Source organism: Streptomyces sp. NPDC091282 (assembly GCF_044757385.1).
Lineage (GTDB): Bacteria > Actinomycetota > Actinomycetes > Streptomycetales > Streptomycetaceae > Streptomyces > Streptomyces gramineus.
The window spans coordinates 167,204-394,722 of sequence record NZ_JBIVUX010000001.1 but is presented as its reverse complement, the minus strand read 5'-3'; the positions used below and the strand labels follow the sequence as shown (position 1 = coordinate 394,722).

Below are 227,519 nucleotides of genomic sequence, written 5' to 3'. Positions count from 1 at the left end.
GGCGCCGGGTCCCGCGCGGGAGCTGGCGGCGGCCGTCGGCGCCGCCCTGGACAACGTGCGCAGCCACGCCGGGGAGGGGGCGCGGGCCTGGATCCTGGTCGAGGACGAGCCCGGCGAGATCGTGGTGACCGTGCGGGACGACGGCCCCGGCATCCCGGAGGGCCGGCTCGCCCAGGCCGAGGGGGAGGGGCGGCTCGGGGTGGCCCAGTCGATCCGGGGCCGGCTGCGCGACCTCGGCGGCAGCGCCCAGCTGTTCTCGACTCCCGGGCAGGGCACGGAAGTCGAACTGAAGGTACCGAAGGACTCCCTGGAGAAGGCGGAGCGGCGATGAGCATCAAGGTGATGGTGGTCGACGACCACCCGATGTGGCGCGACGCGGTCGCCCGTGACCTGGCCGAGTCCGGCCTGGAGGTGGTCGCCACCGCGGGCGACGGCGAGCAGGCGGTGCGCCGCGCCAAGGCCGCCGCGCCCGACGTGCTCGTCCTCGACCTCAATCTGCCGGCCAAGCCCGGCGTGCAGGTCTGCAAGGAACTCGTGGGCCACAACCCGGCGTTGCGGGTGCTGGTGCTCTCGGCGAGCGGCGAGCACGCCGACGTCCTGGAGGCGGTGAAGTCCGGCGCGACCGGCTACCTCCTGAAGTCGGCCTCGACCGAGGAACTGCTGGACGCGGTCCGCCGGACGGCCGTGGGGGACCCGGTGTTCACGCCGGGCCTGGCCGGCCTGGTGCTCGGCGAGTACCGCCGGCTGGCCTCCGAGCCGGCGCCGGCCGCGGAGGCGGGCGGCCCCGACGCGCCCCGGCTCACCGACCGCGAGACCGAGGTGCTGCGGCTGGTCGCCAAGGGCCTGAGCTACAAGCAGATCGCCGAGCGCCTGGTCATCTCGCACCGCACCGTCCAGAACCACGTGCAGAACACCCTCGGCAAGCTCCAGTTGCACAACCGGGTGGAGCTGGTCCGCTACGCGATAGAGCGGGGGCTGGACGACGGTCCGGAAGGCGGCTGATCTGATCTTCGCGGCCCGGACGTAAACCAACCGCCCGACAATTCACCGGAATTGCCCTTCCGCGCCCATCCCTGTGTGAGCTGGATCACCATTAGCGTGAGTCCCACAGGCAACCGCGGCGAAGGGACATTTCCATGCGGGTCGGAGTACTGACCGGAGGCGGCGACTGCCCCGGGCTCAACGCCGTCATCCGGGGCATCGTGCGCAAGGGCGTGCAGGAGTACGGCTACGACTTCGTCGGCTTCCGGGACGGCTGGCGCGGACCGCTCGAAGGCGACACCGTCCGCCTCGACATCCCCGCCGTGCGCGGCATCCTGCCCCGCGGCGGCACCATCCTCGGCTCCTCGCGGACCAATCCGCTGAAGCAGGAGGACGGGATCCGGCGCATCAAGGACAACCTCGCCAAGCTGGAGGTCGAGGCGCTCGTCGCGATCGGCGGCGAGGACACCCTCGGCGTGGCCGCCCGGCTCACCGACGAGTACGGCGTGCCCGTCGTCGGCGTGCCCAAGACCATCGACAACGACCTGTCCGCCACCGACTACACCTTCGGATTCGACACCGCCGTCGGCATCGCCACCGAGGCCATCGACCGGCTGCACACCACCGCCGAGTCGCACATGCGGGTCCTGGTCTGCGAGGTGATGGGCCGGCACGCCGGCTGGATCGCCCTGCACTCCGGCCTGGCCGGCGGTGCCAACGTCATCCTCATCCCGGAACAGCGCTTCGACGTCGACCAGGTCTGCGCCTGGATCACGTCCCGGTTCAAGGCGTCGTACGCCCCGATCGTCGTCGTCGCCGAGGGGGCCATGCCCAAGGACGGCGAGATGGTGCTCAAGGACCAGTCGCTGGACTCCTTCGGGCACGTCCGGCTCTCCGGCGTCGGCGAATGGCTGGCCAAGGAGATCGAGAAGCGCACCGGGAAGGAGGCCCGTACCACCGTCCTCGGGCACATCCAGCGCGGCGGCACGCCCAGCGCCTTCGACCGCTGGCTGGCCACCCGCTTCGGTCTGCACGCCATCGACGCGGTGCGCGACGGGGACTTCGGCAAGATGGTCGCGCTGCGCGGCACCGACATCGTGCGGGTGCCGATCGCGCAGGCCACGGCGAAGCTCAAGACCGTCGACCCGAAGCTCTACGAAGAGGTCGGGGTGTTCTTCGGCTGATCCCGCGGCCGCGTCCCGGCGGGCCCGCGCCGCACGGCGCCGGGCCCGTCCGTCCGGGCCCCGCACCGCAGCCCGGACGGCATCCCCGGCTCCGCCGCTAGCGGGCCGGGCGCCGCTCGGCGGACCTGCCCGCCGCGCGGACCTGGCCGATCAGCTCCCGCACCACGGCGGCGCCGTTCAGGGACAGCACCGACTCGGGGTGGAACTGCACCCCGGCGAAGCCAGGCCCCCGTACCGCGTGCACCTCGCCGTCGGCCGCCCGGCTCACCTCCACGCCGTGCGCCGCCAGCTCCCGGGCCGCGTCCTCGTCGCAGCGGGCCACGAAGCTGTTGTAGAAGCCGACCGTCTCCGGCCGCCCGAACAGGTCCACGGTGGTCTGCGCCCCCTGGTACGGCACCTGCTTGCGCACGATGTCCAGGCCCAGCTCGGCCGCGATCAGCTCGTGTCCCAGGCACACGCCCAGCACGCCGTGCCGGTGCTCCCGGACCACGGTCGCCGCGAGGTCCCGCAGGAACCGCATCTTCGGATCGTCCAGGTCGGACGGGTCACCGGGTCCCGGACCCAGCACCACCGGACCCTCGTGGGCGAGCACCGCCGCCCGCAGCCCCGGCTCGTCGTAGCGCCGGACGGTCACGTCGAGCCCGGCAGCCCGCAGTACGTGCGCGAGCATCGCGGTGAACGTGTCCTCGCCGTCCACCACCAGCGCGTGCCCGGCCAGCTCGCCGGTCCGCTCCTGCATCCGCAGCCAGAACGGCGCCAGCGCGGCCCGGCGCCCGTCCAGCGCCGCCCGCACCCGCGGGTCGTCGGCCAGTCCCGGGCGCGTCTCCTGCCCGCGCGGGCGGCCCGGCCGCACCCCGAGGGCCGCGAGGACCCCCGCCGCCTTCGCGTGCGTCTCCGCGACCTCGCCCGCCGGATCCGAGCCGCGCACCAGGGTGGCGCCGACCGGGACCCGCAGCCCGCCGTCCGCGTCGATGTCCGCGGTGCGGATCAGGATCGGGGAGTCCAGGGTCTGGGCGCCGCCGGAGTCCCGGCCGAGCAGGGCCAGCGCGCCCGCGTAGTAGCCGCGCCCCACGCCGTCCGGCCCGAGGGGCTCGTGGCGCTCGATCACCCGGCAGGCGTTCTGCACCGGCGAGCCCGTGACGGTCGCCGCGAACATGGTCTCCTTCAGGACCTCCCGCACGTCCAGCGAGGACCGGCCGCGCAGCTCGTACTCGGTGTGCGCGAGATGGGCCATCTCCTTGAGCCGGGGCCCGACCACCACGCCCCCCATGTCGCCCACCGTGCACATCATCTTGAGCTCCTCGTCGACGACCATCGACAGCTCCTCGATCTCCTTGCCGTCGGCGAGGAAGCCGAGCAGGTGCTCCGGGGTGGGCCCCTCGGCCGGGTACCGGTAGGTGCCGCTGATCGGGTTCATGACCACCGTGCCGCCGGTCATCCGCACATGCACCTCAGGACTGGCGCCGACCAGGGTGCGGTCCCCGGTGTGCACCACGAACGTCCAGTACGCACCCCGCTCGCCCTCCAGCAGCCGCCGGAACAGCGCGAGCGCGTCGGCCCGGCCGAAGCCCGGGATCCGGCCCCGGTACGTCCGCCGGATCACGAAGTTCGCGCCCTCGCCGCGCCCGATCTCCTCCCGCAGCACCCGGCCGACGATCTCCGCGTACTCCTCGTCGTCGACGTCGAAGCCGCCGTCCTCGACGCGCACGGCGTGCGCGGGCAGCTGGGCCAGGGCGTCCGCGAGCGGCAGGCTGTGGGTCTCCTCGGGGGTGAGCACCAGCAGGGGCGTGCCGTCGTCGTGCACGTCGAAGCCGCGCTCGCGGATCTGACGGTAGGGGACCAGCGCGAGGCCCTCCTCGGGCAGGTCGGCCAGCCGGTCACGCGCGGTGACGGGGCCGAGCAGCACCTCGACGATGTTCTCGTCGTGGCCGGGGGCGCGGCGGCGGAGCAGGGCGAACGGGCGGTCGTCGTGGAGCAGCCGGGTCAGGTCCATGGTCCTCGGGATCCCTTGCAGGTGGGAGGAGGAACGGCCCCGGAAACGCCGAAGGCCGCCCCTCGGGCGGCCTTCGCGAAGTGGTGCGTACGCGCAGTCAGTGGGCCGCCGGAGAAGCGGTCCACCACCAGTTCTGGCAGGTCTGGTTCGAAAGCGCGAGCATGCCGGAACCATATCGCACCCGGCCCGGTGTCCACAGGACAATCACTCCGTCTCATCAGTCGAGCCAGGGAAAAATCAGGCGACACGACCCCGTAGTGTTTACGGGGTGACCGTGAACGCTAAGACCAGCCCGAGCGCTGGCAACACCTGGCGAGACCTGCCCGCGGCGCAGCAGCCCGAGTACCCCGACCCCGAGGCTCTGCGCGCAGTCGTTGCGGAGCTGGAGTCGTATCCGCCGCTCGTCTTCGCGGGCGAGTGCGACCAGCTGCGCGCCCGGATGGCGGCCGTCGCCAAGGGAGAGGCGTTCCTCCTCCAGGGCGGCGACTGCGCCGAGGCCTTCGACGCGGTGTCGGCCGACCAGATCCGCAACAAGCTCAAGACCCTCCTCCAGATGGGTGCCGTGCTGACGTACGCGGCGTCGGTGCCCGTGGTGAAGGTGGGCCGGATCGCCGGCCAGTACTCCAAGCCGCGCTCCAAGCCGACCGAGACCCGTGACGGGGTGACGCTGCCGACCTACCGGGGCGACTCCGTCAACGGCTTCGCGTTCGACGAGGCCTCCCGCGTCCCGGACCCCGAGCGGCTGAAGCGGATGTACAACGCGTCCGCCTCCACGCTGAACCTGGTGCGTGCCTTCACCACCGGCGGCTACGCGGACCTGCGGCAGGTGCACGCCTGGAACCAGGACTTCGTGAAGTCGTCCCCGTCGGGCCAGCGCTACGAGCAGCTCGCCCGCGAGATCGACAACGCGCTGAACTTCATGCGGGCCTGCGGCGCGGAGCCCGAGGAGTTCAAGACGGTCGAGTTCTTCTCCTCCCACGAGGCGCTGCTGCTGGACTACGAGTCCGCCCTGACCAGGGTCGACTCCCGCACCGGCAAGCTGTACGACGTCTCCGGGCACATGGTGTGGATCGGTGAGCGCACCCGGCAGCTGGACGGCGCGCACATCGAGTTCGCCTCCCGGATCCGCAACCCGCTCGGCCTCAAGCTCGGCCCGACGACCACGGCCGAGGAGGCGCTGCGGTACATCGACCGCCTCGACCCGGACCGCGAGCCGGGCCGGCTGACCTTCGTGGTCCGGATGGGCGCGGACAAGGTCCGCGACAAGCTCCCGGAGCTGGTCGAGAAGGTCACCGCCTCGGGCGCCACCGTGGCCTGGGTGACCGACCCGATGCACGGCAACACCTTCGAGGCGGCCTCGGGCCACAAGACCCGCCGCTTCGACGACGTGCTCGACGAGGTCAAGGGCTTCTTCGAGGTCCACAAGACGCTCGGCACCCACCCCGGCGGCATCCACGTCGAGCTCACCGGTGACGACGTCACCGAGTGCGTGGGCGGCGGCGACGAGATCTTCGTCGACGACCTGCACCAGCGCTACGAGACGGCCTGCGACCCGCGGCTGAACCGCAGCCAGTCCCTGGACCTGGCGTTCCTGGTCGCGGAGATGTACCGGGACCAGTGAGGCGTCCACCTGCCGCGACGCGCTGAAGTGGGGCGCGGATCACATGCGATCCGCGCCCCACCGCACTTTTGCGGTCCGCCCGCTATGGGTAAGGTTAGGTTTGCCTCACCGACCACTCGGGACGGCACCACTGATCGATCCCGGCGGGAGGTGAATCCGCGTGTACGTCTGCAGCTGTTTCGGAGTGACCGAGGCCCAGGTCAAGCGGCACGCGGAGGACGGCGCCTGCACTCCCCGCCAGATCGCGTCCGCCTGCAAGGCCGGGACGGACTGCGGATCGTGCGTCCGCCGGATCCAGGCGATCCTCGGCCGGGGCGCCTGCCCCCGCCGCGAGGAGGCCGACCAGGGCCGTCCGCTGCTCGCCGGCACCGGCGCGCCGAACGGGCTCGACGGACTCGACGCGCTGGACGAGGCGGCCTAGACCGGCCGGCGCGGACCGGCCGCTCAGCTGCTCTCGGGCTGGTTGATGATCTGCGAGATGTAGAGCGCCTCGCCGAGCTTGTCCACCAGGTCCAGCTGGGTGTCGAGGTAGTCGATGTGGTGCTCCTCGTCCTCCAGGATGGACTCGAAGATGTTCGCGGACGTGATGTCGCCCTTCTCGCGCATCACCTTGATCCCGCGCTTGAGGCGGTCGATGGCCTCCACCTCGACCTGCTTGTCGGCCTCGAACATCTCCTTGACGGTCTGGCCGACCCGCACGTGGAAGAGCCGCTGGTAGTTCGGCAGCCCCTCCAGGAACAGGATCCGGTCGGTCAGCACCTCGGCGTGCTTCATCTCGTCGAACGACTCGTGCCGGGTGTACTTGGCGAGCTTGTACCAGCCGAAGTTCTCCTGCATCTTCGCGTGCAGGAAGTACTGGTTGATCGCGGTGAGCTCACCCGTGAGCTGCTCGTTGAGGAATTCGATGACCTCGGGGTCGCCCTGCATCGCAGAGGCTCCTTCCGCATGGGTTGCGTGGGGACGCAGTGGGTGTGTGCGGCGCATGATTGCACCGGCGCAGAAGATCGTCCAGTAAGTGCGGACTTAGTAAGTAGGGCCGCACTTGGCATCAGTTGACCGATTTGATGATCTATAGGGGTTCCGTCCGGTCGGATGCACCGCTCCCGGTCTGTCAGGATGGAAGGCATGGGTCATCCGGTGGAACACGCGTCGAGTCGAGCCGCGGGAGCCGGGCTTCCGCCGGGACAGCGGCTGCAGCGCGGCTGGCCGGTCACCCACTACGGACCCGTCCCCAAGTTCCGTCCCGAGCGCTGGGAGTTCAGGGTCTTCGGAGCCACCGCCGGTGCGGGCCCGCACGTCTGGGACCACGAGCGGTTCACGGCCCTGCCCTACGCCACCGTGGTGGCCGACCTGCACTGCGTGACGAAGTTCAGCATGCTGGGCGCCGAGTGGGGCGGGATCCCGGCGCGAACCGTCCTGGAACTCGCTCCGCCCGCCGCCGACGTCACCCATGTGATGGTGTGGGCCGAGTACGGCTTCAGCTCCAACCTGCGCCTCGCGGACTTCGCCACCGACCGCACGATCTTCGCCACCCACCGGGACGGTGAACTCCTCACCGCCGAACACGGCTTCCCGGTGCGCCTGGTAGTCCCCCAGCTGTACGCCTGGAAGGGCCCCAAGTGGGTCCGCGGCATCGAGTACATGACCGCCGACCGCCGCGGCTTCTGGGAGGAGCGCGGCTACCACAACCTCGGCGACCCCTGGAAGGAGCAGCGCTACTCCTACCAGGAGGGGCCGGGGGACGGTCCGGAACTCTGACGTCCGCCGGGCGGGGTCAGTGGTGGTACCGGTGCACCACCGCGTGCCCCTTGCCGCGGCCGATCGTCCACTTGTTGACCGGGGTCGTCACCACGAAGGCGATCACCAGCGAGACGGCCAGTGAGATCCAGAACAGCGCGTCGCCCAGGTGGGCGTCCATCGCGGCCGGCCAGACCAGGATCGTGCCGTTGTCGATCAGCTCCATCACGGCGATCGACAGGGTGTCCGCGGCCAGCGCCACGCGCACCGCGGTGCGCAGGTCGACGCCGGCCCTCAGGACTCCGCGCATGGTGAGCGAGTAGCCGAAGAAGAACGCCAGCACGATCGCCAGCAGCGTGGTCGGCAGGTTGCCCCAGCCGAGGGCCGTGCCGACGACCATGCCCAGCACCTCGCCGATCGCGCAGCCGGTGAGGCAGTGCAGGGTCGCCTGGGCGGCCATGGCCCAGGACGCGCCGGCCGGGCCGTGCGCGCCGTGCGCGTCGTGGTGCTCGTGATGTTCATGGTGCTCGTGAAGAGTGTGGTCGTGGTCCATGGCTGACCCCCGGTGTCAGGTGCGGATCTCTCCTACCCCCAACATATATACCCCCTGGGGGTATTCCTGAAGGGGTTCGGGGCTCGTTCCGGTAACGGGCGGCACATTCCGTGCCCAGAGCGCTACGCTGAGATCACCGCCTGGCGGGGAGACGCACCGGGCGGACACGGATCCACGGGGCCCATGGTGTTCCGCTTGCGATCCGGTTCGGGGGCGAGCGGTCGGGGGACGACGGTGGGGCTGTTCGGAGAGCGGCATACCTTCATGGGCGGACTCGGTCCGGGGGACCGGGAGGCACTGGCCGGACTCGGCACCCGGCACGAGTACCCGCCCGACGACACGGTCCTCGCGGAGGGCGACCGGACCACGTTCGCGGTGGTCCTGCTCAGCGGCTGGTGCACGGTGTGGACACCCACCGAACGCGGCGGCCGGCTGATCCTGGCGCTGCGACGGGCCGGCGAGGTCGTCGGTGACATGGCGGCGCTGGACGGCCGCCCGCGCAGCGCCTCGGTGAGCACCCTCGGCCCGGTCACCGGCCTGGTCGTGCCCGGCGAGCGGTTCCGGCGGTTCCTGGCCGCCCGGCCGCGGGCCAACGCGCTGATGACGATCCAGCTGGCCGAGCGGCTGCGCAGCGCGGACCACGAGCGCCGGGCCCTGGCCTCCATGACCGTGCTGCAGCGGCTCGCCGAACGCCTCGTCGAACTCGCCGACCGCACCGGCCGGCCGGAGAACGAGGCCGTGACCATACGCCTGCCCCTCGCCCAGCACGAACTGGCCGCCTCCGTGGGCTCCACCCGCGAGGCCGTCGCCAAGGCCCTGCGCCTGCTGCGCGAGCAGGGGCTGGTCCGCACCGGCCCCGGCACCCTGGCCGTCGCCGACCTGGACCCGCTGCGGCTGCTCGCCGCCGGACAGCCGCACGGCACGCAGACCTGACAACCGCCGACTTCCCGCGCTGTGTAAACGGCTACAGCGGTGACCGGCCGGGTCCGCGAGCATCGCATCGCGGGCGCCGGTGTCCCGGCGGGACGGCAGGGAGGAGAGAACGATGGAGGGGGAAGCCGCCTACGGCTTCATCGTCAACGTGGACGCACAGGGCTCGGGCCTGTTGTCCGACACCGAGAAACCCGAGATGCGGCGCAGACTGTACGAGGTCACGGGCACCGCCTTCGAACAGGCCGGCATCCGCCCGCCGCGCCTTTACCAGGAGGACCGCGGCGACGGCATCCTCGGCGTGCTGGCACCCGACGTGCCGCCCGTCCGGGTCCTCGGGGAATGGGTGGAGCACCTTTACCAGAACCTGCGGGAGAGCAACCGGCACGTCAGGAAACCGCTGCGGCTGCGCGTCGGCCTGCACATCGGGCGGGTCACGGCCGACGCCCACGGCCGCTCGGGACGCGCCGTCGACCTCGCCTGCCGGCTGGCCGACTGCGCTGTGGCGAAGGCGATCCTCAAGGCCGCGGACGGCGCACCCCTGGTGGTGGCCGCCTCCGACCGGGTGCACGAGGACTTCGTCCTGCCCGGCGGGCGCTGGGTGGACCCCGAGCACTACCGGCGCCACGACGTCGAGCTGAAGGAAGGCCGCACCACCGCCTGGTTCATGGTCCCCGGACGATCCCGGCCGCCCGAGCCCGACACCTCCCGCGAGGAGCCGGCGCCCCCGGCGCGACAGGCGCGGGACCGCGGCCGGGACACCGCGGACGACGCGGCGCCGCAGCAGCCCTCCCGGCCGCGGACCTCGGCGGAGACCACGGGCGTCGGCCGCCTCGTGCAGATCCACCAGCACGGCGACGGCGACGTCTTCGCCCCCGAACGGATCGAGACCGTCAACATCGACCGCCGCGGCGGTGGCCGGTGAACGCACAGAACCCCGCGCCGCCGCCGGGCGGCGCGAAGGCCCAGCCGCAGCCCAAGCAGCCGCAGCCGCAGCAGAAGGCCGAGCCGGACCGGCCGGCCGGCGGTGCCGACTCCGGCGGCGCGTCCGAGGACAGGGCCGACGTCATCGGCGGCTCCGCCGCCAACCCGCTCGGCGACGAGGCGCTGCCCGGCGCCGCGGCCGCCGCCTCCCGGATCTACCGCTCCACCCTGAGCCAGCACGGGTCCGGCACCCTCATCAGCTCCGAGTCCGTCGGCACCATGAACTTCTACGGCCGGCAGACCGCCGAGCGCCTGCTGGCCGGCCCGCTCCCGGAGGACGAACTGCGCCGCCTGCGCCGCGTCTTCCAGGAACCGGCCGACTACGGCGGGCACCGCGAGCAACTGCGCGCCGGCCGCCTCCTGGTGCTCTACGGCCAGCCCGGCACCGGCCGCGCCTACACCGCCCTGTCCCTGCTCGACGACCTCACCCGCGGCCAGGTCTCCCGGCTCGACCCGCGCACCGACCTGGACCGGCTGGACGACGACCAGATCCACGACGGCCACGGCTACGCCCTGGAACCGAGCGCCGCGGGCCTGCCGGACGAGACCGGCCTCGACCGGCTCTGCGAACTGCTCGGCAGGAAGGAGGCGTACGCCGTCCTGCTGGCCACTCCCGAGGCCGGTGACGTCCTCTCCCGCGGCGGCCGCTACCACCGCGCCCACGCCCCGGCCGCCCCGGCGGCCGTGCTCGAAGGCCACCTCGGACTCGAACTGGCCGCCTCGGAACCCGAGCTGTACGAACGGGCCCGCGCGACCGCCCTCGACCCGGACGTCCTGGAGGCGCGCGGCCTGGACGAGTTACGGCCGGCGGAGGCCGCCCGCTTCGCGGAACTCCTCGCCCGGCACAGCAGGGACGAGCTGACCCACGACGGACTCCTCGCCGAATGCCGGAAGTTCGCCACGCGCCAGGCCGCCGAATGGTTCGCCGGGGGAGTCCGCTCCGAGACCCCCGAACGGCTGCGGGACGCGGCCTACCGGATCTCCGTCGCCGTCCTGCAGGGAGCCTCCCTCAGCGCCGTCGCCGAGGCCGCCGAGGAACTCGCCTGGGAACTGGCCGTCACCGTCGACCCGGAGGCCACTCCCGGACGGCCGCTGTTCAGCGACGGCGTCGACGCCCGGCTGGCCTCCGCCCGCGCGGTCGCCGCCCTGGGCACCGAGGAGGTCGGCACCGAGGAGGTCCAGGTCCGCACCGTCCGGTTCGGCGGCGAGGCACTGGCCCCGGCCGTCCTCGGCCACCTCTGGGAGCACCGGCACAACGCCCGCGGACCCGTGCTGCGCTGGCTCGCCGGACTCTGCGAGGACACCCGCCCGCAGGTCTGGGTGCGGGCCGCGGTCGCCGCCGGACAGCTGTGCCGCTTCGACCTCTCGCACACCGTGCACGAACTGGTCGGGCCCATGGCCCAGTCCGAGCGGGCGCCGCGCCGGCTGTTCGCCGCGACCGTGCTCGACGTCGCCGCGCGCACCCCGGAGGTCGGCAGCGCCGTCCGCGCCCTGACCGGCTCCTGGGCGCTCCACGGCGACGAGCAACTGCGCTGGACCGCCGGCGCGGTGCTCGGCCGGGGCCGGGCCACGGACACCGTCCGCGAGTCGCTCGACCTGCTCGGCGGGATCGGCGTCTGGAACGAGGGCACGCTGCGCTCGGCCGCCGCCCTCCAGGTCGCCCACTTCGCCGGCGCCCACCCCGAGGCCCCGGTCCTGCGCCGGATCCGCGCCTGGCTCTCCGACGAGCGCCGCACCCACCAGGACCTCGGCCTGCAGAGCACGGTCTACCTCGCCGGCGTCTCCGTCGTCGACCTGTGGAGCCGCCACGAGGACCTGGAGGCGCACGGCGACTGGCCGCTGATGCTGGCCCTGGCCGACGTCCGGCCCGCCCTCGCCGCGGAACTCGCCGGGCTCCTGTGGACCGCGCTGCAGACCTCTCGGTCCTACGAGGCGGCGGTCGAGACCGTCTCCGACTGGCTGCGGGACTCCGCCGACCAGCCCTGGGCCGGAGCGCTGGAGCGGTTCCTGCCGCTGCTCGTGCACGGCCACGACGACCGCAACCGGCTGCTCGGCCTGATCAAGGAACTGACCGAAGACCCCGACCAACCACTCAACGACCAGCAGGTCCGCCGCCTGTGGGGCGCGGTCCAGGGAGCGAGTACACCATGACGCACAACCAGTGGGGGCAGCCGTGGCCGCCCCAGGACGAGGAGTTCGTCCTTCCGCACGACCTCAGAGGCCCCTTCGTCCGCGAGTTCGCCCCGCAGGCCGCCTACCGGCACCGCAACAGCCAGGTGGCCTCGGTGCTCTACTACAAGAACGGCGGGCACAGCGTCCTCACGGTCCGCGGGGCCGAGCACCACAACAAGCCGCTGATGGGCAAGCCCACCTCGGTGTGCTGGATCGCCCGCGGCCAGCACCAGGTCTCCTTCCAGCTGGAGCTGCCCACCTACGGCGACCGCTCCCGGTTCCGGGCCGGCGCCGACGTCAACTGGGAGGTGCACGACTTCTACCAGGCCGCCGAGAAGCGGGTCGTCGACGTCGAGCGGATGCTGCGCCCGTCGCTGGAGGCCCGGCTGCGCGGCCTCAGCCGCCGCCACAGCCTGGACTCCGCGCAGCAGGTCGACGAGGCGATCCAGGACGAGCTGGCCAGCGGCCGGTGGAGCGACTTCGGCGCCGATCTCGGCCTCGCCACCCAGGTGTTCGTCCGGATCGACCTCGGCCAGGCGGCCGCCGACCACCAGGCGCAGATGGTCGCGGTGGAGAAGGGCAGCGTCGTCCAGGAGGCCATCGACAACGTCACCAAGGCGCGGATCGCCGCCAACATGGACGACGCGCAGAAGCTGATCACGGCCGGTGAGACCGTCCAGTACGCCCACATGCTCGCCTCGGACCCGAGCCGGGCGCACGAGATCCTCGGCGTGCTCCAGCAGCAGGCCCGCGAACAGCGCCAGGGCGCCCTGGACTACCTGACCAACCTGATCAACCAGGGCGTCGTACAGCGCCACCAGATCGACGACCAGGTCCAGGCCCTCATCGACTTCAGCCGCACGGTCTCCACCGGCGTCTTCCCGAACGGCCTGCCGCAGGCCCCGACCTCGCTGCCGATGCCGCCCATGCCGCCCGCGCCGCCGATGCTCGCGGCCGGCGCGCCGCCGGTCCCGCCGCTGCCGCCGGTGGACGCGGTCCCGGGAGAGGGCACGGGGGTGGAGGACGACGCCAGCCCCGAGGCACGCCGGTGACACCCACCGATCCCGACGCGGCCGCGCACTACGTCGCCGAACGGCTGCTGCTGACCGTGCGCGAGGACGTGGGCAGGGCGGACGTGAAGGCGTCCGTCCTGCTCTCCGGCGCCGTGGCGGTCCCCGCCCTCGTCCTCGGGCGCGGGACGCCCGGCGTCTCCGGGCCCGCCGCGGTGTTCCTCGCGGCGGGCGCGGTGCTGTGGGCGGCGGGCACCCTGCTGCTGCTCGCGGTGATCGTGCCGCGCACCCGCACCCTGCGTTCGGCACCGGGCCCGACGTTCTACGCCGACGCCCTCGCCGCCGACACGGAGGCGCTGCGCGGCGCCGCCGCCGCGGCCGGCGCGGACCGGGTGGGCTGGCTGCTCACCCAGTTCCAGGACGTCAGCGTCATCCTCTCGGCGAAGTACCGGTGGCTGCGCGGGTCGATGGCGCTGCTCGGGGCGGGACTGCTGCTGGCGGCGGTGCCGCTGGCGCTGGGCTGAGCGGGCGCCGTCAGCCCTCGCGCAGCCGCTTGAGGCGCTCGACGTCCGCGGCGTGCCCCTCCTTGCCGCCGGGCGTCTCGATGATCAGCGGCACGCCCTCGGTCGCCGGATGGGTCATCAGCGCGCGGAACGGATCCTCGCCGATGTGCCCGGAGCCGATGTTCTCGTGCCGGTCCTTGTGCGCGCCCACGACGTCCTTGGAGTCGTTGGCGTGGATCAGCTTCAGCCGTCCCTCGCCGACCGTCGAGACCAGCAGGTCCAGCGTCTGGTGCATCCCGCTCGGCCCGGTCAGGTCGTGGCCGGCGGCGAAGACGTGGCAGGTGTCCAGGCAGACGCCCAGCTTCGGGTGGGCGTCCAGCGCCTCGAAGTACGGCCCGAAGTCCCAGGTGCGCGAGCAGAGCGAGGCGCCCTGCCCGGCGGTGGACTCCAGCAGCAGGAACGGGTCGTCGTCGTGGGTCAGCTCCTCCAGGAGCGGCAGCAGGTACGCCCGTACCTGCTTGAGCGCCACCTCCCGGGACCGCCCGCCGGTCGCGCTGCCGGTGTGCACCACGACGCCGAGCGCGCCGATCTCCCGCCCGCGCCGCAGCGAGTGCCGCAGCGACTGGACCGACCGCTCGGCGGTCGCCTCGGTGTGCGAGCCGAAGTTGATCAGGTACGGAGCGTGCACGTAGGCCGGGACCGACTCCGCGGCGCAGGCCTCGCGGAACGCCTCGTCCTGCTTCGGGCTGCCCGCCGGAGTGGCCCAGCCGCGCGGGTTGGCGACGAAGACCTGCACGGTCTCGGCCTTCAGCTCACGGGCGTAGGACAGCCCGACCGAGTGCAGGCCGCCGGCGACCGGGACGTGACCGCCGACGGGGTTGCGGGGGAGCGGGGACGGGAGGCTGTTCACCCGTCAAGGGTGTCACGCCGCGCGCCGGCGGCGGTCACCGGATGGTGATGGTGATCGTCGATCCCTTCGGCGCCTGCTGCCCGGCGTCCACCGACTGTCCCTTCACGGTGTCGCCGAACAGCCCGAGCAGCCCGCGGTCCTCCTTGACCTCGAAGCCGGACTGCTTCAGCAGCTTGGTCGCGTCGTCGACGCTCGCCCCGACCACGTTCGGCACCTCGACCATCTCCGGGCCCTTGGAGAGCGTCAGCGTCACCGTGTCGCCCTCGGCGGCCTTCGCGTCGCCGGCCGGGGTCTGGCGGGCCACCTGCCCCTGGTCGTACTCGGAGGTGACCTCGGTGGCCGACACGGTCACCTTCAGTCCGGCGTCCTGCAGCTCCTGCCGGGCTTCGTCGAGGTCGTCGCCGGTGACGTCGGGCACGTCGACCTGCGAACCCTTGCTGACGACGAGCGCGATCGCCGTCCCCGCGTGCCGCTTGCTTCCGGCCCCGGGATCGGTGGAGATCACCGAACCCCTGGGCACGTCGTCGCTGAACTCCCGTGTCACCATGCCCGGTTCCAGCCCGGCGGCCTTCAGCAGCTCCCGGGCGCGGGCCTGCGTGCGGCCCTGCACGTCGGGCACGGCCACCGACTCCGGGCCGTCCGAGATGGTGAGCGTCACCGAGTCGTTGCTGCGGATGCGCCGGCCGGGCGCCGGGTCGCTGCTGATCACCGTGCCCCGCCGCACCGTGTCGCTGTAGGCGTGCTCGACCTTCCCGATGTCGAGCCCGGCGTCCTTCAGCCGCGCGGAGGCCTGTGCCTCGGTCTTCGACAGCAGCGGCGGGACCTTCGTGAACTGCCCGGAGTTGATGTACCAGATCCCGGTGCCGGCGCCGAGGAGGAGCAGGACGGCGACGACGAGGGTCACCACCCCGCGCCGGGACCTTCGGCGGGTCCCGTGCCGGCCCTCGGGGACCGGCGGTGCCTCGAAGCGGCTGGTCGTCAGGGTCCGGTCGTCCGGCTCGCCGACCGGCAGCGGCGCCGGCACCGTGAGCGAACGGGGGATGACGCTCGTCCGGTCCTCGGCTATGTCGTGCGCGGCGGCGAGCGCCTGCGGCGGTACGGCGTCCAGCTGGTCGTCCCGCAGGGCGGCCCGCGCCCGGCGGACCAGCGCCAGCAGCGCGACGGCGTCGTAGGGCCTGGCCCCGGGATCGCGGGCGGTGCCGTGGGCGACCAGCTCGTCCAGCTCGTACGCCAGGCCGGGCACCGCGGCGGACGGCGGCGGCACGTCCTCGTGGAGGTGCTTGTAGAGGATCACCGCGGGCGAGTCCGAGTCGTGCGGCTTCTCCCCGGTGAGCATCTCGTACAGGACGACCCCGCACGCGTAGACGTCGACGCGGGGATCGGCGGCGCCGTTCTCGACCTGTTCGGGCGCCAGGTACGCCACGGTCCCCAGCACGGCGCCGGTGCTGCTCGTGACGGTGTTCACGGACCGCACCAGCCCGAAGTCGGCGACCTTGACCCGCCCGTCGTCCCCTATCAGCACGTTCTCGGGCTTCATGTCCCGGTGCACGAAACCGGCGCGGTGCGCGGCGCCCAGCGCGGCCAGCACCGGCTCCAGGATGTCCAGCGCGGCCCGCGGCTGGAGCGCGCCGCGCTCGCGCAGCACGTCACGCAGGGTGCAGCCGGCGACGTACTCCATGGCGAGATAGACGTACGGCCCGTCGGTGCCCTGGTCGAAGACCTGGACCACATTGGGATGGGCCAGCCGGGCGACCGACTTGGCCTCCCGGATGAATCTCTCCACGAAGGAGCCGTCGGCGGCGAGCGCCGGATGCATCACCTTCAGCGCGAGCACCCGGTCCAGCCGGACGTCCAGGGCCCGGTAGACCGTGGCCATCCCGCCGACGGCGATCCGCGCGTCGACGCGGTAACGGCCGTCGAGCACCTGCCCGACCAGGGGGTCCTGAAGCGTCGTATCCACCCCGCGAGTGTACGAGCCCCGGCCGAAACCCCCACAGGTGAGACAGATTTCCCCATGGACTTGCAGCGCAGCTGTGACGCACCCGGCACGGGCCGGCGGTTCAGAAGGCCGGCCGCTCGGGGTCCAGGACGGCCCGGCCCTCGGCGGGTGACGACGCCTCGGCGAAGTGCCGGAAGGGGATCCGGCCGGCCCGCCGGGCCAGCCGTCCCGCCTCCACCCCTGCCCGCATGGCGGACGCCATCAGCTCCGGGTCCTGCGCCCGGGTCACCGCCGACGCCAGCATCACGCCCGCGCAGCCCAGCTCCATCGCGAGCGCCACGTCGGAGGCGGTGCCGGCCCCCGCGTCCAGGATCACCGGCACGCGCGCGTGCTCGACGATCAGCCGGAAGTTGTGCGGGTTGCGGATCCCGAGCCCCGACCCGATCGGCGACCCCAGCGGCATCACCGCCGCGCACCCGACGTCCTCCAGCTTCCGGGCCAGCACCGGGTCGTCGTTGGTGTACGGCAGCACCGTGAACCCGTCGTCCACCAGCGTCTCCGCCGCGTCGAGGAGCTCGATCGGATCCGGCAGCAGCGTCCGCTCGTCGGCGATGACCTCCAGCTTGACCAGCGAGGTCCCCAGCGCCTCCCGGGCCAGCCGGGCCGTCAGCACGGCCTCCCCGGCGGTGAAGCACCCCGCCGTGTTCGGCAGCACCCGGATCCCCAGCCGCTCCAGGACCGACAGCACGGATCCCCGCACGCCCGGGTCCACCCGCCGCATCGCGACGGTCGTCAGCTCGGTCCCGGACGCGACCAGGGCCCGCTCCAGCACCTCCAGGCTGGGCGCACCCCCGGTTCCCATGATCAGCCGGGACGAGAAGGCCGTCCCTGCGAGCACGAACGGGTCGTCGGCCATGGCTCAGCCTCCCTGTACGGCGGTCAGGACTTCCACGCGGTCACCCTCGGCGAGCGCCGTGCCCGGCCACTCGCCGCGCGGTACGACGGTCTCGTTGACCGCCGCGGCCACCCCGGACGGCGCGGCCGTCAGGGACCTGACGAGCGTGTCGAGAGCGGTGCCCGGGTCGATCACCCGGCGCTCCCCGTTGACGGAGATGTTCATGCGGTCTGCTCCAGGAGTGCGCCGGGGACGGGGCCGAAACGCTTCGGCGTGAACGGGCGGGCCTCTTCCGGCGGCTCCCCGCCGGTCAGCAGCTCCGCCATCACGTCTCCCGTGACGGGCGTGAGCAGCACCCCGTTGCGGTGGTGCCCGGTGGCCAGCAGCAGCCCGTCCAGGCGGGTCGGCCCGAGCAGCGGCGCGTTGTCGGGGGAGCCGGGGCGCAGCCCGGCCCGGGTCTCGGTCAGCGGCAGCTCGGTGATGCCGGGCACCAGCTCGTGGGCGTCGCGCAGCAGCTCGTACACGCCGCCCGCGGTGACCGTGGTGTCCCAGCCCAGCTCCTCGCTGGTCGCGCCGACGACCAGCTCGCCGTTCTCCCGGGGCACCAGGTACAGGTGGCCGCCGCGCACCACGGCCCGCACGGTCCGGCTGAGGAACGGCGCGTACCGGGCGGGCACCGTCAGCCGCAGCACCTGCCCCTTCACCGGCCGCACCGGCGGCAGCACGTCCTCGGGCACGCCCGCCAGCCGCCCGCTCAGGCTGCCGCCGGCGAGCACCACCCGGTCCGCGGCCAGCCGTTGCCCCGCGCGGGTGACGGCGCCGGTGGCCCGCTCCCGCACCACCTCCAGGCGCTCGGCCCAGTCGCGGTGGAAGACCACCCCGGCCCGCTCGCACGCGGTCACCAGCGCGGCCGCCAGCCGGCGCGGGTCGATCTGGTGGTCGCCGTCCACCCGCAGCCCGCCGCGCACACCCGGCGCCAGCATCGGCTCCAGGCGCCGGCACTCCCGTCCGGACAGCCAGGCCGAGTCCAGCCCCGACCGCTGCTGGAGGGCGTGCAGGTCGCGCAGGTGCGCGCGGTCGTCGGCGTCCAGCGCGACCGCGAGCGTGCCGCAGCGCCGGTAGCCGAGGTCGTGGCCGGTCAGCTCGGTGAGTTCGGCGGCGAAGCCGGGATAGCGGCGGGCGGAGGCCAGGTTGAGCCCGAGCAGGGTCTGCTCGCCGTGGTGCAGTTCGGTGACCGCGGCCAGCATCCCCGCCGCCACCTGCGCGGCCCCGCCGCCGGGTTCGGGGTCGGCGACAGCGGTGGCGAGCCCGCGCTGCGCGGACCGCCAGGCCGTGACCAGGCCGATGATGCCGCCCCCGATGACGAGGACGTCGGACGTATGTGCGGACATGGGCGTCCAGCCCCTCCCTTCGCCGGCATGACCCGGATCAGGTTCGTACGGTCGGAGGCCGCCAGCCTCCCTCTCAGCCCGGTGCGTCCGGGCTCCCGCGTGTGCTTCCCGGCCACCCTAGCCCGCGCCGCCGCGCCCCCGTAAGACGGCCTGCCCGGGCGGTGTGGAACAGGTCACTCAGCACGCCCGCTGACTGACTCTTTGTCAGTTGTCTATCGTTCGTGTCTATGGTGATCACGTGAGCGAGCAGACGCAGCGACGGAGCACGTCACAGACGCGGCGCGTGGTCGTCGTCGGCGCGGGCATGGCCGGCGTGCAGACCGCCGTGGCCCTGCGCGAACAGGGCTTCACCGGCACGGTGACCCTGATCGGCGCCGAGCCGCACCAGCCCTACGACCGGCCGCCGCTCTCCAAGGCGGTGCTGCTCGGCAAGGCGGAGGGCTCCGCCTTCGAGGTGGACTTCGAGACGCTCGGCATCGAGCTGGCGCTGGGCCGCGACGCGCTCGGCGTGCGCCTCGCCGACCGCGAGCTGGACACCGAGGCAGGCCCGGTGCCGTACGACGTCCTGGTGCTCGCCACCGGCGCCGAACCGGTCACGCTGCCCGGCACCGAGGGCGTGCCCGGCGTCCACCTGCTGCGCACCCTGGACGACGCCGAGCGGCTGCGGCCCGTGCTCGCCCGGCAGCACGACATCGTGGTGGTCGGCGCGGGCTGGATCGGCGCCGAGTTCGCCACCGCGGCCCGCGAGGCGGGCTGCGCGGTGACCGTCGTGGAGGCCGCCGACCGCCCGCTCGCGGGAGCGCTCCCGGCCGAGGTGGCCGCGCCGATGGCCGCCTGGTACGCCGACAGCGGGGCCGACCTGCGCACGCACACGCGCGTGGCACGCGTCGAACCCGGCGCCGTGGTGCTCGACGACGGCTCGCGGGTGCCCGCGGGCGCCGTCGTGGTCGGCATCGGCGCCCGTCCCGCGACCGCCTGGCTGGCCGGCTCCGGCATCGGCCTGGGCCGGCACGGCGACGTGCTCGCCGACGACCGGCTGCGCACCGGCGTCCCGGACGTCTACGCGGTCGGCGACTGCGCCTCCTTCCCGTCCGGCCGCTACGGCGAGCGCCTGCTGGTCCACCACTGGGACAACGCCCTGCAGGGCCCGCGCACGGTGGCCGCCAACATCCTCGGCGAGTCCGACGCGGTCTACGACCCGGTGCCGTACTTCTGGTCGGAGCAGTTCGGCCGCTTCGTGCAGTACGCCGGGCACCACGCGGCGGCCGACCGGCTGGTGTGGCGCGGCGATCCGGCGGGCCCGTCCTGGAGCGTCTGCTGGCTGCGCGAGGACCGCCTGGTCGCCCTGCTGGCGGTGGGCCGTCCGCGCGACCTGGCGCAGGGCCGCCGCCTGATCGAGGCGGGACGCCGGATGGACGCCGAGGCGCTGGCCGACCCGGCCCGCCCTCTGAAGAACGCGACCGCGGAACCGGTCTAGGGGCGGCGGGGGAGGAGCGGCGCGCCGATGCACGGCGCCGCCGCGTCCGGGCGACCACCGATCGCACCCCGCCCGCCGAAACGCCTACCCTTGACCCCGTGACCGAGATTGACGCAAAGACCGATGCTCTCGTCCCCGCCTGGCTCACCGTCCCCGACATCGCAGAGATGCTCGGCATCGATGTGGTGCGCGTGCGGCAGCTGGTCAAGGAGGGCCAGCTCATCGCCGTCCGCCGTGGTGAGAACCGGGCGCTGCACGTCCCCGCCGCCTTCATCGACGGGGACAAGGTGGTCAAGGGCCTGTCCGGGACCCTGACGCTGCTGCGGGACGACGGCTTCACGGACGAAGAGATGCTGGAGTGGCTTTTCACGCCCGACGAGACCCTGCCCGGCACCCCCGCGCAGGCACTCAGCGAGAATCGTGGCACGGAGGTGAAGCGCCGCGCCCAGGCGCTCGCCGTCTGAGGCAGGCAGTACCGACACCACGGGGGACACCGCATGACCGACACCGCCCGCGCCCGGCTGGCCGACGCCCGGCTCTACCTGTGCACCGACGCCCGTAAGGAGCAGGGCGACCTCGCCGCGTTCCTGGACGCGGTGCTGGCGGGCGGTGTCGACATCGTGCAGCTGCGCGACAAGGGCATGGAGGCCGCCGAGGAGCTGGACCACCTCGCCGTTTTCGCCGACGCCTGCGCCCGGCACGGCAGGCTGCTCGCGGTCAACGACCGCGCGGACGTCGCCCACGCGGCCGGCGCCGACGTGCTCCACCTCGGCCAGGGGGACCTGCCGGTGCCCGCCGCCCGGGCGGTCCTCGGCCCCGACGTCCTGATCGGCCGCTCCACGCACGCCGCCGCCGAGGCCGCGGCGGCCGCCGTCCAGGACGGCGTGGACTACTTCTGCACCGGTCCCTGCTGGCCCACCCCCACCAAGCCCGGCCGCCACGCGCCCGGCCTCGACCTGGTGCGGTACACCGCCGCCCTGGACACGGACCGCCCCTGGTTCGCCATCGGCGGCATCGACCTGGGCAACCTGGACCAGGTGCTGGACGCGGGCGCCCGCCGGGTGGTCGTGGTCCGCGCGCTCACCGAGGCGAAGGACCCGGGCGCCGCCGCGGCCGAGTTCGCGAAGCGGCTGCGGTCGGCGTAGCGGCCCGGCCCGGCCGTCCGGAAACATGTCCAGTATCCGGACACGGGACCGACAATCCCGGACGAATCCCCCGAGTCCGGTTGGGTGACCGTCCGGCCCTGGCTAACCTGCGGGTATGGCCCTTGGAACCGCATCCACCAGGACTGACCGCGCACGCACTGTGCGTGACATGCTCGCCTCCGGCAAGACCACGTACTCGTTCGAGTTCTCTGCGCCGAAAACCCCCAAGGGCGAGCGGAACCTGTGGAGCGCGCTCCGGCGGGTCGAGGCGGTCGCCCCCGACTTCGTCTCCGTGACCTACGGTGCCGGCGGCTCCACCCGCGCGGGCACGGTCAAGGAGACCCAGCAGATCGTCGCCGACACCACGCTCACCCCGGTCGCCCACCTCACCGCGGTCGACCACTCCCTGGCCGAACTGCGCAACATCATCGGGCAGTACGCGGACGCCGGGATCCGCAACATGCTCGCGGTGCGCGGCGACCCGCCCGGCGACCCGATGGGGGAGTGGGTCGCGCACCCGCGGGGCCTGACCTACGCGGCCGAACTGGTCCGCCTCATCAAGGAGTCGGGCGACTTCTGCGTGGGCGTGGCCGCCTTCCCCGAGATGCACCCGCGCTCCGGCGACTGGGACACCGACGTCCGGCACTTCGTCGACAAGTGCCGCGCGGGCGCCGACTACGCCATCACGCAGATGTTCTTCCGCCCCGAGTCCTATCTTCGCCTCCGCGACCGGGTCGCCGCGGCCGGCTGCGAGACCCCGGTGATTCCGGAAATCCTGCCCGTCACCAGTGTGAAGATGTTGGAACGACTGCCCAAACTCAGCAACGCCTCCGTCCCGGACGCCCTGAAAGAGCGGATCCTCACAGCCAAAGACGATCCGGCGGCGGTACGCTCCATCGGTATCGAGTTCGCCACGGAGTTCTGCGCACGGCTGCTGGCCGAGGGCGTCCCCGGACTGCACTTCATCACGCTCAACAGCTCCACGGCGACGCTGGAAATCCACGAGAACCTGGGCCTGCACCAACCCCCGCGGGCCTAGACCGGTCGCACCGGAGTACGACACACTGCGTAACGGTCATTGGGAGAGGGGCGTACATGGGCTGGACGGTCCTCTACGTAGCGTTCGGCATCGTCGCGCTGTGGCTGCTGGGCGAGGTGCTGCTGCAGTACAAGGCGCGGCTGCGCTGGCGGCTGCTCGCCTTCGGCGGCTTCGTCGGCGTCGTGTTCGGTGTCCTGATCCCGTCGGTGATCGTCATCGGGATCGGCGCGATCGCCTTCGCGGTCGGCCAGACCTACGTCACGCTGTCGTTCCGCCGCGGGTTCGAGTCCGGCTGGGCGGTCAAGCGGCCCGGCGCGGACGGCGAGGACGGCCGCCCGGTCAAGCGCCGCCGCGGTGAGCCGGACGAGGGCCGCGATCCGCAGGCCGACGCCCCGGACGAGGCCGACGGCGCCCAGCGCGCCGCGTACATCACCGGCGGCGACGCGTCCTACGGCGACGACTACGACCGCGACGACGTCTTCTCGCCGAACCGCGCCGCCGAGTCCACGGCCGCCGAGTCCACGGCGGTCTACGAGCCGCAGCCGATGCCCGACGACACCGGCTCCTACGGCGTGTACGACGACCCGGCCTACGCGGCCGCCCCCGGCCAGGAGCAGCCGTACGCCGCCCAGGGCACCGACCAGAACTACGCCTACGACTACTCCGGGTACGGCCAGCAGCAGTACGGCTACGACACCGGCGCCCAGCAGCAGTACGCCAACTACTCCGACCCGTACATCGGCAACCAGACCTACGGCGGCGCGGGGTACGACCAGTCCTACGGCACCCAGCAGTACGACCAGCAGGGCTACACCCAGGACCAGTACGGCAACGGCGGCTACGGCGAGACCCCCGCGGGCGGCGTCTGGGTCCCGCAGCAGCGCGCCGACGAGAACTACGGCGGCGAACTCCCGCAGGAGCAGCAGTACCCCTACCAGGGCGGCGACGGACAGGGCCGGCAGCAGGACCGGCAGGGCACCGGGTACGACGAGCAGTACCGTTTCTGAGGCCGCCGCGCCGCCCGGCGCGGGCCGCGCCTCACTGCGAGCCGCGGAACTCCGGCCCCTCCACGACCAGCCCGGCCACCAGCGCCCCGGACATGCCGGCGTGCGGCAGCCCGCCACCGGGATGCGCCCAGCCCCCGGCGCTGAACAGACCTGACAGCCCCGTGGTGTTGCCCGGCCGGAGCAGCGCACCGGCGCCCGCCGCCAGGGCCGGTGCCGGGACCGCCCCGCCGGGCGCGCCGGTCTCCGCCGCGACGTCCGCGGGGGTGCGCACCTCCTGCCACAGGATGCGCTCCCGCAGCCCCGGCACGGCCCGCTCGGCGGCCGTGACCGCCTGCTCCGCCAGGTCCCGGCCGTCGCTCCCGGCGGGCACCGCCGAGACCAGCGCGACCGCCTCGTGCCCGGCGTCCGGGACCAGGGCCGGGTCGTCGGGCCGCAGCACCGTCACCGTCCCGGGAGCCGCGGGCCCCGAGCCGAACAGGCCGTCCAGCTCCGCGCCCGCGTCCGCCGCGTGCACCACCGTCCGGTGCGCGGTCCCCTCCGGCCGCCCGCCGCGCAGCGCCAGCAGCACGGTGAGCCGGCTCGGCAGCCCCGTCCGGGGCACCGGGTCGGCCGCGGCCGGGGGCCGGCGCAGCGCCTCGGGGGCCACACCGGCCACCACGACATCGGCCTCGGCCGTCGACCCGTCGGCGAACTCCACCCCCGCCGCCCGGCCGTCCTTCTCCAGGACCGCGGTGGCCTCGGCGCCGAACACGAACTCCACCCGCCGCCGCACGCACCGCTCGTGCACCGCCCGCGCCAGCTCCCGCAGGCCGCCGCGCACGTACCAGGTGCCGAAGGCGTGCTCCAGGTACGGCAGCACCGCCGCGCTCGCCGGGGTGACCCTGGGATCGAGGCCGTACGCGAGCGCGTGGCTGTCCAGGAGGGCGGCGAGCCGCGGATCACGCAGCTCCCAGGCGCCGATCTCGGCCAGCGTGCCCGCCCGGCGGGTGCGCAGCAGCTTCTTGTGCGGCACCGACGGATAGGGCTCGCGCTCGGCCAGCACCTGCCAGTTCGGCCACAGCGGCTCCTCCAGGAGCGGACGCCGGGTGCGGTCCCAGGCCTCCCGGGCCCGCACCAGGAAGTCGCCCCAGCGCTGTCCTGCGCCCGCCCCGAGCGCCTCGTCCAATGCGGTGACGACGCCCGCGCGGGACGCGTTCGGCAGCGCGACCTCGGTGCCGTCCGCGAAGACGTGCCGGGCCGACGGGTCGACCTGGACCAGCTCGACCACGTCCTCCAGCGGCTCCTTGCCGGTCTTGACGAACAGGTCGCGGTAGACGGCGGGCAGCGGCAGCAGCCCCGGGCCGGTGTCGAAGGCGAACCCGTCGCGCTCGAACCGGCGCACCGCGCCGCCGTACGTCTCCGTGCGCTCGTACACCGTCACCCGGTGGCCCGCGACGGCCAGCCGGGCGGCCGCCGCCATGGCGCCCATCCCGGCGCCGATCACCGCAATCCGTCCCATGACCGCGACTGTATCGACCGGCACCGACAGCCCGGCCCGGCGGCCCGTCAGTCCGGCGGCCGGCCCCCCTGGGCCGCGAGCCGGCGTTCCTCCCGGCGCTGGGCGCGGCGGCGCCGGAAACGGCGGATCCGGGAGATCAGGAACACCAGCACGATCAGGCCGGTGGCCAGCAGCACCGCGGCGACGATCGCCGCCGCCAGCGGGTGGAACATCGCGAACGACACGATCGCGCCGACCCCGAGGTCCTCGGCGAAGCTCAGCACGATGTTGCTGAACGGCTCCGGCGAGGTGTTCACCGCCATCCGGGTCCCGGCCTTGACGGTGTGGCTGGCCAGCGCCGTCGAGCCGCCGATCAGCCCGGCGGCCACGTCCGACAGGGAGCCGCTCTGCCCGGCGAGCAGGGCGCCGACCCAGGCGCCCGCCACCGGGCGGACCACCGTGTGCACGGAGTCCCACACCGAGTCGACGTACGGGATCTTGTCGGCGACCGACTCGCACAGGAACAGCACGCCCGCGACGATCAGCACCTCGGGACGCTGGAGCGTCGCGGGGACGTCGTCGCTCAGGCCCGTCGCGCCGAACAGGCCGAGCAGCAGCACCACCGCGTAGGCGTTGATTCCGCTGGCCCAGCCGCTGGTGAAGACCAAGGGGAGTACGGACACGGACGCGATCGTAGCCAGTTCGCGCCCGCGCGTCGTGGGCCCGGGCGCCTGGAACTGAGTACGGCTACTCATGCGGTGAGATGAGTACGCGCGCGGATGGGCCGCGACCTGCGCGAACGAGACAGTGGAGGCACGGAGAAGGGCGCCGGGACCGGTACCGCCGACACGGGGCGGCGGAACGGCGCCGGCGCCCTCGACCGCTCCTTCCGCCGAATCGTCGGCGGAAGCGAGACACGGGGATGCACGCAAGGCGCCGGTCCGGCGGCGGCCCGCGGGGGACGCGGCCACGGCGGCCCGGCGCCGGGCTCAGCCCCTCCCGCTGACCCGCCCCTGCAGCAGCCGGGAGAGCGCCGCGTGGACGTCGTCCAGGGAGCGCTCCGGCTGGAAGGACTTCCAGTCCAGCGCGGCCACCAGCACCATGCCGACCAGCGCGGCCGCCGTCAGCTGGACGTCGATCTCGTCGCTGAACTCGCCGTTGTCGACGCCCTCCCGCAGCACGCCCTCGACGACCGCGACCGCCTGCTGCCTGACCACCATCAGCGTGGACTGCCAGGCCCGGTTGGTGCGCCACAGCTCGGCCACGTAGAGCTGGGTGAAGGCCGGATAGCGGTCGATGAAGACCAGACCCGCGCGGATCATGGCGTCCAGGGCGTCGACCCGGCTGCCGCCCTCGCGCGCGGTCCGCTCGGCGGCCTCCTTCAGGGACGCGGTGAGCAGGCCCACGCCGTGCCGCAGCAGCTCCTCGAAGAGGACCGACTTGCTCGCGAAGTTGTAGTAGACCGTGCCCTTCGCGACCCCGGCACGCTCGGCGATCTCGTCCACGGTGGTGGCGGAGAAGCCCTGCTCGGCGATGAGGGTGACGGCCGCCTCGTAGAGCTTCTGCCGGGTGGCTTCACGGCGCGTGCTGCCGCCCGTGGTGCTGCTGCTTTCCATGGCCCCGATTCTCACAGGAACGGCGGGCCCCGCGGACACCGCGGGGGCGGACCTCGGTCTCCTCACAGGGTCAGCTCCGGATGCAGCCGGTCCAGCGTCCACACCTGGCGGCGCCGGGCCGACAGGGCGGTGAGCGCCAGGGCGCCCGCCGTGAACGCCGTCAGGACCGCGCAGGCCTGCCACACCGGGCCCTGTCCGCCGCCCGTGATCAGCCTCCGCAGGGCCTCCACGATGTAGCTCATCGGCAGGAACGGGTGGATCGCGTTGAAGAAGCCGGGGCTGGTCTGCACCGGATACGTACCGCCCGCCGAGGTGAGCTGGAGCATCAGCAGCGCCAGCACCAGGATCCGTCCGGCCGCCCCGAAGCGCGCGTTCAGCCACTGCACGATCGCGGCGAAGCACGCCGTCACCAGGAACAGGAACCCGACCGTCCCGGCCGCGTGGACCATCTCCAGGCCGATCGCCCAGTGCAGGACGGCCATCAGGGCGGCCGTCTGGAGCACCCCGATCGCGACCACCGGCAGCCAGCCCGCGAGCGCGATCCGCCAGGCCGACGAACCCGCCGCCAGGGCCCGCCGGTTGAGCGGCTGGATCAGCATGTAGGCCACCATCGCGCCGACCCACAGGGACAGCGGGATGAAGTACGGGGCGAACCCGGTGCCGTAGTTGGGCGCCTTGTGCAGGTCCCTGGAGGCGAGCTGGACCGGATCGGCCATCACGCCGGTGCGCCGGTCGCGGTCCTGCGTGCCGTAGTCGGGGATCCGCGCCGCGCCGTCGTGCAGGCCGCCGGCCAGCCGGCCGGAGCCGTCGACCAGCTTGTACATCCCGCCGCTCAGGTCGTCGGCGCCGATCCTGAGCTTGCCGAGACCCGAGTCCAGGCCGGTCGCGCCGGTCAGCGCGGTGCCGAGACCGGAGTGCAGCCGGGCGGCGCCCGCGGCCACCCGCGCCGCGCCGTCGTTCAGCTTGTCGATCTTCTTGACGGCGTCGGCGACGTCCTCGGAGAGGTGCGGGGCCCGGTCGGCGAGGGCGTCGGCCTGCTTCTGCAGGACGCCGAGGTCGGCGTCGAGCGTCTTCAGGTCGTCGTGCTGGTCCGCGATCAGGGTGTCGAGGTCGTCGGCGACGGCGGCCACGTCGTCGGCCGCGTCCCTGGCCTTCTTCAGATCGGGGCAGACGGGGTCGTCGAGCAGCCCGGCCGAGCAGCGGGCCCGGTAGACCTCGTCCAGCGTGGCGGCGGCCGTGTGCGCGGACTTCGCGGCCACCGGGGCGGCCTTCACCAGGACGTCCAGGTTGCCGCGGACGGTCCGCGCCGAGTCGGCGACCAGGCGTGCCGTGTCCCCGATGGTCTTCTCGTTGTCCGCCAGATACGGGCCGACCTTGCCGTACACCCCGTCGACCTGGTCCGCGAGGGTCCGGGTGCCGTCCGCGACCTGCCGGGAACCGTCCTTGAGGGTCCCCGAGCCGGTGTCCAGCTTCTTGATCCCCTTGACGAGCTTCCCGCTGCCGGACTGGGCGTCCTTCAGTCCGTCGGCGAGGTCCTTCGAGCCCTTCTCGGCCTTCCCGATGCCACCGGTGAGCGTGTCGGCGCCCTCGGCGGCCTTGACGGTCTGCCCGTGGATGTCGGCGAACGAGATGAAGATGCGGTCCAGGAAGGACCGGGAGGCCTTGGCGGAGGCGGCCGAGCGCACCTCGTTGAAGACCGTGCGGGAGATCTGGCCGACGATGTAGTTGTTCGCGTCGTTCGTGCGCACCTGGAGCGCGCCGGTCTCCGGGGAGTCGCCGGCGCTGGAGGCGATCCGCGAGCTGAAGTCGGCGGGCATGGTCAGCGACAGGTAGTAGGTGCCGTTCTCGACACCCCGCCGGGCCTCGGCCGCGCTCACCCGGTGCCAGTCGAACGTCCTGCTGTCCCGCAGCCCGTCGACGATGTCGGCACCCGCGGTGATCTTCTGCCCGTCGGCGCTCGCCCCCTTGTCGTCGTTCACGAGCGCCACCGGGATGCGGTCCAGCCGCCCGTACGGATCCCAGAACGACCACAGGTAGAGCGCGCCGTACAGCAGCGGCAGCACCAGCAGGGCCACCAGGGCCGCGCGCGGCAGCCTCCCGCGTCCGAAGCGCCTGAGCTCAAGAGCGGCCAGTCGTGGCGAGCGCATCGCCGGTCTCCTCCCCGGTCGCGGGGCCCTCGGGCATCCCGGTCCCCTTCTCGCGCACGGTTCCCGTGCGCACCACGACGGCCCCGTCCAGGGCCTCGCCGCACACCGCGACCACGGTCGTGCCTGCCTCGGCGATCGCCGCCAACAGCGCCCGCACCTCGGCCCGTTCGGCCGCCGACAGCTTCAGGTCGGCGTCGTCCACGGCCAGCAGCCGCGGCCGGCCGACCAGGGCCAGCGCCACCGACAGCCGCAGCGCCTCGATCCGCTCCAGATCCCGCACGGCGGTCCTCGCGCCCTTCGGCAGCGACTCCAGGTCGAGCCCGGCCGCGGCGAGCGCGTCGCCGGTGAGCCGCTCCGCGCGCGCGGTCCGCTCGCCCCGCGGCCGCACCAGATCACGCAGCGAGTCGCCGAACCGGCGCTGCAGCAGGACCCGTTCCCGCAGGTGCTCGCCCACGGTCAGGGCGGGTTCGAGGTCGGTGACCCCGGCGACGTTGGCCACCGCGCTGATCCGCCGCACGGCCGCCGACCGCCGGGGCAGCCGGGCCTCGCCGACCGCCGCGGTGCCCTCGGTGGCCTTCATCCGGCCGGTGAGCGCGAGCAGCAGGCAGGTGCGGCCGGAGCCGGACGGCCCCTCCACCGCGATCAGCGCGCCGGGCCCGGCGTCCAGCGAGATCCCCTGGAACGCCCAGCCGCGTGGGCCCTTGAGCCCGAACCCCTCGGCCGTGACGGGTACGCCGTCCACAGGTCCCCCCTGTTCCTCGCGGTGGTGTCCGCGCCGGAGCGGCGTCCGGAGCGGCCTCTATTTGAACTGACTGGTCAGTGCAAAAAGTAGCCCGAACTCGCGAGCGAAGCAAAACCGCAGGTCAGAACGGATTGTCAGTGCCATACCGCACGATGGGCACATACGGCACCCCGAGTAAGGGAACCGTCACCCAGACGACAGGAGGTTCGTCATGGCCAACTCCTCAGCGGCCGCCGCCCACCGGCGCCGCCCCACCGGCCCTGCCCCCTCACTGACCGGCCCGGCGAGCGACGTACACCCCGTGCTCCGCCGGGCCACGGCCCCGCCCGCCGCCCTCGACCTGCTCACCCAGGCCCACGCCGCCCTCGACGAGGCCGTCCTCCTCGACACCCCCAACGAGCGCTACGCGACCGCCCACCTGGCGGCCCTGCGCACCGCGGCCGCCGTCCTCGCGGCCCGCGCCCGCCCCGAGACCTCGCCCCGGCGCCGGGCCCGCATCCGCAGCGCCTGGGAGGTGCTGCCCGAGGTGGCGCCCGAGCTCACCGAGTGGAGCGCCCTGTTCGCCTCCGGCGCCGGCCGCCGGGCCCGCGCCGTGGCGGGCATCCAGGGCGCCGCGGGCCGCCGCGACGCCGACGACCTGATACGTGACGTGGAGATGTTCCTCCGCCTGGTCGAGCGGATGCTCATCCTCCAGCCGGTGCTGCCGCAGCCCCGCCGACAGGACGGCGAGCCGTCGGACGGCTCCGCGGACAGGGGGCTGCCCGACGCGGGGTGACCTGGGGCCGGACGCCCGGCGCGGGAGGACCGGGGCCGGGCGCCGGGGAGTATCGCGGGGCGGCGGAGGCAATAGGGTGGAGAACGCCTGAAGCCTTCCCTCCTCCCGCACTCCGGGCCGGGAAGGCACCGAGTTCGCGCCGCCGGGCAACAGGCGGTGCCGCGCCGAGGAGTCAACTGCCGTGCCGGACCCCACACGACCCCGCGCTTCTCTCCGTACCGCCGTGGTCTGGGAGGTACTCCAGGAGGCCCTCGACCGCCGGGTCAAGGCCACCGGCCGGGACGTGCTGGACGTCCTCGACACCGGCGGCGGCAGCGGCAACTTCGCCGTGCCCCTGGCCCGCCTCGGGCACCGCGTCACCGTCGTCGACCCCAGCCCCAACGCCCTGTTCGCGCTGGAGCGGCGCGCCGCCGAGGCGGGTGTCGCCGACCGGGTCAAGGGCGTCCAGGGCGACGTCCTCGGGCTCTTCGACGTGGTCGAGCGCGGCGGCCACGACGCGGTGCTCTGCCACGGTGTCCTGGAGCACGTCGACGACCCGGCCGCGGGCGTCCGCAACACCGTGGCCGCGCTGCGCTCCGAGGGCGTTCTCAGCCTGCTCGCCGCCGGACTCGGCGGAGCCGTGCTCGCACGCGCCCTCGCGGGGCACTTCAAGGAGGCCCGGCAGGCCCTCGGCGACCCCGACGGCCGCTGGGGCAGCGGCGACCCCATGCCGCGCCGCTTCACCGCCGAGCAGCTGACCGGGCTGGTCGAGGAGGCGGGGCTGTCCGTCGCCGCCGTGCACGGCGTGCGGGTCTTCGCCGACCTCGTCCCCGGCGTCCTGGTGGACACCGAGCCCGGCGCCCTCGACGCGCTGCTGAAGCTGGAGGCCGCCGCGGCCGAGCTTCCGGCCTTCCACGCCGTCGCCACCCAGCTCCATGTGCTCGGCGAGACTCCGGGTGCGGCCGGGACCTGAGATCCTCCTGGGACGAGCCCGCTGATCAGGGACTCGGCAGCGGATGGAGTACGCCACAGGCCCCCCGATCGAGGGGTTTGCGCCGTATGATCGAGGGAGACCGCTCGGCATGACGGGTCGGCCGCCGGGGAATGGAAGCCTCAGCGAGCCGGTACGCCCATGTCGGATTCCGGTTGGCCAATTGGCCTAGAGGGGCGGGTTTCACGGGGGCGATTCCCTGCCTATCCTGAAGGGACCCCCCGGGTCGCCCCGGCGACTGCACGATGAGGAGGACGCCGTGCCGCTCTCGGAGCACGAGCAGCGAATGCTTGAGCAGATGGAGCGAGCGCTGTACGCCGAAGACCCCAAGTTCGCGACAGCGCTTGAGGGAAGCGGGCTGCGGTCGTACACCCGGCGACGGGTCTACCAGGCGGCCGCCGGCTTCCTCGTCGGTATCGCGCTCCTCATGGCCGGCATGGTGGCGAAGCAGATCTGGGTCAGCGTGGTGGGCTTCCTCGTCATGCTGGGCTGCGCGGTCCTCGCCGTCACCGGCTGGCGCAAGGCTCCCAAGCCCGGAGAGCAGCCCGCGGGAGCCCCGCAGGCCCGTCGCCAGGTCAGGCCGAAGCGTTCGATGATGGACCGCATCGAGGAGCGCTGGCAGCGCCGCCGCGACGAGCAGGGCCACTGAGCCCTCGCCGCACGGGCGGAACAGAGCGTGACTGAGGGGTGACCACCCACCGGGTGGTCACCCCTCAGCCGTACCCACTGCCACTCGGCCCGACCGCCCCTCAGGCCCACCGCCCAGGGCCCGGTTCTGCCCCAGCCGGGCCGGTGCCAGGCCCAACTGCCGTTCAGCCGCAGTGCCGCCCGGCCCGACTGGTGTTCAGCCGCACTGCCGCTTGGCCTGGCTGCTGTTCAGCCGCACTGCCGCACGGCCCGGCTGCTGTTCAGCTGCACGCTCGGCCCGGCTGCTGCTCGGCCCCCGGCGGCAGCCGGGCTGCTGGCTCAGCCTGGCGGTGCCCGGCCCATCGGCGGCAGCCGGGCTGTCGGCTCAGCCCGGCTGTCCGGTCAGGTCCGCTGTCCCGACGGCCTGCGCAGGGCCGGCCGGGCCGCGGCCGCCCGCTCCCGCAGCCGTGCCCATCCGGCCGACGCCGCCCACAGCAGCCGCACCGCCGACCGCGGGGCGAACAGCGCCCGCAGCCTGGTGGGAACGCCCGCCCGGCCGTTGAAGGCGTCCGACACCCGGCGGACGTCGTCGGCGAGACCCGCCGTCAGCCGCGGCCGCGGCGCGTACAGCACCTGTTCGACCGCGTCCGCGACCCGGTGCACCGAGGCGGCGGCGACCGGGTCGAGGCCGCCGAGCCGGACGATCCGGTCGGCCGCGCCCCGCGGGCTCAGCGAGTCGTCCGGCGGGACGCCGAAGTCCCAGGCCGTGTCGATCAGTTCCTGCCAGACCGCCAGCGTGTGCGCCGCCGCGCCGCCGGGGGTACGGTCATGGGCCCCGAGCCGGCCGGCCCGCACCCGCAGCCGGTAGAGCATCGGTGACAGCGGTACCGCCAGCACGGCGACCCCGCCCAGCACCCACAACGCCAGCTGCCACCACGGCGGCCCGCCGTCGCCCGGCCGCACCGCGCTCGCCGCCGGCGGGCTCGCGCACACGTCCTGCTTGCGCAGCTGCGCCGAGCAGCTCTCGCTCGCCGAGGCCGACGCCGACGGCGCCGCCGACGCGCCCTTGGACGGCAGCGTCTCGTCCGGCACCGAGGAGCCCGGGGTGTCCGAGACGGTGTACGACGGTGTCGTGCCCCGGGTCGGGGTCGGCTCGAAGCGGGTCCAGCCCACGCCCTCGAAGTACAGCTCCGGCCAGGCGTGCGCGTCCTTCAGCCCCACCGAGACCGAGCCGTCGGCCTGCGGGGTGCCGGGCGCGAAGCCCACCGCGACCCGGGCCGGGATGCCCAGCGTCCGGGCCATCGCGGCCATCGCGAAGGAGAAGTGCACGCAGAAACCGCGCCGCTGCTTCAGGAAGTTCGCGATCGCGCCCTCGCCTCGGCCGACCTGCACCTGGGTGTCGTACTCGAAGCCGCCGTCGACCGCGAAGTAGTCCTGGAGCTTGACCGCCTCCTCGTAGTGGTTCGACGAGCCGGCGGTGACCTCCTGGGCCGTCTGCGCCACCACCCTCGGCAGCGAGGCGGGCACCTTGGTGTACTCCTTCTTCATGGCCGCCGACGGCTCCGGCGCCGCGGCCAGCTGATCCGCCGTCGGCTGCACGGCCAGGCTGGTGACCTGGTAGGTCTCACCGCGGGTGTTCTGCCCGTGGTCGCCGACCAGGGTCATCCCGACCGGCTCGTACCGCCAGGTGCCGGCTACCCGCACCCCGCTCGGCGGGTACGGCATCGGCAGCCAGTCCTGGGCGTACCAGTCGGCGGCCGAGATCGTGGTCCGCACGGTCTCCCGCTTGACGTCGCCGCCGAGGCCGGCCGGGGTCGGGAAGGTGTTCGGGACGCCGGTGATGTGCCGCTGGGCCGGCTTCCAGGTGGTGCCGTCGAAGTCGTCCAGGGAGACGATCCGCAGGTACAGGTCGGAGAGGTCCGCGGTGGTGGTCCGCACGGACAGCACCTGCCGGTCCTCGTCCACGTTGAGGCTGTCCCGCAGCGACACCAGGGGGTTGACCGCGGAGATCGTGCCGCCGTTCCCGTTGCCCACGCCGACGCCGTTCCCGGTGCCGTCCAGCAGGCCGCCCTGGATCGAGGGCATCACGAACGGCACGAACAGGGCGACGCTCAGCACCGCGAAGCCGATCCGCCGCCCGGTGCGCACCGGGGCCACCGCACCGCTCTCCTGGCCGCCCGGGGTGCGCGGGACCCCGCCGAACACCCGGCCCCACTGCGAGAGCCGGTCCCGGCCCTCGGCGAGCAGCAGCAGCAGATAGCCCGCGGCCGCCACCAGGAACCAGAGCCAGTCGGTCGGCCCGTCGGACAGGCCCGCCGCCACCGAGTACAGCGCCAGCAGCGGCAGTCCGGCCGGCGCGGCGCTGCGGAAGGTCACCGCGAGGACGTCCACGATCAGCCCGACGATCAGGACCCCGCCGATCACCATCAGCCGGATGCCGTCCGACAGCGGTGCGGGTATGGCGTACCGGCTGATGTCCTCGGAGCCCTGCTGGAGCAGGTCGGCGAAGTACCGGAAGGTGTCCGGGCCCGGGATCAGCCCGGCGATCGCGTGGCCGCGGGCGAAGACCAGCGTCAGCATCACCAGCGTGACCAGGGCCTGCGCGGCCACGGTCAGCGGCCGGGCCAGCGGCACCCGCCGCGCGGCCGCGCCCACGCCGGTCTGGACGGCCACCAGGAACGCGGCCTGGAACAGCCAGGTCATCGGGGAGACCAGGGGCAGCAGGGCGCAGGACGCCATCAGCGTGGCCGCCGCCGCGGTGAGGGCCAGCCTGGCCCGTCCGCTCATCACCGGGCCTCCCCGCCGGCCGCGGCCACCGACAGCCGCTCCCGGTCGGCCTGCCGCCACAACTCCGCCAGCGGGGCGCCGCGCTGGACGCCGAGCGCGGTCCAGCCGGACTCGCGCAGCATCCGCAGCCGCTCCTCGTGCGCGTCACCCGGCGCGGGCACGTCGGTGGGCTCCCGCACCCAGGTGCCGGGGTCCAGGAGGAAGGCGACGGCGCCGCCGCTGCGCCGGCGCATGCTCGCGGCCACCGCGGCCTGTTCCTCGTCGAGGTCGCCGAGGAAGGCCACGAGGAGTCCCTCGTTCCCGCCGCGCAGGACGTCGTAGGCGCGGGACAGGCCGGTGCCGTCCGAGTGGTCGATCACGGCCAGGGTGTCCATCATCAGCCCGGCCGCGTCCGCCGAGTCCTGGCCGGAGCCGGCGAACCCGTCGGCACCCTCACTGGGCACCGCGCTGCCGGTGTCCGTCAACAGCCGGACCGAGAAGCCGCGTTCGAGCATGTGGACCAGGACCGATGCGGCGCCGGAGACCGCCCACTCGAAGGCCGAGTCGGGGCCCGCGCCCTCGTAGGCGATGCCCCGGGTGTCCAGCAGTACCGTGCAGCGGGCCCGCTGCGGCTGCTCCTCGCGGCGCACCATCAGCTCGCCGTAGCGGGCGGTGGAGCGCCAGTGCACCCGGCGCAGGTCGTCGCCGTAGCGGTAGCCGCGCGGGATCACGTCGTCCTCGCCGGCCAGGGCCAGCGAGCGCTGCCGTCCGTCGCCGTACCCCTTGGCCTCGCCGCTGAGCCTGATCGGCGTCAGCGGCTCCACCTTCGGGATGACGGTCAGGGTGTCGAAGGTCGAGAAGGACCGGGTCAGTTCGCACATGCCGAACGGGTCGGTCAGGCGCAGCTGGAGCGGGCCCAGCGGATAGCGGCCGCGCAGGTCCGAGCGGACCCGGTAGGAGACCTCCCGGCGGCCGCCCGGCTCGACCCGGTCCAGGACGAAGCGCGGGCGCGGTCCGAGGACGTAGGGCACCCGGTCCTGGAGCATCAGCAGACCGGTGGGCAGCCGCGAGACGTTGTCCATCCGCAGGTGGACCCGGGCCTCGCTGCCGGCGGGCACCCGCGAGGGGGAGAGCCGGCGGCTGCCGGCCACCCGGTAGCGGGTGCGGTAGAGCACGGCCGCGCAGATCAGCGGCAGCACGGCGAGCAGCAGCCCGACCCGGCGCAGATCGCTCTGGCCGAGTATGTAGGCGCAGACCACCGCGGCGATGCCGGCCGCCAGGAAGGAACGGCCGCGGGTGGTCAGCCCGGCCAGGGCCGTGCGGACACCGCCCGCCTCCTCGCGGTCGGCCTCCGCCGGGGCGCCCATCACCGACTCCGCGGGGGCTGCTGGGGATAGGCCGGCACGCCCCGGCCGAGGCCGCCGAAGCCGGTCTGCTGCTGCGGGGCCGCGGGCACCGGGGTCTGCTGCAGGATCTCCTGGACGACCTGCTCCGCGGTGCGCCGGTTGAGCTGGGCCTGGGCGGTGGGCAGCAGCCGGTGGGCGAGGACCGCCACGGCGAGCGCCTGCACGTCGTCCGGCAGCGCGTACTCCCGGCCGCTCAGGGCCGCGGACGCCTTCGCCGCGCGCAGCAGGTGCAGCGTCGCGCGCGGGGAGGCGCCGAGTCTGAGGTCGGGGTGGGTGCGGGTGGCCGAGACCAGATCCACCGCGTACCGCCTGACCGGCTCGGCGACGTGGACGCCCCGCACGGTCTCGACGAGCTTGACCATGTCGTGCGCGTGCGCCACCGGCTGGAGGTCCTCCAGGGGGTTCGCGCCGCCGTGGACGTCGAGCATCTGCAACTCGGCCTCCACGCTCGGGTAGCCGACCGAGACGCGGGCCATGAAGCGGTCGCGCTGGGCCTCCGGGAGCGGGTAGGTGCCCTCCATCTCGACCGGGTTCTGGGTCGCCACCACCATGAACGGGCTGGGCAGTTCATAGGACTGGCCGTCGATGGTGACCTGCCGCTCCTCCATCGACTCCAGCAGCGCGGACTGGGTCTTGGGCGAGGCGCGGTTGATCTCGTCGCCGATCACGATCTGGGCGAAGATGGCGCCCGGCTTGAACTCGAAGTCCCGGCGCTGCTGGTCCCAGATGGACACACCGGTGATGTCCGACGGCAGCAGGTCGGGCGTGAACTGGATGCGGCGCACCGAACAGTCGATGGACCGCGCCAGGGCCTTCGCCAGCATCGTCTTGCCGACACCCGGGACGTCCTCGATCAGAAGATGTCCCTCGGCCAGCAACACGGTCAGCGAGAGCCGTACGACCTCCGGCTTGCCCTCGATCACGCTCTCCACCGAACTGCGCACACGCTCCACAGTGGCGGTCAGATCAACAAGGCTCGCTCGATCGTCATAGGTCGTCACCCGGCCCTCCTCGGCCCCTTATTGCCCGGACCGGCGCTCTGTCAGCGGAACCGGCCCACCCCGAAACACGGACACCACGCGTGAATGGTTCCGCGTGACGTCCCACACCGCATTCTTGCTGCCGTTACCGATTCGTGTCACTCGCCTGTGGACAACTGCCCGCACTATGTCGGCCTTGCGGCCTTTCGGTCGTGTATTCGACAGCGCCCTGACAGGGTACGGCGGCGGTTTTCGGGGCGGGCGGTCCGCCTGCGAGCGGTCTCAGGCGGGGTCGACCTCGCGGAGCAGGCCGGTGCGGACGTCGAAGACGAAGCCGCGCACGTCGTCGGTGTGCAGCATGAACGGCGAGGTGCGCACCCGTGCCATGGACTGCCGTACGTCCTGGTCGACGTCCCGGAAGGACTCCACCGCCCATGCTGGGCGCTGGCCGACCTCCATCTCCAGCTCGGACCGGAATTCCTCAGTGAGGGCCTCCAGGCCGCAGCCGGTGTGGTGGATGAGGACCACGCTGCGGGTGCCGAGCTTGCGCTGGCTGATGGTGAGGGAACGGATCACGTCGTCGGTGACCACACCGCCGGCGTTGCGGATGGTGTGGCAGTCGCCCAGCTGCAGGCCGAGCGCCTTGTGCAGGTCGATACGGGCGTCCATGCACGACACCACGGCCACGTGCAGGACGGGCCGGGCGTCCATGCCCGGGTCGGTGAAGGCGGACGCGTAGGTACGGTTGGCGTCGACCAGGCGGTCCGTCACGGTGCCGCCATCGGTTATGGCGCCTTCGGATCCAGTGGGAGCTGCTGCGGAAGTCGTCATGGAGACGACGTTACTGGTCACGGGCGGTCAGGGCCTGCTGTGAGAGGACACAAAGAACGCCATCGTGGCTTGTTGTGAGCTAACCCACACGCAGCGCAAACCTGGTCCGTCCGGGTGATTCCCCGTCGATCCCGGCGCCCGCCGGCCTGCCGTACGCGCCGTGCAGGCCGGTTGATTGACCGGGCGACACGGTGGACTAAAGTGACGCGAAGCGGGAGGCGAGACTCTCCCCGCTGGTGAAATCCCCTGGAGACCCCGGCACGGCGCCCGGACCGTCTCCCCACGTGCGCGGCGCGCGTACCGAGCGGGCGGGGACCCGGCGGTGCGTATCTCCCGCGCGGACCTGAGAGGCCCCCTTGAGCCAGAGTCGACACGTCCCGGTGATGCTCCAGCGGTGCCTGGACCTGCTGGCACCCGCCCTGGAGGCGCCCGGCGGCGTGGTCGTCGACTGCACCCTCGGCCTCGGCGGCCACAGCGAGGCGCTGCTGACCCGTTTCCCCGAGGTCCGGCTGGTCGCCCTGGACCGCGACAAGGAGGCCCTGCGCCTGTCGGGTGAGCGCCTGGCCCCCTTCGGCGACCGCGCCACGCTGGTCCACGCCGTCTACGACGAGCTGCCCGACGTGCTCGAACGCCTCGGCATCGCGCGCGTGCAGGGCGTGCTGTTCGACCTCGGTGTCTCCTCGATGCAGCTCGACGAGGCCGACCGCGGCTTCGCCTACGCCCAGGACGCGCCCCTCGACATGCGCATGGACCAGACCACCGGCATCGGCGCCGCCGAGGTGCTCAACACCTATCCGGCCGGTGAGCTGGTGCGCATCCTGTACGCGTACGGCGAGGAGAAGCAGGCCAAGCGGATCGTCTCGGCGATCGTCCGGGAGCGCGAGAAGGAGCCGTTCAGTAACAGCGCCCGGCTGGTCGAGCTGATCCGGGACTCCCTGCCGCAGGCCGCCAAGCGCACCGGCGGCAACCCGGCCAAGCGCACCTTCCAGGCACTGCGCATCGAGGTCAACGGCGAACTCGCGGTCCTGGAGCGGGCGATCCCGGCGGCGGTGGCGGCCCTCGCGGTCGGCGGCCGGATCGCGGTGCTGTCGTACCACTCGCTCGAAGACCGCCTCGTCAAGCAGGTGTTCGCGGCCGGAGCCGCCACCACCGCCCCGCCCGGACTGCCCGTCGTGCCCGAGCAGTACCAGCCCCGGCTCAAGCTGCTCACCCGTGGTGCCGAACTTCCCACCGAGGAAGAGGTCGCCGAGAACCGCCGGGCCGCGCCCGCGCGTCTTCGAGGGGCCCAGCGCATCAGGGAGTCCATTGAATGAGCGGCGCGAGCACGCTGGGTTTCCGGACCCACCGGAGGACACGTGAGTAGGAAACCCGAGCTGAAAGGGCGGGCCGCGCGGCTCGCCCGGCTCTTCCCGGTCGGCCGGGCCAACCAGGCCGCCCGCACCCCGTTCGTCCTGCTGGTCGTCCTGCTGCTCGGCGGCGGCCTGATCTGCCTGCTGGTGCTGAACTCGGCGCTCAGCGAGGGCTCGTTCAGACTCGACGACCTGCAGAAGCAGACCAAGAACCTCACCGACGAGGAACAGGCCCTGCAGCGGGACATCGACGCCTACTCCGCGCCCGACGCCCTCCAGCGCCGGGCCCGCGAACTCGGCATGGTCCCCGGCGGCGACCCCGTCTTCCTCGGCTCCGACGGCACCGTCAAGGGCGTCCCCTCCACCGCCGCGCTCCGGGGGAGCCCCAGGCCGCCCGCCCCCGAGGCCATCGGCACGCCGTCCGACGCCCTGCCCACGGCGCCCGGCGGCTCCGCCGCGCAGACCCCGCCGGAGTCCGCGCCGGCCGCCACCGCGGTGCCGACGCCGACGCCGGCCCTCACGCCCGTGACGACCCCGACCACGACCCCCGGCAGGTGACGGACGTGCCAGACACCTCTGGAGACAGGCAGGCACCGCGCCGCCGCGTGCCCGGCCCCGCCGGGCCGCCCCGTCCCCGGGAGCCCCGGGGCGCGGTCCGGCGCGGCCCCGGCCCCGGCGCCCGCCCGGCCCGCCGCCCGAGCGCACCGCGCCCTCCCGCCCAGCGCCCGCTGCGGCTCGGCAGCCCCCGGCCCCGGCTGCGCATGGTCGGCTTCGCCCTCACCCTGGTGCTGATGATCTTCGTCGGGCGCCTGCTCCAGGTGCAGGCCGTCGACGCCGGCGCGTACGCCGCGAAGGCCGAGCAGAACCGGTACGTGGTGCACACCCTGGCCGCCGAGCGCGGCGGGATCACCGACCGCAACGGCGTGGCGCTGGCGATCAGCGAGGACGCGTACGACATCACCGCCGACCCGACGATGTTCGCCGCCAAGCAGCTCAAGGTGAACGACGGTCCCGAGCAGGCCGCCGCGCTGCTCGCCCCGATCCTCGGCAAGGACCAGGCCGACCTGGTCAAGCTGCTGCGGCCGCAGAACCGGGACCTGCGCTACGTGCGGCTCGCCGCCCGGCAGACCCCGCAGGTCTGGAAGCAGATCAAGGACCTGAAGACCGCGCTCACCAACAAGGCCGCGACCGACCACGCCACCGTCAACGTGCTCGCGGGCGTCTTCGCCGACCCCAGCAGCCAGCGCGTGTACCCGAACGGCGACCTGGCCGCCGGGATACTGGGCTGGGTCAACGCCGACGGCAAGGGCGGCGGCGGTATCGAGCAGCAGCTCGACAAGGAGCTGACCGGCAAGGACGGCAAGATCCGCTACGCCCAGTCCGGCGGCCGCGAGGTGCCCACCGCGGGCTCCACGGAGACCCCGGCGGTGCCCGGCGCGGACGTCGAGCTGACCATCGACCGTGACATCCAGTGGGCCGCGCAGAACGCCATCTCGGAGCAGGTCAAGAAGTCCCGGGCGGACCGCGGTTACGTGGTCGTGCAGGACACCAGGACCGGGCAGATCCTGGCGATGGCCAACTCGCCCGGCTTCGACCCGAACGACCTGTCGACGGCGGACGCGGCCGCGATGGGCAACGCGGCGCTCCAGGACGCCTACGAGCCCGGCTCCACCGCCAAGGTGATGTCGATGGCGGCCGTCCTCCAGGAGAACGCGGCCACCCCGCTCACCCATGTGGTGGTGCCCAACCGGCTGCACCGCGGCGACCGGCTCTTCAAGGACGACATCGACCACGAGACCTGGCACCTCACGCTCAACGGCGTGCTCGCCAAGTCCAGCAACATCGGCACCATCCTCGCCACCGGACAGCTCGGCAGGACCCAGGAGCAGGCCAACCAGGTCCTCTACTCCTACCTGCGCAAGTTCGGCATCGGCGGCTACACCGGGCTCGGCTTCCCCGGCGAGACCCGGGGCATCCTCGCCGCCCCGGCCAAGTGGTCCACCTCGCAGCAGTACACGATCCCTTTCGGCCAGGGCTTCTCCATCAACGCCATGCAGGCGGCCTCCGTCTACTCGACGATCGCCAACGGCGGGGTCCGGGTCGACCCGACCCTGGTGCGGGGCTCCAAGGGCGCCGACGGCCGCTTCACCCCGGCCGCGCAGCCCAAGAAGAACCGCGTGGTCAGTGAGAAGACCGCCCGGACGCTCGCCGAGATGCTGGAGTCCGTGGTGGACGACGAGCAGGGCACCGGCGTCAAGGCGGCCATCCCCGGCTACAACGTCGCGGGCAAGACCGGAACCGCCAACCGAGTGGATCCGGCCACCGGCAGATACCGCGGCTACACCTCGTCGTTCGCCGGCTTCGCGCCCGCCGACAAGCCCCGCATCACCGTCTACTGCGCCATCCAGAACGCCACCGCCGGCAGCTACTTCGGCGGCCAGATCTGCGGCCCGATCTACAAGCAGGTGATGGAGTTCGCCCTCAAGACCCTGCAGATCCCGCCGACCGGCGCCAAGGCGGCGAACCTGCCCGTCGACTACAAGCCCTGATCAGCGCCCCAGCTTTTCGGAAAGACCACCAGGAACGAGCCCGTGACAACGATCACCCCAGATCCCGGGAACCGCCGGGCCGCAGAGCCCTCGCTTCGCTCCGGAGCGGGTACGCCCGGTACGCTCACCGCCGTGCCACACGCTGATCAGTCCCAAACCACCCAGAAGGGCGCTTCCGTGACATATCCGGGGCCGCCCAGGCCGGTTCAGGTCTCCGCCACACCCCTTGCGGAGCTCGCCGATCAGCTGGGCGTCGCCGTCCCTGACACCGCGGCGGACACCGTGGCGGTCACGGGCATCACCCATGACTCCCGCGCGGTCCGCCCCGGTGACGTGTACGCCGCCCTGCCGGGCGCCCGGCTGCACGGTGCCGACTTCGTCGCCCAGGCCGCCGGCCTCGGCGCGGCCGTCGTGCTGACCGACCCGGCGGGCGCCGAACGCGCCGCCGCGACCGGCCTGCCGGTCCTGGTCGTCGACGACCCGCGCGCGCGGATGGGCGAACTCGCCGCCACCATCTACGGACATCCGGGCCGCGACCTGCTCCAGATCGGCATCACCGGCACCTCCGGCAAGACCACCACCGCCTACCTGGTGGAGGGCGGGCTCAGGAGCGCGCGCAGCACCGGGCTCATCGGCACCGTCGAGATGCGCATCGGTGACGAGCGCATCAAGTCCGAGCGCACCACCCCCGAGGCCACCGACCTCCAGGCGCTGTTCGCCGTCATGCGCGAGCGCGGGGTCGAGGCGGTCGCCATGGAGGTCTCCAGCCACGCCCTGGTCCTCGGCCGGGTCGACGGCTGCGTCTTCGACATCGCCGTCTTCACCAACCTCAGCCCGGAACACATGGAGTTCCACTCCGGCATGGAGGACTACTTCCAGGCCAAGGCGCAGCTCTTCACCCCGCGGCGCAGCAAACGGGGCGTGGTCAACGTCGACGACGAGTACGGCCGCAGGCTCGCCCGCGAGGCCGGCGTCCCGGTCGTCACCTACTCCGCCGAGGGCCACCCCGACGCCGACTGGCGGGCCGCGGACGTCCACATCGGCCCGATGGACTCGACGTTCACCGTCCTCGGCCCCGAGGGCGTCCGGGTCGCCGCCAAGTCGCCGCTGCCGGGCCCCTTCAACGTGGCCAACACCCTCGCCGCGATCGTCGCCCTGGCCGCGGCGGGCCTGGACCCGCAGACCGCGGCCGACGGCGTCGCCGCCGTACCGGGCGTGCCGGGCCGCCTGGAGCGGGTGGACGCCGGACAGCCCTACCTCGCGGTCGTCGACTACGCGCACAAGACGGACGCCGTCGAATCGGTCCTCAAGGCGCTGCGCAAGGTCACCAAGGGCCGGCTGCACATCGTCCTCGGCTGCGGCGGCGACCGGGACACGACCAAGCGGGCCCCGATGGGCGCCGCCGCGGCCCGGCTCGCCGACACGGCCGTACTGACCTCCGACAACCCCCGCTCCGAGGACCCGCTCGCCATCCTCGCGGCCATGCTCGAAGGCGCCGCCACGGTGCCCGCCCACGAGCGCGGCGAGGTGCTCCTCTTCGAGGAGCGGGCCGCCGCGATCGCCGCGGCCGTCGCCCGCGCCCACCCCGGCGACACCGTGCTGGTCGCGGGCAAGGGCCACGAGCAGGGCCAGGACATCGCCGGTGTGGTCCGTCCCTTCGACGACCGCCAGGTGCTTCGCGAAGCTATCCAGAAGACCCAGGGATGAACTTGTGATCGCCCTCTCCCTCGCCGAGATCGCAGCAGTCGTCGGCGGGCAGACGCACGACATACCGGATCCGTCCGTCCAGGTCACCGGAGAGGTGGTCCGGGACTCCCGCGAGGCCGGTCCCGGCAGCCTGTTCGCCGCCTTCGTGGGCGAGCGCGTGGACGGCCACGACTTCGCCGCCCAGGTGGTCGCACAGGGCGCGGCCGCCGTACTGGCGTCGCGCCCCGTCGGCGTGCCCGCGATCGTCGTGGCCGACGTCCAGACGGCCCTCGGCGCCCTCGCCCGCCACGTCGTACGGCGGCTCGGCGCGACCCTGGTGGCCCTCACCGGCTCGGCCGGCAAGACCAGCACCAAGGACCTCATCGCCCAGGTGCTGCGCACCAAGGCGCCCACCGTGTTCACCCCGGGCTCGTTCAACAACGAGATCGGGCTGCCGCTGACCGCCCTGTCCGCCACCGAGGAGACGAAGTTCCTGGTGCTGGAGATGGGCGCCCGGGGCATCGGCCACATCCGCTACCTGACGGATCTGACGCCTCCGAGGATCGGCCTCGTCCTGAACGTCGGCACCGCCCACATCGGCGAGTTCGGCGGCCGTGAGCAGATCGCCCAGGCGAAGGGCGAGTTGGTGGAGGCCCTGCCCGCGGCCGAGGACGGCGGCGTCGCGGTCCTCAACGCGGACGACCCCCTGGTACGGGCCATGGCATCCCGTACCAAGGCGAAGGTGGTCCTTTTCGGAGAGTCGGCCGAAGCGGACGTACGCGCCGAGAACGTACGACTCACGGACACGGGACAGCCCGCGTTCAGCCTTCACACACCCTCCGGTGCAAGCGATGTGACCATGCGCCTGTACGGTGAGCACCACGTGTCGAACGCGCTCGCCGCGGCCGCCGTCGCCCATGAGCTGGGCATGTCCGCGGAAGAGATCGCCACCGCGCTCTCCGATGCTGGCTCCCTCTCCCGATGGCGTATGGAGGTCACCGAGCGCCCGGACGGCGTGACCATCGTCAACGACGCCTACAACGCCAACCCCGAGTCCATGCGAGCCGCGCTGCGCGCGCTCGCGGCAATGGGCACAGCCGCACAGGCGGCGGGGGGACGCACGTGGGCGGTGCTCGGCAAGATGGCCGAGCTGGGGGACGAGGCGCTCGCCGAGCACGACGCGGTCGGACGGCTCGCCGTCCGGCTCAATGTCGGCAAGCTCGTCGCGGTCGGGGGAGTAGAAGCCTCCTGGCTGCAACTGGGCGCATATAACGAGGGTTCGTGGGGTGAGGAGTCGGTGCACGTGTCCGACGCACAGGCGGCGGTCGACCTGTTGCGCAGCGAGTTGCGCCCGGGGGACGTCGTCCTCGTGAAGGCGTCACGGTCGGTGGGGCTGGAGAGCGTTGCCCAGGCGCTCCTGGAGTCCGGTGCCGAGGGTGTTGATGCCCGATGATGAAGCAGATCCTCTTCTCGGGCGTCATCGGTCTGTTCCTGACGCTGATCGGCACCCCGCTGCTGATCAAGCTCCTCGCACGCAAGGGCTACGGCCAGTACATCCGTGACGACGGCCCGCGCGAGCACGCCAGCAAGCGCGGTACGCCGACGATGGGCGGTATCGCCTTCATCCTGGCGACGGTCGCCGCCTACTTCCTGTCCAAGGTGATCACCGGCTACGCGCCCACCTACTCGGGCCTGCTGGTGCTGGGCCTGATGTGCGGCATGGGCCTGGTCGGCTTCCTGGACGACTACATCAAGATCGTCAAGCGGCGTTCGCTGGGCCTGCGGGCCAAGGCGAAGATGGCCGGCCAGCTGATCGTCGGCATCTCCTTCGCGGTGCTCTCGCTGCAGTTCCCGGACGCCATCGGCAACACCCCGGCGTCCACCAAGCTGTCCTTCATCACGGACTTCGGCTGGACCATCGGCCCGGTGCTGTTCGTGGTCTGGGCGCTGTTCATGATTCTCGCGATGTCCAACGGCGTGAACCTGACGGACGGTCTGGACGGTCTCGCCACCGGCGCCTCCGTGCTGGTCTTCGGCGCCTACACGTTCATCGGCGTCTGGCAGTTCCAGGAGTCCTGCGCCAACGCGATGACCCTGACCAACCCCAACGCCTGCTACACGGTCCGCGATCCGCTGGACCTCGCGGTCATCGCCTCCGCGCTGATGGGTTCCTGCCTCGGCTTCCTGTGGTGGAACACCTCGCCGGCCAAGATCTTCATGGGTGACACCGGTTCGCTGGCGCTCGGCGGCGTCCTGACGGGCCTGGCGATCCTCTCCCGCACCGAACTGCTGGTGGCCCTCATGGGCGGCCTGTTCGTCCTCATCACCATGTCGGTGGTCATCCAGGTCGGTTCCTTCCGGCTCACCGGGCGGCGCGTCTTCCGGATGGCGCCACTGCAGCACCACTTCGAACTCAAGGGCTGGTCCGAAGTCCTTGTGGTGGTCCGCTTCTGGATCATCCAGGGCATCTGTGTGATCGTCGGACTCGGCCTCTTCTACGCAGGATGGGCAGCGGACAAGTGACCGACTGGCAGGGCAGGCACGTCACCGTCGCCGGACTCGGCGTCTCCGGTGTCCCGGCGGCCCGCGCGCTGCACGCGCGCGGGGCGGTCGTCACCGTCGTCAACGACGGCGACGACGCACGCGCGCGCGAACAGGCCGCCGAACTGGAGGCCCTGGGCGTCACGGTCCGGCTCGGTGACGGCGCCACCCTGCCCGAGGGCACCGAACTGATCGTCACCGCGCCCGGCTGGAAGCCGGACAAGCCGCTGTTCCAGGCGGCCCGCGCGGCCGGTGTGGACATCTGGGGCGACGTGGAGCTGGCCTGGCGGCTGCGCGGCCCCGACGCGGCGCCCTGGCTGGCCGTCACCGGCACCAACGGCAAGACCACCACCGTCCAGATGCTGGCGTCGATCCTGACGGCCGCGGGCCTGCGCACGGCCGCCGTCGGCAACATCGGTGTCTCCCTGCTGGACGCGGTCCTCGGCGACGAGGAGTACGACGTCCTGGCCGTCGAGCTGTCGAGCTACCAGCTGCACTGGGCGCCCTCGCTGCGCGCCCACTCCGCCGCGGTGCTCAACCTCGCCCCCGACCACCTGGACTGGCACGGCTCCATGGAGGCGTACGCCAGGGACAAGGGCCGCATCTACGAGGGCAACCGCGTCGCCTGCGTCTACAACGTGGCCGACAAGCTCACCGAGGACCTGGTGCGGGAGGCCGACGTCGAGGAGGGCTGCCGGGCCGTCGGCTTCACCCTCGGCACCCCGGGCCCCTCCCAACTCGGCGTGGTGGAAGGCATCCTGGTCGACCGCGCCTTCGTCGAGAACCGGCAGCAGAACGCCCAGGAACTGGCCGAGGTCTCCGACGTCGTCCCGTCCGCCCCGCACAACATCGCCAACGCCCTTGCCGCGGCGGCCCTCGCGCGCGCCTTCGGGGTGCCCGCCACGGCCGTACGGGACGGGCTGCGGAACTTCACCCCGGACGCCCACCGCATCGCGCACGTGGCCGACGTGGACGGGGTCGCGTACGTCGACGACTCCAAGGCGACCAACACCCACGCGGCGGAAGCCTCGTTGGCGTCATATGAGTCGATCGTATGGATTGCCGGCGGCCTGGCGAAGGGCGCCACCTTCGACGAACTGGTCGCCAGGTCGGCCGGGCGGCTTCGCGGCGCGGTGCTGATCGGCGCCGATCGCGCCCTCATCCGGGAGGCCCTCGCGCGACACGCGCCGGAAGTACCCGTCGTCGACCTCGACCGGACCGACACTGGGGCGATGCTCGCGGCGGTCCGGGAGGCGCGGCGGCTGGCGGTCGAAGGCGACACGGTGCTCCTCGCCCCCGCCTGTGCCTCCATGGACATGTTCGCCAACTACAACCAGCGCGGTGACGCGTTCGCTCAGGCTGTTCGCGAACTCGGCGCCTGACCCGGCCGCCAGCCGGGCGACCTTGGGAGGGACGCGTGGGACGGTCGACGTTCAGCGGAGGCGCTGATGCCCGGTAGCCGCACCGGCCGCCCGCCCGTACAGCGAGCGGTCCGCAGGCCCGCCGCCCCCCGCACGTCGCGGGAGAACCCGCTGCGGCGGCTGCACACGCGCCTGAACCGGGCCTGGGACCGGCCGCTGACCGCGTACTACCTGATCCTCGGCGGCAGTCTGCTGATCATCGTGCTGGGTCTGGTGATGGTCTACTCGGCCTCCCAGATCACCGCGCTGCAGATGTCGCTGCCGGGTTCGTTCTTCTTCCGCAAACAGTTCCTGGCCGCCTGCATCGGGGGCGTGCTGCTGTTCGTGGCGTCCCGCATGCCGGTGAAACTGCACCGGGCGCTCGCCTACCCGATCCTGGCCGGCGCCGTCTTCCTGATGGCCCTGGTGCAGGTCCCGGGGATAGGGATGTCGGTCAACGGCAACCAGAACTGGATCTCGCTGGGCGGCTCCTTCCAGATCCAGCCCAGCGAGTTCGGCAAGCTCGCCCTGGTGCTCTGGGGCGCCGACCTGATGGCACGCAAACAGGAGAAGCGGCTGCTGACCCAGTGGAAGCACATGCTGGTGCCGCTGGTCCCGGTCAGCTTCCTGCTGCTCGGCCTGATCATGCTCGGCGGCGACATGGGTACGGCGATCATCCTGACCGCGATCCTGTTCGGCCTGCTGTGGCTGGCGGGAGCGCCGACCCGGCTGTTCGCCGGAGTGCTGTCGATCGCCGGCGTGCTCGGTGTGATCCTCATCAAGACCAGCCCCAACCGGATGGCGCGGCTCGCCTGCATCGGCGCCACCGAGCCGAAGACCGGCGTCGCCGACTGCTGGCAGGCGGTGCACGGCATCTACGCCCTGGCCTCCGGCGGGCTGTTCGGCTCCGGACTCGGCGCGAGTGTGGAAAAATGGGGCCAACTGCCCGAAGCCCACACCGACTTCATCTTCGCCGTCACCGGTGAGGAACTGGGCCTGTCGGGGACGCTGTCGGTACTGGCCCTCTTCGCGGCTCTAGGCTATGCGGGTATCCGCGTGGCCGGACGCACGGAGGACCCCTTCGTGAGGTATGCCGCGGGAGGCGTGACCACCTGGATCACCGCACAGGCGGTGATCAACATCGGTGCGGTGCTCGGCCTGCTGCCGATCGCCGGCGTCCCTCTCCCGCTGTTCTCCTACGGGGGCTCCGCCCTGCTGCCGACCATGTTCGCCATCGGGCTGCTGATCGCCTTCGCGCGCGACGAGCCCGCTGCGCGGGCGGCGCTTGCGCGGCGGCAACCTCGCTTTGGTAGAAAGCGGGGGGCCGGGAGCCCTGCGGGGCCTCGGAGATGGAACACGATGCGACGGCGCGCCCCGGTGGCGCGCTCGTCCGGAGAGCGGTGAATTTCGGTGCATGTCGTACTCGCTGGTGGGGGGACCGCCGGCCACATCGAGCCCGCGCTCGCCCTCGCGGACGCCCTGCGCAGGCAGGACCCCACCGTGGGGATCACGGCCCTGGGCACGGAGCGCGGCCTGGAGACCAAGCTGGTGCCCGAGCGCGGTTACGAGCTGGCCCTGATCCCGGCGGTGCCGCTGCCCCGCAAGCCCACCCCCGAACTGATCACCGTGCCGGGCCGGCTGCGCGGCACCATCAAGGCGGCCGAGCAGATCCTGGAGCGCACCAAGGCGGACTGCGTGGTCGGTTTCGGCGGCTACGTCGCCCTGCCCGGCTACCTCGCCGCCAAGCGGCTCGGCGTGCCGATCGTGATCCACGAGGCCAACGCCAGGCCCGGCCTCGCCAACAAGATCGGCTCCCGGTATGCCGCCCGGGTCGCGGTCTCCACGCCGGACAGCAAGCTGCGCGACGCCCGGTACATCGGCATCCCGCTGCGCCGCTCCATCTCCCTCCTGGACCGCGCCGCCGCCCGCCCCGAGGGCCGGCACCGCTTCGGTCTCGACCCCAACCTGCCCACGCTGCTGGTCTCCGGCGGCTCCCAGGGCGCCCGCCGCCTCAACGAGGTCGTCCAGCAGGTCGCGCCCTACCTCCAGCAGGCGGGCATCCAGATCCTGCACGCGGTCGGGCCGAAGAACGAACTGCCGCAGGTGCACCAGATGCCGGGGATGCCGCCGTATGTCCCGGTAAGTTACCTGGACCGGATGGACCTCGCGTACGCCGCGGCCGACATGATGCTCTGCCGCGCGGGCGCGATGACCGTCGCCGAACTCTCCGCCGTCGGACTCCCGGCCGCCTACGTCCCGCTGCCCATCGGCAACGGCGAACAGCGGCTGAACGCCCAGCCGGTGGTCAAGGCCGGCGGCGGCCTGCTGGTCGACGACGCGGAACTCACCCCCGAGTGGGTGCAGCAGAACGTCCTGCCCGTGCTCGCCGATCCGCACCGCTTGTACGAGATGTCCCGTGCGGCAAGCGAGTTCGGCCGCCGGGACGCCGACGACCTGCTCGTCGGGATGGTGTACGAGGCGATCGCCGCCGGCCGCTAGGCCGTATGACGAAAGGCAAGTGAGCAGCGTGGCCGGACCGACCACCGCCGAGCGCGGTCAACGCCAGCAGGAGTCGTCCGGCCCGCCGCCCGCCCGGCGGTGGAAGAACCGCCGCTTTCGTACGATCGTCATTCTGGCTCTGGCAGTTGTGCTCCTGGGGTCCGGCTCCGTCTGGCTGCTGTACGGCTCCCCGTGGCTGCGCGTACGGCACGTGTCCGTCTCCGGTACGGCCGTTCTCACGCCCGAGGAGGTGCTGGAGGCGGCCGACGTCCCGGTCGGGGCGCCGCTGGTCTCCGTCGACACCGACGGCATCGAGGCCCGGCTGCGCCGGAAACTGCCCCGCATCGACGAGATCGACGTGGTCCGTTCCTGGCCCCGCGGAATCGGGCTGAAAGTGACCGAGCGAACGCCCGTCCTGCTCATCGAAAAGGACGGAAAGTTCACCGAAGTCGACAAGAAGGGCGTCCGGTTCGCGACGGTCTCGCGGGCGCCCCACGGTGCTCCGTCACTGGAACTGAGCCTGGCCAGGTCGGGTTCGGCCACCGCGAGCCTGCGCCGCTTCGGCACCGACCGGCTGGTGCGGGAGGCGGTGGCCGTCGCGGGGGACATTCCGGCCGCCGTCCGCCGGGACACCCGGACCCTCAAGGTCCGTTCCTACGACGACATCACGCTGGAACTGAGCGGCGGGCGGACGGTCGAGTGGGGCAGTGCGGAGAACGGCGCCGCCAAGGCCCGTACGCTCACCGCTCTCATGAAAGCCGCCTCCGGCGCGCGGTACTTCGACGTGAGTGTTCCCACCGCCCCTGCGTCAGCGGCGAGTTGACGCACATAAGCGCAGGCCAGCACCCTGGTTGGGCACCGCTACGGCTGATCACATAGGGTGAAAAGAAAAACGGGAGGTTCGGCGTGTTCGTTGAACGGGCGCCACTTGTCGACTTAGTGTCCTGTTCAGAAGACTCCAGGGAACAGACACACTGGTAACCCTAAACTTCAACGTTAGGGTTCGGGTCGGCGCTACGGACCGTCCCAATCGGCATCCGCCGTCCCGCGCGGGCATCGCACGGCGACGGCAACGTAATTCGAGGCGAGAGGCCTTCGACGTGGCAGCACCGCAGAACTACCTCGCAGTCATCAAGGTCATCGGTGTCGGCGGCGGTGGTGTCAATGCCATCAACCGGATGATCGAGGTCGGTCTCAAGGGCGTCGAGTTCATCGCCATCAACACCGACGCACAGGCGCTGTTGATGAGCGACGCCGACGTCAAGCTCGACGTCGGCCGTGAACTCACCCGTGGACTCGGCGCCGGCGCCAACCCGGCCGTCGGCCGCAAGGCCGCCGAGGACCACCGTGAGGAGATCGAGGAGGTCCTCAAGGGGGCCGACATGGTCTTCGTGACGGCCGGCGAAGGCGGCGGCACCGGCACCGGCGGCGCCCCCGTCGTGGCCAACATCGCCCGCTCGCTGGGCGCCCTCACCATCGGCGTGGTCACCCGCCCCTTCACCTTCGAGGGCCGGCGCCGCGCCAACCAGGCCGAGGACGGCATCGCGGAACTCCGCGAAGAGGTCGACACCCTCATCGTCATCCCGAACGACCGGCTGCTCTCCATCTCCGACCGCCAGGTCTCGGTCCTCGACGCCTTCAAGTCGGCCGACCAGGTCCTGCTCTCCGGTGTCCAGGGCATCACCGACCTGATCACCACGCCCGGTCTGATCAACCTCGACTTCGCCGACGTCAAGTCCGTCATGTCCGAGGCCGGTTCGGCCCTCATGGGCATCGGCTCGGCCCGCGGCGACGACCGCGCGGTGGCCGCCGCGGAGATGGCGATCTCCTCGCCGCTCCTGGAGGCCTCCATCGACGGCGCCCGCGGCGTGCTGCTCTCCATCTCCGGCGGCTCCGACCTCGGCCTGTTCGAGATCAACGAGGCCGCCCAGCTGGTCAGCGAGGCCGCCCACCCCGAGGCCAACATCATCTTCGGTGCGGTCATCGACGACGCCCTCGGCGACGAGGTCCGGGTCACGGTCATTGCGGCCGGCTTCGACGGGGGCCAGCCCCCGGCCCGCCGGGACAACGTGCTGGGCTCGTCCTCGGCCTCGTCCTCGGCCCGCCGCGAGGAGCCCGCTCCGGCCCGGCAGCCCGAGTCCCGCCCGTCCTTCGGCTCGCTCGGCAGCGTGACCCCGAAGGAGGAGCCGGAGCCGGCGCCCGAGCCGGTGGCCGACATCCCGGTCGCCCCGCCCGTCCCGCCGTCGCGCTCCTACACGGACAGCGCGGCCGAGGAACTGGACGTACCGGACTTCCTCAAGTGATCCTTCTGACGTGACAGCACAGCGCGAAACCGTGAGCGGCGCGCACTTCGCCTTCACCGACAGGTGGGGCGGGGTGAGCGCCGTTCCGTACGAGCAGCTCAACCTGGGCGGGGCGGTCGGCGACGACCCCGGCGTGGTACGCACCAACCGGGAGATCGCCGCCAAGTCGCTCGGCCTGGACCCCGGCCGCGTGGTCTGGATGAACCAGGTGCACGGCAACGAGGTGGCCGAGGTCGAAGGACCGTGGCCCCCCGGACCCTCACCCGAGGTCGACGCACTGGTGACCACGGCCGGGGGTCTCGCCCTCGCCGTGCTGACCGCCGACTGCGTGCCGGTGCTGCTGGCCGATCCGGCGGCCGGTGTGGTCGCCGCCGCCCACGCGGGGCGGCCCGGCATGGTGAAGGGGATCGTGCCGGCCGCGATCGAGGCCATGGTCTCGCTCGGCGCCGACCCGGCCCGGATCGTCGCCCGTACCGGCCCGGCCGTCTGCGGGCGGTGCTACGAGGTGCCGGAGGCGATGCGCGCCGACGTGGCCGCCGTCGAACCGGCGGCGCACGCCGAGACCAGCTGGGGCACTCCGGCGGTCGACGTGGCCGCCGGTGTGCACGCGCAGCTCGCGCGCGCCGGGGTGCTCGACCGGGCACAGTCGCCGGTGTGCACGCTGGAGTCAGATGATCATTTTTCGTACCGCCGTGACCGCACCACCGGGCGGCTCGCGGGCTATGTGTGGCTGGACTGATGGGGCATGACGGACCGTAGGACCGAACTCGCCGAGAACCTGGCGACAGTGGAGGAGCGCATCGCGGCCGCGTGTGCGGCGGCCGGGCGCGACCGGGCCGAGGTGACCCTGATCGTGGTCACCAAGACGTATCCGGCGAGCGACGTGCGGATCCTGTCGGAACTGGGCGTGCGCGACGTCGCCGAGAACCGGGACCAGGACGCCGCCCCCAAGGCCGCCGCATCCGCCGACCTCCCCCTCACCTGGCACTTCGTCGGTCAGCTGCAGACCAACAAGGTGCGCTCCGTCACGGGTTACGCGGACTTCGTGCAGTCCGTCGACCGCCCCCGGCTGGTGGAGGCGCTGTCCAGGGAGGCGGTGCGGACCGGGCGCGAGGTGGGATGCCTCGTCCAGGTCGCGCTCGACGCCGCCGCGAGCGGGCGGGGCGAGCGGGGCGGCGTGGCACCGGGCGGCATCGCGGAGTTGGCCGGTCTGATCGCGGCCGCACCCGGGCTGCGGCTCGGCGGACTGATGACCGTCGCTCCGCTCGCCGGGGAGTACGCGGGGCGCCAAAGGGCGGCGTTCGAGCGGTTGATGGATTTGTCGACCGACCTGCGCCGAGCCCATCCGGCTGCGAACATGGTCTCCGCAGGGATGAGTGCGGACCTGGAGGAAGCCGTGGCCGCCGGTGCGACACATGTGCGCGTCGGCACCGCGGTACTCGGCGTCCGCCCCAGGCTCGGGTAACGTCGCCAAGAAGTCGGACCACAGCAGAAAATATGGTCAATGTGGCCCAGAACGGGCACAACGGCCTCGTGGATCGCGGGACTTGGCAGTCGTCACCGATCCACCACAGAGCGGAGGACTCAGAGCATGGCCGGCGCGATGCGCAAGATGGCGGTCTACCTCGGCCTCGTGGAGGACGATGGGTACGACGGCCGCGGATTCGACCCTGACGACGACTTCGAGCCCGAACTGGACCCGGAGCCCGAACGGGACCACCGACGGCACGAGCCGTCACACCAGCCCCACACGCCACACCAGTCCCAAAGGGACGATTCGGTACGAGTGGTGCAACCGTCGGCACCTCGCGAACCGGTGTCGCATTCCGCCTCGCTGTCCGCGGAATCGGGCCGCCCGGCGCGTATCGCCCCCGTGGCGTCCATCACACAAGAACGCGCGAGCCTGGAGAAGAACGCACCGGTGATCATGCCCAAGGTCGTGTCGGAACGAGAGCCTTACCGGATCACCACGCTCCACCCCCGGACCTACAACGAGGCCCGTACCATCGGGGAACACTTCCGTGAGGGCACCCCGGTGATCATGAATCTGACTGAGATGGATGACACAGACGCGAAGCGACTTGTCGACTTTGCGGCCGGTTTGGTGTTTGGTCTTCACGGCAGCATCGAGCGGGTGACGCAGAAGGTGTTCCTGTTGTCGCCTGCTAACGTCGATGTCACGGCGGAGGACAAGGCCCGCATCGCAGAGGGCGGGTTCTTCAACCAGAGCTGAGACACGGCACCGGTACGAAGCACGGAACAGGGGAGAGGGAAGCACGGATCATGAGCGTGTTCCTTGATGTGATCTACATCGCGCTGATGTGCTTCCTCATCGTGCTCATCTTCCGGTTGGTCATGGACTACGTGTTCCAGTTCGCCCGCTCATGGCAACCCGGCAAGGCGATGGTGGTCGTACTTGAGGCCACCTACACTGTCACCGATCCACCGCTCAAGCTTCTGCGGCGGTTCATTCCGCCGCTGCGTCTCGGGGGCGTGGCGCTCGACCTGTCCTTCTTCGTACTGATGATCATCGTCTACATCCTGATCGCGATCGTTGGTCGGCTGTGATGAGCGATGTGACCTACCGTCTTGCCGATGCCGACGACTACGTTGAGGTGAAGAGATGCCGTTGACCCCCGAGGACGTGCGGAACAAGCAGTTCACGACCGTCCGCCTCCGAGAAGGCTATGACGAGGACGAGGTCGATGCCTTCCTCGATGAGGTCGAAGCCGAACTGACGCGCCTCCTGCGCGAGAACGAGGACCTGCGCGCCAAGCTGGCCGCCGCCACGCGCGCGGCCGCGCAGAACCAGCAGAACATGCGCAAGCCTCCGGAGCCGCAGGACCAGCAGGGCGGCATGCCCCAGGGCGGTATGCCGCAGCAGGGTGGCATGCCCCAGGGCGGTATGCCCCAGCAGGGCATGCGAGGACCCGGCGCTCCGGTACCCGCCGGCATATCGGGCCCGCCGCAGCAGCAGATGGGTGGCCCCATGGGCGGTCCCCCGCAGCTGCCGAGCGGTGCCCCGCAGCTGCCGGCCGGCCCCAGCGGGCAGGGCGGTCCGCAGGGTCCCGGCCCGATGGGTCAGGGTCCGATGGGCCAGGGCCCCATGGGCCAGGGCGGTCCGATGGGTCAGGGTCCGATGGGCCAGGGCCCCATGGGCCAGGGCGGCCCGATGGGTCAGGGCGGTCCGATGGGCCAGGGTCCGATGGGCCAGGGCATGGGCCAGGGCCCGATGGGCGGCCAGCCCCCGATGCAGCAGCAGATGGGTGGCCCGATGGGCGGCCCCATGGGCGGTCCGATGGGCGGCCCCGGTCAGGGCCCCGGTGGCGACAGCGCCGCCCGAGTCCTCTCGCTGGCCCAGCAGACCGCCGACCAGGCGATCGCCGAGGCCCGCTCCGAGGCCAACAAGATCGTCGGCGAGGCCCGCAGCCGCGCCGAGGGTCTGGAGCGTGACGCCCGTGCCAAGGCGGACGCCCTGGAGCGGGACGCGCAGGAGAAGCACCGCGTCGCGATGGGCTCCCTGGAGTCCGCCCGCGCCACGCTGGAGCGCAAGGTCGAGGACCTGCGCGGCTTCGAGCGCGAGTACCGCACGCGTCTGAAGTCGTACCTGGAGTCGCAGCTGCGTCAGCTGGAGACCCAGGCCGACGACTCCCTGGCGCCGCCGCGTACGCCCGCCACGGCCTCCCTGCCGCCGTCCCCGGCGCCCTCCATGGCCCCGGCCGGCGCGAGCGCCCCGTCCTACGGCGGCAACCAGCCCATGGGCGGTCCGTCCCCGGCTCCGCCGTCCTACGGCGGCCAGCAGCAGATGACGCCGGCGATGACCCAGCCGATGGCACCGGTACGTCCGCAGGGCCCCTCCCCGATGGGCCAGGCGCCGTCCCCGATGCGCGGCTTCCTCATCGACGAGGACGACAACTGACGGCGGGCGCGTAGCGCGCCACCCGTCGGCAGGCATGACAGAGCGGGCCCCGGATCCCCATCCGGGGCCCGCCCTGTTTATGCGCGTTGCACACCCCTGCAGGGGCGCGAGGAACCGCGCACGGCACCGCCCCGACCCCACCGATGAAGCAGGGTCTAGCCCTGCAGGGGCGCGAGGAACCGCGCACGGCACCGCCCCGACCGCACCGATGAAGCAGAGGCCCGCTTCACAGGGGCGCGGGGAACCGCGCACGGTACCGGCCCGGCCCGAGCCCGAAAAGAGGCCCCCACGGAACGTGGACCGCCCCGCACGCACGGAAAAGGGCCCGGCCCCCCGCCACGGGGAACCGGACCCTTCTCAGACAACCGGCGCCGGCGCCGACGCCTACGCCTTGCGCAGCCGGAACGTCAGCGACAACCCCTCGTCCACGAACGCCGCCCCGTACCCGTCCGACCCCTCACCCTGCGCGAAGTCCGTCGCCAACACCTCATCGGCGATCAGCTCCGCATGCTCCGCGAGCGCCGCGATCACCGCCGGATCGGTCGACACCCACCGCAGCGCGATCCGGTCGGCCACGTCCAGCCCGCTGTTCTTGCGCGCCTCCTGGATCAGCCGGATCGCGTCCCGGGCGAGCCCCGCCCGGCGCAGCTCCTCGGTGATCTCCAGGTCGAGCGCGACGGTCGCACCGGAGTCCGACGCCACCGACCAGCCCTCACGGGGCGTCTCCGTGATGATCACCTCGTCGGGCGCCAGCGTCACCGTCTCGCCGCCGACCTCCACCGACGCCGTGCCCTCGCGCAGCGCCAGCGACAGCGCGGCCGCGTCCGCCGCGGCGACTGCCTTCGCCACGTCCTGCACCCGCTTGCCGAACCGCTTGCCCAGCGCCCGGAAGTTGGCCTTGGCCGTGGTGTCGACCAGGGAGCCGCCCACCTCGGACAGCGACGCCAGCGACGAGACGTTCAGCTCGTCGGTGATCTGCGCGTGCAGCTCCGGGTCGAGCGCGTCGAAGCCCACGGCGGCGACCAGAGCCCTGGACAGCGGCTGGCGGGTCTTGACACCCGACTCCGCGCGCGTGGCCCGTCCCAGCTCCACGAGGCGCCGTACCAGGACCATCTGGCGGGACAGCTCCGGGTCGATCGCGGACAGGTCCGCCTCCGGCCAGGAGGTCAGGTGCACCGACTCGGGGGCGCCCGGGGTGACCGGCACCACCAGGTCCTGCCAGACCCGCTCGGTGATGAACGGGGTCAGCGGCGCCATCAGCCGGGTGACGGTCTCCACGACCTCGTGCAGCGTGCGCAGCGCGGCCTTGTCGCCCTGCCAGAAGCGGCGGCGCGAGCGGCGCACGTACCAGTTGGACAGGTCGTCGACGAACGCGGACAGCAGCTTGCCGGCGCGCTGGGTGTCGTAGGCCTCCAGGGCCTGGGTGACCTGGTCGGTGAGCGCGTGCAGCTCGGAGAGCAGCCAGCGGTCAAGGAGCGGGCGGTCGGCCGGAGCCGGGTCCGCCGCGCTCGGCGCCCAGTTCGACGTACGGGCGTACAGGGCCTGGAAGGCGACCGTGTTCCAGTAGGTGAGCAGGGTCTTGCGCACGACCTCCTGGATGGTGCCGTGGCCGACCCGGCGGGCCGCCCACGGGGAGCCGCCGGCCGCCATGAACCAGCGCACCGCGTCCGCGCCGTGCTGGTCCATGAGCGGGATCGGCTGCAGGATGTTGCCCAGGTGCTTGGACATCTTGCGGCCGTCCTCGGCGAGGATGTGGCCGAGGCAGACCACGTTCTCGTACGACGACTTGTCGAAGACCAGCGTGCCGACCGCCATGAGGGTGTAGAACCACCCGCGGGTCTGGTCGATCGCCTCGGAGATGAACTGGGCCGGGTAGCGGCTCTCGAACAGCTCCTTGTTCTTGTACGGGTAGCCCCACTGCGCGAACGGCATCGAGCCCGAGTCGTACCAGGCGTCGATGACCTCCGGCACGCGCGTGGCCTGCTGCGCGCACTGCGGGCACGCGAAGGTGACGTCGTCGATGAACGGGCGGTGCGGGTCCAGGGCCGACTGGTCGGTGCCGGTCAGCTCGGTCAGCTCCGCGCGGGAGCCGACCACCGTGAGGTGGTCGTCCGCGCAGCGCCAGATCGGCAGCGGGGTGCCCCAGTAGCGGTTGCGGGACAGCGCCCAGTCGATGTTGTTGTTCAGCCAGTCCCCGTAGCGGCCGTGCTTGACGGTCTCCGGGAACCAGTTCGTCTTCTCGTTCTCCTGGAGGAGCCGGTCCTTGATCTCCGTGGTGCGGATGTACCAGGACGGCTGCGCGTAGTAGAGCAGCGCGGTGTGGCAGCGCCAGCAGTGTGGGTAGCTGTGCTCGTACGGCAGGTGCTTGAAGAGGAGGCCGCGCTGCGCCAGGTCCTCGGTGAGACGTTCGTCGGCCTTCTTGAAGAAGACGCCGCCGACCAGCGGGACGTCCTCCTCGAAGGTGCCGTCGGGGCGGACCGGGTTCACCACCGGCAGGCCGTAGGCGCGGCAGACCTTGAGGTCCTCCTCACCGAAGGCGGGGGACTGGTGGACCAGACCCGTACCGTCCTCGGTCGTGACGTACTCCGCGTTGACGACGTAGTGCGCCGGTTCCGGGAACTCCACGAGCTCGAACGGACGTTGATAGGTCCAGCGCTCCATCTCGGCGCCGGTGAAGGTCTCGCCCGTGGTCTCCCAGCCCTCACCGAGCGCCTTGGCGACCAGCTGCTCGGCGACGACGAGCCGCTCCCGGCCGTCGGTGGCCACCACGTAGGTGACCTCCGGGTGCGCGGCGACCGCCGTGTTGGACACCAGGGTCCACGGGGTGGTCGTCCACACCAGGAGCGAGGCCTGGCCGGCGAGCGGACCGGAGGTGAGCGGGAAACGGACGTACACGGAGGGGTCGACGACCGTCTCGTAGCCCTGCGCCAGCTCGTGGTCGGACAGGCCGGTGCCGCAGCGCGGGCACCAGGGGGCGACGCGGTGGTCCTGGACCAGCAGCCCCTTGTCGTAGATTTCCTTGAGCGACCACCAGACCGACTCGATGTACTCGGGGTCCATGGTCACGTAGGCGTCGTCGAGGTCGACCCAGTAGCCCATGCGGGTCGTCAGCTCGGCGAAGGCGTCGGTGTGCCGCAGCACCGACTCGCGGCACTTGGCATTGAACTCGGCGACGCCGTACGCCTCGATGTCGGGCTTGCCGCTGAAGCCCAGCTCCTTCTCGACCGCCAGCTCCACGGGCAGGCCGTGGCAGTCCCAGCCGGCCTTGCGGGCCACGTGGTAGCCGCGCATGGTGCGGAAGCGGGGGAAGACGTCCTTGAAGACGCGCGCCTCGATGTGGTGGGCGCCGGGCATGCCGTTGGCGGTGGGCGGGCCCTCGTAGAACACCCACTCGGGGCGGCCCTCGGACTGCTCCAGGGTCTTGGCGAAGATCTTCTGCTCGCGCCAGAAGTCGAGCACGGCGTGCTCGAGGGCGGGCAGGTCGACCTGTGCGGGCACCTGGCGGTACGTCGGCGCTGTCATCTGCGAGCTTCCTCCAACGGACTTGCTGCCTTCCGTCGGAGGGACGAGAGCTGTGTCTTCCGGACGCCGTGTGCGGCGCGCTCCCGCGGTACCACCCTCCTTGGCCCTCCGGTCGCCGTACGCGCCGGTGAGCCCCCTCATTGGGGTCGCGAAACCGGTTCTACTCGCCCCGGCCCCACGGCTGCGGCTTTCTTCCGGCGGCTCCGGGGTGATCTTCACGTCGCGCCGGCCCCCGGGCTCCCACCGTCCCCGGGTCGCTCTGGGCTGCGTACGCCGCTACTCGTCCCCATCCACGCTTCTCGCTCCGCCCAGTGTACGGCGCCGCACGGACAGCGGCCGACCCGTTTTCCCGGCGCCGCCGGCGCCGTGCCGTCCGGCCGCCGGGATGACCCGAATGGCGAGGTACGCGTGTTCGCATCCTGGGATGTCCGGCTCGGCGGATTACCGCGCGGGGAGCTGGGCACAACGGATGCATACCGGCTGCGTGGGGGGTGCGGGGCAGGCGGATCGGGCGGCGTGCCCCGTTGCCGCGGGACTCAGGTCGATTTATCGTCCCAGCACGATTTGCGTGCGAAATCACAATATGTGAAGGGGCCGCGGCCATGGTGGCGAAGAAGACCGCCGTACAGCAGTCGGCGTCCGGCCGGTCCAGGGCCGCGGCCGCCTCCGGCGGTGACGCCAAGGAGAGCGGCGGAAAGCGGGGCACGCACGCGGGAGAGACCACCATGGTGGACAGAACTGCAGGTGAGAAGGTTTCCGCCGGGAAATCGGCCGCACCGGTGACACCGGTGCGCAAGGCCGACGGCAAGAAGGCGGCCGACGGCGGGAAGCCGGCCGACGGCAAGAAGCTGGACGGGAAGAGAGCGGACGGGAAGAGAGCCACCGCGACGAAGGCGGCGGCGAAGAAGACGGCCGCGGCTGCCGAGGGCCCCGCGGGGAAGTCGGAGAAGAGCGCGTCCGGGGACGCGGCGACGAAGACCGCGGCGGCCAAGGGCACGGCCAGGAAGAGCACGGCCAAGAAGGCGGGCGCGGCGCGGGCCGCGAAGCAGACGGGAGCCACGACGGTGGTTGCGAAGAAGACCCCTGGTACGGCCGCCGCGGCGGCGGAGACCGCCGTCCCCAAGGCGCGGGTGGCCGCGGTGGCTCCCGGCGAACTCGCGGTGCGCCCCGGCGAGGACCCGTGGACGCCCGAGGAGGTCGAGGAGGCGCGCACCGAGCTGATGACCGAGGCCCTGCGGCTGCGCGCCGAGCTGGACGCCTCCGACAGCGCCCTGGCCGGTCTGATGCGGGACTCCGGGGACGGCGCCGGCGACGACGAGGCCGACACCGGCAGCAAGAACATCACCCGCGAGCACGAGCTGGCGCTCGCCGCCAACGCGCGCGAGATGCTGGAGCAGACCGAGCGGGCCCTGGAGAAGCTCGACGCGGGCACCTACGGCCTCTGCGAGAACTGCGGGAACCCCATCGGCAAGGCCAGGATGCAGGCCTTCCCGCGGGCGACCCTGTGCGTCGAGTGCAAGCAGAAGCAGGAACGCCGCTCCTGAGCATCGGGGCCGCGTGGACCGTGCCGTACTCTCGTCCCGAGGCAGGCACCTAGGTTGAGGGACTCACGTGGCAGAGGCGGAGCGCATCATCGGTACGCCGGACACTCCGGACGACGGCGGTGAGGAGACGACGGAGGCGGCACCCGGCGTGTCCGGCGCGGACCAGCGGCGGACCGGCGAGGAACGGCGGCCCGGGCGCGGGCGCCGGATCGCGGTGCTCTTCGCGGTGGCCGCCTTCGCGTACGCCCTCGACCTGATCAGCAAGATGATCGTGGTCGCGAAGCTGGAGCACCACGCGCCGATCGAGGTCATCGGTGACTGGCTGGAGTTCCACGCGATCCGCAACCCGGGCGCGGCCTTCGGGTTCGGCGGCGCCTTCACGATCATCTTCACGGTGATCGCGGCGGCCGTGATCGTCGTGATCTTCCGGCTGGCCCGCAAGCTCTACAGCTTCCCCTGGGCGGTCGCCCTCGGTCTGCTCCTCGGCGGCGCGCTCGGCAACCTCACCGACCGGATCTTCCGCGCGCCCGGCGTCTTCGAGGGCCAGGTCGTCGACTTCATCGCGCCCAAGGGGTTCGCGGTGTTCAACCTCGCCGACTCGGCGATCGTCTGCGGCGGCATCCTCATCGTCCTGCTCTCCTTCCGCGGCCTGGACCCCGACGGCACCGTCCACAAGGACTGACCGGGGCCGCGGGGCGGGCCCGGCGGGCGCGCGTACGGCGGTGCCGGCGCGGTCCGGCATACTCGACGGGGTGAGCACGATTCCCGAGATCCGAACCCTGCCCGTGCCCGACGGCCTGGAGGGCGAGCGCGTCGACGCCGCCATCTCCCGCATGTTCGGCTTCTCCCGCACCAAGGCGGCCGAGCTGGCCGCGGCGGGCAAGGTCCAGGTCGACGGCGCGGTGGTCGGCAAGTCCGAGCGGGTGAGCGGCGGGTCCTGGCTGGAGGTCGAGATGCCGGGGGCGCCCGCGCCCGTACAGATCGTCGCCGAGCCCGTCGAGGGCATGGAGATCGTGTACGACGACGATGACGTGGTCGTCATCGTCAAGCCGGTCGGCGTGGCCGCCCACCCGAGCCCCGGCTGGACCGGCCCGACCGTCATCGGCGGTCTGGCGGCCGCCGGCTACCGCATCTCCACCTCCGGCGCCGCCGAACGCCAGGGCATCGTGCACCGGCTCGACGTCGGCACCTCCGGCCTGATGGTGGTGGCCAAGTCGGAGCGCGCGTACACCTCGCTCAAGCGCCAGTTCAAGGAACGCACGGTCGACAAGCGCTACCACACGCTCGTGCAGGGCCACCCGGACCCGACCAGCGGCACTATCGACGCCCCCATCGGCCGCCACCCCCAGCACGACTACAAGTGGGCCGTCACGGCCGACGGCAAGCCCTCCGTGACCCACTACGACCTCATCGAGGCGTTCCGCGCGGCCTCCCTGCTGGACGTGAAGCTGGAGACCGGGCGCACCCACCAGATCCGGGTCCACATGGCCGCCCACCGCCACCCCTGCGTCGGCGACCTCACCTACGGCGCCGACCCGACCCTCGCCAAGCGCCTCCACCTGACCCGGCAGTGGCTGCACGCGGTCCGCCTCGGGTTCGAGCACCCCGGCACCGGCGACTGGGTCGAGTTCGAGAGCGAGTACCCCGAGGACCTGAGCACGGCGCTGGACCAGGTCCGTGAGGAGACGTACGGATGAGCACGCGCGCGTACGACGTGCGGGTCGCCGAGGACCCCGCCGACCTGGAGGCGTGCTTCGCCGTGCGCAAGCAGGTCTTCGTCGTCGAACAGGGCGTCCCCGAGGACATCGAGTACGACGCGTACGACCCGGTCGCCCTGCACGTGCTGGCCATCCGCGAGGACGGCGTGCCGCTCGGCACCGGCCGCCTGCTGTACGGCGAGAAGGCCGCGGAGAAGACCGGCGGCGACCCGTCCCTCGGCTCGCTCGGCCGGCTCGCGGTCTCCGAGGAGGCCCGCGGCCTCGGCATCGGCGTGGCCCTGGTCCGGGCCATCGAGGACGCGGCACGCGCGCGTGGCCTGAGCACGGTGGACCTGCACGCGCAGACGCACGCGCTGGGCTTCTACGAGCGCCTGGGCTACGAGCCCTACGGGCCGGAGTACGAGGAGGCGGGCATCCCGCACCGGGGGATGCGGCGCGCCCTGTAGCGCGGGCCCGGCCGGTGGACGGCATGGCAGGCTTGAGGCCCGCCGTGTGATCATCGACTCCCGGAGTGCTGGCCGTGGATCAGTTGGCCCTGTTGTTCGTCCTGCTGCTCGGGGCCCTGGTGAGCGTCCCGCTGGGCGACCGGCTGGGGCTGCCGGCTCCGGTGCTGGTGACCCTGTTCGGGATCGTCCTGGCGATCACCGACTTCGTGCCGGACGTGAACATCCCGCCCGAGCTGATCCTGCCCGCCCTGCTGCCGCCGCTGCTCTACGCCGCCGTGCGGCGGACCTCCTGGCGGCAGTTCGCGGCCAACGTCCGGCCGATCTTCCTGCTGGCCGTGGCCCTGGTGTTCGTCACCACGCTGTGCGTGGCGGTCGTCGCCAACGCGATCGTGCCCGGACTGCCGATCGCCGCCGCCGTGGCACTGGGCGCGCTGGTCGCGCCGCCCGACCCGGTCGCCGCGACCGCCGTGGCCGGGCAGCTCGGCCTGCCGCGCCGGCTGGTCTCCATCCTGGAGGGCGAGGGCCTCTTCAACGACGTCACGGCCATCGTGCTGTACCACGTGGCGATCGCGGCCGTGGTCAGCGGCACCTTCTCGCCCTGGCGGGCCGGACTGGACTTCCTGCTCTCCGCCGTGGTCGCGGTCGCGATCGGGCTGGTGCTCGGCTGGGGCGCGAACAAGCTGATGGACGTCCTCGGCGACGCGACCCTGCAGATCGGCCTGACCCTGCTGGTGCCGTACGCCTCCTACGTCCTCGCCGAGGAACTGCACGGCTCCGGGGTGCTCGCGGTGCTGACCACCGCGCTGTTCATCTCCGAGTACGCCACCGACGCCGACGACGTGATGACCCGGCTCGCCGGCTACACCTTCTGGGACATCGTCGACACGCTCGTCACCGGGGTCGCGTTCGGGCTGATCGGCCTGGAGCTGCACAACGCGATCCGTACGGCCTCCGGCCGCTGGGGCGAACTGCTCGGCTGGGCGGCCGCGGTCGTGGGCGTCGTGGTCGTGGTCCGACTGGCGTGGCTGCTGCCCGCCACCTGGCTGACCAAGCGGCTGCACGCCCGCCGGGACTACGACGAGGAGATCCCGACCAGCTGGCGGGAGACCGTCGTCATGTGGTGGTCCGGGATGCGCGGGGTGGCGTCGGTGGCGCTGGCCCTGGCCGTTCCGCTGCGGACCGACGACGGGTCCCCGTTCCCGGACCGGGACGAGATCGTCTTCATCGCGTTCGGCGTGATCATGGCGACGCTGGTGCTCCAGGGACTGACCCTGCCGTGGCTCGTGAAGCGGCTGGGGGTACGGGCCGACACCGAGCAGGAGAAGGAGTTCGAGAAGGAGCTGGCGGTCCGGGCGGCGAAGGCGGCACGGCGGCGGCTCAAGGAGATCGAGCAGGTCGAGGACCTGCCGGAGGACCTGACGGAGCAGATGCTGCGGCGGGCCTTCGAGATCGGGTTCCGGATCAGCCCCGAGGTGGCGGAGGACGAGCGGCGCGAGGGCCACGACAAGCGGGCGAAGCGGCTGAAGCGGCTGCGGCGGATCCAGCAGGAGATGCTCAGCGCGGCGCGCCACGAGGTGCTGGCGGCGCGCAGCGAGCCCGGGGCCGATCCGGAGATCGTGGACCGGGTGCTGCGCCACCTGGACGTACGGAGCCTGCGCTGACCGTCCGCACGCCCGGCGCGGTCGTACGAGATGACGGCCGTTGTGGATATCCGAAGGCGCGGGCGGCGGGGCGCTCGTAGTCTCGGATCATGGCTCGGAACATTGTGATCAGTGGTGGAGGAACAGGGATCGGGCTCGCCGCGGCACGGGTGTTCGCCGCGGACGGGGACCGCGTGCTGCTGCTCGGGCGGCGCAGAGAGGTGCTGGAGCGGGCCGTGGTGCCGGGAGCGGTCCGGATCGCCGCCGACCTGACCGAGCCCGGCGACGTCCGGCGCGTGGCACGCCGGGTCGCCGAGGAGATCGGCACCGTGGACGTGCTCGTCCACAGCGCCGGGGGCAACGCGGCGTTCGCGCCGGACGCGGAGGCCGGGGACCCGCTGGACGCCGTCGCCCGTACCTGGACGGGCAACTTCCGGCAGAACACGCTCAGCGCCGTCCTGCTCACGGAGGCGCTCAAAGACCGGCTCGCCGACCCCGGCGGACGGGTGCTGTTCCTCAGCTCCATCGCCGCCCACCGGGGCTCGGGGACCGGCTCCTACGCCGCCGCCAAGGCGGCCCTGCATCCCTACGCGCACGACCTGGCCCGGCAGCTCGGCCCGCGCGGCGTCACCGTGAACGTGGTCGCGCCGGGGTACGTCGAGGACACCGAGTTCTTCGGCGGCCCGGTCGAGGAGGAGCGCCGGGCGCGGCTCGTGGCCGAGACGGCGACCGGGCGGGCCGGCACACCGGGTGACGTCGCCGCCACCCTGCACTGGCTGGCCTCGCCGGCCGCCGGACACATCACCTCTCAGATCATCCAGGTCAACGGCGGCGCCGAACGCGGCCACTGACCGGGGCGGGCGCGGTCAGGCGCCGCGGCCGGTGCGCGGCGGCTCGTGCAGCCGCCGGGCGGCCACGCCGTCCTGGGACGGGATGATCCCGCCCGGCGGCAGGGCCGCGTCGGCCGTGTTCACCCGGGGCAGCGCGTAGGCGTGCTCGGCGGTCAGCCAGGTGATCATCTGCTCGCGCACGGCGACCCGGACCTTCCAGACGTCGTCCGAGTCCTTGGCGGTCACCAGCGCCCGCACCTGGATGGTGTTCGGCGTCGAGTCGGTGACGACCAGGCTGTAGTCCCGCCCGTCCCAGGCGGGGCACTCGCGCAGGATGTCCCGGAGCCGCTCGCGCATCGACTCGATCGGCGCGCAGTGGTCGAGGTGCCAGTAGACGACCCCGGTCATCTGCGGGGTGCCCCGCGACCAGTTCTCGAAGGGCTTGGAGGTGAAGTACGACACCGGCATGGTGATCCGGCGCTCGTCCCAGGTCCGTACCGTCAGAAAGGTCAGGGTGATCTCCTCGACCGTGCCCCATTCGCCGTCCACCACCACCGTGTCGCCCAGGCGCACCATGTCGCCGAAGGCGATCTGCAGCCCCGCGAACAGGTTCGACAGCGTGGACTGGGCGGCCACACCGGCGACGATGCCGAGGATTCCGGCGGAGGCCAGCAGGGAGGCGCCGGCCGCGCGCATCGCGGGGAAGGTCAGCAGCATCGCCGCCGAGGCCATCACGCCGACGACCGCGGTGACCACGCGCATGATCAGCGACACCTGGGTGCGCACCCGGCGGACCCGGGCGGCGTCGGTGTGGCCGCGGGCGTAGCGGTGGTACGAGGTGTCGACGATCGCCGCAGCTATCCGCACGATCAGCCAGGCCGCCGATCCGATCAGCACCAGGGTCAGCAGCCGGCCGACGGCGACCCGGTGGCCCAGGAGCAGCTCCGCCTTGTCGTAGGAGCCTCTGAGCAGGGCCGCGCACAGGACCAGCTGGTAGGGGATGCGGGCGCGGCGCAGCAGGCCCCACAGCGGTGTCTCGGTGTGGCGCTCGTCGGCCTTGCGCAGCAGCAGGTCGGTCGCCCAGCCGATCAGCAGGGTGAGGACGACGGCGCCGCCGACCACGATCAGCGGGCGGAGTACGTTCTCCATGTCCATGGGTCGGAACGTAACCCGTTCCGGGCGGTCCTGAACATGCGGACCCGTGTAGAGGACGTCACAGGTGCCGCGGACGCGGCTGGCACCATGGGCACATGAACATCATGCTCTTTCACTCGACCTACGGCCTCAGGCCCGCGGTGCGCGAGGCCGCGGACCGGCTGCGTGCCGCCGGGCACGAGGTGTGGACGCCCGACCTCTTCGAGGGGCGCACGTTCGACACGGTCGAGGAGGGCATGGAGTTCAACGAGTCGATCGGCAAGGACGAGCTGCTGAAGCGGGCCGTGCTGGCCGCGGCCCCCTACTCGGAGCGCGGGCTGGTGTACGCGGGGTTCTCGCTGGGCGCCTCGGTCGCGCAGACGCTGGCGCTGGGCGACGAGCGGGCGCGCGGGCTGCTGCTCCTGCACGGCACCTCGGACATCGCGCCGAACGCCGCGGTGGACGAGCTGCCCGTCCAGCTGCACGTGGCCGAGCCGGACGCCTTCGAGACGGACGACTGGCTGAGCGCCTGGTACCTGCAGATGGGCCGGGCCGGCGCCGACGTGGAGGTCTACCGGTACCCGGGGGCGGGACACCTCTACACCGACCCCGGGCTGCCCGACTACGACGAGGAGGCCGCCGAGGCCACCTGGCGGGTGGCGCTCGGCTTCCTCGACACGCTGTAGGCGGCGGCTACACCGGGTCGTAGGTGCGCTCGACCTTCTGGGTGCCGCTGCGGGTGCGGTAGGAACGCGCCCAGGACGAGGTCGCGTCGGCCTTCGTCTTGTCGGAGAGGACGTAGTAGTCCATCTGCGCCCGCGCGGCGGTGATGTCCAGGATGCCGTAGCCGTGCCGGTCGGTGTCGACCCAGTGCACATGGCGGTTGGCCAGCTGGATGACCGGTGCGGCGACGGTGGAGACGACACCCGGGGAGACCTTGAGGATGTCGTCCAGGTTGTCGGAGGTCACCGAGGTGACCACGAACTCGGTGGCCGCGGAGGCGGAGAGCGGGTAGGTGCCGGCGTCCACCGGTACGTCGTTGGCCCACGCCATGTGGATGTCGCCGGTCAGGAACACCGTGTTGCCGATCGCGTTGGACCGCAGGTGGGCCAGCAGTTCGCGGCGGTCGTCGGTGTAGCCGTCCCACTGGTCGGTGTTCAGGGCGAGGCCGTCCTGCGGCAGGCCGAGCAGCTTGGCGAGCGGCTTGAACAGGTCGGCGGAGAGCGAGCCGATGGCGAACGGCGAGATCATCACCGAGTTGCCGACCAGCCGCCAGGTGGTGTCGGAGGCCTTCAGGCCGGCCTTCAGCCAGTCGAGCTGGGCGCGGCCGGTGATGGTGCGGTCCGGGTCGTCGACCGAACCGCTGCCGGTGGAGACCTGCTGGGAGCGGAACGAGCGCAGGTCGAGCAGGGAGAGGTCGGCGAGCTTGCCGAAGCGCAGCCGGCGGTAGGTGGTGCCGGCGATGGCCGGGCGGACCGGCATCCACTCGAAGTAGGCCTGCTTGGCGGCGGCCTGACGGGCCGTCCAGGTCCCCTCGGCGCCCTCGGTGTGGTTCTCGGCGCCGCCGGACCAGGAGTCGTTGGCGAACTCGTGGTCGTCCCAGATCGCGATGACCGGCGCCTTGGCGTGCAGGGCCTGCAGGTCGGTGTCGGTCTTGTACTTGCCGTGGCGTATGCGGTAGTCGGCGAGGGTGATGATCTCGTGGGTCGGCGCGTGCGGGCGCACCACGGTGTCGCGGGTGCCGTACTCGCCGGTGCCGTACTCGTAGATGTAGTCGCCGAGGTGCAGCCACGCGTCCAGGTCGCCGCGGGCCGCCAGGTGACGGTAGGAGGCGAAGTAGCCGGCCTCCCAGTTGGCGCAGGAGACGACTCCGAAGCGCAGGCCGGAGACGGCGGCGTCGGCGGCCGGTGCGGTGCGGGTGCGCGCGACGGCGGTGTCGGTGCCGCCGGCCGAGAACCGGAACCAGTAGTCGGTGGCGGGTGCGAGGCCGCGGATGTCGGCCTTGACGGTGTGGTCGGAGGCGGCGGTCGCGGTGACGGAGCCGCGGGAGACCACGTGGGTGAGCGCCTTGTCGGTGGCGACGACCCAGCTGACCTCGGTGTCGGCGCCCGCACCGGAGCCCGGGGTGGCGTCGGCGCTCGGGGTCACCCGGGTCCACAGCAGGACGCCGTCGGGCAGCGGGTCGCCGGAGGCGATGCCGTGCAGGAAGGCGGGGGCGTCGGAGGCGGCCCGGGCCGGCAGCGCGGCGGCGAGCGGGGCGGCCAGGACAGCCGTCGCCGCCGCGGCCTTGACGACCGTACGGCGGCGGGGGGAGAGGGTGCCGGCACCCTCGGAAGCCTGAGTTGATCTGTATCGACTGGTCACGGGCGATCAGGTTACTGACCAGTATGAACAAGAGCAGGCGAACCGGGGAAAGTTCGCCTGCTCTTCACCTGGAACCGGCGCCGTGCCTGTGCACAGCGCCCGGCTCACGCCTTGAGGGCCGCGTCCACCACGGAGTTGAAGGCGTCGACCGTCATCGGCGGGTTGCCGTTGGCGTCGGCCGTGAGCACCTTGCCGTTCATGACGAAGCTCGGAGTGCCCGTCACGCCGTCCTTGTTGGTGTCGAAGGTCTTGGACATGGCCAGCGCCCAGGCGTCGTACTTGCCGGACTTCACCGCGTCCTGGAAGGCCTTGTTGCCCTTCAGCGCCGGGACGGTGTCGGCGACCTGGATCAGGTAGCTGTCCTTCTTGAACTTGTCGTCCGTCTCCTCGGGGTGCCACTTCGTCGAGTAGAGGGCCGTCTTGTACTCCAGGAACGCCTCGGTGCTGACGTTCAGCGCGGCGCCCATGGCGCTCATCGCGTTCTTGGAGCCCTCGCCGCGCGAGCCGATCTGACCCTTGCCGAGCGAGTCGCCGTCGATGAACGTGCCGCCGATGTACTGGATCTTGAACTTGCCGTCGTCGATGTCCTTCTTCACCGTCGGGCCGACGGTCTGCTCGAACTGGGCGCAGATCGGGCAGCGCGGGTCCTCGTAGACCTTGAGGGTCTTCGCGGCGGTGGACTTGCCGATCACGACCGTGGTGCCGTTCGTGCCCGTGGTGTTGGCCGGGGCGACCACCTTGGCGGACTTCTCGTCCTCCCAGTAGCCCGGCTTGTTGGCCTGGACCACGGCGTAGCCTATGCCGCCCGCCGCGGCCAGCACGGCCACGACCGAGCAGGCCACGATGACCTGCCGCTTGACCTTGGCGCGCTTGGCCTGCTTCTCGCGCTCGACGCGCAGTCGCTCCCGGGCCGCGTTCTTGGCGGCCGCGCTGTTCCGCTTGCTCATGTCGGTGATCTCCATAGGGGACGCGCACGTGACGTACGCGGGATACGTGTGGGGGACTCGTCGTGCTCGAACGAGGGGTGTGCTCGCGCCGGAGGGCGCTCAGCCGAAGGACGGCGCGAGCGCCCGGGAGCACGGCGGTCCACGCCGTCCCAGGGAGTGCACGAGGACCAGGTCGCGGGCGGCGGCGGTACGCGGCGCCGGACGCGGCAGTCGTCGTACCGGGGCCGGCCGGACCGTGCCCGCGGCGGCGGCCAGGAGCAGCGGGCGGAAGGTGGTGGCGGACACGGCCCGCAGCAGCTGGGTCAGGGCGCGCTCGCCGCGCCGCAGCCAGGCCGCGGCCAGCAGGCCGACCCCGACGTGCGCGGCGAGCAGCAGCCAGGCCGCCGCCGGGTCGGTGTGGGCGAGCGCCGCGGCGGCCCGGGAACCGTCGGTCATCCGGGCCAGCGGGGTGCCGACGGCGCCGCCGTGGCACAGCACGTCGAAGCCGACCGCGCGCAGCGGGCCCGCGATGGGGCCGCCCGCCCGGCCGTAGCAGGCGTGCTGGCCGGTGGTGAAGACCGTGTCGGCGGCCAGCTCCAGCGGGACCAGCAGGGCCGCGATCCGGCCGAAGCCGCGCTCGCGGCCCGCCAGCGCGTACGCCGTGGCGAACACGCCGGCGGCGACCGCGGCCACCGTGGTGAGCGGCAGCGGGGCCCGGGACAGCAGCACGTGCGACGCGGTGCTGAGCGTCACGACGAAGGCCGTGAACAGCGCCGCGCGCACGGCTCTGAGCTGGGTCCCGGATATGTCCATAGCGGTGGAGAGTCTGTCACGTACTCATGTAGGGGACCCCTAAAAGGTCTCTGTGAATCCGCGAAGGTTACAGGCCTGGAATCCGGCCGTTGCGGAACAGGTCGACGAAGATCTGGTGGTCGGCCCGCGCGCGTGCGCCGTAGCTGTGCGCGAAGTCGGCCAGCAGGGGCGCGAAGCCCTCCTCGTCCGCCGCGATCGCCGCGTCGATGGCCCGCTCGGTGGAGAACGGCACCAGCGACTCGCCGGAGGTGTCGTCGGCCGCCGAGTGCATGGACGCCGTGGACCGGCCGAGGTCCGCGACCACCGCGGCGATCTCCTCCGGGTCGTCGATGTCGCTCCAGTCCAGGTCCACCGCGTACGGCGAGACCTCGGCGACCAGCTGCCCGGAGCCGTCCAGCTCGGTCCAGCCCAGCCACGGGTCGGCGTGCGCCTGCAGGGCGCGCTGGGAGATCACCGTGCGGTGGCCCTCGTGCAGGAAGTAGTCCCGGATCGCCGGGTCGGTGATGTGCCGGGAGACGGCCGGGGTCTGGGCCTGCTTGATGTAGATCACGACGTCGTTCTCCAGGGCGTCCGTGGCGCCCTCCAGGAGGATGTTGTACGACGGCAGACCGGCCGAGCCGATGCCGATGCCGCGGCGTCCGACGACGTCCTTGACGCGGTAGGAGTCCGGGCGGGACAGCGACGCCTCCGGAAGCGTCTCCAGGTAGCCGTCGAAGGCCGCGAGGACCTTGTAGCGGGTGGCGGCGTCCAGCTCGATGGAGCCGCCGCCGGAGGCGAAGCGGCGCTCCCAGTCACGGATCTCCGTCATCGAGTCCAGCAGCTCGAAGCGGGTCAGCGAGCGGGCCGCGCGCAGCGCGCCGAGCAGCGGGCCGTCCGCGCTGTCCAGGGTGAACGGCGGCACCTCGTCGCTCTTGGCGCCGGTGGCCAGCGCGTGGATCCGCTCCCGGTACGCGCCCGCGTACACCTCGACCAGCTCGGTGATCTGCTCGTCGCTGAGCGCCTTCGCGTACCCGATCAGCGCGACGGAGGCGGCGAAGCGCTTCAGGTCCCAGGTGAAGGGGCCTACGTAGGCCTCGTCGAAGTCGTTGACGTTGAAGACCAGGCGGCCGTTGGAGTCCATGTACGTGCCGAAGTTCTCCGCGTGCAGGTCGCCGTGGATCCACACGCGCGAGGTGCGCTCGTCAAGGAACGGCCCGCTGTACGGCATCCCGCCGCCCCGCCCGGCGGTCTCGGCGTCCACGTCGTGGTAGAAGAGCGCCGCCGAGCCCCGGTAGAAGGCGAAGGCCGAGGCCGCCATCTTCCGGAACTTCACGCGGAACGCGGCCGGGTCGGCGGCCAGGAGCTCGCCGAAGGCGGTGTCGAAGACGGCGAGGATCTCCTCGCCGCGCTGCTCGTCGTTGAGCTGGGGGACCGACATCGCTGGGTGCCTCCTGGTACGGGTGATGCGTGACATGTGGGACGGATCTCTCCTTCGGACCAACGTGCGAGATCCCGGGGGAGTGCCCGCTCTCCTCGCCCGAAGGTACGCGGGGCGGTGGGCGGATTGTCAGTGCCGAGGCATAGGATTTCGCCGTCCCACCAGACTGTCCGCGGTCGGTAGGGAGATCGTCGACGCCTGTTTCCTCTGGAGGCCGAAACCGTGTCAAAGCCGCCGTTCACGCACCTGCACGTCCACACCCAGTACTCGCTGCTGGACGGTGCCGCGCGGCTGAAGGACATGTTCAACGCCTGCAATGAGATGGGCATGACGCACATCGCCATGTCCGACCACGGCAACCTGCACGGGGCGTACGACTTCTTCCACACCGCCAAGAAGGCAGGCGTCACCCCGATCATCGGGATCGAGGCGTACGTCGCCCCCGAGTCCCGGCGCAACAAGCGCAAGATCCAGTGGGGCCAGCCGCACCAGAAGCGGGACGACGTCTCCGGTTCCGGCGGTTACACGCACAAGACGATGTGGGCGGTGAACAAGACCGGCCTGCACAACCTCTTCCGGCTCTCCTCCGACGCCTACGCCGAGGGCTGGCTGCAGAAGTGGCCCCGGATGGACAAGGAGACCATCTCCCAGTGGTCCGAGGGGATCGTCGCCTCCACCGGCTGCCCCTCCGGCGAGCTCCAGACCAGGCTCCGCCTCGGGCAGTACGACGAAGCCCTGAAGGCGGCCGCCGACTACCAGGACATCTTCGGCAAGGACCGCTACTTCCTGGAGCTGATGGACCACGGCATCGAGATCGAGCACCGGGTCCGCGACGGCCTCCTGGAGATCGGCAAGAAGCTCGGCATCCCGCCGCTGGTCACCAACGACTCGCACTACACGTACGCGCACGAGGCGACCGCCCACGACGCCCTGCTGTGCATCCAGACCGGCAAGAACCTCTCCGACCCGGACCGCTTCAAGTTCGACGGCACCGGCTACTACCTGAAGTCCACGGACGAGATGTACGCCGTCGACTCCTCGGACGCCTGGCAGCAGGGCTGCGCCAACACCCTCCTCGTCGCCGAGATGGTCGACACCACCGGCATGTTCGAGGCCAAGAACCTCATGCCGAAGTTCGACATCCCCGACGGCTACACCGAGGTGACCTGGTTCAAGGAGGAGGTCCGCCGGGGCATGGAGCGCCGCTTCCCCGGCGGCGTCCCGGACGACCGCCAGAAGCAGGTCGAGTACGAACTGGACGTCATCATCCAGATGGGGTTCCCCGGCTACTTCCTCGTGGTCGCCGACTTCATCATGTGGGCCAAGAACAACGGCATCGCGGTCGGCCCCGGCCGAGGCTCCGCGGCCGGTTCGATCGTCGCGTACGCCATGGGCATCACCGACCTCGACCCGATCCCGCACGGCCTGATCTTCGAGCGGTTCCTCAACCCCGAGCGCGTCTCCATGCCCGATGTCGACATCGACTTCGACGAGCGCCGGCGCGTCGAGGTGATCAGGTACGTGACCGAGAAGTACGGCGCCGACAAGGTCGCCATGATCGGCACCTACGGCAAGATCAAGGCCAAGAACGCCATCAAGGACTCCGCGCGCGTGCTGGGCTACCCGTACGCGATGGGCGACCGCCTCACCAAGGCGATGCCCGCCGACGTCCTCGGCAAGGGCATCGACCTGGACGGCATCACCAACCCCTCGCACCCGCGGTACAACGAGGCGGGCGAGATCCGCGGGATGTACGAGAACGAGGCGGACGTCAAGAAGGTCATCGACACCGCCAAGGGCGTCGAGGGCCTGGTCCGGCAGATGGGCGTGCACGCGGCCGGCGTGATCATGTCCAGCGAGCCGATCGTCGACCACGCCCCGATCTGGGTACGCCACACCGACGGCGTGACCATCACGCAGTGGGACTACCCGCAGTGCGAGTCGCTCGGCCTGCTGAAGATGGACTTCCTCGGCCTGCGCAACCTGACGATCATGGACGACGCCGTCAAGATGGTGAAGTCCAACAAGGGCATCGACCTCGACCTGCTGGCCCTGCCGCTGGACGACCCGAAGACCTTCGAACTCCTCCAGCGCGGCGACACCCTCGGCGTCTTCCAGTTCGACGGCGGCCCCATGCGCTCCCTGCTGCGCCTGATGAAGCCCGACAACTTCGAGGACATCTCCGCCGTCTCCGCGCTCTACCGTCCCGGCCCGATGGGCATGGACTCGCACACCAACTACGCGCTGCGCAAGAACAAGCTCCAGGAGATCACCCCGATCCACAAGGAGCTGGAGGAGCCCCTCGAAGAGGTCCTGGCCGTCACCTACGGCCTGATCGTCTACCAGGAGCAGGTGCAGAAGGCCGCGCAGATCATCGCCGGCTACTCGCTCGGCGAGGCCGACATCCTGCGCCGCGTGATGGGCAAGAAGAAGCCCGACGAGCTGGCGAAGAACTTCGTCCTCTTCCAGAAGGGCGCCCGCGACAAGGGCTTCAGCGACGAGGCCATCCAGGCCCTGTGGGACGTGCTGGTCCCCTTCGCCGGATACGCGTTCAACAAGGCGCACTCCGCCGCGTACGGCCTGGTCTCGTACTGGACCGCCTACCTCAAGGCGAACCACCCCGCCGAGTACATGGCCGGACTGCTCACCTCGGTGAAGGACGACAAGGACAAGTCGGCCGTCTACCTCAACGAGTGCCGCCGCATGGGCATCAAGGTGCTCCCGCCGAACGTCAACGAGTCGGTGCACAACTTCGCCGCCCAGGGCGACGACGTGATCCTCTTCGGCCTGGAGGCCGTGCGCAACGTCGGCACCGGCGTCGTCGAGTCGATCATCAAGGCCCGCAAGGCGAAGGGGAAGTTCGCCTCCTTCCCCGACTACCTGGACAAGGTCGACGCCACCGCCTGCAACAAGCGGACCACGGAGTCCCTCATCAAGGCGGGCGCCTTCGACGCCCTCGGGCACACCCGCAAGGGCCTCACCGCCCAGTACGAACCGATGATCGACAACGTGGTGCAGGTCAAGCGCAAGGAGGCCGAAGGACAGTTCGACCTCTTCGGCGGGATGGGCGAGGAGGACAACAGCGAGCCCGGGTTCGGCCTCGACGTGGAGTTCACCACCGACGAGTGGGACAAGACCTATCTGCTCGCCCAGGAGCGGGAGATGCTCGGTCTCTACGTCTCCGACCACCCGCTCTTCGGCCTGGAGCACGTGCTCTCCGACAAGGCCGACGCCGGCATCGCACAGCTGACCGGCGGCGAGCACGCCGACGGCGCGGTGGTCACCATCGGCGGCATCATCTCCGGTCTCCAGCGCAAGATGACCAAGCAGGGCAACGCCTGGGCGATCGCCACCGTCGAGGACCTCGCGGGCTCCATCGAGTGCATGTTCTTCCCGGCGACCTACCAGCTCATCTCGACCCAACTCGTCGAGGACGCCGTCGTGTTCGTCAAGGGCCGCCTCGACAAGCGCGAGGACGTGCCACGCCTGGTGGCCATGGAGATGGCGATCCCGGACCTGTCCGCCGCGGGCGCCAACGCACCCGTGGTGCTCACCATCCCCGCCACCCGGATCACCCCGCCGATGGTCAGCCGCCTCGGCGAGATCCTCAGCCACCACAAGGGCGACAGCGAGGTCCGGATCAAGCTCCAGGGCCCGACGAAGACGACCGTGCTGCGCCTGGACCGGCACCGGGTGAAGCCCGATCCGGCGCTCTTCGGCGACCTGAAGGTCCTGCTCGGCCCGTCCTGCCTGGCCGGATAGGCCCGGGTTCCGGGCCGCTCGGGCACCGACACGAAGGAGGGGCGCACCCGTATCGGGTGCGCCCCTCCTTCGTGCTGGGCTTCAACCGCCCTGACGGACCTCGGGAGTCCGGTCAGTTGTGGCCGAAGCTCTTCTGCTTCTTACGAGCAACATCCGCGGGGCTGCCCTGGATGTGCGACACCGGGGAGTCGTGGGACTCCGACGGCGTGCGCTGCGCGTGCTCGTGACCCTGCTCGGTCTGCGCCGCGCGGTTCTGGGAGCCACCCTGCTTGCGGTTCTTGTTCTTGGCCATGGTGATCTGCCTCCTGGGGGGGATCTAGGGGCCGAATTCAGATTCACATAGGCTGACAACAGACGCATGTCGGATAATTACCGTGTGTGACAGGGTTTGTCGGAGAGCGGAGCGCCGAAACGCCACGCCGAAGATCGAGTTCGGGCCGTTAACCCCCGTGCCGTCGGGCAGACTCGAAGGAAGCCCCGAAAGCAAACCTCCCGGAAAGAGGGTGAGTCGCGTGGACCGCTGCATTGTCCTGGTGGACGCCGGGTATCTGCTGGGTGCCGCCGCCAGTCTCCTCGCCGGTGAGCCCTCCCGATCCCGGATCACCGTCGACCACGCCGCGCTCATCCAGGCGCTGCGCGACCGCGCGGAATCCGACACCGAGCGTCCTCTCCTGCGCATCTACTGGTTCGACGGCGCCCCCGACCGCGTCCCGCAGCCCGAGCACCGCCGGCTGCGCGTGATGCCCCGGGTGACCGTCCGGCTCGGTGCGCTGACCCGCAGTGACGGCCGCTGGGCGCAGAAGGGCGTGGACGCGGCCATGCACGCCGAGCTGACCGAACTGGCCCGCAACCGCGCCTGCTCGGACGTGGTGCTGGTGACCGGGGACGGCGATCTGCTGCCCGGCATGATGGCCGCGAAGGAACACGGGGTCGCCGTCCACCTGTGGGCCGTGCAGGCCGCCGACGGGGACTACAACCAGTCCGAGGACCTGGTCGCCGAGGCCGACGAGCGGCGGGTCCTGGACCGCGCGTGGATCACCCAGGCGGTCCGGGCCAAGGAGCTGACCGGGGTCTGCGCGCCGCCGCCCGCGCCCCGGCCGGAGATCGCCGCGATCCTCTCCGCGCCGCTGCCCGAGTCGGGACTGGCGGCCGCCGCCGAGCCGGGGGCCGAGGAGGCCGAGCGGGCGCCGGTGGCGGGCGCGGCCGAGAACGGCACGGCCGAGCGGCTGCCCGCGCCCAAGGGCGTGCCCACGCCGAAGGATCTCGCCGCGCTGCGGGCGCCGGGCGCGCAGCCGGTGCACCATCCGGCCACCGCGACCCTGCGCTGGTCCTCCGACAAGGGCTGGGTGGACCGGCCGGGCGCCGTCGCGGAACCGGCCGAGGCCGCCTCCATGCCGACGCTCGCGCAGCTGACGACCGCGGAGCAGCGGTGGGCCGACCGGGAGGAGGACATCACGACCGTCGGCGGGGACCCCTTCGAGGTCGGACAGGTGTTCGCCCGGCGATGGATCGCCCGGCTCGGCGACCAGCACCACGTGCAGAAGCTGTCCGGCATGTACCCGCGGATCCCGCACCGGATCGACGGCGAGCTGCTGCGGTACGCGGCCAGGTTCGGCCTGCTCGCGCACAAGGACGACCAGATCGACGAGCACGACCGGTACGCCATTCGGGCGGGCTTCTGGCGGGAGATCGACGTGCCGGCGGGCGCGGCGGAGCAGGCGCCGGCCGAATGAGCGAGCCCCGGTGCGGTGCGGCCGGCGGCCCCAAAGGCGAGTAAACGGGGCCGACCCCGTAGTCTCGTCCCTTGTGAGTACGGGCGTGGGTCGGGCACTTCGGCAGCAGAGCGACGTGGTGTGTGCCGTGCGTGGGCTGACCAAGACCTACGCTGCGGTCAAAGGGCGGCGCGGCACCCCGGCGGTGTCCGAGGTCCGGGCCACCGACCGGGTGGACCTCGACGTCCGGCGCGGGGAGATCTTCGGGCTGCTCGGGCCGAACGGCGCCGGCAAGTCGACCCTGGTGCGCCAGCTCACCGGGCTGCTGCGGCCGGACGACGGCACCGTCGAGATCCTCGGGCACGACATCGTGCGGCACCCGGAGCGGGCCGCGCGGATCCTCGCCTACCTCGGCCAGGAGTCCAGCGCCCTGGACGAGCTGACCGTCTCCCTGGCCGCCGAGACCACCGGTCGGCTGCGCGGCCTGGACGTACGGCAGGCCCGCGCCGAGCGGGACGCGGTGCTGGAGGAGCTGGGGCTCGGGCCGCTGGCCGGACGGGCGATCAAGAAACTCTCCGGCGGGCAGCGGCGGCTGGCCTGTTTCGCCGCGGCCCTGGTGGGACGGCGGCCGCTGCTGGTGCTGGACGAACCCACGACCGGGATGGACCCGGTGGCCCGTAGGGCCGTGTGGGCCGCCGTCGACCGGCGGCGGGCCGAGCACGGCGCGACCGTCGTCCTGGTCACCCACAACGTGATCGAGGCCGAGACGGTGCTCGACCGGGTCGCCGTGCTCGACCAGGGACGGGTCATCGCCTGTGACACCCCCGCCGGGCTCAAGGAACGGGTCGCCGGCGAGGTACGGGTGGAACTGGTGTGGCGGGAGCGGGCCCCGCTGGACGTGCCCGAGGTGGCCGTCCTGCGGGAGCGCGCGGTCGAGTCGGGCCGCCGCTGGACGCTGCGGCTCGCGCCCGAGGAGGCGCGTGCCGTCGTGGCCACGGTGACCGGCGGGGCCGCGTTCGCCGCCCTGGACGACTTCACCCTCGCCACGCCCAGCCTGGAGGACGTCTATCTGGCGCTGGGCGGCGCCGCACGGCAGGGGCTGGTCAAGGCGTGAGCGTGAACGCCGGGACGACCGGACCCGTACGGGAAGGCGCGGCGGCCGTACGTGCCGCGGATGCCGTTGGGAAGAGGAGCTGCGCGACGTGAGTGTCGTACCCGCGGAGGTTCTGCCGGGCGGATCCCTGGCCCTGGAGGAGGCGGCGCCGCACGCGCCGGCCGAGCTGGGCCCGCGTGCGCGCCTGTGGCCCTCGCTCGTGGCCGTCTACCGGGCGCAGCTCTCCCGTGCCCGGGTGGCGCGGATCCCGCTGCTGTTCGTCGCGACCTTCCAGTCCGTCGGCATCATGATCATGATGCGCGGGGTGGTGGACAGCCGCGGCGAGGCCCAGTCCGTCGTGGCGGGCTCGTCGGTGGTCGTGGTCGCCTACGTGGCCCTGAACCTGCTCGCGCAGTACTTCGGGCAGCTGCGGGCGAGCGGCGGCCTCGACCACTACGCCACGCTGCCGGTGCCGCCGGCCTCCGTGGTGCTCGGCGCGGCCGCCGCCTACGCCTCCTTCACGGTGCCGGGGACGCTGGTGACGGCCGTCTTCGGGTGCGTGCTGTTCGGGCTTCCGTTGAGCAACCTGTGGATCCTGCTGGCGGTGATCCCGCTGGCGGGCGCTGCCCTGTCCGGGCTCGGCGCCGCCTGCGGGCTCCTCGCGCCGCGCCCCGAACTCGCCACGCTGCTTGGGCAGTTGGGCATGTCGGCGGCGCTGCTGCTGGGCGTGCTGCCGCCCGACCGGATGCCGGGGATCATCCAGTTCGCGCGCGATCTGCTGCCCTCCACGTACGGCGTGGAGGCCTATGCCCGGACCTTCGGCGCGCGGCCCGACTGGGCCGTCGTCCTCGCTGACCTGGGCGTGTGCGCCGGGGTGGGGGTCGTCTCGCTGGCCGTCGCCACCTGGGCGTACCGCCGGGCCGCCGTCCGGTGACGCGGCGCACAGGGCGACCTGGCACGATGGCAGGGTGACCGCACCGTTGACGCCCCCTCCGCAGCCGCACGACCAGTCCTCGCACCAGGCCTGGCAGGCGCCGCCGCCCGCCGGGACGTCCGCGGCGGGGTACGGACAGGACGGTCCCGGGACGAGGACCGAACTGCTGCGGGCCGCAGTGACCGTGCTCGCCCTGGTGGTGGGCGGCGTGCTGCTCGGGCTGCTCTGGCTGTGGCTGACACCGCACGTCCCGCTGGTCGGGGACCACTCCGACAAGGGCTGGGTGGTCTACCTCCAGGACACCGAGGGGGAGCAGGCGGTGGGGGTGGACGGGACGTTCACGCTGCTGGCGCTGGCGTTCGGTGCGGTGAGCGCGGTGGCGGCCTTCCTGTGGCAGCGGCGCGGCGGCGTGCCCCTGGTGGTGGCGCTGGGCGTCGGCGGCCTGCTCGGCTCGCTGCTGGCGTGGCGGCTGGGCGTGTGGCTGGGGCCGGAGCACGACGTGATCGCGCACGCGAAGGCCGTGGGCAAGGGCGTCACCTTCCAGGCGCCGCTGAAGCTGGGGGCGCGGGGCGCGCTGCTCGCCTGGCCGCTGGCGGCCCTGCTGGTCCACCTGGGCCTCACCGCCCTGTTCGGGCCGCGCGACCCGGAGCCCCCGTACGAGGACGGCCCCTACGCCGCTCCGCCCGCCTAGGCGGGGCCGTCCCCGTGCCCCGCGGCGCCGGGCGCCGGACCTCGGGCGGTCACGCGCGGCCGATGGGTGCGAGGGTCGCGTTCGTCAGGTCTGCCAGGGAGGCCGGGGAGAGTTCGACCTCCAGGCCGCGGCGTCCCGCCGAGACGCAGATCGTGGCGTGCGCCGACGCGGACGCGTCCAGGACCGTGGGGAGCCGCTTGCGCTGGCCCAGCGGGGAGATGCCGCCGCGGACGTAGCCCGTCGTGCGCTCGGCCAGGGCCGGGTCCGCCATCGCCGCTCGCTTGCCGCCGACCGCCGTCGCCAGGGCCTTCAGGTCCAGGCTGCCGGCCACCGGCACCACCGCGACGGTGAGCGCGCCGTCCACGTCCGCGACCAGGGTCTTGAAGACCCGGTCGGGGGAGACGCCCATGGCCTCGGCCGCCTCCTCGCCGTAGGACGGATGGGAGGGGTCGTGGTCGTAGGAGTGGACGGTGAAGTCCACGCCCGCCGCGGTCAGGGCCACCGTCGCCGGCGTCCCCGCGGAGGGCTGCTTCTTGCTGGGCTTCTTCGGCATGGCAGGGATCCCGGCTCAGTTCAGGCTGGTGGGCGACCGGGTCAGCTCGGCCGCGGGCAGTGACGGCAGGTTGCGGATGATCGCCGTCTCGGAGCGCAGCAGTTTCAGCTCGTCGCGCAGCCGGGACGCGGTGTCCGGGGCCTGGAGCAGCCGCTGCTTGGTGGGGATGTCGTGCATCATCGCCGCGGCGACCAGGTAGGACACCACGGACGGTTCGTCGGGCAGCTCGACCCCCGTCGACAGCGAACGCTCCCGGGCCCCCGCCAGCCGCTTCTGGTACTGCCGGAAGGCCCGCAGCACCCCCTCCGCGAGCGCGCCCGCCTCGTCGCCCTGTTCCTCCGGCAGCTCCTCCAGCTCCGCCGTCAGGAACGGCCCCGACGTGTCGACGGACAGCAGCCGCACCCGGTTGGTCCCGGTCGCCAGCACCTCGAACGTGCCGTTCTCGCGCTCCCGGATCGTCGCCGCGTCCGCCACGCAGCCCACCCGGTGGAAGGACTTGAGCGGGTCCGGCCCGAAGCCGGCCGCCGGGCCCAGGTCGGGCCGTGAGGTCGGATCCGGCATGCCCGGCGCGCTCGGTGCCACCTCGTGGCCGTCGCGGATCGCCACGACGGCGAACCGGCGGGATTCCTCCTCGGAGGTCTTCAGGAGATCACGCATCATGGCGCGATAGCGCTCCTCGAAGATGTTCAGCGGCAGCACGAGCCCCGGGAACAGCACCGAGTTCAGCGGAAAGAGGGGAAGACGGACGGTGGTCACGGCGCCACAGCCTAATGGTCATCGGCGGGAACGTGTCCGCCGTGCTCGGCCCGTGGGCGTCCCGCGCTCCTCGGGGAGGGCGGCGGGCCGGTCTCGGGAGGCGGTGCGGTACCGGCCAGCAGGTGCGCGCGCAGCCCCGTGAAGTGGCCCAGCGGGTCGTCGGACAGGCGGTCCCAGGGGAACGAGGTGACGCACGGGCCGATCAGGTCCAGCTGGGCGCGGGCGGCCTCCCGGCGCTCCAGCCGGACCAGAAGGTACATCAGGTTGTTGCGGATCTCGGCGGGCCAGGGGTCGGCCGCCGGGAACCGGGCGGAAAGCGCGATCGCCCGGTCGGCCGCCGCGTCCAGGCGGGCGCGCGGCACCGTGGGGCCGCAGCCGTCGGCGAGGTAGGCGAAGGCGGCCCGGGCCGGGAGCGCCTGGACCAGCGAGTCGGCCGGGGCGTCCTGGGCGGCCAGGTCGGCGAAGTCGAAGCACTCGCCGTGCGAGCCGTGCCAGTACGTGCCGAGATAGCGCAGGGCCGCCACGTGGCAGCCGTAGTGGTGCGGGGCCCGGCGGACCGCCGCCTCCCACAGCTCCTCGAAGTACTTGTGGCCGGCGTCCGAGCCGCGGGCGTGGTCCAGCGCCACCCGCCACGGCACCGGATCGCGGGCGTCGCCGCGTGCGGCGGCGGTGATCAGGGGACTCACCGCGCGTAGCAGTTCGGTTCGGGCCGGGGAGGGCCAGGCCTGGTCCACCGCGAGCTGGGCGCGGACCAGGAGCAGGTCGGGATCGTCCGGGGCGGCCGCCGCCCAGTCGCCCAGCCACTCGGCCCGGCAGCGCGCGAAGAGGGCGAGCCGGTGCACGTACCGGTCCCGTGCCTCCCACTCGGCGGCGGCCCGGGTGCCGGCCAGCAGCCGGGCGGCCGGCGCGTACTCGCCCCGGCCGACCGCGACCAGCACGGGGGCCAGCCGCTCGTCGGGCGCGTCGAGGAACACCTCGTCGTCGGACGGGAGCGGGCCGGGGACGGGGAGCGGGGAGGTTCTCGCCGTCCGTGCGGAGCGGAACAGCGCACGCAGTGAAGCCATGGTTCCGCCATTGAAAGTCGACCGACCGAGCGCGCGCCAGACCACCAGGCCAACTCCGTGAAAGTTGTAGGGCTTCAGGTCAAGGGCAGGTAAAAGGTGACCGTCGCTCACCTGTCAGGCACCTGTCAGCAGTATGCCGCGATCCCGCCGTACCCGCCCCCGCCGGCCGCACCTACACGCGTCTCAGCAGCCGCGTGGCCCCCGCCGCCACCGTCGTCGCCAGGATCCAGCCCAGCAGGATCATCACGGCCGCCGCCCACTGCCAGCCGCCGCTCAGCCGCCACTGGCCGACCTGGCCCAGGTCGATCACCGGCAGCAGCAGGTCGAGGACGAACAGGGCCGGGTCCCAGACCGGATGCCCGCCGGAGTCCATCGGCGGGTGCGGCGCGTGCGCGAAGGCGAGCGTGCCCGCGGCCCACAGCACCGCCATCCACACCGCCGCCCGGCCCGGCCGGTAGCCGTACGCCACGGTCAGGTCCTGCGCGTACCCCCAGAGCTTCGCGGCGACCGGCAGCGTCTCGCGCCGCCTGCGCTGCTTGGCGAGCTGCACCTCGCGCGCGTCCTCGTCCTCGCCGGCGGCCCGCAGCACGGTCGCGAGCCGTTCGTACGGCTCCGGGTTGTACTCGGCGGTCGCCGCCGCCACCCAGTCCAGCCGCCGGGTCAGCGGGAACGGGCCCTGCGGGACCAGGTTCTCGTAGGCGAAGCCGCCCATGTGCAGCCGCCCCGGACCCGGCCAGCTGGTCGCCCGGTCGACCAGGTTCACCGTCCGGGCACCCGAGAGGATCACCCGCCCGCGCTGCGGCTCCTCCCCGAGGAACCGCAGCTCGGGAGCCTGCACCCGGCGCAGCGACAGCTCGTGGTCGTCCGTGAAGGTCAGGGACGCCCGCTCCAGGTCGACGGCGTCCCCGAACCGCCCGTCGTCCAGCCGCACCCCGCCCTGGCACTCGAACCGCTGGATCCGCGTCCCGCGCGCCGGGGTGGTGCCGCTCAGCCAGGGGCCGCCCACCCCGGCCGGGGTCAGGTACAGGGTGCGGCCGACGGTCAGCTGCGGGGCGTTCAGCGCGAACCGCCCGTTGGGATTGCGCAGCCGGGCCCCGCGCAGGCTCAGCGAGACGCCCACCTTGGCGCTGCGCAGGCTCAGCTCCCCGTAGGACTCCAGGAGCTCGGCCTGCAGGTCCTGGCCGACGGTCATGCCGTCCGCCGCGATCGACCGGCCGCTGCGGTCGCGGTAGACCACCGCCTGGTTCAGCAGCAGGTCGGTGCCGATGTGCGCGTCGGTCAGCCGGACCCCGCCGAGGAAGCGGCAGCGCGGCAGATGCAGGTCGCCCTCCGTGTTCACCCGGGCCGCCTCCAGGCGCGGCACCGCGCAGTCGACCAGGCGCACGGTCGTGAAGTGCGCCTCCGGCAGCAGGACCTCGTCGTCGAACCGGCAGCCGCGCAGCTCCACGTACGGGGTGACCGTGCCGCCCGCCAGGTCCAGGGTGCCGGTGATCCTGAGGCCGGCCAGCTTCAGCGCGGGCACCCGGCCCGCGAGCGCCGGCGGCCCGTCGAGCAGCAGCCAGCACACGATCCGCGCCCGTACGGTCCGCTCGGGCCCCCAGGGGTGCCCGCCGTGCGGATCGTCGACCTGCGCGTCGCCGCTGCTCAGGTCGTACAGGCTGCCGTTGCGGAAGGCCTGCCACATGCCGGCCTCGGCCGCGGTCAGATCGTCCGGCAGCTCCCCGTCCCGGACCCCCTCGGTCACGGTGTTTCCCTCTTCCTCGGCTACTCGTCGGTCAGTTCTTCGCCCAGCGGTGATGCCCGGTCCGTCACCCGTCGAACACAACACGTGAAGGTGATCTTCCGGGTTCCGGCCAGGCTAGGCAGCGGCCGCCGGTCCGCGTTCTGTATCAGCCATTGATACGCGCGGACGGGCCCCGAGTGCCGTCTGAGAGAATTGAGCATGTGATCTCCCGAATCGACCTGCGCGGCGACGCCCTCCCCGAGGGCCCCGCCCTGCGCGACCTGCTGCCCCGAGCCGACTTCGACGTCTCGGCCGCCCTGGAGAAGGTGCGTCCGATCTGCGAGGCCGTGCATCATCGGGGCGACGCGGCGCTGATCGACTTCGCCGAGAAGTTCGACGGGGTCGTCCTGGAGCAGGTGCGGGTCCCGGCCGAGGCCCTCGCCAAGGCGCTTCAGGAGCTGGACCCGGCCGTGCGCGCGGCCCTGGAGGAGTCCATCAGGCGCGCCCGCCTCGTCCACCGCGAGCAGCGCCGGACCACCCGCACCACGCAGGTCGTGCCCGGCGGCTCGGTCACCGAGAAGTGGGTGCCGGTGGACCGGGTCGGGCTCTACGCGCCCGGCGGCCGGTCGGTCTACCCGTCCTCCGTGATCATGAACGTGGTGCCCGCCCAGGAGGCCGGCGTCCCGTCCGTCGCGCTCGCCTCCCCGGCCCAGGCCGAGTTCGGCGGCCTGCCGCACCCGACGATCCTCGCCGCCTGCGCCCTGCTCGGCGTCGACGAGGTCTACGCGGCCGGCGGCGCCACCGCCGTCGCGATGTTCGCCTACGGCACCGAGTCCTGCCCGGCCGCCACCATGGTCACCGGCCCCGGCAACATCTGGGTCGCCGCCGCCAAGCGCTACTTCACCGGCAGGATCGGCATCGACGCCGAGGCCGGCCCCACCGAGATCGCGGTCCTCGCGGACGCGACGGCCGACCCGGTGCACGTCGCCGCCGACCTGATCAGCCAGGCCGAGCACGACCCGCTGGCCGCGGCCGTCCTGGTCACCGACTCCGCCGAACTCGCGGACGCGGTGGCCAAGGAGCTGGAACCGCAGGTCGCGGCCACCAAGCACATCGAGGACCGCATCGTCCCCGCCCTGCGGGGACGGCAGTCCGCGATCGTCCTGGTCGACGGCATCGACGAGGGACTGCGCGTCGTCGACGCGTACGGCGCCGAGCACCTGGAGATCCAGACCGCCCACGCCGCCGCGGTCGCCGACCGGGTCCGCAACGCCGGAGCGGTCTTCGTGGGTCCCTGGGCGCCGGTCTCCCTCGGCGACTACGCGGCCGGATCCAACCACGTGCTGCCCACCGGCGGCTGCGCCTGCCACTCCTCCGGGCTGTCCGTGCAGTCCTTCCTGCGCGGCATCCACATCGTCGACTACACCGAGGACGCGCTGGCCGACGTCGCGCACCACGTGGTCACGCTCGCGGAGGCGGAGGACCTCCCGGCGCACGGCGCGGCGATCAAGGCGAGGTTCGGCTGGAAGGTACCCGAGGGCAAGTGACAGGCATCGACGATCTCCCCGTCCGGGACGAGCTGCGCGGCAAGTCCCCCTACGGCGCGCCGCAGCTGGACGTCGCCGTCCGGCTGAACACCAACGAGAACCCCTACCCGCTGCCCGAGCCGCTGGTCGAGCGGATCGCCGAGCGGGTGCGCGAGGCCGCCCGTGACCTGAACCGCTATCCCGACCGGGACGCGGTCCAGCTCCGCACCGAGCTGGCCCGCTACCTGACCAGGACCGGGCACCACCCGCTCGGCATCGAGAACGTCTGGGCGGCCAACGGCTCCAACGAGGTCATCCAGCAGCTGCTGCAGACCTTCGGCGGTCCCGGCCGCACCGCGATCGGCTTCGAGCCGTCGTACTCGATGCACTCGCTGATCGCGCGCTCCACCGGCACCGGCTGGATCGCCGGTCCGCGCCGGGCCGACTTCACCCTCGACGCCGAGGCCGCCCGCCGCGCGATCGCCGAGCACCGGCCCGACGTCGTGTTCATCACGACCCCCAACAACCCCACGGGCAACGCGGTGCCCGCCGAGACCGTCCTCGCGCTGTACGAGGCGGCCCAGGCGGCCCGGCCGTCCATGGTGATCGTCGACGAGGCCTACGTCGAGTTCAGCCACGGCGCCTCACTGCTGCCGCTGCTCGAAGGTCGGCCGAATCTCGTCGTCTCCCGGACCATGTCGAAGGCCTTCGGCGCGGCCGGCCTGCGCCTCGGCTACCTGGCCGCGCACCCCGCGGTGGTCGACGCCGTACAGCTCGTACGGCTGCCGTACCACCTCTCCGCCGTCACCCAGGCGACCGCGCTGGCCGCCCTGGAGCACACCGACACGCTGCTCGGCTACGTCGAGCAGCTGAAGACCGAACGGGACCGGCTGGTCGCCGAGATGCGGGCGCTGGGCCTGGAGGTCACCGAGTCGGACGCCAACTTCGTGCAGTTCGGGCGGTTCGAGGACCCGCACGGCGTGTGGCGCAGGATCCTCGACCGGGGGGTCCTGGTCCGGGACAACGGCGTGCCCGGCTTCCTGCGGGTGTCCGCCGGAACCCCCGAGGAGAACGACGCGTTTCTCGACGCGGTACGTGAAGTCAAGAAGGAGCTGGACGCATGACCCGCGTAGGGCGCGTGGAGCGCACCACCAAGGAGACCTCGGTCCTGGTCGAGATCGACCTCGACGGCACCGGGAAGACCGACATCGCCACCGGCGTCGGCTTCTACGACCACATGCTCGACCAGCTCGGCCGGCACGGTCTGTTCGACCTCACCGTGAAGACCGACGGCGATCTGCACATCGACTCGCACCACACCATCGAGGACACCGCCCTCGCCCTCGGCGCCGCCTTCAAGCAGGCGCTCGGCGACAAGGTCGGCATCTACCGCTTCGGCAACTGCACGGTCCCGCTGGACGAGTCCCTCGCCCAGGTCACGGTGGACCTGTCCGGCCGCCCGTACCTCGTGCACACCGAGCCGGAGCGCATGGCCCCGATGATCGGCGAGTACGACACCACCATGACCCGGCACATCCTGGAGTCCTTCGTGGCCCAGGCCCAGGTCGCACTCCACGTGCACGTGCCCTACGGGCGCAACGCGCACCACATCGTGGAATGCCAGTTCAAGGCGCTCGCCAGGGCGCTGCGTTACGCCTCCGAGCGCGACCCGCGCGCGGCCGGCATCCTCCCCTCGACGAAGGGCGCGCTGTAAAGCCATGACCGGGCTGTCCACCGTACTGATCGTCGTCGGCCTCTTCCTGGTCGGCGGAATCATCTCCTTCGTCAAGCAGAAGATGCCCACCAGCCTGATCGTGCTGCTCTCGATCGGCGCCGCCATGTGCCTGGTGGCGGGCGTCGTGCGGCTGGAGGTGTGGAATTGAGCGGATCCGCCAGGAAGGTCGTCGTCTTCGACTACGGCTTCGGCAACGTCCGGTCCGCCGAACGCGCCCTCGCCCGTGCCGGGGCCGACGTCGAGATCACCCGTGACTTCGACAGGGCGATGAACGCCGACGGACTGCTGGTGCCCGGCGTCGGCGCCTTCGCCGCCTGCATGCGGGGCCTGCGCGACGCCCGCGGCGACTGGATCATCGACCGCCGGCTGTCCGGCGGGCGCCCGGTCATGGGCATCTGCGTCGGCATGCAGATCCTGTTCGCGCGCGGCATCGAGCACGGCGTCCAGACCGAGGGCCTGGACGAGTGGCCCGGCTCGGTCGAGCCGCTGCAGGCCGAGGTCGTGCCCCACATGGGCTGGAACACCGTGGACGCGCCGGCCGGCTCCCGGCTGTTCGCCGGCCTGGACGCCGACGCCCGCTTCTACTTCGTGCACTCCTACGCCGTCCAGGACTGGTCGCTGGAGACGCACAACCCCTCCCTGCGGGCCCCGCTCGTGACCTGGTCGACGCACGGCAAGCCGTTCGTGGCCGCCGTGGAGAACGGCGCCCTGTGGGCCACCCAGTTCCACCCCGAGAAGTCCGGCGACGCCGGCGCCCAGCTCCTCACCAACTGGATCGGAACACTGTGAGCACGCTCGAACTCCTCCCCGCCGTCGACGTCCGCGACGGCCAGGCCGTCCGCCTCGTGCACGGCGAGTCGGGAACCGAGACCTCCTACGGCTCCCCCCTGGAGGCCGCCCTCGCCTGGCAGCGGTCCGGCGCCGAATGGCTGCACCTGGTCGACCTGGACGCCGCCTTCGGCACCGGCGACAACCGCGAGCTGATCTCCGAGGTCGCCCGCGCGATGGACATCAAGGTCGAGCTGTCCGGCGGGATCAGGGACGACGCCTCGCTGGCGGCCGCCCTGGCCACCGGCTGCCGCCGGGTCAACCTCGGCACGGCCGCCCTGGAGACCCCGGAGTGGGTCGCCAAGGTCATCGCCGAGCACGGCGACCAGATCGCGGTGGGCCTGGACGTCAAGGGCACGACCCTGCGCGGCCGCGGCTGGACCCGCGACGGCGGCGACCTCTACGAGACGCTGGCCCGCCTGGACCGGGAGGGCTGCGCGCGCTACGTCGTCACCGACATCGCCAAGGACGGCACCCTCCAGGGCCCGAACCTGGAACTCCTGAAGAACGTCTGCGCGGCGACCGACCGGCCGGTGGTGGCCTCCGGCGGCGTGTCGTCCCTGGACGACCTCAGGGCCCTGGCCGCCCTGGTACCCCTCGGCGTCGAGGGCGCCATCGTCGGCAAGGCCCTGTACGCCGAGGCGTTCACCCTGGAAGAAGCACTGGAGGCAGTGGCCCCGTGAGTGAACTGCGACGAGTCGTGACGGGCGCGCCCTGGGAGGAGGCCTTCGGGTACTCCCGTGCCGTGGAGCTGCCCAACGGCCTGGTACTGGTCTCCGGCTGCACCTCGACAGTGGACGGCGAGATCGCCGGGGGCGGCCCCCACGAGCAGACGGTCAACGCCTTCAACGTCGCCTTCGAGGCGCTGGCGCAGCTGGGCCTCGGCCGTGACGACGTGGTGCGGACCCGGATGTACGTCACCCACGCCCGGGACGTCGACGAGGTGGGGCGCGCCCACAAGGAGCTGTTCGACGCCGTCCGCCCCGCCGCGTCCATGATCATCGTCTCCGGTTTCGTCGACCCCAGCCTGGTCGTCGAGGTCGAGGTCGAGGCCTTCCGGCGGGAGGCGACGGCATGACCCTGGCGGTCCGAGTCATCCCCTGCCTGGACGTGGACGGCGGCCGGGTCGTCAAGGGCGTCAACTTCCAGAACCTGCGCGACGCGGGCGACCCCGTCGAGATGGCCAAGGTGTACGACGCCGAGGGCGCCGACGAGCTGACCTTCCTGGACATCACCGCCTCCTCCGGCGACCGGGAGACCACCTACGACGTGGTCCGCCGCACCGCCGAACAGGTCTTCATCCCGCTGACCGTCGGCGGCGGCGTACGCACCGCCGAGGACGTCGACAAGCTGCTGCGGGCGGGCGCCGACAAGGTCGGCGTCAACACGGCGGCCATCGCCCGCCCGGACCTGATCCGGGAGATCGCGGAGCGCTTCGGCCGGCAGGTCCTGGTCCTGTCGGTGGACGCCCGCCGCACGCCCGGCGGCACCTTCGAGGTCACCACCCACGGCGGCCGCCGCGGCACCGGCATCGACGCGGTCGAGTGGGCGCACCGGGCCGCCGAGCTGGGCGCCGGCGAGATCCTGCTGAACTCGATGGACGCCGACGGCACCAAGGACGGCTACGACCTGGAGATGATCACCGCGGTACGGGCGCACGTCACCGTCCCGGTCATCGCCTCCGGCGGCGCCGGCCGGCTGGCCGACTTCGCCCCGGCCGTCAAAGCGGGCGCGGACGCCGTCCTCGCCGCCTCCGTCTTCCACTTCGGCGACCTGCGCATCGGCGAGGTGAAGCAGGCCCTGCGCGGCGCCGGACACCCCGTCCGCTGACCCGCGGGGCGGTCCGGCCGGGGGACCCGTCAGTCCTTCGGCTGGGCCAGCTGGATCAGGTTGCCGACCGTGTCGTCGAGGACGGCCGCGATCACCGGGCCCTGCTCCTGCGGCTCGTGCACGAAGCGGACGCCGAGGGCGCGCAGCCGGTCGTACTCCGCCCGGACGTCCTCGACCGAGAAGACGATGGCGGGCAGCCCCGCCTCGTACACGGCCTTGCGGTACGGCTCCGCGATGGGGCCCTGGCCGGGCTCCAGGAGCAGCTGGAGGTCCGGCTGGGCGCCGCCGGGCGCGCCCACCGTGACGAACAGGACGCCCCCGCCGAGGTCCAGCCGGGTGCGGGTCTCGAAACCGAGGACGTCGGTGTAGAAGGCGTGCGCCCTGACCACGTCCTCGACGTAGACGCCGGTCATCGCGACCTTGATCATCGCAGGCTCCTCAGATGCCCAGCTGCTTGGAGTCGTGGAGGGTGGCGATCGCGGTCTCGTCGCCGTCCACCGCGACCTTCGCCGCGTTCTGCCGGCCGAAGCCGAACATCAGCAGCTCGGAGGGCTCGCCGGTCACCGTCACCACCGGCGTGCCGCGGTGCGCGACGGCCGTCTGCCCGTCCGGACGGCGCAGCACCAGCCCCGTCGGCACGCCCCTGCCCAGCAGCCGGGCGGTGCGCTCCAGCCGGGACCACAGGGCGTCCTGGAAGACGGGGTCCAGCTCGCGCGGCGCCCAGTCCGGCTGGGCCCGGCGCACGTCCTCGGTGTGGACGTAGAACTCCACCGTGTTCGCCGCCTCGTCCACCTGCTTGAGCTGGAACGGGGAGAACCGCGGCGGGCCGGTACGGATCAGCTGGATCAGCTCCTCGTACGGCTTCGCGGCGAACTCGGCCGTCACCCTCTCCAGGCGGGGCGCGAGCTGCTTGAGCAGCGCGCCGCCGGCCGCGTCCGGCCGGCGCTCGCGCACCACCACGTGCGCGGCCAGATCGCGGGTCACCCAGCCCTCGCACAGGGTCGGGGCCTCGGGACCGGCGGTCTCCAAGAGGTCGGCGAGCAGAAGCCGTTCACGCTTGGCGAAGGTCGACATGACGCCAGCCTAAGGCCCTGCGCACGGTCCGGACAGTGGACACGGGCCGTGGCGGCCGGCGCCGCGCGGCACAATGGCACCCATGACCAGTACGACCGGTACGCCCCCGTCCAGCAACCTCGCGCCGGAGATCGCCGCCCGCCTCAAGCGCAGCGCCGACGGCCTCCTGCCCGCGATCGCCCAGCAGTACGACACGGGCGAGGTACTGATGCTCGGCTGGATGGACGACGAGGCGCTGCACCGCACCCTCACCACCGGCCGCTGCACCTACTGGTCGCGCAGCCGCCAGGAGTACTGGGTCAAGGGCGACACCTCCGGCCACGTCCAGCGGGTCAGGTCCGTCGCCCTCGACTGCGACGCCGACACCCTGCTGGTCAAGGTCGACCAGACGGGCGCCGCCTGCCACACCGGCGACCGCACCTGCTTCGACGCCGACGTGCTCCTCGCGGACGGCGCCGATTCCGGCGTGCCGGGCTCCGGTCGGTAAGGTCTGCCGCCATGGAACTGGAGACCTTCCGCAAGCTGGCGACCGACCGCCGCGTCATCCCGGTCACCCGCAAGCTCCTCGCCGACGGTGACACCCCGGTCGCGCTCTACCGCAAGCTCGCCGCCGAACGCCCCGGCACCTTCCTGCTGGAGTCCGCCGAGAACGGCCGCACGGCGTACCAGTGGTCTCGCTACTCCTTCGTGGGCGTGCGCTCCGCGGCCACCCTCACCGCCCGCGACGGCCGGGCCCACTGGCTCGGCACCCCGCCGGTCGGCGTGCCCGTCGACGGCGACCCGCTGGCCGCCCTGCGCGCCACCATCGAGGCCCTGCACACCCCGCACACCGAGGACCTGCCGCCGTTCACCGGCGGCATGGTCGGCTACCTCGGCTACGACATCGTGCGCCGCCTGGAGAAGATCGGCCCCGGCGAGCGGGACGACCTCGGGCTGCCCGAGCTGACCATGCTGCTCACCAGCGACCTCGCGGTGATGGACCACTGGGAGGGCTCGGTCCTGCTGATCGCCAACGCGATCAACCACAACGACCTCGACACGGGCGTCGACGAGGCCTACCACGACGCGATCGCCCGCCTGGACGCCATGGAGGCCGACCTCTCCCGCCCGGTCGCCCAGCCCCCGGCCGCGCTGCCGCCCTCCGAACTCCCCGAGTACACCGCCCTGTGGGGCGGCCCCGACTTCCGGGCCGCGGTCGAGGACATCAAGGAGCGCATCCGCGCGGGCGAGGCCTTCCAGGTGGTGCCCTCGCAGCGTTTCGAGACGCCGTGCACGGCCGCCGCGCTGGACGTCTACCGGGTCCTGCGGGCCACCAACCCCTCGCCGTACATGTACCTGTTCCGCTTCGAGGGCTTCGACGTCGTCGGGTCCAGCCCGGAGGCCCTGGTCAAGGTCGAGGACGGCCGGGCCATGGTCCACCCCATCGCCGGCACCCGGCCGCGCGGGGCCACCCCGCGCGAGGACCAGGACCTCGCCGACGAGCTGCTGGCCGACCCCAAGGAGCGCGCCGAGCACCTGATGCTCGTCGACCTCGGCCGCAACGACCTGGGCCGGGTCTGCGAACCGGGCTCCGTCGAGGTCGTCGACTTCATGTCCGTCGAGCGGTACTCGCACGTCATGCACATCGTCTCGACGGTCACCGGCAAGGTCGCCGAGGGCCGCACCGCCTTCGACGTCCTCACCGCCTGTTTCCCGGCCGGCACCCTCTCCGGCGCCCCCAAGCCCCGGGCGATGCAGATCATCGACGAACTGGAGCCGTCCAGAAGGGGGTTGTACGGCGGCTGCGTCGGCTACCTCGACTTCGCGGGCGACTCCGACACCGCCATCGCCATCCGTACCGCGCTGCTGCGGGACGGCACCGCCTACGTCCAGGCGGGCGCCGGCATCGTCGCCGACTCCGACCCGGCCGCGGAGGACCAGGAGTGCCGCAACAAGGCCGCGGCGGTGCTGCGCGCGGTGCACACGGCCAACAGACTGGGCGAGTAGGGCGCTTATCACCCAACCCCGGGTGACCGTTCGCCCCCGGTTCAAGCCATAGTGGAGTACGTGACTGCTGTTCCTCACCCCCGTTCCGAGGCCGCCGCGCACAGCGGGTCCGGCCGCCGCAGCCTCGCCGTGGCGCTGTTGTTCGGCGCGCTCGGCGCGGCCGTGGCCCTGCTGTCCAGCCGCCAGCGCTGGGCGGAGGGCACCGCGACGGTGGCCGGCGGCGCCTTCCCGCTGACCGCCAAGGGCAGCGACGTCACGGGCGTTCCCGCGGCCCTCGCCATAGTGGGCCTCGCCGCGCTCGTCGCCGTCTTCGCCGTCCGCAGGGCCGGCCGCTTCCTGGTCTCCGGGCTGCTCGCCCTGTCCGGCGCCGGCATCGTCGTCGCCGCCCTGGCGGGCGCCTCCGACGGCTCCGCCCTGGACGAGCGGGCCGCCGAGGCCAGCGGCGACACCTCCGCCACGGTCGCCGCCCTCAGCCACACCGGCTGGCCCTACGTGGCCGCGGCCGGCGGCGCGCTGATCCTGATCGCCGGACTGCTCGCGCTCCGCTACGGCCGCCTGTGGCCCGCCATGTCCGGCCGCTACGAGCGCGGCACGGGCGCCCAGCGGCCGCGCCGCGCGCCCAAGCCGGTGGACCCGGACCGTCCCGAGGACATCTGGAAGGCGCTCGACCGCGGCGAGGACCCGACCGGAGCCTGAGCCCGCCGGAGCCGTACCCGATGTGGCGCATCAGACGCCACCCCTGCTCCCGGCACGCGTGCGCGTACGGGACAATGGAGCAAGAGCGTCCGCAACGGACCCGTACGCGCGCGGCCACGGACGGCACGTACGACACGCACCAGCTAACGAGGAGCAAGTCATGGCGGGCAGCAGCCACGGTCACACCCCGGCCGCGTGGACGGGCGTCACCATCGCCTTCATCGGTTTCTGCGTCTCGGGCGCCTTCATGGTGATGGCCCAGCCGGTGGGCTTCTGGGCCGGCATGGTGATCGTGGTCCTGGGCGGCGTGGTCGGCATGATCATGCGTGCCATGGGCCTCGGCATGCCGAAGCAGAACGCCCTCGTGACGCGCACCGCCCCGGCCGCCGCCCACCGCGAGCCGGTCGCCGCCGAGAGCTGACCGGCACAGTCCTGCGAGGGGCGTCCCGAGCCGTCGGGACGCCCCTCGCGCGCGTGTGCCGACCGTAGGGGGCACAATGCGAGGCGTGAACGCCGACACCTCCAGCGCGGCCGCCCCGGCGGCGCCCTCCCTGCGGGGACGCCTGGCCGTGCCCGCGGGGGTGATGGCCGCCGTCCTCGGGGCCTTCGCCTACGTCGGCACGGTCGACCCCAACCAGCCCGGCCACTACCCGGTCTGCCCCCTGTACCGGCTCACCGGCCTGTACTGCCCCGGCTGCGGCGGCCTGCGCAGCGCGCACGCGTTCGTCCACGGCGACCTCCTCGCCGCGCTGCGGGACAACGCCGCCGGCGTGGCCGCCTACCTGGCCTTCGCCGTGGTGTGGACCGTCTGGGTGGTGCGCGCGGCCCGCGGCCGCTCCGTGCGGATCGAACTGCGGCCGGTGCCGATGTGGACGCTCGGCGCGCTGCTGCTGGTCTTCACCGTTGTCCGGAACCTGCCGTTCGCCGACTGGTTGCATCCTTGATCGACCGGCGAACGTCCAGGTAGAGGGGGCCGCCGTCGGCCGGATGCGAGGTCGGCGCCCTCCTGCGGATACCATCGGTATGACCATGGGTTTTGACCCGCAGGGGTTTCGACCCGCTCGGAAGAACCGCCCGGAACCGGAAGGGGACCGCTCGCGTGAGTGTGCTCGACGAGATCATCGACGGAGTCCGTGCCGACCTCGCGGAGCGGCAGGCGCGCGTCAGCCTCGACGAGCTCAAGGAACGCGCGGCGAAGGCACCCGCCGCCAAGGACGGCGTGGCCGCGCTGCGCGGCGACGGCGTCAAGGTGATCTGCGAGGTCAAGCGCTCCAGCCCGTCCAAGGGCGCGCTGGCCGCGATCGCCGACCCGGCCGGGCTCGCCGCGGACTACGAGGCGGGCGGTGCGGCCGTCATCTCGGTCCTCACCGAGCAGCGCCGCTTCGGCGGCTCGCTGGCCGACCTGGAGGCGGTCCGGGCCCGCGTGGACATCCCGGTCCTGCGCAAGGACTTCATCGTCACGTCGTACCAGCTGTGGGAGGCCCGCGCGTACGGCGCCGACCTCGCGCTGCTGATCGTCGCGGCCCTCGACCAGCCGGCCCTGGAGTCGCTGATCGAGCGCGCGGTCTCCATCGGCCTCACCCCGCTCGTCGAGGTGCACGACGAGGACGAGATCGAGCGCGCGGTGGACGCAGGCGCCAAGGTGATCGGTGTCAACGCGCGCAACCTGAAGACCCTGGAGGTCGACCGCGCCACCTTCGAGCGGGTCGCCCCGGAGATCCCCGACACCGTCGTCAAGGTCGCCGAGTCCGGCGTCCGCGGCCCGCACGACCTGATCGCCTACGCCAACGCGGGCGCCGACGCCGTCCTGGTCGGCGAGTCCCTGGTGACCGGCCGCGACCCCAAGGCCGCGGTGGCCGACCTGGTGGCGGCTGGCGAACACCCCGCGCTGCGCCACGGCAGGCCCTGATCACCCGCTAGGCTGACACCGATGACTCTCACCGTGACGACCGTGGACCGGTACGCCCGCCTCGCGCGCGGCTGCCGCCCCAGGGGCTGCCGAGCCCCCGCGAGGCGTGTCCACGGCCGCCGCGTGCGGTACGTCATCGGTGACGAACCCGGGCAGGTCAACGGACGCCGATGGCAGCGCCCCGTCAGGGGCGCGGGGCAGTATGTGATGTGCGGCCACCGCCGCGCGGGTGCGACAGGCCACTGACGGCCCGCAGCCATCGGCCATATCCCCGCCCCCACGGCGAACAGTGTCTTTTCACACGCACTCACCGTGAGGTTTCTGGCATGCCCAGCGATTTCTTCTTCCCTGACCCCACCGGTCAGGTGCCCAGCGTCGAGGGCTACTTCGGCGCCTTCGGCGGCAAGTTCATCCCGGAGGCCCTGGTGGCCGCCGTGGACGAGGTCGCCGTCGAGTACGACAAGGCCAAGAGCGACCCCGAGTTCGCCCGCGAACTCGACGACCTGCTCGTCCACTACACCGGCCGCCCCAGCTCCCTCACCGAGGTCCCCCGCTTCGCGGAACACGCCGGCGGCGCCCGGATCTTCCTCAAGCGCGAGGACCTCAACCACACCGGCTCGCACAAGATCAACAACGTGCTCGGGCAGGCCCTGCTCACCAAGCGGATGGGCAAGACCCGGGTGATCGCCGAGACCGGCGCCGGCCAGCACGGCGTGGCCACGGCCACGGCCTGCGCCCTCTTCGGCCTCGACTGCACCATCTACATGGGCGAGGTCGACACCCGGCGCCAGGCCCTGAACGTGGCCCGGATGCGGATGCTCGGCGCCGAGGTCATCGCCGTGAAGTCCGGCAGCCGCACCCTGAAGGACGCCATCAACGAGGCGTTCCGGGACTGGGTCGCCAACGTCGACCGCACCCACTACCTGTTCGGCACGGTCGCCGGCCCGCACCCGTTCCCGGCCATGGTCCGCGACTTCCACCGGGTCATCGGCGTCGAGGCCCGCCGCCAGCTCCTGGAGCGTGCCGGCCGCCTCCCCGACGCGGCGATCGCCTGCGTCGGCGGCGGCTCCAACGCCATCGGCCTCTTCCACGCCTTCATCCCCGACGCCGGTGTCCGCCTCATCGGCTGCGAGCCCGCCGGCCACGGCATCGAGACCGGCGAGCACGCCGCCACCCTCACCGCAGGCGAGCCCGGCATCCTGCACGGCTCCCGGTCCTACGTCCTCCAGGACGACGAGGGCCAGATCACCGAGCCGTACTCGATCTCCGCCGGCCTGGACTACCCGGGCATCGGACCGGAGCACTCCTACCTGAAGGACTCCGGGCGCGGCGAGTACCGCGCGGTCACCGACGACGCGGCCATGCAGGCCCTGCGCCTGCTGTCCCGCACCGAGGGCATCATCCCGGCCATCGAGAGCGCCCACGCCCTGGCCGGCGCCCTGGAGGTCGGCCGGGAACTCGGCCCGGACGGGCTGATCGTCGTCAACCTGTCCGGCCGCGGCGACAAGGACATGGACACCGCCGCACGCTACTTCGGGCTGTACGACACGGACGCCGAGGTCGCGGCCGACGCCGCCGACACCGCCGAGATCGAGGGGGACGCCAAGTGAGCGGGAACATCCAACTGCTGTCGGACACCCTCGCGGGTGCCAGGGCCGAGGGCCGGGCCGCGCTCATCGCCTACCTCCCGGCCGGGTTCCCGACCGTGGACGGCGGCATCGAGGCCATCAAGGCCGTGTTCGACGGCGGCGCCGACGTGGTCGAGGTCGGGCTGCCGCACAGCGACCCGGTCCTTGACGGCCCGGTCATCCAGACCGCCGACGACATCGCCCTGCGCGGCGGCGTCAGGATCGCGGACGTCATGCGCACGGTGCGGGAGGCCTCCGCGGCCACCGGCAAGCCGGTCCTCGTCATGACGTACTGGAACCCCATCGACCGCTACGGCGTCGAGCGGTTCACCGCCGAACTGGCCGAGGCGGGCGGCGCGGGCTGCATCCTGCCCGACCTGCCCGTCCAGGAGTCCGCCCTGTGGCGGGAGCACGCCGAGAAGCACGGCCTGGCGACGGTCTTCGTCGTCGCGCCGAGCAGCAGGGACGAGCGGCTCGCGCGGATCACCGCGGCGGGCAGCGGCTTCGTCTACGCCGCTTCCCTGATGGGCGTCACCGGCACCCGCGCGTCGGTCGGCGCGCAGGCCCAGGACCTGGTGGAACGCACCCGCGCCACCGGTACGGGACTGCCCGTCTGCGTCGGCCTCGGCGTCTCCGACGCGGCCCAGGCGGCCGAGGTCGCCGGCTTCGCCGACGGTGTGATCGTCGGCTCGGCCTTCGTGAAGCGGATGCTGGACGCGCCGGACGCGGCCGCCGGTGTGTCGGCCGTCCGGGAACTCGCCGCCGACCTGGCCAAGGGCGTGCGCGGACAGGCGTAACGGACACCACGCACCATGCGGTCACCCGAACGGGTGGACCTGGGACCGGGGAGGCGCGGTGCGCCTCCCCGGTTCGTTCTGGTGGTGTGAGCGAGAAGAATCGTGACGGAAAGCGGACGGCCCGCGAGCGGCTGGCCGCCGACCGCGAGAAGCAGAAGGCCGCGGAGAAGCGGCGGCGCGCGCTGATCGTCGGCGCGAGCGTGGTCTGCGTGCTGGGCCTGGCCGCGGTGATCGGCGTGGTCGCGGCGAACGCGGGCAAGGACAAGGGCGGCGAGAGCGCGGGTCCGGTCGTGGCGCCCTCGGGCGCGCAGGGCAAGGACAGCCTCGCGGTCCCGGTCGGCAAGGACGGCGCCAAGGCCACGCTCACCGTCTGGGAGGACTTCCGCTGCCCGGCCTGCCAGGCCTTCGAGGCGGCGTACCGGTCGACGCTCCACGAGCTGACCGACGCCGGCAAGCTCCGGATCGAGTACCACCTGGTCACGCTCATCGACGGCAACCTCGGCGGCACCGGCTCCCGGAACGCGGCGAACGCGGCGGCCTGTGCCCAGGACGCCGGGAAGTTCCGCGACTTCCACGACGTGCTGTACGAGAACCAGCCCAAGGAGACCGACGACGCCTTCGCCGGCAACGCCAAGCTGATCGAGCTGGCCGGCAAGGTCGACGGACTGAATACGCCGGCGTTCCGCAAGTGTGTCGAGGACGGCACGCACAACTCCTGGGTCGTGAAGTCCAACGAGGCCTTCCGGGCGGCCAAGTTCGGCGGCACCCCGACCGTGCTGCTCGACGGCAAGAACATCTACCAGGACCAGACGATGACCCCGGCCAAGCTCACGCAGCTCGTGGAGGACGCCAACAAGGCGTGAGCGGCGCGGGAAATTCTCACGTCCCTGTTATGGAGCCGTAGCCGGGCTGATTGCCGTCGGCCCGGTCCGGCACGGTAGCGTCGACCCTGCCATGGAATATCTTGCCTACATTCCCAGCCCTTCGCGCGGAGTGATCCATCTCGGTCCCATTCCGCTGCGCGGCTACGCCTTCTGCATCATCATCGGTGTCTTCGTAGCCGTCTGGCTCGGAAACAGGCGCTGGATCGCCCGGGGCGGGCGGACCGGCACCGTGGCCGACATCGCCGTCTGGGCCGTACCGTTCGGCCTGGTCGGCGGGCGCCTCTACCACGTGATCACGGACTACGAGCTGTACTTCAGCGAGGGCCGTGACTGGGTCGACGCCTTCAAGGTGTGGCAGGGCGGCCTCGGCATCTGGGGCGCGATCGCGCTCGGCGCGGTGGGCGCCTGGATCGGCTGTCGGCGCCGGGGCATCCCGCTGCCGGCCTACGCCGACGCCATCGCCCCCGGCATCGCCTTCGCCCAGGCGATCGGCCGCTGGGGCAACTGGTTCAACCAGGAGCTGTACGGCCGCGAGACCCATGTGCCGTGGGCCCTGCACATCACCTCGTCCGAGGGCGGCCGGGTGCCGGGCTACTACCACCCGACCTTCCTCTACGAGTCGCTGTGGTGCATCGGGGTCGGGTTCCTGGTCATCTGGGCCGACCGCCGCTTCAAGCTGGGCCACGGCCGGGCGTTCGCGCTGTACGTCGCCGCGTACTGCGTCGGCCGCGGCTGGATCGAGTACATGCGCGTCGACGACGCCCACCACTTCCTCGGCCTGCGGCTCAACGACTGGACCGCGATGCTCGTGTTCCTGCTCGCGGTGCTGTACATCGTGCTGTCCACGAAGAAGCGGCCGGGCCGGGAAGCGGTGGTCGAGCCGGGTGTTGCCGACGGGACGGCCGAGGCGGACGCCGCCGGTGAGTCCGGCGAGTCCGGCGCGGGCGAGACCGCCGAGTCCGGTGAGGCCGGTGACACCGCCGAGGCCGAGAAGACCGATCCGGCTCCGCGGGCGGAGTCCGCCGCGGCCGACGACGGCAGGAAGGCCGAGGCCGAGGAAGACGCCGAGGAAGACGCCGAGGCAGACGCCAAGGACGAGGCCGGGTCGGCGGCCAAGAAGAGCTGACCTGCGCGACACGACGAAGAGGGCGCCCGGAACGGACCGGGCGCCCTCTTCGCGTGCGAGCCGGCGACGGTCGCCGGCCGGGGTCAGCGCCGGTTCAGCAGGGACAGGGTCCTGCGCGCCGTCGCCACCACCGCGGCGTCGATGAAACTGCCGTCCGGGAGGGCCTGGGCGCCCTGCTCCGTGGTGGCCGCCTTGATGATCTTCTCGGCCTGTTCCAGTTCGGCGTGGGTGGGGAGGTAGGCACGTTCGATGATCGGGAGCTGACGGGGGTGGATGGCGGCGCGGCCCAGGAAGCCCATGGCGCGGCCCCGGGCGCAGGAGGCGGCGAGGCCCTTGAGGTCGCGGGTGTCCGGGTGGACCGACTGGGGCGGCGGGGCGAGGCCGGCGGCCCGTGCGGCGACCACGATCCGGGACCGCGACCAGTCGAGCCCGGTGTCGTCGTACACCCCCAGGTCGGCCTGGAGATCCGCCTCCCCGAGCGAGACGCCCCGCAGGTTCGGGTGCGCGGTGGCGATGGCGTAGGCGTGCTCGATGCCGAGGGCCGATTCCAGGAGTGCGTAGAGCGGGAGGGCCGCGGTCCGGGCCGCGACCTGGTGGATGTCACCGGGTCCTGACACCTTGGGCAGGCGCAGCCCGGCGAGGCCGGGCAGGCCCAGCAGGGCCTGGAGGTCGGCCGCGGCCCAGGGGGTGTCCAGGCCGTTGATCCGGACGTGCACGGGGACCGGCTGGGGGTGGCCGAGGAGTTCCGCGGTGGCGGCGCGGCCGCAGTCCTTGCGGTCCGGGGCGACGGCGTCCTCCAGGTCGACCACCACCACGTCCGCCCCGCTGACCAGCGCCTTGGCGACCACGTGCGGCCGGTCACCGGGAACGTACAGCCAGGTCAGCGGGAAGGGCGCGGGGGTCATACGGCGCCCTCCTCGCGCAGCGCGCGCAGCTGGGCCGGGGTCAGGCCCAGCTCGGTGAGGACCTCGTCGGTGTCGGCGCCGTGCGGCCGGCCCGTCCAGCGGATCGCGCCGGGGGTCGAGGAGAGCCGGAAGAGGACGTTCTGCATGCGCAGCGGTCCCAGTTCGGGGTCGGGGACGGTGGTGACGGTGTCCAGCGCCAGGTACTGCGGGTCCTCCATCACGTCCCGCACGTCCTGGACGGGCGCCACCGCCGCCTCCGCCTTCTCGAACTCGGCGAGCACCTCGGCGCGCGAGCGGACGGCGATCCAGTCGCCGACGGCCGCGTCGAGGACGTCGGAGTGCGCCGCCCGGTCGGCGCCGGTCGCGAACCACGGCTGGTCGATCAGGTCCGGGCGTCCGACCAGCCGCATCACGCGTTCCGCGATCGACTGGGCCGAGGTGGAGACGGCGACCCAGGTGCCGTCCGCCGTCCGGTAGGTGTTGCGCGGGGCGTTGTTCGCCGAGCGGTTGCCGGTGCGCTCCTGGACGTAGCCGAGCTGGTCGTACCAGGTGGGCTGCGGGCCGAGGACGGTGAGGATCGGTTCGATGATCGCCATGTCGACGACCTGGCCCTCGCCGGTGCGGTCCCGGGCGGCCAGCGCGGTCAGTACCGCGTACGCGGTCGCCAGAGCCGCGATGGAGTCGGCGAGCCCGAACGGCGGCAGAGTGGGCGGGGCGTCCGGATCGCCGGTGATCGCCGCGAACCCGCTCATCGCCTCGGCGAGGGTGCCGAATCCGGGGCGGTGGGCGTAGGGGCCGAACTGTCCGAAGGCGGTGACCCGGGTCAGGATCAGCCGGGGGTTCGCGGCGGAGAGCTCCTCCCAGCCGAGGTCCCATTTCTCCAGGGTGCCGGGCCGGAAGTTCTCCACGATCACGTCGGCGCCTGCGGCGAGCCGGAGCAGGGTGGCGCGGCCCCCCGGCTTGGACAGGTCCAGGGTGATGGTCCGCTTGTTGCGGCCGAGCAGCTTCCACCACAGGCCGACGCCCTGCTTGGCGGGACCGTGTCCGCGCGAGGGGTCGGGTTTGGCGGGGTGCTCGACCTTGACGACCTCGGCGCCGAAGTCACCGAGCAGGGTCGCGGCGAGGGGGCCGGCGAAGAGGGTGGCGAGGTCCAGGACGCGCAGGCCGGCGAGCGGCTGGGGCTGTGGTGTCGTAGTCATGCGGTGTACTGGGCCTCGATCTCCGGACGGTAGGGCATGGACGTGGACGCGCCTTCCCGTTGCACGGCGAGCGCGGCCGCGGCCGCCGCCCAGGACAGGGCCTCCCGGATCGGTTTCTCCTCGGCCAGGGCGACCGCGAGGGCGCCGACGAAGGTGTCGCCCGCGCCCGTGGAGTCGACGGCTCTCACCCGGGGCGCCGGGATGACCAGGGGCCCGGCGTCACGGGTGAGGTAGAGGCTGCCGGCCGCGCCCAGGGTGACGACGACCTGGGGCACCAGGCCGAGCAGGTCCGCGGCCGCGTCGCGCGGGTCGGCACGGTCGGCGAGCGCGGCGGCCTCCCGCTCGTTGGCCACCAGCAGGTCGATGTTGTCGAGGAGTTCGGAGGGCAGGGTGCGGGTGGGGGAGGGGGTGAGGATGGTCCGGACGCCGTGCCTGCGGGCGGCCTCGGCGCCGGCGACGACCGCGGGCAGCGGGATCTCCAGCTGGAGCAGGAGCGCGTCGGCGGAGGCGATGACCCCTTCGTCGCCGGGGGCGAGATGGTCGACGGTGCCGTTCGCGCCGGGGATCACCACGATCGCGTTGCCGCCCTCGTCGTCCACGACGATGTGCGCGGTGCCGGAGGGGCACTCGATCGTGCGCAGCGAGTCGGTGTCCACACCGGAGTGTTCGAGGGTCTCCCGCATCCGCACGCCGTAGGCGTCGTGGCCGACGGCGCCGATCATCGAGACGGTGGCGCCGGCGCGGGCGGCGGCGATCGCCTGGTTGGCGCCCTTGCCGCCGGGGACGGTGCGGAACTCCCGTCCGGTCACGGTCTCGCCGAGCTGCGGGGCCCTCTCGACGTACGCGACGAGGTCCATGTTCGTGCTGCCGAGTACGGCGATCTGGGTCATGGGCGGGTCGCCTCCAGGTGGGTGAGGTGGGCGAGGGTGTCGAAGTCGGTGCCGTCGAAGCCGCCGACGGAGGTGGCGAGCCGGTTCTTGAGCGGGGCCGTCCAGCGGTCGGGGAGGGCGCCGGGGTCGCCGGCGAGCAGTCCGGCGACGGAACCCGCGGTCGCGCCGTTCGAGTCGGTGTCCCAGCCGCCGCTCACCGCACGGCAGACGGATCCGGTGAAGTCGCCGTCCGCGTGGGTGAGGGCGGCGGCGATCAGCGCGGTGTTGGGGACGGCGTGCACCCAGTGGTGGGTGGGGGAGTGGGTGAGGTGGAGTTCGTCCACGACCGTCTCGAAGTCGTCGTGGGTGCCGGCCAGCCGGATCGCCCGGTCGACCGCGCGGGCCAGGCGGGACCGGGGCGGGACCACCGTCAGGCCCGCGCGCAGGCAGGCGTGCACGTCGCGGGTGCCGCCGGCGGCGGTGGCGATGACGGCCGCCGTGAACATCGCCGCGTAGACGCCGTTGGCCGTGTGGGTGAGGGTGGCGTCGCGGTGGGCCTGCTCGGCCGCGGCGGCCGGGTCGCCGGGGTTGGTCCAGCCGTGCACGTCGGCGCGGATCAGCGCGCCGATCCACTCGCGGAAGGGGTTGCGGTGGCGGGCGGTGTGCGGGGGTTCGACGCCGGTGAGGAGGTTGCGGTAGGCGATGCGCTCGGCGGTGAAGGTGCGTCCGGCGGGGAGTTCGTCGAGCCACAGGGCGGCCACGTCGGAGGTGGTGAAGCCGCGGCCGTGGCGCTGGAGCAGCAGGAGGCCGAGGAGGGGGTAGTTGAGGTCGTCGTCCTCGGGCATGCCGTCGATGTTCTCGGCGAGGGAGGTGGCCGCGGAGCGGCGGTTCCAGGGATGCGCGGCGAGCAGCGCGGCGGGGACCCCGCGGGCGGTGAAGTAGTGGTTCAGGGGCCAGTTGCCGGTGGCGCGGGCGAGTTCGCGGATCGCGTGCAGCGGGAGCTTCTCGACGGGTTTGCCGAGCAGGCATCCGACGGCCCGGCCGAGCCAGGCGGCCTGGTAGGCGCGGGGGGCGGGGGCGCTCACCCGCGCCGGAAGCGTGCCGCTGCGCCCGTCCGTGCCGCCCTGCGGCACGTCTGCCCGCGGCTGGGTGTGCGGGACGCGGCTGGGCAGCGCCCCGCCGGGGTCGCGGGGAGCCGAGCGGTCGGTCCCCGCCGGGGCGCGGCCGTACGACGGCCACTGCGGGCACAGCGCCCGGATGGCTTCGAGATCCGTCGGCTCGTCCAACCCGCTCGGCAGGTCCGCGAGTTCGTCCAGGAGGTCCTCCGCCAGGCGGCGCAGGTAGCGGGAGGCCCGGTCCGGCGAGGCGCCCGCCCGGTCCGGGGCGTCCGCGCCGCCCGCCGCCCGCCAGCGTGCCTCGACGGCGCCGGGCTCCCGGCCGTCCTGCCGGGCCTGGCGGATCTCGTGGCCCAGCAGGTCCTCAGGCTGGACCCAGGTCAGGCGGAGCAACTCGGGCCTCCGAGGCGGGCGAAGGACTCCTCGTGGGCGCGCCGGTGCGCCGTGTCGCGGGCGAAGATCTCCGCGGTCACGGCGGCGAGGGTGCGCGGCGGCTCCCACAGGTCCAGGCGGCTCGCCTCGGCGACCTGCTTCGACCATTCCTCGGGTACGGCGGAGCCCAGTGCTCCGGCGATCGCGCCCGCCATCGTCGCGATCGAGTCGCAGTCCCGGCCGTAGTTGACGGAACCGAGCACGGCGTGCCGGTAGTCGCCGCCGGCCACCAGCAACATGCCGAGGGCGACGGGGAGTTCCTCGATCGCGTGGAGGCGGGAGGGACGGCGGGCGCCGAGCGAGGGGGAGCGGTAGTCGGGGCCGACCGTGTCGTAGGGGGCGACCGCCTGCCGGAGCGGGGTGAGAGCGGACTCGAAGTCGCCGTGGCGCGCGGCCGCTTCGCAGACCGCCTCGATCGCCGCCCGCGTGCCGTCCTTCGCCAGCGACAGGCACGCGGTGACGACGGAGTCCGGTGTCGCCCCCGGAGTGGCGGCGGCCGCCACCGCCGCCGCGAAGACGCCGGCCGCCTCCCTGCCGTAGGACGACTGGTGGGCGCCCGCGACGTCCAGCGCCTCGGCGTACGCGGCCCGCGGGTTCGCCGCGTTGACCAGGCCGACCGGGGCCATGTACATCGCCGCGCCGCAGTTGACGATGTTGCCGGTGCCGGCCTCGCGGGGGTCGACGTGGCCGTAGTGCAGCCGGGCCGCCAGCCACTTCTCGGCGAGGAAGACCCGGTGCAGCAGGATGGTCTCGGCCTCCAGCTCCGGGATCCAGCGGGGGCCGGTCATCAGGTCGGGGACCAGGTGCTCGGCGATCGCGTAGGCGTCGAGGTGGTCGCGGACGCGGTCGTAGACCCGGATCAGCGCGTGGGTCATCAAGGTGTCGTCGGTGACGTGCCCGTCGCCCTTGTGGTACGGGGCGATGGGGCGGGCGGTGCGCCAGGCGTCGCCGTTCCAGGGGCCGACGACACCGTGCACGCGGCCGCCGTGGCGTTCCAGGATCTGGTCCGGGGAGTAGCCCTCGACGGGTCCGCCGAGGGCGTCGCCGACGGCGGCCCCGACGAGGGCTCCGGTGATCCGTTCGTCCAGCGAAGCTCCGGTGCTTTGTTGTGTTTTGGGCGTCATGTACCGAATCATCCCCCCGGATGGGCCGGTTGTGTGGCTTCCAGGAGTCCGGCGAGTTCCACCAGGTCGGTGCCGGTGAGCCGGGGGAGGGCGCAGCCGGAGAGGGTGCGGCAGGCGTCCCGCCAGGGCGCCGGGATCGCATCGCCGCCGCCGAGCGCGCCGGTGAGCGCACCGGCCAGGGCGGGGGCCGAGTCGGCGACCCGGGAGAGGCAGGCGGCGGCGGGGACGGCCTCGGCGATCCGGCCGCGCGCGGCGGTGGCGAGGGCGAGGGCGACCGGGACGGTCTCGGCGGCGGCGATGCCGTAGCTGTAGACGTGGTCGACGATCTGGTGTTCGAGGAGCGGTACGAGGGCGAACGCGGTGTCGGCGGTGCCGGTGAGGGCCAGCGCGTGCCGGGCGTTGCGGCCGATCTCGGTGGCCTCGGGAAGTTCGCCGAGCGCGGCCGCCACGCAGGTCTCCACCTCGGCGCCGGCCAGCGCGAGCGCGACGGCCGCCGCCATCGCGCGGGCGCCGTGCACGCCGTCGCCGTCCTGGGTGTAGCGGGCGTCGAACTCGGCGAGGTCGGCGGCGCGCCGGGGGTCGCCGGGGTGGGCGACCGCGAGCGCGCAGGCCCGGACGCAGGCGGCGTCGTCGAAGTAGTGCGGGTTGTCGTGGCCGGTGGCGGGCGGGCGCAGGCCGGTGGCGAGGTTGCCGAGGCCGGCGCGGACGGAGATCCGGGCCCGCAGCGGCAGCACCGCCGACTCGATCTCCGGGGCGCGTTCGGCCGCGGCGGCGACCTCGGAGGCGACGGCGGTCCAGGTGAGGTCGATGGCGGCGCGGGTGCGCAGCTCCCGGCTGAGGTCGGCGAGGGCGGTGTCGTCACCGGCGCGCAGGACGGCCTCCGCGGCGAAGGCCGCCCACTCGGCGTCGTCGGAGGGGCCGAGGCGCAGCGGCTCGGGAGGCTGGTTCAGGGCGATGGGGACGGGCAGGGTGGTGGTCGCGTTCTGTTCGGCGAAGGTGTCGAGTTCCCTGGTGAGGCGGCGGGTCCACTCCGGCATCCGGGCGGCGCGGTGGCGGGCGGCGGGCCAGCCGGCGGCGTCTCCCGCGGCAAGCCCCAGCAGCAGCCCCTCGATACGGCGCCGCTTCACCGCTGTCCCTCGCGGCTCTCGTCCTCCAGGGGGCTCGGGCCCGTCACACCCCAGTCCTTCGCCCAGCCGCCGGGCGACTCGGCGGCCGGAGCCGCGGCCACGGCGGGCAGGGGCTCGGCGGACGGGCCGGCCGGGAGCAGGGCGGTGCCGGGAGGTGACGCCGGCGCCACGGGGTGCGGCTCGGGCGCCGGGGCGGGGGTCACGGCGGGGTGCGGCTCGGTGAAGGGGTCCGCCGGGAGCGAGGCGGCGCCGGTGGGTGCCGCCGGGGCCGTGGGGCGGGCCCCGGCCGGCGGGAGCTGCGGTGCCGCGGGGCGGGTGCGCGCCGCGCCGGTGAGCAGGTCCGCGACCTCCAGCACGTGCTGTCCCGCCATCGAGGGGAGGCAGCTGCCGCGGGCCGGGCCGATGGCCGCGGCCCAGTCCCCGGGGATCGCCGCCGCTCCCTGGGTCGCTCCCGCCAGCGCCCCGGCCACCGCCGCGGTGGTGTCCGCGTCGCGGCCCATGTTGACGGCGGTCAGCACCGCGTCCCGGAAGTCGCCGTCCGCCGCCGCGTAGGCGCCGAAGGCCAGGGCCACCGCCTCCGGGGCCAGGTCCGTCCACGGGTAGCCGCCGATGACGACCGCCGAGCGGACCGCCCGTTCACCCCGGTGGGCGACCGAGACCGCCCGGCGCAGGGAGCGGGCCGTCCACGAGTCGTCCGGCACCACCGCCAGCGCGGCCGCCACCACCGCGGTCGGCGGTGCGCCCGCCATGGCCGCCGCCACGCCCGCGGCCACCGCCTGGCCGCCGTAGATGCCCTCGCCCTCGTGGCTCACCGAACCGTCGATCGCGACCAGCCGGGCCGCCTCGGCGGGACGGCCCGCCGCGAAGACGCCGAACGGCGCCGCCCGCATGGCCAGGCCGTCGCTCCAGGCGTGCCGGTGCTGGGCGGAGATCGGGGCGGCTAGGCCGCGGCGGAGGTTCTCCAGGGTGCCGCGCTCGCTGAAGCCGGCGCCCTTGAAGGGTCCCTCGGCGCGGTCGGCGATCCACTCGTGCCAGGCCGCTTCGACGTGCGCGGTGGTGAGGGCCGAGCCGTGGCGGGCGAGCAGCAGACCGGAGAAGATCGCGTACTCGGTGTCGTCGGTGCCGGCCGGGGTGTCGGTGACGTATCCCGTGATGCGGCCCCAGCGGGCGCGGATCTCGGAGGGCTTCATGTTCTCCGCCGGCGCCCCCAGCGCGTCGCCCACGGCCAGGCCCAGCAGTGCGCCCCGGCCCCGGTCGTGCAGGGGTGAGGGGCGCTCTTCGGGGGCGGGGACCGGCGGGGTGCAGACGATCGATGACATGGGCGGACCTCTCCGGGAGGGGTTCCGCGCCGGGGCGCGGAACCGTTTGCGGATGTGTCCCACCAACGGCGGTTGACCGCAGCCTCAAAGGCCTCACATCACCCGGTCGACATTTGTGCGGCCTATCGCACAGGTGAGCGTAGAAACGTAAAGCCGCAGGTTAGCCGAGCCTTTCCTTGCTGGCGGCGGGGAATGCCGGGGCGTACTGTTGATGTTGTCAAAAGATGGAATCAGTCCAGACTTAGCTTTGCCTCAGCTTATTCGAGGCCGTTCCAGACCTGTTTCGAGATCTTTGGGGGATCCGCATGGCCGTCATCGAGACCCAGGCGACGCTGCACGAGGCGCACCGCGACAACCACACGCACCGGGACGTGAACGGAGGATGGCTGAGGCCCGCCGTCTTCGGTGCCATGGACGGGCTCGTCTCCAACCTCGCCCTGATCACCGGTGTCGCCGGCGGAGCCGTCAGTCATCAGACCATCGTCATCACGGGGCTCGCGGGCCTGGCCGCCGGAGCCTTCTCCATGGCCGCCGGCGAGTACACCTCCGTCGCCTCCCAGCGCGAACTGGTCGAGGCGGAGCTGGACGTGGAGCGCAGGGAGCTGCGCAGGCACCCGCAGGACGAGGAGGCCGAACTGGCCGCGCTGTACGAGGCGCGGGGGGTCGAGGCGCCGCTCGCCAGGGAGGTCGCCCGGCAGCTGTCCGCCGACCCGGAGCAGGCGCTGGAGATACACGCCCGCGAGGAGCTCGGCATCGACCCCGGCGACCTGCCGTCGCCCCTGGTCGCCGCGGTGTCCTCGTTCGGCTCGTTCGCGCTCGGCGCGCTGCTGCCGGTGCTTCCGTACCTGCTCGGCGCCACCGCTCTGTGGCCCGCCCTGCTGCTCGCCTTCGTGGGGCTGTTCGGCTGCGGTGCCGTGGTGGCCAAGGTGACCGCGCGGACCTGGTGGTTCAGCGGTCTGCGGCAGCTGGCGCTCGGCGGTGCCGCGGCCGGTGTGACCTATGCCCTGGGCAGCCTGTTCGGGACGGCCGTAGGATAGGTGGACCGCTACTTATGCACTGGCTTGCATAAGTAGCCGTTACTCGCTGGTTTCGAATGCTTAACCACTGGGCATGAGCCGTAAGCACCGCAGGCAAGGGAGCCTGACGTGTACCTGTGGGGTGTCGGCGACGCTCACCCCCGCCCCTGCGGACCTATGGACACGGATCTGTCCGGATCGGTCCCCCATCACCTTCACCGCGTGAGCGGTACCTCGCCGTAAACCCCTACGGCGTCCGCATGTTGGAACGATGTATCCAGTTCCCGAGAACCGCTTCATCATGTAACCTGCGTGAAATTTCGCTACAAAAACGCAGAGGGCCAGCGTCGTCCCTCGGCACCTGCTATATGCCACTGACGACGACGGGAGAGCCGATGCGTACGCCGCGCCAGCCGTCCCAGCACTCCACGAATGGCCTGAACTGGTCGTTCATGGATGCTCGCCCTGCTGCGCAGGGTATGTACGACCCCCGCGACGAGCACGACGCCTGCGGCGTCGGCTTCGTGGCCACCCTCACCGGCGAGGCGAGCCACGCGCTGGTCGAGCAGGCGCTCACGGTTCTGCGCAACCTGGAGCACCGCGGCGCGACCGGCTCCGAGCCGGACTCCGGCGACGGTGCGGGCCTGCTCTCCCAGGTGCCCGACGCCTTCTTCCGCGAGGTGGCCGGATTCGAGCTGCCGGCGGCCGGTTCCTACGCCGTCGGAATCGCCTTCCTGCCCGAGGACGACACCGAGGACGCCGTCTCACGGATCGAGACGATCGCGGCGGAGGAGGGCCTGACCGTCCTCGGCTGGCGCGAGGTCCCGGTCGCCCCGGGCCTGCTCGGCGCCACCGCCCGCTCCACCATGCCGGTCTTCCGGCAGGTCTTCGTCACCGACCACGCCAGCGAGGGCATCGCGCTGGACCGCAGGGCGTTCGTGCTGCGCAAGCGCGCCGAGCGCGAGGCGGGCGTCTACTTCCCGTCGCTGTCCGCCCGGACGATCGTCTACAAGGGCATGCTGACCACCGGCCAGCTGGAGCCCTTCTTCCCGGACCTGTCCGACCGTCGCTTCGCATCCGCGATCGCGCTCGTGCACTCCCGGTTCTCCACGAACACCTTCCCGTCGTGGCCGCTCGCCCACCCCTACCGGTTCGTCGCGCACAACGGTGAGATCAACACCGTCAAGGGCAACCGCAACTGGATGCGGGCCCGCGAGTCGCAGCTCGTCTCCGACCTGTTCGGCCCCCAGGAGAAGCTGGACCGGGTCTTCCCGATCTGCACGCCCGACGCCTCCGACTCGGCCTCCTTCGACGAGGTGCTGGAACTCCTGCACCTCGGCGGGCGCTCGCTGCCGCACTCCGTGCTGATGATGATCCCGGAGGCGTGGGAGAACCACGACTCCATGGACCCGGCCCGGCGCGCCTTCTACGGCTACCACTCCACGATGATGGAGCCCTGGGACGGCCCCGCCTGCGTCACCTTCACCGACGGCTCCCAGGTCGGCGCCGTTCTCGACCGCAACGGTCTGCGGCCCGGACGCTACTGGGTCACCGACGACGGCCTGGTCGTCCTCGGCTCCGAGGTCGGCGTCCTGGACATCGACCCCGCCAAGGTGGTCCGCAAGGGCCGGCTGCAGCCCGGCCGGATGTTCCTCGTCGACACCGTCGAGCACCGCATCATCGAGGACGACGAGATCAAGGCCGGCCTCGCCGCCGCCCAGCCCTACGAGGAGTGGCTGGAAGCCGGCGAGATCGAGCTGGGCGACCTGCCCGAGCGCGAGCACATCGTGCACACCCACGCCTCGGTCACCCGCCGCCAGCAGACCTTCGGCTACACCGAGGAGGAGCTGCGCGTCCTCCTGGCGCCCATGGCCAAGGCCGGCGCCGAGCCGATCGGCTCCATGGGCACCGACTCGCCCATCGCCGCGCTGAGCGAGCGCCCGCGCCTGCTCTTCGACTACTTCACCCAGCTGTTCGCGCAGGTCACCAACCCGCCGCTGGACGCGATCCGGGAAGAGCTCGTCACCTCGCTGCGCTCCTCCCTCGGCCCGGCCGGCAACCTGCTCGACCCGAACGCCGCCTCCTGCCGCTCGGTCGTGCTGCCCTTCCCGGTGATCGACAACGACGAGCTGGCCAAGCTCATCCACATCAACGCCGACGGCGACATGCCCGGCTTCAAGGCCGCGACCCTGTCCGGCCTGTACCGGGTCTCCGGCGGCGGCGACTCGCTCGCCGCGCGGATCGAGGAGATCTGCGCCGAGGCCGACGCGGCCATCGGCAACGGCGCCCGGCTGATCGTCCTGTCGGACCGGCACTCGGACGCCGAGCACGCCCCGATCCCCTCGCTGCTGCTCACCGCGGCCGTCCACCACCACCTCATCCGCACCAAGCAGCGCACCCACGTGGGCCTGCTCGTCGAGGCCGGTGACGTCCGCGAGGTCCACCACGTGGCCCTGCTGATCGGGTTCGGCGCCGCCGCCGTCAACCCGTACCTGGCCATGGAGTCCGTCGAGGACCTGACCCGCGCGGGCACCTTCCTGCCGGGCATGGAGTCCGAGCAGGCCATCCGCAACCTGATCTACGCCCTCGGCAAGGGCGTCCTGAAGGTCATGTCCAAGATGGGCATCTCCACCGTCGCCTCCTACCGCGGCGCTCAGGTCTTCGAGGCCGTCGGCCTCGACACCGCCTTCGTCGAGAAGTACTTCAACGGCACCGCAACCAAGATCGGCGGCGTCGGCATCGACGTCATCGCCAAGGAGGTGGCCGCCCGCCACGCCAAGGCCTACCCGGCCTCCGGCATCGCGCCGGCCCACCGCACCCTGGACATAGGCGGCGAGTACCAGTGGCGCCGCGAGGGCGAGCCGCACCTGTTCGACCCGGAGACGGTCTTCCGCCTCCAGCACTCGACCCGCGCCAACCGCTACGACATCTTCAAGAAGTACACGGACCGCGTGAACGAGCAGTCCGAGCGGCTGATGACGCTCCGCGGCCTCTTCGGCTTCACGAGCGACCGCCCGTCGATCCCCGTCGACGAGGTCGAGCCGGTCTCCGAGATCGTCAAGCGGTTCTCCACCGGTGCCATGTCCTACGGCTCCATCTCGCGCGAGGCCCACGAGACCCTCGCCATCGCCATGAACCAGCTGGGCGGCAAGTCCAACACCGGCGAGGGCGGCGAGGACCCGGAGCGGCTGTACGACCCGGCCCGGCGCAGCGCCATCAAGCAGGTCGCCTCCGGCCGCTTCGGCGTGACCTCCGAGTACCTGGTCAACGCCGACGACATCCAGATCAAGATGGCCCAGGGCGCCAAGCCCGGCGAGGGCGGCCAGCTGCCCGGCCACAAGGTCTACCCGTGGGTCGCCAAGACCCGGCACTCCACCCCGGGCGTCGGCCTCATCTCGCCGCCGCCGCACCACGACATCTACTCCATCGAGGACCTGGCCCAGCTGATCCACGACCTCAAGAACGCGAATCCGCAGGCGCGGATCCACGTCAAGCTGGTCTCGGAGGTCGGCGTCGGCACGGTCGCCGCGGGCGTCTCCAAGGCCCACGCGGACGTCGTGCTCATCTCCGGCCACGACGGCGGCACCGGCGCCTCGCCGCTGACGTCGCTGAAGCACGCCGGCGGTCCCTGGGAGCTGGGCCTCGCCGAGACCCAGCAGACCCTGCTCCTCAACGGCCTGCGGGACCGGATCGTGGTGCAGACCGACGGCCAGCTGAAGACCGGCCGGGACGTCGTGATCGCCGCGCTGCTCGGCGCCGAGGAGTTCGGTTTCGCCACCGCGCCGCTCGTCGTCTCCGGCTGCATCATGATGCGCGTCTGCCACCTCGACACCTGTCCGGTCGGCGTCGCCACCCAGAACCCGGTGCTGCGCGACCGCTTCTCCGGCAAGGCCGAGTACATCGTGAACTTCTTCCGGTTCATCGCCGAGGAGGTCCGCGAGATCCTCGCCGAGCTGGGCTTCCGCTCCATCGAGGAGGCCGTCGGCCACGCCGAGACGCTCGACGTCACCCGTGCCGTGAACCACTGGAAGGCGCAGGGCCTGGACCTGACCCCGCTCTTCCACGTGCCCGAGCTGCCCGAGGGCGCCGCCCTGCACCGGACCGTCGCCCAGGACCACGGCCTGGAGAAGGCCCTGGACAACGAGCTGATCAAGCTCGCCTCGGACGCCCTGGCCGCCTCCAGCGCCACCGACGCCCAGCCGGTGCGCGCCCAGATCAAGGTCCGCAACATCAACCGGACGGTCGGCACCATGCTCGGCCACGAGGTGACGAAGAAGTTCGGCGGCGCCGGTCTGCCCGACGACACCATCGACATCACCTTCACGGGCTCGGCCGGCCAGTCCTTCGGCGCGTTCCTGCCGCGCGGTGTCACCCTCCGCCTGGAGGGCGACGCCAACGACTACGTCGGCAAGGGCCTGTCCGGCGGCCGGATCATCGTGCGGCCCGACCGCGAAGCCGACCACCTCGCCGAGTACTCCACGATCGCCGGGAACACCATCGCCTACGGCGCGACCGGCGGCGAGCTGTTCCTGCGCGGCCGGACCGGCGAGCGGTTCTGCGTCCGCAACTCCGGTGCGCTGGTGGTCTCCGAGGGCGTCGGCGACCACGGCTGCGAGTACATGACCGGCGGCCACGCGGTGGTTCTCGGCGAGACGGGCCGCAACTTCGCGGCCGGCATGTCCGGCGGCATCGCCTACGTCATCGACCTCGACCGGGACAACGTCAACGTGGGCAACGTGGACGCCGTCGAGGCCCTGGACGACGCGGACCGGCAGTGGCTGCACGACGTGGTGCGCCGGCACGCCGAGGAGACCGGCTCCACCGTCGCCGAGAAGCTGATCGCCGACTGGGACGCGGCCGCCCGGCGGTTCAGCAAGATCATCCCCAGCACGTACAAGGCAGTGCTCGCCGCCAAGGACGCCGCCGAGCGAGCGGGTCTCTCCGAGACCGAGATCACCGAGAAGATGATGGAGGCGGCGACCAATGGCTGACCCGAAGGGCTTCCTGAACCACGGCCGTGAGGTCGCCCGGACCCGTCCCGTCACCGAGCGCGTCCAGGACTGGAACGAGGTCTACGTCCCCGGCTCGCTGCTGCCGATCATCAGCAAGCAGGCCAGCCGGTGCATGGACTGCGGCATCCCGTTCTGCCACAACGGCTGTCCGCTCGGGAACCTGATCCCCGAGTGGAACGACTTCGCCTACCGCGAGGACTGGACGGCCGCCTCCGAGCGCCTGCACGCCACCAACAACTTCCCGGAGTTCACCGGCCGGCTGTGCCCGGCGCCGTGCGAGTCGGCGTGCGTGCTCGGCATCAACCAGCCGGCCGTCACCATCAAGAACGTCGAGGTCTCGATCATCGACAAGGCGTGGGACGCGGGCACCGTCGCCCCGCAGGCCCCCGAGCGCCTGTCCGGCAAGACCGTCGCCGTGATCGGCTCGGGCCCGGCGGGCCTCGCCGCCGCCCAGCAGCTGACCCGGGCCGGCCACACGGTCGCCGTCTACGAGCGCGCCGACCGCGTCGGCGGCCTGCTCCGCTACGGCATCCCCGAGTTCAAGATGGAGAAGCGGCACATCAACCGGCGTATCGAGCAGATGCGCGCGGAGGGCACCCGCTTCCGCACCGGCGTCGAGATCGGCGTCGACCTCAAGGCGACCGACCTGAGGAAGCGGTACGACGCGGTCGTGATCGCCGCCGGTGCCACGACCGCCCGTGACCTGCCGGTCCCCGGGCGGGAGCTGAACGGCGTCCACCAGGCGATGGAGTACCTGCCGCTGTCCAACAAGGTCCAGGAGGGCGACTACGTGGTCTCGCCCATCTCGGCCGAGGGCAAGCACGTCGTCGTCATCGGCGGCGGCGACACCGGCGCCGACTGCGTGGGCACCGCCCACCGCCAGGGCGCGGCCTCGGTCACCCAGCTGGAGATCATGCCCCGGCCGGGCGAGGACCGCGCGCCGCACCAGCCGTGGCCGACCTTCCCGATGCTCTACAAGGTCACCTCGGCGCACGAGGAGGGCGGCGAGCGGGTCTACGCCGTCTCCACCACCCACTTCGAGGGCGACGAGGACGGCAACGTCCAGTGGCTGCACCTGACCGAGGTGGAGTTCATCGACGGCAAGCTGACCCCGACGCCGGGCACCGAGCGCCGGATCCCGGCCCAGCTGGTCACCCTCGCCATGGGCTTCACCGGCACCGACCGGGCCAACGGCCTGGTCGAGCAGTTCGGTCTCGACCTCGACGAGCGCGGCAACGTCGCCCGCGACGCCGACTTCCAGACCAACGTGCCCGGCGTCTTCGTCGCCGGTGACGCGGGCCGCGGCCAGTCCCTGATCGTCTGGGCGATCGCGGAGGGCCGCTCGGCCGCCAAGGGCGTCGACCGCTTCCTGACCGGAGCGAGCGACCTCCCGGCCCCGATCCGCCCGACGGACCGCTCCCTGCTGGTCTGACCCACCCGAAGAGACTCCCGTACAAAGGCGTACGGAACAGTGACGGCGCCTGCCCCACAGTCCCCGACCGGACGAATGGGCAGGCGCCGCCGCATTTCCGCGGTCGAGTAGCCTCGGCCTCCTGAACCAGGGCGAGGGGGAGCAGGGCATGGCCGCGATCAGTCTCAGCAAGGTGGAGGAGACCGCGCCCGCGCTGGTCGGCGCCTACCGCTCCGCCGGGATCTCCCTCACCAAGCACGGACTCGACGGGCTGCGTGCCGCCGTGTACCTCGTCGTCGACTACTCCGGTTCCATGAAGCCGTACTACGACGACGGCAGCGTGCAGGCCCTCGCCGACCGGGTCCTCGGGCTCTCCGCGCACCTGGACGACGACGGCCGGGTGCCCGTGGTCTTCTTCTCCACCGACGTCGACGCGGTCGCCGACATCGAACTCGCCGCGCACCAGGGCCGGATCGGGAAGATCGCGGCCGGGCTCGGGCACATGGGGAAGACCAGCTACCACCTGGCCATGGACGCCGTCATCGACCACTACCTGGACAGCGGCGCCACCGAACCCGCCCTGGTCGTCTTCCAGACCGACGGCGGCCCGGTGAGCAAGCCCGCCGCCGAACGCTATCTGTGCAAGGCGGCCCGGCTGCCGCTGTTCTGGCAGTTCGTCGGCTTCGGCGATCCGCACAGCAGACAGTTCGACTTCCTGCGCAAGCTCGACGAACTGGCGGTGCCGGGAAAGCGCGTGGTGGACAACGCGGGTTTCTTCCACGCCGGTTCGGACCCGGGGAAGGTCCCGGACGGCGAGCTGTGCGACCGTCTCGTCGCGGAGTTCCCGCAGTGGCTGGCGGCGGCGCGGTCGGCCGGCATCGTGCGGGGCGGCTGAGCCCGGACCGGCCCGGCTGACTTTACGTCGCCCCGTTGGCTGTAGCGCTCCGGCGTGCCACCCTGAGGGGTGATCCGGCGGGGAGGCGACGCGACGTATGGACGACGCGGCACGAACGGTGAACGGCTCGGTACGGGTGGGAAGTTCGGCCGACAGGGCGAACCCGCCGGGCAACGGCGAGCGGCTCGCGGACTGGGCCGACGGACGGCTCGGGATATACGGCCTGGCCAAGGCCAACATGCGCAAGGTGTTCCCGGACCACTGGTCCTTCATGCTCGGTGAGGTCTGCCTCTACAGCTTCCTCATCCTGATCCTCACGGGCATCTACCTCACCCTGTTCTTCGAGCCCAGCGGCGCCGAGGTCGTCTACCACGGCTCCTACGAGCCGATGAACGGCATCATCATGACCAAGGCGTACGAGTCGACGCTGCACATCAGCTTCGACGTGCGCGGCGGACTGCTGATCCGGCAGATCCACCACTGGGCGGCGCTGGTCTTCGTCGCCGGCATGCTCGTCCACATGATGCGGGTGTTCTTCACCGGCGCCTTCCGCAAGCCGCGCGAGGTCAACTGGCTGTTCGGCTGGACGCTGCTGTTCCTCGCCATCCTCACGGGCCTGACCGGCTACTCGCTCCCGGACGACCTGCTCTCCGGCACCGGCGTCCGGTTCGCCGACGGCGCGATCCTGTCGATCCCGATCGTCGGCTCGTACATCTCGTTCTTCCTGTTCGGCGGCGAGTTCCCGGGCCACGACATCATCTCCCGGTTCTTCCCGATCCACGTCCTGCTGCTGCCCGGGATCATGCTGGGCCTGGTGGTGGCCCACCTGATCCTGGTCTTCTACCACAAGCACACCCAGTACCCCGGGCCCGGACACGACCAGAAGAGCGTCGTCGGCATGCCGTTCCTGCCGGTCTACATGGCCAAGGCCGGCGGCTTCTTCTTCCTCACCTTCGGCATCCTCGCGATCATCGGCGCCGTCGCCACCATCAACCCGGTGTGGGCCTTCGGGCCCTACCGGCCGGACCTGGTGACCACCGGCGCGCAGCCCGACTGGTACCTCGGCTTCTCCGAGGGCCTGATCCGTGTCATGCCCGGCTGGGAGATCAACGCCTGGGGCCACACCCTGGAACTGGGCGTCTTCATCCCCTTCTCGGTCTTCCCGCTCTTCCTGCTGGCCATCGGCGTCTACCCGTTCATCGAGGCGTGGATCACCGGCGACAGACGCGAGCACCACATCCTCGACCGGCCGCGCAACACCCCCGTCCGCACCGGCCTCGGCGTGGCCTGGCTCAGCGTGTACTTCGTGCTGCTGATCGGCGGCGGCAACGACGTCGTCGCCACCCATCTCCACCTCTCCATCAACGCGATCACCTGGTTCGTCCGGATCTCCGTCTTCGTCGTGCCCGTCCTCGCCTTCGTCACCACCAAACGGATCTGCCTCGGCCTGCAGCGCCGGGACCGCGACAAGGTGCTGCACGGCAGGGAGACCGGCCTCATCAAGCTGCTGCCGCACGGCGAGTACATCGAGGTCCACGAACCCCTCAGCCAGGGCAGCCTGTTCGTCCTCACCCAGCACGAGCAGAACCCGCCGTACGAGATCGGCCCGCAGGAGGACGCGAACGGGGTGCGCCGCAAGGTCACCCTCCTCCAGCGGATGCGCGCGAGCCTGGCCAAGGGCATGTACGGCCCGGACACCCACATCCCGAAGCCGACGCGGGAGGAGTACAAGGAGCTCACGAGCGGGGACCACCACTAGCGCGGCCCCCGGCTCGGCCACCGCCTCCCAGGACGTCCGCCCGGCACTCCCGCGGCGTCCCCCAGGCCCCCCGCAGCGCCCGCGCCTTCGTCAGCCACAACGACAGGTCGTACTCCGCGGTGTAGCCGATCGCCCCGTGCAGGTGCAGCGCGGCCCGCGCACTCGCGTACGCCGCCTCGCACGCCGTCAGCTTCGCCGCGGCCACGTCCCGCGCGGTCATCGTGACCGCCGCCCCGAGGACCATCGGCCGGGCGAACTCCAGCGCGATCTTCACGTCGGCCAGCCGGTGCTTCACCGCCTGGAACGACCCGACGGGCACGCCGAACTGGGTCCGCTGCCCGACGTACGCCACCGTCGTGTCGAGCAGCGCCAGTCCGACCCCCAGCGCCTGCGCGGCCGTCGCCAGCCGGGCCCAGGTCCCCGCCAGGGCCCACGGCGGGTCCGCGCGCAGCAGCTCGCCGACCGGCAGCAGCGGGGCGAGCCGGCGGGCCGGGTCCAGGGACCTGCGTACCGCCCCGGCGCCGGTGGACAGCCGCATGCCCTCCGGCGCCGCCGCGAGCCGTACGTCGGCCGCGTCCCCGTCCAGCGCGGGTCCGTACCCGTGCTGCTCGAACGCCACCGTCGCCACCGTCCCGCCCGAGGCGATCCCGGGCAGGAACCGCCGGGCGAGGCCCGCGCCGTCGTCGAGCAGCACCGCGGCCGCCACCGTCTCCGCCAGCGGCCCCGGCACCGCGAACCGCCCCAGCTCGACGAAGGCCAGGGCGAGTTCGACGGGCCGGTGGCCCGCCCCGCCGTATTCCTCCGGCACCGCGAGCCCGAACACCCCGGCCGCGCCGAGCCGGCTCCACAGCGCCCGCCCGCCCGTCCGCTCGCCGCGGCTCCAGTCGCGTACCACCGCCGGGGTGTCCGCCGCCGTCAGCAGCCCGCGCAGGGCGCCGGCGAAGTCCCGCTGCTCGGTGTCGAGGCGGAAGCGCATGTCAACGGCGTCCCTTCGGCAGGCCGAGCAGCCGCTCGGCGATGATGTCCCGCTGGATCTCGTTGGTGCCCGCGTAGACGGGCCCGGCGAGGGAGAAGACGTATCCCTCGGACCACGGGGTGTCCGCCGACTCGCCCTCCGCGCCGAGCAGGTCCAGCGCCGTCTCGTGCAGCGCCAGGTCCAGCTCGGACCAGAACACCTTGTTCAGGCTGGACTCCGGGCCGAGTTCCTCGCCGTCCAGGAAGCGGGCGGCGGCCGCGTAGGTGAAGAGCTGGTAGGCGCGGGCACCGACGACGGCGTCGGCCACCGCGGCCGCGGCCGCCTCCGGTTCGCCGCGCGCCCGCCACAGGTCTTGCAGCCGGTCGGCGGCGGCCAGGAACCGGCCGGGGGACCGCAGCGTCAGCCCCCGTTCGTTGGCGGCCGTCGACATCGCGATCCGCCAGCCCTGGCCGGGGCGGCCGAGCACGTCCTCGTCGGGGACGAACACCTCGTCCAGGAACAGCTCCGCGAACGCCGGTTTCCCGTCGAGGCGGCCGATCGGACGGACCGTCACCCCCGGGGCGCGCAGGTCGAACATCAGGTAGGTGAGCCCCTGATGACGCTTCGGCGCGTCGGGATCGCTGCGGAACAGGCCGAACGCGCGGTCCGCGAACGCGGCCCGCGACGACCAGGTCTTGAGGCCGCTCAGCAGCCAGCCGCCGTCCGTGCGCACCGCCCTGGAGGTGAGGGAGGCCAGGTCGGAACCGGCTTCGGGCTCGGACCAGGCCTGCGCCCAGACCACCTCGCCGGTGGCCATCGGCGGCAGCACCCGCGCCCGCTGCTCCTCGGTGCCGTGGGCGAAGAGGACCGGTGCGAGCAGGCTGACGCCGTTCTGCCCGACCCGGCCCGGCGCGCCCGCCGCGTGGTACTCCTCCTCGAAGACCAGCCAGCGGACCAGCCCCGCGTCCCGGCCGCCGTACCGCTCCGGCCAGTTCACCACCGACCAGCGGTCCGCGGCCAGTTCGGCCTCCCAGGCGCGGTGCGCCGCGAAGCCCTCCGCGGTCTCCAGGGAGGGCGGCGCGGGGTCGGGCACGTGCCGCGCGAGCCAGGCGCGGGCCTCGGCGCGGAACTCCTCGTCGGCCGGGGTGTGGGTGAGGTCCACGGTCGCCGTCACCATCCTTCCCTAACAAGTGTTTGGTAGGTTAGCGTGGGCCCATGACAGGCGTCGAGAGTCCGGAGTACGTGCCCGCGCACGGGCTGCTGACGGGGCGCACCGCCGTCGTGACCGCGGCGGCCGGGGCCGGGATCGGCGGTGCCACCGCGCGCCGCTTCCTGGAGGAGGGCGCGCGCGTCCTGATCAGCGACGCGCACGCGCGCCGCCTGAAGGAGTACGAGGCCGAACTGTCCGTCACGCATCCGGGCGCGGTCACCGCCGTGCCCTGCGACGTGACCGACGAACGGCAGGTGCGCGCCCTGTTCGAGACCGCCGTACGGGACCACGGCCGGCTCGACATCGTCGTCAACAACGCCGGACTGGGCGGCACTTCGGCCCTGGTCGACATGGACGACGCACAGTGGTCGAAAGTCCTGGACGTCACGCTCAACGGCACCTTCCGCTGCCTGCGCGCCGCCCTGCGGCACTTCCGCGACAGCGGCCGAGGCGGCGTCGTCGTCAACAACTCCTCCGTCGTCGGCTGGCGCGCCCAGGCCGGACAGGCCCACTATGCCGCCGCCAAGGCCGGCGTGATGGCACTGACCCGGTGCGCGGCGGTCGAGGCGGCCGCGTACGGCGTGCGGGTCAACGCCGTGGCGCCCAGCCTCGCCATGCACCCGCACCTGGTGAAGGTGACCTCCGCCGGCCTGCTCGCGGAGCTGACCGCGCGCGAGGCCTTCGGGCGGTACGCCGAGCCCTGGGAGGTGGCCAACACGATCGTCTTCCTGGCGTCCGGCTACTCCTCGTACCTCACCGGAGAGGTCGTCTCCGTCAGCAGCCAGCACCCGTAGGACCAGAATGGACCCGTGCCGACCAAGAAGAAGCCCCAGGTGACCGCCGCCCCCGCCCGGCGCCGCGAACTCCTCGAGACCGCCGCCGAGGTCTTCGCCGAACAGGGCTACAACGCCACCACCGTGCGCAAGATCGCGGACCACGCGGGCATGCTCGCGGGCAGCCTCTACTACCACTTCGACTCCAAGGAATCGATGCTGGAGGAGATCCTGCGGACCTTCCTCGACGAGCTGTGGGACGGCTACGACACCGTCCTGGACGCCGGGCTCGGTCCCCGCGAGACCCTCGAAGCCCTGGTCACCGAGTCCTTCCGGGAGATCGACCGGCACCGCGCCGCCGTGGCGATCTACCAGAAGGAGAGCAGACAGCTGGTCGCGCAGGAGAGGTTCGCCTTCCTCGCCGAGTCCCAGCGCAAGTTCGAGAAGGCGTGGCTGGCCACGCTGGAGCACGGGGTCGCCGCGCGCGTCTTCCGCGCCGACCTCGACGTCCGCCTCACCTACCGGTTCGTGCGCGACACCGTGTGGGTCGCCGCCTCCTGGTACCGGCCCGGCGGACAGCACAGCCCGGAGGAGATCGCCCGGCAGTACCTGTCCATGGTCCTGGACGGGATCGCCGTCCGCACATAGCCCACCCATTCGCTGAAAGCCCCTTTCTGCCGAGGGAGTCGCCGATATGGCCGAGGCCTACATAGTCGAAGCGGTCCGCACACCCGTCGGGCGCCGCCGGGGCGGACTGAGCGGGGTCCACCCGGCCGACCTCGGCGCCCATGTGCTGACCGCGCTGGTCGAGCGGTCGGGCATCGACCCGGCCGCCGTCGAGGACGTCGTCTTCGGCTGCCTCGACGCGGTCGGACCGCAGGCCGGTGACATCGCCCGCACCTGCTGGCTGGCGGCCGGACTGCCCGAGGAGGTGCCGGGCGTCACCGTCGACCGGCAGTGCGGTTCCTCGCAGCAGGCCGTGCACTTCGCCGCGCAGGCCGTGCTCTCCGGCACCCAGGACCTGGTGGTCGCCGGCGGTGTCCAGAACATGTCCCAGATCCCGATCGCCTTCGCCTCCCGGCAGGCCGCCGAGCCGCTCGGGCTCACCGAGGGCCCCTTCCTCGGCAGCGAGGGCTGGCGCGCCCGGTACGGCCGGCAGCCCGTCAACCAGTTCGCCGGCGCCGAGATGATCGCCGCCACGTGGGGCATCAGCCGCCGCGACCAGGAGGAGTTCGCCCTGAACTCCCACCGCAGGGCGCTGCGCGCCATCGACGAGGGCCGCTTCGAACGCGAGATCGTGCCCTACCGCTCGGTCGCCGTGGACGAGGGCCCGCGCCGCGACACCTCCCTGGAGAAGATGGCCGCCCTGAACCCCGTCGTCGACGGCGGCACCATCACCGCCGCCTGCTCCTCCCAGGTCTCCGACGGCGCCGCCGCGCTGCTGCTCGCCTCCGAACGGGCCGTCCGCGCCCACGGACTGCGCCCCCGCGCCCGCGTCCACCACCTCTCCGCCCGCGGCGAGGACCCCATCCGGATGCTGTCCGCGCCCATCCCGGCCACCGCGCACGCCCTGAAGAGGACCGGCCTCACCATCGACGCCGTCGACCTCGTCGAGATCAACGAGGCCTTCGCCCCGGTCGTCCTCGCCTGGCTCAAGGAGACCGGCGCCGACCCCGCCAGGGTCAACGTCAACGGCGGCGCGATCGCCCTCGGCCACCCGCTCGGCGCCACCGGCGTCCGGCTGATGACCACCCTCCTGCACGAACTGGAGCGCACCGGCGGCCGGTTCGGACTCCAGACGATGTGCGAGGGCGGCGGCCAGGCGAACGTGACGATCATCGAACGGCTCTGAGGCCCGTCAGCTCCCGCACCACCTCGTCCGCCTCCTCCATGACACGCGCCACCAGCTCCGCGCACGACGGCAGGTCGTCGATCACCCCGGCGACCTGCCCGGACGCCATCACCCCGAGGTCCGTGCGGCCGTCCACCATCGCCGATCTGAGCAGCATCGGGGTGTTGGCGGCGAGCAGCAGCTGGCTCCAGGAGAGGTCCTTGCCGTGCCGCAGGGCGAGTCCGTCGCGGGTCAGCTGCCGCCAGGTCAGGCCGGAGAGGCGGCGGAAGACGGCCGCGTGGCGGACGGCCCGCAGCAGTCGCCGCGTCCGGCCGGTGTTCTCCAGGGAGTCGACCAGCGGGGTGCGCAGCATCCGGTGCGGCAGGCCGTCCACCGCCCTGGTCACCGTGACGTCCTTGACCGTCGCCGCCAGATACCTCGCCTTCACCGCGTCCGGCACCGTCGAGTCCGAGGTGAGCAGGAACCGGGTGCCCATCGCCACCCCCGCCGCCCCGTAGGCCAGCGCCGCCACCAGCCCCCGCCCGTCGAAGAACCCTCCGGCGGCCACCACCGGTATCCGCACCGCGTCCACCACCTGCGGCAGCAGCACGCTCGTCGCCACCTCGCCGGTGTGGCCGCCGCCCTCACCGCCCTGCACGATCACCGCGTCCGCGCCCCAGGCCGCGACCTTCTCGGCGTGCCGCCGCGCCCCCACGGAGGGGATCACCAGCACGCCCGCCGCCTTCAGTTCGGCGATCAGCCCGGGGGAGGGGGCGAGCGCGAAGGACGCCACCCGCACACCCCCGTCGACGATCAGCCGCACCCGGTCGCCGGCGTCGGCCGCGTCCGCCCGCAGGTTCACCCCGAACGGGGCGTCCGTACGGCACCGCACCTCGGCGATCGCGGCCCGCAACTGGTCGAGGGTCATCGTGGCGGAGGCCAGGATGCCCAGGGCGCCGGCGTTGGCCGCCGCGGAGACCAGGCGGGGGCCCGCCACCCAGCCCATCCCCGTCTGCACCACCGGATGCCGGACCCCGACCAGCCGGGTGAGCGCGGTCTCCATCAGCCCGCGACCTCCTTCGCCCGCGTGCCGGCCGGATCCAGCACCTCGCGGAGCAGCCGCAGCTCCTCCGCGTCCGGTTCCCGGGTGCGCGGCACCTCGTCAGGAACGGCGAGCGCGAAGCCGGTGGCCTCCCGCACCTGATCGACGGTCACCCCCGGATGGAGCGCGGCCAGCCGCATCGAGCGGTCCGGCGTCTCGAAGTCGAGGACGCCGAGGTCGGTGACGACCCGCGGGATGCGGTGGAAGCGCTCCGTGCCCGGGTGCCGGGCCACCCGGTCGTACCCCACCCCGCACACCATGTCGACCTTGGCCACGAACACCCGCCGCGAGTGCTTCGGCACCCAGTAACTGGTCGGGTTGTTCAGCGTGTTCAGGGGCGCTCCGCGCACCCCGAGCAGTTGGCGGCGGGGCCGGGACCAGTCGCCGATGGCCGAGATGTTCTGGTTGCCGAACCGGTCGAGCTGGCTGGCGCCCATCATCACGTGCCGGCGGCCCCCGGCGACCAGCGCGAGGTGCTGGCGGTAGGGCAGCCAGCCCTCGGGGGTGCCGTCCGGACCGACCAGCAGCGCCTCGCCGTCGGTCAGCAGCAGGTCGGGCGCGAAGGTGAGCCGGGCCAGCCGGGCGCCCAGGGAGGGGATCAGTCCCATCGGACTGGCCAGGATCTCGCCGGAGCCGCGCCAGGCCTCGGCGCAGGCGATGACGCAGTAGTCGGCACGCAGAACGTCCATCAGCCCCGCTCCTCACGCCAGTCGCGCACCGCGGACCGGTAGGCCTGCTCGTCCCCGGACAGGAACCGCTCGGCGAACTCCGGCCACGGGGTCCTCGCGTACAGCCGCTGGAAGTCCTCGTCCCGCCCGTGGTCGGGCGCGCAGGAGGTGAAGTGCGCACCGCCCGGCGCCTCCACCACCCCCGTCACGTACAGCCGCTTCAGCAGCAGCGACTGGACGGCCGCGGCCTTCGTCAGCTCGGCCGTGTCCACGATCTGCTCGCAGGAGACGTAGGCGGTGTCCGCCGCCGCGCAGAACAGGTCGTCGAAGTACGGGTCCGGGCCCAGATACTGCCCGTTGCCCAGCCGGTCGGCGCGGTTGACGTGGACCAGGGCCGCGTCCAGGCGCAGGGCCGGCATCGCCACGAGCGTCTCCCCGTCGTCGTACGGCGACGTCACCGTCCGCAGGCCCGGGTTGACCCGCATGACGTCCGAGCCGAGCCCCGCGCGCACCGGCAGGAACGGCAGCCGGTCGGCGGCCGCGCGCAGGCCCCACATGAACATGCCCTCGTCCACCTCCGCCAGCTCGAAGGCCCCGCGCTCGCGTGCCGCCCGGTAGTGCGGTTCCAGCGGGACGGAGTCGAGGGTCACGAAGGCCGTCACCAGCTTGCGGATCCGGCCGGCCGCCGCCAGCATCCCGACGTCCGGGCCGCCGTAGGAGACCACCGTCAGGTCGTCGATCCCGCTCCGCAGCACCGCCCTGACCAGGGCCATCGGCTTGCGCCGCGCACCCCACCCGCCGATGCCCACGGTCATGCCGCTGGCCAGCCGGGAGACGGCCTCGTCGGCGGTCATCGTCTTGTCAGTCACTGCCCGCACCCTCCTTCCCGAAGGTGTCACGGACCCGGTCGGCCACCCCGCTGAGGGCGGCCTCGAAGGTGAAGCCCTGTTCCAGCCGGTAGCTGCGCCGCACGTCGACGGGGTCGATGCCGTTGATGGCTGCCTTGGCCAGGCGCAGCAGCCGGCCGTCCTTCGCGGCGATCTCCCGCGCCAGGTCCAGCGCCGCCTCGGGCAGTGCGCCGCGCGGCACCACCCGCCACACCGAGCCGTGCGCGTGCAACTGCGCCGCGGTCGCCGTGCGCGAGGTGTAGTACAGCGTCCGCATCAGGTGCGGCGGGACCAGCCGCGCCAGGTGGGTGGCCGCGCCCAGGGCGCCGCGGTCCAGCTCGGGCAGCCCGAACACGGCGTCCTCGCTCGCCACGATCGCGTCCGCGTTGCCCACCAGGCCTATCCCGCCGCCCAGGCAGAAGCCCTGCACGGCCGCCACCACCGGGGTCTCGCACTCGTAGACCGCCGCGAAGGCCTCCGCGCAGCCCCGGTTGGCGCCGAGCAGTGCCTCGTGCCCGTCCGCCTGTATCTCCTTGATGTCCACGCCCGCGTTGAACCCGCGGCCCCGCGCGGCCAGCACCACGCACCGGGTCCCGGGGTCGCGGCCCGCCGCGCGCACCGCCTGCGCCAGCTCGAACCAGCCGCGCACCGGCAGCGCGTTCACCGGCGGGTGATCGACGGTGACCTGCGCGACGCCTTTTTCCGGAAACGAGGTGGAGACACCCATGGACGCATCAGCTACCTTCGCACTCAACAACCTTTCCACCAAACATTTGTTAGGTGTGAGGCTTCGAAGCTAGCAGCCGGTGCGAGCGAGCGGGAGGCCCTGTGGAAAACCTGGCGCGAGGCACGGCGGACGGCTCGCTGCGCGGCCGTACCGTCGTGGTCACCGGCGGCACCCGGGGCGTGGGAGCGGGCATCGCCCGGGCCTTCGCCGACGCCGGCGCGCACGTGACGGCCTGTGCCCGCCGTCCGCCCGAGCGGCCCCTGGACGGCGTCGACTTCACCCCGCTCGACCTGCGCGACCCGCCCGCCGTACGCGCCTTCTTCGACGCCCTGCCCCGGCTCGACGTGCTCGTCAACAACGCCGGCGGCACCCCCCACCGGCGGCTCGCCGAAGCGGACGCCGAGCGGCACGCCCGGGTCATCGAACTGAACCTGCTCACCCCGCTGACCGCCTCCCTCGCCGCCTACGCGCACCTGCGCCGGGCCCGGGGATCCGTGGTGATGATCGGCAGCGTCAGCGGCGGCCGTCCCTCGCCGGGCTCGGCCGCCTACGGAGCGGCCAAGGCGGGACTGGAGAGCCTCGCCCGGTCCATGGCCGCCGAGTGGGCCCCGGAGGTCCGGGTCAACACGCTGGTCGTCGGCATGGTCCGCACCGAACTGGCCCACCTGCACTACGGCGGCCGGGACGGCGTCGACGCCGTCTCCCGCACCGTCCCGCTCGGCCGCCTGGCCGCACCGTCCGACGTCGGGGCCGCGGCCCTCTTCCTCGCCTCCGACGCGGCCGCCTACATCAGCGGGGCGAGCCTGCTCGTGCACGGCGGCGGGGAACGCCCTGCCTTTCTCGACGCCGCGACGGCCGGCGGGCCGTCCGGCCAGGAGGACTGAGATGACAGGAGGACTGAGATGAGCGGAATCTGCGCGGACCGGGTCGTGGCCGTCACCGGCGCCGGGCGCGGGCTCGGCCGGGCGCACGTGCTGGCCTTCGCCGCCGAGGGCGCCCGGGTCGTCGTCAACGACCTCGGTGTCGGCCTCGACGGCGCGCCGGGCCCCGGCAGCCCCGCCGCGGCCGTCGTGGCGGAGATCCGCGCGGCCGGCGGCGAGGCGGTCGCGCACGGCGGTGACATCGCGACCTCCGCCGGGGCCGCCTCGCTGATCGACACGGCCGTGCGGACCTACGGCCGGCTCGACACCCTCGTGAACAACGCCGGGTTCCTGCGCGACCGCATGCTCGTCAACCTCGACGAGGACGACTGGGACGCGGTCGTGCGGGTGCACCTCAAGGGACACTTCCTGCCGCTGCGGCACGCGGCCGCGTACTGGCGGGCCGAGGCCAAGGCGGGCCGCGCCCCGGTGGCCCGGATCGTCAACACCAGCAGCGGAGCAGGCCTGCTGGGCTCGGTCGGACAGGGCAACTACAGCGCCGCCAAGGCCGGCATCGTCGGCCTCACCCTGGTCGCCGCCGCCGAACTCGCCCGCTACGGCGTCCAGGTCAACGCCGTCGCCCCGGCCGCCCGCACCCGCATGACGGAGCGGGCGTTCGCCGCGGCCATGGCCGCCCCGGACGCCGGGTTCGACGCCATGGCACCCGGGAACGTCTCCCCGCTGGTGGTCTGGCTGGGCTCCGCCGCGAGCGCCGGCGTCACCGGCCGGGTGTTCGAGACCGAGGGCGGCCGGATCACCGTCATGGAGGGCTGGCGGGCGGGGCCCACCGCCGACAGCGGCGCCCGCCGCACCCCGGCCGAGGCGGGGGAGACGGCACGGGACCTGCTGACCCGCGCCCCCGCGCCGGGCCCGGCCTACGGCGCCTGACCGGCGAACCCGACCCGGCGCGGCCCCGCCGGTCCAGGGCCCGGCGGACCCTGCCGGACGCCGGACGCCGGACGCCGCCCTCCTCCGCCGCGCGGCCGAACGCGCCAGACCCCGGTCACCGGCACTGCGCCGGACCCCGGTCACCGGCACCGGCGAGGCCCCGCCGGCCTGCCGGCCTGCCGCGCCCCGATCCGCCGGACAGGCCCTAGGTGTCGCACTCCAGTACCGTCCGGCACAGTGAGCACCGGGCCCTGACCCGGCCCCGTACCGGCACCCTGATCCGCTGGTGGCAGGTGGGGCACGGGAACGAGACCCGCAGCCGGCCGCCGTCGTCGGGCGTGAAGGCGTACAGGGCGCCGGACTGCGGGGCCGGGCCCGCAGGGGCGTGCCGGCGGTCCCTGGCATACCGGCGGCGGCCCGCCCAGCCCGCCGCGGTCAGCGGCGGCTGCTCCGCGTCCCGGCGGGCGCGGGCCACGCCCTTCTCGTACGCCGTGTACGCCTGCGGGCTGGTGAACCAGACCGACGGGTCCTCGTGGAAGACCGACGCCCGCTTCGCCAGCACGTACCCGAACTCCTCCGGGGTGAGGTAGCCGAGCTTCTGGGACGCCTCGCCGTGCTCCCGGTAGGCGTCCAGCAGCAGCCAGCCCGCGCCCAGGTAGGCGGTCGCGGTGTCCGTGAGGATCTCGTTCTCCGGGATGCTCGGGAAGGACAGGCCGAGGCGGTGCAGGTAGACGTGCATGACCTCGTGGGCGAGGGCCGCGCCGATGTCCCTGCGGTGCGTGCGGAACCGGTCGTTCAGCTCGATGAAGTACTCGGGCCCCGCGGTGAGTTCGACGTTCGCCGCATGGGTCATCTCCCGGAAGCCGACGATCATCCGGGCGTCCGGCAGCCGGAAGTGCCGGACCAGCTCGTGGGCGATCCGCTGGGCCCCGAGATGGAGGTCGTCGGTGTCGCAGAACGCGACGTCCGCGGGGAGCACGCTGGTGTCGAAGGTGTGGACGGTGTCGTACGACAGGCGCCGGTACAGCGCCGTGACGGCCGCCCGCACGGTGTCCAGGTGCGGGTAGCCGTGTTCCACCGGGCCGCCGTTCGCCACGTCCGTTACCCCCACCGACGCCGCCGGAGTTTCCTCCACTGTAGGCGGGCCTGCGCCCCACGGCACCCGTGCGCCCGCGGGCCCGATCACGCGGGCCGTGCCGAGGCCCTTAGTGATCACGCCGCCGTCCCCTTAGGGTGGACGCCCATGACCTCCAGCAACACCGGCAACGGTGACGTCGACCCCGCCGTCCGCGCCGAGCTCGGCCGGCTGCGCGACAGCATCGACAACATCGACGCGGCCGTCGTCCACATGCTCGCCGAACGCTTCAAGGCCACCCAGCAGGTCGGCCACCTCAAGGCCGTCCACCGGCTGCCCCCGGCCGACCCGGCCCGCGAGGCCCGCCAGATCGCCCGGCTGCGCGCCCTCGCCGAGAACGCCAAGCTCGACCCGGCCTTCGCGGAGAAATTTCTGAACTTCATCATCGCCGAGGTGATCAGGCACCACGAGTCCATCGCCGAGGACACCGCCGGCGAGGGGGCGGCGCAGGCGCACTGACCCGGGCGCGCGCCCCGCGGGGCGCCCCGGCGGCTCTTCCGCCGACCGCGCCGCGCCGCACCGCGCCCCACCAGCACCGTCCCCTCCGCGACCCGCCCCAGGGCCGGACATAAGCCGCGTACCACCCCCGCCTCTGTGCGTCGCCGGTGTCATCGGGCAGCATGGCCCGCATGTCCGTACTGACTCGCGACGAAGCGCAGAGCCGCGCCGAGCTCCTCGACGTCCACCGCTACACGATCGACCTCGACCTGACCACCGGGGACGAGACCTTCGACTCCCGCACGGTGATCAGGTTCACGGCCCGGTCCGAGGGCGACACCTTCGTCGAGATGAAGCCCGTCGAACTGCGGTCCGTCAGTCTCGACGGACAGCCGCTCGACCCCGGTGCGCTGGACCAGGACCGGCTGCCGCTGAAGAACCTCACCGCGGGCGAGCACGAGCTGCGCGTCGACGCCACGATGCGCTACTCCCGCACCGGCGAGGGCATGCACCGCTTCACGGACCCCACGGACGACGAGACCTACGTCTACACGCAGCTCTTCCTGGACGACGTCCAGCGCATCTTCGCCGCCTTCGACCAGCCCGACCTCAAGGCCGTCTTCGAGCTGACCGTCAAGGCCCCCGAGGACTGGACCGTCCTCGCCAACGGCGTCACCGAGGACCTCGGCGAGGGCCGCTGGCGGGCCGCCGCCACCCCGTTGATCTCCACCTACCTGGTCGCCGTCGCCGCCGGACCCTGGCACTCGGTGCGCACCGAGCACCGCGGCCTGCCCTTCGGCATCCACTGCCGCCGCTCGCTCGCCCCGCACCTGGACGCCGACGCCGAGGAGATCCTCGACATCACGCGCGCCTGCTACGACCGGTACCACGAGAAGTTCGAGGAGCCCTACCCCTTCGACTCCTACGACCAGGCGTTCGTCCCCGAGTTCAACGCCGGCGCCATGGAGAACCCCGGCCTGGTCACCTTCCGCGACGAGTTCGTCTACCGCTCCGCCGTCACCGACACCGAGCGGCAGACCCGCGCCATGGTCATCGCCCACGAGATGGCCCACATGTGGTTCGGCGACCTCGTCACCCTCCGGTGGTGGGACGACATCTGGCTGAACGAGTCGTTCGCCGAGTACATGGGCTACCAGACCCTCACCGAGGCCACCCGCTTCACCGACACCTGGGTCGACTTCGGCGTGGCCCGCAAGGCCTGGGGCTACGACGCCGACCAGCGCCCCTCCACCCACCCCGTCGCCCCCGAGGCCGTCGACGACACCGCCGCCGCCCTCCTCAACTTCGACGGCATCTCCTACGCCAAGGGCGCCTCCGCACTGCGCCAGCTGGTCGCCTGGATGGGCGAGAAGGACTTCCTCGCCGGCATCAACATCCACTTCCGGCGCCACCGGTTCGGCAACGCCACCCTGGCCGACTTCATCGACTCCCTCGCCGCCGCCACCGAACGCGACGTGCACGCCTGGGCCGACGCCTGGCTGCGCACCACCGGCGTCGACACCCTCACCCCGGTCCTCGCCACCGCCCCCGACGGCGCCCGCACCCTCACCGTCGAATGCGCCGGCAGCCGCCCGCACCGCATCCGCGTCGGCGTCTACGACCGCGACCTCACCGACGCGGGCGGCCTCACCCTGCGCGAGCGCGTCGACCTCGACATCCCGCAGACCGCCCCGCAGACCCTCGGCAAACGCCCCGCGCTGCTCCTGCTCAACGACGGGGACCTCACCTACACCAAGGTCCGCTTCGACGCCGACTCCGCGAAGGCCGTCCGCGCCGACCTGTCCGGTCTGCCCGACCCGCTCACCCGGGCCGTGGTCTGGAACGCCCTGCGGGACGCGGTCCGCGACGGCGAACTCCCGGCCGCCGACTACCTGGAGACCGCCCGCGTCCACCTGCCGCGCGAGACCGACCTCGCCCTCGTGCAGGGCGTGCTCGCCTTCACCACGGTCCACGTCGCCGACCGCTACCTCCGGCCCGAGGACCGCCCGGCCGCCCTCGCCACCGTCTCCGCCCTGTGCCGCGACCTCATCCGCCGCACCGAGGACGGCGACAACCCCGGCCTGCGGCTCATCGCCGTACGGCACTTCATCCGGGCCGCCGCCCAGCCCGACACCATCGCCGCCTGGCTCGCCGACGGCACCGTGCCCGGCGGCCCCGAGCTCGACCCCGAACTGCGCTGGCGCATCCTGAGCCGGCTCGCCGTCCTCGGCGCCACCGACGAGGCGCAGATCGCCGCCGAGCTGGCCCGCGACCCCAGCGCCAGCGGCCAGGAGGGCGCCGCCCGCTGCCGGGCGGCGCTGCCCGACCCCGCGGCCAAGGCCAGGGCCTGGGAGGCGATGTTCGGCGGCGACGACCTGTCCAACTACCTGTTCACCGCCACCGCCCAGGGCTTCTGGCACCCCGAACAGGCCGATCTGGTCCGGGAGTACGTGCCGCGCTACTACCAGGACGCGGTCGCCGTCGCCGCCCGGCGCGGCCCCGCCATCGCGGTCGCCGCCGGCCGGGAGGCCTTCCCGGCCCACTTCGTCGACGCCGACAGCCTCGCCCTGGGCCGGGCCTGCCTGCGCGACGCCGGCCCGGTCACCGCCCTGCGCCGCCGCCTGACCGACGAACTCGACGACCTGGCACGGGCGCTGCGGGTCCGCGAGGCGTAGGACCACCGACGCAGGACGACACGGCCACGGCTGGTCCCCGACGACGATGCGGGGACCGGCCGCCGCGATCTACGCTCGGTCCTCCAGGACGGCCACAGCCCGAGGAGAGACCTGTGATCGCAGTGACCGGTGCCACCGGCAACGTCGGCCGAGCGCTCGTCGGCCGGCTGGTCGCCGCCGGACGGCCCGTACGGGCCCTCACCCGCGCCCCGGAACGGGCCGGACTGCCCGACGGGGCCGAGGTGGTGCGGTTCCGGCCGGACGACCTGGACGGCCTGTTCGACGGCGTGGACAAGGTCTTCCTGTACGTCCAGGGCGCCGGCGGCCGGATGCCCGAGCTGCTGGCCGCGGCCCGCGCCGCCGGGGTTCGGCAGGCCGTGCTGCTCTCCTCCGGGATCATCCAGGACGGCGCCGACGAGACCCACCCGATCCACGCCATGCACGCCGGCGCCGAACGGCAGATCCGCGACAGCGGCCTCGCCTGGACGTTCCTGCGCCCCAACGCCTTCGCGGCCAACGCCCTCCAGTGGGCGCCGCAGATCCGGTCCGGCGACACCGTCCGCGGTGTCTTCGCCGACATGCTGACGGCACCCATCCACGAGGACGACATCGCCGCGGTCGCCGAACGCGCCCTCCTCGACGACGGCCACGAAGGCGCCGTGCACCGCCTCACCGGCCCCGCGGCCACCACCAACACCGACCAGATCGCCGCCATCGGGCGGGCCGTCGGCCGGGACCTGGCCTTCGTCGAGGTGGGGCCCGAGGAGGCCGGTCCGCTGCTCTTCCCGCGGACGCCGCCGGACGTGGTCAGGGGCCTGCTGAAGACCTTCGCGGACACCGTCGGCGTCGCTCCCGAGATCACCGCCACGGTCGAGGAGGTCACCGGCCGCCCGGCCCGCGCGTTCCCGCGGTGGGCCGCCGACCACGCGGCCGACTTCCGGTCCTGACCCGGACCCTCAGCCCGCCGCCGGCCGCAGCTCCGCCCGCCGCACGCCGCCCTCCCTCGGCCCCGCGCGGCGGTTGCCCACCTCGGCCGCGGCCGGCACCTCCGCGCCCAGCGTGAAGCCGAGGCGCTCCAGGAAACACTCACCGGACCGCCAGCCCGGCGGGACGCTCGCCGTCACCAGCGACACCCCCTCGGCGTGCGCGAGCAGCGACTCGGCCAGCGCCCGCCCCAGGCCCCGGCCCCGCGCCCACGGCGCCAGCAGGAACAGGCCCACCGCGACCGCCCCGGGCCCCGGATGGTTGCGCACCGCGTCCACCAGGCCGGTGACGACCCCGTCCCGCTCCAGCACGAGCAGCACCTTGTCGTCCGGGTCGGCGCCCTCGGGCAGGCCGTAGAACAGGCTCTGCACGTCGCCCGGCCCCGACGGCAGCCCCGTCGCCGCCACGAACCAGTCCTCGCACGCCTCGAACAGGTCGAGCAGCGGCGCCTCGTCCGAGGGCAGCGGCTCCCGTACCAGCACCCGTTCACCGGGCACGTCGATCATCCACGCGTCAACCACCCGACCGACGTTAACCCCGCTCCTCATCCGTCTCAACGCCCCGTCCCGGCCCGCCCCGACACGTTTTCCCCGTACGGCAGTACCCACTTTCGGGTTCCGATCGTTGAGCTTCGAGGACGCGCAGACCCGATTCCGTACAAGCTGGAACTCCCCCCGCGGACAACCCCTTTCGGCCGGCGCCCCGAGGAGACCCATGAGTACGCCGCCCCTCGCCTCCGGACCCCAGGGCCCCGACGCCCTGCGGCCGCTGCTCGACACCGTCCTCGACGCGCTGCGCGACGGCAACCGCGCCCGCGGCGGCCCGCTGCCCACCGGCGGCCCCGAGACGGTGGCCGAACGGGTCGCGGACGCCGTCGGGGACGTACTCCCCGACCACGGCGACCCCGAGGCCCTGCGCACCCTGGTGACCGTCCTCGCGGCGGGCGCGGCCGACCCCGCCGACCCGCTGTGCGCGGGGCACCTGCACGGCCCACCGCTGGCCGTCGCCACCGCCGCCGACCTCGCCGCGAGCGCCCTCAACCCCTCGCTCGACTCCTGGGACCAGGCCCCCGCCGCCTCCGCCCTGGAAGCCATGGTCACCCGCGCCCTCGCCCACGCCCTCGGCCTCGCCGACGCCGTGGTCACCAGCGGCGGCACCGAGTCCAACCAGGTCGCCCTGCTCCTCGCCCGCGAGGCCCTGGGCGGCAGAGCACGCCTGATCTGCGGGGCCAACGCCCACCACTCGCTGCCCCGGGCCGCCTGGCTGCTCGGCCTGCCCGACCCCGTCGTCGTCCCGGCACCCGGCGGCGTCCTCGACCCGGCCGCCCTGCACGCCGTCCTCACCCGGCTGCCGAAACCGTTCGTCGTGGCCGCCACCGCCGGCACCACCGACGCCGGTCTCATCGACCCGCTCCCCGAGATCGCCGGCCTGTGCGCGGCCCACGGGGCCCGCCTGCACGTCGACGCCGCCTACGGGGGCGGCCTCGTGTTCAGCGACCGCCACCGCGACAAGCTGGCCGGTCTGGAACGCGCCCACACCGTCACCCTCGACCTGCACAAACTCGGCTGGCAGCCGGTCGCGGCCGGTCTCCTCGCGGTCGCCCGCCCGGCCGAACTCGGCGTGCTCCACCACCGCGCCGACTACCTCAACGCCGACGACGACACCGAGGCCGGCTTCCCCGACCTGCTCGGCCGTTCCCTGCGCACCACCCGGCGCCCCGACGTCCTCAAGATCGCGGTCACCCTCAGGACCCTGGGCCGCTCCGGACTCGGCGCACTGGTCGACCAGGTGTGCGCACGGGCCCGGGAATTCGCCGCCCAGGTCCGGGAGCACCCCGGATTCGAGCTCCACGGCCCGCCGGAGATCAGCACGGTGCTCTTCCGCCCCGCCGGAGCCACCGACGACGACGTCGCCGGCATACGGCGCAGCCTGCTGCACGACGGCCGTGCCGTCCTCGGCCGGGCCCGGCTCGACGGCCGGCTCTGGCTCAAGGCCACCCTCCTCAACCCCCACACCCGGCCGGACGAACTGGCCGTCCTCCTCAAACTCGTGGAAGGAACGACGCCCCAATGAGCTCGCTGCCCAACCCCCCACACCAGGAACCGGAAGCACCCCGCGACCTGGTCGGCATCGGCGTCGGACCGTTCAACCTCTCCCTCGCCGCCCTCGCCCACCCGCTCGCCGAACTCGACGCCGTCTTCTACGAGCAGCGTCCCGGCTTCGACTGGCACTCCGGACTGCTGATCGACGACGCCACCATCCAGGTCCCCTTCCTCGCCGACCTGGTGACCCTCGCCGATCCCGCCAGCCCCTGGTCCTTCCTGAACTACCTCAAGTCCCGCGACCGGCTCTTCCCGTTCTACTTCGCCGAGCGCTTCCACATCCGGCGCGCCGAGTACGACGCGTACTGCCGCTGGGTCGCCGGGAGCCTGCCAGGACTGCGCTTCTCCCACCAGGTCGACGCGGTCCGCTGGAACTCCGAACGCGACCTGTTCGAGGTCGACTTCACCCGGCTCGACGCCGACGGGGAAGCCGAGTCCCTGGGCCGCACCTACACCAGGAACGTCGTGCTCGGCGTCGGCACGGTGCCCCACGTCCCGGACCCGCTCAGGCCCCTGGTGGAGGCGCCCGGCGTGCCCGTCGTCCACGCGGCCGACTACCTCGACCACCGCGAGGCCTTCCTCGCCGCCGGACACGTCACCGTCGTCGGCTCCGGACAGTCCGGCGCCGAGGTCTTCCTCGACCTGCTGCGGCACCGCCCCGCCGGCCGCGAGAAGCTGCACTGGATCGGCCGCAGCGAGGCCTTCACCCCCATGGAGTACTCCAAGCTCGGCCTGGAGCACTTCACCCCCGACCACACCCGCTACTTCCACGCGCTGACCGAGCCCGTCCGCGACCGGCTGATCGCCTCCCAGGGACGGCTGCACCGGGGCATCGACAGCGACACCATCGCCGCCATCCACGACGAGCTCTACCGCCGCACCCTGCACGGCGGCTGGCCCGACGCCGTCCTCACCCCCGGCGTCCAGGTCCGCACGGCCGGACGCATCGCCACCACCAAGATCGAACTGCACCTGGAGCACCTCCAGCAGGGCAGCCGCACCCGGCTCGCCACCGACGCCGTGGTGCTCGCCACCGGCTACCGCGAACGCCCCCTGGGCCGCCTGCTCGCCGGACTCGACCCCTACCTACGCCGGGACAACAGCGAACGCCCCCGCGTGGACGAGCGGTTCCGGCTCGTCCTCGACCCGTCGGTCACCGGATCGGCGTACGTGCAGAACGCCGAGCTGCACACCCACGGCGTCGGCGCCCCCGACCTCGGGCTGGCCGCCTGGCGCAGCGCCGCCATCCTCAACTCCCTGACCGGCAAGGAGCCCTACCCGCTGCCCGCCCGCACGGCCTTCACCACCTTCGGGCTGGAGCGGTCCGAGGAGAGGGTCCCCTCGCAGACCGGACAGCGGCCCCGCCAGCTCACCCCCCTGGCCGACTGAGACACCCGGGCGCCGGTCCGAGGGACCGGCGCCCGGCGGCCCGTCAGAACACCGGCGTCCCCTCGCGGGTCAGCAGCCAGTCCGCCGACGCGAAGTCCCGCGGGTCCAGCACCCCCTTGGCGGTCACCCACTCCGCGATCCGGGTGCGGATCTCCGTCGACTCCGACCACACCTCCTGGGCCGAGGCCACGTGCGGAAAGGCGCCGCCGCCGTTGGCACGGTAGTTGTTCACCGCGAGCACGAACCGCGCCGTGTCGTCGAGGGCCGCACCCTCCCGGGTCAGGTTCCTGATCCGGGACCCGGCCGGCTGCGCGATGTCGATCTCGTACCGCAGACCCGAGACGTAGTCGTAGTTGTAGTCCGGCCGGCCGCCCGCGTTCGTCAGCTTCTCCACGTCGACGGGCGCACCCGCCGCCGTCTGCACGAAGTACTCCGCCGAGTACTCCAGGTAGGCACGGATCTGAGCACCCGTCATCACCTTGGCGACCAGCGTGTTGTCGTACACGTACAGGCCGGACAGGTCCCGGACGGTGACCTCGCCCGCCGGGATCTGCGAGGTCCGGGAGAACGGCGAGGCCTGCGCGAGCACCGGCAGCGCCGCGTACTCGGTGCCCGCCAGCGCCGCCTTGACCACGTCCTCCTGGACCTTCGTGATCAGGTCGATGATCGGGGCGTCCCGGTAGCGGGCCTCGACCGTGGTGAGGGTCTCGGTGGCGGAACCGACGACCTGGTTGACGTACGCCACGACCTTGGCGTGCTCGTCCCGCAGCAGCCGCGTGATCTTCGGGTCGTCGGCGACGGTGTTGGAGTTGCGCAGCGAGGCCGCCACCGACTCCACCTCCCACCGGCCCCTGGCGAAGACCAGCTCGATGTCGAAGACGGTGAGCCGCTCGGCCCAGCACAGCGGCTCGGAGAGCACCACGGTCCGCCCGGTCGTCTCGTTGACGACCTTCAGCTCCGGGATCTCCACGTGCGCGTGGCCGACCAGGATCGCGTCGATGCCCGGCACCCGCCTGGCCACGTTCGCGGCCGCGTTCTCGACGTAGGGCACCTGGTCGCCGTACGACGAGGTGCCCGAGGTCCCGGAGTGGGCCGAGACCACGACCACGTCCGCACCCAGCGCCTTCAGCCTGGGCACCCACTTCGCGGCCTGCTCCTCCAGCCCCGGGAACGCCAGCCTGCCCTGCACGTAGGCCTTGTCCCAGATCGCGATGCCCGGATTGGTCAGGCCGAGCACGGCGACCTTCACCGGCGGCGCGCCGGGCACGTGGAACTTCTTCACGAAGTACGGCGGGAAGGCCGGCTTCAGGGTCTTCGCGTCGACCGCGTTGGCGCCCAGCAGCGGAAAGCGCAGCTGCTCCTCGAACCTGCGCAGCGTCTCGATGCCGTAGTTGAACTCGTGGTTGCCGAGCGCCGCCGCGTCGTACCCGATCGCGTTCATGGCCTGCGCCATCGGGTGCACCGGGCCGCCCTTGGCGGTGATCGGGTCGACCTTGGCGTAGTAGTACGTCAGCGGAGTGCCCTGGATGGTGTCACCGGCGTCCAGCAGCAGCGTGTTGCGGCGGCCCTTCTCCTCGCGCACCTGGTTCACCAGGGTCGACACGCGCGCCAGGCCCATGGCGTTGCCCTTGGCGTCGGTGTACTCCGCGTCCTTGAAGTAGTCCCAGTTGAAGACGTTCCCGTGCAGGTCGGTGGTGCCCATGACGGTCAGCGAGTACCGCTTCGGGTGCCCGGCGGGCTTCCGGGAGGCGCCGGCGGCCTGCGCCGGAGCCGCTGCCGCCGTGGCGACCGCGACCCCCGCCCCGGTGGCGGCGGACTTCGTCAGGAACTTCCGGCGGTTCAAGGGCATGTCTTGATCTCCTCGGGAAATGGTCAACGACGCGCGTAGATTCTGCCGCGGCCACGGCCGACGGCAACAGATCCAGGAGGTTGCGATCCGGTGACCCGGAGGGTGAACTGCGGTGCGCACACACGGGGATGACGTGACAGAGTGGGACGTATGACAACGGCACCCGAGGACCGCCGGCCGGCCGGCACGCCCGACGCCCCGCTCCTCGCCGTCCGCGGCGAAGCCGAACTCCAGGTCGAACCCGAGCTGGTCCGGATCGGCGTCACCGTGAACGCCCGCGGCCGCGACCGCCGCTCCACCCTGGACGACCTCACCCGCCGCAACACCGCCGCCCTCGACCTCGTCAAGTCCTACGGCGACGCGGTCGCCCGGCTGTCGACCGGCACCTTCTCCATCGCCCCCGAATTCGCCGACCGCGGCCGGGGCGAGCGCGTCCGCAGCTACCAGGGCCGGGTCCAGCTCACCGCCGAACTCACCGACTTCACCGTCCTCGGCGAACTCACCGCCAGGCTCGCCGACTTGGAACTCACCCAGGTTGACGGCCCCTGGTGGTCGCTGCGCCCCGACTCACCCGTGCACGGCGAGGCCAGGCGGCGGGCGGTCGCCGAAGCCGTCCAGCGTGCCCGCGAGTACGCCGACGCCCTCGGCACCTCCCTGGCCGCCCTCGTCGAACTCGCCGACACCGGCACCCAGGCCCCCCAGCCGCGCCGCCCCGGCTTCGGCGGCGGGGTCCGCCGCATGGCGGCGGCCGCCGAGATCGCCGACCCCGCGGAGCCCCTCGATCTCGAACCCCCGCAACTGCGCGTGACCGCCGAGGTCAGCGCGCATTTCACGATGGCACCGCCCCGGCTGTGACCCGGAAGCGGGCGTTCGGTGTCCCGAATAACCGGACGCCGGGATTCCCGCGTTCAAGATATGCGGGATGCTCATCGGAGCGGATCGCCGCACAATTCAACACTTGTCAATAGGCCTTCACGCAAAGGTTGTTGGGTCGTCATGTGCGACCAATTCTCTACCCGCCGGTAAGGCCTAGGCTCGAAGCATGCGCCGAGCAAAGATCGTCTGTACTCTGGGGCCCGCCACCGACTCGTACGACCAGATCAAGGCACTGGTCGAGGCCGGAATGGACGTCGCCCGATTCAACCTCAGCCACGGCAGCTACGCCGAGCACGAGGAGCGCTACCAGCGCGTCCGCAAGGCCTCCGACGAAACCGGCCGCAGCGTCGGCATGCTCGCCGACCTTCAAGGCCCGAAGATCCGCCTCGGCCACTTCACCGAAGGCCCGGTACTCCTCGAACGCGGTGACACCTTCGTCATCACCGTCGAGGAAGGCGCCCAGGGCGACCGCGGACAGTGCGGCACCACCTACGCCGGCCTCGCCGACGACGTCACCCCCGGTGAGCGCGTTCTCGTCGACGACGGCAAGGTCTGCCTGGAGGTCACCCACGTCGACGGCCCCCGCGTGTACACCACCGTCGTCGAGGGCGGAGTGATCTCCGACCACAAGGGCCTCAACCTCCCCGGCGTCGCCGTCTCCGTCCCGGCCCTGTCCGACAAGGACGAGGCCGACCTGCGATGGGCCCTGCGCACCGGGTTCGACGTGATCGCGCTGTCCTTCGTCCGCACCGGGAGCGACGTCGAGGACGTCCACCGCATCATGGCCGAGGAGGGCCGCCGCCTCCCGGTGATCGCCAAGGTGGAGAAGCCGCAGGCCGTCGAGAACATCGACTCCATCGTGGCCGCCTTCGACGGCATCATGGTCGCCCGCGGCGACCTCGGCGTCGAGATGCCGCTGGAGCAGGTGCCGATCGTCCAGAAGCGCGCCGTGAAACTGGCCAGGCGCAACGCCAAGCCGGTCATCGTCGCCACCCAGATGCTCGACTCGATGATCGAGAACTCCCGGCCCACCCGCGCCGAGGCCTCCGACGTCGCCAACGCGGTCATCGACGGCACCGACGCGGTGATGCTCTCCGGCGAGACCAGCGTCGGCAAGTACCCGGTCGAGACCGTCCGGACCATGGCGAAGATCGTCGAAGCCGCCGAGGAGGACATCCTCGCCAAGGGGCTGCCGCCGCTCACCGAGAGCAACAAGCCGCGCACCCAGGGCGGCGCCGTCGCCCGCGCCGCCGCCGAGATGGGCGACTTCCTCGGCGCGAAGTTCCTGGTCGCCTTCACCCAGTCCGGGGACACCGTCCGGCGGCTCTCCCGCTACCGCTCGCCGATCCCGCTGCTCGCCTTCACCCCGGAACCGGCCACCCGCTCCCAGCTCAACCTGACCTGGGGCGTCGAGACCTTCCTCGGGCCGCACGTCGACTCCACGGACAAGATGGTCGACCAGGTGGACGAACTGCTGCTGAAGTACGGCCGCTGCCGAAAGGGCGACGTCGTCGTCATCACGGCGGGCTCCCCGCCCGGCGTCTCCGGCTCGACCAACATGGTCCGCGTCCACCACATCGGCGAGGACGACAGTCCCAAGTAGTACGGGTGAGGCCCTGTCAGTACCCGGTGCGGCCAGGCCGTCCCGGCCGATGGAGTCGCGACACGCAGCGAAAAGCGGATGTTCACCTGAACGGGAACATCCGCCTCTTGGTCTAACCTTCGATGTGAAGGAAAAGTGCCCCAGGTGGGATTCGAACCCACACTGTCCGCTGTTTGAGAGCGGCCTCTCTAACCGGTTGGAGTACTGGGGCCTTGGAAAAGAAGGAGTTACCCAACCCCTCGCGCCACCACCTTACCGCAGCTAGGTAGGCTCTTGTCAGCAGTAGCCCTGCCCTGAACGAGGAGCCCCCGTGACCGCCGCCGAGTCGCCCAAGCCAGTCGACGTACCCGACGACGACAAGTCGCACGTGCCTCCGCTGACGACCCGTGTCGTCATCGCCGAGGACGAGGCCCTGATCCGGCTCGACCTCAAGGAGATGCTGGAGGAGGAGGGGTACTCCGTCGTCGGCGAGGCCGGTGACGGCGAGGAGGCCGTCGAGCTCGCCCGCGAGCACCGCCCCGACCTCGTCATCCTCGACGTCAAGATGCCCAAGCTGGACGGCATCTCCGCGGCCGAGAAGATCGCCGAGGAGTCCATCGCCCCGGTCCTCATGCTCACCGCGTTCTCGCAGCGCGACCTGGTCGAACGGGCCCGGGACGCCGGCGCGATGGCGTACCTCGTCAAGCCGTTCAGCAAGAGCGACGTGGTCCCGGCGATCGAGATGGCCGTCTCCCGCTTCACCGAGCTGAAGCAGCTGGAGAAGGAGGTCGCCGACCTCACGCTGCGCCTGGAGACCCGCAAGCTGGTCGACCGCGCGAAGTCCGTGCTGCAGACCGAGTACGGCCTGAGCGAGCCGGCCGCGTTCCGCTGGATCCAGAAGACGTCGATGGACCGCCGGATGTCGATGCAGCAGGTCGCGGAGGCGGTCATCGCGGACAGCGACGAGAAGAAGTCCGCCAAGGGCTGACCCGCAGTCGTGGACACACCGAGGCCCGCGCTCCCCGAGAGGGAGCGCGGGCCTCGGCCTTTCGAACCCCGGTGTCAGTCCTCGCCCAGGTAGGCCTTGCGGACCGACTCGTCGTGCAGCAGGTCCTGGCCGGTGCCCGACAGGACGATGTTGCCGACCTCCATGACGTGGCCCTGGTCGGCCAGCGACAGCGCCGCCTGCGCGTTCTGCTCGACCAGCAGGATCGTGGTGCCCTGGGCCTTCAGCTCGGCGATGGTCGCCATGATCTTCTGCATCATGATCGGCGACAGTCCCATGGACGGTTCGTCGAGCATCAGCAGCTTGGGCTGGGACATCAGCGCCCGGCCCATCGCGAGCATCTGCTGCTCGCCGCCGGAGAGGGTGCCTGCGGCCTGCTTGCGCCGTTCGCCGAGGATCGGGAACAGGTCGTACGCCCGCTGGATGTCCTTCTCGATGCCCGGCCTGTCGTTGCGCAGGAACGCGCCGAGGCGCAGGTTGTCCTCGATGGCCATGCGCGGGAAGATGTGCCGGCCCTCGGGGGAGTGGGCCAGGCCCAGCGCGACGATGTCGTGCGCCGGGATCTTCTTCAGGGACCTGCCGTTGAACCGGATCTGGCCGCCGACCGGCTTCAGGAGCCCGGACAGCGTGCGCAGGGTCGTCGTCTTGCCGGCGCCGTTGGTGCCGATCAGGGTGACGACCTGGCCGGCCTCGACCGTGAAGGAGATGCCCTTGACGGCCTCGATCTTGCCGTAGGCGACCCGCAGGTCCTCTACTTCGAGCAGTGCGGTCATCGGTCGTTCTCCTTGCCGGACGCGGAGTCGGTCGGGGACTCGGCGTTCGCCTCGGCCGCCTCGACCTCGGCGGCCTCCGCGTCACCGGGCGCGTTCTCGAACGGCTCGCCGAGGTAGGCGGCGATGACGCGGTCGTCGCCCTGCACGGTGGCGCTGTCGCCCTCGATGAGCTTCTCGCCCTGGACCAGGACGGCGACGCGGTCGCAGAGGTTGAAGATGAAGCGCATGTCGTGCTCGATGACGAGGACGGCGATGCCCTGGTCACGGATCTTGAAGACCAGTTCCTCGGTGGTCCGGGTCTCCTGCGGGTTCATGCCGGCCGTCGGCTCGTCGAGCAGGAGCAGTCCCGGCTCGCTGGCGAGGGCGCGCGCGATCTCCAGCTTCCGCTGCTCGCCGTAGGGCAGATTGCGGGCCAGGTGCTCGGCCTTGTTCTCCAGGCCGACGAAGGCGAGGAGTTCCATGGCGCGGGCCCGGGAGGCGGCTTCGGCGCGATGGAAGCCGGGGCCGCGCAGCAGCGCGGACCACAGGCCTTCCTTGGTGCGGGTGTGCCGCCCGACCAGCACGTTCTCCAGGACCGACATGTTTGCGAACAGCCGGATGTTCTGGAAGGTGCGGGCGATGCCGGCGGCGGTGACCTTGAAGGACTTCGGCGGCAGGACCTGGCCGCGGTAGCGGACCTCGCCCTCGGTGGGGATGTAGAGACCGGTCAGGCAGTTGAAGAAGGTGGTCTTGCCGGCTCCGTTGGGGCCGATCAGGCCGACGATCTCGCCGCTGTTGACGGTGAGGTCGACGCCGCGTACGGCGGTGAGACCGCCGAAGCGCATGGTGACGCCGCGTGCGTCGAGGACGGTCTCGCCCGGGTCGGTGGCGCCGGACGCGGCGCCCTGGACGGTGGTGTCGGTGGTCATCGTGGTCACGCCCCTGCCTTGGTGAGGACGGCGGGCGCTTCGGCCTCTTCGTGGAATTCGAGCTGGCGGCGCCGGTTGGGGATGAGGCCCTCCGGACGGAAGCGCATCAGCAGGATGAGCGCCACGCCGAAGGCGAAGAGCTGGTAGTCGCCGAGGAACTGGAGCTTGGCCGGGATCAGGTAGAGCAGGGAGGCGCCGACCAGCGGGCCGGAGATGGTGCCCATGCCGCCGAGGACCACCGCGGCCAGCAGGAAGGCCGAGTTGGGCGGTACGACGTAGGCGAACTGGTACTGCTCCGGGGTGACCGTGTAGGTGACGTGTGCCTGGACCGAGCCGGAGAGGCCGGCGAGGCAGGCGCCGAGGGCGAACGCGATGAGCTTGACCCGGAAGCCGTTGATGCCCATGGCGAGCGCGGCGGTCTCGTCCTCGCGGATGGCGACCCAGGCGCGGCCGATGCGGGAGTCGCTGCTGCGCCGGAAGACGATGACCACGATGAGCGTGATGATCAGCATCAGGAGCAGGTAGTTGGCGAAGCGGCCGATCGTGGAGCCGAGGATCTGGTGCTCGGCGCCGAAGTCGAAGCCGAGGATGTCGAGGTTCGGGATCGACGAGATGCCGTTGGAGCCGTTGGTGACGTCGGGGCCGGAGGTGCCGTCCAGGTTGAGGACGGTGATGCGGAAGATCTCACCGAAGCCGAGGGTCACGATGGCCAGGTAGTCGCCGCGCAGCCGGAGGGTCGGGGCGCCGATGATGACGCCGAAGACCATCGCGACGGCGGCGCCGAGCAGGGCGGAGGCCCAGAACGGCCACTGCACGTGCAGCGGGGAGGAGGGCGAGCCGGAGACCAGGGCGGCGGTGTAGGCGCCGACGCCGAGGAAGGCGACGTAGCCGAGGTCGAGCAGGCCGGCGAGGCCGACGACGATGTTCAGGCCCAGGGCGACGGTGGCGAAGATCAGGATGTAGACGCCGATGGTCGCGTACTGGTCGTTGGACTGGGTGAACGGGAAGGCCGCGGCGGCCAGGAAGGCGCCGGTCATGGTGATGTTGCGGTGCTTCGCGGTGATCGCCGAGACCCGGGCCACGATCCCGGCCTTGGAGAGGGCGGCGAAACCGAAGCCGGCCATGATGAGGAAGCCGACGAACAGCTCGTCGTAGGAGGTGCCGACGCCGTAGCTGAAGACGAACAGGCCGACGGCCATGGCGGCGACGATCACGAGGATCTCGGCCCAGGCGGCCATCGGGCGGCCCGGTGCCGGGGCCTTGGCGGCGAAGGACGCGCGGAAGGTGCTCCACCGCTGGCGGTTCTGGTGCTTGAACAGCTCCCAGCCGGTGTCGTCCGGGTCGACCGGGTCGGGCTCGGGCCGTTCGAAGGGCAGCGACATCGCGCCGACGAGGGCGGCGAGGGTGGCGACGGCGACGACGAAGCCGCCGGGGTCGAGGTTGACCACGCCGCCGAGTTCGTCGCTGATCGCGATGACGGTGTACCAGGCGGTGCCGAAGGTGCCGAGCGCGGCCATCTTGAGCGCGCTGTCGGCGCTGCCGGGCGTCAGTGCGGTGAGGCCTCGCACGCCGTAGGAGGCGAGGCCGAAGAGGGTGGTGAGGATGCCGCCGATGAGGACGAGGACCTGCAGGCCGCCCGGGTAGCCGTAGACGGTGAGGTCACCGGGGAAGGCGGAGGTCCAGGTCCAGGACATGAAGGTGGAGACGACGGCGAGGGCGCCGCCGCCGGTGGCGAGGGCCCGGCCGAGCGGGGCGGGCAGGCCGATGAGGCCGGTCGCGGCGGGTGCGGCGGGGATCCCGGTCTCGGGGGACCGGGGCGTCTCGGGGGTCTCGGATGCGGTGGTCTCTGTGGTCATCGGTGTCACGCCCTGTCCGCGACGCGTTCGCCGAGCAGACCCTGTGGCCTGAACAGCAGTACGAGGATGAGGAGTACGAACGCCCAGACGTCGGCCCAGGACTGGCTGCCGAACTGGCCCATGCCGGGGATGTCGGAGATGTAGGCGGTCGACAGGGCCTCGGCGACGCCGAGGACGAGGCCGCCGAGCATGGCGCCGTAGATGTTGCCGATGCCGCCGAGGACGGCCGCGGTGAAGGCCTTCAGGCCGAGCAGGAAGCCCATCTTGAAGTCGATCTGGCCGTACTTGAGGCCGTAGGCGACGCCGCCGACGGCGGCGAAGGTGGCGCCGAGGGCGAACGCGATGACGATGATGCGGTCGGTGTTGACGCCCATCAGCTTCGCCGTGTCCGGATCCTGGGCGGTGGCCTGCATGCCGCGGCCGGTGCGGGTGCGCATCACGAAGTAGGCGAGGAACGCCATGCTGAGCGGCGCGACGACGACGAGGAAGATGTCACCGGTCTGGATCGTGACGTTGCCGATGTTGAAGGGGCCGCCGGGGATGGTGGGGAAGGTCCGGGCGGACTTGGCCTCGGGGTACCAGGCCCACACCGCCTGCTGGAGGGCCAGCGAGAGGCCGATGGCGGTGATGAGGGGCGCGAGGCGCGGGGCGGTGCGCAGCGGGCGGTAGGCGAACCGTTCCGCTCCCACGGCGACGAGGGTGGCGACGATGATGGCGCCGAGCAGCATCAGCGGCAGCGCTATCCACATCGAGGTGCCGCCGGGCAGTACGTACGCGTAGACCGTGAGCGCGCCGAAGGCGCCGGTCATGAAGATCTCGCCGTGGGCGAAGTTGATGAGCTGGACGATGCCATAGACCATCGTGTAGCCGATGGCGACCAGCCCGTACATGGATCCCAGTAGCAGGCCGTTGACCAGCTGCTGCGGCAGTTCGTTCACCGCATGTCCTCCGAGACGTTCGGAAAGTTCGACGGATGAGGCCGGATGCGAGTCCGCGCGGGGCGCCCGTGGAACAGCGCCCCGCGCGGCTCGGTGCTGCGTGCGGGTGTGGGTCAGCTGCTCGGCGTGTACGTGCCCGAGGTAGCGGCCTTCCAGGCCCCGCCGTCGACCTTGTAGACGGTGAGCTGCTTGTTGGTCGCGTCACCGTACTCGTCGAAGGAGACCTTGCCGGTCACACCGTCGAAGGAGACGTTCTGCACCGCTGCGGTGATCTTCGCGCGGGCGTCGGAGGGCAGCTTGCCGCCGTTGTCGTCGACGACCTTCTTGACGGCCTCGATGATCGACCAGGCGGAGTCGTAGGAGTAGCCGCCGTAGGCGCCGTAGGCCTCCTTGTAGCCGCCGGCCTTGTAGTTGGCGACGAACTCCTTGGCGGAGTCGAGGGTCTCGACGGGCGCGCCGACGGAGGTGGCCATGTCGCCGGTGGCGGCGGTGCCGGCCAGCTTCAGGAAGTCGTCGGCGTAGATGCCGTCGCCGCCGACCAGCGGGATCTTGGCGCCCGCGGCCTTGATCTGCTTGCTCAGCGGACCGGCCTGCGGGTACTCGCCGCCGTAGTAGACCACGGTGGCACCGGAGTTCTTCACCTTGGTGGCGACCGCGGAGTAGTCCTTGGAGTCCGGGTTGATGTGCTCGGTGCCGACCACCTTGCCGCCGAGCTTCTTGAACTCGTCGGAGAAGGTGGCGGCGAGGCCGGCGCCGTAGGTCTTCTTGTCGTCGATGATGAAGGCCTTGGTCAGCTTCGCCGTGTTGTAGACGTACTGGGCGGCGTAGGGGCCCTGGATGGCGTCCGTGGTCGCGGTACGGAAGTACGACTTGAACGGACGCGTCTTCGAGGTCTGCCAGTTGTCGCCCTGGGTCAGCGCCGGGTTGGTGTTGGCCGGGGAGACCTCCACCAGCTTCGCGTCGTCGAAGACCTTCTGCATCGACTGGGCGACCGAGGAGTTCAGCGGACCGACCACGCCGTAGACGCTGTTGTCGCTGACGAAGGCGGTGGCGTTGGCCTGGCCGGAGGAGGGCTGGGCCTGGTCGTCCTTGGCCGCGACCTTGAAGGTGACGCCGTCGACGTACTTCTTCTTGTTGGCCTGCTTGACCGCCAGGTCAACGGAGTTCTTGATACCCAGGCCGAGGGCGGACAGGTCGCCGGTCAGCGGGGCGTCGACGCCGATGGTGACCGTGGTGCCACCGCTGCCCGAGTCGGAGCCCTTGTCGCCGCTGTCGCGCGAACCGCAGGCCGTGAGGGTGAGTGCTCCCGCTGCCAGAGCTGCGGTGATGGCGATGAGCGAACGTTGACGCACGATCAGTCCTTTCCCCTGAACAACCGCATCCCCGTGGAAACGGTCGAGTCGCGCGACCTGTCGAAGTGAAGATTCCGACGGCGCCGTGACTGGCCGTGACTCTAGGCGGGCTTGGGGAAGGTGGAGGAGGGTCTGACCGATGCTGTGACGCTCTTGTTATGACACGAGGTAATGCAGAGCGGTACATGGTGTCGAGAAGAGTGGAATTCAGGCCGATTCGCTCCGTCCGCATGCTGAGAACCCGCAGGACCCGTCGAAATCCGATCAGGTGTCTCAGCCTTTTTGGTGATTACGGGAAACGCTTACGTGCCGTTGCTGCAGGCTACTTTCAGGGCGCGTGACAGGTGTTGTGCGTAGCGGGACCCCAGGATGAAACTCTGTACTTGTATTGCGCGCGTATTACGCAGAGTTACGTCCAGGAAAGGAAGTCCGGCGTCCTTCGGAACCGTCGCGCAGTCGGTCACATGCATGGTTATGGTGATGTCGCGCGGTGTGCCCGCCTTCGTCCGGAAGGGCGCGCCGGGTCTCTCGGTCAGCGTGAGGCCGGCGTAGGGCTGGGTGACGCGGTCCACGGTGACCGGCGGTCCGCCGAGCACGCTCATGCGCACCGCGAAGCTGAAGCTGCGGGTCGGTCCGCCGGGCGGCGTGAGCCGGTCGCCCAGGAAGGCGAACGCCACCGTCTGTGCGGGATAAGGGACTTCGGGCGGCGGCGGGTCGTGCGGGCGGGTCGCGTAGAGGTAGCCGCCGCCGGCCAGCACGGCGGCGGTCACGGCCAGGGCGAGGGCGGCGCGGCGGCGGCCGGGGCGCGCGTGAGGAGCGGCTGCGGGGTCCGGGAGGTCCTGGCCGTGGGTGCCCTCGCCGGGTTCGACGGGGCCGATGCCGGTCGTTCCGCTCACTGCCAGGGGCCTCCCGTCGGTGCGCCGCCGCGGTAGCGCTCGGTGCAGGCCGCCTGCGCCCGGCGGTCGATCAACCGGCCCGCGGCGGCGGCTCCCTGACGGTCTCTCACGGCGCGTGCGGCGTCCACGACGTCCCGGAGGATCTCGTACTGGCCGTTGGACAGTCCCATCGACTGGTAGTCGCCGTAGGTGCCGCTGTCGAGCACCTCGCGTGACCAGTGCGCGACGATCGCGGCGCACAGCCGCGCGTCGGAGGTCGCCGAGGGTGACGCCGGGAGGGCCGCGGGGCGCGTGGTGGGACGCGTGGCGGTGCCGGTGGTGCCGCAGCCGGTCAGCAGGGCGAGTCCGAGCGCCAGTGCGGCCGCTCCGCCCGGCAGGGTGCCTCCTCGCCGTCCCATGCGCCGACGGTAAGGGCGGGGACGGCGGGGGGGCAACGGTCCCGTCACCGACGGTCCCGGTCCGGGGTCAGCCCCGGTCGGCGGCGGGGAGCGAGTCGCCCGGCAGATCGCGCAGCAGGCAGGTCAGGCGGGCGGTGCACACCCGCCGGCCCTCCTCGTCGCTGATCACGACCTCGTACGTCGCGGTGGAGCGTCCCCGGTGGACGGGGGTGGCCACGCCGGTGACCAGGCCGGAGCGGACCCCGCGGTGGTGCGTGCAGTTCAGGTCGACGCCGACCGCGATCTTCGAGCTGCCGCCGTGCAGCATCGACCCGACCGACCCGAGGGTCTCCGCCAGCACCGCGCTGGCGCCGCCGTGCAGCAGTCCGTAGGGCTGGGTGTTGCCCTCCACCGGCATGGTGCCGACCACGCGGTCCGCCGAGGCCTCGACGATCTGCACGCCCATCCGGTTGCCGAGGTGGCCCGCCGAGAACAGGGCGGGCAGGTCGACACCGAGCGCGGCGTACTCGTCGATGACCTCCTGCGGGAACTTCACACGCTGCTGCTCGCCCATGGGACGGCTCCGATCTCGTACGGCTGACTCTCGCCTGAGCAAACGCTCAGTAGGCGGCCGATTGTTCCAGAAGGACCCGGCGTCCGCTCAGAGGGCGGCGGTCGGCGACGGCACACCGCCGACCAGCCGGATCACGACGGACTTGCTGGCCGGGGTGTTGCTGGTGTCGGCGGTCGCGTCCAGCGGCACCAGCACGTTGGTCTCCGGGTAGTAGGCGGCCGCGCAGCCCCTGGCCGTCGGGTAGTGCACCACCCGGAAACCCGGCGCCCGCCGCTCCACACCGTCCTTCCACTCGCTGACCAGGTCGACGTACGACCCGTCGGCGACCCCCAGCGCCCGCGCGTCCTCCGGGTTCACCAGGACCACCCGGCGGCCGTTCCTGATGCCCCGGTAGCGGTCGTCCAGACCGTAGATCGTGGTGTTGTACTGGTCGTGCGAGCGCAGCGTCTGCAGCAGCAGCCGGCCCTCGGGCAGCGCGGGGTACTCGACGGGCGCGGCCGTGAAGTTCGCCTTGCCGGTGGCGGTCGGGAAGCGGCGCTCGTCGCGCGGGGCGTGCGGCAGCGCGAAGCCGCCCGGCTCGGCCACGCGCGCGTTGAAGTCCTCGAAGCCGGGGATCACGCGCGCTATGCGGTCGCGGATCGACGCGTAGTCCTTCTCGAACTCCTCCCAGGGCGTGGCGCTCCCGGCGCCCAGCACCCGGCGGGCCAGCCGGCACACGATCGCCGGTTCCGACAGCAGGTGCGGACCGGCGGGCGCCAGACGCCCGCGCGAGGCGTGCACCATGCCCATCGAGTCCTCGACGGTCACGAACTGCTCGCCGCCGCCCTGGAGATCACGCTCGGTGCGGCCGAGCGTCGGCAGGATCAGCGCCCGCGCTCCCGTCACCACGTGCGAGCGGTTGAGCTTCGTCGACACGTGCACGGTCAGCCGCGCCCGCCGCATCGCCGCCTCGGTGACCTCCGTGTCCGGGGTCGCGGAGACGAAGTTGCCGCCCATCGCGAAGAAGACCTTCGCCTCGCCGTCGCGCAGCGCGCGGATGGCCCGGACGACGTCGAAGCCGTGCTCGCGCGGGGGCGCGAACCCGAACTCCTTCTCCAGGGCGTCCAGGAAGGCGGGGGCCGGGCGCTCGAATATGCCCATCGTGCGGTCGCCCTGCACGTTCGAGTGGCCGCGGACCGGGCAGACGCCCGCTCCCGGGCGGCCGATGTTGCCTCGCAGCAGCAGGAAGTTGACGACCTCGCGGATCGTCGGCACCGAGTGCTTGTGCTGGGTCAGGCCCATCGCCCAGCAGACGATCGTGCGCTCGGAGGCGAGCACCATGCGCAGCGCCTCCTCGATCTCCGCGCGGGAGAGCCCGGTGGCGGCGAGCGTCTCGTCCCAGTCGGCGGCGCGGGCGGCCGCGGCGAACTCCTCGTACCCGTGGGTGTGCTCGCGGACGAACTCCTCGTCGACCGCGCCCTCGGTCTCCAGGACCAGCCGGTTGAGGAGACGGAACAGGGCCTGGTCGCCCCCGATGCGGATCTGCAGGAACAGGTCGGTGAGCGCGGCGCCCTTGAGCATGCCCTGCGGGGTCTGCGGGTTCTTGAACCGCTCCAGGCCGGCCTCCGGGAGCGGATTGACGCTGATGATCCTCGCGCCGTTCCCCTTGGCCTTCTCCAGCGCCGACAGCATCCGGGGGTGGTTGGTGCCCGGGTTCTGCCCGGCCACGATGATCAGATCGGCCTTGTAGAGGTCTTCCAGCAGGACGCTGCCCTTGCCGATGCCGATGGTCTCGCCGAGCGCCGAGCCCGACGACTCGTGGCACATGTTGGAGCAGTCCGGCAGGTTGTTGGTGCCCAGCTCGCGCGCGAACAGCTGGTAGAGGAACGCGGCCTCGTTGCTGGTGCGGCCCGAGGTGTAGAAGACGGCCTCGTCGGGGGAGGAGAGGGCGGCTATCTCCTCGCCGATGATGTCGAAGGCGCGCTCCCAGCCGACCGGCTCGTAGTGGTCCGCGCCCTCGGCCAGGTACATGGGGTGGGTGAGCCGGCCCTGCTGGCCGAGCCAGTAGCCGCTGCGGTGGTGCAGGTCGGCGACGGAGTGCTCGGCGAAGAAGGCGGGCGTCACCCGCCGCAGGGTGGCCTCCTCGGCCACCGCCTTCGCGCCGTTCTCGCAGAACTCGGCGGCGTGCCGGTGATCGGGCTCCGGCCAGGCGCAGCCGGGGCAGTCGAAGCCGTCCTTCTGGTTGACCCGGAGCAGCGTCAGCGCGGTGCGCTTCACACCCATCTGCTGCTGGGCGATGCGCAGGGTGTGCCCGATGGCCGGCAGCCCCGCGGCCGCGTGCTGGGGCTCCGCCACCCGCGGCGCGTCCTGGACCGGATCCTCCTTGGGCGACTTCGCAGCCATTGCACGCTCTCCCTCTGCACCGGCACCACTGCCCTGTACTCCGATCCTCGCACGCGCGGCCGGTACCGATCGAGGGTGGGCCGCCGCACCGGCCCGCGGCCTCCCGTCGGCCCGCGGTGTCAGTGCGGCGTGGCAGGATCGGGGGCGTGGCAGAGACAGCAGCGAAGAAGACCGACCAGACCCCCGGCGGGACCCGTCCCCGGCTGATGCTCATGGACGGGCACTCACTGGCGTACCGCGCGTTCTTCGCGCTGCCCGCGGAGAACTTCACCACCGCGACGGGCCAGCCGACGAACGCGATCTACGGCTTCGCGTCGATGCTGGCCAACACCCTGCGTGACGAGGCGCCCACGCACTTCGCGGTGGCCTTCGACGTCTCCCGCAAGACCTGGCGCTCGGCGGAGTTCACCGAGTACAAGGCGAACCGCTCCAAGACCCCGGACGAGTTCAAGGGCCAGGTCGAGCTGATCGGCGAGCTGCTCGACGCCATGCACGCGCAGCGCTTCGCCGTCGACGGCTTCGAGGCCGACGACATCATCGCCACCCTCGCCACCCAGGCCGAGGAAGCGGGCTTCGACGTGCTGATCGTCACCGGCGACCGCGACTCCTTCCAGCTGGTGACCGAGCACACCACGGTGCTGTACCCGACGAAGGGCGTCTCCGAGCTGACCCGGTTCACCCCGGAGAAGGTTTTCGAGAAGTACGGCTTGACGCCCGCCCAGTACCCCGACTTCGCGGCCCTGCGCGGCGACCCGTCCGACAACCTTCCCGGCATCCCGGGCGTCGGCGAGAAGACGGCCGCGAAGTGGATCAACCAGTTCGGCTCCTTCGCCGAGCTGGTGGAGCGCGTCGACGAGGTGAAGGGCAAGGCCGGCCAGAACCTCCGCGACCACCTGGAGGCGGTCAAGCTCAACCGCCGGCTCACCGAGCTGGAGCGCCGGGTCGAGCTGCCGAGGACGGTCGCCGACCTGGAGCGCGCGCCGTACGACCGCACGAACGTCGCGATGATCCTGGACACCCTGGAGATCCGCAATCCGTCGCTGCGCGAGCGGCTGTACGCCGTCGACCCCGGCGCCGAGGAGGCCGAGGCCGCGCCGGCCCCCGAGGCGGGCGTGGCGGTGGACGGCACCGTCCTCGGCACCGGGGAACTGTCCGGCTGGCTGGCCGAGCACGGCACCGGCCCGCTCGGCGTCGCCACCGTCGGCACCTGGGCGCTGGGCACCGGCTCGGTCGCCGAGGTCGCGCTGGCCGCGGGCGGCGGAGCGGCCGCCTCCTTCGACCCCGCCGAGCTGGACGAGGCCGACGAGAGGGCGTGGACGGCCTGGCTGGCCGACGCCGCACGGCCCAAGGTCTTCCACAACGCCAAGGGCGCCATGCGGGTCTTCGCCGAGCACGGCTGGAGCATCGACGGCGTCACCATGGACACCGCGCTCGCCGCCTACCTGGTCAAGCCCGGCCGCCGCTCCTTCGACCTGGACGCGCTGTCCCTGGAGTACCTGCACCGCGAGCTGGCCCCGGCCGCCACGGCCGACGGCCAGCTGGCGTTCGGCGCGGACGACGGCGCCGAGGCCGAGGCCCTGATGATCCAGGCCCGCGCCATCCTCGACCTCGGCGAGGCCTTCGAGGGACGGCTCCAGGAGGTCGGCGCCGCGGACCTGCTCCGTGACATGGAGCTGCCCACCTCCATCCTGCTCGCCCGCATGGAGCGGCACGGCATCGCGGCCGACCGCGCGCACCTGGAGGCGATGGAGCAGATGTTCGCGGGCGCGGTCCAGCAGGCCGTGAAGGAGGCGCACGCGGCGGCCGGACACGAGTTCAACCTCGGCTCGCCCAAGCAGCTCCAGGAGGTCCTCTTCGGCGAGCTGGCCCTGCCCAAGACCAAGAAGACCAAGACCGGATACACCACCGACGCCGACGCGCTCGCCTGGCTGGCCGGCCAGACCGAGAACGAACTGCCGGTGATCATGCTCCGCCACCGCGAGCAGGCCAAGCTGCGGGTGACGGTCGAGGGCCTGATCAAGACGGTGGCCGCGGACGGCCGGATCCACACCACGTTCAACCAGACGGTGGCCGCGACCGGCCGCCTGTCCTCCACGGACCCGAACCTGCAGAACATCCCGGTCCGTACCGACGAGGGCCGGGCGATCCGCCGGGGCTTCGTGGTCGGCGAGGGCTTCGAGTCCCTGATGACGGCCGACTACAGCCAGATCGAACTGCGGGTGATGGCCCACCTCTCCGAGGACGAGGGCCTGATCGAGGCGTTCACCTCCGGCGAGGACCTGCACACCACGGTCGCCTCGCAGGTGTTCTCCGTCGACCGTGCGGCCGTCGACGCGGAGATGCGCCGCAAGATCAAGGCGATGTCCTACGGCCTCGCCTACGGACTCTCCGCGTTCGGCCTCTCCCAGCAGCTGAACATCGACGCGGGCGAGGCCCGGGCTCTGATGGACACCTACTTCGAGCGGTTCGGCGGCGTCCGCGACTACCTGCGCCGGGTCGTGGACGAGGCGCGGGCGACCGGCTACACCGCGACGCTCTTCGGGCGCCGCCGCTACCTGCCCGACCTCAACAGCGACAACCGCCAGCGCCGCGAGGCGGCCGAGCGGATGGCGCTCAACGCGCCCATCCAGGGCACCGCGGCGGACATCGTCAAGATGGCCATGCTCAAGGTGGACGGTGCCCTGCGCGCGGCGGACCTGAAGTCCCGGATGCTCCTCCAGGTGCACGACGAGATCGTCCTGGAGATCGCCCCCGGCGAGAGCACCGAGGTCGAGGCGATCCTGCGCCGCGAGATGGCCGACGCGGTCCGGCTCCGCGCCCCCCTGGACGTCTCGGTCGGCGTGGGCCGCGACTGGGAGTCGGCGGCGCACTAGCGCGTGTCGGCGTCTCCTCCCGGCGGCCCCGGCTGCCGGGAGGGCGGCGTCGTCACTCAGCTGGACCCCGCCGGAACGCCCCCGCTCCCGCCAGCGGCAAGGATGCGGGCATGGGTATACGCATGCTTCACGGCCGGACGCCGCAGACCAGGCCGCCGGCCAAGGCCCGCTCCGCCGCGGCGCAGGCCCCGGCCGCCCCGTCGGCCCCGGCCATGGCACCCGACGCCGCCTCCGCCCGCATCCCCACCGACCTCGCCGTCACCGTGGGCGCGGCGGTCACCCGCCTCAGGCGACGGCTCCGCACCCGCCCCTCGGCCCGGCAGTGGCTCGAAATCGCCCACGGCCGTCTCGTGCGGTTCCGCGGCGCCCTCCCCGGTCCCCGCCGGCACCGCACCCTGACCGTGTTCGTGGCGACCCTCAGCGAACGGCCGAGGCGTTCCGGCGCACCTCACCGGCCACCGGAACCGGACGCCACACCCTGACCAGCACGGCGTACCCCACCACCCCGAGCAGCAGGCCCGCGCCCGCCCCGAAGAGCACGGCGGGCAGCAGCTCCCAGGGCTTCGCCGTCGAACCCCAGTAGGCCCACCAGCGCGTGGCCCGCTGCACCGCGGCGACCAGCGCGCAGCCGGCGATCCCGGCCCAGGCCCACCACCGGTCCCGCGCGGACAGCCGCGGCACCCCCGCCGGCTCACCGGCCGGGGTCCGCCGCAGCGCGCGGAGCACGAACACGGCGAGCACGATCGCCGCCACCGCCGAAGTGCCGTACTGGAGCAGGGTGTAGAGCGGCACGCCTGCGACGTCCCGGCCGATCGCCGGGACCAGCCGGGTCCCCCACCGGTCGTGGTGCGTGAACGCGTCCCACACGACATGGGTGAGCGCGCCGAGCACGGCGGAGGCGTACCACCGGGCCGCGGCCGGCACACCGGCACGCGCGCGTGGCCGCCCGCAGCCCAGCAGCACCGCCGGCCGGCCCTGCCGGTTCCCCGGCACCAGGGCCACGAGCGGCTCCCGTACCAGCACCCACAGCGCCACCAGCGCCCAGGAGAAGAGCACGTCCACGGTGAGGACTCCGGTGAAGGAGTGCGTGAACGTGCCGAACTCCATGGCGTCCGGCACCGCGCTCGCCGCGTAGAAGGTGAGGTCGGGCGAGAAGGAGCCCGCGACGAGCACCGCCGGGACCAGCCCCGCGCGCCCGGTCCCGTCCCGGCGCACGGCGGGCAGCACGGCGGCGGCGTGGCTGAGAGTGAACGGCACCCGGTCTCCCTGGAGCAGTCGTCGGCCGAAGCGCCGAACAAGTGATCGCGTACGGCAAGTATCCGCGACACCACCATCGTTCGACGAGGAATGGCCAACTGGTGAAAATCGGTCACCGCCGGGTGTCCGCGGCATGGAAGTTGTCGTAGTGTCGCCTGGGTCGCCGCCCCGGCGTGCACCGCCGATGCGCCACCTCAGCACGCGAAAGAGGTAACGGGGGGCAACCACAGCACCAGGTCGACCGTCACACCAGGGGCGAGCAGACAGACGGAGACGGGCGCTCGGAAGGCGCCCATGGGAGGGGTTCACCTTATGGCGGCGCAATTCGGCAGGCGGCTGCGCAAGGGAGCGGCGACGACCGCCGCGGCCGCGTTGGCGGTGGCGGCTCTGTCCGCGTCCCAGGCACCGGGCGCGACGGGCGGTGACACGGGCCGGCAGACGAACGCCGGCGCCAGCACCTCCGCGTCCGACGAGGCCGGCACGACCGACGGCGCCACCGGCGACTCGCCGTACTACACGGACCTGCCGCCGCTCAACAGCCCCAACCCCAGCCCCAGTTCCAGCCCCACCGCCTCCTCGTCGAGCATCGGCACCGCCGTCTCCCGCGGCGCGGCCGAGGCCGGCATACCGGCCACCGTGCTGGACGCCTACAAGAGGGCCGAGGCCGAGCTGCGCGACTCCAAGCCGGGCTGCAACCTGCCCTGGCAACTGCTCGCCGCCATCGGCAAGGTCGAGTCCGGGCAGGCCCGCGGCGGTGACGTCGACGCCGAGGGCACCACCCTGCACCGGATCCTGGGCCCGCAGCTCGACGGCAACGGCTTCGCGCTCATCAAGGACACCGACGGCGGCCAGTACGACGGCAACAGCCAGTACGACCAGGCCGTCGGCCCCATGCAGTTCATCCCGTCGACCTGGGCGTGGGCCGGCCGCGACGGCAACGGCGACGGCGTCAAGGACCCCAACAACGTCTACGACGCGGCGCTCGCCGCCGGCCACTACCTGTGCCGCTACGACTGGGACCTGTCCGTCCAGGCCGACATGAACCGCGCGATCCTCAGCTACAACGGATCGCAGGAGTACCTGAACCTGGTGCTGTCCTGGTACGAGTTCTACCGCAAGGGCACCCACTCGATCCCCGACGGCACCGGTTCCGTGCCCGGCCACCGCAGCGACGACAAGCCAGGCGGCTCCGGCTCCGGCTCCGGATCCGGCGGCTCCCCGAAGCCCGGTGCGCCCGGCTCCCCGAAGCCCGGCAACCCGAAGCCCGGCGGCCCCACCACGACCCCGACCGTGCCGCCCACGGCCACCGACACCGTGGACCACCTGGAGGACGCGGGCACCGCCAAGCTCACCGCCATGGCGGGCGACGCGTTCGACAAGCGGATCAGCACGCGCGCGGAGACCAAGGCGGGCCGCACCGTCGCCAAGGTCCGGGTCCGGTTCACCGTCGTCGGGGACACGGACACGACCTTCGCCGGCGGCGAGAAGGTCGCGACGGTCACCACCGACAGCAAGGGCATCGCCCTCGCGCCCGCCCTCAGGGCCGGCGAGAAGACCGGTGACTTCACGGTCCGCTCCAGCGTGGTCGGCCGCACGGTCAAGGGCGTCGACTACGCGGCGACCGTCACCGCGCGCGCCGCCGACACCCTCGCGCTCGTCAACGCCACCGCGCCGACCGGCGCGCCCGGCGCCGAGTTCGCCGACCAGGTGCAGGTCAAGGCCACCTACCAGGGCGCGGCCGCCGACGGGGTCGCCGCGACCGCCACACTCGTCAAGTCGGCCGACGACAGCGGTGAGAACGACAAGGGACCGTACTTCAAGGACGCGAACGGCAACCCCGTCCGCACCCTCTCCGCTCTCACGACGGACGCGAACGGCCTGCTGACGCTGCCCAAGCTGTACGCGGACGACATCTCCGGCACGTTCCTGCTCCGGATCACCACCACCGGCGGCGCCACCCTCACCGTCGAGCTGACGGTCGCCGCGGCCGACCCCTCGTCGAGCCCGTCACCGAGCCCGTCCCCGTCGGGTTCCGCGTCGGCCTCCGCCTCGCCGAGCGCCTCCGCCACCCCCTGATCCACACCGCCGCACCGCCGAGGGGCGCCCTCCCGCCGACGCGGGACGGCGCCCTTCGGCGTCGTACGACCTGTTCTCATCTCACCCTCCCGTTGCTACCATGCCCGGACCTGACGCTCCATCAGGAGCACCGTCCGCAAGCAGTCGTCCCCCGGGAGGCCCGCATGCGCGCCCTGATCGCCGCCGCGACCGGTCTCGCCCTCGCGATCGCCCTGGTCGTCACGGTCGGCGCCATCGGCTCACCGGCCGGCCGGACGTCCCCCGAACCGCTGCTCACGACGGTGCCCTCACATCCGTGACCGCCGCCCCGGGAGGCCGAGATGCGCCGCACGGCCAGTCTGGTCCTGCTCGCCTGCGCCGTGTTCTTCGCGGCGCTGTCCCCGCTGCTGCGCTGGTACGCCTTCCCGCGCCTGGCCAAGATCCCCGCCAACCAGTACCAGGACATGGTCCTGGTGGCGAAGGACGCCACCCTCCTCGACTACGGCACCATGAAGGCGAAGAAGGTCCCCCGCGTCACCGTCGTGCAGACCCTCAAGGGCGACGTGGCGGCCGCGGAGAAGATCGAGAGGGCGGCGGGACGGGACGTCGTCGTCTGGGACGGCCTGTCCTACGTCCAGGGCCCCGACGGCAAGATGGTCTCCGAGATCCCCGAGCGCTACATCTTCGACGCCCACAGCCAGGAACCCGTCCACGCCACCGGCGAGATGGTCGACGGGGACCCGGTGAAACGCGAGGGCATCGAGTTCAAGTGGCCGTTCCTGACCGAGAAACGGGACTACGAGTACTTCGACGCGCAGACCCGCACCACCAACCCCATCCACTACAAGGGGACGCAGACGTTCCGCGGCGTGAAGGTCTACTACTTCGAGCAGACCGTCCCCTGGACCAAGGTCCCCCTGCCCAAGAAGATGCCGGTCCAGGGCATCACCCCCGAGAGCGTCGCCAAGACCGGCACCACCCGCTGGTACACCACGGTCCGCAGGTTCTGGGTCGAACCCGTCACCGGCGCACCCGTCTACGGCGAGGAGATCCACAAGGAGGAGCTGCGCGGCGGCACCCTGCTGGGCGGCCGCGCCAAGGTCACCGCCTTCGCCGGCGACGTGAAGATGCGCGAGGACTACATCGAGCACACCGTCGCGCTGGTCAAGCAGAACCGCACCCTCGTCCTGATGCTCACCTCCTACCTCCCCTGGGGCTTCCTGGCCCTCGGCATCGCACTGCTCGCCCTCGCCCTCTGGCTGGAGGCCCTCGGACGCCGCCCGGCCGACCCGCGTCCCGCACCGGCCGGGGCGGCGGAACCGGTCAGCGCCTGAGCCGCGCGTTGGTGTGCCGGGTCGGCTCGGCGGTCCCGGGATCCTCGGGCCAGGGATGCTTCGGATAGCGGCCGCGCAGTTCGGCCCGCACCCCCCGGTACCCGTCCCGCCAGAACGAGGCGAGGTCGGCGGTCACGGCGGCGGGCCGCCCGGCCGGCGACAGCAGATGCACCAGCACCGGCACCCCGGCCACGGCCGGCGACTCCTGCGCCCCGAACATCTCCTGCAGCTTCACGGCGAGCACGGGCCGCTCGGGATGCGTGTAGTCGACCCGGATCCGCGACCCGCTCGGTACGGCGATCCGCTCGGGCGCCAGCTCGTCGAGCCGCCCCGCCTCCCCGCCCGCCCACGGCAGCAGCCGCCGCAGCCCCTCCCCGGCGTCGATCCGCCCGAGATCGGCCCGGCGCCCGGCCCGGCCCAGCTCCGGCTCCAGCCACTCGTCCACGCGCGCGTACAGCGCCTCGTCGCCGACGTCGGGCCACGGCTCCCCGAGATGCAGCCGCAGGAACGCCAGCCGCTGCCGCAGCACGGCCGCGTCGGGCGTCCACCGCAGCAGACCGAGGCCCTCCTGCCGCAGCCCGTCCAGGAGCGCCGCGCGCACCAGGGCCGGATCGGCGTCCCGCAGCGGCCGCACCACCAGCTCGATCGCGCCGAGCCGCTCCACGCGCCGCGCCACCACGTCCCCGCCGGCCCAGCGGACCTCCTCCACGCGCGCGTACAGCGCGGCCGCCGCCGACCTCGCCGTGGCCTCGTCCACCGCCGCCGCCAGCCGCACGCGCGCGTGCCCCGCGCCCACCGGACGGTCCGCGACCGCCACCGCGAGCCACGGGGCACCGCGCAGCGGGCTGCCCGCGGCGAGCTCGGCACGGGTACCGGAGGCCATCAGGTACGAGCCGCCGTCCGCCTTCGCCACCCGCTCGGGGAAGGCGAGCGCGGCGACGAGCCCGACCGTGCGGTCGTCCGCGGTGCCGTCCGGCGTGCCCTGGGCGCCCGCCCGCAGCCGGCGCACCTCCGCGGGCCACCGGCCGGCGTAGGCGTCGCCGCCGCGCCGGGCCGCCCGCAGCGCGCCCGCCAGGTCGTCCCCGTACTCCCGCGGCGGCTCCTCGCTCAGCAGCGCGACCACCTCGGCGCTCCCGCCGGGCCCGTCCAGCAGCGCCCGCCCCAGCCGCGGATGCACCCCCAGCCGGGCCAGCCGCAGCCCCCGCTCCGTGGCGCGCCCGGCCGCGTCGACCGCCCCGATCGCCGTCAGCACCTCCCGCGCGGCCGCCATCGCCCCGGCCGGCGGTCGGTCAAGGAGCGCCAGCCCGGCCGCCCCGGGATCGCCCCAGCACGCCGACTGGAGGGCGAACGCGGTCAGGTCGGCGACCTTGATCTCCGGTGCCGGAAAGGCCGTCAGGCGGGCGTCCTCGGCCTCGGACCAGCAGCGGTACACGGCACCCGGCGCCTCCCGCCCGGCACGGCCCGCCCGCTGCCGGCCGGCCGCCCGGGACGCGCGGACCGTCGCCAGCGCGCTCAGAGCGCGCGCGTGGTCGACCCGGGGCTCCCGCGCCAGCCCGGAGTCGACGGCCACCCGGACCCCGGGGACGGTCAGCGAGGACTCGGCGACCGCCGTGGCCAGCACCACCCGGCGCCGCCGCGCGGGCGTCAGCACCGCGTCCTGGACGGCCGCCGGCGCCCGGCCGTGGACCTGGACCACCGCCACCTCGCCGAGGTCGCCCAGCAGCCCCGCCACCCGCGCGATCTCGCCCACGCCCGGCAGGAAGCACAGCACGTCCCCCGGCCGCTCGGCCAGGGCCCGCCGCACCACCGACGCCACGTGCGTCAGCAGCGCCGGGTCCACCCGCATCCCGTGCGGCGGCCGCACCGGCCGCGCCGGCGGCGCCCAGACCACCTCCACCGGGTACGACACGCCGTCCGCCTCGACCACCGGCGCACCGCCCAGCAGCCCCGCCCACCCCTGCGCGTCCGTCGTCGCCGACGCGGCCACCAGCCGCAGCTCCGGACGGAGCGTCTCGCGGACGTCCCACAGGAAGGCCGCCGCCGTGTCCGCGTCCAGATGACGCTCGTGGCACTCGTCGAGCACGACGACGTCCACGCCCGACAGCTCAGCGTCGCGCTGGAGCCGCTGCAGCAGCACACCGGTCGTGACGACCTCCACGCGCGCGCGTGGGCCCACCACCCGCTCCCCGCGGACCGTGTAGCCGACGCTCCGGCCCACCTGCTCGCCGAGCAGCCAGGCCATCCGGCGGGCCGCCGCGCGGGCCGCGATCCGGCGGGGCTCGGCCACCACCACCCGCCGCGCAGGCCGCCCCTCGTCCAGCAGCCCGGCCAGCGCCAGTGGCACCAGCGTCGTCTTGCCGGTGCCGGGCGGCGCCACCAGGACCGCGGTGCCGTGCCCGGCCAGGGCGTCGTCCAGACCGGGCAGGGCCTGTCGTACGGGCAGCGCGTTCAGGGCGTCGTCACGGATCACGCCACCCAGTGTCTTACGGGCGCCGGACCCCTTAGGGCGTGTTGCGAAAGTCCCGTCTGCCGCGCGACGCCATGCACGCACTCTCGCCGCACCGGGCGAAAGCCCGAGTACGCCCAGTACGAGGACTTCCGCCCGGCACGCCGAGAGCACGCACCTGACGCCGCGCGGCCCGCCCTCCGGGCGAACGACGGGACTTTCGCAACACGCCCTAGTCCCGCGGGCGCCCGGACGCGCCCGCGCGCGTGCCCGAGCCCCAGCCAGGACGGCATAGACCGGAACGCCGGCAAGACGCGCCCGCGCGCGTGCCCGCGTCCGGGCGGCCGGTACGTCAGTCCCGCTCGCACACGAAGATCGCCGTCCCGGGGAGGAGGCCGCCCCGCAGCGGCGACCAGCCGCCCCACTCGGAGGTGTTCCAGGCCGGCCACTCCGGCTCCACCAGATCGGTCAGCCGCAGGCCCGAGGAGACGATGTCCCGCACCCGGTCGCCGATCGTGCGGTGATGCTCGACGTAGACCGCGTCGCCGTCCTCGTCCTGCTCGACGTACGGCGTGCGGTCGAAGTAGGACGAGGAGACCGTGAGCCCCTCCGGGCCCGGCTCGTCCGGGAAGGCCCAGCGGACCGGGTGCGTCACGGAGAAGACGAGACGGCCGCCCGGCCGCAGCACCCGCCGTGCCTCGCGCAGCACCAGGCGCGGGTCGGCGACGAAGGGCAGCGCGCCGTACGCCGAGCAGACCAGGTCGAAGGAGCCGTCGGCGAACGGCAGCGCGCCGGCGTCGGCACAGACCAGCGGGAACGATCCGCCGATGCCCAGCGCGTGCTGGAGCTGGCGGTGCGAGAGGTCAAGGGCGACCGGGCGGGCGCCCTGGGCGGCCAGCCAGCGCGAGCACTGGGCCGCGCCGGCGCCGATCTCCAGGACGTCCTTGCCCTTGAGGTCCTCCGGCGGGCCGAGCAGCTCCGCTTCCACCTCGTCGAGACCCTCCGGGCCCCACACGAAACGGTCGTCGCCGAGGAAGGTGCCGTGCTCGACCTGGTACTCGTCGGCGTTGCGGTCCCACCAGCCCCGGTTGGCCCGGCTGCTCTCCGTGACCCCGGCGGCGCGCCGGGTGGCTTCGGGTTCGGCCTCGGTGCCGGTCTGCGACCTGGCCTCTCGCAAGTCGAACGAATCGGGCTCTTGGATGATCGGCTCCCTCGTCGTACTCTTCCGTGCAACCCGTTCAGGGGGGTGGCACGGAGGAGGTCGGTCAGGCCTGCGTGGCCTCCTGGGACGGCTTTTGTGCCGGGTATGCGGCGATCCGCCCCGGGTGTGCGCCTTCGCGCATTGACCCTGCCTGGCTGCCCCCGTATGCTACAAGTTGCGCTGCGGGCCTGCGCACCTCAGACGTAGCAGGCTGCGCTCGCATCTGTTGTATGTCCCCTCGGTTGTCGAGGCGCCACCAGCGGTTTTGTGTGGCGCTTCCTTGGCTGTCCGGCTTCATCAGAGCGAAACGGGCTCCCGGCGTAAGCAGTACCTACGACTTCAATGTCCGTACCGGAGCCCTTTCCCACATGACGAGCAGCACCGAGACCACCGCCACCACCCCGCAGGTAGCGGTCAACGACATCGGTAACGAGGAAGCCTTCCTCGCCGCGATCGACGAGACGATCAAGTACTTCAACGACGGCGACATCGTCGACGGCGTCATCGTGAAGGTCGACCGGGACGAGGTCCTGCTCGACATCGGTTACAAGACCGAAGGCGTCATCCCGAGCCGCGAACTCTCCATCAAGCACGACGTCGACCCCAACGAGGTCGTCGCCGTCGGTGACGAGATCGAGGCCCTTGTTCTCCAGAAGGAGGACAAGGAAGGCCGCCTGATCCTCTCGAAGAAGCGCGCCCAGTACGAGCGTGCCTGGGGCACCATCGAGAAGATCAAGGAAGAGGACGGGATCGTCACCGGTACCGTCATCGAGGTCGTCAAGGGTGGTCTCATCCTCGACATCGGCCTCCGTGGCTTCCTCCCGGCCTCCCTGGTCGAGATGCGCCGCGTCCGCGACCTCCAGCCCTACGTGGGCAAGGAGCTCGAGGCCAAGATCATCGAGCTGGACAAGAACCGCAACAACGTGGTCCTGTCCCGCCGTGCCTGGCTGGAGCAGACCCAGTCCGAGGTCCGCCAGACGTTCCTCACGACCCTCCAGAAGGGTCAGGTCCGCTCCGGCGTGGTCTCCTCGATCGTCAACTTCGGTGCCTTCGTGGACCTGGGTGGCGTCGACGGTCTGGTCCACGTCTCCGAGCTGTCCTGGAAGCACATCGACCACCCGTCCGAGGTCGTCGAGGTCGGTCAGGAAGTCACCGTCGAGGTCCTCGACGTCGACATGGACCGCGAGCGTGTCTCCCTGTCGCTGAAGGCGACCCAGGAAGACCCGTGGCAGCAGTTCGCCCGGACCCACCAGATCGGCCAGGTCGTCCCGGGTAAGGTCACCAAGCTGGTTCCGTTCGGTGCGTTCGTCCGCGTGGACGAGGGCATCGAGGGTCTGGTCCACATCTCCGAGCTGGCCGAGCGCCACGTGGAGATCCCGGAGCAGGTCGTCCAGGTCAACGACGAGATCTTCGTCAAGGTCATCGACATCGACCTGGAGCGTCGCCGGATCTCGCTGTCCCTCAAGCAGGCCAACGAGTCCTTCGGTGCCGACCCGGCCTCGGTCGAGTTCGACCCGACCCTGTACGGCATGGCCGCGTCGTACGACGACCAGGGCAACTACATCTACCCCGAGGGCTTCGACCCCGAGACCAACGACTGGCTCGAGGGCTACGAGACCCAGCGCGAGGCGTGGGAGCACCAGTACGCCGAGGCGCAGCAGCGGTTCGAGCAGCACCAGCAGCAGGTCATCAAGAGCCGCGAGGCCGACGCTGCCGCTGCCGCCGAGGGTGGCGAGGCTGCCGCTCCGGCCGCTTCGGGTGGCGGTTCGTACTCCTCCGAGGGTGCGGACACCTCCGGTGCGCTGGCCTCCGACGAGGCGCTGGCCGCACTCCGCGAGAAGCTCGCGGGTGGCCAGAGCTGAACAGCCGTCGGGCTGAACAGCTAGCCACCGGGCACAGCCGGTGACCGAGGGGCCGTACCTTCCGAGGTACGGCCCTTCGGCGTTTCCCGGCGCCCAGGTGTGTACGGACGGGACGGTGCGTCACGCACGGCCTCGCCGCCAGGAACGGGCCCCCTGGAGCGATCCGTCGGCTCCGCCCCGAACTCGGCCCGCCCGCAGCCCCGTTCGCGGACGGCGGCGCCGGCGTGCATGGGCAGGGGCGGTCGGCACCGTGCTCCGGGTCCGGAAGCCGGCGCGTGATCACCGGATCCGGGCCGGACGGGAATGCCCGCCGTCCACGCTCTGTTGTCCCGTACGAACACGAGGAGGAGCGGTCACAGTGCTTGATCCGCAGGGTTTGTACGCATGGGAGCCGAAGGGCCTCGCCGTGGTGGACATGGCGCTGGCCCAGGAGTCGGCCGGTCTTGTCATGCTCTACCACTTCGACGGATACATCGACGCGGGTGAGACCGGCGACCAGATCGTCGACCGGCTCCTCGACTCGCTGCCCCACCAGGTCGTCGCCCGCTTCGACCACGACCGGCTCGTGGACTACCGGGCGCGCCGCCCGCTGCTGACCTTCAAGCGGGACCGCTGGACGGAGTACGAGGAGCCCGGGATCGAGGTCCGGCTGGTCCAGGACGCCACGGGCGCGCCGTTCCTGCTGCTGTCCGGTCCCGAGCCGGACGTCGAGTGGGAGCGCTTCGCCGCCGCCGTACGCCAGATCGTGGAACGGCTCGGTGTCCGGCTGTCCGTGAACTTCCACGGCATCCCCATGGGTGTCCCGCACACCCGTCCCGTGGGCCTCACGCCGCACGGCAACCGCACCGACCTCGTCCCGGGCCACAGCAGCCCCTTCGACGAGGCCCAGGTGCCCGGCAGCGCCGCGGCGCTCGTCGAGTACCGCCTCATGGAGGCCGGCCACGACGTCCTCGGCGTCGCCGCGCACGTCCCGCACTACATCGCCCGCTCCGCCTACCCCGACGCGGCCCTGACCGTGCTGGAGGCCGTCACGGGCGCCACCGGACTGGTGCTGCCGGGCATCGCGCACGGCCTGCGCACGGACGCGCACCGCACGCAGACGGAGATCGACCGCCAGGTCCAGGAGGGCGACGAGGAACTCACCGCCCTCGTGCAGGGCCTCGAGCACCAGTACGACGCGGCGGCGGGCGCCGAGACCCGCGGCAACATGCTCGCCGAGCCGGTCGAGATCCCCTCGGCGGACGAGATCGGCCTGGAGTTCGAACGCTTCCTCGCGGAGCGGGAGGGCGAGAACTAGATCCCGTCAGAGGCGGTCCCGGCGGCAGGCCCTAAGCTTCGGGACATGCTGAAAGTAGGCCTCACCGGCGGGATCGGCGCCGGCAAGAGCGAGGTGTCGCGGCTGCTCGTCGGGCACGGCGCGGTGCTGGTCGACGCGGACCGCATCGCGCGGGAGGTCGTCGCGCCCGGCACGGACGGCCTCGCGGCCGTCGTCGAGGCCTTCGGGCCGGACGTGCTCGGTGCCGACGGCGCCCTGGACCGGCCGAAGCTGGGCTCGATCGTCTTCGCCGACCCCGACCGGCTCGCCGTCCTGAACTCGATCGTGCACCCCCTGGTCGGTGCCCGGTCCCGCGAGCTGGAGGACGCGGCCGCGCCCGACGCCGTCGTGGTCAACGACGTCCCGCTCCTCACGGAGAACGGCCTCGCACCGTTCTACGACGTCGTGGTCGTCGTGGACGTCGCCCCCGAGACCCAGCGCGACCGGCTGACCAGGCTCCGCGGCATGTCCGAGGAGGACGCGCGGGCCCGCATGGCCGCCCAGGCCACACGCGACGAGCGCCTGGAGATCGCCGACATCGTGATCGACAACGACGTCCCCCTGGACGTCCTCGAACGGCGGGTCACGCAAGTGTGGGCCGACCTCGCGCGCAGGGCCCGGGACGGCGGCCTCAGTAGCCGTCACGCGTCCTCGAAATAGCGGACACCCGTCCGGGCGTTGAACCGCTTCAGTGAGGGAAGGACTCTGCCGTGCCCGAGACCAGCGGTTCGACCGGACGTACCCCGGAGACGCACGTCATCGACTTCCGTGCCGCGGAGCAACTGCTCAACGCGCGGGACCCGCGGGGTGCGGTGAAACTGCTCGACGGAGTGATCGCCGCCCACCCCGAGAACACCGCCGCCCGGCTGCTGCGCGCGCGTGCCTTCTTCGCCGCCGCGCAACTGCGCCCCGCCGAGCTGGAGTTCACCATCGTCCTGGAGCGCGAGCCGGACAACGCGTTCGCGCACTTCGCGCTCGCCCGCACCTACCAGCGCCAGGGCCGCGCCGACCTCGCGATACGCCACTTCCGGCTGGCCGCCGCCCTGGACCCCAACCCGGAGTACCTCAAGGCGGCGCGCTTCGACGACGCCGGGTGAGCGGCCGGCCGCTCACGGATGACCGTGCTGCCGCAGGCGCCGCGGACCGCCGTCCGCGGGCGGGTAAGGCGGCACGTCCCGGCCCGGCTGGTAGTGCGGGCCCTGCCGGATGTGCCGGAGGATCATGACCATGTCGGCGGTGGCCACCAGCCACAGCACGCCGCAGGCGGCCGCCCAGCCGGGCCGGCCGACCAGCGCGAACGCCGCCGTCCCGAAGATCGCCCAGGCCACGCCCCACACGCTCAGCCACAACCGGGCCCGCAGCGCACTGCGCGCGGTCGCCGGTTCACTGCCCGTACGCACCATGGATCACCACTCCTCCTTGCAACGTACTCTTCGACCAGGACGTTCACCAAGGGGGACACCGCCGTGCTGCCGGACGCCGACGACCTGCCCGACCTGCTCATCGACCTCGCCGTGCCGCACGAGGACATCAACACGGTCGTGGGCCTGCGGCGGGCCGTGACCGCCGATCCCGGAGTGCTGCGGCTGCTCACCGCCTGCACCGAGCAGATCACCGGCGCCACGGCCGCCGCCCAGAGCCCGGACGAGGAGTCCAGGTTCGGTGAACTCGCCGCCGCCGCTCCGGCCACACTGGACGGGTACCTCCTCGTCCACGCCTTCGTCGCCGCGCTGCCCCACGCCCGCGCCCGCCACCGGGCCCGGGGCGTCCCCGCCGACGTGTCCCGGCACACGCTCGCCGACCTCGGGCGCACCATGGCGCTGCACCGCGGGAGGTACGGCAGGGGAGGGCTGTCGGCGGTCCAGGCGGCGTGGCTCGTCCGGCACTTCCGCGGCGACCTGTTCCAGCTGGGCCGGCTGCAGTACGAGCGGGCCCGGCTCGGCGAGCGCACGGCCCGGGCGATCAGCGCCGCACCGGCGGGCCCGGCCGGATCCGCGGCTCCCGGCCGGCCCTGCCTGAACCTGCACATCCCCGACCACCGCGGTCCGCTGACCCCCGCCGCCTGCGACCGCTCCCTGGCCCTGGCGCGGGAGTTCTTCCCCCGCCACTTCCCCGAGGAGCGGTACGAGACCGCGACCTGTCACTCCTGGCTGCTCGACCCGCAGCTGAGGCGCCACCTGCGCGCGGACTCGAACATCGTCCGCTTCCAGGACCGTTTCCGGCCCGGCCGCGAGGACACCGAACCGGTGGACGCCACCGTCGTGCAGTTCGTCTTCGGCGCCCCGGACCTGCCGGTGGCGGACCTGCCCCGGCGCACGTCGGTGGAGCGGGCGGTCGGCGACCACCTGCGGTCCGGCGGCCACTGGTACCTCGGACACGGCTGGTTTCCCTGGGAAGGGTGACGCCGGAGCGGGAACGTCCCGACCGGGGTGAGCCGTTGAACGGGCATGACGGTCGAGATGCGTGACGGGTACGAGGGGACGGGCCCCGGTGCGATCACCCCGGACGGCTGCGCGGTCGAGCTCTACGCGCGCCTGTCCGTCGGCGGCGAGCCGGACATCGTCGAGGCGGCGGTCCCGGCCGGCGCCTCCATCCTGGAACTGGGCAGCGGCGTCGGCCGGATGACCCACCCGCTGGTGGCACGCGGCTTCACGGTCACCGCGGTGGACGAGTCGGCGCAGATGCTGGAGCGCGTCCGCGGCGCGCGCACGGTGCACAGCACCATCGAAGGGCTCGACCTCGCCGAGAAGTTCGACGTGGTGATGCTCGCCTCCTTCCTGGTGCACGCCGGGGACGCGGAGGTGCGCCGGGGCCTGCTGCGCACCTGCGCGGCGCATGTCGCCGACGACGGCTGCGTCCTCGTCCAGCGGGAGGGCGCCGGCTACCACGCGGACGTCCCGAGAGAGCGGCGCGACCCCGCCGGCTACACGGTGCGGGTGGTGGCCGCGGATCCGGTCGGGGACGGGGTGAACTCGGTGCGTGTGGAGTACGAGTTCCCGGACGCGGCCTGGACGCAGACGTTCCTGGCCCGGCCGCTCACCCGTGAGCAGTTCGAGGAGGCGCTCGCCGAGGCGGGCCTGCGGGTCGCCGAGTACCTGACCGAGGACGGCACGTGGGTGAAGGCGGTACCGGCGGCGTAGCCGGAAGCGGCGGCACGCCGGGCACGGACGCACGGTGGGCGCCGCCGGTGACGCCGGCCGGCAACGGCCCCCGGCGGCCGATGAGTTCTCCGCGGGTCGCGGGTCTACCCCGGTGACAGCATCAGGGACCGCTTCCCCAGGAGAACCCCATGACCGAGTCCGCCGCCTCCGCCGCTCTCACCGCTCCCGCCTCCGTGGCCGCCGGTCCGGCGACCGCCCGTGGCCGCCGGGCGGCCCGCGCGGCCCTGCGCACGGTGCAGGTGCTGCTGGCCCTCTTCTACGCCGGCGCGAGCGCGCTGCCCAAGCTGATCGCGCACCCGACGGCCGTCGAGTCCTTCGACAGGATCGGCTGGGGCAGCGCCGGCATGTACACCATCGGAGCGCTCGAACTCGCCGGTGCGGTCGCCCTGCTGGTCCCGGTGCTGCAGTCGGTGGCGGCGACGGCGCTGAGCGCGCTCATGGTGGGCGCGTTCATCGTCCAGCTCACCGTCTTCGACGGCCAGAACGCGGCGACCCCGCTCGTGCTGATCGTCCCGCTGGCGCTGATCGCCTGGGCCCGGCGCGGCCAGAACGCCCGACTGTGGGGCCTGCTCCGGTCACGGGCCTGACGCCCGCGCGCACCACGGGGCGGAGGGCCGAGCCGGGAGCCGCCGGATCAGCGTCCGCCGCCCGGCCGGCCCGGTCCGCCCGCGCCGCCGGGTCCACCCGCGCCGCCCGTCCCGCCGAGGCCGCGCAGCCGTTCCAGATCGCGCCGGTCGCGCTTGGTGGGGCGGCCGGCGCCGCGGTCGCGCAGGCCGATGGGGACGAAGGCCTCGCGGGGCGGGGGCGGCGGGGAGTTGTCGACGTAGCACTGCGCCGCCACCGGGGCGCCGACCCGCTTGCGGATCAGACGCTTCACGACGACGATCCGCTCCCGTCCCTCCTGACGCACCCGTACCTCGTCGCCGACGCGCACGGAGTGGGCGGGCTTGACCCGCTCGCCGTTCACCTGGACATGCCCGCCCCGGCAGGCGGTGGCACCCATCGAACGCGTCTTGACCAGGCGCACGGCCCAGATCCAGCTGTCGATCCGCACGTTCTCACCGGGAGCCGGACCCGCGGCCTCGGCGGCGGCGACGGCCGCGGCGACAGCGGCCGGATCGGGTGCGGGGGCGGAACCGGCGGCCTGCGCGGCGGGAGCCGCGGTGCCGCCGGCAGGCTCGGCCGGGGCGGGACGCGCCGTCCCACCGCTGTCGTGCCCGGTGCTCGAGCCCGCGTCCTCAGAAGCCATGCCCCGACCTTAGCCCGCCGGGCCGGGAGACACGGAGCCGATTTCCCGGACGCCGGTGCGGCACGGCCGCCGACCGGGCACCTCCCGCCCGCACCGGGCCCCGTGGCTCTACCGTTGACCTCGTGCCCCGCCCGCCCGACTCCTCGCCCGCCCCTCTCGCCCTCCTCGACCAGCGGATCAGCGAGTGCCGGGCCTGCCCGCGCCTGGTCGCCTGGCGCGAGGAGGTGGCCCGCACCAAGCGCGCCGCGTTCGCCGACTGGACGTACTGGGGGCGGCCCGTGCCCGGCTTCGGACCGGCCGACGCGCCGCTGCTGATCATCGGGCTCGCACCGGCCGCGCACGGCGCCAACCGCACCGGCCGGATGTTCACCGGCGACCGCTCCGGCGACGTGCTGTACCAGGCGCTGTACGACGTCGGGCTCGCCTCGCAGCCGACGGCGGAGCGCATCGGCGACGGCCTGGAGCTGTACGGCGTGCGCATCACGGCGCCCGTGCACTGCGCCCCGCCCGACAACAAGCCGACTCCCGCGGAGCGCGACACCTGCCGGTCCTGGCTGGTCGAGGAGCTGACGCTGCTGCGGCCGACCGCACGCGCGGCCGTCGTGCTCGGCGCCTTCGGCTGGCAGGCGGCACTGCCCGCGCTGGCCGCGGCCGGCTGGAACGTGCCCCGGCCCCGGCCGGCCTTCGCCCACGGCACCCGGGTCGGCCTCGGCGGCCTGGACCTGTTCGGCTGCTTCCACGTGAGCCAGCGCAACACCTTCACCGGCCGCCTCACCCCCGAGATGCTCCGCGACGTCCTGCGCACGGCGGCCGAGGCGGCCGGACTCTGACCCGGACGGCCCGCCCCTGCGGCGCCGCCGCCCGTCGGCCGCCGGTGGAGCGGCGGTCCCGGGTCAGAGCCGCTGCTCGGCCTCCTCGCCGAACAGGTGCCGTACCGTCGACCGGTGGTTGGCCCGCACGTGGCCGAGGGCGCTCGCGCGGGCGCGGTCCGGGTCGCCGGAGGCGATCGCGTCGTACAGCTCGCGGTGTTCGGCGAGCAGGTGCGGCCACTCCTCGTTGCGCCGGGTGAGCCAGCGCAGCCGGCCGTCGACCGGTTCCATCACCGAGATGAGCAGGCTGTTGCCGGCCAGGGCCAGGATCCGGTCGTGGAAGCGGGTGTTGATGTCGGTGATCGTCTCGGCGTCCCCGGCCCGCGTCGCGGCGGCCGCCCGGTCGAGGAGTTCCCGCAGCTCGGCCAGTGCCCCCGGGGTCGCCCGTGCCGCCGCGAGCCCGGCCGCGTAGACCTCCAGTGCCTCGCGCAGCTCGAAGAGTTCCCGGACGTCGGCGGGGGTCAGCCGGCGCACGACGGTCCGGCGGGCCGACTCGAAGAGGACGAAGCCCTCGGCGACCAGGGCCCGGATCGCCTCGCGCACCGGCACCCGGGACACCCCGAACCGCTCGGCCAGTTCGCGCTCGACCAGCCGGTCGCCCGGGCCCAGCCGCCCCGCGATGATGTCCTGCCGCAGGGTCGCGAGGACGCGTTCGCGCACCGCGCCCAGGGGCTCGGTCTTCGTCGAGGGGGATCCCATGGGGCCATCTTCGCCGACCGCGGGGGCTTTTACGGAGCCGTAACGGGACGGACATCGGTCGCAACGCTTGACGGGAGGACCATGACGGCAGTTTGGTATACCAAACGCGCGCACCACTTGCCCGGCAGCCACCCTCCACACCCTCCCCGCAGCCCTCGTAGTCCCTGGAGGCCCCGTGTCCCTGGCCGACCGCGCCGAAGCCACCGGCGCACCCGCGTTCCGCCCCGATCCCCGCCTCACCAACGAGGACCTCGCCCCCGCCGAGAAGCGGAACTGGAAGGTCTTCGACCTCTTCGCCATGTGGATGTCCGACGTCCACAACCTCGGCAACTACACCTTCGCCGCCGGTCTGCTGGTCCTCGGCATGAACGTGTGGCAGGTCTTCACCTCCCTCCTCGCCGGCTTCGTGCTCATCTACGTCGGCATGAACCGGATGGGCCGGATCGGCCAGCGCCACGGCGTGCCGTTCCCGGTGGTCAGCCGGATCAGCTTCGGCGTCTGGGGCGCCAACGTCCCGGCACTCATCCGGGCCGTGATCGCCATCATGTGGTACGGCATCCAGACCTACCTGGCGTCCGTCGCCGTCAACGTGATGCTGCTGGCGGCCTGGCCCGGCCTGGAATCCTGGACCCGCCACTCCTTCCTCGGCCTGGACGCGCTCGGCTGGATCTCCTTCGTCTCGCTCTGGCTGATCCAGGCGGCGATCATCAGCCGGGGGATGGAGACCATCCGGAAGTTCCAGGACTTCTGCGGCCCCGCGATCTGGCTGGTGATGATCGCCCTCGCGGTCTGGATCCTGGCCAGGGCGCACTGGACCATCTCGCTCACCTCCACCCCGCACCCGGTCTCCGCCGGCGAACAGTGGCGGCAGTGGTTCGGCGCGATCGGCCTGATCCTGGCCACCTACGGCACGCTGATGCTCAACTTCTGCGACTTCTCGCGCTTCGCACCCGACTACCGCACCGTCCGCCGCGGCAACTTCTGGGGCCTGCCCGTCAACTCCACGGCCTTCGTGGTCGTCTCCGTGATCGTCACCGCCGGCTCGCTGGAGGTCTTCGGCGAGGCCATCACCGACCCCGCCGAACTGGTCGCCAAGGTCGGCAACACCTGGGTCCTGGTGGTGGCGGCACTGACCTTCGCGGTCGCCACCATGGGCGTCAACATCGTCGCCAACTTCGTCTCACCGGCGTACGACCTGGCCAACGTCTGGCCGCAGAAGATCAGCTTCAAGGTCGGCGGCATGATCAGCACCGTCGCCGCCCTGGTCGTCACGCCCTGGAACCTCTTCTCCAACCCCACCGTCGTCAACTACTTCCTGGGCGGCCTCGGCGCGTTCCTCGGCCCGCTGTTCGGCGTGATCATGGTCGACTACTACTGGGTCAAACGCGGCCGCGTGGACGTCGGGAAGCTGTTCGACGCGACGCCGGGATCGCCGTACCACTACCGCGGGGGCGTCAACCCCAAGGCCCTGTGGGCGTTCCTGCCGTCGGCGGCGGTCGCGGCGGTTCTCGCGCTGGTGAAGACGTTCGGCGACGTGGCGCCGTACTCCTGGTTCATCGGCACGGCCCTGGGCGCCGGGCTGTACGCGGCGCTCTGCCGCGCCGAACGGGCCGCCGCGCCGCAGGAGGTCTGACGACCGTGCGGATCGTCGTCACCAACTGCAACACCACACGCGGGATGACCGAGGAGATCGTGGAAGGTGCCCGGGCCGCCGCAGGCCCGGGCACCACCGTGACCGGTCTGACCCCCCACTGGGGCCCGGAATCCGCGGAGGGCTGGCTCGACAGCTACCTCTCGGCTGCGGCGGTCCTCGACGCGCTGCGGACGTACCACGGCCCGCCGTACGACGCGGTGGTCATGGCCGGTTTCGGGGAGCACGGCCGCGAGGGCGTACGGGAACTGGTCGACGTGCCGGTCGTGGACATCACCGAGGCCGCCGCGCACCTGGCGTGTCTGCTGGGACGCCGGTACGGCGTCGTCACGACCCTGGACCGCTCGCGCGGGCAGATCGAGGACAGCCTGGAGACGGCCGGCGTGGCCCGCAACTGCGCAGCGGTGACCAGCACCGGACTGGGCGTCCTCGACCTCGGAGGCGACCCCGGGCGCACGGAGGCCGCGTTCCTCGCGGCGGCCGAACGCGCCCGGGACGCCGGCGCCGAGGTCCTGGTCCTCGGCTGCGCCGGGATGACCGGGCTGCAAAGGACGGTGGGGGAGAAGCTCGGGCTCCCGGTCGTCGACGGTGTCGGCGCGGCGGTGAAACTGGCGGAATCACTGGTGACGCTGGGGCTCACCACCAGCCGGGCGGGCAGTTGGGCGAAGCCGCTGCCCAAGCGCCGGGTGTGGGGCGCGGCCGGATCCGGCGCCGCGCCTCAGGGCCGCCAGACGTAGCGCACGTCCGGCTCCCGTTCCTCGTTGCCGCTGCCGTCCGTGCGCTCGACGGCGACGAAGCCGTTCCGCTCGTAGAACCGGTGGGCGGGCTTGTTGACCTGGAACGTCCAGAGCGTGAGCCCCTGCGGCGAGCGCTCCTTGGCCAGCGCGACGAACCGGTCGCCGAGACCCCGCCCCCGCCACCCGGGGTCCAGGTACAACTGGGACAGCAGCTCCCCGTCGAGCACCATCACGCCCACCACCCGGCCGTCCGCCTCCGCGAGCCAGGTCTCCCGCTCCGGCACCACCACGTCCCGGAAGTACGCCCGTACCTCGTCGTCGGCACGGGGCCGGACGACGGTGGGCAGGGCGGCGGAGAACGACCGCAGCCAGACGTCGGCGACGGCACCGGCGTCCGCTCCCGCGGCCCGGCGCAGCACCGGCTCCGCGGGCACCACGGCCGTGGCCGTGATCTCCACCAGCTGCCCGGTGTACCCGAGGCAGGCCACACCGAGCAGGGTCGAGGAATGCGGCCCCGCACCGATCCCGGAAGCCCTGACCACCTGCCAGACGGCGGACAGTTCGGCCGGATCACCGCTCACGACGTACACGTCGGTCGCCACCACGTGCTCCAGATCGCTGCCCACGGACCGCAGTTGCTCACCGAGATTGGCGATGGCCTGCCGGGCCTGCCGCACCGGATCACCCGGAGCCAGCCGCCCGTCGGCGTCGAGCGGCACGGCCCCGGCGAGAAACGCGAGCCGCGTACCGGCCTCGACGACGGAGACGTGCGCGTAGCCGGGGGGCGGGAAGAGGGCGGGGGTGATGACACGACGGATCACGGCGGTTCCTCGGGCAGACGACGGGCGGCGTCCCGATCATCCGGACACCGGACCCCGAGCGCACCCCGATATCCGTTGGACGGAGCGGCTTTCGGCCGTCAGCCTTGGGCCCGCGGACACGGCGCGCCCGCGGAGACGGTACGTGCGGGGGCACCGCCCGGGTCCGGACCGTGCGCGGCCCGGACCGCGCTCGCCGGCGACATCTCGGAGGCCGCCATCTCACGCACCGTCCACCACGTCCCCAGCAGGCACCGCACCGGCCCGGCGTACTGGCCGCACGGCCTGCCGGGCCCCTTCACCTTCCACGCGCTCACCGAACTCCGCTACTCGGCAGCGGAGTCGTCCCTCCGGCGCACCGCCGGCCGCCGTCCCGTGCCGGTGCCCGTCGTGCGGGCCTTCACCGCGTACACCTACCCGCGGGCCTTCAACGCCCGGCCCCAGGGGCCGTACGAGTCGACGGCCAGGGCCGCGCTGCGGGCCTTTCGCACCGAGGCCCGCAAACGGCTGCGGGCGGCTCCGCCCGACGCCCTGCTCCGCGTCGCGGAGGAACTGGACCATCCGCCGACCCGGCACCGGCACCGCAATATCAGGGAGTTGTGAGAACGTCTCGCGGACGGTATTCGACCGGCCTCGCGCAGCACATCCCTTCGCCGCTCGAAAATCCGTTGGAAACAGCCGAGTCGGCGCTGCTACCTTCCTCCACGTGGCGAAACTCAATCAGATCATCGCGGTCGAGAAGGGCATCAAGTCCAAGGCGCATCAGGACCTGACGGCAGCTCATCACGGGTTGCAGAAGCCCGCTTTGCTGGCCGGTATCTCGCGGACCTATCAGCCGAAGGACGAGGAGGGCGAGCAGTTGCCGCCCGAGTCCACGCGGGTCCAGGTCAAGGCCGAGGACGTGCTGCGGGAGACCTCGGCCACGCTGACGCGGCTCTTCGACGTGACCGCCACCAAGGACTGGGCCAACTGCGAGGCCACGGCCGACGTGACCGTGGACGGCCGGGTACTCGTCGCCGGCGTACCCGTCGCCTACCTGCTGTTCCTGGAGAAGCAGCTCGTCGACCTCAACACCTTCGTGCGGAAGCTGCCCGTGCTCGACGCGTCCGAGTCGTGGGTGCAGGACCCCTCCACCGACGCCTGGAAGACCGAGCCGGTGCGGACCCTGCGGACCAAGAAGGTCCCCCGCAACCACGTGAAGGCCGAGGCGACCGAGAAACACCCGGCGCAGGTCGAGGTCTACTACGAGGACATTCCGGTGGGATATTGGACCACCGTCAAGTTCTCCGGTGCCCTGCCCGCCCGGCGTATCAACGAACTTCTCGACCGGGTCGAGAAGTTGCAGCAGGCCGTCAAATTCGCCCGCGAGGAGGCGAACGGCGCCGACGTCGTCGACCAGCGGGTCGGTGACGCCGTGTTCGGCTATCTCTTCGGATAACCGATTCCAGACTCCCCGGCCCTGTGCGGCCGGGGTGCGCGAGGAGCGCAAAGCTGAAGCTGAGCCTTGTCGTGACGAGCGGTCGTACCCCACAGAACACGGGGCGGACCGCGTTGAATCTCAGACTCTCGCTCCAGACTCAGCATTCGCCGCCGATCGCCGGATCGAACGGGCCCGGGCCCCAGCACGTCGAAATGCAGGTTCAAGTCCTGCCCGCGCAGCTCGATGCGTGGTGGTCCAAAGGAAGGACGCGGCGACCTCACGACTGACCCGGGTTCTCAAGTGTGCCGGCGTGTGACGATGGGCGGCTCTCCGGGGCCCGGGGGCAGGCTACGCCCCCGGGCCCGCTCCCGTTCCCCTGACCTTGCGTTCATGAAGAACACGGCTCTCCGTCCCTCTTGTCACACCTCCGACATACGGCGGGACCTTTCCGTACGGGAACACCGCCTACCCTGGGAACACCGAAGCCGACAGCCCGGCCACCGTCGTCCGAAGGCACACCCCGCCCTCGCCCGGACAGGAGCCCCGTGTCCCCTCGTGTCGCCCCGCCGCCCTGGCTCGCCCACGCCCTGCGCGCACAGCGCGGGCCCGTGCCCTGGAGCGCCGTGACGAGAGGGGCGCTGGCTGCCGGGCCGCTCCTGCTCGCCTCGGTCGTCCTCCACCACACCTCCCTCGGCGTGATCGCCGCCATCGCCGCGATGCTCGCCGGGATCAACGACCGGCCCGGCAGCAGGCGGGCCGCCGTGCGCCGGCTCGGGGCGCCCGCAGCCGCCGGCGCCGCGGGACTGCTCGCCGGAACCTACGGCGGCGCCCACCTCACCGCCCTGCCCCTGACCCTGCTGCTCACCGTGCTCGGCCTGGTCGCGGGCGCCACGAGCGCCGCCGGGCCGGTCGCCTCCGGGGCCGGGACGCAGTTCCTGGTCGCCGCCGCCGTCGGCGCCGGAATGCCGGTGCCCGAAGCGGGCTGGCAGCGCGCCCTCGCCTTCCTCGCCGGAGCCGGCTGGCTGCTGGCGCTGCGCCTCGCCCTGCCCACCCCCGGCGCACTCGCCGGCGACTACCGCTTCGACGGCGAACGGCACGCCGTCGCCGCCGTGTACGACGCCGTCGCCGACCTGCTCACCGCCGTCGGCACCGAGACCGCCCTGGAACGGCGCGGAGCGCTCACCGCCGCACTCGACCACGCCCAGGACGCGCTCACCGGGCCCCGGCTGCGGCGCCACGCAAGTTCCGCCGCCGAGCGCCGGCTGCACGCGCAGTACGCCGCCGCGCTGCCCCTCGCCGAGGCGGCCACCGCGCTGGCCTGGGCGGCGGAACGGATCTCCGACCGGGCCGCCGAGGGCCCGCGGCGGCTCGCCACCGCGGTCCGCGACGGCCGCGGCAGCGGACCGCTGCCCGCGCCGTCCCGGTCGGCACCCGCCCTGCGCGCCCTGGACGACGCCCTGCTGCGCGCCGCCGAGGCCTTCGACCGCGCCGGTGACGGCGGGCACCGGCCGCCCGTCCGGCGCCGCGGCCCGAAGGAGGTCCTGCGGGCCGCGCTCGGCAGCGGCGGCCGGGAGTACGGGCTGCGCGTCGCCCTCTGCTTCGGGGCCGCCGCCGGCCTCGCCCAGGCCCTGCACCACGCCCGCTGGTACGGCGAGCACCAGCACTGGTACTGGCTGCCCGCCACCGCCGTCTTCCTCGTCAAGCCCGACCTCGGACCGCTCGCCTCCCGGGTGCTGTGCCGGGCCGCCGGGACCATTCTCGGCGCCCTCGTCTTCGCGGCCCTCGCCGCCGTACTGCCCCGGCCCGCGGGGCTGGTCGCGCTGGTCGCCGTCTGCGGCGCGGTCCTGCCGGTGGCCACCCGGCACTTCGCCGCCCAGACCGCCGCCGCCACCGTCCTCGTGCTCGCCCTGGTCATGGCCGGCGGCGAACCGCAGGCCTCCGCCGGCCGCATCGGCGAGACGCTGCTGGCCTGCGCGATCGTGCTGGTCGTGGGGCATCTGCCGATGGCCGGGAAGCGGGGCGGCGGGGTGCGGGCCCGGCTCGCGGCCGCCGGGCGGGCCGCGCACGCCTACCTCGGCCACGTCCTGGGCGAGTCCGCCGACCGCGGCGAACGCTGGGCCCTGCGCCGCGAGGCCTACCGCACCCTCGCCGAGGCCCGCACCGCCATCGCCCTCGCCGCCGCGGAACTCCCCGCCCTGGCCCGGCACTCCGAGGGCACCGACGCGGTGGCCGCGGTGCTCGAACGGCTCGTGGACACGACCACCGCGTGCGCCGTGCACCTCGACGAGACCGGACACCTCACCGCCCGGCACATCCGGCAACTGGAGGACCTGGCGGCCCGACTGGAGCACGGCGGACGGCGGCTCGGACTCAGGGTGCCGAGGATGCCGGCCGCCGCGTAGGCGGCCGGGCCGCCCGGTCTCAGTCCCCGAAGCGCGCCCACACCGGAGCGTGGTCCGACCCTGGCGCCCCGCGGCGCACCGCCGGGTCCTCGCCCACCGACGGCAGGTCCGGCGGGGCCGCGGCACCCGGCAGACCCGTGCCCGCCGCCGTCAGACGGTGCACCAGGCGGTGGCTGAGGAGGAGGTGGTCGATCAGTTCGCGGCGGCCCGAGTCGACGCGTGAGTAGCGCTGTTCGGCCGGTATCCGCGGCGCCGTGTCCCACAGCCGTACGGCGTCGCCCCGGTCCGCGCGGTCGTAGCCGGCGGTGCCGATCTCCGAGCCGGGCGGCCCGAGCAGGATCTGCGTGGTGGCCGCCTGCACCTCGTCGTTGAGGTCGCCGAGCACCACCACGTCCCTGGTGGTGCCCCGGCCGTCCAGGAGTTCGTCCGCCAGCGCCCGCAGGGCCGTCGCCTCGGCGGCGCGCCGGAAGAGGGCGTACGCCCCGTAGCGCGCGCGTTCGCCCTCGTCACGCGGTGCGAAGCGGCCGCCGGGATAGCCGAGCAGCTTCGACTTGAGATGGGCGACCGCCGCCGTCAGCGGACCGGCCGGGGTCGGGACCGTGACGGCCAGGAACCCGCGCCCGGCCGCGGTGGCGGTCGCGCCCGAATCGTCGGTCTGCACCGGGTCCAGCTGGGCCGGGAGCGCCGCCGTGTCGGCGACCACCGCCGGTTCGGCGCGCGCCAGGAAACCGACGCGGATGCCCCGGCCGTCGGGATGCGAGGAGAGGGCCGTGTGCCAGTCGCCGTCCAGCAGGTCCGTCAGATCCCGCAGGGCGTCGGGGTCCCCGACCTCCTGGACGCCGAGCAGCGCCGGGTCGAGTGCGGTGATCACGGACGCGAGGGCGGCGAGCTTCGCCTCGTACGCGGACTTGTCCTTGGGGCCGTAGGGGCTGCCGGGTCGGTAGAGGTTCTCTAGGTTCCAGGTGCCGAGGAGCATGCCCGGCTCCTTCCAGGAGGTGGTGCGGCCAGCGTCCTCGTCCCGGCCGGTGTGCGACAGGGCCAGGACAGGATGCGCGGTCCGGCTCGCCCGCCCCGAGGACCGGGCGGTACGTCGAGGCGGTGAGCGTCCCCCGCCGCCGGGGCCCGCGGAACGCCGCGCTCCGGCCGCGCGGAAAAAATATTCGGCGGCGGCGATGAGTTCCGCGTCCCGCGGCGGTCAGCACCCGGAACCGACCGTCGTACAGGAGGGCCCATGTCGCTTCCGGAGATCGTCTCGCGCGAGCGGTGGCGTGCCGCGCGTGAGGAGTTACTGCTCAAGGAAGAGGCGCTCACACGCGCGCGGGACGCGCTCAACGCCGAACGGCGCCGGCTCCCGATGGTCGAGGTCGACCCCGAGTACGTCCTCGAAGGCGGCGACGGCAAGGCCACCCTGCTCGACCTCTTCGAGGGACGCGCCCAACTGATCGTCTACCACTTCATGTTCGCCCCGGAGTGGGAGGCGGGCTGCCCCAACTGCTCCGCGTTCCTCGACCAGATCGGCCACCTCGCCCATCTGCGGGCCCGCGGCACCTCGTTCGCGGTGGTGTCCCGGGCCCCGTTCACCCGGATCCTGCCGTTCAAGGCGCGGATGGGCTGGACGCTGCCCTGGTACTCCTCGCGCCACAGCGACTTCAACCGCGACTTCGGGGCGACCCTGGTGGTCGACGACGACCCGGTCGAACGGCCCGGGATCAGCTGCTTCCTGCGCGAGCACGACCGCGTCTTCCACACCTACTCGGCCCACGGCCGCGCTCTCGACGCAATCGGCTCGACCGACTCCCTGCTCGACCTGACGGCGCTCGGCCGGCTGCCGGCGGGCAGTGACCGGGTGCGCTATCACGACGAGTACGAAGACTGACACGAACGGTCACGAAGGTGGCCGAAAGTCAACGGACTCTCACCCTCCGCGCCGAAGGCGTGTCGGCTATGTCTCAGTACCGTCACCGGCCGAGCCGTTCGCGTTCTCCGGAGCGTTGACTTCAACAAGTACGACGCACTTGTTGGAGGCGCAGGATGGTGAACGGGCGAACCGTGCTCGAAGGCTTTCCCGCAGGCGGGCCGCGGGGATCATGGCCGGCGGAGGAGTTCGCGCACGCGCGGCGGCTCGAAGGCATGCCCGCGGAGGTCGTGATGGACCTGGCGACGGACACGTTCCTGGTCATCGTGCGCGGCGGCGACGGAGCCCAGGGCTAGGGCGTGTTGCGGGCGGGCACCGCGGCCGTGAACTGGTCCGCCTGGAGCGCGTACAGCTCCGCGTAGACGCCGCCGCTCGCCAGGAGTTCGTCCGGGGTCCCGGACTCCACGACCCGGCCCTGGTCGAGGACGTGGACCAGATCGGCGTGGCGCACCGACGCCAGGCGGTGGGTGATCAGGACGACGGTCTGCCCGCCGCCCGCCAGCGCGCGGATCTTCTCGAAGACCTCCAGCTCGGCCCGGGCGTCCAGGGCGGCCGTCGGCTCGTCCACGATCAGGATGTGCCCGCGCCGGTAGGCGGCCCGCGCGATGCCGAGGCGCTGCCACTGACCGCCGGACAGCTCGTGCCCGCCGCTGAAGTTGCGGGCCAGCAGGGTGTCCAGGCCGCGCGGCAGGTCCTCGACCACCTCCTCGGCGCCCGCCTCCGACACCGACCGGGTCAGCCGCTCCTCGGTGAGCGGCGCCGACGAGCGGCCGACGGCCACGTTGACCTTGGCGGTGAAGGGCCAGCGCTTGAAGTCCTGGGCCACCATCGCGATGCGCTCGGCCAGCCGGTGCCGGTCGGCGCGGGCCGCGTCGACGCCGTCCCACAGGATCCGGCCCCGGTCCGGCTGGTACAGCCCGGCCAGCAGCTTGACCAGGGTGGTCTTCCCGGAGCCGTTCTCGCCGACCAGCGCGACGATCCGGCCGAGCGGGAGCGTGAGGGAGACGTCGTCCAGGGCGGGACGGGTGGCGTCGCCGGGGTAGGTGAACGTGACCTTCTCGAAGCGGATCTCCCGCGGGTCGTCCGGCAGCGTGTCACCGCCGGTCGGGATGGCCCGCTCGGCGGCCTCGACGTACAGCCGCTCCAGGTCGCCGACGAACAGCGCCTCCTCGTGCAGCGTGTTGACCTCCAGCACCAGCGTGTTGAGGCTCGCCGAACCGGTCCGGATCGCGATCACCGCGGTACCGGCCACCGACAGGGCCATCGCCCCGCTCAGCAGCAGCCCGCCCAGCGTCGCGTACGTGGCGACCGTCGCCAGCCCCGTCCAGGCCGCCGCGATCAGGCCGGTGCGCGCCGCGAGCCGGGCCAGCCGGGCCTGCTCCGCCTCCGCCGTCTCCGACATCGCCCGGAAGTGTCGCAGCAGGAACGGGCCGACCCCGTGCACCCGGATCTCCGGCGCCGCCTCCGGCTCGGTGAGCAGCGAGCTGATCAGCTGACCGGCGCGGGCGTGCTGCACCCAGGTGTGGAACGACTCGTAGCGGCGCCGGGCGTTGGTCAGCGCGCCCCACGCGCTCGGGATGGTCATCGTGATCAGCAGCGGCAGCAGCGCCGGGTGCAGCACGGTCAGCACGCCGGCCGCGGCGATCAGCGAGATCATCGCGTTCACCACGCGCGTGCCGTACATGATCATGCGCCGGGCGGAGGAGGCGCCGTACTGCGCGGTGTCCAGCAGCTTGTGGAAGGCGTGGTCCTCGATCGCGGCGAGTTCGACGGCCGCCGCGCGCTCCAGGTACATCTCGGTCGCCACCCGCTCGACCTTGGGTTCCAGGCGGCCGGTGGCGTAGGTGGAGGCGGCGCGCAGCACGGCGGCCACGAACAGCACGGAGGCCATGGTCACCAGGGCCGGGGCGGCGCCGCGCAGCCGTTCCTCGATGGATCCGCCGCCGATCAGCCGGCCCAGCACGCTGTTGACGGCCAGCAGGCTGACCGCCTGGGTCACGCCGATGGCCACCTGCGCGGCCAGCACCACGCGCGCGGCACCCGGATCCGCCTGGCGGGCAAGCCGCAGGCTGGACATGAGCATTCCCGGCAGGCGGGTCAGCATCGCCCGCAGGTCCAGCTCCAGGAAGGCGTCCCGGTGCTGGTTCCAGCCCATGTCGTAGCGGAGCGGCCCCCCGAACAGCAGCCGCTCCGACTCCGACACCTCGGACGCCGCCGTGTCCCGCCTCTTCGTCACCGCGTTCCTCCCCAGGGCCGTGGACGAACGGCCACTATCGCGGCCTCGGCGGCACCCGGGCAGGGCGTACGGCGGGGCTCGCGGGGCACGGGGGAGTGCGGCGGGGGTGCGGAGGCGGGGCCGGTGTCCGGCACGGCGGCTTCTCCCGGGCCGTCGTCCCCGACGCGCGGTCCCGGCCGCGGCCGTCGCGCACGGCGGCCGGTTCCCCGCGGCGGCGGGTCCTGGGCAGCGGGCCCTGCGGCGGCGGGTCCCGGGGCAGCGTGTCCCGCGCCGCCGTCGGCCGGGACCGTGCGCGGGTCAGGCGCTCAGGGGGCGGGACCACTCCGGTGTCGTCCCCGTCACCCGGCACAGGGCGAGGTAGAGCGGTATCGGCGGGGTGTACGGCACCGTGCCCGCGGAGCGGTGGATCAGCCGGGCGGCGCCGGGGAGCGGGGCGCCCGGACTGTAGTGGGCCGGGGCGGGCCAGCTGAGCGCGTAGTCGGAGTCGGACGGGACGATCCACCACCAGCGCGTACCGTCGGCGTACACGCATCCGACCCGCGGCAGCCGGGGGATCACCAGCGGCCCGAGACGGGCCGGTACGGCCACGGCGTCGCAGCCCAGCGGGGTCGTCATGCCCTCCGGCACCGGGTGCCTGCGGTCACCGTCGGCGGCGGCCGAGGGCCGGCCGCGCTGCAGCCGGACCAGGGTGTCCAGGCCCAGTGACCGGCCGGAACCGGGGATGCCGTTCACGCCCGCCTCCGCCCGGGCACCGGGCGCAGCGCCGCGTCCGACTGCCCCTCCTCCCCGGAACCGGGCGAGGGACGGTGGACCGGGCTGTGCGCGGGCCCGTGCGACGGGTCGCGCGAGGGTCCCCGGGACGAGCCGCGCGACGGGCCCGGGTCGGGGCGGGCGCCCCATCCCAGGTCGTCGCGGGGCTCGGCGGAGTCCTGGGCGGCGGACCGGTGCGGCAGCTCCGCCCAGACCAGCAGCCCGGAACCGTGCTCCTGAGCTCCCCATGCCCGGCACAGCGCCTCGACGAGGAGCAACCCCCTCCCGTGCTCCTCCTCAGGACGCTGTGGGGACGGGTGGGGCTCATCCGGTGCACAGCCCTCGTCCTGCACGGCGATGCGCACCGTGCCGTCGTGGTCCCGCACCTCGCACACGACGCGACTGGTCGCGGTGTGCACGATCGCGTTGGTGACCAGCTCGGAGATGACGAGCAGGGCGGTGTCACAGGTGTCCGCGCAGACCGACCAGCCGGTCAGCCGGGCGCGCACCAGGCGTCTCGCCTGTGCGGGGGAACCCGGATGAGCGGCCAGCTCGAACCGGAACCGGCGCTCGGCAACGCCCCCACCAGGGGCGACAACCGCGGAGGCGCCGAGACCGGGACGGTCCGCGGCGGCGTCTGTTCCTAAGGGCGGGGACGGAATCACGCTTGCCACTATCGCCCCGCCGTGAACACTTGGCAAGAGTCACTCTGAAAAATGCAGAGTGCTGTGTGACGCGGTGGGACGCCATGGCACACTGCTCGCAACAGCATGTCGAGCGGCGCCAGTTGGGATCAGTGAGGATCCGGCGGACCGATCCGGCCAAAGTGATGGATGCGATCGAAGTGGGAAGTTTTCGGCCGTTACGGTCAATTCGGTCATACCGTCCGGTTCGGTGACCCCGTCGGACCCACGGACGAGTCTTCGAATGGCGCCGCTGGGCTGTCAGCGTGCCGCTGACGTCCAGAGCCGGGTGACACCTGTATGTGGCGCCGGCCATACCGCCGGCGGGCACAAGTGACGGCCCGCCCGGGGAACTTCGTGGAGGTGGAGCGTGAGCGAGCCGCGGTCCGCGCCGACCGTGGGCCAGGTGGTCCTCGGACGGCGCCTCCTCGACCTGCGGGAACGCGCCGGACTCAAGCGCGAGGAGGCCGCCCACGTGCTCCGCGTGGCCCCCGCCACCGTCCGGCGCATGGAGATGGCCGAGGTCGCCCTCAAGATCCCGTACCTCCAACTGCTCCTGAAGGCCTACGGGGTCGGCGACGAGGAGGCCGACCTCTTCGTCCGGCTCGCCGAGGACGCCAACCGGCCCGGCTGGTGGCAGCGGTTCCACGACATCCTCCCCGGCTGGTTCTCCATGTACGTCAGCCTGGAGGGCGCGGCGAGCCTGATCCGCTCCTACGAACCGCACTTCGTGCCCGGCCTCCTGCAGACCGAGGAGTACGCGCGCGGGGTGCTGAGGTCGGGCGCGGTCGGCCAGACCCAGCCCGAGGAGATCGAGCGCCATGTCGCCCTGCGCATGCAGCGCCAGGATCTGCTCACCCGTGACGACGCCCCCCGTTTCTGGGCCGTGATGGACGAGACCGTCCTGCGCCGCCCGGTCGGCGGTCCGGAGGTGATGCGCGCCCAGATCGACCGGCTGCTAGAGGTCACGAAGCTGCCCAACGTGACGCTCCAGGTCGCCCCGTTCGCGAGCGGGCCGCACCCCGGGACGTACGGGCCCTTCGTGCTGTTCCGATTCGCCATGCCCGAACTGCCGGACATGGTCTACAGCGAGTACATGACCGGCGCCGTCTACCTCGACGCGCGCGCCGAGGTGGCGAGCCACCTGGAGGTCATGGACCGCATGGCGGCGCAGGCCGCTACGGCACAACGCACGAAGGAGATCCTCCGGGATCTCCGCAAGGAGCTGTGAATGGATCGCATCAAACCCCAGTCCGGGCCGCGGAACCGCACCGAGCGGATCTACAACGGCATGCCCGCCCGGGACCTGGGCAGTGAGGGCTGGCACAAGCCGTGGAGCGGCGGCAACGGCGGCAACTGCCTGGAAGCGATGAAGCTGGCCGACGGCCGGATCGCCGTCCGCCAGTCGACCGACCCCGACGGACCGGCGCTGATCTACACCACGGACGAGATGACGGCCTTCATCGAGGGCGCCAAGGCGGGGGAGGCCGACTTCCTGCTCTCCTGAAGCTGTTCCCTTTGTCTTGTTCAACTTCTTTGTAATGGTGCTGAATTGATCGTCAACCCTGTCCGACGCTTACGGAGAGCCTCGTGATCGACACCAGCAAGCCGCACCCGGCACGCATGTACGACTGGTATCTCGGCGGCAAGGACAACTACCCGGTCGACGAGGAGATGGGCCGGCAGATGCTGGCCCTCGACCCCCGGGTGCCGGTGATGGCCCGCGTCAACCGGGCCTTCATGCACCGCGCCACCCGCTGGCTCGCCGAGCGGGGCGTGCGGCAGTTCCTGGACATCGGCACGGGCATACCGACCGAGCCCAACCTGCACCAGATCGCCCAGGGCGTCGCGCCCGACGCCCGGGTCGTGTACTGCGACAACGACCCGATCGTGCTGGCCCACGCGTCCGCCCTGCTGCGCAGCACGCCCGAGGGCGCGACCGAGTACCTCCAGGCCGACGTGCGCGACCCGGCGGCGATCGTTGCCGGCGCGCGCAAGATCCTGGACCTCGACCGCCCGGTCGCGCTGTCGCTGGTCGCCCTGCTCCACTTCGTCCCCGACGAGGACGGCGCGCACGAACTGGTCGGCAGGCTCCTCGCCGAACTGCCGTCCGGCAGCTACCTGACGATGACCCACGCCACCGCCGACTTCACTCCACAGGAGTCGGCGGCGGCCACCGCGAAACTCAAGGCGGCCGGCGTCACCCTGGCACTGCGCTCCGAGGAGGCGTTCGGCCGCTTCTTCGACGGCCTGGAACTGGTCGAACCCGGCGTCCGCGTGGTCCACCACTGGCATCCGGAACTGGGCGAGCCGGTGCCCGGCCAGGACGACGGGGTGATCCCCGGCTACGCGGCGGTGGGCCGCAAGCCGTGACCCGCCGCCCCTCCCGGCTCACCGGCTCCGGCGAGCCGGGACGGCGGTCACCTCTCAGGCGTATCTACACGGTCATCGGCCGGTCGTACGGTGAGATCGGCGACGGCAGCTGCGAACTCCCCGTCAGGTAGCGGTCGACGGCCGCCGCCACCGCCCGGCCCTCCGCGATCGCCCAGACGATGAGCGACTGCCCGCGCGCCGCGTCCCCGGCCGCGAACACACCGGGCACGTTCGTGGCGAACTCCGCGCCCCTGGCGATCGTCCCCCGCGGCTCCATCGCCACCCCCAGCTGGTCGACGAGCCCGTCCTCCGCGGTGGGCCCCGAGAAACCGAGCGCGAGCAGCACCATGTCGGCGGGCAGCTCCCGGCCGGTGCCCTGCAGCGGCCGACGCGCCGCGTCCACCTCCGTCAGGTGCAGCGCCCGCACCCGCCCGCTCCCGTCACCGGTGAAGCGGAGCGTGGACGCCGCGAACAGCCGGGCGTCCGCGTGCGCGTCGGGCGCCGTCTCCAGGTCCCGCGCCTCCTCGTGCGCCGCCGACAGCCGGTAGATCTTCGGATACGTCGGCCACGGTTCGATGTCCTCGTCCCGCTCCGCGCCCGGCTGCGCGTAGATGTCCAGCTGCGTCACCGACGCGGCCCGCTCCCGCACCGCCGTCCCCAGGCAGTCCGCCCCCGTGTCGCCCCCGCCCACGATCACCACATGCCGGCCGGCCGCCGACAGCGGCGACCGCTCCAGATCCCCCTCACCCACCCGGTTGGACAGCGGCAGGTACTCCATCGCCTGGTGGATCCCCGCCAGCTCCCGCCCCGGCACCGGAAGTTCCCGCCACGCCGTCGCACCCGTCGCGATCACCACCGCGTCGTACCGCGTCCGCAGCTCCGCCGCCCCGATGTCCCGTCCCACCGTCACCGACGTACGGAACTTCGTGCCCTCCGCCCGCATCTGCCCGAGCCGCCGTTCGAGATGGTGCTTCTCCATCTTGAAGGCGGGGATGCCGTACCGCATCAGCCCGCCCAGCCGGTCGTCCTTCTCGTACACGGCGACGGTGTGACCGGCCCGGGTCAGCTGCTGCGCCGCCGCGAGACCGGTCGGACCGGACCCGATCACCGCCACCGTCCGCCCGGACAGCCGCTCCGGCGGCCGCGGCGAGGCGAGCCCGTCCGCCCAGGCCCGGTCGGCGATGGCACACTCGACGTTCTTGATCGTGACGGCCGGCTGGTTGATGGCGAGCACACACCCCGCCTCGCACGGCGCCGGGCACAGCCGCCCGGTGAACTCGGGGAAGTTGTTCGTCGCGTGCAGCCGGTCGGCCGCCGCCCGCCAGTCCTCCCGCGACACCAGGTCGTTCCACTCCGGGATGAGGTTCCCCAGCGGACACGCGTCGTGGCAGAACGGCACCCCGCAGTCCATGCAGCGGTCCGCCTGCTTGCTGATGATCGGCAGCAGCGCGCCGGGGACGTACACCTCGTCCCAGTCCCGGACCCGCTCCTCGACCGGCCGCCGGGGCCACTCCTCCCGCGGCGTGGTCATGAAACCCTTGGGATCGGCCATGGTCGACTTCCTCGCGTGCGATGGCCCAGGCCATGCGTCATGGAGCGGCACCCTTGCGGCCACGATACGTCCGCTCGGCCGGACCCGCAGAGCGGCTGACAGCGCTCTGAGCGACCTCTCCCGGGCCCGGGATCCGGGAGCGATCCGGGCGGCCGCGGGCTCTCCGCGGGGCCGCCCCAGGAACAGGGGCAGCAGGCGCTCTCAGGGCAGGGCGAGTACGTATATGACCGCCGCCGCGGCCGACGCGAGGGTGCGCACATGGTTCCACCGCGTCCACTCGCGCACGTACACCGGCCAGTGGGCGGCGGCCTCCGGAGTGTCCGGCTCCAGTGCGGCCAGCGCCTCGTTCCGGGGCACGTTCGCCACCGCGGTGATCCCGAACGCACCGCACAGATACAGCGCGCTGCCCAGCAGCAGCTCGGTCTTCCCGTCGTCCGGTCACACCACGAACGTCACCACCGCGATGATCACGCACAGCACCGCCGACCCGGCGAACACCAGCATGAAGGCGGGCGTCACCGCCGCCCGGTTGATCGCGTTCATCGCCGCGACCCCCTGCGCCGCGGGCAACGCGGCCAGCCCGCGCATCACGAAGGCCGAGAACCCGAAGAACACCCCCGCCGTCAGCCCGGTCCCCAGGATTCCCAGCAGGACCAGCACTGCGTACGGTCCGTCGATCACGACCACCACACTCACTCTCGCCACTCGCCTCGGACACCGTCGCCCCTCGACTCCGCACCCACGCCCGCCCCGCTCCCGGCGTCAGCCGGTCAGGCGGATCTCCACCCCTGCCTCCCAGTCCCGCAGCACCGCCTCCACCGTCCGCGCGATCCGCCGCCGCGCCTCGTACCGGGGCACCCCGTTCATCAGCAGCTGGTCGTAGGGCGTGTCCACATGCCGTACCCCCGCCACCACCGCCGAGACCACCGCTCCCTCCGTGAGCGCCCGCCCGGCCGCGGTCCGCCCCACCCGGCCGCTGCCCCGCACCGACGCGTGCGCCGCGATCGCCAGGGCCCGCTCCGCCGGACAGCCCGGGAACAGGCGCAGGATCTCCGCCGCGAAGGCCGCCGTGAACCGCACGTCCTCCTGCGCCCGCCGCCTCGCGTCCCGCGCCCGGCGCCGCCGCCGCGCCTCGCCGTCGGCCAGACACCGCGCCTCGGCTCTGGCCAGCGCGTCCTCCTCGACGAGGACGCCCTGCCGTTCGTACCGGCTCCTTCGCCGGTTGAACCGCACCACCACCACGGACAGCGCGCTCTCCTCCCGGGAGCGCCGGGTCAGCGCGGTGTCCCCGCGCGGCAGGAACACCAGGTGCGCGAGATCGGCACACACCAGACACCGCGGCGCCCCGTCCTCCAGCACCAGCATCGACAGCGGCCCCCGCCTGCAGGCCGCACACCGCTTGTGCCGGAGCGGCTGCACCACCAGAAGTCCGCCGTGGTGAGGGGGAGTTGCCAGACGAGTCATACGCGGTTCATTCCCCCTCAGGACGCGGGATCCCACGTTCGTGCGGCGACGGGCGCGCCGGACATCCTGACGACCCTCCGCGCGGTGCCCCGGCCCCGGCACGTCCACCGCCCCGGCCACCCGGCATCATGATCGGGTGCGACTCGAAGCGATCACCTGGGACCGGCTCGCCGAACGCCTCGCCGAGCGGCTGGCCGGGCTGACGCCCGCCGACGGAGGTGCCTGGCCGCGTGTCGCCCTCGACGGGGCCCCGGCCGCCCGGCCCGGGGACCTCGCGGAGCGCGTCGCGGAGGCGTTGCGCCTGCGGGGCCGGCCCTCGCTCGTCGTCGGCACGGAAGGCTTCCTGCGTCCCGCCTCACTGCGTCTGGAACACGGCCGCCGCGACGCCGAGTCCTACTACGGAGGCTGGTTCGACACCAACGCCCTGTGGCGGGAGGTCTTCGGCCCCCTCGATCCCGGCGGCACCGGACGGGTCCTGCCCGACCTGTGGGACCCGGCGACCGACCGCGCCACCCGCAGTCCCTACGCGCAACTCCCTCCCGGCGGCGTCCTGTTGCTGCACGGGCCGCTGCTCCTGCGGCACTGGTTCCCGTTCGACCTGACCGTCCACCTCCTGCTGTCTCCCGGCGCGCTGCGCCGCCGCACCCCCGAGCCGGAACACTGGACGCTGCCCGCCTTCGAGCGCTACGAAGCCGAGAGCGATCCCGCCGGCTCGGCCGACGTACTGGTCCGCGCCGACGACCCGAGGCATCCGGCGTGGAACGGCTGACCACCGTGCGAGCCACCCGTTTCCGGTCCCCGGTACCGCCGGCCGCGGTCCCTCAGAGCCAGCCGTTGCGCCGGAAGCCCCGGTAGAGCACCAGGCAGGCCGCGGATATGACGCCGATGACGAGCGGATAGCCGAACCGCCAGTGCAGCTCCGGCATGTGATCGAAGTTCATGCCGTAGACCCCGCAGACCATCGTCGGCACCGCGATCACCGCGGCCCAGGCGGTGATCTTCCGCATGTCCTCGTTCTGCGCGACCGTCACCTGCGCCAGATGCGCCTGCAGAATGGAGTTGAGCAGTTCGTCGAAGGACGCGATCTGCTCCTTGGCCCGCATCAGGTGGTCGAGCACGTCCCGGAAATAGGCCTGTATCTCCGGTGCGATCAGCCGCGCGGGCCGGGTGGTCAGCTCCTCCATGGGCCTGCCCAGCGGCACCACCGCCCGCTTCAGCTCAAGGAGTTCACGCTTCATCTGGTAGATCCGCCCGGGGTCGGCCCGCGCGCCGTTCTCCGCGAACACGTCGGCCTCGACCTGGTCGATGTCGGCCTGCACCGCGTCCGTGACGTCCAGATAGTCGTCGACCACATGGTCCGCGATCGCGTGCAGCACCGCCGCCGGTCCCTTGGCGAGCTGATGCGGCGTCGCCTCCAGCTCCTCGCGCAGCGGCCCGAGCGAGCCGTGCCGGCCGTGCCGCACCGTGATCACGAAGTCCGCGCCGACGAACAGCATGATCTCGCCGGTGTTCACCACCTCGCTGGTCGCCGTCAGCTTCTCGTGCTCGACGTAGCAGACCGTCTTGAACACCGCGAACAGCGTCTCGCCGTACCGCTCCACCTTGGGGCGCTGATGGGCCTCCACCGCGTCCTCCACGGCCAGCGGGTGCAGGTCGAACAGCTCGGCGATGCCCGCGAACTCGCTGTCCGTCGGCTCGTGCAGGCCCAGCCAGACGAACCCCTCGCCCTTCTTGCGGACCCGCTCCACCGCCGAGTAGAGGTCATTGCATTCGGGGACCCGGACCCCGTCCTCGTACGTCACGCAGTTGACCACCGAGGAACCCAGCGGGGACCGCGCGTGATGGTTCAGGTCGACGCGGGGCCGCCGCCGGGCCAGTCGCGCCACCCGGCGCAGGCCGCCGGCCCTGCCCAGGCCCGTGACCTTCCGCAGATTCCCTGCCATCGTCATCCGGATCTCCTTGCGTGGATCCCTTCGTGCAGCGCTTTCGCGCCCTGGCGGGCAAGTCTGCCAGCCTCGCGTGAAACTGGGGTAAGGCTGTGGGAACGGCCGGTTCCGGTTGGTTCCCGCCTGTGCACAACCCGCCTCCCGAGGCCTTTTCCCGCCCCCTGTCGACGAGTTCCCGCGTCCGGCGGCCGTACGCCGCGCCTCGCCGAGCGCCGGCCGCGCCACCGGGCGTCGACCGCTGCGGCAACCCGGACGACTGGGATGATCGCTTCATGACACAGGCCGACGGATACCTCCTCGACAACCGCCAGAGCGAGGCCGCGCAGCGCTTCGGCGCCTTCGCCGCCCTTTTCGACCCCACCACCTTCCGGCACCTGGAGGCCCTGGGTCTCGCACCGGGCTTCAGCTGCTGGGAGGTCGGGGCCGGCGGCACGTCGGTGGTGTCCTGGCTGGCCGAGAAGGTCGGACCGGCCGGCCGGGTCGTCGCCACCGACATCGACACCTCGCTGCTCGCCACCGCCGCCCACGCTCCGGTCGAGGTCCGCACCCACGACGTCGGCACCGAGGAACCGCCGGGGGAGGGCTTCGACCTCGTGCACGCCCGGCTCGTCCTGGTCCATGTCCCGGACCGGGAACACGCCCTACGTTCCATGATCAAGGCTCTGCGCCCCGGCGGAGTGCTGCTGATCGAGGACGCCGACCCCGCCCTCCAGCCCCTGACCTGCCCCTACGAGTACGGCCCGGAGCAGCGGCTCGCCAACCGGCTGCGCCAGGGCTTCCGCAGCCTCCTCGCCGAACGCGGCGCCGACCTGTCGTACGGGCGCAAGCTCCCGCACCTGCTCCGCGAGGCCGGGCTGCACCAGGTCGAAGCCGACGCCTACTTCCCCGTCGCCTCGCCCGCCTGCACCGCCCTGGAGTCCGCGACCGTCCGGCAGATCCGCGACCGGCTCGTCACCGCGGGCCTGGCCACCGACGAGGAGATCGACCAGCACCTCGCCAACGTGGCGGAGGGCGCCATGGACCTCGTCACCGCCCCGATGATCTCGGCGTGGGGCCGCAAGGAGTAGACCCCGTCGGCGGTCCCGTGTCAGCCGTGGACGGGCGGTCTGGCGCCCACGCGTTCCACCGCCCTCGCGCCCGCCCGGCAGCCCAACGCCGCCGCCGGCCCGGGATCCGCGCCCGCGACCAGCGCGGCGAGGAACGCCCCGGTGAAAGCGTCACCGGCGCCCGTGGTGTCCCGGGGCGTCGCCGGTTCGGCCGGCACGCGCTCGGGCACACTCCCCGCCTCGGCGAGCAGCGCGCCGTCCGCCCCCGCCTTGACCACCACCAGCGGCACACGGCGGCTCAACGCGGCAGCCGCGTCGGCCGGATCGGCCAGTCCCGTCAGCAGACAGGCCTCGTCCCGGCTCGGCAGCAGCACGTCCACCCCCTCGACGAGCGCCAGGAAACGGTCCACGCCCAGCGTCGCGAGGAACCCGGCCGACGCCGGATCCAGACTCACCGGCACGCCACGCGCGCGTGCCGAAGCCAAGGCCACCGCCACCAGCGCCCGGCTCCGCTCGGAGAACAGCAGATAGCCCGACAGGTGTAGCCGGGCGACCCCGTCGAGCAGCCCGTCCGACCAGTCGGCGGGCTCCAGCCGCAGCGACGCCCCGCTGTCCGTGAGGAAGGTGCGCTCGGCCGAGTCGCCGCCGTCCACCAGGCACACGACCGTCCCCGTCGCGGCCTCGGGGTCCACCACGAGCCGTGGCCGCACCCCGGCCGCGACCAGTTCCCGCCGGTGCCACTCGGCCGCGTCCGTACCGACCCGCCCCAGCAGCCGGACGTCCGCGCAGCCCGAACGGGCCGCCCAGCAGGCCACGTTCGCACCGGCCCCGCCCGGCACGGTCCGGATCACCGCAGCGGTGTCCGTGCCGGTGGCCAGCGGCCCCCGGTGCCGCGCGACGACGTCGGTGACGACATCCCCGACGACCAGCAGCGCGCCCTCCCCGGCAGGCGTCACCCCTCGGTCCAGGCCGAGGCGATCCGCGCCGCGAGCCGTACGTTTCCGCGCACGGCCGCCAGGTTGGCCTCCAGCGAGGCGCCGCCCGTGTGCCGGACCAGATGGTCGAGCAGGAACGGCGTGACCCGCTGGCCGCTGATCCCCTCCCGGTCGCACGCGCGCAGCGCGTCGGCGAGCACCCGCGCGTGCAGCTCCGGATCGAGCTGCTCCGCCTCGGGGACCGGACGGGCGACGATCAGGGCCGTGTCCGCCGCGTCGAGCGCGTCCTGCGCCCGCATGACCGCGGCGACCTGCGCCGGCGTCTCCAGCGTCCACTCCACCGGATGACCGGAGTCGGACAGGTAGAAGCCGGGGAAGCGGTCCGTGCCGTACCCGGCGACCGCCACCCCCAGGGTCTCCAGACGCTGCAGGGTCGCCGGCACGTCCAGGATCGACTTCACGCCCGCGCACACCACCGTGATCCTGGTCCGCGCCAGCAGCCCGAGGTCGGCGGACTCGTCCTGGGTCACCGTCCACTCCCGGTGCACCCCGCCGAGACCGCCGGTCGCGAACACCCGGATGCCGGCCAGCGCCGCCAGCTGCGCCGTCGCCGACACGGTGGTCGCGCCGCTCGCCCCCGCCGCCACGGCGAGCGGCAGATCGCGGTGGCCCAGCTTGCGGATCCCGTCCTCGTTGGCGACCCGTTCCAACTGGTCCTTGGCCAGGCCCACATGGGGCCGTCCGTCGAGCACCGCGATGGTCGCGGGCACGGCGCCCTCGTGCCGTACCGCCTCCTCCAGCTCCAGCGCCACCTGGAGATTGCGCGGGCGCGGCAGCCCGTGCGCGATGATCGTGGACTCCAGTGCCACCACCGCCCGGCCCGCCCCGAGCGCCTCACGGACCTCTTCCGACATCACCAGCACCACGCGCCTGCCTCCTGTCCGTCGGTCTTCCCTCATCTCTGGCGGGCGGCACGCCCGGATAAACGCTTGCGACCCGTGCCGGACGCCACCAGCCTGAGCCGCATGACGCATCACACGGCACGTCTGGACCATGTCGTCCTCTGGGTCGCCGATCCGGCCGCCGCGGCCGGCTTCTACGAACGGACGCTCGGCCTGGAGCCGCTCCGGCTCGCCGAGTTCACCGCGGGAGAGGTGGCCTTCCCCTCCGTACGTCTCAACGAGGAGACGATCCTCGACCTCGCGCCGCACACCCTCGCCCCGCGCATGCCGGCGCTCCCCGGCTCGGCGGGCCACCCCGTGAACCACATCTGTCTGTCCCTGCCGTCCGAGGCGTTCGACGCGCTGCGTGCCCGCCTCGCCGAACACGCCGTCCCCATGACCGACATCGGCCACGACTCCTTCGGCGCCCGCGGGAAGGCCCCGCGCACCTTCTACTTCAGCGACCCCGACGGCAACGTCGTCGAGGCCCGGCACTACGACTGACCGCCGCGTGCGCCGGGGCGCCTCAGAACAGCGGCTCCGGCAGGACGCCCTCCAGGGCGAGCAGCTTCCGCTTGGTCTCCAGGCCGCCGCCGAACCCGCCGATGCCGCCGTCGCTCTCCACCACCCGGTGGCACGGCACGACGACCGGCAGCGGATTGGCGCCCATCGCCGTGCCCACCGCCTGCGCCCCGCCGGGCTGCCCCACCCGCCCGGCCAGGTCGCCGTAGCCGACCACGGAGCCGTAGGGCACGCCGGCGGCCAGCTCGCGCAGCACCTGCCGGTTGAAGCCGGAGATCAGCGACCAGTCCAGCGGCAGCTCGAAGTCGTGCCGGTCGCCCGCGAAGTACGCCCGCAGCTGACGTATCGCCTCGGCCAGCACCGGCGCCGTAGCGTCCTCGACGGGCTCGGCACCCAGCCGGGCCGCCAGCCGCTCCAGAGCCCGCTCGCGTACCGCGTCCGTGGCGTGGAACACCACGGTGACCAGGCCCTCACGGGTCGCCGCCAGCAGCAGCGGACCGATGTCGGTGCCCACGACGGCCCACACCACCCGCTGCCCGTCCTGCCGTTCGCTGTCCATGCGCCCCACCGTACGGCCCGCCACTGACAACGCCCGCCCGCTCGCGCTCAGCTCGCGCGCAGCGCGGCCCGCACCACGTCCGGCCTGTTGGTGATGATCCCGTCGACGCCGTAGCCGACGGCCTTCCAGGTGGTGGCCGCGTCGTCCACCGTCCAGGTGAAGACGCGCAGCGGCTTGCCGTGCGGACCGTCCAGCGCGTGCACGGAGGAGACGTATCCGGCGGAGATCGAGTCCACCGACGGATTGACGAGGTCGGTGAAGCCCGCGTACCGGCGCAGGTCCGACACGGGCGGGGTGCCGAGGTAGCCGGTGGTCACGGCGGGCCTGAGGCCGTGCACGATGCGCAGGCTGTCCGCGCTGAAGCTCTGCACCACGAGCCGGGGCAGGTGCCCGCTGTCCAGCCAGCCCTCGTTCCCCAGCAGCGTGACGATCTGCCGTTCGATGCCCGGGTAGAGCTCGGGGTTCTTGATCTCCAGCAGCAGTTTCTCGTGGTTGTGCTCGATCCTGCGCATGTACTGCGTCAGCGTGGGCACGCGCGTCCCCGTGTACGAGGAGGAGAACCAGCTGCCCGCGTCCAGCCGGGCGATCTCCGCGGCCGTGAAGTCCTTCACCTTCCAGGGCGCCCGGCCGGGGAAGACCTGCTCCACGTCGGTGGTGCGCGCGAGGCTGTCGTCGTGGAGGACCACCAGCCGGCCGTCCCTGGTGCGCTGGACGTCGTTCTCGACCCAGGTGAAACCCAGTGCGGCCGCCCTGTCGACGGCGGCGAGCGTGTTCTCCGGCGCATAGGCGGAGGCGCCCCGGTGCGCGAGCACCGTGGGCTCGCGCGCGTCACCGGCCCGGGCGGCGGGTACGGGGCTGAGCAGCGCGGCGGTGCCCAGCAGCGCGGTGGTCGTGGCGGCGACGGCACGCGCGTGCATGCGTACTCCTCTCGTCGGGGAACACGGACAGCACAAGACTGACAGCAAGGAGTAGCCGTTGGCCGGGTACGGGATGACCACAGATTGAATGGAGTTTCCCAAGTCCGCTCACCGTTGGCGCACAACTGCGACAGGGCCGTGTTTCTTTGCCGGAAAATCGTTCGACCATTCCGGTGCGGGTCATACTCTCTGCGTCAACCCTGACCGCGCGGGCGGTCCTGGGACGGGGGCGCATTCCAAATATTCCGGGACGCAAAGGGTGAAGGGCAGCCACGTATGCAGGGCACGGTCGACGGATTCAGCTACGGGGTGGTCACCCCGCTGGTGGCCTATCTGATGGCCTGCCTCGGTGGTGCCCTCGGGCTGCGCTGCACGACCCGCGCGATGCTGGTGGCACAGTCCTGGCGCCCCGCCTGGCTCGCCCTGGGCTCGGCCGCGATCGGCTCCGGCATATGGACCATGCACTTCGTCGCCATGATGGGCTTCAGCGTCAAGGAGACACCGGTCCACTACGACAGGGCGATCACCTTCGCGAGCCTCGGCCTCGCCGTCGTCATGGTGGGTGTCGGGATCTTCATCGTCGGCTACCGGGGCGCCACCGGGACCGCGCTCTTCACAGGAGGCACGATCACCGGGCTGGGCATCGCCTCGATGCACTATCTCGGCATGGCGGGCCTGCGCCTCAACGGGACCCTGCAGTACAACACGCTCACCGTGGGCGCCTCGGTCGTCATCGGGGTCGTGGCCGCCACCTCGGCCCTCTGGGCGGCCGGGCGGGTCCGCGGATTCCTCTGGAGCGTCGGCGCGAGCCTCGTGATGGGACTCGCCGTCAGCGGGATGCACTACACCGGCATGGCCGCCATGACCGTCCACCTCCACCACGCCGGCGGCACGCTCCCCGGCGACTCGCCCGCCTCCCTGCTCGCCCCCATGCTGGTCGGCCCGCTGGCCTTCCTCTGCCTCGCCGCCGCCGTCGTCGTCTTCGACCCCATGATGTTCCTCGGCAGGCCCGGCCGGCTCCCCGCCGAGCACAAGCCCGGCGTCCCGGCCGACGAGGTCACCCACCACCCGAGCCGCCGCCCGCTGCCCCGCGTCGGCGGCAGGCCGAGCCACCACCGCGCCCGCACTCCGCAGAATCGCTGATCAGAGCCGGTTGTCAGTGGGGGGTCGTACGGTTGATGCCATGCGGCCCGTATCCCACATCGAACGCACGGTGGCGCCCTTCGAGGTCGTCAGCCCGTACCAGCCCAGCGGCGACCAGCCGGCGGCCATCGCCGAGCTGGCCAAGCGCGTCGGGGCCGGTGAGAAGGACGTCGTCCTCCTCGGCGCGACCGGCACCGGCAAGTCCGCCACCACCGCGTGGATGATCGAGCAGCTCCAGCGCCCCACCCTGGTCATGGCGCCGAACAAGACGCTGGCCGCCCAGCTGGCCAACGAGTTCCGCGAGCTCCTCCCGAACAACGCCGTCGAGTACTTCGTCTCGTACTACGACTACTACCAGCCCGAGGCGTACGTCCCGCAGTCGGACACCTACATCGAGAAGGACTCCTCGATCAACGAGGAGGTCGAGCGGCTGCGGCACTCCGCCACCAACTCCCTGCTCACCCGCCGCGACGTGATCGTGGTCGCCTCCGTGTCCTGCATCTACGGTCTCGGCACACCGCAGGAGTACGTCGACCGGATGGTCCCGCTGCGGGTCGGCGACGAGATCGACCGCGACCTGCTGCTGCGCCGCTTCGTGGACATCCAGTACACGCGCAACGACCTGGCGTTCACCCGCGGCACCTTCCGGGTCCGCGGCGACACCATCGAGATCTTCCCGGTCTACGAGGAGCTCGCCGTCCGCATCGAGATGTTCGGCGACGAGATCGAGGCCCTGTCCACGCTGCACCCGCTGACCGGCGAGATCATCAGCGACGACCAGCAGCTGTACGTCTTCCCGGCCTCCCACTACATCGCGGGTCCCGAGCGCCTGGAGCGGGCGGTCAACGACATTGAGAAGGAGCTGACCGAGCGCCTGGCCGAGCTGGAGAAGCAGGGCAGGCTCCTGGAGGCCCAGCGGCTGCGCATGCGCACCACGTACGACATCGAGATGCTCCGCCAGATCGGCACCTGCTCCGGCGTGGAGAACTACTCGATGCACTTCGACGGCCGCTCGCCGGGCTCGCCGCCCAACACCCTGCTCGACTACTTCCCGGACGACTTCCTCCTGGTCATCGACGAGTCGCACGTCACCGTGCCCCAGATCGGTGCCATGTACGAGGGCGACGCCTCCCGCAAGCGCACCCTCGTCGACCACGGCTTCCGGCTGCCCTCCGCCCTGGACAACCGCCCGCTGAAGTGGGAGGAGTTCCAGGAGCGCATCGGACAGGCCGTGTACCTGTCCGCGACGCCCGGCACCTATGAGCTGTCCCGCGGGGACGGAGTCGTCGAGCAGATCATCCGTCCCACCGGTCTCGTCGACCCGGAGGTCGTCGTCAAGCCCACCGAGGGCCAGATCGACGACCTGGTGCACGAGATCCGCAAGCGCACCGAGAAGGACGAGCGGGTCCTGGTCACCACCCTCACCAAGAAGATGGCCGAGGACCTCACCGACTACTTCCTCGAACTCGGCATCCAGGTGCGCTACCTGCACAGCGACGTCGACACGCTGCGCCGCGTCGAGCTGCTGCGCGAGCTGCGCTCCGGCGAGTACGACGTCCTGGTCGGCATCAATCTGCTGCGCGAGGGCCTCGACCTGCCCGAGGTGTCCCTGGTGGCCATCCTCGACGCCGACAAGGAAGGCTTCCTGCGCTCCGGCACCTCGCTGATCCAGACGATCGGCCGCGCGGCGCGCAACGTCTCCGGCGAGGTCCACATGTACGCCGACAAGATCACCCCGGCGATGGAGCGGGCCATCGACGAGACCAACCGCCGCCGGGAGAAGCAGGTCGCCTACAACACGGCCAACGGCATCGACCCGCAGCCGCTGCGCAAGAAGATCAACGACATCGTCGCGCAGATCGCCCGCGAGGAGGTGGACACCGAGCAGCTGCTGGGCTCGGGCTACCGCAACCAGAAGGACGGCAAGGCGGGCAAGGCCCCCGTTCCGGCACTGGGCCAGAAGGCGGCGAAGGGCGCGAAGGCCGGCAAGGCGGCCAAGGGCAAGGCGAAGGAGACGGTCCCGACCGACCGTCCCGCGGCCGAACTCGCCGAGCAGATCGAGGAGATGACGGAGCGCATGCGTGCCGCCGCCGCGGACCTGCAGTTCGAGATCGCGGCCCGGCTGCGTGACGAGGTCTCCGAGATGAAGAAGGAGCTGCGCCAGATGAGGGAGGCGGGCCTGGCCTGACCCCCGGGCCGTCGTCGGACCCCGGCCAGGGCGCGAAGTGTTGCAACACCGACACAAACCGCGGGCCGGGGTTCGGCACTGTCAGTGGTGCTGCATAGGGTTTTGGGCAACCGCGCACTGAGCGGCAACCGGGGACATCCGACGAGGGGACAGCAGCCGTGACCGTCAACATGACCAAGGGTCAGGCCATCAGCCTGGAGAAGAACGACGGCGGCTCCCTGAGCGCGGTCCGCATGGGCCTCGGCTGGAAGGCGGCACCCCGGCGCGGACTGTTCGGCTCGCGCACCCGGGAGATCGACCTGGACGCCTCCGCGGTGCTGTTCGCCGACAAGCAGCCCGTCGACGTGGTCTTCTTCCGCCACCTGGTGAGTGACGACGGCTCCGTCCGGCACACCGGCGACAACCTCGTCGGCGGCGCGGGGCAGGGCGGCGACGACGAGGCCATCCTCGTCGACCTCGCGCGCGTCCCGGTCCACATCGACCAGATCGTCTTCACCGTCAACTCCTTCACCGGCCAGACCTTCCAGGAAGTGCAGAACGCCTTCTGCCGGCTGGTCGACGAGACCAACGGCCAGGAACTCGCCCGCTACACGCTCGACGGCGGTGGCGAGTACACCGCCCAGATCATGGCGAAGGTGCACCGGTCCGGCGCGGGCTGGACGCTGACGGCCCTGGGCGTCCCGGCCAAGGGCCGCACCTTCCAGGACCTGGTGCCCACGATCCTGCCGGTCCTCTAGGACCCGCACGACGACACCACACAGGGGGGGACACGGGCGATGGCGGCCGAGCTGAAGCGCGGGCAGAACCACCCGCTCCCGCACAACCGGATCGAGATCCGGATCTCGGCCGGGGTGCCGGTGACGGCCGGAGCCACCCTCGCCGACGACGCCGGCCTGGTGCGGGACGCCGGCCGGGTGGTCCATCCCGGCGCACCCACCCTGCCCGGCATCGAGGTCTCCCGGCAGGCGGCCGCCGAACACCGGCTCGCCGTCGACCTCGACGCCCTGCCCGAGGCCGTGCACCGGGTCAGCGTCCTGATCGCCCTGCCTGTGGCACCCGGCGGCCCGCACCGCTTCGGCGCGGTCACCGCGCCGCGCGCCGCGGTCACCGGCCTCGACGGCACCGAGGTCGCCGGGTACACCCTCGTCGGCCTGGACGCCGAGACGGCGGTCGTGGCCCTGGAGCTCTACCGCCGGCAGGGCGCCTGGAAGATCCGCGCGGTGGGCCAGGGCTACGCGGACGGTCTCACCGCGCTCCTGACCGACCAGGGCCTGCCGCGGGCCGCCGAACTCGCCGGCGAGATCGAGGCGGCCGTGGCCCGCGGCGCGGCCCGGGCCGTCCCGGTGCCCACCGACGCCGGCCGCACCCGCCGTACGGCCGCCCCGGTCGGCGGCCCCGAACCCGCGGGCAGCACCGCCGCCGGATCCCCGTACGACGTCCAGGCACCCGGCGACGCCACCGACCGGCCGGTCCGGTCCGGCGGACCGGAGGCGGCGCCCGACGAGGTCCGCCCCGCGGTCTCCGAGGACCCCGCCGCCGCTTCTCCCGGCGGCCCCGTCGACTACACCCACCCCAGGCGTCGCCAGGCGGCACCGCCCGCGCCCGCCCCGGCCACCGGACCGGTTGCGCCCGTCGCGGGTGACGCGGTCGGCTGGTCCATGGACGAGCGGCTGTACAACCAGGTCTGGGGCATGTTCGAGGACCTGGCCCGCTCCACCGCCGCGTACCGCAGCGCCGTCGACTTCGCCGAGTCCCGCATGGAGAAGGAGCTCGACCAGGTCCTCGCCGATCCGCGCAGCCGCCTGGGCTCGGCCGGTGACGTCGCCCGCGAGGCGGCCCGCGCCCGCCGCGCCCAGCTGGTCGAGCAGGCTCAGGCCGTTCTCGACCGCGACCTCGCCCAGCTCACCGCCGAGTCCGAGGTCGTCGAGCCCGCCCTGCCACCGGCGTACGCCCGCTGGGACAACCCCGTCTGGCACGCCTACCGGGTACCGACGGAACCACCGCTGGCCGTACGACTGGGTGACCTGCACCTTCCGGAGAGCGATCCGCTGCGCGTCCCGCTGCTGGCCCGGCTGCCCCTGGAGCGGGGCCTGTGGATCGACAGCGGTCCCGTACCGACCTCCGACGGCGGCCTTCCGGACACCGCGGAGCTGCGCCGCCTCGCGCCGCACACGGCGGTGCTGCTCGCGGCCCGGCTGCTCGCCGCGCATCCGGCCGGTGAGTTCGGTGTGCAGGTGATCGATCCGGCCGGTTCCGGTGCCCCGGCGCTGGCTCCGCTGACGGAAGCCGGCGTACTGGCCGGGCCGCCCGCGACCGGCGCGGCCGGTGTGGCGGACGTGCTGGGCCGGCTGACCGAGCGCGTCGACCTGGTGCAGATGGCCGTGCGCGGCGGCGCGGCCGACGCCCTGCCGCCCGGCCTGGACCTCTCGCGGCACCTGCTGATCGTCAACGAGTTCCCGCACGGTTTCGACGACCGGGCCGTCACCCGGCTGCGCTATCTCGCGGACGAGGGGCCGTCCGTCGGGGTCCATCTCCTGCTGGTCGCCGACCGTGAGGACGCCGCCGCCTACGGGCCGTTGCTCGATCCGCTGTGGCGTTCACTGATGCGACTCACACCGGTGCCGGACGATCACCTCGCCGACCCCTGGGTGGGGCACGCCTGGACGTACGAGCCCTGCCTCGTGCCGCCCGGCAGCCGGGTGCTCCAGGAGGTGCTCCGGCAGGTGGCGATCGCTCGTACCAAGCGTTCGTAAAGTCCTCTGACCAGGCGTCTTGGTTCTTCTTTTACCCAGCGCTTTACCTTTCCTTGGTGATTGAGGTACTGTTTTCCTCACGGAGGGGAGTACTCCCTGTCTGCTGCGGCGCACCCGTCAATACGGATCCGACCGGATCCCGGGGCGTCGGCCCGTCTCGGGTGGAAGAGACCTCCGGCAGCGACAACGCTGACCCTTTGCCATTCACGAACCGGAGGCACAGTGGATGTATCCGTGACCCTTTGGGTCCTCACCATCCTGGGTCTGGCCGCCCTGATCGCGGTCGACTTCTTCATCGGCCGCAAGCCGCACGACGTATCCATCAAGGAAGCCGGCATCTGGACCGTCGTCTGGATCGCCCTGGCCGGACTGTTCGGCGTCGGCCTGCTCGTCTTCGGCGGCGGCCAGCCCGCCGGCGAGTTCTTCGCGGGCTTCATCACCGAGAAGTCCCTGAGCGTCGACAACCTCTTCGTCTTCGTCCTGATCATGGCGAAGTTCGCGGTGCCCTCGCAGTACCAGCAGCGGGTGCTGCTCGTCGGCGTCCTCATAGCGCTGGTCCTGCGGGCCGTCTTCATCGCCGCGGGCGCCGCGATCCTCGCCAGCTTCTCGTGGGTGTTCTACCTCTTCGGCGCCTTCCTGATCTGGACCGCCTGGAAGCTGATCCAGGAGGCCCGTTCCGGCGAGGAGGACGAGGAGTTCGAGGAGAACAAGCTGCTCAAGGCCGCGGAACGCCGGTTCGGCGTGGCCGACCGCTACCACGGCACCAAGCTGTGGATCCAGCAGAACGGCAAGCGGGTCATGACCCCGATGCTGGTCGTGATGCTCGCGATCGGTACGACCGACGTCCTGTTCGCGCTGGACTCCATCCCCGCGATCTTCGGCCTGACGCAGGACCCGTACATCGTCTTCACGGCCAACGCGTTCGCGCTGATGGGTCTGCGGCAGCTGTACTTCCTCATCGGCGGACTGCTGAGGAAGCTGGTCCACCTGTCCTACGGCCTGTCGATCATCCTCGGCTTCATCGGCGTCAAGCTCGTGCTGCACGCGCTGCACGAGTCCGGCGTCCATGTCCCGGAGATCAGCATCCCGGTCTCGCTCGGCGTCATCTGCGGTGTCCTGATCGTCACCACGATCACCAGCCTGCGGGCCTCCAGGAAGCAGGCGGCGGCCGAGGCGGCGCAGGGCCGGAGCGAAGGCGCGTCGAAGGACAGCATCGACGTCTGACCACACGTACGACCCGGGGGCCTGCCTCGCCGGCGACGGGCCCCCGGCATCCGAAAGGACCGGAATGCGAACCCCGTACGCCTCTGCCACCATCGCTGCATGATCACTCGGCTCAGGTCGCTCACCACCCAGTGGACGTTCCTCGTGCCGGTGCTCGCGGTCGTCCTGCTCCTGTTCACCTGGGGCCGCAGTCTGCCCGTCGCGCTCGTCGCCCTGGTGACCGTGATTCTCGCCGGATCCGTCCTCGCCGCCGTCCACCACGCCGAGGTCGTCGCCCACCGGGTCGGTGAGCCGTTCGGCTCCCTGGTCCTCGCCATCGCCGTCACGATCATCGAAGTGGCCCTGATCGTCACCCTCATGGTCGACGGCGGCGACAAGAGTTCCACGCTGGCCCGGGACACCGTGTTCGCCGCCGTGATGATCACGTGCAACGGCATCGTCGGGCTCTGCCTCCTGGTCGCCTCCCTGCGCCACGGCACCGCGGTCTTCAACCCCGAGGGCACCGGCGCCGCCCTGGCGACCGTGGCGACCCTGGCCACGCTCAGCCTGGTGCTGCCGACCTTCACGACCAGCAAGCCGGGCCCGGAGTTCTCCGGCGTCCAACTCACCTTCGCGGCCCTGTCCTCACTGATCCTGTACGGCCTCTTCGTCGCCACCCAGACCGTGCGGCACCGCGACTACTTCCTGCCGATCACCCGACTGGGCGAGGTCATCGACGGCGACGACCACGCCGAGGCGCCCTCCGCGCGCACGGCCTGGATCAGCCTCGGGCTGCTGGGGCTCGCCCTGATCGGCGTCGTCGGACTGGCCAAGGGCGTGTCGCCGACGATCGAGTCCGGCGTACAGGCGGCCGGCCTGCACCAGGCCGTCGTCGGTGTGATCATCGCCCTGCTGGTGCTGCTTCCGGAGACCATCGCGGCCCTGCGCTCCGCCCGCCGCGACCGTGTGCAGACCAGCCTCAACCTGGCGCTGGGCTCCGCCATGGCCAGCATCGGGCTGACCATACCCGCCGTCGCCCTGGCCTCCATCTGGCTCTCCGGGCCCCTCGTCCTGGGCCTCAGCTCCACGCACATGGTGCTGCTCGCGCTCACCGTGGTGGTCAGCTCCCTCACCGTCGTGCCGGGCCGGGCCACCCCCCTCCAGGGCGGCGTCCACCTGGTGCTGTTCGCCGCCTATCTGGAGCTGGCGATCAATCCGTAGCGGCGGCGGTGGCCGCACGGGTCACCCGGTGACGGGCTCGGCCACGGCCACCGGCACAGGACGCGTCTCCGGCAGCAGCGCGAAACAGCCGAGGCTCAGCAGCGCGACCACGGTCAGATAGGTCCCCACGGCCCACGGCACCCGCCCGCTGTGCTCCGCCAGCGCCGTGGCGACGATCGGCGTGAGCGCGCCCCCGAGCACACCGCCGAGGTTGTAGCCGACGGCGGCACCGGTGCAGCGCACCCGGGGCTCGTACAGTTCCGGAAGATAGGCGGCGATGACCGAGAACATGGCGATGAAGGCGATCAGCGCGCCCGTGAACCCGAGGAACATCAGCACGGGCTCGCCCGTCGCCAGCAGCGCCACCATCGGGAACATCCACAGCGCCGAGGCTGTGCACCCCGCCAGACACAGCGGCCGCCGCCCGTAGCGGTCGCCCAGCAGCGCCATCACCGGCGTGAGCGAGCCCTTCACCACCACGGCGGCCATGATGCAGACGAGCATGTCCGTCCGCCTCACCCCGAGCCGCTCCGTCCCGTACGCCAGCGACCAGGTGGTGACCGCGTAGAACACCGCGTATCCGATCGCGAGCGCCCCCGCCGTCAGCAGCACCAGCCGCCAGTGATGGCGTACGACCTCGGCGATCGGCACGCGCGCGTGGTCGTCGAGTTCCAGGAACCGCGGGCTCTCGGTGAGCGACGAACGCAGCCACAGTCCGCTCAGCGCCAGCACACCCGCCGCCCAGAACGGCACCCGCCACCCCCACTGGGCGAACTGCGCCTCGGACAGGGACGCGGACAGCGCCAGCATCACCCCGTTGGCGAGCAGGAAGCCGACGGCCGGACCGATCTGCGGAAAGCTCGACCACAGGGCGCGCCGCCCGGCAGGCGCGTGCTCCGCGGTCAGCAGCACCGCCCCGCCCCACTCCCCGCCGAGCCCGAGCCCCTGCAGGAAGCGCAGCACGAGCAGCAGGACGGGTGCGGCGACGCCGATCGTGCCGTACGTCGGCAGACAGCCGACCGCGACCGTCGAGGCGCCGGTCAGCAGCAGCGACGCGACCAGGACCGGACGCCGGCCCCGCCGGTCCCCGAAGTGCCCGAACAGCACCGAGCCCAGCGGCCGGGCCACGAACCCCACACCGAACGTCCCGAACGCCGCCAGCGTGCCCGCGAGCGGTGAGAACGTCGGGAAGAACAGCGGTCCCAGGACCAGGGCCGCGGCCGTGCCGTAGACGAAGAAGTCGTAGAACTCGATGGCGGTCCCGGCGAGCGAGGCGGCCGCCAGCCGCAGCATCGAGGGAACCCTTACGGTGCGTACATCGTGCATGCCGCGTCAACTACCCAGGGTGACCATCCGTTACGGGGGCGCACGGTGCCCTTCGCGGGCGCCTCGGCGCACCGTGATACACCGGTCTGACCCGCGGTCCGCCCAGGGCCGCCCACCGCACAGACGGACCGGAGGAAGCGTGCCCCGCACCCTGGCCAACGCCCCGATCATGATCCTCAACGGGCCCAACCTGAACCTGCTCGGCCGGCGCCAGCCCGAGATCTACGGCTTCGACACGCTCGCCGACATCGAGGCACTGTGCGTCGAGGCGGCGGCCGCGCACGGCGGCACCGTGGACTTCCGGCAGTCCAACCACGAGGGCGAACTGGTCGACTGGATCCACGAGGCACGCCTCGGCCACTGCGGGATCGTCATCAACCCGGGCGCCTACTCGCACACCTCGGTCGCCATCCTGGACGCCCTGAACACCTGCGACGGGATGCCCGTGCTGGAGGTCCACATCTCCAACATCCACCAGCGCGAGTCGTTCCGCCATCACTCCTACGTCTCCCTGCGTGCCGACGGCGTGATCGCCGGCTGCGGCGCGCAGGGCTACGTGTTCGGCGTGGAGCGGGTGGCGGCGCTGGCCGGCTCCGGCACCGCCGACGCCTGACGCCTCAGAGCCGTCCGGCCTCCACGATCCGCCGCAGGAAGCGCCGGGTGCGCTCCTGCCGCGGATCGCCGAACACCTGCTCCGCGCTGCCGCGTTCGAGTACGACCCCGCCGTCGAGGAAGCAGACCTGGTCGGCGACGTCCCGGGCGAAGCCCATCTCGTGGGTCGCCAGCACCATGGTCATGCCCTCGTCCTTCAGGTCACGGACTACGGCGAGCACCTCGCCCACCAGCTCCGGGTCGAGGGCGGCGGTGACCTCGTCGAGCAGCAGCAGCCGGGGACGCACCGCGAGGGCGCGCACGATCGCCACCCGTTGCTGCTGACCGCCGCTCAGCCGGTCCGGGTAGGCGCCCGTCCGGTCACCCAGCCCGAGGCGCTCCAGCAGCTCCCGGGCCCGTTCCTCGGCCTCCGCGCGCGGGACGCCGTGCACCCGGCGCGGTGCCAGGGTGATGTTGTCCAGCACGGTCATGTGCGGGAACAGGTTGTACGACTGGAAGACCACGCCGATCCGCCGGCGAACCGCGTCCTGGTCGGTGCGCGGCGCGGTGATCTCCTCGCCGTCCAGCCAGATCGCGCCGTCGTCGATCTCCTCCAGCAGGTTGGCGCAGCGCAGCAGCGTCGACTTGCCGGAGCCGGACGCGCCGATCAGCGCGGTCACCGTGTGCGGGGCGACCTCCAGGTCGACGTCCCGCAGCACCACCGAACCGCCGAAGGTCTTGCGGACGGACTCCATGCGCAGGACAGGCGTCTCACTCATATGGATCCTCCCTGGGCCCGCTGCCGGTCCATCCGCGCCGTCACCCAGTCCGTGAACCGGGTCATCGGAATGGTCAGCGCCACGAAGACCAGCCCGGCGACGATGTACGGCGTGTAGTTGAGGCTGCGGCCCACGATGATGTCGGCCGCGCGCACGGCGTCGATGGCACCGCCGATCGACACGAGACCGGTGTCCTTCTGCAGGGAGACCAGGTCGTTCAGGAGCGGCGGCACCTGACGGCGTACGGCCTGCGGCAGGATCACGTGCCGCAGGGCCTGCCGGTTGGTGAGGCCCAGCGAGCGGGCCGCGGCGCGCTGGGAGGGGTGGACCGACTCGATGCCGGCGCGGAACACCTCGGCCACGTACGCGGAGTACGTCAGCGTCAGCGCGGTACCGCCCAGCAGCACCGGATCGACCGTCACGCCCTGCAGCCGCAGCGCCGGGACACCCAGCACCACGATCATCAGATTGATCAGCAGCGGCAGCCCGCGGAAGAAGTCGGTGTACGCCGCCGCGAGCACGCGCAGCGGGAAGAACACCGGCCCGCGCAGCGTGCGCGCGATGGCGATCAGCATGCCGAGGACCAGGACGGCGACGCCGCAGACGAGCAGCAGCCGGACGTTCAGCCACAGCCCTTCGAGGACCTTCGGCAACGCCTCGCGCGCGTACTGCCCGTTGAAGAACGTCTCCCTGGTGCGCGGCCAGCCGGGCGCGTTGACGACGATCAGGTAGAGCACGGCCGCCGTGACCAGCGTCGAGAGCGCGGCGATCGCGGTGGCACGGCGGGCGCGGACCCGTCGGTCGCGCTCCCGTTCCAGCCTCCGTGCGGACGGCGTGTAGTCGTCGTCCCCGCGCGCGGGTATGCCGTCCGTGCCGTCCTTTCCGGGGCCGTCCGCGACGACGGTCACTTGAGCACCGGCGCGTCGACGGCGTCGGACAGCCACTGCTGCTCGATCTTCGCCAGAGTGCCGTCCTTGCGCAGCGCGTCGACCGCGGTGGTGACGCACGGGGTGAGCGCGCTGCCCTTGTCGAGGACCAGGCCGAACTGCTCGGCCGTGCCGCCCTGGTTCTCGAACTGGCCGACGATCTTCGCGTCCGTCACCTCGGCCGAGGTGATGTAGAAGGCGGTCGGCAGGTCGACCACGATCGCGTCCACCTGGCCGTTCTTCAGCGCCGACTTGGCCTGGTCGTTCTTGGCGTACACGGCGGGCTGCTGCGAGGGCTTCACGACGTCGGTGATGTAGTCGAGGCTGGTGGTGCCGACCTGGGCGCCCAGCTTCAGCTTCTTCAGATCCGCGACACCGGTGGCCCGGGCGGCCTTGCTGCCCTTGAGCGCGATGACCGCCTGGCGGACGTCGTAGTAGCCCGAGGAGAAGTCGACGGCCTTCTTGCGCTCCGCGCTGATGGACACCTGGTTGATGTCGAAGTCGAAGGTCTTCGCGCCGGGCGCGAACGCCTTGTTGAACGGGACGCTCTGCCAGACGACCGCGCTCTTGTCGTACCCCAGCTGCTTCGCCACGGCGTACGCGACCGCCGACTCGAAGCCCTCGCCGTCGGCCGGCTTGTCGTCCTTGAACCACGGCTCGTACGCCGGTTCGTCGGTGGCGATCGTCAGCTTGCCGGACGTCCGGGTGGCGAGCTTGCCCTTGGCGCAGGTGGTCGCGGCCGACGAGGAGGATCCGCCCGACGCCTTGTCGTCCGGCTGCGGAGCACACCCGACAGCGGTGGCGAGCAGGGCTATGGTGGCGGCGGCGACAGCGCGGCGCAGCGCGCGCGGGGCAGGATGCATGGCGGGAGAGTGACAGCGAAAGCCGCGTATGTCCAGGTCAAGCGGCTATCTGTCCGCATGCTGGGAACCGGTGTTGCGGTCTTGTGAACGTTGCCCGCCGCGGGTTGCGACGGAGACACGCCGGGGCCGCCGGTCGAGGGCGGGGAATGATGACCGGCGGCCCGTACCGCCCAGGAGCCGTCATCCTGCGCGGGGCTGCGACCAGTTGACCGCGCGACGGCGCGCGCGGGGAGCGTGCGCTTGCCCCCGGCGCGTGCGAACTGTTCACACGGGGCGCGCGATGAATCCGCGCGAGGCGCGTGCGGTAGTGCGCGCGGGGCGCGAGCGAAGAGGCGTGCGCGGGGCGCGAGTTGAGGGGCGCGCGCCGGACGGACCCCCGCCACGCCCGTCGCACGCACGGGTGCCCGGCTCCGTGCTCACCACCCGCGCGTGCGTGCCCGCGTGCTCACCACCCGCGCGCGTGCCACTCCGGCAGGTGCGGGCGCTCGGTGCCGAGCGTGGTGTCGTTGCCGTGTCCCGGATACACCCAGGTCTCGTCCGGGAGCGCGTCGAAGATCTTCGTCTCGACGTCGTGGATCAGGCTCGCGAAGGCCTCGGCGTCCTTGCGCGTGTTGCCCACGCCGCCCGGGAAGAGGCAGTCCCCGGTGAAGACGTGCGGGTGGCCGTGCGGATCGTCGTAGACCAGGGCGATGGAGCCGGGGGTGTGGCCGACGAGGTGGCGGGCGGTCAGTTCCACCTGGCCGACGCGGATGACGTCGCCGTCGTCGACGGCGACGTCGGTGGTGACCGGGATGCCGGCGGCGTCCTCGCGGCCCGCGTACGTCCGCGCGCCCGTGGCGGCCACGACCTCGGCCAGCGCCTGCCAGTGGTCGCCGTGCCGGTGCGTGGTGACGACGGACGCGATGCCGTCGTCACCGATCATGCCGAGGAGCGTCTCCGCGTCGCTGGCCGCGTCGATCAGCAGTTGCTCGTCCGTGGCGCGGCAGCGCAGCAGATAGGCGTTGTTGTCCATGGGCCCGACCGCGATCTTGGTGATCATCAGGTCCTTGAGCTCGTGCACGTCCGCCGGTCCGCCGACCGTCACCTCTCCGCTGTACGTCATGGCGATCAGCCTATAGCGGGGAGTGGCCGCGGAGGTGCCGTGCGCTACAGCGGAGGCAGCGCGGGCAGCGTGCCGCCCCGCACCGTCAGGGCCGAGCCGTCCCGGCGGCCGGCGAGCCAGCCCAGCAGATCCGCGGCGCTGCCCTCGACGCCGACCGGTGCCCCCTGGGCGCCGCCGCCCGTCGTCCAGACACGGCCGCCGTCGCTGCGCAGTCCGGTCGAGGGGATGTCCCGGTGGCCGCCGAAGCGCTCCGCCAGGAAGTCGATCTCCCGTTCCGTGAACTCCTTCGGAAGGTCCTCCAGGTCGTACCCGATCCCCAGGTCGACGTGGTGCAGCTCGACCTCGGCCCAGCGCCGGAACGGCACCCGGGCCGCGCTGTCGGTGACCCCGTTGCGCAGCTCCACCGTGCGTGTCCAGTCGGCGGGCCGCGCCCCGCGGTCCTGGAAGCGGACGCCGCTCTCGCGCAGGTCGGCGAGCTGGGCGCCGAGCGGGCGCGGGGCGTCGCGCGCGATGTCGGCGTCCCGCGCCTCGCCGGAGACGTACATGGGACGCCCGTCGAGGACGTTCGTGAGCGCGTCCGCGTTGCGGGCGAGATGGGCCAGGACGTGACCGACCGTCCAACCGGGAAGCCGTGACGGTCGCGTCACGGACGCGTTGTCCAGTCCGGCGACTGCGGTGAGGAGCCGGTCCGTCGCCTCCTGTACAGACGCCAGGTCATGAGCGTGATCAATCATGGGGCTGACAGTAGCTGCGTCACACCTTCGGGTGAAGGTTTCGCACGTGGTCCGTAAATCGAATGCGCGTGCTATATCGTCGGTGGCGGCGTCGGGCATGCTGGATGGTCCGGGATTGTTTACGCATCCAGGAATCCAACCGGCGTTGTCAGTGGCTCCCCCTAGTCTGAAGAAGCACGGGGCCCTGCCCCTGTCACTTCTCTCAAGAAAGGTGCGGACCGGCTGTGGCCGACCGTCTCATCGTCCGTGGCGCGCGCGAGCACAATCTGAAGAACGTCTCGCTCGACCTGCCTCGTGACTCGCTCATCGTCTTCACGGGGCTGTCCGGGTCGGGCAAGTCCTCCCTGGCCTTCGACACGATCTTCGCCGAAGGCCAACGCCGCTATGTGGAGTCGCTCTCCTCGTACGCCCGCCAGTTCCTCGGGCAGATGGACAAGCCGGACGTGGACTTCATCGAGGGCCTGTCCCCGGCGGTGTCCATCGACCAGAAGTCGACCTCGCGCAACCCGCGCTCGACGGTCGGCACCATCACCGAGGTCTACGACTACCTGCGGCTGCTCTTCGCGCGCATCGGCAAGCCGCACTGCCCGGAGTGCGGCCGCCCCATCTCGCGCCAGTCGCCGCAGGCCATCGTGGACAAGGTGCTGGAGCTGCCCGAGGGCAGCCGTTTCCAGGTGCTCTCGCCGCTGGTGCGCGAGCGCAAGGGCGAGTTCGTCGACCTGTTCGCCGACCTCCAGACCAAGGGCTACTCCCGCGCGCGCGTGGACGGCGAGACCGTCCAGCTCTCCGAACCGCCGACGCTGAAGAAGCAGGAGAAGCACACCATCGAGGTGGTCGTCGACCGTCTCACGGTGAAGGACACCGCCAAGCGCCGCCTCACCGACTCGGTGGAGACCGCGCTCGGCCTGTCCGGCGGCATGGTCGTGCTCGACTTCGTCGACCTCCCCGAGGACGACCCCGAGCGCGAGCGCATGTACTCGGAGCACCTGTACTGCCCGTACGACGACCTGTCCTTCGAGGAACTGGAGCCCCGTTCCTTCTCCTTCAACTCGCCCTTCGGCGCCTGCCCCGAATGCACCGGCATCGGCACGCGCATGGAGGTCGACCCGGAGCTGATCGTCCCGGACGAGGACAAGTCCCTCGACGAGGGCGCCATCCACCCCTGGTCGCACGGGCACACCAAGGACTACTTCAGCCGGCTGATCGGCGCCCTCGCGGACGCGCTGGGATTCCGCACCGACATCCCCTTCGCCGGCCTGCCGCAGCGCGCCCGCAAGGCCCTGCTCTACGGCCACAAGACACAGATCGAGGTCCGCTACCGCAACCGGTACGGGCGCGAGCGCGTCTACACCACGCCCTTCGAGGGCGCGGTGCCCTTCGTCAAGCGCCGGCACAGCGAGTCCGAGAGCGACGCCAGCCGCGAGCGCTTCGAGGGCTACATGCGCGAGGTGCCCTGCCCCACCTGCCAGGGCACGCGCCTGAAGCCGATCGTCCTGGCCGTCACGGTCATGGACAAGTCGATCGCCGAGGTCTCGGCGATGTCCATCAGCGACTGCGCCGAGTTCCTGGGCGAACTCAAGCTCAACAATCGCGACAAGAAGATCGCCGAGCGCGTCCTGAAGGAGGTCAACGAGCGGCTGCGGTTCCTGGTCGACGTGGGCCTGGACTACCTCTCGCTGAACCGCGCGGCCGGCACGCTCTCCGGCGGCGAGGCCCAGCGCATCCGCCTGGCCACCCAGATCGGCTCCGGCCTGGTCGGCGTCCTGTACGTGCTGGACGAACCGTCGATCGGCCTGCACCAGCGCGACAACCACCGGCTGATCGAGACCCTGGTACGGCTCCGCGACATGGGCAACACGCTCATCGTCGTCGAGCACGACGAGGACACCATCAAGGTCGCCGACTGGGTCGTCGACATCGGCCCCGGCGCCGGCGAGCACGGCGGCAAGGTCGTGCACAGCGGCTCCCTCAAGGAACTGCTGGCCAACGAGGAGTCGCAGACCGGTCAGTACCTGTCCGGCAAGAAGGCCATCCCGCTGCCCGACATCCGCCGCCCGCAGGACCCGTCCCGCCGGCTCACGGTGCACGGCGCCCGCGAGAACAACCTCCAGGACATCGACGTCTCCTTCCCGCTGGGCGTGTTCACGGCCGTCACGGGCGTGTCGGGATCCGGCAAGTCGACGCTGGTCAACGACATCCTGTACACGCACCTCGCGCGCGAGCTGAACGGCGCTCGGAACGTCCCGGGCCGGCACACGCGGGTCGACGGCGACGACCAGGTCGACAAGGTCGTGCACGTCGACCAGTCACCCATCGGCCGCACCCCGCGGTCGAACCCGGCGACGTACACGGGCGTCTTCGACCACGTCCGCAAGCTGTTCGCCGAGACCACCGAGGCGAAGGTCCGCGGCTATCTTCCCGGGCGCTTCTCCTTCAACGTCAAGGGCGGCCGCTGCGAGAACTGCGCGGGCGACGGCACCATCAAGATCGAGATGAACTTCCTCCCGGACGTCTACGTCCCGTGCGAGGTCTGCCACGGCGCCCGGTACAACCGGGAGACCCTGGAGGTCCACTACAAGGGCAAGTCCATCGCCGAGGTCCTGAACATGCCCATCGAAGAGGCCATGAACTTCTTCGAGGCCGTCCCGGCGATCAACCGCCACCTCACGACGCTGAACGACGTCGGGCTCGGCTACGTCCGGCTCGGCCAGTCCGCCACCACCCTGTCCGGCGGTGAGGCACAGCGTGTGAAGCTCGCCAGCGAACTGCAGAAGCGCTCCACCGGACGCACGGTCTACGTCCTGGACGAGCCGACCACCGGCCTGCACTTCGAAGACATCAGCAAGCTGCTGAAGGTCCTCGCCGGGCTCGTGGACAAGGGCAACACGGTCATCGTCATCGAGCACAACCTCGACGTGATCAAGACGGCCGACTGGGTCGTCGACATGGGTCCGGAAGGCGGTGCCGGCGGCGGACTCGTCGTCGCGGAGGGAACGCCCGAGGAGATCGCCGCCGTCCCGGCCAGCCACACCGGCAAGTTCCTGCGCGAGATCCTCGGCGCCGACCGCGTCAGCGACGCCAGCTCGGTGAAGGCCCCGCGCAAGCCGGCGGCGAAGAAGACCGCGGCGAAGAAGACGGCCGCGGCCAAGCCGGCGGCCAAGAAGGCGGCGCCCGCGAAGAAGACGACCCGGGCCCGCAAGGCCTGAGGCCGCCGGGCGGTCGGCCCGGACAAATCCAGAAAAGTACGGTGTCCCGCGGGAACTTCCCGCGGGGCACCGCTCGTTCTCCCATCAGCCGCCCGATCTCCGCGGCGACGACGAACCTTGACTCATCAACAGCGAAATCAGCGAACCATCGGAATCAGTCAGATCCGGGGGAAACACCGGTACGAGCGGACCGTCGCATCGGCGAGACAGGCCGAACGGCCGCTACAACGAGCCGAGTTCGGAGGCGTACGGCGGCTCCGCACCCGCCCGGGAACAAGTGATCGCGGCAGCGCGCGCCGCGAAGCGCAGCAGCCTGGTCCAGCCGTCGGCGCCCAGTCCCGCGAGCGCCTCGGCGGACAGCGCGTCCTGGGCGGCGAGCCCGTGCAGCAGAGCCGCGTTCACCGTGTCACCGGCGCCGATCGTGTCCACGACGTCGACCTCCTCACCGGGCACGGCGTACACGGTGCCGTCCGGGGTGAAGGTGCTCAGCCCCTCACCGCCGTGGGTGATCACCACGGCCGAAGGCCCGGCCGACAGCCATTCGCGCGGGGTGCCGCCCAGCCACAGCGCGTCCTCCTCCGAGAGCTTGAGCAGGGTCACCGAGGGCAGCCAGCTCTTGAACCGCGCCCGGTAGGCGTCGGGATCGGTGATCAGGCCTGCCCGGATGTTCGGGTCGAGCGCGGTGAACAGACCCTGCCCGGCCGCGCGGCGCAACAACTCCTCGTACGCGCTCGCGCCCGGTTCCAGGACGAGCGAGAGCGTGCCGAAGGACAGGGCGCGGGTGGCGGCCGGAAGAGCGGCGGGTGCGGTGAACAGACGGTCGGCGGTGCCGTCGACATAGAAGGAGTAGGAGGCGGACCCGCGCGCGTCGATCGTGGCGGCCGCCAGGGTCGTCGGCTCCGTGCCGCGTTCCACCAGGGAGACGTCGACTCCCGCGCCCCGCAGCCCGTCCAGCAGCGCCTCGCCGAAGGCGTCGTGCGAGGCGCGGGAGCAGAACGCGGTGGGGGAGCCCAGGCGGCCGAGGGCCACGGCCGTGTTGTACGGGCCGCCGCCGAGCGCCGGCTGCAGGGGCGCGAGGGCGCCCGCGCCCTGTGGTACCAGGTCGATCAGTGCCTCACCGGCGACGACGATCACGAGAGGGTCCCTTCCTCTGGAGGTGCGGAGTGGGCGGGGCGTCCGGCATGCCGTGCCCCGTCGGTGGTCCGTGCGGCGGCCGTCGCCTCGCCGTCCGTCTCGGGGCAGCCGCACGACGTCCGGTGCACGAAGGCGCAGGGAAGCCGCACGGTCCGCGCGGCCCGGCCGGGCGCGGCCAGCCGTTCCAGGAGCACGCGGACCGCCTCGGCGCCGATCTCCCTGCTGGGCTGGGCGACGGCGGTGAGGCGGGGCGAGAACAGATCGGCCCAGGCGAAGTCGTCGAAGCAGCACAGCGCGATGTCGTCCGGCACACGGAGACCGTGTGCGCGCAGGGCGCGCAGAGCGCCGATGGTCATCGCGTTGTTGGCCGTGACGAGCGCCGTGGGCGGCGGGGTGAGCGACATCAGGGCGGCGGTGGCCCGCTCGGCTCCGGCCGACTCGGAGTTCCCGGGGACGACCAGCGCGTCGTCGAGGGGGAGCCCGGCGGCGGCGAGTCCCTGCCGGTAGCCGGTGATCCGTTCATCGGTGGTGCTGAGCCCGGACAGCCCCGCCACCAGGCCGATCCGGCGGTGCCCGAGACCGGCGAGATGGGTGACGAGCCGTGCCGTCGGCCCGGTGTTCTCTGCGCAGACCTGGTCGAAGCGCGGGGGACCGTCCGCGGGGTCGTCGACCACCCGGTCCAGGAGGACGGCCGGTACGGCGTGCCGGCCGAGGTAGGCGAGCAGCGCGCCCGGATCGGCGGAGGGGGCGACGATCATGCCGTCGACGCGGCGCTCGTGCAGGAGCCGGACGACCTTGCGTTCGTGCTCGGGATCGTCGTGCGGATCGGCGATGAGCAGGCCGTAACCCTGCTCCAGGGCAGCGGCCTCGACGCCTTGGAGGATCTCCGTGAAGTAGGGGTTGCTGATCGCCGACACCGCGAGCCCGATGGAGCGGGTGCGGGAGGTCACCAGGGAGCGGGCGAGGGTGTTGGGCGTGTAGCCCAGCTCCTCGACGGCGTCGAGCACCGCCTGGCGTGTGTGGGGCAGCACCGGTCGGGTCTCGTTCAGCACGTGGGAGACGGTCGCCACGGAGACCCCGGCACTACGGGCGACGTCGGCCATGGTGGGCATGGGTCCTCCTTCCCTCCGCTCGCCGTCGGCGTGAACAGGGCCCTCGGTTCCCCTGCGGGCGGCCCCGGCCGGGAAGCTACTCCATCGAAGCCGCCGCGTAAACGCTTGCGCAAGCGTTTACGCGCGAAGATCCGGTGCCTCCCCGGACATGTCCGCCGCATCTTCACCGCCGTATCCCGACCCGCCCCGAAGCGGGATGATCCGCCCCGGTATCGTCGCTCTGCCCTGCTGTCGCCGCACGGCCTCTGCCTCACCGCAACCGGCACTCCCACCACCCCTGGAGCCTCCGATGTCAGCCGCCCGCCCCTCCGCCAGCCGCCGTACCGTCCTGTGGGGAGCGGCGGTCACACCGGTCGCCGGGCTCGGGCTGGCCGCCTGCTCGGCTCCCGGCGGCGGATCCTCCGCGGACGCCACGCCGACGGCCCCGGTGGACCTCGGAGCCGAGAGCGAGGTCGCCAAGGGCGGCGCGAAGCTCTACCGGGACCACAACGTCGTCGTGAGCAGGTCCGCCGACGGTGCCCTGAAGGCCTACAGCACGATCTGCACGCACGCGGGATGCGCGATCAACAAACTCCAGGGCACGACACTGGTCTGCCCCTGTCACGGCAGCCAGTTCGACGCGCTCACCGGGAAGGTGGTGCAGGCCCCGGCCACCGAGCCGTTGAACGAACTGCCGGTCAAGGCCGCGAAGGGCCGGATCGTGGCGGGGCCGGACGCCTGAACCGGGAACCGGCCCGCCGCCGGGTCATTCCCAGTCCCAGCCGATCCCGAGCAGCCCCGGCCGCACCCTGGGCTCGACCAGGTGCACCGAGCGGTGCAGCCCGCTCAGCGGAAGGGCCTGCCGGCCACTGCGCGGTGCCGCGGCGGAGTGCTGCGCGAACCGGTGGCAGTGTGCGGGCAGCGCCTCGGCGGTGAACCGCACCTGAAGGGTGTACTGGCCGCCGGGAAAGCCGAAGTCCCGGGTGTACTCGCGGGAGACGCCGGCCGTGCCGTCCTCCACGGCGTAGCGGAAGAGGAAGGTGTCGCCGGACCGCAGGCGGGTGCCGAAGAGGAGTTCGGCGACGAGCAGGCCGGTCTCCGGATCCGAACGGACGCGTCCGGTACGGCAGTTCTCCAGGGCACGCACGGTCATGTGCTGCGGGGCGCAGCCGGGGTCGCCGTGGTGCACGGCCACGAAGCGGTCGACGCCGTCCCGGTGCGCGCGCACGATGTGCTGCGACTCGCGGGACGCCAGCTCGCGGTGGGCGCCGATCCGCACCCGCTCGTGGTGTCCCAGGGTGTGCAGACCGCCGTCGAGGGACCAGCCGAGCTCGGCCTGCAGCCGGTCCAGGACGTCGGAGGCCTCGATGAGGGAGCGGTAGGAGCGGGCGGCCGGACGGCGCTCGGCGGCACCCTGGTCGGCGTCGGCGAGCAGCCGGATCAGGGACTCGTCCGGCAGCTGGAGTATCTCCTCCAGCGCGCGGACCGCCCGCAGCGACTCCGGGCGCTGCGGGCGGCGGGCTCCCTGCTGCCAGTAGCTCAGGCTGGTGACACCCACTTTGACCCCGTAGCGCGAGAGGTGGTGCTGCACCCGCTGGAGCGGCAGCCCACGGGCGGCGATCGCGGCGCGCAGGGCCACATGGAAGGGGCCGCCGCGCAGGGCCGAGTCCAGTTCCGCGGTGGCGACGTCCGCGTGCTGTGTGCCGTGCCGCATGCAGGAGGGCCTTTCTCTTGGGGGTTCACCACGGCTGGTCAGGCCGGTGGCGCGGGTCCGGGGCCACCCCGTCGGCGTCGGGGCGGCCACACCTGGGTACGCCGCGTCCGCAGGCCGCTGCTCACGGCCCCGAGTTCCCCCGCATTGAAGCGTGTTGACCAATCCCCGACAACACCTTCGCGCCGCCGAGGACGCTCACCTGGCCGAGGCGTGACCCCGGCGCCGGACGGATCATGCGGGGGAGAGGGCGCCGCGGCCGCCCGGGGGAGCCGTGGGCGGGCGCACGAGGGGCGCCGATTTGGGGAGGAAGCCGCGCAAGGTCCGCCGCGACCGGTGCCGCGGTCCCGTGCGGGTACCGGGCGGGCGCGGGCGGCACCCGCACCGGCGGGGTGCCGGCACGGCGCCCGACGCGACCGAGGTGGCCGATTCCGCGATCCGCCTCGCTCCGACGGCGGAGAGCCACGCGCAGGGCGCCGCGGCGGCCGGAGGCCGAGGGGCGGAGGAGCCGCCCGCCGCCGGTCCCGCCGCCCCTCTGGGCTTGTCCACAGGCTCGTCGCGGTGTCGGCCTGCGCCAGTAGGGTGTGAGACATGGCCGACCCCTCCAGCTACCGCCCCAAGCCGGGACAGATCCCGGACTCTCCCGGGGTGTACAGGTTCCGCGACGAGCACCGCCGGGTGATCTACGTCGGAAAGGCGAAGAGCCTGCGCCAGCGCCTGGCGAACTACTTCCAGGACCTCGCCGGCCTGCACCCCCGGACCCGGACGATGGTCACCACCGCAGCGTCCGTGGAGTGGACCGTGGTGTCCACGGAGGTCGAGGCGCTCCAGCTGGAGTACTCCTGGATCAAGGAGTACGACCCCCGGTTCAACGTCAAGTACCGCGACGACAAGAGCTACCCCTACCTCGCGGTGACGATGAACGAGGAGTTCCCGCGCGTCCAGGTGATGCGCGGTCACAAGAAGAAGGGTGTCCGCTACTTCGGGCCGTACGGCCATGCGTGGGCCATCCGGGACACCGTGGACCTGCTGCTGCGCGTGTTCCCGGTGCGCACCTGCTCCGCCGGGGTGTTCAAGAACGCCACCCGCACCGGCCGCCCCTGTCTGCTCGGCTACATCGGCAAGTGCTCCGCCCCCTGCGTCGACCGGATCTCCCCCGAGGACCACCGCGACCTCGCCGAGGACTTCTGCGACTTCATGGCCGGCCGCACCGGCACCTACCTCCGCCGTCTGGAGAAGCAGATGACGGAGGCGGCCGAGGAGATGGAGTACGAGCGGGCCGCCCGGCTGCGCGACGACATCGAGGCCCTGAAGAAGGCCATGGAGAAGAACGCGGTCGTGCTCGCGGACGCGACCGACGCCGACCTGATCGCGGTCGCCGAGGACGAGCTCGAAGCGGCCCTGCAGATCTTCCACGTGCGCGGCGGACGGGTGCGCGGCCAGCGCGGCTGGGTGACGGACAAGGTGGAGGACGTGACGACCGCGGCGCTCGTCGAGCACGCCCTCCAGCAGCTCTACGGCGAGGAGAGCGGCGACGCCGTGCCCAAGGAGGTGCTGGTCCCGGCCCTGCCCGAGCCGGTCGAGCCGGTCCAGGAGTGGCTCACCGGCCGCCGCGGGTCGAACGTCTCGCTGCGCATCCCGCAGCGCGGCGACAAGAAGGCGCTGATGGAGACCGTGCAGCGCAACGCCCAGCAGGCGCTCGCCCTGCACAAGACGAAGCGCGCCTCCGACCTCACCACCCGCTCCCGGGCCCTGGAGGAGATCGCCGACGCCCTGGACCTGGACAGCGCCCCGCTGCGCATCGAGTGCTACGACATCTCGCACCTGCAGGGCGACGACGTCGTGGCCTCCATGGTCGTCTTCGAGGACGGCCTGGTGCGCAAGAGCGAGTACCGCCGCTTCCAGATCAAGGGCTTCGCCGGCCAGGACGACGTGCGCTCCATGCACGAGGTGATCACCCGCCGCTTCCGCCGCTACCTCGCCGAGAAGGAGAGGACCGGCGAATGGCCCGAGGAGGACGGCACCGCAAGCCCGCTCACGGCCCCCGGTACGGCCGGCCCCGCCACCATGCCCGCCGCCGCCCCGCCCGCCGCCCCAATCGTTGCCGCCCCCGACGGTGACGCCGACGACGGCCAGGTCAACGGGTTCAAGGACGACGACGGCCGTCCCCGGAAGTTCGCCTACCCGCCCCAGCTCGTGGTCGTGGACGGCGGCCGGCCCCAGGTCGCGGCGGCCAAGCGGGCGCTCGACGAGCTGGGGATCGACGACATCGCCGTCTGCGGCCTCGCCAAGCGCCTCGAAGAGGTCTGGCTGCCCGAGGACGACGACCCCGTGGTGCTGCCCCGCAGCAGCGAGGGCCTCTACCTGCTCCAGCGCGTCCGTGACGAGGCGCACCGCTTCGCCATCAGCTACCAGCGCACCAAGCGGGCCAAGCGGTTCCGTTCCGGGCCGCTGGACGACGTGCCCGGCCTCGGTGAGACACGCAAACAGGCGTTGATCAAGCATTTCGGCTCGGTGAAGAAGCTGCGGTCCGCCACAATCGAGCAGATCCAGGAGGTGCCCGGGATAGGCCGCAAGACGGCCGAGACCATTGCCGCGGCCCTCGCCCAGGCGGCCCCGGCCGCGCCCGCCGTGAACACGGCCACGGGAGAGATCATGGATGACAGCGAGGACGAGGCGCCCGGGACGACGGCGGACGCCTCGGGGGAGCCCGTAGCCGCGGGCGCCCCGGACGATCGGGGGCAGGAGAGATGACCGAGCGCGACGCAGACCACACGGCCCGGCGAGATCCGGCGTCCGGCCAGACGCAGGGCCCCACCGGGGCAGCGCACAATGAAGCGGGTCAGGATCAGCCGCAGCAGGCGGAAGCGGTCCAGGAAAACGGAGCAGAAGTGAGTACGGATGCCACACCGGCCGGGGTGCCGGAGGCGGCCATCCCCGAGCTGGTGATCATCTCCGGCATGTCGGGAGCGGGCCGGTCGACGGCGGCCAAGTGTCTGGAGGACCTCGGCTGGTTCGTCGTGGACAACCTCCCGCCGGCCCTCATCCCCACCATGGTCGAGCTGGGCGCCCGTTCCCAGGGCAACGTGGCCCGGATCGCGGTCGTCGTCGACGTGCGCGGCCGGCGCTTCTTCGACAACCTGCGCGAGTCCCTCGCCGACCTCGACAGCCGGGGCGTCACCCGCCGGATCGTCTTCCTGGAGTCCTCGGACGACGCGCTGGTCCGCCGCTTCGAGTCGGTGCGCCGCCCGCACCCCCTCCAGGGCGACGGCCGGATCGTGGACGGCATCGCCGCCGAACGCGAACTGCTGCGCGAGCTGCGCGGCGACGCCGACCTGGTGATCGACACCTCCAGCCTGAACGTGCACGAGCTGCGCGCGAAGATGGACGCCCAGTTCGCCGGCGACGAGGAGCCCGAGCTGCGGGCCACCGTGATGTCGTTCGGCTTCAAGTACGGGCTGCCCGTCGACGCCGACCTGGTCGCCGACATGCGGTTCCTGCCCAACCCGCACTGGGTGCCGGAGCTGCGCCCGTACACCGGCCTCAACGAGGAGGTGTCGGCGTACGTCTTCAACCAGCCGGGTGCCAAGGAGTTCCTCGACCGGTACGCCGAGCTGCTGCGGCTGATCGCGACCGGCTACCGGCGCGAGGGCAAGCGTTATGTGACCATCGCCATCGGCTGCACGGGCGGCAAGCACCGCTCGGTCGCCGTCTCCGAGAAACTCGCCGCCCGTCTGGCCGCCGAGGGAGTGGAGACCGTAGTCGTGCACCGGGACATGGGGCGCGAGTGACCGGACGTTCTCCCCGGCTGACGAGGCTGCGGCGGGTCGTGCCCGAGTCCCGCTCGGGCCGCCCCGTCGAGGCCCGCGGTGCCCGGCCGCGCCGCCGCGGCGCCCAGCCCAAGGTGGTCGCGCTGGGCGGCGGCATGGGCCTGTCCGCCTCGCTCGCCGCGCTGCGCCGGATCACCGGCGACCTCACCGCCGTCGTCACCGTGGCCGACGACGGCGGCTCCAGCGGGCGCCTGCGCGACGAACTCGGTGTGCTTCCTCCGGGTGATCTGCGCAAGGCCCTCGCCGCGCTGTGCGGTGACGACGACTGGGGCCAGACCTGGGCCCGGGTCATCCAGCACCGCTTCCAGTCCAAGGGCGACCTGCACGAGCACGCCGTCGGCAATCTGCTGATCGTCGCCCTGTGGGAACAGCTCGGCGACCACGTCCAGGCGCTGGACCTGGTCGGCAAGCTGCTCGGCGCGCACGGGCGGGTGCTGCCCATGTCCGCCGTGCCGCTGGAGCTGCAGGCCCTGGTCAAGGGGCATGATCCGGAGCGGCCGGAGGAGGTGGACATCGTCCGGGGACAGGCCACGGTGGCGCTGACCCCCGGCGAGGTGCAGTCCGTGCACCTGGTGCCGCACGGCCCGCCGGCCGTGCCGGAGGCCGTCGCCGCGGTGCTGGACGCGGACTGGGTGGTGCTGGGCCCGGGGTCGTGGTTCTCCTCGGTGATCCCGCACCTGCTGGTGCCCGATCTCCTCGACGCGCTCACCGAGACCAAGGCCCGCAAGGTCCTGTCGCTGAACCTCGCGCCGCAGCCGGGTGAAACCGAAGGCTTCTCCCCGCAGCGTCATTTGGAGGTTTTGGGCCGACACGCCCCTAAACTCGCCCTGGACGTGGTGCTGGCCGACGAGGCCGCCGTGCCCGACCGCGACTCGCTCACCGAAGCCGCAAAGCGGCTGGGAGCCGCGGTCGAGCTGGGCCCCGTGGCCCGGACCGACGGATCACCCCGGCATGATCCGGAGCTGTTGGCCGCCGCGTACGACCGTATTTTTCGGATGCATGGAAGGATCGGCCCATGGCGATGACGGCAGCGGTGAAGGACGAGATCTCCCGGCTACCCGTCACCCGGACCTGCTGCCGGAAGGCCGAGGTCTCCGCCATTCTGCGGTTCGCGGGCGGCCTCCACCTGGTGAGCGGGCGCATCGTGATCGAGGCGGAGCTGGACACCGCGATGGCGGCCCGGCGCCTCAAGCGGGACATCCTGGAGATCTTCGGGCACAGTTCCGAACTGATCGTGATGGCTCCCGGCGGGCTGCGCCGCGGCTCGCGGTACGTGGTGCGCGTGGTCGCGGGCGGTGACCAGCTGGCCCGCCAGACCGGTCTGGTGGACGGGCGGGGGCGCCCGATCCGGGGCCTGCCCCCGCAGGTGGTCTCCGGGGCGACCTGTGACGCGGAGGCGGCCTGGCGCGGCGCCTTCCTGGCGCACGGCTCCCTGACCGAGCCCGGCCGGTCCTCCTCCCTGGAGGTGACCTGCCCCGGACCGGAGGCCGCGCTCGCGCTGGTCGGCGCGGCCCGCAGGCTGTCCATCGCCGCGAAGGCCCGTGAGGTGCGCGGGGTGGACCGGGTGGTCGTCCGGGACGGTGACGCGATCGGCGCCCTGCTGACCCGCCTCGGCGCGCACGAGTCCGTGCTGGCCTGGGAGGAGCGGCGGATGCGCCGCGAGGTGCGGGCCACCGCGAACCGCCTCGCCAACTTCGACGACGCCAACCTGCGCCGCTCGGCGCGCGCGGCCGTCGCCGCCGGCGCCCGGGTCCAGCGGGCCCTGGAGATCCTCGCCGACGAGGTGCCCGAGCACCTGGCCGCGGCCGGCCGGCTGCGGATGGAGCACAAGCAGGCCTCCCTGGAGGAGCTGGGCGCGCTCGCCGACCCGCCGCTCACCAAGGACGCCGTCGCGGGCCGCATCCGCCGCCTGCTGGCGATGGCCGACAAGCGCGCGTCCGATCTGGGCATCCCGGGCACCGAGGCCAACCTCAGCGACGAGCTGGCCGACAACCTCGCAGGCTGAATCACCGTCAGCAGCCCGGTGCCGACGGCCGCACGGTCGTCGGCACCGGGGTTTGCATCCTTTTTAGGCCACCGTGAACTGTCTGTGAGGCGCCCTTGACTCGATCATGGAGTGTCATGAGCCTGGCAGATGCCCGCCGACGTGGCGGACCAGTGCTAGGGGGGTTCATGAGACACAGAGCGAGATCGATCCTCGCTGTCGGCGCGCTCCTGATCGGCGGAGCCGCACTCGCGCCCGTGGCCCAGGCGCAGACCGGGAGTTCGGCCAGGCCCGACCCCGACGAGGTCAAGGTCTTCCGCGCCGACGTCACCAAGAAGCAGATTCCCCTGCTGCTCAAGGCCGGCCAGGACGGCCACGAGCTCGGCGACCAGGTCACCGGATCCGGCAGGACCCAGGTCGAGCTCTACCTCACCGACGGGCAGGCCCGCACGCTGCAGAAGCAGGGCGTCGGCCTCACCGAGCACACGCTGTCGGCCAGGGCCGAGACGCGGGTCGCCGACGCCTCCCAGGGCGTGTTCCGCCCCTACGGCGGCAGTGGCGGGCTCAAGGAGGAGATCCTGCGGACCGCGCAGGCCAACCCCGGCCTCACCAAGGTCGAGTCCATCGGCCGGACGATCGACGGCCAGGACATCCTCGCGCTCAAACTGACCAAGGGTGCCAAGAGCTCCAAGGACGGGTCGAAGCCGTCCGTGCTGTACGTGTCCAACCAGCACGCGCGCGAGTGGATCACGCCGGAGATGACCCGCCGGCTGATGCACTACTACCTGGACAACTACCGCACCGACAAGCGCATCAAGAAGATCATCGACTCGACCGAGCTGTGGTTCGTGCCGTCCGCCAACCCCGACGGCTACGACTACACCTTCCAGAACTCCGACACCCGCCTGTGGCGCAAGAACCTGCGGGACGTCAACGGCGACGGTGTCATCAGCACGGGTGACGGCGTCGACCTCAACCGCAACTTCGGCTACAAGTGGGGCTACGACGACGAGGGTTCCTCGCCCAACCCCACCAGCGAGACCTACCGCGGCGCGAGCCCCGAGTCCGAGCCCGAGACCAAGGCGCTGGACGACTTCGAGAAGCGCGTCGGGTTCACGTACGGCATCAACTACCACTCCGCCGCCGAACTCCTGCTCTACGGGGTCGGCTGGCAGGTGGCCACGCCGACCCCGGACGACGTCCTCTACAAGGCACTGGCCGGCACCCCGGACAACCCGGCGATCCCCGGCTACCACTCGCAGGTCTCCTCGGAGCTGTACACCACCAACGGCGAGGCGGACGGCCACGCGTCGAACGTCAACGGCATGGCGATGTTCACCCCCGAGATGTCGACCTGCCAGACCGCCTCGGACATCGACCCGAACGACGCCTGGAACGCCGCCGACTGCCAGTCGGTCTTCAACTTCCCCGACGACGAGAAGCTGATCCAGGACGAGTTCGTGAAGAACGTCCCCTTCGCGCTCTCCGTCGCCGAGACCGCCGCCCACCCCGACCGGCCGGTCTCCTCGGTCGGCCTGAGCGCCGCCGACTTCACCCCGGCCGCGTTCTCCACGTCGTACGCGCGCGGCGCCGAC

Annotated in this window: 207 protein-coding genes, 1 tRNA gene, 2 pseudogenes and 1 riboswitch (2 of these 211 running past the window's edge); of the genes and pseudogenes, 124 read left to right on the top strand and 86 right to left on the bottom strand. The window is 72.4% G+C overall.

Annotated elements, in window-relative coordinates; translation table 11 throughout:
* The 3 genes from macS to ACIQOE_RS01845 form a co-directional block, all read left to right on the top strand.
* A protein-coding gene (gene macS, locus ACIQOE_RS01855; RefSeq protein ID WP_351325231.1) for a MacS family sensor histidine kinase crosses the window boundary here: on the top strand, positions 1-331 show its 3' end. It extends 884 nt beyond the left edge of the window; only the last 331 of its 1,215 coding nucleotides appear in the window; the start codon falls outside the window, past its left edge; the stop codon is at positions 329-331.
* A complete protein-coding gene (locus ACIQOE_RS01850) occupies positions 328-1,002 on the top strand; it encodes a response regulator transcription factor (protein ID WP_351325230.1) in 675 nt (224 codons plus the stop codon). Before macS ends, ACIQOE_RS01850 begins: the two co-directional genes overlap by 4 nt.
* Positions 1,003-1,136: 134 nt before the next feature.
* Positions 1,137-2,165, top strand: a complete 1,029-nt coding sequence (locus ACIQOE_RS01845) for a 6-phosphofructokinase (protein ID WP_351325228.1) — start codon at positions 1,137-1,139, stop codon at positions 2,163-2,165.
* A gap of 97 nt (positions 2,166-2,262) precedes the next feature.
* Here ACIQOE_RS01845 and ACIQOE_RS01840 read toward each other — a convergent pair whose 3' ends face one another.
* Together ACIQOE_RS01840 and ACIQOE_RS01835 are read right to left on the bottom strand one after the other, a co-directional pair.
* Positions 2,263-4,158, bottom strand: a complete 1,896-nt coding sequence (locus ACIQOE_RS01840) for an anthranilate synthase family protein (protein ID WP_401408980.1) — start codon at positions 4,156-4,158, stop codon at positions 2,263-2,265.
* A gap of 97 nt (positions 4,159-4,255) precedes the next feature.
* The gene (locus ACIQOE_RS01835) at positions 4,256-4,321 is read right to left on the bottom strand and encodes a trp operon leader peptide (RefSeq protein WP_351325383.1); all 66 of its coding nucleotides are present in this window, start codon (positions 4,319-4,321) and stop codon (positions 4,256-4,258) included.
* 105 nt (positions 4,322-4,426) lie between these two features.
* On the opposite strand from ACIQOE_RS01835, the gene ACIQOE_RS01830 reads away from it, so the two are divergent.
* Both ACIQOE_RS01830 and ACIQOE_RS01825 read left to right on the top strand, forming a co-directional pair.
* Positions 4,427-5,779 (top strand): class II 3-deoxy-7-phosphoheptulonate synthase, encoded by a 1,353-nt coding sequence (locus tag ACIQOE_RS01830; RefSeq protein ID WP_351325225.1) that lies wholly within the window; start codon positions 4,427-4,429, stop codon positions 5,777-5,779.
* 160 nt (positions 5,780-5,939) lie between these two features.
* Positions 5,940-6,200 carry a (2Fe-2S)-binding protein gene (locus ACIQOE_RS01825; RefSeq protein ID WP_365555220.1) on the top strand — a complete coding sequence of 87 codons (261 nt, stop codon included), beginning with the start codon at positions 5,940-5,942 and terminating at the stop codon, positions 6,198-6,200.
* A 23-nt stretch (positions 6,201-6,223) separates the two neighbouring features.
* Here the strand turns inward: ACIQOE_RS01825 and bfr are convergent, their stop codons facing one another.
* A complete protein-coding gene (bfr, locus tag ACIQOE_RS01820) occupies positions 6,224-6,706 on the bottom strand; it encodes a bacterioferritin (protein WP_351325221.1) in 483 nt (160 codons plus the stop codon).
* Positions 6,707-6,904: 198 nt separating this feature from the next.
* On the opposite strand from bfr, the gene ACIQOE_RS01815 reads away from it, so the two are divergent.
* On the top strand, positions 6,905-7,537 hold the full coding sequence (locus ACIQOE_RS01815; protein ID WP_351325220.1) for a sulfite oxidase-like oxidoreductase: 633 nt from the start codon (positions 6,905-6,907) through the stop codon (positions 7,535-7,537).
* 16 nt (positions 7,538-7,553) lie between these two features.
* Here ACIQOE_RS01815 and ACIQOE_RS01810 read toward each other — a convergent pair whose 3' ends face one another.
* On the bottom strand, positions 7,554-8,069 hold the full coding sequence (locus ACIQOE_RS01810; protein WP_365555223.1) for a DUF4396 domain-containing protein: 516 nt from the start codon (positions 8,067-8,069) through the stop codon (positions 7,554-7,556).
* A 264-nt stretch (positions 8,070-8,333) separates the two neighbouring features.
* Here ACIQOE_RS01810 and ACIQOE_RS01805 point away from each other — a divergent pair, with 264 nt between their 5' ends.
* The 5 genes from ACIQOE_RS01805 to ACIQOE_RS01785 all read left to right on the top strand — a co-directional run bounded on the left by ACIQOE_RS01805 (position 8,334) and on the right by ACIQOE_RS01785 (position 13,689).
* The gene (locus ACIQOE_RS01805) at positions 8,334-9,002 is read left to right on the top strand and encodes a Crp/Fnr family transcriptional regulator (RefSeq protein WP_351325218.1); all 669 of its coding nucleotides are present in this window, start codon (positions 8,334-8,336) and stop codon (positions 9,000-9,002) included.
* Between the two features lie 112 nt (positions 9,003-9,114).
* Positions 9,115-9,924 (top strand): hypothetical protein, encoded by an 810-nt coding sequence (locus tag ACIQOE_RS01800; RefSeq protein WP_365569983.1) that lies wholly within the window; start codon positions 9,115-9,117, stop codon positions 9,922-9,924.
* The gene (locus ACIQOE_RS01795; protein ID WP_401408973.1) at positions 9,921-12,134 is read left to right on the top strand and encodes a hypothetical protein; all 2,214 of its coding nucleotides are present in this window, start codon (positions 9,921-9,923) and stop codon (positions 12,132-12,134) included. The genes ACIQOE_RS01800 and ACIQOE_RS01795 overlap by 4 nt, the downstream gene beginning before the upstream one ends.
* Positions 12,131-13,207, top strand: coding sequence for a hypothetical protein (locus tag ACIQOE_RS01790; RefSeq protein ID WP_401408970.1), 1,077 nt, complete (start codon positions 12,131-12,133; stop codon positions 13,205-13,207). The genes ACIQOE_RS01795 and ACIQOE_RS01790 overlap by 4 nt, the downstream gene beginning before the upstream one ends.
* Complete coding sequence (locus ACIQOE_RS01785) at positions 13,204-13,689, top strand: Pycsar system effector family protein (RefSeq protein ID WP_401408967.1); 486 nt, start codon at positions 13,204-13,206, stop codon at positions 13,687-13,689. Before ACIQOE_RS01790 ends, ACIQOE_RS01785 begins: the two co-directional genes overlap by 4 nt.
* 10 nt (positions 13,690-13,699) lie before the next feature.
* Here ACIQOE_RS01785 and ACIQOE_RS01780 read toward each other — a convergent pair whose 3' ends face one another.
* The 5 genes from ACIQOE_RS01780 to thiO all read right to left on the bottom strand — a co-directional run bounded on the left by ACIQOE_RS01780 (position 13,700) and on the right by thiO (position 18,803).
* Positions 13,700-14,578, bottom strand: a complete 879-nt coding sequence (locus ACIQOE_RS01780) for a deoxyribonuclease IV (RefSeq protein ID WP_362639361.1) — start codon at positions 14,576-14,578, stop codon at positions 13,700-13,702.
* 34 nt (positions 14,579-14,612) lie between these two features.
* Positions 14,613-16,538 (bottom strand): Stk1 family PASTA domain-containing Ser/Thr kinase, encoded by a 1,926-nt coding sequence (gene pknB, locus ACIQOE_RS01775; protein ID WP_365555233.1) that lies wholly within the window; start codon positions 16,536-16,538, stop codon positions 14,613-14,615.
* Between the two features lie 100 nt (positions 16,539-16,638).
* The gene (locus tag ACIQOE_RS01770; protein WP_351325208.1) at positions 16,639-17,433 is read right to left on the bottom strand and encodes a thiazole synthase; all 795 of its coding nucleotides are present in this window, start codon (positions 17,431-17,433) and stop codon (positions 16,639-16,641) included.
* Positions 17,434-17,436: 3 nt separating this feature from the next.
* Positions 17,437-17,637: a sulfur carrier protein ThiS gene (thiS, locus tag ACIQOE_RS01765; RefSeq protein ID WP_351325207.1), complete on the bottom strand. Its 201-nt coding sequence runs from the start codon at positions 17,635-17,637 to the stop codon at positions 17,437-17,439.
* Positions 17,634-18,803, bottom strand: coding sequence for a glycine oxidase ThiO (gene thiO, locus ACIQOE_RS01760; RefSeq protein WP_365555236.1), 1,170 nt, complete (start codon positions 18,801-18,803; stop codon positions 17,634-17,636). Before thiO ends, thiS begins: the two co-directional genes overlap by 4 nt.
* Positions 18,801-18,912: riboswitch (TPP riboswitch) on the bottom strand. Its footprint overlaps the gene before it by 3 nt.
* A 129-nt stretch (positions 18,913-19,041) precedes the next feature.
* On the opposite strand from thiO, the gene ACIQOE_RS01755 reads away from it, so the two are divergent.
* The 5 genes from ACIQOE_RS01755 (at position 19,042) to ACIQOE_RS01735 (ending at position 23,471) form a co-directional block, all read left to right on the top strand.
* Positions 19,042-20,280: an FAD-dependent oxidoreductase gene (locus tag ACIQOE_RS01755; protein WP_365569993.1), complete on the top strand. Its 1,239-nt coding sequence runs from the start codon at positions 19,042-19,044 to the stop codon at positions 20,278-20,280.
* A gap of 98 nt (positions 20,281-20,378) precedes the next feature.
* Positions 20,379-20,744, top strand: coding sequence for an Rv2175c family DNA-binding protein (locus ACIQOE_RS01750; protein WP_362639354.1), 366 nt, complete (start codon positions 20,379-20,381; stop codon positions 20,742-20,744).
* A 33-nt stretch (positions 20,745-20,777) separates the two neighbouring features.
* Positions 20,778-21,425 (top strand): thiamine phosphate synthase, encoded by a 648-nt coding sequence (thiE, locus tag ACIQOE_RS01745; protein WP_351325200.1) that lies wholly within the window; start codon positions 20,778-20,780, stop codon positions 21,423-21,425.
* Positions 21,426-21,540: 115 nt separating this feature from the next.
* Positions 21,541-22,464 carry a methylenetetrahydrofolate reductase [NAD(P)H] gene (gene metF / locus ACIQOE_RS01740; protein WP_362639352.1) on the top strand — a complete coding sequence of 308 codons (924 nt, stop codon included), beginning with the start codon at positions 21,541-21,543 and terminating at the stop codon, positions 22,462-22,464.
* A 56-nt stretch (positions 22,465-22,520) separates the two neighbouring features.
* Positions 22,521-23,471 carry a hypothetical protein gene (locus ACIQOE_RS01735; protein WP_401408959.1) on the top strand — a complete coding sequence of 317 codons (951 nt, stop codon included), beginning with the start codon at positions 22,521-22,523 and terminating at the stop codon, positions 23,469-23,471.
* A 31-nt stretch (positions 23,472-23,502) separates the two neighbouring features.
* On the opposite strand, the gene ACIQOE_RS01730 is transcribed toward ACIQOE_RS01735, so the two are convergent.
* The 5 genes from ACIQOE_RS01730 to ACIQOE_RS01710 form a co-directional block, all read right to left on the bottom strand.
* Positions 23,503-24,969: a phytoene desaturase family protein gene (locus tag ACIQOE_RS01730; RefSeq protein WP_399008402.1), complete on the bottom strand. Its 1,467-nt coding sequence runs from the start codon at positions 24,967-24,969 to the stop codon at positions 23,503-23,505.
* 47 nt (positions 24,970-25,016) lie between these two features.
* Entirely contained in the window at positions 25,017-25,631 is a 615-nt protein-coding gene (locus ACIQOE_RS01725) for a DUF4126 domain-containing protein (protein ID WP_351325194.1), read from the bottom strand.
* A gap of 306 nt (positions 25,632-25,937) precedes the next feature.
* A complete protein-coding gene (locus ACIQOE_RS01720; RefSeq protein WP_351935707.1) occupies positions 25,938-26,564 on the bottom strand; it encodes a TetR/AcrR family transcriptional regulator in 627 nt (208 codons plus the stop codon).
* A gap of 62 nt (positions 26,565-26,626) precedes the next feature.
* Positions 26,627-28,711: a YhgE/Pip family protein gene (locus ACIQOE_RS01715; RefSeq protein ID WP_401408954.1), complete on the bottom strand. Its 2,085-nt coding sequence runs from the start codon at positions 28,709-28,711 to the stop codon at positions 26,627-26,629.
* Positions 28,683-29,453 (bottom strand): ATP-binding cassette domain-containing protein, encoded by a 771-nt coding sequence (locus tag ACIQOE_RS01710; RefSeq protein ID WP_401408951.1) that lies wholly within the window; start codon positions 29,451-29,453, stop codon positions 28,683-28,685. Before ACIQOE_RS01710 ends, ACIQOE_RS01715 begins: the two co-directional genes overlap by 29 nt.
* A gap of 211 nt (positions 29,454-29,664) precedes the next feature.
* Between ACIQOE_RS01710 and ACIQOE_RS01705 the strand changes: the two genes are divergently transcribed.
* The 3 genes from ACIQOE_RS01705 to ACIQOE_RS01695 all read left to right on the top strand — a co-directional run bounded on the left by ACIQOE_RS01705 (position 29,665) and on the right by ACIQOE_RS01695 (position 31,847).
* The gene (locus ACIQOE_RS01705; protein WP_351325187.1) at positions 29,665-30,228 is read left to right on the top strand and encodes an SAV_6107 family HEPN domain-containing protein; all 564 of its coding nucleotides are present in this window, start codon (positions 29,665-29,667) and stop codon (positions 30,226-30,228) included.
* Positions 30,229-30,409: 181 nt separating this feature from the next.
* Positions 30,410-31,180: a methyltransferase gene (locus ACIQOE_RS01700; RefSeq protein WP_351325186.1), complete on the top strand. Its 771-nt coding sequence runs from the start codon at positions 30,410-30,412 to the stop codon at positions 31,178-31,180.
* Positions 31,181-31,457: 277 nt separating this feature from the next.
* The gene (locus ACIQOE_RS01695) at positions 31,458-31,847 is read left to right on the top strand and encodes a DUF3040 domain-containing protein (protein WP_351325184.1); all 390 of its coding nucleotides are present in this window, start codon (positions 31,458-31,460) and stop codon (positions 31,845-31,847) included.
* Positions 31,848-32,227: 380 nt separating this feature from the next.
* On the opposite strand, the gene ACIQOE_RS01690 is transcribed toward ACIQOE_RS01695, so the two are convergent.
* The 4 genes from ACIQOE_RS01690 to ACIQOE_RS01675 all read right to left on the bottom strand — a co-directional run bounded on the left by ACIQOE_RS01690 (position 32,228) and on the right by ACIQOE_RS01675 (position 37,808).
* A complete protein-coding gene (locus ACIQOE_RS01690) occupies positions 32,228-34,612 on the bottom strand; it encodes a DUF3488 and transglutaminase-like domain-containing protein (RefSeq protein WP_365570011.1) in 2,385 nt (794 codons plus the stop codon).
* On the bottom strand, positions 34,612-35,958 hold the full coding sequence (locus tag ACIQOE_RS01685) for a DUF58 domain-containing protein (RefSeq protein WP_401408946.1): 1,347 nt from the start codon (positions 35,956-35,958) through the stop codon (positions 34,612-34,614). Before ACIQOE_RS01685 ends, ACIQOE_RS01690 begins: the two co-directional genes overlap by 1 nt.
* Positions 35,958-36,998: a MoxR family ATPase gene (locus ACIQOE_RS01680; RefSeq protein ID WP_351325178.1), complete on the bottom strand. Its 1,041-nt coding sequence runs from the start codon at positions 36,996-36,998 to the stop codon at positions 35,958-35,960. The genes ACIQOE_RS01685 and ACIQOE_RS01680 overlap by 1 nt, the downstream gene beginning before the upstream one ends.
* A 261-nt stretch (positions 36,999-37,259) precedes the next feature.
* On the bottom strand, positions 37,260-37,808 hold the full coding sequence (locus ACIQOE_RS01675) for a carbonic anhydrase (RefSeq protein ID WP_351325177.1): 549 nt from the start codon (positions 37,806-37,808) through the stop codon (positions 37,260-37,262).
* 356 nt (positions 37,809-38,164) lie between these two features.
* On the opposite strand from ACIQOE_RS01675, the gene rsmH reads away from it, so the two are divergent.
* The 16 genes from rsmH to ACIQOE_RS01595 all read left to right on the top strand — a co-directional run bounded on the left by rsmH (position 38,165) and on the right by ACIQOE_RS01595 (position 56,054).
* Positions 38,165-39,121 (top strand): 16S rRNA (cytosine(1402)-N(4))-methyltransferase RsmH, encoded by a 957-nt coding sequence (gene rsmH / locus ACIQOE_RS01670; RefSeq protein WP_351935700.1) that lies wholly within the window; start codon positions 38,165-38,167, stop codon positions 39,119-39,121.
* 42 nt (positions 39,122-39,163) lie between these two features.
* Positions 39,164-39,715 (top strand): septum formation initiator family protein, encoded by a 552-nt coding sequence (locus tag ACIQOE_RS01665; protein WP_401408941.1) that lies wholly within the window; start codon positions 39,164-39,166, stop codon positions 39,713-39,715.
* 5 nt (positions 39,716-39,720) lie between these two features.
* Positions 39,721-41,706: a penicillin-binding protein 2 gene (locus ACIQOE_RS01660; RefSeq protein ID WP_365570014.1), complete on the top strand. Its 1,986-nt coding sequence runs from the start codon at positions 39,721-39,723 to the stop codon at positions 41,704-41,706.
* A 177-nt stretch (positions 41,707-41,883) separates the two neighbouring features.
* The gene (locus ACIQOE_RS01655) at positions 41,884-43,413 is read left to right on the top strand and encodes a UDP-N-acetylmuramoyl-L-alanyl-D-glutamate--2,6-diaminopimelate ligase (protein WP_351325169.1); all 1,530 of its coding nucleotides are present in this window, start codon (positions 41,884-41,886) and stop codon (positions 43,411-43,413) included.
* A gap of 4 nt (positions 43,414-43,417) precedes the next feature.
* The gene (gene murF, locus ACIQOE_RS01650; protein WP_399008412.1) at positions 43,418-44,845 is read left to right on the top strand and encodes a UDP-N-acetylmuramoyl-tripeptide--D-alanyl-D-alanine ligase; all 1,428 of its coding nucleotides are present in this window, start codon (positions 43,418-43,420) and stop codon (positions 44,843-44,845) included.
* The gene (mraY, locus tag ACIQOE_RS01645; protein ID WP_351325381.1) at positions 44,845-45,915 is read left to right on the top strand and encodes a phospho-N-acetylmuramoyl-pentapeptide-transferase; all 1,071 of its coding nucleotides are present in this window, start codon (positions 44,845-44,847) and stop codon (positions 45,913-45,915) included. The genes murF and mraY overlap by 1 nt, the downstream gene beginning before the upstream one ends.
* Complete coding sequence (gene murD, locus ACIQOE_RS01640; RefSeq protein ID WP_365555263.1) at positions 45,897-47,315, top strand: UDP-N-acetylmuramoyl-L-alanine--D-glutamate ligase; 1,419 nt, start codon at positions 45,897-45,899, stop codon at positions 47,313-47,315. Before mraY ends, murD begins: the two co-directional genes overlap by 19 nt.
* A gap of 66 nt (positions 47,316-47,381) precedes the next feature.
* Positions 47,382-48,737: a putative lipid II flippase FtsW gene (gene ftsW / locus ACIQOE_RS01635; protein ID WP_351325164.1), complete on the top strand. Its 1,356-nt coding sequence runs from the start codon at positions 47,382-47,384 to the stop codon at positions 48,735-48,737.
* A gap of 6 nt (positions 48,738-48,743) precedes the next feature.
* Positions 48,744-49,832, top strand: a complete 1,089-nt coding sequence (gene murG, locus ACIQOE_RS01630) for an undecaprenyldiphospho-muramoylpentapeptide beta-N-acetylglucosaminyltransferase (RefSeq protein WP_351325162.1) — start codon at positions 48,744-48,746, stop codon at positions 49,830-49,832.
* A gap of 28 nt (positions 49,833-49,860) precedes the next feature.
* Positions 49,861-50,655, top strand: coding sequence for an FtsQ-type POTRA domain-containing protein (locus tag ACIQOE_RS01625; RefSeq protein ID WP_351325379.1), 795 nt, complete (start codon positions 49,861-49,863; stop codon positions 50,653-50,655).
* Positions 50,656-50,932: 277 nt separating this feature from the next.
* A complete protein-coding gene (ftsZ, locus tag ACIQOE_RS01620) occupies positions 50,933-52,135 on the top strand; it encodes a cell division protein FtsZ (RefSeq protein ID WP_351325161.1) in 1,203 nt (400 codons plus the stop codon).
* A 10-nt stretch (positions 52,136-52,145) separates the two neighbouring features.
* Entirely contained in the window at positions 52,146-52,874 is a 729-nt protein-coding gene (pgeF, locus tag ACIQOE_RS01615; RefSeq protein WP_362169530.1) for a peptidoglycan editing factor PgeF, read from the top strand.
* A 6-nt stretch (positions 52,875-52,880) separates the two neighbouring features.
* Entirely contained in the window at positions 52,881-53,600 is a 720-nt protein-coding gene (locus ACIQOE_RS01610) for a YggS family pyridoxal phosphate-dependent enzyme (protein WP_365555268.1), read from the top strand.
* A 126-nt stretch (positions 53,601-53,726) separates the two neighbouring features.
* Positions 53,727-54,368, top strand: coding sequence for a cell division protein SepF (locus ACIQOE_RS01605; RefSeq protein ID WP_351325155.1), 642 nt, complete (start codon positions 53,727-53,729; stop codon positions 54,366-54,368).
* A 50-nt stretch (positions 54,369-54,418) separates the two neighbouring features.
* Positions 54,419-54,703, top strand: coding sequence for a YggT family protein (locus tag ACIQOE_RS01600; protein WP_046729537.1), 285 nt, complete (start codon positions 54,419-54,421; stop codon positions 54,701-54,703).
* A 55-nt stretch (positions 54,704-54,758) separates the two neighbouring features.
* On the top strand, positions 54,759-56,054 hold the full coding sequence (locus ACIQOE_RS01595; protein ID WP_351325153.1) for a DivIVA domain-containing protein: 1,296 nt from the start codon (positions 54,759-54,761) through the stop codon (positions 56,052-56,054).
* Positions 56,055-56,438: 384 nt separating this feature from the next.
* Here the strand turns inward: ACIQOE_RS01595 and ileS are convergent, their stop codons facing one another.
* Positions 56,439-59,576, bottom strand: a complete 3,138-nt coding sequence (gene ileS / locus ACIQOE_RS01590; protein WP_401408930.1) for an isoleucine--tRNA ligase — start codon at positions 59,574-59,576, stop codon at positions 56,439-56,441.
* A 602-nt stretch (positions 59,577-60,178) separates the two neighbouring features.
* Between ileS and ACIQOE_RS01585 the strand changes: the two genes are divergently transcribed.
* From ACIQOE_RS01585 to ACIQOE_RS01560, 6 genes are all read left to right on the top strand, one after another.
* Positions 60,179-61,120: a TraR/DksA family transcriptional regulator gene (locus tag ACIQOE_RS01585; RefSeq protein WP_399008419.1), complete on the top strand. Its 942-nt coding sequence runs from the start codon at positions 60,179-60,181 to the stop codon at positions 61,118-61,120.
* 67 nt (positions 61,121-61,187) lie between these two features.
* Complete coding sequence (lspA, locus tag ACIQOE_RS01580; protein ID WP_365555273.1) at positions 61,188-61,802, top strand: signal peptidase II; 615 nt, start codon at positions 61,188-61,190, stop codon at positions 61,800-61,802.
* 70 nt (positions 61,803-61,872) lie between these two features.
* The gene (locus tag ACIQOE_RS01575; protein WP_362639317.1) at positions 61,873-62,817 is read left to right on the top strand and encodes an RluA family pseudouridine synthase; all 945 of its coding nucleotides are present in this window, start codon (positions 61,873-61,875) and stop codon (positions 62,815-62,817) included.
* Complete coding sequence (locus ACIQOE_RS01570) at positions 62,814-63,284, top strand: GNAT family N-acetyltransferase (RefSeq protein ID WP_351325145.1); 471 nt, start codon at positions 62,814-62,816, stop codon at positions 63,282-63,284. Before ACIQOE_RS01575 ends, ACIQOE_RS01570 begins: the two co-directional genes overlap by 4 nt.
* Positions 63,285-63,358: 74 nt before the next feature.
* A complete protein-coding gene (locus tag ACIQOE_RS01565; protein WP_351325144.1) occupies positions 63,359-64,945 on the top strand; it encodes a Na+/H+ antiporter in 1,587 nt (528 codons plus the stop codon).
* An 89-nt stretch (positions 64,946-65,034) separates the two neighbouring features.
* Positions 65,035-65,775 (top strand): SDR family oxidoreductase, encoded by a 741-nt coding sequence (locus tag ACIQOE_RS01560; protein WP_362639313.1) that lies wholly within the window; start codon positions 65,035-65,037, stop codon positions 65,773-65,775.
* Positions 65,776-65,790: 15 nt separating this feature from the next.
* Here ACIQOE_RS01560 and ACIQOE_RS01555 read toward each other — a convergent pair whose 3' ends face one another.
* Entirely contained in the window at positions 65,791-66,903 is a 1,113-nt protein-coding gene (locus ACIQOE_RS01555; protein WP_365555596.1) for a mechanosensitive ion channel domain-containing protein, read from the bottom strand.
* A 101-nt stretch (positions 66,904-67,004) separates the two neighbouring features.
* Here ACIQOE_RS01555 and ACIQOE_RS01550 point away from each other — a divergent pair, with 101 nt between their 5' ends.
* Positions 67,005-67,574 carry a dienelactone hydrolase family protein gene (locus ACIQOE_RS01550; protein WP_365555282.1) on the top strand — a complete coding sequence of 190 codons (570 nt, stop codon included), beginning with the start codon at positions 67,005-67,007 and terminating at the stop codon, positions 67,572-67,574.
* A 7-nt stretch (positions 67,575-67,581) separates the two neighbouring features.
* On the opposite strand, the gene ACIQOE_RS01545 is transcribed toward ACIQOE_RS01550, so the two are convergent.
* The 4 genes from ACIQOE_RS01545 to ACIQOE_RS01530 all read right to left on the bottom strand — a co-directional run bounded on the left by ACIQOE_RS01545 (position 67,582) and on the right by ACIQOE_RS01530 (position 72,408).
* Entirely contained in the window at positions 67,582-69,252 is a 1,671-nt protein-coding gene (locus ACIQOE_RS01545) for an alkaline phosphatase D family protein (RefSeq protein ID WP_365555284.1), read from the bottom strand.
* Between the two features lie 104 nt (positions 69,253-69,356).
* Complete coding sequence (locus ACIQOE_RS01540; protein WP_399008423.1) at positions 69,357-70,199, bottom strand: thioredoxin domain-containing protein; 843 nt, start codon at positions 70,197-70,199, stop codon at positions 69,357-69,359.
* A gap of 99 nt (positions 70,200-70,298) precedes the next feature.
* Positions 70,299-70,991 carry a hypothetical protein gene (locus ACIQOE_RS01535; RefSeq protein WP_351325135.1) on the bottom strand — a complete coding sequence of 231 codons (693 nt, stop codon included), beginning with the start codon at positions 70,989-70,991 and terminating at the stop codon, positions 70,299-70,301.
* A 67-nt stretch (positions 70,992-71,058) separates the two neighbouring features.
* Positions 71,059-72,408, bottom strand: a complete 1,350-nt coding sequence (locus tag ACIQOE_RS01530) for a DUF2252 domain-containing protein (RefSeq protein ID WP_351325133.1) — start codon at positions 72,406-72,408, stop codon at positions 71,059-71,061.
* 222 nt (positions 72,409-72,630) lie between these two features.
* On the opposite strand from ACIQOE_RS01530, the gene dnaE reads away from it, so the two are divergent.
* Positions 72,631-76,170: a DNA polymerase III subunit alpha gene (dnaE, locus tag ACIQOE_RS01525; RefSeq protein ID WP_351325131.1), complete on the top strand. Its 3,540-nt coding sequence runs from the start codon at positions 72,631-72,633 to the stop codon at positions 76,168-76,170.
* 112 nt (positions 76,171-76,282) lie between these two features.
* Here dnaE and ACIQOE_RS01520 read toward each other — a convergent pair whose 3' ends face one another.
* Positions 76,283-76,462 (bottom strand): hypothetical protein, encoded by a 180-nt coding sequence (locus ACIQOE_RS01520; protein WP_351325130.1) that lies wholly within the window; start codon positions 76,460-76,462, stop codon positions 76,283-76,285.
* Positions 76,463-76,682: 220 nt separating this feature from the next.
* On the opposite strand from ACIQOE_RS01520, the gene ACIQOE_RS01515 reads away from it, so the two are divergent.
* The 4 genes from ACIQOE_RS01515 (at position 76,683) to ACIQOE_RS01500 (ending at position 80,600) form a co-directional block, all read left to right on the top strand.
* Positions 76,683-77,903 carry an NYN domain-containing protein gene (locus ACIQOE_RS01515; RefSeq protein WP_351325128.1) on the top strand — a complete coding sequence of 407 codons (1,221 nt, stop codon included), beginning with the start codon at positions 76,683-76,685 and terminating at the stop codon, positions 77,901-77,903.
* A gap of 118 nt (positions 77,904-78,021) precedes the next feature.
* A complete protein-coding gene (locus tag ACIQOE_RS01510) occupies positions 78,022-78,996 on the top strand; it encodes an ABC transporter ATP-binding protein (protein WP_401410070.1) in 975 nt (324 codons plus the stop codon).
* 88 nt (positions 78,997-79,084) lie between these two features.
* The gene (locus ACIQOE_RS01505) at positions 79,085-79,909 is read left to right on the top strand and encodes an ABC transporter permease (protein ID WP_401408918.1); all 825 of its coding nucleotides are present in this window, start codon (positions 79,085-79,087) and stop codon (positions 79,907-79,909) included.
* Positions 79,910-79,943: 34 nt separating this feature from the next.
* Positions 79,944-80,600, top strand: coding sequence for an AAA family ATPase (locus ACIQOE_RS01500; protein ID WP_401408915.1), 657 nt, complete (start codon positions 79,944-79,946; stop codon positions 80,598-80,600).
* A gap of 49 nt (positions 80,601-80,649) precedes the next feature.
* On the opposite strand, the gene ybaK is transcribed toward ACIQOE_RS01500, so the two are convergent.
* The 4 genes from ybaK to ACIQOE_RS01480 all read right to left on the bottom strand — a co-directional run bounded on the left by ybaK (position 80,650) and on the right by ACIQOE_RS01480 (position 84,657).
* Complete coding sequence (gene ybaK / locus ACIQOE_RS01495) at positions 80,650-81,153, bottom strand: Cys-tRNA(Pro) deacylase (RefSeq protein ID WP_362639304.1); 504 nt, start codon at positions 81,151-81,153, stop codon at positions 80,650-80,652.
* Positions 81,154-81,168: 15 nt separating this feature from the next.
* Complete coding sequence (locus tag ACIQOE_RS01490; RefSeq protein WP_351325120.1) at positions 81,169-81,909, bottom strand: LON peptidase substrate-binding domain-containing protein; 741 nt, start codon at positions 81,907-81,909, stop codon at positions 81,169-81,171.
* A gap of 11 nt (positions 81,910-81,920) precedes the next feature.
* Positions 81,921-82,973 carry a hypothetical protein gene (locus ACIQOE_RS01485; protein WP_362639302.1) on the bottom strand — a complete coding sequence of 351 codons (1,053 nt, stop codon included), beginning with the start codon at positions 82,971-82,973 and terminating at the stop codon, positions 81,921-81,923.
* Positions 82,974-83,145: 172 nt separating this feature from the next.
* Positions 83,146-84,657, bottom strand: a complete 1,512-nt coding sequence (locus ACIQOE_RS01480) for an oxidoreductase (RefSeq protein ID WP_401410068.1) — start codon at positions 84,655-84,657, stop codon at positions 83,146-83,148.
* A gap of 260 nt (positions 84,658-84,917) precedes the next feature.
* Here ACIQOE_RS01480 and hisD point away from each other — a divergent pair, with 260 nt between their 5' ends.
* The 8 genes from hisD to hisF are packed head-to-tail and all read left to right on the top strand — an operon-like array spanning position 84,918 to position 90,615.
* On the top strand, positions 84,918-86,243 hold the full coding sequence (gene hisD / locus ACIQOE_RS01475; RefSeq protein ID WP_362639298.1) for a histidinol dehydrogenase: 1,326 nt from the start codon (positions 84,918-84,920) through the stop codon (positions 86,241-86,243).
* Positions 86,240-87,346: a histidinol-phosphate transaminase gene (locus ACIQOE_RS01470; RefSeq protein ID WP_351325113.1), complete on the top strand. Its 1,107-nt coding sequence runs from the start codon at positions 86,240-86,242 to the stop codon at positions 87,344-87,346. The genes hisD and ACIQOE_RS01470 overlap by 4 nt, the downstream gene beginning before the upstream one ends.
* Positions 87,343-87,936: an imidazoleglycerol-phosphate dehydratase HisB gene (hisB, locus tag ACIQOE_RS01465; protein WP_351325112.1), complete on the top strand. Its 594-nt coding sequence runs from the start codon at positions 87,343-87,345 to the stop codon at positions 87,934-87,936. Before ACIQOE_RS01470 ends, hisB begins: the two co-directional genes overlap by 4 nt.
* Positions 87,937-87,940: 4 nt before the next feature.
* Complete coding sequence (locus tag ACIQOE_RS01460) at positions 87,941-88,105, top strand: hypothetical protein (protein ID WP_351325110.1); 165 nt, start codon at positions 87,941-87,943, stop codon at positions 88,103-88,105.
* Complete coding sequence (gene hisH / locus ACIQOE_RS01455) at positions 88,096-88,746, top strand: imidazole glycerol phosphate synthase subunit HisH (RefSeq protein WP_351325108.1); 651 nt, start codon at positions 88,096-88,098, stop codon at positions 88,744-88,746. The genes ACIQOE_RS01460 and hisH overlap by 10 nt, the downstream gene beginning before the upstream one ends.
* A complete protein-coding gene (priA, locus tag ACIQOE_RS01450) occupies positions 88,743-89,468 on the top strand; it encodes a bifunctional 1-(5-phosphoribosyl)-5-((5-phosphoribosylamino)methylideneamino)imidazole-4-carboxamide isomerase/phosphoribosylanthranilate isomerase PriA (protein ID WP_351325105.1) in 726 nt (241 codons plus the stop codon). The genes hisH and priA overlap by 4 nt, the downstream gene beginning before the upstream one ends.
* Positions 89,465-89,863, top strand: a complete 399-nt coding sequence (locus ACIQOE_RS01445; RefSeq protein ID WP_351325103.1) for a RidA family protein — start codon at positions 89,465-89,467, stop codon at positions 89,861-89,863. Before priA ends, ACIQOE_RS01445 begins: the two co-directional genes overlap by 4 nt.
* Positions 89,860-90,615, top strand: a complete 756-nt coding sequence (gene hisF, locus ACIQOE_RS01440; RefSeq protein WP_365555301.1) for an imidazole glycerol phosphate synthase subunit HisF — start codon at positions 89,860-89,862, stop codon at positions 90,613-90,615. The genes ACIQOE_RS01445 and hisF overlap by 4 nt, the downstream gene beginning before the upstream one ends.
* 29 nt (positions 90,616-90,644) lie before the next feature.
* Here hisF and ACIQOE_RS01435 read toward each other — a convergent pair whose 3' ends face one another.
* Positions 90,645-91,043 (bottom strand): VOC family protein, encoded by a 399-nt coding sequence (locus tag ACIQOE_RS01435; protein ID WP_362639292.1) that lies wholly within the window; start codon positions 91,041-91,043, stop codon positions 90,645-90,647.
* Positions 91,044-91,053: 10 nt separating this feature from the next.
* Entirely contained in the window at positions 91,054-91,689 is a 636-nt protein-coding gene (locus tag ACIQOE_RS01430; protein WP_351325097.1) for a TIGR03085 family metal-binding protein, read from the bottom strand.
* 82 nt (positions 91,690-91,771) lie between these two features.
* Here ACIQOE_RS01430 and hisI point away from each other — a divergent pair, with 82 nt between their 5' ends.
* The 11 genes from hisI (at position 91,772) to lgt (ending at position 100,715) form a co-directional block, all read left to right on the top strand.
* Positions 91,772-92,176, top strand: coding sequence for a phosphoribosyl-AMP cyclohydrolase (gene hisI, locus ACIQOE_RS01425; protein ID WP_351325095.1), 405 nt, complete (start codon positions 91,772-91,774; stop codon positions 92,174-92,176).
* A gap of 11 nt (positions 92,177-92,187) precedes the next feature.
* Entirely contained in the window at positions 92,188-93,675 is a 1,488-nt protein-coding gene (locus ACIQOE_RS01420; protein ID WP_351325093.1) for an anthranilate synthase component I, read from the top strand.
* A gap of 51 nt (positions 93,676-93,726) precedes the next feature.
* Positions 93,727-94,371 (top strand): TIGR02234 family membrane protein, encoded by a 645-nt coding sequence (locus ACIQOE_RS01415; RefSeq protein WP_401408904.1) that lies wholly within the window; start codon positions 93,727-93,729, stop codon positions 94,369-94,371.
* A gap of 160 nt (positions 94,372-94,531) precedes the next feature.
* A complete protein-coding gene (locus tag ACIQOE_RS01410; RefSeq protein WP_351325089.1) occupies positions 94,532-94,792 on the top strand; it encodes an HGxxPAAW family protein in 261 nt (86 codons plus the stop codon).
* Positions 94,793-94,868: 76 nt separating this feature from the next.
* Positions 94,869-95,315, top strand: coding sequence for a DUF2752 domain-containing protein (locus ACIQOE_RS01405; RefSeq protein ID WP_351325087.1), 447 nt, complete (start codon positions 94,869-94,871; stop codon positions 95,313-95,315).
* A gap of 155 nt (positions 95,316-95,470) precedes the next feature.
* Entirely contained in the window at positions 95,471-96,280 is an 810-nt protein-coding gene (gene trpC / locus ACIQOE_RS01400) for an indole-3-glycerol phosphate synthase TrpC (RefSeq protein ID WP_351325086.1), read from the top strand.
* A gap of 21 nt (positions 96,281-96,301) precedes the next feature.
* A complete protein-coding gene (gene trpM, locus ACIQOE_RS01395; protein ID WP_399008433.1) occupies positions 96,302-96,526 on the top strand; it encodes a tryptophan biosynthesis modulator TrpM in 225 nt (74 codons plus the stop codon).
* An 80-nt stretch (positions 96,527-96,606) separates the two neighbouring features.
* Entirely contained in the window at positions 96,607-97,890 is a 1,284-nt protein-coding gene (gene trpB / locus ACIQOE_RS01390) for a tryptophan synthase subunit beta (RefSeq protein ID WP_351325084.1), read from the top strand.
* Positions 97,887-98,705, top strand: coding sequence for a tryptophan synthase subunit alpha (trpA, locus tag ACIQOE_RS01385; RefSeq protein ID WP_363013719.1), 819 nt, complete (start codon positions 97,887-97,889; stop codon positions 98,703-98,705). The genes trpB and trpA overlap by 4 nt, the downstream gene beginning before the upstream one ends.
* Before the next feature lie 86 nt (positions 98,706-98,791).
* On the top strand, positions 98,792-99,568 hold the full coding sequence (locus tag ACIQOE_RS01380; RefSeq protein WP_401408898.1) for a DsbA family protein: 777 nt from the start codon (positions 98,792-98,794) through the stop codon (positions 99,566-99,568).
* Positions 99,569-99,659: 91 nt separating this feature from the next.
* Positions 99,660-100,715, top strand: coding sequence for a prolipoprotein diacylglyceryl transferase (gene lgt, locus ACIQOE_RS01375; protein WP_401408895.1), 1,056 nt, complete (start codon positions 99,660-99,662; stop codon positions 100,713-100,715).
* 83 nt (positions 100,716-100,798) lie between these two features.
* On the opposite strand, the gene ACIQOE_RS01370 is transcribed toward lgt, so the two are convergent.
* From ACIQOE_RS01370 to ACIQOE_RS01340, 7 genes are read right to left on the bottom strand one after another with little or no spacing between them, the layout of a single operon-like run.
* Positions 100,799-101,620: a CoA ester lyase gene (locus ACIQOE_RS01370; protein ID WP_351325078.1), complete on the bottom strand. Its 822-nt coding sequence runs from the start codon at positions 101,618-101,620 to the stop codon at positions 100,799-100,801.
* Entirely contained in the window at positions 101,617-102,819 is a 1,203-nt protein-coding gene (locus ACIQOE_RS01365) for a CoA transferase (RefSeq protein ID WP_351325076.1), read from the bottom strand. The genes ACIQOE_RS01370 and ACIQOE_RS01365 overlap by 4 nt, the downstream gene beginning before the upstream one ends.
* Entirely contained in the window at positions 102,816-103,709 is an 894-nt protein-coding gene (rbsK, locus tag ACIQOE_RS01360) for a ribokinase (protein WP_365555316.1), read from the bottom strand. The genes ACIQOE_RS01365 and rbsK overlap by 4 nt, the downstream gene beginning before the upstream one ends.
* On the bottom strand, positions 103,706-105,196 hold the full coding sequence (locus ACIQOE_RS01355) for an ADP-ribosylglycohydrolase family protein (RefSeq protein WP_401408890.1): 1,491 nt from the start codon (positions 105,194-105,196) through the stop codon (positions 103,706-103,708). The genes rbsK and ACIQOE_RS01355 overlap by 4 nt, the downstream gene beginning before the upstream one ends.
* A complete protein-coding gene (locus tag ACIQOE_RS01350) occupies positions 105,184-106,359 on the bottom strand; it encodes an ADP-ribosylglycohydrolase family protein (RefSeq protein ID WP_362639279.1) in 1,176 nt (391 codons plus the stop codon). The genes ACIQOE_RS01355 and ACIQOE_RS01350 overlap by 13 nt, the downstream gene beginning before the upstream one ends.
* Before the next feature lie 8 nt (positions 106,360-106,367).
* Positions 106,368-107,486: an ADP-ribosylglycohydrolase family protein gene (locus ACIQOE_RS01345; RefSeq protein WP_399008438.1), complete on the bottom strand. Its 1,119-nt coding sequence runs from the start codon at positions 107,484-107,486 to the stop codon at positions 106,368-106,370.
* Positions 107,483-108,805: an ADP-ribosylglycohydrolase family protein gene (locus ACIQOE_RS01340; RefSeq protein ID WP_401408886.1), complete on the bottom strand. Its 1,323-nt coding sequence runs from the start codon at positions 108,803-108,805 to the stop codon at positions 107,483-107,485. Before ACIQOE_RS01340 ends, ACIQOE_RS01345 begins: the two co-directional genes overlap by 4 nt.
* Before the next feature lie 305 nt (positions 108,806-109,110).
* Here ACIQOE_RS01340 and ACIQOE_RS01335 point away from each other — a divergent pair, with 305 nt between their 5' ends.
* The 5 genes from ACIQOE_RS01335 to ACIQOE_RS01315 all read left to right on the top strand — a co-directional run bounded on the left by ACIQOE_RS01335 (position 109,111) and on the right by ACIQOE_RS01315 (position 118,898).
* Positions 109,111-109,842: a VIT1/CCC1 transporter family protein gene (locus ACIQOE_RS01335; protein ID WP_363013709.1), complete on the top strand. Its 732-nt coding sequence runs from the start codon at positions 109,111-109,113 to the stop codon at positions 109,840-109,842.
* A 374-nt stretch (positions 109,843-110,216) separates the two neighbouring features.
* Positions 110,217-114,812 carry a glutamate synthase large subunit gene (gltB, locus tag ACIQOE_RS01330; protein ID WP_399008440.1) on the top strand — a complete coding sequence of 1,532 codons (4,596 nt, stop codon included), beginning with the start codon at positions 110,217-110,219 and terminating at the stop codon, positions 114,810-114,812.
* On the top strand, positions 114,805-116,265 hold the full coding sequence (locus ACIQOE_RS01325; protein ID WP_401408883.1) for a glutamate synthase subunit beta: 1,461 nt from the start codon (positions 114,805-114,807) through the stop codon (positions 116,263-116,265). Before gltB ends, ACIQOE_RS01325 begins: the two co-directional genes overlap by 8 nt.
* Before the next feature lie 148 nt (positions 116,266-116,413).
* A complete protein-coding gene (locus ACIQOE_RS01320; RefSeq protein WP_401408880.1) occupies positions 116,414-117,139 on the top strand; it encodes a VWA domain-containing protein in 726 nt (241 codons plus the stop codon).
* A 97-nt stretch (positions 117,140-117,236) separates the two neighbouring features.
* Positions 117,237-118,898: a cytochrome bc complex cytochrome b subunit gene (locus ACIQOE_RS01315; RefSeq protein WP_362639269.1), complete on the top strand. Its 1,662-nt coding sequence runs from the start codon at positions 117,237-117,239 to the stop codon at positions 118,896-118,898.
* Here ACIQOE_RS01315 and ACIQOE_RS01310 read toward each other — a convergent pair.
* Together ACIQOE_RS01310 and ACIQOE_RS01305 are read right to left on the bottom strand one after the other, a co-directional pair.
* The gene (locus ACIQOE_RS01310) at positions 118,876-119,874 is read right to left on the bottom strand and encodes an acyl-CoA dehydrogenase family protein (RefSeq protein ID WP_399008442.1); all 999 of its coding nucleotides are present in this window, start codon (positions 119,872-119,874) and stop codon (positions 118,876-118,878) included. The genes ACIQOE_RS01315 and ACIQOE_RS01310 overlap by 23 nt on opposite strands.
* Before the next feature lies 1 nt (position 119,875).
* A complete protein-coding gene (locus ACIQOE_RS01305) occupies positions 119,876-121,015 on the bottom strand; it encodes an acyl-CoA dehydrogenase family protein (RefSeq protein ID WP_401410066.1) in 1,140 nt (379 codons plus the stop codon).
* A gap of 53 nt (positions 121,016-121,068) precedes the next feature.
* On the opposite strand from ACIQOE_RS01305, the gene ACIQOE_RS01300 reads away from it, so the two are divergent.
* Genes ACIQOE_RS01300 through ACIQOE_RS01290 form a run of 3 tightly spaced genes read left to right on the top strand, consistent with a single transcriptional unit; the run spans position 121,069 to position 123,688 of the window.
* A complete protein-coding gene (locus ACIQOE_RS01300; protein ID WP_351325056.1) occupies positions 121,069-121,857 on the top strand; it encodes an SDR family oxidoreductase in 789 nt (262 codons plus the stop codon).
* Between the two features lie 15 nt (positions 121,858-121,872).
* Positions 121,873-122,484: a TetR/AcrR family transcriptional regulator gene (locus ACIQOE_RS01295; RefSeq protein ID WP_351325055.1), complete on the top strand. Its 612-nt coding sequence runs from the start codon at positions 121,873-121,875 to the stop codon at positions 122,482-122,484.
* Positions 122,485-122,530: 46 nt separating this feature from the next.
* On the top strand, positions 122,531-123,688 hold the full coding sequence (locus ACIQOE_RS01290) for an acetyl-CoA C-acetyltransferase (RefSeq protein ID WP_399008444.1): 1,158 nt from the start codon (positions 122,531-122,533) through the stop codon (positions 123,686-123,688).
* Here ACIQOE_RS01290 and ACIQOE_RS01285 read toward each other — a convergent pair.
* Genes ACIQOE_RS01285 through ACIQOE_RS01270 form a run of 4 tightly spaced genes read right to left on the bottom strand, consistent with a single transcriptional unit; the run spans position 123,672 to position 127,051 of the window.
* Positions 123,672-124,730, bottom strand: a complete 1,059-nt coding sequence (locus ACIQOE_RS01285; protein ID WP_401408874.1) for an NAD(P)H-dependent flavin oxidoreductase — start codon at positions 124,728-124,730, stop codon at positions 123,672-123,674. The genes ACIQOE_RS01290 and ACIQOE_RS01285 overlap by 17 nt on opposite strands.
* Positions 124,730-125,458 carry a CoA-transferase subunit beta gene (locus ACIQOE_RS01280; protein ID WP_401408871.1) on the bottom strand — a complete coding sequence of 243 codons (729 nt, stop codon included), beginning with the start codon at positions 125,456-125,458 and terminating at the stop codon, positions 124,730-124,732. Before ACIQOE_RS01280 ends, ACIQOE_RS01285 begins: the two co-directional genes overlap by 1 nt.
* Positions 125,458-126,306: a CoA-transferase gene (locus tag ACIQOE_RS01275; protein WP_365570071.1), complete on the bottom strand. Its 849-nt coding sequence runs from the start codon at positions 126,304-126,306 to the stop codon at positions 125,458-125,460. The genes ACIQOE_RS01280 and ACIQOE_RS01275 overlap by 1 nt, the downstream gene beginning before the upstream one ends.
* The gene (locus ACIQOE_RS01270) at positions 126,299-127,051 is read right to left on the bottom strand and encodes an enoyl-CoA hydratase family protein (protein WP_351325049.1); all 753 of its coding nucleotides are present in this window, start codon (positions 127,049-127,051) and stop codon (positions 126,299-126,301) included. The genes ACIQOE_RS01275 and ACIQOE_RS01270 overlap by 8 nt, the downstream gene beginning before the upstream one ends.
* Positions 127,052-127,152: 101 nt before the next feature.
* Here ACIQOE_RS01270 and ACIQOE_RS01265 point away from each other — a divergent pair, with 101 nt between their 5' ends.
* Both ACIQOE_RS01265 and ACIQOE_RS01260 read left to right on the top strand, forming a co-directional pair.
* Complete coding sequence (locus ACIQOE_RS01265) at positions 127,153-127,935, top strand: SDR family oxidoreductase (protein ID WP_401408867.1); 783 nt, start codon at positions 127,153-127,155, stop codon at positions 127,933-127,935.
* Between the two features lie 18 nt (positions 127,936-127,953).
* Positions 127,954-128,859: an SDR family oxidoreductase gene (locus ACIQOE_RS01260; protein ID WP_365570074.1), complete on the top strand. Its 906-nt coding sequence runs from the start codon at positions 127,954-127,956 to the stop codon at positions 128,857-128,859.
* A 205-nt stretch (positions 128,860-129,064) separates the two neighbouring features.
* Here the strand turns inward: ACIQOE_RS01260 and ACIQOE_RS01255 are convergent, their stop codons facing one another.
* A complete protein-coding gene (locus ACIQOE_RS01255) occupies positions 129,065-129,955 on the bottom strand; it encodes a hypothetical protein (protein ID WP_351935874.1) in 891 nt (296 codons plus the stop codon).
* Between the two features lie 147 nt (positions 129,956-130,102).
* Between ACIQOE_RS01255 and ACIQOE_RS01250 the strand changes: the two genes are divergently transcribed.
* The 3 genes from ACIQOE_RS01250 (at position 130,103) to ACIQOE_RS01240 (ending at position 134,054) form a co-directional block, all read left to right on the top strand.
* Positions 130,103-130,453: a chorismate mutase gene (locus tag ACIQOE_RS01250; protein ID WP_351328877.1), complete on the top strand. Its 351-nt coding sequence runs from the start codon at positions 130,103-130,105 to the stop codon at positions 130,451-130,453.
* 170 nt (positions 130,454-130,623) lie between these two features.
* Positions 130,624-133,107 (top strand): aminopeptidase N, encoded by a 2,484-nt coding sequence (gene pepN, locus ACIQOE_RS01245; RefSeq protein WP_401408862.1) that lies wholly within the window; start codon positions 130,624-130,626, stop codon positions 133,105-133,107.
* Positions 133,108-133,220: 113 nt separating this feature from the next.
* Complete coding sequence (locus tag ACIQOE_RS01240) at positions 133,221-134,054, top strand: NAD(P)H-binding protein (protein ID WP_365555343.1); 834 nt, start codon at positions 133,221-133,223, stop codon at positions 134,052-134,054.
* A gap of 9 nt (positions 134,055-134,063) precedes the next feature.
* Here the strand turns inward: ACIQOE_RS01240 and ACIQOE_RS01235 are convergent, their stop codons facing one another.
* Entirely contained in the window at positions 134,064-134,612 is a 549-nt protein-coding gene (locus ACIQOE_RS01235) for a GNAT family N-acetyltransferase (protein WP_362169425.1), read from the bottom strand.
* A 193-nt stretch (positions 134,613-134,805) separates the two neighbouring features.
* Between ACIQOE_RS01235 and ACIQOE_RS01230 the strand changes: the two genes are divergently transcribed.
* Both ACIQOE_RS01230 and ACIQOE_RS01225 read left to right on the top strand, forming a co-directional pair.
* A complete protein-coding gene (locus ACIQOE_RS01230) occupies positions 134,806-136,164 on the top strand; it encodes an aminotransferase class V-fold PLP-dependent enzyme (protein ID WP_365555345.1) in 1,359 nt (452 codons plus the stop codon).
* Positions 136,161-137,582, top strand: coding sequence for a SidA/IucD/PvdA family monooxygenase (locus ACIQOE_RS01225; RefSeq protein WP_351328886.1), 1,422 nt, complete (start codon positions 136,161-136,163; stop codon positions 137,580-137,582). Before ACIQOE_RS01230 ends, ACIQOE_RS01225 begins: the two co-directional genes overlap by 4 nt.
* 43 nt (positions 137,583-137,625) lie before the next feature.
* Here ACIQOE_RS01225 and ACIQOE_RS01220 read toward each other — a convergent pair whose 3' ends face one another.
* Positions 137,626-139,431, bottom strand: a complete 1,806-nt coding sequence (locus ACIQOE_RS01220; RefSeq protein WP_401408857.1) for a bifunctional metallophosphatase/5'-nucleotidase — start codon at positions 139,429-139,431, stop codon at positions 137,626-137,628.
* A 150-nt stretch (positions 139,432-139,581) separates the two neighbouring features.
* Between ACIQOE_RS01220 and ACIQOE_RS01215 the strand changes: the two genes are divergently transcribed.
* Positions 139,582-140,286 carry an SIMPL domain-containing protein gene (locus ACIQOE_RS01215; RefSeq protein ID WP_363013679.1) on the top strand — a complete coding sequence of 235 codons (705 nt, stop codon included), beginning with the start codon at positions 139,582-139,584 and terminating at the stop codon, positions 140,284-140,286.
* A 187-nt stretch (positions 140,287-140,473) separates the two neighbouring features.
* Positions 140,474-141,910, top strand: a complete 1,437-nt coding sequence (pyk, locus tag ACIQOE_RS01210) for a pyruvate kinase (protein WP_401408854.1) — start codon at positions 140,474-140,476, stop codon at positions 141,908-141,910.
* Positions 141,911-142,046: 136 nt separating this feature from the next.
* Here pyk and ACIQOE_RS01205 read toward each other — a convergent pair.
* Positions 142,047-142,121: transfer RNA gene (locus ACIQOE_RS01205), tRNA-Leu, on the bottom strand.
* Positions 142,122-142,220: 99 nt separating this feature from the next.
* Between ACIQOE_RS01205 and ACIQOE_RS01200 the strand changes: the two genes are divergently transcribed.
* The gene (locus ACIQOE_RS01200) at positions 142,221-142,877 is read left to right on the top strand and encodes a response regulator (protein WP_351328893.1); all 657 of its coding nucleotides are present in this window, start codon (positions 142,221-142,223) and stop codon (positions 142,875-142,877) included.
* A 74-nt stretch (positions 142,878-142,951) separates the two neighbouring features.
* On the opposite strand, the gene ACIQOE_RS01195 is transcribed toward ACIQOE_RS01200, so the two are convergent.
* The 9 genes from ACIQOE_RS01195 to ACIQOE_RS01155 form a co-directional block, all read right to left on the bottom strand.
* A complete protein-coding gene (locus tag ACIQOE_RS01195) occupies positions 142,952-143,668 on the bottom strand; it encodes an ABC transporter ATP-binding protein (protein WP_365555352.1) in 717 nt (238 codons plus the stop codon).
* The gene (locus ACIQOE_RS01190; protein ID WP_365555600.1) at positions 143,665-144,576 is read right to left on the bottom strand and encodes an ABC transporter ATP-binding protein; all 912 of its coding nucleotides are present in this window, start codon (positions 144,574-144,576) and stop codon (positions 143,665-143,667) included. The genes ACIQOE_RS01195 and ACIQOE_RS01190 overlap by 4 nt, the downstream gene beginning before the upstream one ends.
* A gap of 5 nt (positions 144,577-144,581) precedes the next feature.
* A complete protein-coding gene (locus ACIQOE_RS01185) occupies positions 144,582-146,432 on the bottom strand; it encodes a branched-chain amino acid ABC transporter permease (RefSeq protein ID WP_365555354.1) in 1,851 nt (616 codons plus the stop codon).
* A 5-nt stretch (positions 146,433-146,437) separates the two neighbouring features.
* Positions 146,438-147,370, bottom strand: coding sequence for a branched-chain amino acid ABC transporter permease (locus ACIQOE_RS01180; protein ID WP_351328899.1), 933 nt, complete (start codon positions 147,368-147,370; stop codon positions 146,438-146,440).
* Between the two features lie 113 nt (positions 147,371-147,483).
* Positions 147,484-148,722, bottom strand: coding sequence for a branched-chain amino acid ABC transporter substrate-binding protein (locus tag ACIQOE_RS01175; RefSeq protein ID WP_401408849.1), 1,239 nt, complete (start codon positions 148,720-148,722; stop codon positions 147,484-147,486).
* Positions 148,723-149,024: 302 nt separating this feature from the next.
* Complete coding sequence (locus ACIQOE_RS01170; RefSeq protein ID WP_401408846.1) at positions 149,025-149,618, bottom strand: Tat pathway signal sequence domain protein; 594 nt, start codon at positions 149,616-149,618, stop codon at positions 149,025-149,027.
* A complete protein-coding gene (locus tag ACIQOE_RS01165) occupies positions 149,615-150,016 on the bottom strand; it encodes a hypothetical protein (protein ID WP_401408843.1) in 402 nt (133 codons plus the stop codon). Before ACIQOE_RS01165 ends, ACIQOE_RS01170 begins: the two co-directional genes overlap by 4 nt.
* A 67-nt stretch (positions 150,017-150,083) precedes the next feature.
* Complete coding sequence (locus ACIQOE_RS01160) at positions 150,084-150,569, bottom strand: hotdog fold thioesterase (RefSeq protein ID WP_351328903.1); 486 nt, start codon at positions 150,567-150,569, stop codon at positions 150,084-150,086.
* A gap of 87 nt (positions 150,570-150,656) precedes the next feature.
* Entirely contained in the window at positions 150,657-152,951 is a 2,295-nt protein-coding gene (locus tag ACIQOE_RS01155; RefSeq protein ID WP_365570083.1) for an FdhF/YdeP family oxidoreductase, read from the bottom strand.
* A gap of 146 nt (positions 152,952-153,097) precedes the next feature.
* Between ACIQOE_RS01155 and polA the strand changes: the two genes are divergently transcribed.
* Positions 153,098-155,824 (top strand): DNA polymerase I, encoded by a 2,727-nt coding sequence (gene polA / locus ACIQOE_RS01150; protein ID WP_365555361.1) that lies wholly within the window; start codon positions 153,098-153,100, stop codon positions 155,822-155,824.
* 110 nt (positions 155,825-155,934) lie between these two features.
* Positions 155,935-156,306, top strand: coding sequence for a hypothetical protein (locus ACIQOE_RS01145; protein ID WP_351328909.1), 372 nt, complete (start codon positions 155,935-155,937; stop codon positions 156,304-156,306).
* Here ACIQOE_RS01145 and ACIQOE_RS01140 read toward each other — a convergent pair.
* The gene (locus ACIQOE_RS01140; protein WP_365570090.1) at positions 156,242-157,081 is read right to left on the bottom strand and encodes a DUF4184 family protein; all 840 of its coding nucleotides are present in this window, start codon (positions 157,079-157,081) and stop codon (positions 156,242-156,244) included. The two genes, ACIQOE_RS01145 and ACIQOE_RS01140, sit on opposite strands and share 65 nt — an antisense overlap.
* Positions 157,082-157,393: 312 nt before the next feature.
* Between ACIQOE_RS01140 and ACIQOE_RS01135 the strand changes: the two genes are divergently transcribed.
* The 3 genes from ACIQOE_RS01135 to ACIQOE_RS01125 all read left to right on the top strand — a co-directional run bounded on the left by ACIQOE_RS01135 (position 157,394) and on the right by ACIQOE_RS01125 (position 160,470).
* Entirely contained in the window at positions 157,394-159,157 is a 1,764-nt protein-coding gene (locus tag ACIQOE_RS01135; protein WP_401408836.1) for a lytic transglycosylase domain-containing protein, read from the top strand.
* Between the two features lie 164 nt (positions 159,158-159,321).
* Positions 159,322-159,456, top strand: a complete 135-nt coding sequence (locus ACIQOE_RS01130) for an SPW_0924 family protein (RefSeq protein WP_351328914.1) — start codon at positions 159,322-159,324, stop codon at positions 159,454-159,456.
* Positions 159,457-159,477: 21 nt separating this feature from the next.
* Positions 159,478-160,470 (top strand): DUF3068 domain-containing protein, encoded by a 993-nt coding sequence (locus tag ACIQOE_RS01125; RefSeq protein ID WP_401408833.1) that lies wholly within the window; start codon positions 159,478-159,480, stop codon positions 160,468-160,470.
* On the opposite strand, the gene hrpB is transcribed toward ACIQOE_RS01125, so the two are convergent.
* Together hrpB and ACIQOE_RS01115 are read right to left on the bottom strand one after the other, a co-directional pair.
* A complete protein-coding gene (hrpB, locus tag ACIQOE_RS01120) occupies positions 160,460-162,940 on the bottom strand; it encodes an ATP-dependent helicase HrpB (RefSeq protein WP_401408830.1) in 2,481 nt (826 codons plus the stop codon). The genes ACIQOE_RS01125 and hrpB overlap by 11 nt on opposite strands.
* Before the next feature lie 328 nt (positions 162,941-163,268).
* Entirely contained in the window at positions 163,269-164,093 is an 825-nt protein-coding gene (locus tag ACIQOE_RS01115; protein WP_401408827.1) for a class I SAM-dependent methyltransferase, read from the bottom strand.
* 392 nt (positions 164,094-164,485) lie between these two features.
* Between ACIQOE_RS01115 and rpsA the strand changes: the two genes are divergently transcribed.
* From rpsA to ACIQOE_RS01095, 4 genes are all read left to right on the top strand, one after another.
* Entirely contained in the window at positions 164,486-165,979 is a 1,494-nt protein-coding gene (gene rpsA, locus ACIQOE_RS01110) for a 30S ribosomal protein S1 (RefSeq protein WP_189947373.1), read from the top strand.
* Positions 165,980-166,337: 358 nt separating this feature from the next.
* Positions 166,338-167,276, top strand: a complete 939-nt coding sequence (locus ACIQOE_RS01105; RefSeq protein ID WP_365555373.1) for a PAC2 family protein — start codon at positions 166,338-166,340, stop codon at positions 167,274-167,276.
* A 45-nt stretch (positions 167,277-167,321) separates the two neighbouring features.
* Positions 167,322-167,954 (top strand): dephospho-CoA kinase, encoded by a 633-nt coding sequence (gene coaE / locus ACIQOE_RS01100; RefSeq protein ID WP_401408823.1) that lies wholly within the window; start codon positions 167,322-167,324, stop codon positions 167,952-167,954.
* 50 nt (positions 167,955-168,004) lie between these two features.
* Positions 168,005-168,391, top strand: coding sequence for a tetratricopeptide repeat protein (locus ACIQOE_RS01095; protein ID WP_351326380.1), 387 nt, complete (start codon positions 168,005-168,007; stop codon positions 168,389-168,391).
* A gap of 12 nt (positions 168,392-168,403) precedes the next feature.
* Here ACIQOE_RS01095 and ACIQOE_RS01090 read toward each other — a convergent pair whose 3' ends face one another.
* Positions 168,404-168,697 carry a DUF6343 family protein gene (locus tag ACIQOE_RS01090; RefSeq protein ID WP_401408820.1) on the bottom strand — a complete coding sequence of 98 codons (294 nt, stop codon included), beginning with the start codon at positions 168,695-168,697 and terminating at the stop codon, positions 168,404-168,406.
* Positions 168,698-168,760: 63 nt separating this feature from the next.
* Here ACIQOE_RS01090 and ACIQOE_RS01085 point away from each other — a divergent pair, with 63 nt between their 5' ends.
* From ACIQOE_RS01085 to ACIQOE_RS01075, 3 genes are all read left to right on the top strand, one after another.
* Positions 168,761-169,696, top strand: coding sequence for an acyltransferase domain-containing protein (locus tag ACIQOE_RS01085; RefSeq protein ID WP_401408817.1), 936 nt, complete (start codon positions 168,761-168,763; stop codon positions 169,694-169,696).
* A gap of 57 nt (positions 169,697-169,753) precedes the next feature.
* Positions 169,754-170,434: a class I SAM-dependent methyltransferase gene (locus ACIQOE_RS01080; RefSeq protein WP_351326398.1), complete on the top strand. Its 681-nt coding sequence runs from the start codon at positions 169,754-169,756 to the stop codon at positions 170,432-170,434.
* 149 nt (positions 170,435-170,583) lie between these two features.
* A complete protein-coding gene (locus ACIQOE_RS01075; protein WP_351326374.1) occupies positions 170,584-171,042 on the top strand; it encodes a DoxX family protein in 459 nt (152 codons plus the stop codon).
* Positions 171,043-171,089: 47 nt separating this feature from the next.
* Here ACIQOE_RS01075 and ACIQOE_RS01070 read toward each other — a convergent pair whose 3' ends face one another.
* Entirely contained in the window at positions 171,090-171,704 is a 615-nt protein-coding gene (locus ACIQOE_RS01070; RefSeq protein WP_399008466.1) for an RNA-binding S4 domain-containing protein, read from the bottom strand.
* A gap of 122 nt (positions 171,705-171,826) precedes the next feature.
* On the opposite strand from ACIQOE_RS01070, the gene ACIQOE_RS01065 reads away from it, so the two are divergent.
* A complete protein-coding gene (locus tag ACIQOE_RS01065) occupies positions 171,827-172,534 on the top strand; it encodes a uracil-DNA glycosylase (RefSeq protein ID WP_365555383.1) in 708 nt (235 codons plus the stop codon).
* A 63-nt stretch (positions 172,535-172,597) separates the two neighbouring features.
* On the opposite strand, the gene ACIQOE_RS01060 is transcribed toward ACIQOE_RS01065, so the two are convergent.
* The gene (locus tag ACIQOE_RS01060; RefSeq protein WP_365555385.1) at positions 172,598-173,272 is read right to left on the bottom strand and encodes a GntR family transcriptional regulator; all 675 of its coding nucleotides are present in this window, start codon (positions 173,270-173,272) and stop codon (positions 172,598-172,600) included.
* A 175-nt stretch (positions 173,273-173,447) separates the two neighbouring features.
* Here ACIQOE_RS01060 and ACIQOE_RS01055 point away from each other — a divergent pair, with 175 nt between their 5' ends.
* Positions 173,448-174,905 carry an NCS1 family nucleobase:cation symporter-1 gene (locus ACIQOE_RS01055; RefSeq protein ID WP_401408812.1) on the top strand — a complete coding sequence of 486 codons (1,458 nt, stop codon included), beginning with the start codon at positions 173,448-173,450 and terminating at the stop codon, positions 174,903-174,905.
* 5 nt (positions 174,906-174,910) lie between these two features.
* Positions 174,911-175,660 (top strand): aspartate/glutamate racemase family protein, encoded by a 750-nt coding sequence (locus ACIQOE_RS01050; RefSeq protein ID WP_399008469.1) that lies wholly within the window; start codon positions 174,911-174,913, stop codon positions 175,658-175,660.
* On the opposite strand, the gene ACIQOE_RS01045 is transcribed toward ACIQOE_RS01050, so the two are convergent.
* Positions 175,642-176,094, bottom strand: a complete 453-nt coding sequence (locus ACIQOE_RS01045) for a GNAT family N-acetyltransferase (RefSeq protein ID WP_362639661.1) — start codon at positions 176,092-176,094, stop codon at positions 175,642-175,644. The genes ACIQOE_RS01050 and ACIQOE_RS01045 overlap by 19 nt on opposite strands.
* A gap of 57 nt (positions 176,095-176,151) precedes the next feature.
* A pseudogene (locus tag ACIQOE_RS01040) lies at positions 176,152-176,379 on the bottom strand (RidA family protein); the annotation flags it as partial.
* A 177-nt stretch (positions 176,380-176,556) separates the two neighbouring features.
* Between ACIQOE_RS01040 and ACIQOE_RS01035 the strand changes: the two are divergent.
* The 3 genes from ACIQOE_RS01035 (at position 176,557) to ACIQOE_RS01025 (ending at position 180,300) form a co-directional block, all read left to right on the top strand.
* Positions 176,557-177,081, top strand: a complete 525-nt coding sequence (locus tag ACIQOE_RS01035; RefSeq protein ID WP_401408809.1) for a hypothetical protein — start codon at positions 176,557-176,559, stop codon at positions 177,079-177,081.
* Between the two features lie 103 nt (positions 177,082-177,184).
* Positions 177,185-177,916: a hypothetical protein gene (locus ACIQOE_RS01030; protein ID WP_351326364.1), complete on the top strand. Its 732-nt coding sequence runs from the start codon at positions 177,185-177,187 to the stop codon at positions 177,914-177,916.
* 527 nt (positions 177,917-178,443) lie between these two features.
* Positions 178,444-180,300 carry an FUSC family protein gene (locus ACIQOE_RS01025; protein ID WP_401408806.1) on the top strand — a complete coding sequence of 619 codons (1,857 nt, stop codon included), beginning with the start codon at positions 178,444-178,446 and terminating at the stop codon, positions 180,298-180,300.
* A 19-nt stretch (positions 180,301-180,319) separates the two neighbouring features.
* Here the strand turns inward: ACIQOE_RS01025 and ACIQOE_RS01020 are convergent, their stop codons facing one another.
* Positions 180,320-181,276, bottom strand: coding sequence for an endonuclease/exonuclease/phosphatase family protein (locus ACIQOE_RS01020; RefSeq protein ID WP_401408803.1), 957 nt, complete (start codon positions 181,274-181,276; stop codon positions 180,320-180,322).
* Between the two features lie 255 nt (positions 181,277-181,531).
* Between ACIQOE_RS01020 and ACIQOE_RS01015 the strand changes: the two genes are divergently transcribed.
* Both ACIQOE_RS01015 and ACIQOE_RS01010 read left to right on the top strand, forming a co-directional pair.
* Positions 181,532-182,176: a DUF899 domain-containing protein gene (locus ACIQOE_RS01015; RefSeq protein WP_351326358.1), complete on the top strand. Its 645-nt coding sequence runs from the start codon at positions 181,532-181,534 to the stop codon at positions 182,174-182,176.
* 155 nt (positions 182,177-182,331) lie between these two features.
* The gene (locus tag ACIQOE_RS01010; RefSeq protein WP_351326356.1) at positions 182,332-182,511 is read left to right on the top strand and encodes a hypothetical protein; all 180 of its coding nucleotides are present in this window, start codon (positions 182,332-182,334) and stop codon (positions 182,509-182,511) included.
* Here ACIQOE_RS01010 and ACIQOE_RS01005 read toward each other — a convergent pair.
* The 3 genes from ACIQOE_RS01005 to ACIQOE_RS00995 all read right to left on the bottom strand — a co-directional run bounded on the left by ACIQOE_RS01005 (position 182,508) and on the right by ACIQOE_RS00995 (position 185,752).
* Positions 182,508-184,370 carry an ABC transporter ATP-binding protein gene (locus ACIQOE_RS01005; RefSeq protein ID WP_362639660.1) on the bottom strand — a complete coding sequence of 621 codons (1,863 nt, stop codon included), beginning with the start codon at positions 184,368-184,370 and terminating at the stop codon, positions 182,508-182,510. The genes ACIQOE_RS01010 and ACIQOE_RS01005 overlap by 4 nt on opposite strands.
* Before the next feature lie 378 nt (positions 184,371-184,748).
* Positions 184,749-185,183, bottom strand: a complete 435-nt coding sequence (locus ACIQOE_RS01000) for a hypothetical protein (protein ID WP_351326355.1) — start codon at positions 185,181-185,183, stop codon at positions 184,749-184,751.
* Complete coding sequence (locus ACIQOE_RS00995) at positions 185,180-185,752, bottom strand: ATP-binding protein (RefSeq protein ID WP_401410063.1); 573 nt, start codon at positions 185,750-185,752, stop codon at positions 185,180-185,182. Before ACIQOE_RS00995 ends, ACIQOE_RS01000 begins: the two co-directional genes overlap by 4 nt.
* 502 nt (positions 185,753-186,254) lie before the next feature.
* On the opposite strand from ACIQOE_RS00995, the gene ACIQOE_RS00990 reads away from it, so the two are divergent.
* The 3 genes from ACIQOE_RS00990 to ACIQOE_RS00980 all read left to right on the top strand — a co-directional run bounded on the left by ACIQOE_RS00990 (position 186,255) and on the right by ACIQOE_RS00980 (position 188,257).
* Positions 186,255-187,115 carry a helix-turn-helix transcriptional regulator gene (locus ACIQOE_RS00990; RefSeq protein ID WP_351326353.1) on the top strand — a complete coding sequence of 287 codons (861 nt, stop codon included), beginning with the start codon at positions 186,255-186,257 and terminating at the stop codon, positions 187,113-187,115.
* Entirely contained in the window at positions 187,116-187,391 is a 276-nt protein-coding gene (locus ACIQOE_RS00985; RefSeq protein WP_123978005.1) for a DUF397 domain-containing protein, read from the top strand.
* An 83-nt stretch (positions 187,392-187,474) separates the two neighbouring features.
* The gene (locus tag ACIQOE_RS00980) at positions 187,475-188,257 is read left to right on the top strand and encodes an SAM-dependent methyltransferase (protein ID WP_351326351.1); all 783 of its coding nucleotides are present in this window, start codon (positions 187,475-187,477) and stop codon (positions 188,255-188,257) included.
* Positions 188,258-188,321: 64 nt separating this feature from the next.
* On the opposite strand, the gene ACIQOE_RS00975 is transcribed toward ACIQOE_RS00980, so the two are convergent.
* The 3 genes and pseudogenes from ACIQOE_RS00975 to ACIQOE_RS00965 all read right to left on the bottom strand — a co-directional run bounded on the left by ACIQOE_RS00975 (position 188,322) and on the right by ACIQOE_RS00965 (position 191,273).
* Positions 188,322-189,809, bottom strand: coding sequence for a glutamate synthase subunit beta (locus ACIQOE_RS00975; protein ID WP_351326349.1), 1,488 nt, complete (start codon positions 189,807-189,809; stop codon positions 188,322-188,324).
* A gap of 201 nt (positions 189,810-190,010) precedes the next feature.
* Positions 190,011-190,490: pseudogene (locus ACIQOE_RS00970) on the bottom strand (DUF1772 domain-containing protein).
* 81 nt (positions 190,491-190,571) lie between these two features.
* Positions 190,572-191,273: a DUF2293 domain-containing protein gene (locus ACIQOE_RS00965; protein ID WP_401408796.1), complete on the bottom strand. Its 702-nt coding sequence runs from the start codon at positions 191,271-191,273 to the stop codon at positions 190,572-190,574.
* A gap of 136 nt (positions 191,274-191,409) precedes the next feature.
* Between ACIQOE_RS00965 and ACIQOE_RS00960 the strand changes: the two genes are divergently transcribed.
* Positions 191,410-192,042 (top strand): uridine kinase, encoded by a 633-nt coding sequence (locus ACIQOE_RS00960; RefSeq protein WP_401408793.1) that lies wholly within the window; start codon positions 191,410-191,412, stop codon positions 192,040-192,042.
* 52 nt (positions 192,043-192,094) lie between these two features.
* Here the strand turns inward: ACIQOE_RS00960 and corA are convergent, their stop codons facing one another.
* Positions 192,095-193,222, bottom strand: a complete 1,128-nt coding sequence (gene corA, locus ACIQOE_RS00955) for a magnesium/cobalt transporter CorA (RefSeq protein WP_399008483.1) — start codon at positions 193,220-193,222, stop codon at positions 192,095-192,097.
* Positions 193,223-193,491: 269 nt separating this feature from the next.
* On the opposite strand from corA, the gene ACIQOE_RS00950 reads away from it, so the two are divergent.
* The gene (locus tag ACIQOE_RS00950; protein ID WP_399008485.1) at positions 193,492-194,286 is read left to right on the top strand and encodes a methyltransferase; all 795 of its coding nucleotides are present in this window, start codon (positions 193,492-193,494) and stop codon (positions 194,284-194,286) included.
* Between the two features lie 20 nt (positions 194,287-194,306).
* On the opposite strand, the gene ACIQOE_RS00945 is transcribed toward ACIQOE_RS00950, so the two are convergent.
* Together ACIQOE_RS00945 and ACIQOE_RS00940 are read right to left on the bottom strand one after the other, a co-directional pair.
* Entirely contained in the window at positions 194,307-195,221 is a 915-nt protein-coding gene (locus tag ACIQOE_RS00945) for a PfkB family carbohydrate kinase (protein WP_365555408.1), read from the bottom strand.
* The gene (locus ACIQOE_RS00940) at positions 195,218-196,126 is read right to left on the bottom strand and encodes a pseudouridine-5'-phosphate glycosidase (protein WP_362639186.1); all 909 of its coding nucleotides are present in this window, start codon (positions 196,124-196,126) and stop codon (positions 195,218-195,220) included. The genes ACIQOE_RS00945 and ACIQOE_RS00940 overlap by 4 nt, the downstream gene beginning before the upstream one ends.
* Positions 196,127-196,225: 99 nt before the next feature.
* Here ACIQOE_RS00940 and ACIQOE_RS00935 point away from each other — a divergent pair, with 99 nt between their 5' ends.
* Positions 196,226-196,645: a VOC family protein gene (locus tag ACIQOE_RS00935; RefSeq protein WP_362639185.1), complete on the top strand. Its 420-nt coding sequence runs from the start codon at positions 196,226-196,228 to the stop codon at positions 196,643-196,645.
* Positions 196,646-196,667: 22 nt separating this feature from the next.
* On the opposite strand, the gene ACIQOE_RS00930 is transcribed toward ACIQOE_RS00935, so the two are convergent.
* Both ACIQOE_RS00930 and ACIQOE_RS00925 read right to left on the bottom strand, forming a co-directional pair.
* The gene (locus ACIQOE_RS00930; protein ID WP_401408786.1) at positions 196,668-197,222 is read right to left on the bottom strand and encodes a methylated-DNA--[protein]-cysteine S-methyltransferase; all 555 of its coding nucleotides are present in this window, start codon (positions 197,220-197,222) and stop codon (positions 196,668-196,670) included.
* A gap of 47 nt (positions 197,223-197,269) precedes the next feature.
* Positions 197,270-198,139 (bottom strand): glycerophosphodiester phosphodiesterase family protein, encoded by an 870-nt coding sequence (locus ACIQOE_RS00925; protein WP_365555413.1) that lies wholly within the window; start codon positions 198,137-198,139, stop codon positions 197,270-197,272.
* A 276-nt stretch (positions 198,140-198,415) separates the two neighbouring features.
* On the opposite strand from ACIQOE_RS00925, the gene ACIQOE_RS00920 reads away from it, so the two are divergent.
* From ACIQOE_RS00920 to ACIQOE_RS00895, 6 genes are all read left to right on the top strand, one after another.
* A complete protein-coding gene (locus ACIQOE_RS00920) occupies positions 198,416-199,282 on the top strand; it encodes an MHYT domain-containing protein (protein ID WP_365570122.1) in 867 nt (288 codons plus the stop codon).
* Positions 199,283-199,322: 40 nt separating this feature from the next.
* Entirely contained in the window at positions 199,323-201,470 is a 2,148-nt protein-coding gene (uvrB, locus tag ACIQOE_RS00915) for an excinuclease ABC subunit UvrB (RefSeq protein ID WP_401408781.1), read from the top strand.
* Between the two features lie 158 nt (positions 201,471-201,628).
* Positions 201,629-202,207, top strand: a complete 579-nt coding sequence (locus tag ACIQOE_RS00910; RefSeq protein WP_351326329.1) for a TerD family protein — start codon at positions 201,629-201,631, stop codon at positions 202,205-202,207.
* Positions 202,208-202,246: 39 nt separating this feature from the next.
* Positions 202,247-204,223, top strand: a complete 1,977-nt coding sequence (locus ACIQOE_RS00905) for a TerD family protein (protein WP_401408778.1) — start codon at positions 202,247-202,249, stop codon at positions 204,221-204,223.
* Between the two features lie 222 nt (positions 204,224-204,445).
* Positions 204,446-205,447: a TerC family protein gene (locus ACIQOE_RS00900; protein WP_351326326.1), complete on the top strand. Its 1,002-nt coding sequence runs from the start codon at positions 204,446-204,448 to the stop codon at positions 205,445-205,447.
* Positions 205,448-205,546: 99 nt separating this feature from the next.
* Complete coding sequence (locus ACIQOE_RS00895) at positions 205,547-206,647, top strand: ionic transporter y4hA (protein WP_351326325.1); 1,101 nt, start codon at positions 205,547-205,549, stop codon at positions 206,645-206,647.
* A 21-nt stretch (positions 206,648-206,668) separates the two neighbouring features.
* Here the strand turns inward: ACIQOE_RS00895 and ACIQOE_RS00890 are convergent, their stop codons facing one another.
* Positions 206,669-207,940 (bottom strand): MFS transporter, encoded by a 1,272-nt coding sequence (locus tag ACIQOE_RS00890; RefSeq protein WP_401410061.1) that lies wholly within the window; start codon positions 207,938-207,940, stop codon positions 206,669-206,671.
* A gap of 172 nt (positions 207,941-208,112) precedes the next feature.
* Here ACIQOE_RS00890 and aroQ point away from each other — a divergent pair, with 172 nt between their 5' ends.
* The gene (gene aroQ / locus ACIQOE_RS00885) at positions 208,113-208,586 is read left to right on the top strand and encodes a type II 3-dehydroquinate dehydratase (protein ID WP_401408774.1); all 474 of its coding nucleotides are present in this window, start codon (positions 208,113-208,115) and stop codon (positions 208,584-208,586) included.
* 4 nt (positions 208,587-208,590) lie between these two features.
* On the opposite strand, the gene ACIQOE_RS00880 is transcribed toward aroQ, so the two are convergent.
* The 5 genes from ACIQOE_RS00880 to ACIQOE_RS00860 form a co-directional block, all read right to left on the bottom strand.
* Positions 208,591-209,343, bottom strand: coding sequence for an amino acid ABC transporter ATP-binding protein (locus ACIQOE_RS00880; RefSeq protein ID WP_351326322.1), 753 nt, complete (start codon positions 209,341-209,343; stop codon positions 208,591-208,593).
* On the bottom strand, positions 209,340-210,251 hold the full coding sequence (locus ACIQOE_RS00875; RefSeq protein WP_401408770.1) for an amino acid ABC transporter permease: 912 nt from the start codon (positions 210,249-210,251) through the stop codon (positions 209,340-209,342). The genes ACIQOE_RS00880 and ACIQOE_RS00875 overlap by 4 nt, the downstream gene beginning before the upstream one ends.
* Positions 210,248-211,132: an ABC transporter substrate-binding protein gene (locus ACIQOE_RS00870; protein ID WP_399008499.1), complete on the bottom strand. Its 885-nt coding sequence runs from the start codon at positions 211,130-211,132 to the stop codon at positions 210,248-210,250. The genes ACIQOE_RS00875 and ACIQOE_RS00870 overlap by 4 nt, the downstream gene beginning before the upstream one ends.
* Before the next feature lie 445 nt (positions 211,133-211,577).
* Entirely contained in the window at positions 211,578-212,234 is a 657-nt protein-coding gene (locus ACIQOE_RS00865) for an MBL fold metallo-hydrolase (protein ID WP_351326318.1), read from the bottom strand.
* A 44-nt stretch (positions 212,235-212,278) separates the two neighbouring features.
* Complete coding sequence (locus tag ACIQOE_RS00860) at positions 212,279-212,968, bottom strand: maleylpyruvate isomerase family mycothiol-dependent enzyme (protein ID WP_401408765.1); 690 nt, start codon at positions 212,966-212,968, stop codon at positions 212,279-212,281.
* A 224-nt stretch (positions 212,969-213,192) separates the two neighbouring features.
* Here ACIQOE_RS00860 and uvrA point away from each other — a divergent pair, with 224 nt between their 5' ends.
* Positions 213,193-216,174, top strand: a complete 2,982-nt coding sequence (gene uvrA / locus ACIQOE_RS00855; protein WP_351326315.1) for an excinuclease ABC subunit UvrA — start codon at positions 213,193-213,195, stop codon at positions 216,172-216,174.
* A 222-nt stretch (positions 216,175-216,396) separates the two neighbouring features.
* On the opposite strand, the gene ACIQOE_RS00850 is transcribed toward uvrA, so the two are convergent.
* Complete coding sequence (locus ACIQOE_RS00850; RefSeq protein WP_401408760.1) at positions 216,397-217,308, bottom strand: carbohydrate kinase; 912 nt, start codon at positions 217,306-217,308, stop codon at positions 216,397-216,399.
* A complete protein-coding gene (locus tag ACIQOE_RS00845) occupies positions 217,305-218,420 on the bottom strand; it encodes a LacI family DNA-binding transcriptional regulator (protein WP_401408757.1) in 1,116 nt (371 codons plus the stop codon). Before ACIQOE_RS00845 ends, ACIQOE_RS00850 begins: the two co-directional genes overlap by 4 nt.
* Positions 218,421-218,709: 289 nt before the next feature.
* On the opposite strand from ACIQOE_RS00845, the gene ACIQOE_RS00840 reads away from it, so the two are divergent.
* Positions 218,710-219,141: a Rieske 2Fe-2S domain-containing protein gene (locus ACIQOE_RS00840; protein ID WP_351326309.1), complete on the top strand. Its 432-nt coding sequence runs from the start codon at positions 218,710-218,712 to the stop codon at positions 219,139-219,141.
* Positions 219,142-219,165: 24 nt separating this feature from the next.
* Here the strand turns inward: ACIQOE_RS00840 and ACIQOE_RS00835 are convergent, their stop codons facing one another.
* Entirely contained in the window at positions 219,166-220,113 is a 948-nt protein-coding gene (locus ACIQOE_RS00835) for a hypothetical protein (RefSeq protein WP_351326307.1), read from the bottom strand.
* Between the two features lie 588 nt (positions 220,114-220,701).
* Here ACIQOE_RS00835 and uvrC point away from each other — a divergent pair.
* From uvrC to ACIQOE_RS00810, 5 genes are all read left to right on the top strand, one after another.
* Positions 220,702-222,864 carry an excinuclease ABC subunit UvrC gene (gene uvrC, locus ACIQOE_RS00830; RefSeq protein WP_401408753.1) on the top strand — a complete coding sequence of 721 codons (2,163 nt, stop codon included), beginning with the start codon at positions 220,702-220,704 and terminating at the stop codon, positions 222,862-222,864.
* A complete protein-coding gene (gene rapZ, locus ACIQOE_RS00825) occupies positions 222,861-223,901 on the top strand; it encodes an RNase adapter RapZ (RefSeq protein ID WP_351326304.1) in 1,041 nt (346 codons plus the stop codon). Before uvrC ends, rapZ begins: the two co-directional genes overlap by 4 nt.
* Positions 223,898-224,965: a uridine diphosphate-N-acetylglucosamine-binding protein YvcK gene (gene yvcK, locus ACIQOE_RS00820; protein ID WP_351326302.1), complete on the top strand. Its 1,068-nt coding sequence runs from the start codon at positions 223,898-223,900 to the stop codon at positions 224,963-224,965. The genes rapZ and yvcK overlap by 4 nt, the downstream gene beginning before the upstream one ends.
* The gene (gene whiA / locus ACIQOE_RS00815) at positions 224,956-225,945 is read left to right on the top strand and encodes a DNA-binding protein WhiA (RefSeq protein WP_351326300.1); all 990 of its coding nucleotides are present in this window, start codon (positions 224,956-224,958) and stop codon (positions 225,943-225,945) included. The genes yvcK and whiA overlap by 10 nt, the downstream gene beginning before the upstream one ends.
* Before the next feature lie 167 nt (positions 225,946-226,112).
* Positions 226,113-227,519 carry the start of a M14 family zinc carboxypeptidase gene (locus ACIQOE_RS00810; protein WP_401408748.1) on the top strand. It continues 1,548 nt past the right edge of the window, so the window shows 1,407 of its 2,955 coding nt (coding positions 1-1,407); it begins with the start codon at positions 226,113-226,115; its stop codon lies beyond the right edge, outside the window.

What these genes read in the sequence shown, in the direction of transcription:
- ACIQOE_RS01850 (WP_351325230.1), top strand. Translation starts at nt 328, where the DNA reads ATGAGCATCAAGGTGATGGTGGTCGACGACCACCCGATGTGGCGCGAC.
- ACIQOE_RS01845 (WP_351325228.1), top strand. Translation starts at nt 1,137, where the DNA reads ATGCGGGTCGGAGTACTGACCGGAGGCGGCGACTGCCCCGGGCTCAAC.
- ACIQOE_RS01840 (WP_401408980.1), bottom strand. Translation starts at nt 4,158, where the DNA reads ATGGACCTGACCCGGCTGCTCCACGACGACCGCCCGTTCGCCCTGCTC.
- bfr (WP_351325221.1), bottom strand. Translation starts at nt 6,706, where the DNA reads ATGCAGGGCGACCCCGAGGTCATCGAATTCCTCAACGAGCAGCTCACG.
- ACIQOE_RS01815 (WP_351325220.1), top strand. Translation starts at nt 6,905, where the DNA reads ATGGGTCATCCGGTGGAACACGCGTCGAGTCGAGCCGCGGGAGCCGGG.
- ACIQOE_RS01810 (WP_365555223.1), bottom strand. Translation starts at nt 8,069, where the DNA reads ATGGACCACGACCACACTCTTCACGAGCACCATGAACATCACGAGCAC.
- ACIQOE_RS01805 (WP_351325218.1), top strand. Translation starts at nt 8,334, where the DNA reads ATGGGCGGACTCGGTCCGGGGGACCGGGAGGCACTGGCCGGACTCGGC.
- ACIQOE_RS01800 (WP_365569983.1), top strand. Translation starts at nt 9,115, where the DNA reads ATGGAGGGGGAAGCCGCCTACGGCTTCATCGTCAACGTGGACGCACAG.
- ACIQOE_RS01790 (WP_401408970.1), top strand. Translation starts at nt 12,131, where the DNA reads ATGACGCACAACCAGTGGGGGCAGCCGTGGCCGCCCCAGGACGAGGAG.
- ACIQOE_RS01770 (WP_351325208.1), bottom strand. Translation starts at nt 17,433, where the DNA reads ATGGCCGACGACCCGTTCGTGCTCGCAGGGACGGCCTTCTCGTCCCGG.
- thiS (WP_351325207.1), bottom strand. Translation starts at nt 17,637, where the DNA reads ATGAACATCTCCGTCAACGGGGAGCGCCGGGTGATCGACCCGGGCACC.
- thiO (WP_365555236.1), bottom strand. Translation starts at nt 18,803, where the DNA reads ATGTCCGCACATACGTCCGACGTCCTCGTCATCGGGGGCGGCATCATC.
- thiE (WP_351325200.1), top strand. Translation starts at nt 20,778, where the DNA reads ATGACCGACACCGCCCGCGCCCGGCTGGCCGACGCCCGGCTCTACCTG.
- metF (WP_362639352.1), top strand. Translation starts at nt 21,541, where the DNA reads ATGGCCCTTGGAACCGCATCCACCAGGACTGACCGCGCACGCACTGTG.
- ACIQOE_RS01735 (WP_401408959.1), top strand. Translation starts at nt 22,521, where the DNA reads ATGGGCTGGACGGTCCTCTACGTAGCGTTCGGCATCGTCGCGCTGTGG.
- ACIQOE_RS01730 (WP_399008402.1), bottom strand. Translation starts at nt 24,969, where the DNA reads ATGGGACGGATTGCGGTGATCGGCGCCGGGATGGGCGCCATGGCGGCG.
- ACIQOE_RS01720 (WP_351935707.1), bottom strand. Translation starts at nt 26,564, where the DNA reads ATGGAAAGCAGCAGCACCACGGGCGGCAGCACGCGCCGTGAAGCCACC.
- ACIQOE_RS01715 (WP_401408954.1), bottom strand. Translation starts at nt 28,711, where the DNA reads ATGCGCTCGCCACGACTGGCCGCTCTTGAGCTCAGGCGCTTCGGACGC.
- ACIQOE_RS01705 (WP_351325187.1), top strand. Translation starts at nt 29,665, where the DNA reads ATGGCCAACTCCTCAGCGGCCGCCGCCCACCGGCGCCGCCCCACCGGC.
- ACIQOE_RS01690 (WP_365570011.1), bottom strand. Translation starts at nt 34,612, where the DNA reads ATGAGCGGACGGGCCAGGCTGGCCCTCACCGCGGCGGCGGCCACGCTG.
- ACIQOE_RS01685 (WP_401408946.1), bottom strand. Translation starts at nt 35,958, where the DNA reads ATGGGCGCCCCGGCGGAGGCCGACCGCGAGGAGGCGGGCGGTGTCCGC.
- ACIQOE_RS01675 (WP_351325177.1), bottom strand. Translation starts at nt 37,808, where the DNA reads ATGACGACTTCCGCAGCAGCTCCCACTGGATCCGAAGGCGCCATAACC.
- mraY (WP_351325381.1), top strand. Translation starts at nt 44,845, where the DNA reads ATGAAGCAGATCCTCTTCTCGGGCGTCATCGGTCTGTTCCTGACGCTG.
- murD (WP_365555263.1), top strand. Translation starts at nt 45,897, where the DNA reads ATGGGCAGCGGACAAGTGACCGACTGGCAGGGCAGGCACGTCACCGTC.
- ftsW (WP_351325164.1), top strand. Translation starts at nt 47,382, where the DNA reads ATGCCCGGTAGCCGCACCGGCCGCCCGCCCGTACAGCGAGCGGTCCGC.
- ACIQOE_RS01610 (WP_365555268.1), top strand. Translation starts at nt 52,881, where the DNA reads ATGACGGACCGTAGGACCGAACTCGCCGAGAACCTGGCGACAGTGGAG.
- ACIQOE_RS01605 (WP_351325155.1), top strand. Translation starts at nt 53,727, where the DNA reads ATGGCCGGCGCGATGCGCAAGATGGCGGTCTACCTCGGCCTCGTGGAG.
- ACIQOE_RS01600 (WP_046729537.1), top strand. Translation starts at nt 54,419, where the DNA reads ATGAGCGTGTTCCTTGATGTGATCTACATCGCGCTGATGTGCTTCCTC.
- ACIQOE_RS01595 (WP_351325153.1), top strand. Translation starts at nt 54,759, where the DNA reads ATGCCGTTGACCCCCGAGGACGTGCGGAACAAGCAGTTCACGACCGTC.
- ileS (WP_401408930.1), bottom strand. Translation starts at nt 59,576, where the DNA reads ATGACAGCGCCGACGTACCGCCAGGTGCCCGCACAGGTCGACCTGCCC.
- ACIQOE_RS01585 (WP_399008419.1), top strand. Translation starts at nt 60,179, where the DNA reads ATGGTGGCGAAGAAGACCGCCGTACAGCAGTCGGCGTCCGGCCGGTCC.
- ACIQOE_RS01570 (WP_351325145.1), top strand. Translation starts at nt 62,814, where the DNA reads ATGAGCACGCGCGCGTACGACGTGCGGGTCGCCGAGGACCCCGCCGAC.
- ACIQOE_RS01560 (WP_362639313.1), top strand. Translation starts at nt 65,035, where the DNA reads ATGGCTCGGAACATTGTGATCAGTGGTGGAGGAACAGGGATCGGGCTC.
- ACIQOE_RS01555 (WP_365555596.1), bottom strand. Translation starts at nt 66,903, where the DNA reads ATGGAGAACGTACTCCGCCCGCTGATCGTGGTCGGCGGCGCCGTCGTC.
- ACIQOE_RS01550 (WP_365555282.1), top strand. Translation starts at nt 67,005, where the DNA reads ATGAACATCATGCTCTTTCACTCGACCTACGGCCTCAGGCCCGCGGTG.
- ACIQOE_RS01540 (WP_399008423.1), bottom strand. Translation starts at nt 70,199, where the DNA reads ATGAGCAAGCGGAACAGCGCGGCCGCCAAGAACGCGGCCCGGGAGCGA.
- ACIQOE_RS01535 (WP_351325135.1), bottom strand. Translation starts at nt 70,991, where the DNA reads ATGGACATATCCGGGACCCAGCTCAGAGCCGTGCGCGCGGCGCTGTTC.
- ACIQOE_RS01530 (WP_351325133.1), bottom strand. Translation starts at nt 72,408, where the DNA reads ATGTCGGTCCCCCAGCTCAACGACGAGCAGCGCGGCGAGGAGATCCTC.
- ACIQOE_RS01520 (WP_351325130.1), bottom strand. Translation starts at nt 76,462, where the DNA reads ATGGCCAAGAACAAGAACCGCAAGCAGGGTGGCTCCCAGAACCGCGCG.
- ybaK (WP_362639304.1), bottom strand. Translation starts at nt 81,153, where the DNA reads ATGCCGAAGAAGCCCAGCAAGAAGCAGCCCTCCGCGGGGACGCCGGCG.
- ACIQOE_RS01485 (WP_362639302.1), bottom strand. Translation starts at nt 82,973, where the DNA reads ATGGCTTCACTGCGTGCGCTGTTCCGCTCCGCACGGACGGCGAGAACC.
- ACIQOE_RS01480 (WP_401410068.1), bottom strand. Translation starts at nt 84,657, where the DNA reads ATGTGGCAGGCCTTCCGCAACGGCAGCCTGTACGACCTGAGCAGCGGC.
- hisB (WP_351325112.1), top strand. Translation starts at nt 87,343, where the DNA reads ATGACCCGCGTAGGGCGCGTGGAGCGCACCACCAAGGAGACCTCGGTC.
- ACIQOE_RS01460 (WP_351325110.1), top strand. Translation starts at nt 87,941, where the DNA reads ATGACCGGGCTGTCCACCGTACTGATCGTCGTCGGCCTCTTCCTGGTC.
- hisF (WP_365555301.1), top strand. Translation starts at nt 89,860, where the DNA reads ATGACCCTGGCGGTCCGAGTCATCCCCTGCCTGGACGTGGACGGCGGC.
- ACIQOE_RS01435 (WP_362639292.1), bottom strand. Translation starts at nt 91,043, where the DNA reads ATGATCAAGGTCGCGATGACCGGCGTCTACGTCGAGGACGTGGTCAGG.
- ACIQOE_RS01430 (WP_351325097.1), bottom strand. Translation starts at nt 91,689, where the DNA reads ATGTCGACCTTCGCCAAGCGTGAACGGCTTCTGCTCGCCGACCTCTTG.
- hisI (WP_351325095.1), top strand. Translation starts at nt 91,772, where the DNA reads ATGACCAGTACGACCGGTACGCCCCCGTCCAGCAACCTCGCGCCGGAG.
- ACIQOE_RS01420 (WP_351325093.1), top strand. Translation starts at nt 92,188, where the DNA reads ATGGAACTGGAGACCTTCCGCAAGCTGGCGACCGACCGCCGCGTCATC.
- ACIQOE_RS01410 (WP_351325089.1), top strand. Translation starts at nt 94,532, where the DNA reads ATGGCGGGCAGCAGCCACGGTCACACCCCGGCCGCGTGGACGGGCGTC.
- ACIQOE_RS01405 (WP_351325087.1), top strand. Translation starts at nt 94,869, where the DNA reads ATGCGAGGCGTGAACGCCGACACCTCCAGCGCGGCCGCCCCGGCGGCG.
- trpM (WP_399008433.1), top strand. Translation starts at nt 96,302, where the DNA reads ATGACTCTCACCGTGACGACCGTGGACCGGTACGCCCGCCTCGCGCGC.
- trpB (WP_351325084.1), top strand. Translation starts at nt 96,607, where the DNA reads ATGCCCAGCGATTTCTTCTTCCCTGACCCCACCGGTCAGGTGCCCAGC.
- lgt (WP_401408895.1), top strand. Translation starts at nt 99,660, where the DNA reads ATGGAATATCTTGCCTACATTCCCAGCCCTTCGCGCGGAGTGATCCAT.
- ACIQOE_RS01370 (WP_351325078.1), bottom strand. Translation starts at nt 101,620, where the DNA reads ATGACCCCCGCGCCCTTCCCGCTGACCTGGCTGTACGTTCCCGGTGAC.
- ACIQOE_RS01365 (WP_351325076.1), bottom strand. Translation starts at nt 102,819, where the DNA reads ATGACTACGACACCACAGCCCCAGCCGCTCGCCGGCCTGCGCGTCCTG.
- rbsK (WP_365555316.1), bottom strand. Translation starts at nt 103,709, where the DNA reads ATGACCCAGATCGCCGTACTCGGCAGCACGAACATGGACCTCGTCGCG.
- ACIQOE_RS01350 (WP_362639279.1), bottom strand. Translation starts at nt 106,359, where the DNA reads ATGACGCCCAAAACACAACAAAGCACCGGAGCTTCGCTGGACGAACGG.
- ACIQOE_RS01340 (WP_401408886.1), bottom strand. Translation starts at nt 108,805, where the DNA reads ATGTCATCGATCGTCTGCACCCCGCCGGTCCCCGCCCCCGAAGAGCGC.
- ACIQOE_RS01335 (WP_363013709.1), top strand. Translation starts at nt 109,111, where the DNA reads ATGGCCGTCATCGAGACCCAGGCGACGCTGCACGAGGCGCACCGCGAC.
- gltB (WP_399008440.1), top strand. Translation starts at nt 110,217, where the DNA reads ATGCGTACGCCGCGCCAGCCGTCCCAGCACTCCACGAATGGCCTGAAC.
- ACIQOE_RS01325 (WP_401408883.1), top strand. Translation starts at nt 114,805, where the DNA reads ATGGCTGACCCGAAGGGCTTCCTGAACCACGGCCGTGAGGTCGCCCGG.
- ACIQOE_RS01320 (WP_401408880.1), top strand. Translation starts at nt 116,414, where the DNA reads ATGGCCGCGATCAGTCTCAGCAAGGTGGAGGAGACCGCGCCCGCGCTG.
- ACIQOE_RS01315 (WP_362639269.1), top strand. Translation starts at nt 117,237, where the DNA reads ATGGACGACGCGGCACGAACGGTGAACGGCTCGGTACGGGTGGGAAGT.
- ACIQOE_RS01310 (WP_399008442.1), bottom strand. Translation starts at nt 119,874, where the DNA reads ATGCGCTTCCGCCTCGACACCGAGCAGCGGGACTTCGCCGGCGCCCTG.
- ACIQOE_RS01300 (WP_351325056.1), top strand. Translation starts at nt 121,069, where the DNA reads ATGACAGGCGTCGAGAGTCCGGAGTACGTGCCCGCGCACGGGCTGCTG.
- ACIQOE_RS01290 (WP_399008444.1), top strand. Translation starts at nt 122,531, where the DNA reads ATGGCCGAGGCCTACATAGTCGAAGCGGTCCGCACACCCGTCGGGCGC.
- ACIQOE_RS01285 (WP_401408874.1), bottom strand. Translation starts at nt 124,730, where the DNA reads ATGGAGACCGCGCTCACCCGGCTGGTCGGGGTCCGGCATCCGGTGGTG.
- ACIQOE_RS01280 (WP_401408871.1), bottom strand. Translation starts at nt 125,458, where the DNA reads ATGGACGTTCTGCGTGCCGACTACTGCGTCATCGCCTGCGCCGAGGCC.
- ACIQOE_RS01270 (WP_351325049.1), bottom strand. Translation starts at nt 127,051, where the DNA reads ATGGGTGTCTCCACCTCGTTTCCGGAAAAAGGCGTCGCGCAGGTCACC.
- ACIQOE_RS01260 (WP_365570074.1), top strand. Translation starts at nt 127,954, where the DNA reads ATGAGCGGAATCTGCGCGGACCGGGTCGTGGCCGTCACCGGCGCCGGG.
- ACIQOE_RS01250 (WP_351328877.1), top strand. Translation starts at nt 130,103, where the DNA reads ATGACCTCCAGCAACACCGGCAACGGTGACGTCGACCCCGCCGTCCGC.
- pepN (WP_401408862.1), top strand. Translation starts at nt 130,624, where the DNA reads ATGTCCGTACTGACTCGCGACGAAGCGCAGAGCCGCGCCGAGCTCCTC.
- ACIQOE_RS01230 (WP_365555345.1), top strand. Translation starts at nt 134,806, where the DNA reads ATGAGTACGCCGCCCCTCGCCTCCGGACCCCAGGGCCCCGACGCCCTG.
- ACIQOE_RS01225 (WP_351328886.1), top strand. Translation starts at nt 136,161, where the DNA reads ATGAGCTCGCTGCCCAACCCCCCACACCAGGAACCGGAAGCACCCCGC.
- ACIQOE_RS01220 (WP_401408857.1), bottom strand. Translation starts at nt 139,431, where the DNA reads ATGCCCTTGAACCGCCGGAAGTTCCTGACGAAGTCCGCCGCCACCGGG.
- ACIQOE_RS01215 (WP_363013679.1), top strand. Translation starts at nt 139,582, where the DNA reads ATGACAACGGCACCCGAGGACCGCCGGCCGGCCGGCACGCCCGACGCC.
- pyk (WP_401408854.1), top strand. Translation starts at nt 140,474, where the DNA reads ATGCGCCGAGCAAAGATCGTCTGTACTCTGGGGCCCGCCACCGACTCG.
- ACIQOE_RS01195 (WP_365555352.1), bottom strand. Translation starts at nt 143,668, where the DNA reads ATGACCGCACTGCTCGAAGTAGAGGACCTGCGGGTCGCCTACGGCAAG.
- ACIQOE_RS01190 (WP_365555600.1), bottom strand. Translation starts at nt 144,576, where the DNA reads ATGACCACCGACACCACCGTCCAGGGCGCCGCGTCCGGCGCCACCGAC.
- ACIQOE_RS01185 (WP_365555354.1), bottom strand. Translation starts at nt 146,432, where the DNA reads ATGACCACAGAGACCACCGCATCCGAGACCCCCGAGACGCCCCGGTCC.
- ACIQOE_RS01165 (WP_401408843.1), bottom strand. Translation starts at nt 150,016, where the DNA reads ATGGGACGGCGAGGAGGCACCCTGCCGGGCGGAGCGGCCGCACTGGCG.
- ACIQOE_RS01160 (WP_351328903.1), bottom strand. Translation starts at nt 150,569, where the DNA reads ATGGGCGAGCAGCAGCGTGTGAAGTTCCCGCAGGAGGTCATCGACGAG.
- ACIQOE_RS01155 (WP_365570083.1), bottom strand. Translation starts at nt 152,951, where the DNA reads ATGGCTGCGAAGTCGCCCAAGGAGGATCCGGTCCAGGACGCGCCGCGG.
- ACIQOE_RS01145 (WP_351328909.1), top strand. Translation starts at nt 155,935, where the DNA reads ATGGGTATACGCATGCTTCACGGCCGGACGCCGCAGACCAGGCCGCCG.
- ACIQOE_RS01135 (WP_401408836.1), top strand. Translation starts at nt 157,394, where the DNA reads ATGGCGGCGCAATTCGGCAGGCGGCTGCGCAAGGGAGCGGCGACGACC.
- ACIQOE_RS01130 (WP_351328914.1), top strand. Translation starts at nt 159,322, where the DNA reads ATGCGCGCCCTGATCGCCGCCGCGACCGGTCTCGCCCTCGCGATCGCC.
- ACIQOE_RS01125 (WP_401408833.1), top strand. Translation starts at nt 159,478, where the DNA reads ATGCGCCGCACGGCCAGTCTGGTCCTGCTCGCCTGCGCCGTGTTCTTC.
- rpsA (WP_189947373.1), top strand. Translation starts at nt 164,486, where the DNA reads ATGACGAGCAGCACCGAGACCACCGCCACCACCCCGCAGGTAGCGGTC.
- coaE (WP_401408823.1), top strand. Translation starts at nt 167,322, where the DNA reads ATGCTGAAAGTAGGCCTCACCGGCGGGATCGGCGCCGGCAAGAGCGAG.
- ACIQOE_RS01090 (WP_401408820.1), bottom strand. Translation starts at nt 168,697, where the DNA reads ATGGTGCGTACGGGCAGTGAACCGGCGACCGCGCGCAGTGCGCTGCGG.
- ACIQOE_RS01080 (WP_351326398.1), top strand. Translation starts at nt 169,754, where the DNA reads ATGCGTGACGGGTACGAGGGGACGGGCCCCGGTGCGATCACCCCGGAC.
- ACIQOE_RS01075 (WP_351326374.1), top strand. Translation starts at nt 170,584, where the DNA reads ATGACCGAGTCCGCCGCCTCCGCCGCTCTCACCGCTCCCGCCTCCGTG.
- ACIQOE_RS01070 (WP_399008466.1), bottom strand. Translation starts at nt 171,704, where the DNA reads ATGGCTTCTGAGGACGCGGGCTCGAGCACCGGGCACGACAGCGGTGGG.
- ACIQOE_RS01060 (WP_365555385.1), bottom strand. Translation starts at nt 173,272, where the DNA reads ATGGGATCCCCCTCGACGAAGACCGAGCCCCTGGGCGCGGTGCGCGAA.
- ACIQOE_RS01020 (WP_401408803.1), bottom strand. Translation starts at nt 181,276, where the DNA reads ATGCTCCTCGGCACCTGGAACCTAGAGAACCTCTACCGACCCGGCAGC.
- ACIQOE_RS01015 (WP_351326358.1), top strand. Translation starts at nt 181,532, where the DNA reads ATGTCGCTTCCGGAGATCGTCTCGCGCGAGCGGTGGCGTGCCGCGCGT.
- ACIQOE_RS01010 (WP_351326356.1), top strand. Translation starts at nt 182,332, where the DNA reads ATGGTGAACGGGCGAACCGTGCTCGAAGGCTTTCCCGCAGGCGGGCCG.
- ACIQOE_RS01005 (WP_362639660.1), bottom strand. Translation starts at nt 184,370, where the DNA reads ATGGGCTGGAACCAGCACCGGGACGCCTTCCTGGAGCTGGACCTGCGG.
- ACIQOE_RS00985 (WP_123978005.1), top strand. Translation starts at nt 187,116, where the DNA reads ATGGATCGCATCAAACCCCAGTCCGGGCCGCGGAACCGCACCGAGCGG.
- ACIQOE_RS00975 (WP_351326349.1), bottom strand. Translation starts at nt 189,809, where the DNA reads ATGGCCGATCCCAAGGGTTTCATGACCACGCCGCGGGAGGAGTGGCCC.
- ACIQOE_RS00965 (WP_401408796.1), bottom strand. Translation starts at nt 191,273, where the DNA reads ATGACTCGTCTGGCAACTCCCCCTCACCACGGCGGACTTCTGGTGGTG.
- corA (WP_399008483.1), bottom strand. Translation starts at nt 193,222, where the DNA reads ATGACGATGGCAGGGAATCTGCGGAAGGTCACGGGCCTGGGCAGGGCC.
- ACIQOE_RS00950 (WP_399008485.1), top strand. Translation starts at nt 193,492, where the DNA reads ATGACACAGGCCGACGGATACCTCCTCGACAACCGCCAGAGCGAGGCC.
- ACIQOE_RS00935 (WP_362639185.1), top strand. Translation starts at nt 196,226, where the DNA reads ATGACGCATCACACGGCACGTCTGGACCATGTCGTCCTCTGGGTCGCC.
- ACIQOE_RS00930 (WP_401408786.1), bottom strand. Translation starts at nt 197,222, where the DNA reads ATGGACAGCGAACGGCAGGACGGGCAGCGGGTGGTGTGGGCCGTCGTG.
- ACIQOE_RS00925 (WP_365555413.1), bottom strand. Translation starts at nt 198,139, where the DNA reads ATGCACGCGCGTGCCGTCGCCGCCACGACCACCGCGCTGCTGGGCACC.
- ACIQOE_RS00920 (WP_365570122.1), top strand. Translation starts at nt 198,416, where the DNA reads ATGCAGGGCACGGTCGACGGATTCAGCTACGGGGTGGTCACCCCGCTG.
- uvrB (WP_401408781.1), top strand. Translation starts at nt 199,323, where the DNA reads ATGCGGCCCGTATCCCACATCGAACGCACGGTGGCGCCCTTCGAGGTC.
- ACIQOE_RS00905 (WP_401408778.1), top strand. Translation starts at nt 202,247, where the DNA reads ATGGCGGCCGAGCTGAAGCGCGGGCAGAACCACCCGCTCCCGCACAAC.
- ACIQOE_RS00895 (WP_351326325.1), top strand. Translation starts at nt 205,547, where the DNA reads ATGATCACTCGGCTCAGGTCGCTCACCACCCAGTGGACGTTCCTCGTG.
- ACIQOE_RS00890 (WP_401410061.1), bottom strand. Translation starts at nt 207,940, where the DNA reads ATGCTGCGGCTGGCGGCCGCCTCGCTCGCCGGGACCGCCATCGAGTTC.
- ACIQOE_RS00880 (WP_351326322.1), bottom strand. Translation starts at nt 209,343, where the DNA reads ATGAGTGAGACGCCTGTCCTGCGCATGGAGTCCGTCCGCAAGACCTTC.
- ACIQOE_RS00870 (WP_399008499.1), bottom strand. Translation starts at nt 211,132, where the DNA reads ATGCATCCTGCCCCGCGCGCGCTGCGCCGCGCTGTCGCCGCCGCCACC.
- ACIQOE_RS00865 (WP_351326318.1), bottom strand. Translation starts at nt 212,234, where the DNA reads ATGACGTACAGCGGAGAGGTGACGGTCGGCGGACCGGCGGACGTGCAC.
- ACIQOE_RS00860 (WP_401408765.1), bottom strand. Translation starts at nt 212,968, where the DNA reads ATGATTGATCACGCTCATGACCTGGCGTCTGTACAGGAGGCGACGGAC.
- ACIQOE_RS00845 (WP_401408757.1), bottom strand. Translation starts at nt 218,420, where the DNA reads ATGCCCACCATGGCCGACGTCGCCCGTAGTGCCGGGGTCTCCGTGGCG.
- ACIQOE_RS00840 (WP_351326309.1), top strand. Translation starts at nt 218,710, where the DNA reads ATGTCAGCCGCCCGCCCCTCCGCCAGCCGCCGTACCGTCCTGTGGGGA.
- ACIQOE_RS00835 (WP_351326307.1), bottom strand. Translation starts at nt 220,113, where the DNA reads ATGCGGCACGGCACACAGCACGCGGACGTCGCCACCGCGGAACTGGAC.
- uvrC (WP_401408753.1), top strand. Translation starts at nt 220,702, where the DNA reads ATGGCCGACCCCTCCAGCTACCGCCCCAAGCCGGGACAGATCCCGGAC.
- rapZ (WP_351326304.1), top strand. Translation starts at nt 222,861, where the DNA reads ATGACCGAGCGCGACGCAGACCACACGGCCCGGCGAGATCCGGCGTCC.
- whiA (WP_351326300.1), top strand. Translation starts at nt 224,956, where the DNA reads ATGGCGATGACGGCAGCGGTGAAGGACGAGATCTCCCGGCTACCCGTC.